The organism is Dyadobacter fermentans DSM 18053 (genome assembly GCF_000023125.1).
GTDB classification, from domain to species: domain Bacteria; phylum Bacteroidota; class Bacteroidia; order Cytophagales; family Spirosomataceae; genus Dyadobacter; species Dyadobacter fermentans.
On the sequence record NC_013037.1, the window covers coordinates 1,038,088 to 1,268,773 of the forward strand.

Below are 230,686 nucleotides of genomic sequence, written 5' to 3' on the forward strand. Positions count from 1 at the left end.
TTTTCGTTGAGCGACCCATGTCCACCGGCGAAGTAAGCGCCGTATTCGGCATATCGTCCATGAAGCTGATGCTTTGTAAATGCTGTTTCAAAATCCGCTGATGCAGTGGTGGCAAATGCGTAAAGGCTTTTTCTACTTTCTCTTTTTCACCGGACGTCAGGGGGTGGTTAACCGGTTTCATACCTGCCTCACGGAAGCTTTTGAAAACGCTTTCAGGCGCAATTTGAACCCGTTGAGCAGGATCGTTTTCAAGAATGAGATTCGAATTTTGCGCAAACGTAAAAGTCGAAATGCACAACATTGCCATCACCGGCATTGACACTTTGAACGGCCATCTTCTGATCATAAGCTTTTTATATTTTGAAATGAAAGGATCTGCCGGAATGCAGCGGGAACAATGCATGGCACATTGCGGCAAATCCGGTTACGAAACTATTAACCCGTAATCTGTAATCCGCTGATCGCATTGCCGTCCAGTTCGAGATGATAAGCCATTACGGCCGGGCTGCCCGGAAATGAGCCGCTTACTTCCACAGTTAATTTTGCCTTGGAGCCATTTTGGTTAAAATCAATGGGTGTAACCTGCATCGTGTATTTTTTTGCGGCCGCCTGTATCCATTCCTTTATCTGGTCCCTACCTGAATAGGACGAACCTTCGTCGGAAACGGTTGCGTGTGCAGTGAAGTAATTGGCAAATGCCGTGCTGTCTGAATCGTTTTGCGCTTTGATCAGGCCGGCTATGTTTTCTGGAAGTTTCATGATTTTGAATGTTTATGTTGATTGGAAATGAATATTTGAGAATGAATATTTGACTGATGGGTAACTACACCGTAGGGACCGTCCCGCCATCGATCACGTATTCAGTGCCGGTCAGGTAGGCTGCGCGCGGTGAAACCAGGAAGCCGACCAGCTCCGCCACTTCTTTCGGCCATGCCGGTCTGCCGAACGGAATGCCGCCCAAACCATCCATGACGCTTTTGTGAGCTTGATCGATAGTAATATTCGAACTGTGGGCAATACGCTCTAACATTCTTTCCGATGCAGTGGTCATAATCCAGCCCGGTGATACGGTCAGCACGCGTACGCCTTTGGGCGATACTTCATTGGAGAGGCTTTTGCTGTAATTCACCAAAGCCGCTTTCGCAGCAGCATAGGGCAATGTGGAATCGTACAATGGCAGCTTTGCCTGAATGGAAGCAATGTGAATGATGACGCCCGCGCGGTTTTCGATCATGCCTGGCAAAAATCCGCGATCAAGCCGGACGGGTGCAAGCAAATTGATTTGAAAAGACGTTTCCCAATCCTGGTCGGAGAGGGCCGCAAACCCACCGCCAGGCGTTTCCGAACCACCCATGTTGTTGACCAGGATATCCAGGCGACCGAATTTTTCGATGACTTCATCCACGACTATCTGAGTGCCTTCCGGTTTGGACAAGTCGGCGGCAATGAAATGGGCGCCATTGTTTTCTTCCGGCTTGTTACGGGCCGTGATGATCACCGTTGCGCCTGCTTTCAAAAGACGGTCGGTGATGGCCTTGCCGGCTCCTTTGCTACCGCCGGTTACGAGGGCTATTTTATTTTCCAGTTCGTTTTCAAAATTGAAGTCCATTGTTTTGCTGTTTTGTTCAGGACAAAATTCAGCACAATGCCAGATGCTGACAAGTACGGATTTACGATTCAGATAGGGATAAATTTATCCCTATTGAACCGGCAGGCGCATCTGTTTATATTTGTCTTATGTACGAAAGAAAGACAATGCCCAACCTGAATTGCGGGCTCGACCTGATCGGTGAAGTGCTTTACGGCAAGTGGAAGATGCGGCTTTTGTGGTTTATCAACGAGGGCTTTCAACGGCCCAGCGAGCTGCAACGGAAAATTCCGGATGCATCCCGCCGGGTGTTGAATGTGCAGCTAAAAGAACTAGAAAGTCACGAGCTGGTAGGGAAGGTGATTTACCCCGTCGTCCCGCCGAAAGTGGAATATTACCTCACCGATTTCGGGAAATCACTCATCCCCGTTATTGGTGCCATCGGACAGTGGGGCGACCAGCATGAGCAGCGCTTGCGGACGCTTATTGAAGCGAACATTCAGTCTTAGCGACCACATGATCTTCACATGCATTTTCCAGGATCTGCTCCATTTCCAGGAGCAGGCCAGGGATAGGTGTGTCGCTTGTGTTGGTCAGGCAAAGCGAACCGTTCGTCGTCAATGCACCGATCGTTTGTTCCATTCCCTTCCCTGAGCGGACCATCGGGCCGTACAAGGCTTCCAGTTTCAATGGCCCGAAATCAGTAGCGTACTTCACCCTGACCAGGTTGGTGACCATGATATGGTGGTTAAACGCCTGTTTTAACGCATCCAGCATTCGCTGCATGTCATTGTGACCAAATACAATCTCCCGAAAAAAAGACAAATATCCCGTCGTGTATTCCGCGGAGCTGGTTCCGCCAAGCCCCGCTTTTGCCAGTCCGGCCAAATCCCAGAAAGACAAGTACGGTTGGTTTTCAAAAAACACAGACTGTGTGGTGATGTTCAGACCAAAATTATCGTCCAGGTCGAGGGCTGCCCTGGTGCAAATGGGCGAGACCAACTCCATCCGGGTTTGTTCCCATTCTGGACGCATTCTCCTGGAAGCCATCAATGCCGCTGCGCAAATTGCACCGTGCACGCTGGTATTTTCCTGTCTTGCGCGTTCAAGAATGTTGCGCGTTGTGGTTTCAGAAATGCGGTGCACTGAAACCAACGGGCTGACGACATCGGTCTTAATTTTTAATTCGAGGACTTTGTCAATGGTCTGGGCAGGCAGATCTTCCGGCAACCCGAGGGTCTGGTCATTGGAAACTTGCGGCTGCATCAATGCGAGTTCTTCTCCCGTGACGGCAAGGAGTATGTCCCGCGTTAAATGGCTCAATGACGTTCCATCAGCAACTGTGTGGTTGGCAGAAAGAATCAGTACGGTACTGTCTGTTTTTTGAACCAAGACCACCCTTAGAAGTGGACCTGCTGCGGTATCAAACCTTTCAGAAAGTTCTTTCTCAACCTCCCGTTCCCACGGGTAGTCTTGGTCCGCGTGCACCACCCTGAGCGGGATTTGCAGATTGCCAACATGCTCCAAGGCAGGCCGGGATAGTTCATCCAGGGCCACCCGGACCGAGAGATTGGGATGCCGTCTTTGCACTATGTCGATGGCCTCACGCCATTGCTCAGCGGGCTTGGTACCGGAGATCTCCGCGGCCAGGCAAAAATCCTTGGAATCAATCTGATCCAGCAGCCAAAACGTTTTTTCGAATGCACCTAACGTGCGGTTCTGTTGTCTTTTCATTTTGCATTGATTTAGATGAGCGGTAGCGCTTAGGACTTTGCCTACGCTACCTGAATGCAAAATTGGCTAGCTGAGAAACTGGATAGAATGGACAAAAGTCGAAGCGGCATGCACATTTGTCTACTTCTATAAAACCATTTTAAGATGATATATGCTGGACCACCTCAATTGACTGTTTGATTTTACCTGCAGCTTTAATATCGAATGTTCGGAAACAGTCTTATAGAGTGCATCTATTGTTTTAGATAGTTCGATCTTTCGGTCGTTTTTCTGTACTCTGCTTGCGTAATGTAGTATGGCCACTTTGACACTTAAAAGCGCCTTGAAGGAGTTCATTTTAGTGGTACATGAAATCAAATTACAGTATATTGCAACGATAGGGGTTAAAATGTAATTTAAGATGATTTTTGGGTACGTACGGGTTTCGAAGAATGAACAGAATCAGGACCTGTGTAAGTATCCCGAAACGACAGACAGTTTGAAATTAGAGATTAAACCTTAATTTTAAACTGATGAAAAAGACCAGATTCACAGAGACGCAGATCGTTTCGATCCTCAAGCAGCAGGAAGCAGGCATCCCAACCAAGGAGATTTGTCGGCAGCATGGCATTTCTGAGGCCACTTTTTACAATTGGAAGAGTCGGTATGGAGGCATGGAAGCTTCCGACGTCAAAAGGCTTAAGGATTTGGAGGAAGAGAATTCCCGGCTCAAAAAGATGTTCGCGGACCTGAGCCTGGATAACCAAATACTCAAAGAGATTTTCGTAAAAAAGGGCTGGGCTCTGCCGCAAAAAGGGAATTGACAGAGGAGATTGTTCGCGAGCACGATATCGCTGTGAGCAGAGCCTGTAAAATCGTTAGCCTTGTTCGCTCTCAATATTATTACAGCAGTAAGAAGGATGATTCTGAGGTAATTGAGTCGTTGCAGGACTTGGCATTCAAACACCCTTCATACGGGTTTAGAAAGCTGTTTGCCTACCTGCGAAGATCAGGTAAGCCATGGAATCATAAGCGAGTTCACCGCATTTATCAAGTTTTGAAGCTGAATAAGAGGCGAAAGGGGAAGCGGCGATTACCCGATCGGGTTAGGCAACCTTTAGCTCAGCCAGCGCAGGTGAATGAAGTTTGGAGTGTCGATTTTATGAGCGACAGTATGGTCGGCAACCGCAAATTCCGAACGTTCAACGTCATTGACGACTGCTCACGTGAGGCATTGGCCATAGAAATCGATACTTCACTTTCCGCGAAGCGGATCATTAGGACTTTGAACCGTATTGGAGAAAGCAGAGGATTCCCAATGGCGATCAGATCGGACAACGGACCGGAATTCACTTCCGGAAATTTCACGATCTGGTGTGAGGAAAAAGGCATTGAAGCCAAATTTATACAGCCAGGCAAGCCAACGCAAAATGGCTATATCGAACGATTTAATCGACTGTACAGAGAAGCTGTATTAGACGCTTATTTGTTCTTCGACCTGGATCAGGTCAGGCAATTAACCGCGGAATGGATTGAAGAATATAACCAGCGACGACCACATGAAGGACTGGGCAATTTGACACCATTTGAATGGAAGGAATCGCTGGTGAAAAAGAAAATTCACCACCAAATGACTGTCTGAGAAACGGGGTACTTACAGGCACTGCCAGTAAGTTTTATTGAAATGGCTCTAAAAACCAGTTGGTATTGTGCATTTCCAGTGGGGTGAATAGATTCGCTTTGCAGTACTGGTCAAATGGGGTCTTCGAAATCCGATCGACGAGATAACCTAGCAGTGCAAAGCCAATATTGGAATATTCGGACCTGTTACCCGGCTCGGTGTTGGCAAAATTCTTATTCGCTTGAGAATGCTTACCACCCACGGATAGATAATCGGCGAGAAACGTCCCCAATGGCATATCTGTTCCCTGATACTTATTTTCCCAAAATGAGAGCAGATAGTCCAGGTTATCCGCTATTGACGAGCGGTGCCGCAACAGTTGTCTGAACGTGATCGGAGTAGCTGGAAACAATGGATCGACAAGGCGAATGGAAGGTACCGGTTAATGTCATCATCCAGCTTGAAGTATCCCTTTGCTTCGAGTTGCATAACCGCCGCAGCCGTTATCGTCTTAGAAATGGAGGCTATGTGAAAGAACGTTGAATCTGTCACGGGTACTTTCTGCTCCATGTCTTGGAAGCCATAATAGCGCGTCCAGGAAACTTGGCCGTTTTCAACTTTTGCTGCGGCATGACCCGGAACATGCACGTCTTTCAGTTTCCCGATAGCCAGCGAATCAACCTTTGATGTCTGGGCATAAGCTAGTCCAGCCGATAGGAAAAACGTAGCTAATAGTAATGGACATTTCATAAACCGCGGAAAGGATGATACTTGAATGGGAGCTGAAGTTAACGATGTGAGCAGTGCAAACGAAAGTTACAAAGCAAAAAATGACGGTTGCAAGCCTGCACTGCGTCATCCAGCTTTTTAGCTGGCCGCACAACTGCCAGCCGCACCTTAAACCGCCGGATGGGCTTGCAACCAGGGGGACAAGCCCCGTCATTTTTTCATTGAGTGGAAGGCAGCGATTGCCCTGAGCACAACGCCGGGGCCAAAGCAACTTAAAATGCCTTTCAATCATGAAAAATCTTGAAAATGCTCCAAAAATCTATGTGGGAACCTACGGTCAGTATAACAGTGGTTCGCTGTTCGGTAAGTGGTTTGACCTGACAGAATATTCTGATCTCAAAGAATTCCTGCAAGATTGCTTTGAATTCCACCGGAATGAACTGGATCCGGAGCTCATGTTCCAAGACTGGGAAAACATTCCGGACTTTTTTATCTCGGAATGCAGCCTTCATAAAGAGGCGTTCGCTTACTTTGAGGCAACCAGCGAAATGGACGAAGAGACTGCCGAAGCGTTCGAGATTTACTGTAAGCAGATCAATTATTGGCCATCTAATGGCTGCGAGCTGGAAAACCAAATCGAAAGTTTCTGGGAAAGCTACCAAGGATTCTTTGGAGGCTCTGGGAAAGACGCTATAGTTGAATATGCCTATCAATATATCGAAGACACAGGTTTGTTGTCAGGTGTGCCACAGTCTCTTGAAAGGTACTTCGACTACGAAGCCTTCGCCAAAGACTTGTTTTTAGACGGTTACAGCGAACACGAAGGTCATATCTTCACAGATTGTTGAAGGCAAAGTGCCGTTCGATGCGGCCCGCATCGAACGGCACTTCATTCTTTTTCTTCCAGCGAGAAAAAGAGGAAGCAAGTACCAAGTGCTGACTATTATTTTCCGATCAAAAACATCGACTGCACGTGTCAATCGATGTTTTTGATTGTTAATGTAAAGCAGACAGCAATGGAAAAGAAGGGCAACCAACCAGAGGAGCGTTCGGCGTTGTTCACGCATCAATTAGTCACTTTGGCGGATCTTGAAAAATTTAAAGAGCAAATGCTCTCTGAGATGAGACGGCTGCTGGCAGGTGGAGGCTCTCAACATTCCAAACAATGGCTCAAATCTCGGGAAGTAAGGAGGTTACTGGATGTATCACCGGGCAAGCTGCATGCGATGTGCGCAAGTCGTCAGCTTGCCTTTATGCGGATCGGGGGTGTGATTTATTATGATAGAACTGATATCGATAAGATGTTCGAAAAATTCAAAATTGCGGCATCCAAATGAAATTCAACAACGCCCAACCGGCTTTGGATGCCAGTGTCCCCCGAACGAAGGCCACGTTAGGGTTTATTTTTTGTAGAAGGGATCGACGGCCCGAGAAGCAGCCAGGTTTATCTGCCATTATCAAAGAATACAATGGCAAAATGTAACGGTGAGCATCTAAAAAATTGGAAGAGACTTGCTTGGGCGTGGGTGTGGTACACCAAATGCGCCTGAAAAGGTGACGGGTTGCTAATTTTAACCCCTATCTGTCAGATCAAGTGGTGACTATTGCATAGTCTCTCCAAAATATTCTCCAGTCAGGTGGGATTCTATTTTACAGCATCAAAGGCATAGATATTTAAATTCGTACTCACGTATATTTTACCTTTGTTTCCGCTATATGCGGGTAATCCGGTAACAAATCCCCAAAACCAGGAGTCGGAACGTCCCTCTTCATGTTTGTCCGGCGATTCCATGTTCCACAACATTTTCCCGGACTGTATATCGGCAGCCCGCAGCGCATTAGTTGCGATCCAATACACCGTGCCGTCTTGACAGTAGAGATCACTTGCAAATGCGCTTGATGGTAGCGACCAGCGTTTCGCCCCCGTCGTTTTATCCAGACAGTACAATTTGGCATCGCCCGAGTTAACGAGTAGATTAGAGCCGTCAACAATCATATCCAGGGCTGTTGTGCTGGTTTCCGTAAGCCGAGTTTGCCAAATCCTTTTGCCTGTCATAATCTCATAACAATCCACAGCGGCGCGTGAAGTCATGTAAACAAAGTCGCCATCGATAACAGGCACGACACTCGCAGTTGTGCCGTCTTCGCTAATACCCAGAGGAATTCGGTCATATATCCATTTCTTTGTATCCAAATTGTACATACCGAACAGTGCACGTACGCTAGAGTATTTCACTGCCGGACCCGGCTCTGCGTAGGGTATGATCAAGTAGCTTTTCCCGTCCTTTTTGAATGCATGAAAGTTTATAATCGCACCGCCCATATCCACGCGACCATCAACTTTCTTAAAATACTCATCGCTATACTTCGGCATTGCGATTTGTCGCAGGTCGCCATTCTGATAATTACCCTCATATATAGCGTCTTTGGCAATATCGAGGGCCATTATTTCTGGGTCGGACGCTTTGATAAAGTAACGGTCGTCAAGAAAGGAAGCGTGTGGGCCAATACCAGGTAGCTCGCTCTTCCCCTTCCATATGGTCTTGCCTGCATCCGTGTCAACAAAATACCGGGATCGCCCATCATGTAAAAGCATCCTGCCTTTCTGAACATCAATGCTCTGACGAATGGTGTTGGCGATCCTTTTATCGAACAGGTCGTCCCATTCCCAAATATTTCTTCCTGTTTGTATGTCTTTAAGTTGCAGAAAATTGTCACCATAGCCTTCCGGCGGCGTAGAATTTTTCATCGCCACGCAAAGAAGCCCTTTCCCGTCAACTAAATATCCTCTTGATATTGCTGATAAGCGGGCGCCGTCCGAGATACGAGATTTCCATAAAAAGGGCATTTTAGTAACCACGCCATCCTTGTCGACCTGGGTACCAATCTTCTCCTGATTGCAGCTCTGCAACCAGGAGAAGAACAATATAAATAGTAGCTTACGCATTTATCTGAGGTCAATTTGGAAGTGCCCACTTTGGTCACCGTTATTGAAAACCCAATCCAACGTCGGTCTTACCCTATCCGGTCGCTTAAATTCTCCGTGATTGGTGTTCGGAGCTTCAAGGTGGATTCCTTGCCAGCTTCCGCCATCATTCGTCGCTGATCGTTGAGTTACTACTCCATCACTCGGGTAGTCATGGTACACGGTATAAGAATGATATACCTGATCTGTACAATAGTCATCACAATAACCGGGTGGGGGACTTGATGCATAGCACGCTTGCCATTGGTTTGCATCGCACGTTACAACAGTTTCATACCATGAGACCAATTCTGTGTAATTAGAACCAATCACTTCCTCCCATCCAGCGTTTGAGTCATTGTTAACCCAGTTTTTACCTTCTTCCCATTTGCCCTTACGCCATTGATGGAACCCATGCATGGGCAGGTTTGCCCAACTCAATGCTTCCTCACCATTGGCGATTGTATTATAAATGTCAGCGGCAGTAGATGCAATACTTACTCCCTGATCATCGGTTCCATTATCGGATGAGTATGTTCCGACGGTTCGCCATAAAAGCGGATAAACTTCATTTCCCCAAATTAGTATTTTCGGTACGGTAGCACCCTGGAATTGCGCGCCGGATTGATAGTTACTATTGGGGTGCAAATCCACCGCGGTTTGTCCGACGAGGCCGAAGCTATTCATCAACGTACTATTCGCTTTGGAAGCAAGCGTGCCGGAAAAAAGCTGGCCGAGAATACTCACTTGGTGGATTAGTATTCCTAGGTTCGGAAAGATTGGAGGTGCTGTTCCTGCTCCAACTCCCGGTCCGGCCATCATCCGGTCGATACCATTGTTGATGAATGCAGTGTTTGTTCCATCCGAAGCCGATGCAGATATTTTTGCACCTCGCAAAGGCGATCCCATGGTTACTATACCTCTCCAGTGCGAATTGTTCCAGAAACTGACTTGTCTCGCGGCGGTTCCTCCGAGACTATGGCCTATGCCAAGCCTGTTAGCTCCTCCTGTGCTTCCTTGAACTGCAGTTGCCATGTTAGTAATCCCGTTACTCGTATTGTATCCCTGACGGATTGGGGTAACTACTCGTCGCAATGCATTATATAAGCTGTCCACTCTGCGCAACGAGTTCACATCCCCACCGAGACCGTGTATCCAATCGACGCCCCGCGTTTGCTGGCCGTAGGAAAGTGAACGACTCGTGAACAGAGCCGTAAGTGCTGTAAGCAGCATTATCCTGGATCGAGTTAAGATTTTCATCCTTAAATTAGTTTTGATTTACGACAATGTTCATTTTCGAGTAGAAAACCTGTTTGGTTACCTTCGTCCGCAAACCCGTCCTTGGATCTTCGTCAAAGGTTTCACTAATGATTTTCGAAACCTGATTCCCTTCCTCTGGAGAGGAGTAAAATATACTGGATTTGTAAAGCAGCTTATCAGTGCTGCTTTCGAGTAACTTTTCTCCCAACAGCCTGTGTCTGTCAAAATCATAATATTGCACTGCCATTTTGCTTAGGCTCTCCCCCTGAGCATCAACCTCGCCACTGAATTTTGAAAGATCGAATGTTATCTCGGTAACGGCCCCATTGGCCTTCACAACGGCACCCTTCTCCTGGGCAGTTTTAAGAATTTGAGATTCTGTTATAAGGGGATGTCCGATGATCTCGTTCGAAATCGAATTGTCGCCACCTTTACTTTCAAGCACCTTAACCACCAGTTTATCGAATCGGCCTGCTTTGAACATTGAATTTCCGACTTCTTCCCCTTTTGAATTGTAAAATGTAGCTACATTATTCCTGACAACTGTTCTGTTTGACAGCACAGACTCGGAAGCTCTTTTTCTTACCGTCGGAGGTAAAAGATCTAATCGTTGCGGGGAAAGCGGCTGTATCGTAAGTTCGTAAGAACCATCGCCATTAATCTGAAAATTGACTTTCTGTCTTTCGATTCTTGGTTGCAACCCGATTTCTGCGAAAACAATGTCGGATTTGGCCGCCTTCGAATCACGAGACTCAATTCGTCCTATTGAGACCGTTTCAACTTCGTAGTCAGCTTTAAAAACTGGTTCCCCAGAAAGTCGAGCCGCTCGCTTGCCTTCGTCGGGACTGCTTCGCGTCTCGCTTAGCAGCTGCTTGTCGCAACCACTCAACAACACCGACAATGCACCACAAAAACTCAGGAAAACCGGCCACGCCGATCTACGTACCTGATAGGAAGTTGTTCTCATACCCATTCGTTTAATTTGTAGAATAAATATTTATCGGTTACAAATTAAATCACAATTGAACTATGCTTATCTTGTTATAAAACATCACTTATGGTTGTTGTTCGACAACATTTTGGCTTGTTGTAGCACAAGAAACTAAGCATTACACTTCGCAATATTTATGAAAGACTCTAAACCTCTTACGTTGCTTTTCGACGCTTTACAATCGGAGGCTTTCGCCGATTTGAAGCAGGAATTTTCTTCACTGACTAGTCCTTATCGAGTTAGAAAGGGGCGTATTCTTGTGGATGTCGGACAAATAAACGATCACATTTACTTTATTCATTCCGGAGTTATACGCACCTACTATCACATCGGAGGGGAGGACGTGACATCCCGTTTGGTCGCCGATGGTGATATGGCATGCGTCGCAGAAAGCTTTTTTCTGAGGCAGAAATCTTATGAAGCAATCGAGACGTTAGAGGACTGTTTGATTTATTCAGTTTCATATGCGGAGTATAAAATGTTAGCGGAAAGACATGTTTTGATTTCCAATTTGATAGTGAGAATATTGGAGCAACGGTTGGTCAACTTTAGTGAACGTATTAAATTGTTTAAGTCTCTGACGGTCGAAAAGCGCATCGAATCATACCTAGGTCAGCCCAATTCATTGTTCCGCCGTATCCCAGATCACTATATCGCATCTTACCTTGGGACAACTCCCGCAACATTCAGCCGCTGCCTGAAACTGTTGTTACGGGATAAGCCATCTCAGTTGCCTGTATTGACGGTCAATACGATAATTAACATCTTGGCTGGTGACCTCCTGCTTTGAAGCAACCACTAAGAACACCAAGCATGGATGAATATGCGGAGTCGTGCTATCGGATCTTCCATTACTTTTTGGTTAATCAATCGCGCAACAACTCTTCACTCGCCACGGTTGATAGGGACTTGGGAAGTATTCCAGTTAATCCTTTTAGTGACACACATCGCGGGAAGTTCGCGGGAAAACGATGGCCACAACCGGTCCTAATTCAGTTACACCAATGCTTTCACTCGGAATGGCCAAAAATTGATAGTCGTTGTGCGATACGATCATGAAACAGCGGCAAAACTTGGGATCTGACCGTGCAAACAACTCTCCCTTCGTCACCCACATTGCCAGACATATTGGCTCTTAGTTGAGTGTACACTATGAATCAGAATGATATGCTTGTCTTCTAAAGCAGTGAAAAAATGACGTTTTTAAACGAAAAAAGCGCCCTTTGAGGCGCTTTAGGTGATCCAGCTGTAGCCCTCGTATAGCGAAGCTTCACCTGATCTAGCTGCTAACATGATATTGCTGGCGCGAAGTCTGCTACCCTTAGAAACGTTTAGGATGGTTGTCGGAGCTTTCCGGTTTTAGTAAACAACCGATCTCTTACCAGTCCTACATTTTCGCTGATGCGCGATTTCCTTACGCGACAATAACGCATCGTGGTCCGGATATTTCTGTGACCAAGCATCTTGCTTACGTCTTCTAAGGGCACGCCGTTGTTCAGCATCATATCTGCAAAGAAATGCCTGGCATCATGAGTATCTAGTTTTCTGATACTTCCCGTGATGTCACGAATATCACAGATGTCCGCTAACTCCTTCAAATAGGTGTTGTATCGGAAATTGCTGTTCACTGGGATCAGCTTATCGTGGGCCACGCAATAGGGATGGGACTTATACTTTTGAATCAGCTCCTCGACAATTGGCAGTATCGGTACCATTTCGCCAACCTGTGTTTTCCCGCGTTTCCGGACAAGCCATCTTTCCCTCTTTGGGCCAACAAGTGTTATGCTATCCCGTGTGAGTCCGTAGATGTCCTGATAGGCAAAGCCGGTGAAGCACTGAAAAATAAAGGCGTCTCGCACTTCAACTAGCCGTTCAACATGCAATTTCTTTCGATGAATTCTTTCAACCTGTTCAAACTCTAACGGAATCACCTCAACATCACCGCCCGAGCATTTAAAACCTTCCATCGGGTTGCGTGTTATGAAATCCTTCTTGACACCGATTTTTACTATCTGCCTGGTCCATTTCACGTCCTTGCGAGCAGATACCTCAGCGAGCGGTTTGGGCTTGTGAAGCGTCAGGTATTCGTAGAGCTCTTCGGCAAACAGACCAGATAACTCTGAAAAATTCAGGTCAGATGCTTTGTACTGAAACTTGATGAAAGCTGTAACATGTCTTTTAAGTTTTCGCCAATGTCGCAGTGTGTTGTCCGAACGCATTCCACGCTCGACCATTAATTCGAATTTCTCGATGTGTTCGTCGAAAGCTTGAAGCAGGGTCTGCTGCTTCTTCGATCCTGGCTGGGGAGCATCGACTTTGTCTTCGACCGGTTTGCCTTTGTAGACGTTTTTGAGCATCGTAGGCGTGATACATTCAAACTGCGATTGCAGCACCATGAATTGGGATGTCAGCGAGGCGCGCGCCTGATCAATAGCAATGTTGATCAGTTTGGCTTCCATGCCTGACGCAGTAACCTTTTTGGTTTGGTTGCACCAGTCATAGGGGTGCACTTTTTTGCCGAGGGAGATTTCGTCATCGAGGCCGTCGATGGTAATCCGGACATAGATCGGCGCTTTGCCGTCTTTGGTTGCTTTGGCTTTGAATAGCCAGAAGAGGATCGAAAGTTTCTGATTGCTTTTCATCCTTCACATTTTTAAGTGATCTAATGTTCCCTGCGGGGACTTCCCGCAGGCGACGCATCGATTTCCTCAAAACCACATCACACAAGCTATTTTCGAAAATTCGGTTACCTAATTTAGAAAATGAGATAGGTAACCGAAACGGTAACCGAATCGGATAGGTTACTTTGATCAGGAATGACTCAGAAATTTTGAAACAAGCTGATTATCAGAACAATTTAAAACAAAAAAGCGCCCTTTGAGGCGCTTTAAGTGATCCCGCTGGAATCATATCTCTCAAAGCAACATATTGCTTATCAGTAAGTTAAAGCCTGCTCAAATGCGTACTCACCGAATCACTCACCAATTTCTGCTGTCGGATTGCAATTGGGACAAAAGTAGCAATTTTTTAGCATCTTCTGCTGCGAACAAGAACGACATCGACGGACGTTACAATAAAATTAGGTTCCCTGCGATCACGATTCCTACGTTCGTAGTATACATCGCGTAAATCCCGTTTTCGGAAGAATTAGCCCCAAAACCAGTTGTGTGAAAACTCTTCAATATAACTGCAAAGTCCTTTAATGGGACTTATTCCTGATTGGTTTCAGTGGCACGGTAATCATACAATGGTGCCGCACTACTGCCGGTGAACATTTGGCATAGCATTGCCATTTCGCAATGCTTATTAAAATGCCGCCCTTGCCTTCAATTCCCTAAGACTAGATCCGGCACTTACAAGTTTTAAATGAACCAGATGAATACATTAGCTGATACGACAGAACTGATCGAGACCACGACGAGTCTTTTGATGGGAAACGAAGCTTCGCTTACGCCGCAAAGGGGTATCGAAATAATCGATCAGTGGATCGGGCGGCTATCCGAAAGTGAAACTACTCAGTCCATTGCCGGTGATTTGCAAATACTGAAATCGTTGCTTGCCGGGAGTCCGGTAAATGCGGACGCCATTATGGATCAAATGAAATTGGTGGCTGGCAAAGTCTTGCTGATCGCTCCGGAATTAGGCGCCGAGGGCGAAATGCCTTCGTTGCTCGCAGCGTTGGCGACTGCGCTGAGAATGGGAAGTGAATAGAAGCAAATCAATCAAACTAAAACAACAAAGCTATGTCAAACGACAAAAATGCCCCAAAAGGAGACAAGAAAAAGCCAGCCAAGAACCTCAAAGAAAAGCGCGCTGACAAAAAGGAGAAACGCGACAGTAAAAGCAAGGGCGATTGATACATCTCACACACAAGATCAGCTACACCTACGACCGGCCGGTTTTTCTTTCTCCCCATTTGATCAGGCTTGCGGCCTACGCACATTCGCACATTATTCCCGAATCCTATTCTTTGAACTTACTCCCTGCGCATCAGATACACTGGCAGCAGGATGTGTATGGAAACAAAGTGGCACGTGTCGATTTTGATGGAACAATGGAAACAATGTCGGTGGAAGTCAAACTGCGCGCCAGGCTTGAGCAGTACAATCCATTTGATTTCCTGATCGACCCGCACGCCCGGCAGTTTCCTTTTTTGTATCCGCCACCCATACATAAAGCATTGCTGCCTTATCTGAGAATCAGCGAGGAAAGCCGGGCACTTTCGGAGTTCGAGGCAAGCGCCAGCGGCTTTCATGGGGAAATTATTCAATTCCTGGTGCAGCTCAACAAAAAGGTATTTGATCAGATCCGCTACATCCGGCGCATAGAAGAAGGCGTGCAGACGTGCGAGCAAACATTACAAACCCGCGCTGGCTCGTGCCGCGACTCGGCCTGGCTGCTGGTCCAGCTACTGCGCCGGCTCGGGCTGGCCAGTCGCTTTGTGTCCGGGTATCTTGTTCAGCTCGGTACCCCGACCGGCGACATCGCGGATTTACATGCATGGGCGGAGGTTTTCATTCCGGGTGCCGGCTGGATCGGACTGGACACGACCTCCGGGCTTTTCACCAGTGAAGGCCACATTGCGCTCGCCGTAGGCCCCGCGCCACAGGACGTTATGCCGGTCGACGGAACCACGGACCGTTGCGTTTCTACCATGCATTACCAAACTGCCGTGGCCAGAATGTGACCTAATAGCGCGGATGATCTTTTAATAGTTGAGATCCGCGCCAAAACTTAAAGTTACCAAATATGATTCTCGAGAATAAACTACCACTGCGATACTTGATCGGCATTGTAAAATATGAGCTTACCGCCGTCCTGATATTGAGTCTGATCACCCATTTCGGCGCCTTCCGGCTTACCGACTTCCTGCCCGACATGCCGCTGGCCATTCCGGCTTTTCTGGGGACGTCCATTTCGGTTCTCTTGTCATTTAAAATGAACCAATCGTACGACAGGTGGTGGGAAGCTAGAAAAATCTGGGGTGCTATTACCAACGATTCGCGAAGCCTGATCATGCAGCTGCTGGCTTTTGTGACGCACGATCATGATGGAATCGTAAAACGGATCGCCTACCGGCAGGCAGCATGGGGATATACGCTTGGGCGCTCCCTGCGAGGAAATGACCCACTCGCTAACCTGCAACACCTCATCGACGCTGATGATCAACACAAGATCCTGGCACACACCAACAAACCTTTGGCAATATTGCAGCTTACGGTGCAGGACATCAGTGCAATGCGCGCAATGGATGCATTGGACGTGCATGCACATATTCACCTTCAGGAGACAGTCATCCGGCTGACGGATTCCATGGGCGGCGCAGAGCGCATCAACCGGACCGTATTTCCCTCGACATACCGGCTAATCCTGCACTTGATCATTTACCTGTTTGTGATCACACTCACAATTTCGCTTAATAGCATTAACAATTTGCTCGTCATTCCGCTGCTGATGCTGATTTCCGCCAGCTTTTTCTGCATCGAAAAGATCGCGTACCATTTACAAGACCCATTTAAAAATAGCCCAAGTGATATCCCCATCACGGAAATCGCCAAAAATATAGAAGTCAACACGCGGCAATTGCTGGGTGAAGAAGTGAAGGCGACAGAGTCGAATACGGAAAGCTATTTTGTTATGTAAATGTTTTGTGCAAATAAAACTGATGTAACACTCGTGTAAGCCCCGTAATAATTAGCTATACTGGTGATAAAACGTTATCTTCCTGAATGGAAAACAAACATGTGATAGGATCAGTTGTGTCGTTGTTAACGGACGCTGATAAGCGGTTACGGATTTTGAACTACTTGAAGCGAATTTACTACTGCGAAGAAATTGGGGACTTGGATCACAAAATGCTGGCCTATTTCGAGCGGGAGTTGATTCCGGTGCCGGCCAGGTAACACCGTTGCGGATTTGGATAAATGAATGGGAGGCCTCGGTCTCCTTTTTTGTTTTATAATGGATGAGTACAGGGCTAAAACAAAAAATCCTCCATAGGGAGGATTCTCTTGCTTAGTATGTTTGGCCGCTTAGATAATTGTTACATTAACCGCATTCAGACCTTTTCTACCTTCTTCTACTTCATAAGACACACTGTCATTTTCACGGATATCGTCGTTCAGACCAGTTGTGTGTACAAAAATATCGCTTCCGCCATTTTCCGGAGCAATGAAACCGAATCCTTTGGTGTCATTAAAAAACTTAACCGTTCCTCTATTCATAACTTTATTTTAAAATATTTATCAAATGTAAAATAAAATTTTGTCAACAAAAAACAAATGGACTGTTTTTTAAAATAATATTTTATTTTGCCCTAAAAACACCTATCTTCCTTAATCACCAGCTATCCGCAACGTCAACAATGCAAAACCTGCTTGAAATACATTTGAATCCTGACATTTTCGGTGTCCGTGAGCATTGTCTCGAAAAGTTGCGCCATCACCATTTGCAGCGCCTCGATACCTTGTTGGGCCATTATCCTGCTTTGATTTCCGGAGCTTTTTTTCTGCGATCTACCTCACGGAATGGTATCGCTTTCAGCTTCCCCGAGGATGAAGCCGGTGACAAGAAAGTAGTTGCGTGGTCGCGCATCTCGGAAGGCAAAGAATTTTTATGCGCTATGAATCTGGACCAGGAAAAACACGCCTTCGTGTATGTTACTGTGGACGATACGATGCACCTGATAGACAGCTCTATGCGTTGTCTGTTTGCTTCTGACCTGAGTCCGGCCGAATTGAATATTGAGGTTAGAAACGGGAAAGCGATCCGCCTGACTATCCCTCCTCACGCATTGGTGATTTATTCCTGACAGTATTCAGCAAATTCAGGTTAGACATTATCCTCATCCGCTAACAATTGCTTCAATTTTACGACGTTGTCGATCCCTAATTTAGCGAAAATGGCTGCTTTAAAGGTGCTGATCGTAGAGATGTGCAAACCCGTGTGCTCTGCGATGCCCGATGTTGTCAGACCCTGAACAAGTAGTTTGGCAACCTCTCTCTGGCGTGGGGTCAAAAGATCTTGCTTTCGGGATGTCTTGTAATTTTCGATCAGGTAACGGAACAAGGATTTCAGATGGTCGTCGCTGAGATAAGTCCCGCCTGCATTCACTGTGAGCACGCAGCTGACGAGTTCGGTCAGGTCTTTATGCTTCGATATATAGCCTTTTACGCCATTCTTGAGATAATCAATAGCCGCTTCGGCCCTGAGCTCTTCCCCGTACAAAATAATGTGGGCATTAGGGTACGTGTTTCTGAGCTCTGTCACAGGATTATACTCTTCCTCTTCAAAGTCGGAATTGATTACCAAAATAAAAAGACCGGACGAAAGGCCAGGCTCGGATCCGGTCAGCTCATTGACGGTTTTCGCTTGGGCGATGGACCACTGCGGGAATTCGGCTGTCAACAAGGCGGCCAAACCTTGACGGGATACGGGATAGGTATCAACAATTATAATAGCTCTGGCATCGGCCCCTGAAAGTTCGGTCATGGTCAAAGGTAGGCCGAAAGCTGAGCGTGTCAAGGTTTTATTATCCCGCACCGGCGAAATCCGGTAACCCAGGTTGTGAGGGCCTGTTTTATTTTTGAGCACCTTGCCCAGCTCATGTAAATTTTGACCAGAAATCCCGCATCAGAAATGACTTTAAGTGCCTCGCACAGTGTGCTACGATTTATTTATCGTATTTATTTTACACGAAATTCAAACAAATTGGAATATTTAACGTTCTGATAACGAAAGGCTTCCTGACACTACGCTGGTAAAACTCTGTTCTCTCATCTGGTCCTTCGCCAACGAGTTTAAACCAGACCAACATGGAAAAGATCAGATTTGCCTCCCCCCATAAAAGCCAGTTTTTCCCTACACTTAAAAAGCGGGTTGACGCCTATTTCACCGAAAACGATAAGACCCGGTACGCCAACAAAACCATGGTTGTCAAAACCGTGGTGCTGCTTTCAGCCTACATTCTGCCTTTTTTCGCCATTTTGATCTTCACGCCGCCATTCTGGGTCAGTATGCTGTTATGGCTGGTGATGGGCGCGGGCATTTCCGGCATTGGAATGAGTATCATGCACGATGCTAACCATGGCGCATTTTCAAATAATCCGGTGGTGAATAAATGGCTGGGGTATACCATTAACCTGGCGGGTGCCGGTGTAACAAACTGGAAATTACAGCACAATATCCTGCACCATACCTATACAAACGTCGCCAATCTGGACGAAGACATCAAAGACCGCGGCGTGATCAAACTTTCGCCGCATGAAAAGACAGGGCCGCTGCACCGCTTTCAATGGCTGTATGCATTTTTCTTTTATGGCATCCTTACCTTGTATTGGGTGTTGTTAAAAGATTTTATCCAGTATGTTCATTTTATCAAGTCGGGCGTAAACCGTCAGACCAGGGCTGAGAACACCGAAATGCTGCTGGGGTTGATCCTGATGAAAGTCATTTATCTGAGTATCTTTTTTGCCATCCCGGTTTTTGTTTTTCATTTGCCCTTTTTAGAAATACTGGCGGGTTTTTTACTCATGCATTTTGCTGCCGGACTGGTGCTGACGGTTATATTCCAGCTGGCACATTCAGTAGAAGGTACTGAGCACCCGCTGCCCAACGATGCGGGGGTTATAGAAAAAGATTGGGCAATCCACCAGCTGGAAACGACCGTCAACTTCTCGCCCCGCAACAAATGGCTGAGCTGGTACATCGGCGGACTGAATTTTCAGATTGAACACCACCTGTTCCCCAAAATCTGCCACGTGCATTATCCCAGGATCGCCCCGATTGTAAAAAAAACGGCGGCCGAATTCGGGCTGACCTATCTTGAAAACAAATCATTTGCTTCCGCACTTAGATCGCACATCGCAAGTCTCAAACGCTTTGGCGCGCCGAGCTTCAATGAGGCGATCGTCTGATAGGCGTGTCGACTAGGTGCCGGACCGGGGCACGCTTTTAGTATAATATAACGCCGCTGTTATCACCAGCTTTAACAAGCTCCTACATGCGGCACCTCATTTTCAATTATTTCAATGGAAAGTCAACGACAATGGTCGTCCCTGTTCGAAAATATAGGGAGCGATCATTCAGGCCCGGATTTACTGTTCCGGCATCTACCAATGGGCATTTGCTTTTGCGATGCTACCGGGACAATCACTTACGGCAATGCCATGTCGCAAGTGCTTTGGGGCGCAGAGGGCATTCCGTCACAGAAATTCTGTGGTTCTCACCGTCTTTTAAATGCCGACGGCTCATTGTTGCTTTTTGAAGATTCGCCCGTTGCTATCTGCCTTAGAGAAAACCGTCCGGTTGCGGGTTTTGACCTTACTATGGAGCGGCGCGACGGTTCGGTGACCAATGTCAGCTCCAATGTGTCCCCAGTTTATAACAATGCCGGTGATCTGCTCGGGGCAGTTAATTGTTTCCACGAAAACACGAGCCAAAATGCGGCCCAGCAAGCGCTTAGCAGAAAAACTTTTGAGTTGCAGGAGTACATCGACAATGCTTCTATAGGTCTGCATTGGGTCGACCATCAGGGCATTATCAAATGGGCAAACCAGGCGGAGCTTGACATGCTGGGCTACACGCGTGAAGAATATGTAGGGCATCATATTTCAACTTTCCATCTGCACCTTGACAAAATCAATGATATTCTCAGGCGCTTGCAAGAGGACGAGGTCCTGAATCAATACGAATCGGAAATGGTCTGTAAAGACGGAAGCATCCGTGTTGTACACATCAGTTCGAGTGTTTTTCGTCAGGACGGCCAGTTTGTTCACACCCGATGTTTCACCGTTGATGTAACAACCGTCAAACAGGCCGAATTGCAACTCATGGCCGACCAGCTACAAATTATGAATAAAAAGCTCGAAAAGTCGAACAAGGAGTTGCAGGATTTTGCCTATGTGGCCAGCCATGATTTGCAGGAACCTTTACGTAAAATAACCGCGCTCGGCACATTGCTTGTTAACAGGCATTCTCATGCGCTTAGCCCGGATGGAACAAACCTGGTGATCAGAATGCAGGCCGCATCCAATCGCATGAATATTTTGATCGAGGACTTGCTGCACTTGTCGCAAGTGTCCAGTGTGAAAGAGAAGACGCGCGTTAATCTGCACGAAGAAATCAATGGGGTTTTGATGGATCTGGAATCGGCGATCACGGCAAAAGGTGCCGAGATACATCTGGAAGATCTTTATCCAATGAATGGATATGCTCCGCAAATCAGGCAGCTATTTCAGAATTTAATCGGGAATGCATTAAAATTCAGCCGTCCAGGAGCAGCGGTAGTTGTTCGTATATCCTCGCAGCTTGTAAGGGGCGCTGATAGTGGTTTCCGTTTGTTTGGGCTGGAAGCCGAAAAACAGTTCCAGCTGATTGAAATCAAAGACAACGGTATAGGTTTCGAACCAAAATATGCACAAGATATCTTCGAGGTATTTCGGCGTTTGAACGGCAAACACGAATTCGCTGGAACTGGGATCGGCTTATCTATTGTGAAGAAAGTTATCGAAAATCACCAAGGCCATATCCTTGCAGAGGGGCGCAAAGGGGATGGCGCGACATTTCGGATATTGCTGCCAACGTTGGAATAAATTCTCTTCTATCACTTTCCTACGGCAAGACCTCCGACGGGGCGCGGCCAAACTCCTTCTTGAAAGCATATGAGAAGTGAGACAAGTCTTCGAAACCCACTTCAAGGTAGACATCGCTTGGTTTACGGCTTTGCCGGTTGATTTGAAAATAAGCTTCTTCCAACCGTTTCTTTTTGAGCCAGTTTCCGGGATTGGTACCAAAGGTTTTCTGAAAATCCCTCTTAAAAGAAGACAAGCTTCTGCCCGTCAGGAATGCAAAGCGTTCCAGGCTGATGTTGAACCGGAAGTTATGGTTCATAAAGGCCGTCAGGTCGATCTTGGCAGGATTGGCAAAGTTGAAGACGATACCGGCCATTTCCGGGTCTGCTTTCAGGATAATCATCAGTAATTCCTCCCGTTTGATATCGGCAAATGCCTCGTCGAGCTCCATATTTCCCGTATAATAAGGTTCGAGCGAATGGATGTAGTGCTCGATCAGTTTGTTTTTTCCAAGAAAAAGAAAGGAATCGTCCGTATGCGACGGCTGCGTCTGAGAAGGATGCCGCTCCAAAAATGTTCTCAGGAACGGTTCGTCAAACGTGATGATGATCTTTTCGAATTGGTTGTCGTCCTTGTACTTGGTGTATCGGATCAGATGGTTCTTCCTGGCGATACAATAATCCCCAGGAAGAATCTGATAATGCTTGTTTCCATCGAATGCCTTCATCGATCCCCGCAGCAGATACAGGAAGAAGTGCTCGGGAATAAATTGCTCCGGTGATATTTCCGGGCCGATTTGACAGGACAGGATGTTGTTAACTTTCAATGTATCAGCTTTTGATGCCTGCAAATTTACCGATTAAATAGCGAATCGATACTGGCCAGAAGCGCCTCTTCCTTCGACCGCGGATGCCAGTCGAGCGTCGTCACCGCCTTTTGATTGGACATCCGAACGTAGTATGCTTTTCCGGTTGGCTCCATGCCGGCAACTTGGGATGCAAGCGACGGCCTGTGCCGTTTGATGAGTTGCGCCACGTCGTAAAAACTCATAGCGCCATCGGAGGTCGCAAGGAACCGCTCTCCATTCGCCTGCGGATGCAGCATGGCCCGGATATGGAGGTCCGCCACATCCCGCACATCCACCACGCCAAATGTAAATGCCGGGCTTTCGGTGATTTGGCCGGCCACAATCCCTTTGATGATCGTGTCCAGGGATGCCGATGAAATATCGCCCAATACCGGCCCGAAAATTCCCACCGGATTGATAACGGACAATTCCATTTCGCCGCCCTCGCGCTCCATAAACTGCCAGGAAGCCTTTTCCGCAATGGTTTTCGACTTGATGTAGGGCATGATCGGCGCATGCTCGTCTGTCCAGTCGGCCTCGGTGAAAATGTGGTTTTCGATGTCCGTACTATAACCGATCGCGGCAAATGAAGACGTGAGCACAACCCTTTTTACGCCGGCATCCCTGGCTGCTTTCAACACGCGCAAGGAACCGTCCCTGGCGGGGATGATGAGCTCATTTTCATCTGTTGGCTGCTCGGCCGGAAAAGGGGAGGCTATGTGCAGTACATAATCACAGTTTTTCGTAGCCCCATCCCAACCGGTGTCCGCACTCAGATCGGCCTCGTAAAATGATAAATTGTCGGGGTTGGTCAGCCCGCCCTCGTTCAGCGCACGGATAATGCTTTCTTTTCTGCTGAAAGAACGAATGGTCGTTTTGACGGTGTAGCCCTGCCGGAGCAGTTGCAAGATCGTATGGACGGCCAGGAACCCAGTCCCGCCCGTCACCAATACTGTTTTATCCATGATTTGATTGTTAAAAAATAAACTTTGTACCCGTTACCATTTCTGCATAATCCCAAAGCTGCCGTGCCAGGTCCTGATCGTTCATGGCCGGCGTGGAATGCTTTGACAAAGCGGGATAGCCGGCATACTCGTTGGGGCCGTCGGGGCCGATGAATTCGCCGCCCCGAATGGAGCTGTCGGTGGCCGCAAACAGGCTTGGCAGCGCACCCTGCCATGGTTCCATCACTACTTCGTATTGTGCGAACATGCCGGGAAGCACTTCGCTGTCGATATGCCTTTGCAGGTCTGTGCGGGTAACGCCGGGGTGTGCAGCCACAGACAGGATAGGACTGTTGCTGGCTTTCATCCTGCGGTCCATTTCATAGGTAAACAGGATATCGGCCAATTTGCTGATCGCGTATTCGCGCCAGGGGTCGTAGGACTTTTCGATCTTCAAATTGCCGAAATCAACTCCGGAGGCCAGCGTTGCAGCACCGCTGGACAGTATTACCACCCGGGCGTTTCCAGCCGCCTGCAATAGGGGGAACAAATGTGCCGTGAGGGCAAAATGCCCCAGGAAATTGACACCGAACTGCAATTCAAAGCCCTGGTCTGTTTTGGATGCCGGTGGGATCATCACACCTGCATTGTTGACAAGAATGTCTAAATGACGGTGAGTTTCGCTGAAATTGTCGGCAAAGCGTTTGACTTCGTCAAGGCTTGCGAGGTTCAGTAAGCCAATTTCCAGGCCGCCCGCCTTTCCGGTTTCAGTCGTAATCCTTTCTATTGCCGACACAGATTTTTCAATGTCCCTGGCGGCTACCGTCACACTCGCTCCCTTGTCGTGCAGGGCCTTGGCTACCTCATATCCGATCCCGGTGTTAGCCCCCGTAACTATTGCTATTTTACCTGTTAAATCAGGTATATCATTTGATGTCCACATTGCTTGGCCGTTTTTTTATGCAAAATTCGGTAATCGGGTAACCTAGCAATTTGTTGTGAAGTCCAATTTTACTTTGCTGTGAAGTTCAGGTATACAGAGCCCGGTTGCAAAGACTTTACTGTTTCATAACTTTGCCTGATTTGCTTTCCAGATGCAAAGCACGCGTAGTCGCGGATTTGCATTGCCGCACGATTACGTGCAAAAGGTGGACAAATCAACCTAAATTCAGAGATCCCTCATCACAGATGAAGCAGTTTTCCAATACGATCTTCAATAAAGAAATCCTTGATAAGGAGCATGAAAAGTCATTCCTGCTCGATTTTAGCAATGATATGACCGCTGTTCGGAGCAGGGAAGATCTGGCTATTGTCGTGAACAAAGCATTGCGAAAGCTCAACCCTGACGGAGGTTATGTGATCCGCAAGATCAATGAAGATGGCGCGACTATGTCAGCCTACCTGTACAATACCGGCGCTTCTGCATTCGATCCGGCATTGTTGGAGCAGGTGCTTGCAGAAAAGTACCCGATCAACGACGGCCTGCAAAACCGCATCCTGGATAGCGCCGTTCCGCTGCTTTTCAATGTGAGAATTGAATTACAGCGCGGCTATAACCTGTCGTACCTGGATCTTTGGGAGAATATGGGTTTCAAAACAATGGTTGGCATTGCATTGCGGAACGGCAACACTAACATCGGCCTGCTCTGGCTGAGCATTGACGAAATCAATATTCCGATCCTGCAAGGCATCTGCTCGCAAATTGCCATCGCGATGGGCAACATCATGGCCAACGAGGACATTTTTCGCCGCCAGGCTGAGCAGGAATTGATGCTAGGATTTTCCAGCGATATTACTGGTGTCAAAACGAAGTCTGACCTGGAAATTGTGACGTCCAAGACGTTGGAGCGCCTTTTTAACACGAGGATTTCTGTATTGTATCTGCTGGACACAGATCAGGTCACGCTCCGGCCATACCTATACGATCGGCAGTTTTTCCAGGAAACTGAGGTCGCAGAGAACGAAGCGTTTTATTCTTTAAATATCAATGAAGAGCATGTAAAACTGGTTTTCGAAAGCAGCCAGCCGGTCTTGCTGGACATTGATGAAAATCTGGAAGCAAAGTGCCTTAAACTCTCGATCCAGCGTGAGCTTTCGGGCTTCAATCGCGTCTATGCATCGGCGCTAAGGCTGGGAGAACAAAAGCTGGGCATGGTTTGGATGTTGGGTGACCAGGTCAGCGGGCCGATTTTGCAAGGTATTTGCGCTCAGATTTCGACGGCGGTTTCCAATGTCCTGGCCAATGAACAAATCCTGCGTTTGCAAAAGCAGCTGGAAGACGAAAATCATTATCTTAAACAGCAGCTCAACAAGGATTTTGAAGAAATTGTGGGCGGCGGCGAGGCCATGCAGCAGGTGTACCGCCTGATTTCCCTGGTGGCTGAAAGTAATGCGACAGTGCTGCTGCTGGGCGAGACGGGTACTGGCAAGGAGCTGATCGCAAAGGCGGTACATCATACGTCTGCCCGGAAAGATAAGCTGATGATCAAGGTCAACTGCGCGGCCATGCCCGCCAGCCTGATCGAGAGCGAGCTGTTTGGCCATGAGCGCGGCGCATTCACGGGGGCTGTGGAGCGGCGTATCGGAAAGTTCGAACTGGCCAACAACAGCACGCTGTTCCTGGACGAGGTGGGTGAAATGCCGATGGAAACCCAGGTGAAGTTGCTGCGGGTCTTGCAGGAAAAGGAAATGGAACGTGTGGGCGGCAAAACGACCATTAAACTGAATGTCCGGATCATTGCGGCCACCAACCGCGACCTGGAAGCGGAGGTGAAAGCGGGCCGGTTCCGTTCAGATCTGTATTATCGCCTGAATGTATTTCCTATCAACCTACCACCGCTTCGCGACCGCCGCGAGGATATCGAAAGCCTTGCCGGATTTTTCCTAGCTAAATTCAGCAAAAGCATCGGCAAGAAAACCGTGAAGCTATCCGCCAATGCATTGCGGCAGTTGCAGGCCTATTTGTGGCCCGGCAATGTGCGCGAACTCGAACACCTCATCGAGCGCTCGGTGATCCTGGCCACCGACCCTATGATCCGCGAGTTCTTCTTACCGCAGGCAACAGGGGCAACGACCGATGAGCACACAATGCAATCCGATTTAACATTGGAACAAGTCGAGCGCATGCACATCATACAGGTATTGCGCCGGTGCGGGGGTAAGATTTCCGGTATTGGAGGTGCCGCAGAAATACTGGGCATTCCCGGGAATACCATTCATTCGAAAATGCGCAAGCTGGGCATCACCAAGGCGGAGTACTTCGCTAATTAACTCCTACCACAAGCCAGCGCATCTCATCAAATGAGGTGATGTATTTAATGCTTTCACTAAATACAGTGAAAATCAAGAACCCTATAATCTATAAGTCACTGATTTCTATCTCTTTAAGTTTTTGGCATTGAAATGGCAAGTTTAGAATCAGTTTTAAGATTTTAAACCAGAAAATTTCAATATCATGAAAATTGTAGTGATTGGCGGTACCGGGTTAATCGGATCAAATGTCAGCGAGAAACTAAGGCTACTGGGCCATCAGGTAATCATCGCTTCTCCTTCGACAGGTATCAATGCATTGACTGGTGAAGGTCTTGCTGATGCCATGGTGGGCGCTGAGGTGGTGATTGATCTTTCCAACTCGGCTTCTCCCGAAGAAGATACCGCGATCCATTTTTTCCGGACGACGGGTAAAAACCTGATTGCGGCCGAAACGGCGGCTGGCGTTAAACACCACTTGGTACTTTCGATCGTAGGAACCGACCGGGCTTTGTACATCGGCTATCTGCGCGCCAAAAAAGAGCAGGAAGACATGGTCAAAGCATCCGGTATCCCCTACACGATCATCCGGGCGACGCAGTTCCACGAACACATCACGACCTTGATCGCTGTGCAATCCGACGAGGAGGCCATTCACATTTCAACTGTTGACTACCAGCCCATTGCTGCGGAGGATGTCGCTGCATTGGTCACGCAGCTCGCATTGGAACCGCCCAAAAATACGACGGTAGAAATTGCCGGGCCTGACCTGGCGCCCATGACCGAGTTCGTCAGCGAGTACCTTTCTCTCAAAGGCATAGATAAACCCTTAAAGGCCAACGACGAAAACAAATACATGTTCTTTGACATCCCCAAATCCCTGTTGGTCCCCCAGGGCGAGTTTTATCGTGGCGCAATCCGGTTCAGCGACTGGATTAGCGAATAGTCAAGTTTTCCAATTTTTCAAACATACATCAAACCATACATCATGAAAATTGTAATTATAGGCGGTACGGGCCTGATCGGCTCCAACGTCACCAGAAAACTTCGTCAGCTTGGCCACACGGTGATAGCCGGCTCACCTTCCACGGGCATTGACGCACTTACCGGCGAAGGGCTTTCGGATGCGTTGGCAAATGCAGATGTGGTGGTTGATCTTTCCAACTCACCTTCGTTTGAGGAGGTGCCTGCCATTCAGTTTTTTGAGACCGTGGGCCGCAACATTTTGTCGGCTGAATTGAACGCGGGCGTCAAACATCACGTGATCCTATCCATTGTGGGTACGCACCTGATGGAAGGCATGGGGTACATGCGCGCGAAGAAAATCCAGGAGGATCTCGTAAAAAGCTCCGGAGTGCCCTACACAATAGTCCGCAGTACCCAATTCCAGGAATTTGTCCCGACGATTGCTGCCGGCGGTACGCAAGGCAATGAAGTTTACGTCTCGAAGATCGAGTTCCAGCCCATTGCCGCCGAGGAAGTGGCGCTGTTCATTGCCCGGTTTGCGATTTCCGAGCCTGCGAACGAAACGGTCGAAATTGCCGGCCCGGTCCGCGGGCAAATGAGCGAATTCGTGGAGAAATATGTCAAGGCTAATGACCCCGGCAAGATAGTGATCGCAAACGACAGCAGGCAATACTTCGGCTTAACGGTTCCAGCCTCAACTTTAGTCCCGCAAGGAAATGCATATCTGGGTGAAACGCGCTTTGAGGATTATCTGCGTACTCTTTCTTCTAAGGCCTGAGCGCATTTCAGGCTTTGATTGTCCTAGTCATGCACGGTCGGGTAGTAGTTACCGGTCGTTCATTTCAAAAACTTCAATTGCGTATTCCATGAACATTCAAAAAGATAGCAGAGCATTTGTCAAATCCCTGCATTACATTTCCGGAGTTACATTGTCAGTTTTCATTGCATTTCATTTGTTCAACCACCTCTTTGCACTGGACGGGCCGGACAAACATATCCAGATCATGGACCAATTCCGGCGCGTTTACAGACATCCGGTCGTAGAGACATTTTTACTATTAGTCGTTTTATTTCAAATTGTTTCCGGCATCAGGTTAATCTATAAAAGGCACGCGCAAACTGTTGCGGAGAAAATCCAGGTGTATTCCGGCCTTTACCTTTCCTTCTTCCTCATTGCCCATGTAGGCGCTGTTCTTTCAGCGCGGTATATCGAGCACCTGGACACCAATTTCTACTTTGCGGCCGCTGGGCTTAACTACTATCCTGCAACCTTTATTTTCATTCCGTATTACTTTCTGGCTGTGGCCTCCATCAGCCTGCACGTTTCCGCGATTCACTATTTGAAAACCAAATCGCAGGTAATGGCCGTTAGCATTGCAATTATTGGCCTATCCACGTCATTTGTTCTGATAGTTGCCTTTACGAACAGTTTTCAATGGTTTGACATGCCAATCCCGTATGAGAAATTTATTAGAAGTTTATTCTAGGTGTACGTTACAAGGTTTGTGTCTGCAATTCCCAATCAACACGCGCCTGCGCGCATCAAACGAGGGAAGATTTCGTCATGTGGCGCCAGAATTGCAGCATACCTACCAAGTAAATTCTCCACGAGAATCAATCGCAATATTGCGATATAAAAAAACTTGTTTAAGTTTGCAGTATGGGAGTAACGAAGACAGAAATATTCACGGAGCAGCAGAACCGCATTGCGGATCTGGCGAAGGCATTTGCGCACCCGGCACGGGTAGCCATTTTGCAGCTGTTGATTGCGCGTAAGGCATGTGTCTGCGGTGATCTGGTGGATGAACTGGAACTCGCCCAGGCAACGGTTTCCCAGCATTTGAAGGAACTGAAACGGATCGGCATTATCCAGGGGGAAATTAACCCGCCGCGTGTTTGCTACTGCATCAACCCACCGGTTTGGGAGGAGGCACGGCAAGCATTCGGCTCGATACTGGAATCCTTTGAGGGGGCGACCTGCTGTAATTAAGCGGATATTTTTTTGAGCAAATCAATCGTAATATTACATTATAACAATAACAGCTATGATCAACCAGTCAGACCCCATGACGACCAGTGCGCTCACCTGGCAGGCTTTTAAAAGCACGCTTGAACAAAATGTCGACCTGCACCTGCAATTCGAATACGAAGCAGGGAAGTTTGTCGACCGATCATTTCACATAACCGAAATCAAGCAGGCACCGATTGTGTCGGTAGATTGTGGCGGTGTGATGAACAGCTGGACCGAGGTAATCGTGCAGCTTTGGGAACCGCCGGTCAGTGAGACCGATCGCTCGATGCTGGTCAGCAAAGCACTTAAAATCGTAAACCTGGTGGAAAAGTCGTTACCGCTTAACCCCAACGCGGTGGTGAAGATCGAGTTCGGCAATTCGAAATTCGACACGCGCCAGATGTACCCGGCCGAATTCCTGCCCGAAGGTGATAACTTCACGGTCAGTCTGGTGCCCGACTTTACGCAATGTAAAGCACGGACCCGTGAGCAAGCCTGTGGGGCAAGCTCGTCTGCGTCCTGCTGCGGCCCGGCTCTTGAAAAGAAAGAATTGGAACTTGTTACAGCCGCGGGCGCTGTGTGTGAACCAGGCTCCGGATGCTGCTAATTATTAATCAATACCCTTTATGAAACGAATTTTAGTATTGTGCACAGGCAACTCCGCCCGCAGCCAGCTGGCGCAAGGGTATTTGCAGCATTTTGCAGGCGACCGCGCGGAAGTGTACAGCGCCGGCGTAGACCCCAAAGGTGTAAACCCGGTGGCTATTCAGGTCATGGCCGAAGACGGGCTAGATATCTCGCATCACACTTCGAACCATGCCGACGAATATACCGGCATCGCTTTCGACTATGTGATCACCGTTTGCGACAATGCCCGTGAACAATGCCCTTATTTCCCTTCGGCGGGCGAGTTGATCCACCATAGCTTTTCTGATCCGGGACATACGCCAGGTGAAGACCTGGTAACTTCATTCCGCCGGGTTCGCGATGAAATCAAGGAGTACAGCCGTGAATTTATCCAACAAAAGATCCCTGCATAATGGCTTTCATCATTCGCGCCCTTATTGTATCAGACTGGCAGCAGGTAAAACAGATTTACCAGCTGGGCATGGATACCGGCGACGCCACGTATGAAACACAGGCTCCTGAAATGGATGCATTAAAAGGAAAGTTCCTGGCCGAACCTCAACTGGTAGCCGAAGAAAACGGTGAGGTAATCGGGTGGGCGTTCCTGTCTGTCGTTTCGAGCCGGTGCGTGTATGGCGGCGTGGCCGAAACAAGCGTTTACATTCATCCGCAATTCCATGGTCGCGGCATCGGGCGGGCACTGTTATCAGCCATTATACCACTTAGCGAAAAATTTGGTTTCTGGACGTTACAAGCCCAAATTTTCCCCGAAAACAAGGCGAGCATTGCGCTTCATGAAGGCCAGGGTTTCCGGGAAGTGGGTTATCGGGAGAAGCTTGGGAAGCGTAATGGCATCTGGCGCGATGTGATATTACTCGAACGCCGCAGCCAAGTAGTTGGAAATGATTAAAAACCAAAATTTTATGCAAGAAAAGCGGCTTTCCTTCCTTGACCGGTATTTGACCGTCTGGATCTTCCTGGCCATGCTTTTGGGTACGTCCATAGGGTATTTTTTCTCGGGCACACCCGGTTTTATCAATCGGTTTAATGCTGGTTCGACGGCAGCGGCCGGCGCCGGTGCGCTGGGCGTGAACGTGCCGCTGGCCATCGGGCTGATCCTGATGATGTACCCGCCGCTTGCCAAAGTGCGCTATTCGGAACTTGCTCAAATATTCGGGAATACGCGCATTCTGGGCCTGTCACTGCTGCAAAACTGGATCGTGGGGCCTATCCTGATGTTCGGTCTGGCGGTGATATTCTTGCCCGATAAACCGGAATACATGGCCGGATTGATCATTATTGGAATTGCGCGCTGCATTGCGATGGTGATCGTCTGGAATGACCTTGCCGGCGGCGACCGGGTGTATGCGGCCGGGCTGGTCGCATTCAACAGCATATTTCAGGTGTTGTTTTATTCGGTATACGCTTATGTGTTCGTGACGGTGTTACCGCCATTGTTTGGTTTGAAAGGGTTTAATGTCAATATCACCATCGGAGAAGTTGCGCAAAGCGTCTTCATTTACCTCGGCATCCCATTCCTGGCAGGAATCATTTCGAGGGAAGTTTTGACGAGGCTATTCAGCAAGCATTGGTACGAGCAGAAGTTCCTTCCGGCGATCAGCCCGATTACGCTGATTGCCCTGCTATTTACCATTGTGGTGATGTTCAGCCTGAAAGGCCAGTTGATTGTGACGATCCCCATCGATGTGCTGCGCATTGCGATCCCGCTCTCAGCCTATTTCGCGATCATGTTCTTTTCCGCCTTTTATCTTTCAAAACGGGCAGGCGCGGGCTACTCAAAGTCTACTTCACTTGCATTTACGGCCGCAGGCAACAATTTTGAGCTGGGTATTGCTGTGGCTATCGCCGTGTTCGGTGTTGGTTCGGGCGCGGCATTTGCCGCAGTGATCGGCCCGCTGATCGAAGTGCCGGTATTGATCCTGATGGTGAGATATGCCAAGAGCCAGCGGCAATCATTTGCGGCTCTGAACAGAAATGTTTAGCGCATACCAATCGTGTCTGTACAATAACTTCCGCAAAGAATCTATTCCCGAACTTGTGAAGCCCTGTAGTGGAATATTTATAAAAGTCTCCCGCCAGCGACTCCGGAGCGTTTCGGCGGGCCAGATTAGTTTGTAACACAAACTGACATCTGGCCGATTGCGGTTAAGAGGCAATCCTCCGGATTTTTGATAGGCTCGCTTTTTGAAGGATCTGATTATAGCTGAGATCAGAAATCATTTTCCGGAGTCTTACTAATGAGCCATTCGTTAAGGTCTTTGAACCCCTCGTAGAGCGAACTTCCATCCTTGTACTTTTCGCTGATCCCCCTAGCTGTCGAGCTGCACTTAAAACCGGCAGCATCGCGGTCGAGGTAAAGGTTGATTTGCTCGTGTCTTTCCAGGAAATCTTTTGACCGGCCAAAAAAGGAGACTGAGTTTAGGATCACATAGTCTTCCTGCATCTGGCTGGCGTTTGCCGTGATGGTTTTATAGGATAAAAAATCAAACAGTCCTTCGAAGACGGATACCACTGAGGCTCCGTTTTGAATCGTGGTTATATCCTTGGGACTGCTGGCAACCTTGGCAAAAGAACTACGTAGTTCATAGCCACCTGAATCATTTTTTAAACCAACAGCGAAATACTTTCGCTCTCGCACTTTGTAATAGATCTGCTGGCAGTACTGGGCAGCAATTTCTCCTGGGATGCATCGTGATGAAATGTACCGTATTAACGACGGGCTCGTCAAGGCACCAGTATAAAGGATCTCAATATTCCGTCGGCTCACAGTTGAGATGTTCGGAGCCGTATGTGTTGTCGGTTGATGAAATGATAGATAATCTGAAAAAATCCTGACGACTTCACGAACTGAACATTGGTAGAACGTTACTGCGAAATCCACTAGATTTCCTCCCAAGCCAATTCCGTGGTCATACCAACGGTTCAATTGCCGATTTACTTTGAATGAGGCCGTCCTTTCATTTCTAAATGGTGATAAATACCAATGATCGACATTCCTGATATTGACTGGTTTGAACCCGAGCTCAAACAGGTAGTCAACAATGTCAAATTCTTTGATTTTGGCCAACGTTAAGAGTTGACCGTTTCCCCTCGTTCTTTCCCACATTTCAGTCTTTATTTAGTTCGTAATGGCGAAAATAAAGAGGCTGAATATTAGACACCTATCCTGTGTAAATTCTCCTTAGGAACAACCAGGCTGGAAATGCGCCGCGTCTGTCAAAGTTGGCAAACTAGTCTGGTCTGATTTTTCTGGTCAAAATACATAGCTAACCCAGTTTGGAATGAAGATAGCGACCTACAATATCAACGGCGTTAACGGGCGCTTACCGGTTCTGTTAAAATGGCTCGAAGAAGCTAAGCCCGACGTTGTGTGCTTGCAAGAATTGAAAGCGCCGCAAGACAAGTTTCCGGAGCGGGCGCTGTTGGACGCAGGATACAATTCCATTTGGCATGGGCAAAAAATGTGGAACGGGGTTGCGATACTTTCAAAGGATCTACCAATTCAAGAAGTCCGAAACTCACTTCCGGGCGATGACAGTGATTTGCATAGCCGGTACATTGAAGCTATCGTCGGCAGGATGCTTGTATGTTGCCTTTATTTGCCAAACGGAAACCCTGCGCCAGGGCCCAAGTTTGATTATAAAATGGCGTGGTTCAAGCGGTTGAAGAAGCACGCGAAGTATCTGTTGTCGGAAGAAGTGCCGGTTGTACTGGCAGGTGATTATAATGTCATCCCAAAAGAAAAGGATGTTTACAAACCTGAGCGATGGGTAGATAATGCATTGTTTTTCCCGGAGCCTCGCAAAGCGTACAAAGAACTGGTCGGCCAGGGCTGGATCGATTCAATCAGGCATCTGCATCCCGACGAAACGATTTATACTTTCTGGGACTATCTTAGAAATGCGTACGGACGAAATGCCGGTCTCCGCTTAGATCATTTACTTTTGAGTCCGCAAATTGCTCCGCGTCTGGTCGCAGCAGGCGTGGACAAGCACGTCCGGGGTTGGGAGAAGTCCAGCGACCATGCACCTACATGGATTATTTTAGCGGATGAAGAAGAAATGTAGATTTCAAAATGAATACTTACTACTTGCCTGATGATCTTTTAGATGATGGTCCATCGCGGCCGGACGAGGTCGTGATCCGTTTTTACAATTCCGATCGCGATTCAGTCAAAAACAGGATTGTCCTCAATCAGAATATGATTAACGTTCTTGTTAGCGGAACGAAGACGATCATTTATCCGGATGCGACGGCAGTTGTTCAGGCTGGCGAGCTGGTTGTCCTGTCTACCGGGAATGTGCTTACATCCGAGCTGCTTGCCGGGAGGGATCTGTTCACAAGTGTTCTCTTTTATTTTAGCAATGAAGTGTTTAACCGTTTCCTGATCAAATATGAGCATTTAATAAAAGGCAATACTCCGACAGCAAGCAGGCAGCCTTTTTTGATTTTCAAACAGGACAGCTTTATAAGCCACTTCATTACGTCGCTGATGTCCTTGCTCAGCAATGGCGGTAAGCTACCCGCCGAAGTCCGGCAACTTCGGATCGAAGAGTTGTTGTTATATATGCTTCATGCTGATCCTCAAAAGTTTCATTCCATTCAAATCATCACCCGCGACAAACAACAATTGCAGATCAAGAAAGTGGTCGAAAGTCAGATCGGTAAGCCGACTACGGTGGATGACCTGGCATTCCTGTGCCACATGAGCACTTCGACATTCAAAAGGAAGTTTAACGAGATCTATCAAACATCACCTCAAAAATGGCTGCTCGCCAAAAGGCTCGAACTGGCCGCCGACTTATTGAGATCTTACGATGAAAGCCCTTCCGGCATTTATATGAAAGTGGGTTATCAAAATCATTCAAGCTTTTCGGAAGCATTCCGGAACCACTTTGGCAGCACGCCCAGCGACTACCAGCAAATGCATTTGAACGTTTCGCCGTAGATCTTGGCCTTCTATCCCTAACACCCTCGCCGGCTGCAATGGTACTTTTGGGTCATCAAATAAACATAGCAATGATGGAAACAATGACCGAAAACAAAGCAGTCGTCCGCCGCTTCAACGAGGAAGTAATCGCCGAAGGTAATCTTGAAAGCTTCAAGGAGTTGATGGACGAACAATTTATCAATCGCTCTGCACCTGAGGGTATGGATAACGGCCCGGCAGGTATGATTTACTTTTTCAATGAAATTCTCCGCCCTGCAATGCCAGATATCCATGTGACAATCCACCAGCAGGTTGCCGAAGGCGACTTGGTTACAACGCGAAAAACGATTAGCGGAACCCAAACCGGAGCCCTCTTAGGTATTCCGGCGACGGGTCGGGCGGTTAACATTGACGTGATTGATATCGTCAGGGTAAAAGACGGCAAGTATTTTGAACACTGGGGGATCACCTCGCTCCCGGAGGTATTATCTCAACTTCAAAACTAGGGTACCTTCAACCAGCATTTGAACTCCTGCTAGCGTTCGGAAACGGACCGTCGGCGGGAGTTTCTGTTTAGCATATGCTTGCACAATCCTGGGAAAATTCTCCTTAGGATCGTTTCAGGGGCGTTTTATAAATTTGGAACATCAAAATTTAAATCCAAAACATGATGAACGCGAAAGAACTGGCAAGTGTGTATGATACCATCATGAGTATCCCCGGCATGAATGACCCGATCAAGATCGACCTGAAAATCAGCAGGCGAAACGTCTTGCTATTGAGCCAGGCAATTAACAAAGCTTTGTCGTCGGAGGCATCTGCCGACTCAGTAAACTTGATTGACATTTGTTCTCCCGAATCGAAGGAGGAATTGACGGCATTTTCTACTGAATGCTTGCACAAGTCCGGGTTGAATGAACTGAATGACCGGCTTTCCAAACTTTGACCTCAGAGTATGAAATTTTCAAATGCTAATCGAAGTTTGGTGGCCCACAGCGAAAATTTAATGTGTCTGTGACTTGAGTCTATGCATAGAAAAAGATACTTTTGAGATCATGTAAATGATACTGAAAATATCTTCAAGCTTTCTTCATCAACAAACTTCTAATATCATGGACTCAGCGCTTCAAACAACCGACAAGGAGATATTTCGGATAATTGGTATCTCTGATGCCGACTTTGACAAAATCGGTAATTCTGATTGGATTTGGTTGGTCTACCCGTTTGAAACTGGGGCTGGGAGGCCTGTGGCAGCTTTCTCCGAATTTGCAAGTGCTTTCAAGCTGGCGTGCCGGTTAAACGATTTCGTTGAAGGTGGTATGGGGGTTAAGCCAATTCTCAGAACTGACACCGATATCGAGCTTGACCGATATCATCAACTTATTGAGGTAGGCATGACACCTTTTCTGATCCGTTTGAAAAGCCAGGGAGGCGAATTGGAAGTGATTGATGGGGTCAGTAATAATCTGGATGAAATCAGCCTGGAAAACGATATTTCGGAGCTCGTGACAAATTTGAAATTCAGAAGGAGGATTGGTTGGGAGTTTGATCTCGTTGGAACGTTTTGGGCTCCGAGCCGTCGACTAGCGATCAAAAAGGCTAGGACATTCAGTGCAATGATTTCCGAATTACAGGACCGAGTGCCGGGAGTGTTTGAGAAGGAAATTCTGTCTTACAGTCATTCGTAAGTTTAAATTATGGTCAATTCCGCTTCTTCTCCCAATCATTGCGGTCGAGTTGGTAGACCGCGCAAAAGTCCTCATCGAAAGTGCGGTTTTCAACAAAAGAAAAGCCCAGCTTTTCATAAAACTTTCTGGCTCTCACATTGGAAGCAAGAGGATCGATAATAATTGCCGTCACTTCGGGCGATGCGAAACAACGGGCAATGGCCTGACGCATCATCTCGGTGCCATAACTTTTACCGAGGTCACTAGCCTCGCCGATCCAAATGTCTATTGCGCGCAGGTTTGCAGGGACATCGCCCCAATAGTGGCTATCTTCCAGCAAAGGATCGATAATTTGTACAAAACCAATTGGCCGACCGTCCAACTCGGCAATGAGTTGCTCGCGCCATGGAGGGGAACGCAGCAGTTCGGTCTCCCATCCCCAATCGTCGTTCGGATCGGAAGCAACCGTATGAGGTTGCTCGTCCCAATGTTGTAGCAATGTCAGGTCATCAACTGTTGCGGCTCGGAAATCAATCATTCTGGGTTCTGTTTGCTTTTAGTATCTCGACATAGCCTTTGCCAATATACATCCTTCTGGCAGAGTATTTTATATAGAAGCTGTATGAAAACACTATTCGGAATAATGATGATCGCAATCATTGCAGCTGAGTCTCCGCGCCAAGTTTTACTTTTCTACACAAATAGCGGTTTAGAAAAGCAGAAATCGCAGATGGCGATCCTGAATGCGCGTCGAAAAGACATTCGGGAGCGTGATATCCAGGTATCCCAATATTCATCCACCCGGAACGATTTGTCCGAATGGAAAAAGTGGGACGTCGATAGTGTCAATGCATTCACTTTCATATTAGTAGGCCGTGACGGAGGCGAGAAGTTGAGGTCGAGTGAAGTGGTGAGTGCTGAGAAGCTATTTGGGCTGATTGATGCGATGCCGATGCGAAAAGATGAGATGAGGAGAAATGAAAACAATAAGCCCAGGTAGGAACGAATGGGTAAGCGACGACCAAAAGAAACTCCATCTTACTTAAACTTTGACGAGGAAGCTTATTCATGGAAACCCGATGTCGACTATAAAAAGTACCCGGAGCTGTACCGCGTCGGCAGAGGCGAGCAGGGTGTTTTGATTTGCGAGCCTTACAAATCGGAAATCGGCCAGTTCTGGCGATTTAAGACCGAGGCTATTGCAGAGGAAAGCAGCAGCAAGATTTATGACCTCTTTCTTGGTTATGTGAACAAACAAGATTTTGTAGGTGCCGATATGGCCCGCAAATACCTGCAAATGGGTTTTACCCGCGCCCGGCGTTACGCCAACTATAGAGGCGGTAAGAAGTATGATAAGGAGAATGAGTATCAGCTTTTAGAGAGGGGGACGGGTCAAAAGGAAAAAGCGGAAGCTGCCGAAGTGTTTTATGTAAAGTGGAAGCTGGCGGAAAGCAACGAAATTTACGCCCAGATGAAGCAGTATTGGAAGAAGAGAATTGGATGAGCTTTTGCAAATCTTGATACCAACATTTCTATAGACGCATTTGTCTCTGCTCGAATTCCAGACAAGCTTGCATCAACTTAATATTTAGAATTACGCACCGTTTCAGGCTTTTACCATTTTTGGCTCCAAAGTCGCGGAGCGAAAGATATCATTAAATAACTCCAAACCGGCACCTTCCCAGAATCCGGAACTTTGTTGAGCAGTTCTATGCGTTTATCAGCAATTGTAAAAGAAAACCCGTAAATGATTTCCACGGCTTTGACCGGTTTGTAGTTTAAGGACAGATCACTTTCAAATCCCAGATAAGTCCCATCGATCGCCCGTTCGCCGGAGAGCAACGGATATTGCGAGTGAAATAAATGGGAATCCGCCCGAAGAGACAGCTTCTTACCGGCCTGATGAATGATGAACAAATAGGGATTAACCAGACCTTTGTCGTTCACATCAGCAGGGAACCGGGTAAACAAATTCATATTGCCCATGAACTTCCAAGCCACACCATAAAGCGGCACAAAAGACGCCGACACATTACCCGGAGTTCTGCTATTACTTCCACTTAGTATTTCAGCGCCCAGCCGAAACAATGTTTTGCCGGTGTTCGCGCTCACTTCGGGCTGGATGTAATAGGCCCTGATCTTTTTTGACGCCGCATTTTGCCCGTATTGGTAGTACGCATTCACCGTTGCATAAAACCACTGTTTGCTGTATTCCAATCGCCCGCCATTGGTGACGCGCTGATAGTATTGCTGATCACCAGTTGCCCGACGGAATACATCCAGGGCATTGATGGTTGTCAGAGTAAACTGGTTTGTCAGTTTATGTTTGAGATGGTGGACAAACAAATATTTATAAGTATGCGCAGCAACGGGTGAAAATGCGGGATCAAAACGTTTGGCATACGGCCTGGTAAAGGCAATAGTCAAATCTGTTTCGAACTTCTTTTTGTAAAGGAAACGGATTCCCTCATGCGAGCGGCTTTGCTGTCCCCAAGGGGCTGCGGAAAATATTCGACCGTTGTCGAGCGATAATGCCTGCCTGCCAATCCGAACAGAAAGGTACTTTGAAACGCTAGGCTCTGCATATGCCTCGAAAAAATTCAGGTTGCCTACCTCGGAGAATCGACCAGATTTACCCCAAACATGGATTTCCTGTGGAGAGGCGTGGAGCCTGAGGTGATTTGTACGGTATGTAATGCTAAGACGATTTCGCTGTGTTGCGAATAATTCCGGCATGACGGTATCGGCAGGCGTCCACATGAAATTATCGCGGTATTCAGCTCGTGGTCGCACTTCGAAGTCGATTATCAGTTCGCGACTTAAAGTGTCACCAGATTGTGCATATAGACTGCTGCCAATGGAAAGCAGCAAGAGAACTGTTACCAGATATCGATTTCTTCTGATCTGCTTAAATTGGGGGCCCACTGAGACTGTTTCTCTTTGAGTGCGCAAACTACTGAAAAGAAATTGACATTGTCTATATTCTAAATAGGATAATTAGGTACCTCGTATGGTCAGTTGACTGCTATTTTGGGTCATCAACAATGTAAGACCCCCAGTTTCACCCCATCCCCATATCGGCATTGGCTCGTTATCGCTAATACGATCCTGTGAAATGGTTAATCTGGGGATACCAGAGTTGGACCACGATGGGAAGGAAAAGTTTCTTAAAAAATATAAAAGCAAATTCTGACAACTCCTGACATAAGGCTGTCACCAGCCGCCGGTAATTTCGTGTAATCATCAAAGAAATGGAACACATGGAAACCGACAAAACAGTGAATTTGACACCTGAAGGTCGCACAGCCGTAACCCCCTGGATTATTTCGCCATCTTCCGAAAAACAGATCGCGTTTATGAGAGATGCATTCGGCGCTAAGGAAGTCCCAAATAGCAGAATCACAAATGCCGACGGCTTGATCATCCACGTGGGCGTAAAGATCGGGGATGCGAACATCATGCTTTTCGATGCGCGCAAAGGCTGGCCGCCCACACCGACATTTCTAAATTTGTATGTGGCTGATATTGAACAGACATATCAACGGGCAATCGAGCTGGGCGCACAGTCCGTTACAGATGTAACATTATTGTGGTTTGGCGAGAAGGTTTGCCGGATACTTGATCCGTTTGGTAATTTGTGGTGGCTGAACGAGCGCGTCGAAGACGTCGATTTTACAAATCCCGCCATTGCGGAACGTGCCGCTACGCCGGAGGCAAAGGCTGGCATCGCATACGTTCAACAAGCGCTCGACGAAGCGTTTCTGGCGCAAAAGGCATTTTTTAAAAATGATTAATGTTGCCCCGTGACTTCTGCGACATCATTTAGGCTGCACGAAGGATTTCATATCGACCGTTTGAACAAAGTAAAATCGACCGTCTGAACAAAAGCAACTAATCCGGCGCTCCTGAAATTTGTTTCAAAAAAAGTCAGTATGAAACAAAGCAATTTTCAGGGCGCATTGCAGCAGCCCATTGGCTCAGGGTTTGACAAAAACTCAACGGCGGCAGACGTAATCAAAGGAATAGACCTCACCGGAAAAATAGCCATTGTGACAGGCGGGCATTCCGGTCTTGGTCTGGAAATCACTAAAACACTCGCCAGCGCAGGTGCCAGGGTGATCGTGGCAGCCCGTGACTTTTCAAAAGCCGAAAAGAACCTCTCGCAAATCTCCAACGTGGAACTCGCCGAATTAGAGCTCACCGATGCCGGATCTGTTGAAAGTTTTGCAGGATCTTTTCTGGCGTCAGAGCGGCCACTGCATTTGTTGTTCAATAATGCAGGCATCATGTGGGTTCCACTGCAACGTGATGCGAATGGCTACGAAAGCCATTTTGCAACCAACCACCTGGGGCACTTCCATTTAACAGCCAGGCTTTGGCCAGCTTTGAAAAAAGCGAACGGCGCGAGGGTCATCAACACTTCTTCCTGGGGGCACCATGCATCTCCCATTGTTTTCGAAGATCCGAATTTTCAAAGCCGGGAATATGATCCGATGCAGGCATATGGTCAGTCCAAAACAGCGAATGTCTTGTTTGCATTGGAGCTTGATGAGCGTGGAAAGCGATTTGGTGTGCGTTCCTATTCTGCGCATCCCGGCCTGATCCTCACCACCGATCTAGGGCGTTCGATTACGCCGGACACGATGAAAAAGTTGGGCATGCTTAATGCCGACGGCAACCCAGTACATCGTGAATACACCGGCACTAAAACTGCCCAGCAGGGAGTGTCGACATTGATCTGGTGCGCCACAAGTCCTCAGCTCATAGATATCGGCGGCGTCTATTGTGAAAACACGGACATTGCTGTGTTAGACACAGACTACGATCCTAAGGAAAACTGGGCCTATGACACGTCTAAGATCAAAGGAGTTATGCCTTTCGCCCTCGATGCTGATGCTGCCAGGCAGCTTTGGTCATTGAGTGAGGAACTAACTCAGGTCAAATTTGACGTTATATGATTAATGATCGAGGCCGGGCATTTACATCCGGTCTCGCTTTTTCAAATTAGACATGGCCCAGAGACAAGTAAGTGCATACGCCGAAATGGTTTTGACGTGCAACGAAGACTTCCATTGCACCGGTGAAAAGGTGTTGCAAGAACATGCGTTGCTGCGTGTTGTCTCCGGCCAATTGACGGTCATTCAGGCAGAAAAATCGACGATCTGTGAGGCAGGGCAAACTTTGCTGTTTCCCAAAAATCAGCTATTCACGCTTAGCAAGCAATGCTACGATGGCAGGCCTTATAAGTCAGTCATCATTAGCTTACCGACGCAGCTTCTTCGGGCTTTCTATGAAAAAAATACATTGAAAGACCTCCGGCCAGCCGAAGCGGAAATACTTAAACTCGATCAGGATGCACTTTTGGACAGCCTTTTTGCATCGATGCTACCATACTTTGACCTAAATAAACCTTTGCCTGAAAAGTTGGTGGAAATCAAAACTCACGAAGCGATCGAGATCCTGCGCAACGTGAGGCCTGACATTGACGGCATCCTGTCCGATTTCTCCGAACCCGGGAAAATCAATCTGGCCGATTTTATGGAGAAAAATTATATGTTCAACATATCGCTGGACAAGTTCGCAAGACTTACCGGCCGCAGCCTGACCACATTTCAGCGTGACTTCAAGAAGGCCTTTGAAATGTCACCCCAGAGGTGGCTTACGAGAAAGCGGCTGGCGCTGGCGCATTACCAACTTTCGGAAAAGAGAAAAAGGCCGGTCGACGTCTATTTTGAAACCGGCTTTGAAAACTTATCGCATTTTTCCTACGCCTTCAAAAAGCAATTCGGATACCCGCCGACAATGCTGCCATAACCAATTCAGTTGAAAAACTTACCTTTATCAACTGCACCAGAAAACCGAGCTAGTAGAATTTTCAATTTAGGATCAATGAACGTCTTGCAAAAAGGCTTGTCAGGATTTTTCGAATAGTAGTCCAGATACTTTTCATCATTCAGCTTAAATTCGCCGAACGGGATCACCTCAGTGATAATACTTTTGTCAAAATCCGCTTGCAATGTCTCAATGGCCTGGCTTGCGAAGGATAGTTGCTGCCCGCTGAATGCATAAACGGCAGATCTGTATTTGGATCGCATGGAGTGGTCGGACGTACAGCTGTGGGTATGGAGATGAATTTCGATGAGTGTTTCCAACGAAATTTGTACCGGATCGAATTCGACCACGACGGCTTCGGAAAATCGGGTTGGGTTATCATCGGACGCAATCCACCCCTGGCTAACATGGAGCACGCCTTTTAATGATTGAAAGATGGCCTCGGTGCACCAATGACAGCTTCCGCCTAATCCGATTTTTTCAAGTGCTGTCATAAAATCATATTACGCGTAACATATAAGCTTCGGACTTAATTGGCAGAATTTACGCAAGAACCGGGTTTTTATGGCGGCTAAGAATGAAGTGTTTTGTAAAAAAACACAAACATATGCATCAGGTAAGCAATCCTTCCATATTGTATTTTGGTACGCCCGTTGTTTTGGTTGGAACCACCAATAGCGACAACACATTTAATCTAGCGCCCATTTCATCGGCATTTTGGCTCGGTTACCGATGCATGATCGGTATTGCGGCACATTCCAAAACAACAGAAAATATCCTCAGAACTCGCGAGTGTGTATTGAATTTGCCGTCTGTCAATCAGGCAGAAGCGGTTGACAAACTCGCACTTTTGACGGGAAGCAATCCAGTACCCGCCGGAAAGGTTGCGAAAGGGTATGTACATGAGCCAGACAAATTTTCCAGGGCTAAGCTCACACCAGGTGAGTCTGAAATAGTAAAAGCACCACGCGTTTTGGAATGTCCGGTCCATCTCGAAGCACAATTTGTGGGAATCCATCCTTTTGCAGCTGAAACGGGAATTGAAAACATCCGAAGCGTAACAATGGAGTTGAAAATTGTCCGCGTGCATTTAGACGACTCCATACTTTCTGACCAGAATCGTGACCATGTTGATCCTGAAAAGTGGAAGCCACTGATTATGAGTTTTCAGCAATTTTATGGACTTGGCTCTCGGGTACACTCTTCAAAACTCGCATCTGTCCCTCAGAAATTGTACAGGACGCCGGATACTGAGCGGGCGTAAGCGGCTATGGATCTGCGCCGCCTGGCAAGCCCATCTTAAATACCCGGTAACTTACATAGCTATGTGTGTAAGTTATCCGATCACTTTCCGGCAGATTTATATAAATTGCCTTTTTTAACCAAACACCCTTTCCATATGGCACATACTACATCTAATCCGAAGATCCACGAAGGCCGTAACTTAAAGAGATTCAGAGAAATGTTGTCTGTGAAGCAGGACGCGCTGGCGTTTGAGCTCGGCGAAGATTGGAACCAGCAAAAAATCTCCCTGCTCGAACAAAAAGAAAAGATCGATTCCGATATTTTGGAGCAGGTGGCGGCGATTTTGAAAATTCCGGCTGAGGCGATTCGAAATTTTGATGAACAACAGGCAATCACTGTAATTTCGAGCACTTTCAACGACAATTCTCAGCTGGGCACCCTGATCAACAACTACAACAATCCTATTGATGCGGTCTTAAAACTTCATGAAGAAAAGATGGCTCTCTATGAGCGGATGTTGAAGGAGAAGGATGAGATGATGGAGCGTCTGGAACGGTTGATTACCAATCAGTGATACTCGTGAGCACATAAAAACGAATTGAACTTCTCACATAACTCTAGCATGATTGACATTATCGAGCTAAACGAGCGTATTTTCCATCGTCTCGAACAATCCGACTTACTATACACATTCCGTAAAAGCAATTATGGAAGTCGACTGGAACAAGGTTATTGGTTTTACGGAAATGAAAATCAAATGGCTATTTCGTTTTGGTCAGGCATGGATTGGAAAAATCGAACTCCAAATATAGTATTTGTGATAACGCAAAACGGTAATGTCTATTTGGAAATCAATGTTTCGGATTCAGATCGAAAAAGAGAATTTATCACTAACTATCTTGCTGATCCTTTGGAACTTGGATCTGATAGTCGGAAGTTCCGAAAATACTATGCTGACAATCTAGACCTTGATGAAGCTATATTCGAGTTTGAAAAATTTCTAAATAGTGACAAAATTATTATTGATGAAATTATCAATCGCGAGTCGAAAAGTTTCTTTCTTCCAAATGAAGAATCAATCAGCAACATTGATAGAAAAGAATTTCGCCAACGTCTACAAAACGTTCATAAATATAGACGTACAATAGTTGACATAGAACGCACCGAAAGTAAACAGGCACTTGAAAAGCCTACTAAATTACAATCTTTCAGAGTTTGGGATTCTGGCCCTATATCTTATACGGAACTAACGGACATACCAGCTGATAACAAATGGATATTTATTACAGGTGAAAACGGATCAGGAAAAACAAGTTTTCTTCGAGCAATTAGTACTGCCTTAGGATATCGGTCCTTAGATCGAAACGAACAAATGAGAAATCCCAACTTTCGATTTGAGGCAAGACTATTTAATGAAAGTAGCAATATAACTGAAAGCTTTACAAGAGAACATAATGAGGGGACCAAAAATCGCCGTCCAAAAGTTTCCGGGCTTTGTATGTACGGTCCATTTCGGTTGTTGAACAGCAGGAAGTTGTCAGAGGCAAAATTTAAATTACTCTACACAAAGAGTGGATCTTTCGAGTCTCTTTTTAGTGATAACTCTCCCTTGCTGGATATAGACAAGCAATTAGATATATGGAAGAAGGATAGAAAGTCCTTACATCTGCTAGAAAAGCGCCAATACCACATTAAAAATATTTTGACCGCAGTTGTCCCAAATCTCTATAATATTGATTTATCTCTGTCGGAACTCGGAAAGCCAGTAGAATACCAGACCAGAAGAGATGACATCTCAAATCAATATTCAACGCCATGGGAAAATTTATCTTCCGGTACAAGAAGTGTCTTCTCACTAATTTTAGATATTTTGCTAAGACTTTACGATCAGCAACCGAAAGTCGTTGATCCGGCCGAATTGAAAGGTGTTGTTTTGATAGATGAAATAGACCTTCACTTACATCCACTTGCGCAAAAAGAGCTAGTAGTAAATCTATCCAATGTTTTCAGTGATGTTCAATTTATTGTCACAACTCATAGCCCTATTCCATTGTTGGGTGCACCTAGAAACAGTATGATATATGTTATGAGAAATTATGATGGCAATGTCTCGATTGAACGCATGGATGATAAGGTAATGTTCCGAAAAATTTTACCGAATGCCATTTTCACCTCTCCGATATTTGGATTTAGTGATCTTGTGCCGGATGCAAAAGGTAAGGACGAGATACCATATCTCGACGATGACTTCAATCAAGTCAAACGACGAGAAAATTTGAACAGAGACATCAGAGAATATCTAAATAATGACAAACAAAAGGAATTATTGGCATTATTTAATAAAGAAAAGCAATGAGAAATGTGACTCGTAGCTATCTAATAACTGATGCGCCCGACATCTTGCAAGCAGAGGATACTATTGCAGCTTCAACAATAATTGCGAAAGCAGGTGATGCAAGCGGTATAAAAAGGTCGCTGTATAGCGATCCCTATACAGCTGGACCTGACGAAGGAAACCAATCCCGAGTCATAGACAAGCTTAACAATTGGTACTTTGGGAAATGTGCATACTGCGAGAGATTCTACAAGCTAGATGTCGAGCACTTCAGACCCAAGGGAGAAATTCGAGATGAAAACAATGCGTTGACTTCGAATATAGGTTACTATTGGCTAGGATATGAATGGTCAAATCTGTTGCCTTCTTGTATCTCATGTAATAGAGATGGCGGAAAAAACTCTAAGTTTCCCTACATAGCGGGGGGCAAAACAGTGACCGCACCAACTTTTAACGAAAGTGGTAATCTCGACAGAGAACATTGTATCGTAGACCACGAGTTACTCGTAGGAGAGCTCCCAGCTCTCCTTAATCCAGAAGTTGACTTGAATGTAGAAAGGTTTTTTGCCTTTGAAATTGATGACGATACGGAGGGAATTCGAATCAAAGGTGTTGATGCTGATCGTCGTGGTGAAATAACTGCAATTGTTTGTAAACTGAACAGATCTGAAATCAGGAGAGAGCGCCTACAACATGTAGTAATGGAATTTGTAAATAGTGTTCATAACTCAGTAGCCGTACTAAAATCATCAGGAGATAACACTAACTTCAAAGATCAACTAAATTTACATATCCAGAAAATTTATCGAGACTGCGACGAAATAAAGTTAAGCCACACATTGCTCAGAAAATATATTGTTGCTACGCCATTAAATTTTCAAAAAATCGTGATTCCCTTCATCATACCAGAATTTAAGGCAATTTTATCAGAAGCCTTCACAAATTATGTTCATATCTAGTTCACTAAGAATTATATTTGATTCCAGAATGGCAAATATGATATTGTAAACAATCTTTGCATACTTCCTTTTTATCGATCCTACTAAACGTTTGGCTTCTTATTACCGCGGCAGCATTCTGAATTCTGCTGTTTGTTTCTTCAAGATTATCCTCCCTTAGTGATTTGGGCGGCAATTGAGTGTTATACTCCAAATCATATATTTGAATGTAATCTGCTGTCTGGCCTGTAAGTTCTTTGTGCCCAAGAGCATAAAGATTTAATTGATCATAAGTTATTTTTTGGTTTTGAACATCTTGCTTGGATTTGAATTCAATTATAGTTGTCTCATACTTATCTTCGTATAATTTTCTTCGTATTAGATCAATTTTTCCAGTTACTAAAATACCGTTATCCAAGTTCAGCTGTATCTCCTGCTCAACATATTCTATATTCTTGAAGGAATCCTTATTCCTTTTGTAATACTCTGCCACCCTCTCTTTAACCAAATCTTTCATCTGTTCGAGAATGGTAGATTTGCCTAGATAGGGAAAGTGAGACTGCCCATTTGCAATATCCAACACGTCATCCTGAGACAACTCCTCTCCAAGCTTACTACGCTTGTGTATTTCCATCAAAGTGTTATGAAGCGATCTGCCGAAACCCATGCGCTGGTCCAATGGATAGGAAAAATTATACATCGATACCAGTTTAAATCTGTACTGACATTCAAAGAAGTCTTTTAAAACGCTGAAATTTAGTGTAATCGACACTGCTTCCTTCTTAGGACTAGCTTCTATCTTCAAATTCTTCTCAAATGGCGGAAGATTCGTTACAATTGCGTCTGATTCTGCAAGCTCACTCACAAATTGCGATGCTTTTCTATATAGCTGATTGTTTTCATCAGGTGCACGAGAAATAAATAAGAACTTTTGGGCGCGGGTAATGGCAACATAGAATAGCCGTCTTTCATCTTCCTCACTACCGATGTATCTCTGTTGATTCTTTATAAGAGCTGGGTTCAAGAAATGCCATTCGGTAAGCCCACCCACTTTCTTTGCAGGCATATAATTTTTGTTTAGTCCAGGAATAAAGACAACAGGAAACTCTAAGCCTTTTGCCTGATGGATGGTCATTATTTGGACGGCATTTGGTGCTCTGAATGGATTGTTTAGCCAACCCTCAGGATAGTGATCTGCCGCAGCATATCGAATAAATTGCAAAAAAGAGAACAAATGATACGATGGAACTGACGAATTGAAATAAATCTCTTCGAAATCGTTAATTACCTGACTAAATTTACCAAGATTATACATAACAATCTCAGCAATGTGCTGTGACTGAAATGCTTCCTCATTAATCTGAGATTTCTCTAAAAAATCCCAATATATTTGTTGTAAACTAAAAGCCCATATTGCTTTTCCATTTCTATCAACCTGCTTTTCTGGGAATTTACTATTTAAGTATTCGATTCCCAGCAGCAAATTATTTGAAGCAAAGTTACTATTCCGTATTTGAATCCACAATTGCAATAACTCTTCGGCCGAAATACTCTTATTAAGATATTGAAAGATTCCATATGCCGCTTTCACCTCGTTGACAGAAAACAATTGATTCACCCCCGCAGTTATGTATGGAATATCAAGCTTTTCCAACTCATTGACAATCCCCGCTGTTTTACTCCAAGTTCGTAAAAGAATTGCAAAATCCGAATAATCCAATCCACGTTCTGGCTCGTTTGGGTCAGTTACATTCGATTTGAATGGGGTTCCTCTCAAATCGACTATCATTTGTGCTATTGTACCATTCTCTTCAACTGTGGACACAAACTCATTATACAAAACATCGTTATTTTTACTAAATGTTTGCTTCTCTGCTGATATCATTGATTTTGGGATTCTATCGTTGCGCGAAATGATTGTTTCAGCTAATGCAGTGACGCCTTTCGAGCTCCGGAAATTTCTATCTAATATTATCTCATGCGCCGGCTCATAGTCATGTAAAAAATCTTTGATAAAACTGCTGTTACTTCCACGCCATTGGTAAATATTTTGGTCGTCATCCCCCACGACGGTAATGACAGGTTTAGCAACCTGGTATAATTGATTGATTAGAATTCCCTGTATAGGATTGATATCTTGATATTCGTCAACAATCAAATACTTAAGATCCTTTTTGATTTTATTGTATAAATCCCTCTTTTCTTGGAGTTTATCAATTGCCTCCGTCATTATCATAGTAAAATCAAAATAGCAGTTTTCCTTCAATAGACCTTCGTACTTCTGTTTAGCTAATACAATATGTGAAGGCAACTCACCATCAAGTTCTGACTCTCTGATAACATTCATCAGCTGGATAAATCTTTTAGTATCGACAAAGATCTGCATAGTGATATCATCATTGCTCACCTTTGTCACATCGCTCATGCCGATTTTTTTATAGTTTTTATCTACAAAAAGTCTGAGCTTAATATCGTCTAGAACACTAAACTTTTGATACTGGTATTCATTCTCCTGCAGTGCTTTCAAACACCATCCATGTATAGTGCCAATATACATATCAGCAATTGCTTGAACGTTTTTTAATCGATCATCCTCTTTTATCGTTTTCAGGACCTTATTTCTAAGCTCGGCTGCCGCCTTTTCCGTATATGTAAAAGCAATTATATTTCGAGGTTCAACCGCTGCATTATTTTCACCAAGCAGCAAATGAGTTATTTTGGCAGCTACGGTACTTGTTTTTCCTGAACCGGCACAGGCAATAATCCGAAGATTTTTGTCATTCTCGCTGATGGCACGTTGCTGATCTGGAGTAAAATTTAGCATACCTTCTGCATTATTACAATTGATTCAGTATTCATTAGAGGGTTTTTCTCGCCTTTCGTCCCATTTGCGCTATTTTGCCGCGGCATTCTTTTACTACTAATTTGCCGATTATAAGTAGTAACGTGCTTAAAGCCAACATTTTCAAAGAAGTCCTTGGTAATCGTATCAGTTTGAAGAGTAACACCCCTTACATTTCTGTTACTTACAACATAACATGCGAAACCTCCAAGCTTTACTGTTTTCGACACATTTTTTATTGAATTTGAGTAGTCGTTGTAAAATGATACAACATCCAGTACTCGCTTTTGATCAATTTTGTTTATGTCGTTTATGTGCTCATTTAAGATAGGTGACTTAAATTTTGATATTACTTTCGACTTTATGCCGCCCATAAGTTCATTATCTAGCGACCTGCCATGATCTCGGAGACCTAACCACTGGTTTGCCAATGCTGAAAACTGTCCGTATGCTACGGTAGTGGAAGAATCCCCATATGGTGGTGACGTAAGAACAATATCGACTGAACCTTCGGGGATGATTTTTTTCGGGATTTTGAATATGCTGTTATCTCCTGTAATCAGTGGTTCTGCAAAATTAGCACGTGACTCCATGAAATCGCTAAGTCCATTCCTATTCCGTCCTAAAATTTTTTCGCAAATCGACAGTGAATCTGGCTTAAAGATTTTAATTCGCTCAGCACTCATCTTATACAGCTTAAATTCATTTTTTCGAGTCCATGAGCATTCTCTTATTGTTTGACTCAGGGCAACTTTGAAAAAGTTTTTAACTTGAACATTCTCAATATGATTAATATATTCTGAAATAATAGATAAGTCATGCTTCACCGCCCTGGAAAACCAAAAATCAATATTTTGAAATTCTGGGACAATGATAGAGTGCCGATTATTTCTATAACCAAATCTAAATGCAAAGAGATAATCGTAAAAGTCCTTCAAATGAAGATCTAGGGTTTGTATCTCAATTTGCGTAGTCTTAACATTCGCAATCAACCTAGCTAGCGGATTCAGATCAAATCCGTATGACTTTATTCCTCGGGTTGCAGCTTCTACAAGGGTTGTCCCGGTCCCGCAATAAGGGTCGAATAGCGAAAGGGCATTTTTTCCATATTCATCTAACAAAGCTGATGCAATCTGTGGAATCATCTTTGCCGGATATGTATGGAAGCAATGTGTCGAATATGCTGTGTTAGAATTCGTGAAATCGAAGTTCATTAATATAACCTATTACAATACGTTGTTAAAATTTACAAGATACAAATTTAGACCTAACAACGGGATTTTCGCCAACTAAACTTTTTAAGACACAGATATTCAGATAGAGCATCGAGATGCCTGAATTTGGGGACGCTGGCTGGTCTGCACTTTGGCTTTGTATATCAGCTCAATTTTTGCTACTTGATACAAGTTTGAAACATTGGCGAAGCTCCCCATAATTGCCTTGATTTTGAAGTGATTAAATGAATTATGCGCTTCATTCTGGCACTGGGCAAGCAAGTAATGGAAGCAACGGAATAAAGGAAGAGCTGTATGAATGCCGGGCTACGCGCCCCGGTGTTTATGCCGGATTTTCCACTGCGCCCGGCGTGGAACGCCCCGCAGCCCCGTGACTACCTTTGGGACATCATTGATACAAGAAACTCTGTCAGGCATTCGAGCAATCCTCAAAACTTCGATAAGTATCTCCTAAATTGTAAAACATGTAACTAGCTGATTTTCAAATATTCTGATCGGGTACGATTTGGGTACAACAAATAGTTGTACTTGAAGTGCCTTGATTTCTGATGTTGTTTTGTCATGTCCTTTCGAGAAAGGCAAAGGCATTCTTCACTTCAAAACAGCAGGGCTTATGTTACCACATTTCAACTGGACGGATTACTTTCTGGCAGTGGCCGTCATTGCGGCTGTCTATTACGTGATCGTCGGTGCGCTGTTCTACCGACATGAGATCGAAACCTTTTTCAGCTCGCAAAATAAGTTTTGGCAGCGGGTGGAGAAGCCTCCCTCGAGCGGCTAACCAAATGAGTGAGCCGAGTGCTGGTGAAAGCGAAAAAGCTATCGCGAACACACCAGCCTGGCAAAATGAAGAGGTGTTCGGTAAGGTGGAAGAGCTGGCCCACCAAATTAGGATCAGCATATCGGAAGCCTGCCAAAAAGGATACGAACGGAGAGACCTGATCTTTCTGATCCAGCTATTACTCAAAGACTTTTCTGCCATCAAAGGCAGCCCGTTCCGTCCGGCGATCGACAATGTGATCACAACGGAATCGGCAAAATATGGCTTCATCAACCTCAGTGCTGTAGAGCTAGAGGAAGTCTGGAAGGAGGTTTAATGATGAGCCCGCTCTCCTGCGCTCCCGGGCCTTCGGGCTTGGGAGCCGCAAGGAGACAAACCAAGCAAATCAATTCAAAAACAATAATCAACGAGGCGTATGAAATGTGGGAAAGCGGCCCTTTCGATCAGGGCAAAACAAGTATGGGCATCAGCATTGCTTGCAGTAGTGGCAAGCGTAGTCAAAGCGCAAGACGGTGCGGCAGGTATTTCAGAAGCGGACAGCCAGGTGCGTAGCTATTTTGAGCCGGGTACACAGCTCATGTATGCCATTGGCGCGGTACTTGGTCTGGTAGGCGCAGTGAAGGTCTTCCAGAAATGGAATGCCGGAGACAATGATACCGGCAAGGTCGCGGCGGCGTGGTTTGGCAGCTGTATTTTCTTGGTGGTGGTGGCTACCGTGCTGCAATCTTTCTTCGGCCTATAAGGATAACCGTTATGGCGAACACCAGCGTTTACCAAATCAACAAGGGGATCAATACGTCCATTGAGTTCAAAGGTCTCAAAGCGCAGTACATCTGGTACATGGGTGGGGCGGCAATCGTTTTGTTTGCAATTTATACACTGCTGTATATCTGCGGGATCCGTTCTTACATCTGCGTGGGGATTGTGGTTTGCCTAGGCATTCCGATGATCATGGGGATTTACCATTTGAGCTCGGCATATGGAGAGCATGGCGTTACCAAGATGCTCGCGCGGCGAAATATTCCCAGATATGTAAAGTCTAATTCGAGGCGCATTTTTAAAACCAGCACTATTAATGGAAAAGTTACTGGATGATCTGATCCCGATCATGGATGTGGAACACGATTGCATCCTATCCAAGCAGGGAGACATCACGGTGGTATTTCAGGCAGATTTGCCTGAAATATTCACCCTCTCTGATCACGACTATGAGGCTTTTCACCAAACGTGGGTGAAAGCGCTCCGCGTGCTGCCACCACATTCTGTATTCCATAAGCAGGACTGGTTTGTCGACAGCCGCTACGAGCCGGACTTTTCGCGGGAGGATAAAAGCTTCCTGTCAATGCAGAGCGAACGTCATTTCAATGAGCGACCATTTTTGGATCACACCTGCTGCATCTACATCACCAAAAAGCCAGGGGACCGGAAGGTATCAAGCTCGCTGGCCTCAAACCTGATCCGCCCGGCTTTGATGCCGGAGGAAACGATGGATGAGAAGGTATTGCAGGAGCTGCATAGCTGCGTAGGTCAGTTCAGGCATATTATGGAAGACAGTGGATTTGTAAAGCTGCGAAGATTAAAGGATGAAGAGCTTTGGAGCAGCGGCGTGAAGGCCGGGATCGTTGAACAGTATTGTTACCTTTCCGGCAAAGGTGAGCCATTGATCAAGGATATGCAGTTTGATGAGAACATCCGGATCGGCAGCCAGCACTGTCAGCTCTACACGCTGGCAGACACGGAAGACTTGCCCGCCACCTGCGGTTCACAGAATAGCTTCGACAGGTATTCCACAGACAAGACAAAATTTAGCATTGGGTATGCTTCGTCGCTCGGTCAACTTTTGAGTTGCAACCACATTTACAACCAGTACATTTTCATCGACGACGGGCCGAAAACACTCAGGAAGATGGAAACGAAAAGGTTGCGGCTGCAATCGCTGGCGGCTTATTCCCGCAAGAATGCGATTGCACTCGACGCAACGAACGCTTTTCTGAATGAAGCAATATCAGGTCAACGAATGCCGGTGAGGGCGCATTTCAATTTGCTGGTCTGGACTGAAAAGAAGGAAGAGCTCAACGAGCTAAACAACAAAGTTTCGGCAGCACTAGCCCAAATGGAAGCTGTTGCAAAAAAGGAGACAACCGGTGCACCACAGATTTATTGGGCAGGCATTCCCGGCAACGCGGCGGATTTCCCGATGAACGAAACTTTTGATTGTTTTGCCGAACAAGCTTCGTGCTTTCTAAACCTGGAAACGGGTTATCGTTCTTCGATTAGCCCGGTCGGATTACGCTTGGGCGATAGGCTGACTGGTAAGCCGGTACACGTTGATATCAGCGACGAACCGATTAGAAAGGGAATTTGCACGAACCGAAACAAATTCATTCTCGGTCCCTCTGGAAGTGGTAAGTCGTTTTTCACTAACCACATGGTTAGGAGCTATTATGAGCAGGGTTCCCATATTGTGCTGGTGGATGTGGGGCATTCCTATAAAGGTTTATGCGACCTGGTCAAAGGCTACTATTTCACATATCAGGAAACGAATCCAATCAAGTTCAACCCCTTCCACATTGCCGAGGGCGACTCGCTGGATACTGAGAAAAAGGAAAGCATCAAGACGCTGATCCTGGCACTTTGGAAAGGACAATGAGGTCTTTAAGCGGAGTGAATATGTGGCTTTGTCCAACGCGCTGACATTGTACTACGCCTACATTGATGAATACGAGGAATTCGCCTGTTTCAATACCTTCTACGAATTCCTGCGGGATGAGTTCGTGCCGATTCTGGACGAGGACAAAGTCAAAGACCGGGATTTTGATGTGGCTAACCTGCTGTATGTCTTGCGGCCTTATTACAAGGGAGGAGAGTTTGATTACCTGCTCAACGCGACCGAAAATATTGACTTGCTGAACGAGCGGTTCATTGTCTTCGAGCTGGATAATATCAAAGACCACCCAATCCTGTTTCCGGTCGTAACGATCATTATCATGGAGGTTTTCATCAGCAAAATGAGAAAGCTGAAAGGGATCAGGAAGATGATATTGATTGAAGAAGCCTGGAAGGCGATCGCGAAAGAAGGCATGGCGGATTACATCAAATACCTTTTCAAAACGGTCCGGAAATATTTGGGCGAGGCGATTGTAGTTACTCAGGAAGTAGAGGACATTATCAGTTCTCCGGTAGTCAAGCAGGCCATTATTAATAACAGCGACTGCAAAATCCTACTCGACCAAAGCAAGTATCAAAACAAATTTGGACAGATACAAGAACTGCTCGGCCTGACCGAAAAAGAGAAAACGCTAATCCTTTCGGTCAACAAAGCCAACGATCCGCTCCGAAAGTACAAAGAGGTTTTTATCAGTTTGGGTGGAACCCTTTCGAGAGTGTATCGAACCGAGGTGAGCTTAGAAGAGTATCTGTGCTACACAACCGAAGAAAGCGAAAAAATCAAAGTGATTGAGTACGCGGCTCGTTTCGGCAGCATGCAAAAAGGGATTGCGGCATTGGCAGAGGAGATCAGATCAACATCATGAGAAAGAACATTCTATTTTTCACATTGGCCTTCGCACTTGTCGCGACACCGGTCAAGGAAGCAGAAGCAGCGAATCCTTGGGCGGCGATTATCAAAGCAGCGATTAAAAAGGTAGTGAAGGCGGTCGATTTGATGATCCAAAGGCGGCAAAACAAGGTAATCCGGCTCCAAAATGCGCAGAAAGCTATTGAAAACACAATGGCGAAACTGCAACTGGATGAAATCACCGACTGGGTAAAAAAGCAGCGGGATCTTTACAAAAAGTACTACGACGAGCTCAAAAAGGTCAAGGCAGTCATCGCTTATTACTTCAAGATCAAGCAGATTGCTGATAAAAATTCAAAGTTGGTCGACGAATACCGAAGGTTTTGGGGATTGGTTTCCAATGACAAGCATTTCACCACACAGGAGCTAGACTACATCTTCAAGGTGTATGTAGGCATCCTGGAAAATTCCTCCAAGAACGTTGACCTGCTGAAAATGATCGTCGAGTCCTTCACGATGCAGATGACCGATGCCCAGCGGCTCGAACTGATCAAAAATGCGGCTGACAAAACCGACCAGCTTTATAGTGACCTGACTAGGTTCAACCAGGAAAATGCGATGCTGAGTATCAGCCGGGCCAAAAGCCAGCATGAAGTGGATGTGGTGAAAAAGTTGTACGGGATCAACTAGTCTGATTATGAGAACAATCTTGATTATTCTGGCCATGATTTTCATCAATACGAGCTTACAGGCGCAAACATTCAAGGAATGGTTCCGGCAAAAAAAGACGCAGAAGAAGTACCTGATCGAGCAGATCGCCCAGTTGAAGATCTATTTGGAGCTCATAGAAAAAGGGTACAAGATCGCCAAGGAAGGCTTAACGATGATCGGCGACTTGAAACGAGGTGAATTCAAACTGCATAAAAACTACTTCGATTCATTGAAGGTGGTTAATCCGAAGATTGCTGGTCTGCCGAAAGTTAAATGGATCGGGACATTTTACGGAGAGGTCAAAAGCGTGTGTAGCTCCTGCATTTCGAAACTCGGTCAAAGTGGCTATTTGACAAACGATGAGCTAGCTTATTTACGATCAGTTTTCGACCGTGTAACTGCTGACTCGGACCAAATCCAGGCGGCTGTAAAAGAGATTACCAGCGACGGAAACCTGGCCATGACCGACAACGAGCGATTGAAAAGGATCGACGGACTTTACGATCAAATTCTGTTCAACTATACGTTCTCAAAAGCGTTTTGCAATGAATCCGCCGTGCTGGCAGCAGCCAGGATGAAAGAGAAAGAGGATGTGGTAACCGGCCGACAACTAAACGGCGCAAATTGAAACGCAATGAGAATCGCCCTGATAGTACTTATAGTAATCGCGTTGGCCGTTCCGAACCAGACAAAAGCGCAAACTCCCGAGGTAACTCAATTGATCTTAAACATCCAAAAGCTGAACCAGCTGCGGAAGATCCTCAAAGAATTGAAAGCCGGGTATGACATTCTTTTTAAAGGTTATACGACGATTAAGGATATTTCCAAAGGAAACTTCAAGCTTCACGAGGCATTTCTGGACGGGTTGCTAGAAGTGAGCCCAGCTGTGAAACGCTACAAACGCATTGCAGAAATCGTGGATTTTCAATTGAAACTGGTTTCCGAATATCGAGCAGCGTTCGCACAATTCCAGTCAGGGAAGTACTTTAATAAGGACGAGCTGGAATATATGTCAAGGGTTTATGCCCGGTTAATTAACCAAAGCATTAAGAATCTGGACGCACTTACAATAGTGGTGACTGCCAAGAAAATGCGGATGTCGGATGATGAACGCCTGGCAGCAATCGACAAAATTCACGAAGAGATGCAGGATAAATTGATATTCCTGCGCCATTTCAATTCAACCGCCGCCACACTCGGCTTGCAGCGTGCCAAGGTTTTTGTGGAGGTAGAAACGAGTGCACACCTAAACGGCGTCAATCCATAATCCAAATTTTATGAATGCATTGATTAGAACCGCCTTAGTAGGGGTGATTGGCATCGCTTTGCCTCAAATAGCTTCTGCACAAGGGTTTCCAGATCAGATCAGCGGACTGCATAGCGTGCTCGACAAGCTTTATGATGAAATGATGCCGATGTGCGCAAAGTTGATCGGCGTAGCTAGGGGAATAGCTGGGTTTGCGGCGATCTGGTACATAGCGGCTCGTATCTGGCGGCATCTAGCCAATGCGGAAGCGATCGACTTTTATCCACTCTTCCGGCCATTTGCGATCGGGTTTTCAATTCTGATTTTCCCTTCGGTGTTGGCGATGATCAATGGGATCATGTCGCCCGTAGTCAATGCAACTGCTGCAATGGTGGATGGTTCGAACGAGGCAATCACTATCCTGTTGAAGAAAAAGGAGGAGGCAATTATGAAAACCAACACGTGGCAAATGTATGTGGGCGCAGCGGGCAATGGCGACCGGGACAAATGGTACAAATACACGCACGGAAATGAGGAGCCTTCGGGTGAAGGGATTTTCGCAAGTGTAGGCAATGATATCAAATTCTCGATGGCCAAGGCTTCCTACAATTTTCGCAACTCTATCAAGGAGTGGATGAGCGAGATTTTAAGATTACTGTTTGAAGCAGCTGCACTCTGCATCAATACGCTGAGAACATTTCAGCTGATAGTGCTCGCCATAGTTGGGCCGATTGCGTTCGGAATTTCAGTTTTCGATGGGTTCCAGTTTACGTTAACAGGCTGGATTGCCAGGTACATTAACATTTTCCTTTGGCTGCCAGTCGCAAACATCTTCGGGGCAATCATCGGAAAGATCCAGGAAATGATGCTGACGCTGGATATTAGTCAGGTTGAAGGTGCGGGTGATACCTTTTTCAGCTCGACGGACTTAGCCTATCTAGTATTCCTCATTATCGGCATTGTCGGGTATTTCTCTGTTCCTGCGGTTGCAGGGTTCATTATTCAGGCAGGAGGCGGAAACCCATATCTGTACAAGGTAACGACACTTTTCTCTCAAACGGCGACCGGTTTCGGCAACAGAGTATTTCCCGCTAGCGGCGGCTTCGGTACACTGCCAAGAAACACGGCGATGCCTAAATCTCAGAATTCTTAACCAATCAATGTCATGTTTACAAAAGCCAAAAATCTGGAAACAGCATTCCGGCATGTGCGCGGATTCACAATGCTGGTAGTGTTGGGCTGCATAGGTTTCTGCTGCTTTGCGATCTACAAAAGTTATCAACTGGTGGATCAAACGCAGGACAAAGTCTACATCCTGGCAAGCGGAAAAGTGCTCGATGCCTATGCGTCTGAACGAAATGAGAATATTCCTGTGGAGGCTCGGGATCATGTAGCCACCTTCCACCGGTACTTCTTTACCCTCGATCCTGACGACAAGGTGATACAATCCAATTTGGTCAGGGCACTTTATCTGGCAGATGTCTCAGCCAAAGCGCAATATGAAAATTTGAAAGAGTCTGGCTACTACGCCAGCATCATCTCAGCGAACATCAGCCAGCAGATCAGCATCGATACGGTGGAAGTGAAGACCGAAGATTATCCTTACCAATTCCGATGTGTTGCTTCCCAGCGTATTATTCGCTCCACCAGTATCGTCACCCGGCGGCTGGTAACGGAAGGATTTCTTAGAAGCGTATCCAGAAGTGATAACAATCCACATGGATTCCTGATCGAACGCTGGACGACGCTTGAAAACAAAGACATCAATGTTCAAAACCGATAGCTTATGTTTTACAATTTCAACAGACACAAACAGCTTGCCGCCCAAATGTCTGACAGCCCGGTCCGGCGTGCCCCAGCAACACCCAAGTTTCGAGGAAACAGGAAATGGGGACTTTGGAAAAGAATCACTGTGAGGCTGGCACGACTGCCGCTGAAATGGCAGCATGCGCTATCAATCGCGCTGCTCTCCGCCGGAATTGGATATAGCTTTTCGCTGATCCTGCCTGACTATCAAATTGCCGCATTGTCAAAGGTCTTCACAAGCGATAGCAGAAACCAAAAGACAATCAAAGCGGCGACGTCAAGTCCACGCCAGCAGGCTTTTGAAGTTTACGTCGACAGCTTAGAGCAAGCACACGTCCGGGACAGCATTTATCAATCACAACAAACCGCAAAAGATTATGCAGACCAAACCATACACCCGTAAATTCTTACAAAAGCGTAAGTTTTATACAGTCCTGCCACTGCTGGTTTTTCCATTTCTCACACTAATAGCCTGGGCATTATTCGGAAAGGGCGACGGAGGATTAGTTTTATCAAAAGAGAGAAAGGGGCTAATTATGAGCCTTCCAGATGCCTTTTTGAAAGATGAGAAAGACCTGAATAAAATGGGCTACTACCAAAAAGCGGCCGAAGATTCTGCAAGGCTCCGTAATCTGATCGAGAAAGACCCGTACTATCAGGACACGCTACTCGCCTCGAAATCCGGCCCTTTGGGTGTGCCGCTCAAAAGTCTGGAAGGGCCGGGAAAAACAAAGAAAGGAACCGCTGACCAAACTTCTGTAAATGCCGATCAGGCTGACAAAGAAGTGTTCCAAAAACTCCAAGAACTAGACAACGTCTTATCAAAAACCAGCAATCCAAATTTTGACGATCCCAGTAAGCCCAAAGCTGCGGCCCAAAAGGAGGATGTAAATCACGAGCGACTTGCGCAGTTAGAACAAATGATGGCTGGCCTTGGGGAGGGAGACGAGTCAATCACTGAGGCCGATCCTGAGATGGCCGAGCTAAATGGAATGCTCGACAAGATTATGCAAATTCAAAACCCTGAGCTACAACTTGAACAGACTCGAAAGCAATCGCTACAAAATAGAAAGCAGGTCTTTCCGGTAGCAGCGGTTACTGATCAGGTACAATTTACTCTCCTTGGTGGTCAGGGCGAACTTTCGGACAGTTTAAAACATGGCACGTCAACTCAGCAAAAAGGTTTCCATTCCTTAGAAAATCAGAGGAGTGCCACGCAAACGCAAAACGCGATCGAAGCGATTATTGATCAAAATCAAACACTCGTGACGGGCGCTACAATTAAATTTCGGTTGACCACGGACATCTTTATAGCGGGCACTCGTATCCCGGCCGGTAGTTTTCTGTACGGAAAGAGCAGTCTTAATCAGGAAAGGCTTCGCGTGAATATTGAGTCTGTCAAGTCTGGTAATTCTTTGTTTCCCGTCAGCTTGTCCGTTTATGACATGGATGGAATGGAAGGAATTTACGTTCCCGGCGCACTTTCTCGCGATGTTGGTAAAGAATCCTCTGACCGCGCGATTCAAGGGATTAACATTCCAATCATCGACCCTTCTCTCGGCGCACAAGCTGCAAGTGCAGGAATCGAAGCTGCGAAGACATTTCTCGGCCGAAAAACAAAACTGATCCAGGTATCTGTGAAGGCTGGCTATAAGGTGCTTCTCAAAGACGCCAACGCCAAATCAATCTAATCTCAATTCATTTTAAGATTCAACTATCATGAGAAATTTTCTTTTGAGTCAGCTACTGCTATGCCTGAGCTTTGTCGGAATAGCCATTTGCCAAGGCGTCGAAACGAGCGCTATACAGGCAATTCCACTTGAAATCACCACCAGCAAAACTACCCACCTAGTATTTCCATACAACATCAAAACGGTGGACCGAGGGAATGGAGGAATTCTCGCGCAAACGGCAGCAGGCTTTGACAACATCCTGCAAGTCAAAGCCGCTATAGCATCTTTCGATACGACCAATCTGACTGTTATCACAGGTGATGGGACGCTTTACTCGTTTCTAGCGAGCTACTGTCCGAATCCTGTCTCAATTAATATAAGAATCGGTAAATCAATTAACGTTGGCGCTACGTCAGTAGCAGAACCAAACGAAGCGGAGATCGAGGAGGCGTTGATCCAAGCAAGTCAAAACGATTCCAGTAATGTCAGTATAAAAGATCAATCTTCTCAGGCAAAATTGGAGCTATCAGGCATTTACATCTGCGGCGATATTTTGCTTTGCAAACTGACGCTTACCAACAATTCGCATATAATATATGATATCGAGACCCTTAGGTTTTCCGTCAGGGACAAAAAACGGCCTAAGCGTACAGCGATTCAGGAAACCTTTATCACGCCATTCCGCGTGCTGAGTGATACGACCTCAGTCGGCCCAAACGCGGAGCACACTTTCATTTACGCAATACCCAAGATGACGATTCCGGACAAAAAGCTTTTGTCAATCGCGCTCCATGAAAAAAATGGCGGCAGGCATCTAAACCTTAAAGTTCGAAACAGGCATATCCTGAAATCCCTTCCCTTGACGACTCATTAATCCAACCTTAAATCATAGAAATCATGAACGAGAAAAATTTCGAATACCTACGCGACCAGGTAAAGTATTCAGGCTTCGGCGACGGCCTGGAGGCTCAGCTGAGGGAGAATATCAAAAAGCAGCCACTTGAATTCAGCGTGCACCATCAAACGGCATTCGGTAAAGACGAGGTAGAGAGCACACTGAATTTCAAAAAATCGTCGGTTACCGATATGTATTTTTTCAATAACTATCAGACCTCAGTAAAGCCTGATCAGGCCGCAGAGAAGGTAAACCAAACCTTCTACATCGGAAAGGATAACAATATCACTTTGAAAGAAGGTTACAATTTGTTGAGTGGCCGGGCTGTAAATAAAGATCTGACCAATAAGGAAGGGAAAATTTACAATGCATGGCTCCAACTGGATTTCAAGCAAACTGACAGCGCAGGAAATTTTAAGCTCAAACAGTTCCACCAGAACTACGGCTTCGACCTTGAAAAGGAGCTTTCCCGGCTGCCGGTCAAAGAACTGCAAAATAATCAAGATCGTGGCAGAGTTCTGGATTCACTGCAAAAAGGGAACAGGCACGCGGTCACATTCCTGGAAAATGGTAGCGAACACCGGAGATACATTGAGGCCAATCCTCAATTTAAAACGATAACCATATTCGATGCCAATATGCACCGGCTTCATACGAAGCAGTCTAAAGAGAATAAGCAGGAGAATACTAGCAGACACGAGCAAAAAGTGTCGAGTGAGTTAGCGACAGACGACGCACCTGGCGGCGCTCCGGAAAAAAAGACGAAGAAATCAAAAGCTATGTCTATCAGTCAATGAATATGGATATAGCTAAGCACTTGGAAGGATTCTTTACAAATATCAGTGCGGACGCCAGGATTACGGTGACACATATCAGCGTCTACACTGCCATCCTTCAAACGACATACAAACTAGGGACGAACTGTCTGGCAATGTTCAGTTTTGAGCTGATGCAGATTGCCAAGATTTCAAGCGGTAAAACCTACTATAAAGCTGTGCGCGAGTTGAATGAGTTTGGATATATCCGATACGAGCCGTCGTTCAACAAAAACCGGCCAAGTCGGATTGTCCTGCCGGACCCATTTAATTAAGTTAATCTTTTGAATCGGAGAGATATGAATGTTGAGCTAATTACGAGGGAAGATTTACAAAAACTGCGGCGCGACCTGTTGGAAGATTTGAAACAGTTTATTTCAAATTCACCCAGCGAGCCGAAGAAATGGTTGAAAAGCTCTGAGGTCAGGAAACTCCTCAATATTTCTTCCGGGACATTACAGAATCTTAGAATAAATGGGGAGTTAAAGCCGAATAAGATTGGAGGAACCTTCTATTACGCGTTCCAAGACATTCAGTCCCTGCTTCAATCAAACAATCTAAAACCAAAAAAATAATGGAGCGTCCAGTTTCAAAATACCTAAACCGTATCCTGGGGGATGCGCGGGTTAAAGTTTGGCATGTAGGTACTTACCTGGCGTTGGTTCTGCTCTGGGATAAAAACAAGCAATCAAGCCCTTTCCGTGTGACACGGCGACTGATCATGCAAATGTCCAGGGCACGGAGCCAAACCACGTATCACAAATGTCTGCAGGACCTTGAAAGTTTGGGATACATCAAGTATACGCCGTCTTACCACCCTGGAGTGGCAAGTAAAATATGGCTAATCGAATCGTAATATACTGTACAGGCCTGTCTCAGATCTTGTGGTAAAAGATGGCCGATGGTATTTTTGATAAGTTGTTGTCGTAGTCACTAATCGCGAAGATCATGATTTTAGCACTTAGCATTTCGTCAGTTATGATGTATGGGGTAGTACTTATCGTAATTGGTATCGCTCTCCGGCTCTTTGTGAGCCAGCGCAGATTTAACAGAAGAGGGTACGGAGGAGCCCAACATTACGCCACATACTGGTCGGCCCTTTTTATATCAACGCTTGAGGGAATCCTGATGATTGTTTCAGCCTTGGCTATCGTCTCAGGAATATTTCTGCTAGTCGTCGAGCTTTTCAATAATCGATAGCAAAATCAGTTTTAAATATCTTTAAGATGAACCGCCCACGATGGGGAGCTGATTGAAGCTTCACATCGTGGGCGGCTTGCATAGAAAAAGCTAAGGGGAGCCAGGCTCCCCCGTACCTAATTCAGATTCAGGCTTGAAATTCCATTTTTGGCAAAGTCGGCACAAAGATTAAATGTCGTTTGTGCCCTCAGCTGTGCCGTACCGCCCAGCAGGATAGATTTTACTTTGGCTTCGTCATCCTGAAATTTTCGCACATTCTGAAAATAGCCTGTGACAGCATTATATGCCCCGAAAACCGTTCCCATAGTCGTAGGCAGCTGCTGCGTGGGATTTGAAAGCGCATACTCATAGACGTCGTCCACGATATTTGTGAATTGTGTTGATAGCGCGTTAACCCTGCCGTCCCTAATATTTCCAAGAACCTCCCGGTTAGGGGCCATGGCAATCTCAATCAACTTTTTCAATTGAGGGTCGGTAATTGGCTTTTTGGCCCAATGATTAAAAATCTCTTCGACCTCGTGAGAAAATTTGTTGGCAATTCCCATAACCTTGTGAGCTGTTCTCAAACGTTCGACCGCATTACTGGTGTGCCTGATCTTAACGACATTGGTGATGTTTTTCATAGCGGCATTTAATGTATTTGCACAGACGATCCTTACCGGTGTGAACGCTGCCGTAATACTGCCGCTGCCGTCGTGTGACGTAGTCAGGAACAGATACTTTTCGATTAGATCGTTGCTACCGACCTGGATGTATCCGGGTAGTTTCGCTGTGATAAAGATCCGCTCACCTTTGCCAAGTGCCCCGGCAGTTTCATAAAGGATTCCGTCATTCCCGACGATACTATCAAAAAACGTAAATGCGTCCCTGTTCTGAACAATCTGATAATCTTTGCCAACTACACCCAAGACTGCATTGTTGTCTGTTCTCACGGTCGCGAAATATCCCGGAACAGGTGCGGAGCCGCTTACTTGTTGGTTTGATGAATTTTTGACCCGTGCGGTTAGATCTGCCTTTTCAACCTGATAGTCAAGTCCCGCGTGAGAAATAGCGTCTTTGCTGTTAGGGTACTGGTCGACAATTTGGCCGAGCCCGTGCCAAGCTTTTTCTTTCACCGAGAAGAAACTGTGTTTGCCTGTGTTTTCGTCAAAATTGATGTTGTGAGCCATGATTGTAGCTGTTAGAAGTTAGAAATTGTTTTCTTTCTTCTTCCTCTCGCTCCCTTAAATGAATGTTTGACAAAGAAAAAACGAGAAAAAAGAAAGCCCTCCTAACCGTGGCCCCGCAAATAGCCAAAAGGAAACGGAATAAGTGCCGCAGGCTGGCGGTCGGCTTTCGGGTATCTACCAGCAATAAGAGAGGCCGCCATTATGCCGTAAGCTTTTGGCGACCTTATAGACCGTCTCGCAAAGTGGGGCCACTTATTTAGCTGCCCTTTTGCCGAGTTTTGTTTGTCCAAACATTGCTTTCCAGATCTCTCAGCTTTGTAAAGTCATCGACGAGGAGAAGCAGGTGCGCGATTGATAAAAGTCAGTGAAGAACAATATATTTTTGTGGTGGCGGTGACATGGAAACGGTACACCAGCAAATACGCTAGACCGAGCCGCTTACTAAGTAACTCCAAGCTAAAATATGATACAAAGAACTCGTAGCCACATTTTAGAACAGGAATCAAGATTTGAATTCCGTAAGGTCTTACCAGCAACATGGGTCTGCAGGGATAAACACGATGATTATGGTATAGATTGTGAAGTGGAAATCTTCACCGAGTCAGGGCAGGCCACAGGTCTAGTCTTTTGGGTACAACTGAAAGCAACGGATTCGATTGATCCGTCTGTAACCAAAAAATTATATTTTGAGCGTGACAAGATTGGGCAATTTGTAAGCTATGATATTCCTGTCGTTATCGTCCGATACATCAGCGACAGCAAAGCGCTTTACTTTAGATGGGCCAAAGGGCTGGCAATCCCTCGTACAGAGAGCAAATCAATACCTGTATTTTTTTCCGATTCTTGCCAGTGGTCAGATGAAAGTCCTGCTGACATAAGTTGCTATTTGCAGGCGCAAAACTGGGTAAAGCAAGGGAAAGTCAGTCTGCCAATACCTACTTTCATTGATAGAGCGCTGGATTTTGAGCCGATGGCGATCCCATACTCCAACGTCAACATTGTTAAAACGTGCCTTCGGAATTTAGGACGCCATATTAACATCCGCCGAGAACCACGGGAGGCTCTCTTGTTTATTCGGATATCTGGAAATAAAATCTTCATGAGCCTCGCCGACATCCAATGTGCGGAGATGAAGGTCACCTTCGACAAAGTAGTTGGTGAGCATATCCCGGAGCTTAAAAAACATATCCTTGTTCTCTTCTGCTCCCTAATGTTTGACCTCGGGCGAAAAGAAATCGCCAATGATCTCATCATGAAAGAAAACCTACTGTCGGTCGTGTTCAAGAGCAAAAAATACCTCATTTCGATACTACCTGAGTTGCTGGAAAGCCAGCATTTCGGAGAAGTTTTGCAATCATTGGAAGAATATATAAGGAAAGATCCCGGCGGCAGTACGGATCTTCAGTTCGCTCTTGCATTATTGCTGACTGAAAGAAGAAATGAAATTGGCCAAGATAAAATCGCAGCAATCGGGAAATTCTACGAAAACGAACTGACCTTCCATGTGGGTCGTGGTGACAATATGGCCATTGCTCTTTCACATTACAACTTGGCGCAGCACTTTAAAGCGCAAGGCGAAACAGAATCAGCAATTATCCATTACTTGAAGGCAAGGAAACATGGCAAATTTTACAATAGTGCACACTATTTCTTTTCTGACTTTGCAGGACTGATGTTCTCAATTGGCAAATTCCGATTTGCCGCGACCTTCTATAGTAAAGCTATTAATCTTGGCTCCCAAGATCCGGTCATGGTTGCGCTTCATGCAGACGCGTTGATGTATGCCGGATGTTACCAAGAAGCCAGAGATTGTTTTGATAAATATCTTCTTGCGAATCCAGACGCTGTGGACAACGAAGAGTGGCAACTGAAATACACTCTATTAGCCACACACCTTGAGCACGGCTATCCGTCAGTGCAGAGTCGAAAACCTGCGGAAGCGGAGAGCATTGCTGGACAGGGAGCTGATGATAATGCACTGGCATTAGATTTCTTGTGTCGGTTGGCCTGGTACGGTCGTGGTATTGAGTCGTCCAAAGCCGGAAATTTCGAGAAGGCATTCGCAGAGCTTGTTTTTGCTGCAGTTCTATACCGGGACGATCCATACGTATGGGCAGTATCCTTCGTGACTGGCCTGGATGCAAAAGCCGATAACAGCATTCTGACATTTTTGATCCGAGTTGCCTATGAATATACGGAGCAAGATTTTATTCTGGAAGTCGGAAAGATTTTGGAAAAAGTTCAGCCGGAGAGCATCGACGCAGTGTTAGAACTCATCGATTTGACGATTAAAGATGTTAAGCGAAAACAAATTAAAGTCCGGGTGTTTTCTGAGGATGGTGCGTTCGAGGAAATCCAGTTCTGACAGGGATTAAAGCGTCCTGGCACTCCCAAAGAATGTGCCTTTGCAGGGACAAGGTAGTTGAATACCATCACGTGAATGAAAGTGTGGTCGAAAGCAATCCCAAAGAGCAGACCTCTAATCCGATCACTATTTGACGCTGAAGTATTTGCTTCGAGAAGATTTACCTCTGCTTTTCTGACAATCTTCCTCGATGTAGCTCATTAAAAAAGAGCCGCCAAATGTTATTTGACGGCTCCAAAGTTTCTTGCACTTCTGCTACCGGCCTGCGCCGGTCTTGCTAGCCAATCTACCTTTCAAAGCTTGCATATCTTCACTCACTTTCAAATCCAAGATTTTCGCATATATCTGTGTGGTTCGAATGTTCGTATGTCCAAGCATCTTGGAGACACTTTCTATCGGAACACCATTTTGCAAAGTTATTGTAGTTGCGAATGTATGCCTGGCAACATGCGACGTCAGGATCTTATCGATACCACAAACGACTGCGATCTCTTTAAGATAGTCGTTCATTTTTTGATTGCTGGGTACCGGCAGTACAAGTCCGCGAGACTCGCAAGCAGGATCATCATTATATCGTGCTATTATCGCCAGCGCTTCGGGAAGAAGCGGGATGTGCGACTTAACGTTAGTCTTGGTGCGATGCGTGAAAATCCATTGATCGCCATCAATTCCTCGCGCGATATCGCTTCTCTCGAGGCTCTGAATATCTGAGTAAGCGAGTCCGGTGTAGCAACAGAACAGGAAAGTATCCCGAACCTGGGTGAGCCGATCACTCGCGAACTCCTTCTCGGAAAGGAGGCAAAGTTCCTCTTTTGTGAGGATTGCCTTATCAACTTTTTTGAACTTGCCCTTAAAATTTAAGTAGGGGTCAAGACTCATCCAGCCATTTCCAAGGCAGATATTCACAATCTTGCGAAACATCTTCATGTGTTTGACCACGGCATTGTTTCCCATTTTGCGGACAGAACGGAGATGAAACTCGTAGTCGGCGATGAAGGCAAAATCAATGCGACTAATATCGAAGTCGGTTGTATTGAAATTTGCTTTCAAAAAGCTTTCGGTGTGCCGTCTCAAAACCTCGTACCGTTTGAATGTTCCGATAGCGTATTCCTGGCCAACTAGCGAGTGCATCCGCCGATTGTGCTCTACAATCACCGCCATCAACATCCGCTGTTTTGGACCGATTCCCAAGAATTTGTTTTTAATGCTTTCGGCTGTTGCAAGCTCGCCCTGGCGAATTAAGGAAGCATGTGCGTCCAGGAATTGTTGTTCAAGGTTGCCCAAATAAGCGTTGAGTGATTTCACGGCCTCCTTGTTACCTAGAACCCGACCTGCCCCCGTATTCCAGGTCTTAGGGTCGCACTCACGTCCGGTCGCAAGTTCTGACCTCTTACTCTCAACGGTAATCCTTAGGTAGATGGGCATAGGCCCGGTTTGATAATTTCTCGGCTTCTTCAAATAGAAAAGCAGACTCAGCTTTGTTTTCATAACCATTCACAGGTTTTATAGTTGAACAAAAGTAGTCTTGCAAGCCTAGTCAGCGCAAGATGTCCACCGCATGGACATCTTGTAAATCAATTGGTTACGCGAATTCTGGTGAGTAAACTTTTGAGGCTGATTGACTCACCGAATTACTCACCAAAACTTTGAGAATATTTGAACGTTTTGGTATAGTAGGGGCAAACAAAAAAGCCTGCAATCGTTTGATTTGCAGGCTTTTGATGCTTTTTGTTACCTCTTCAAGTGATCCCGCTGGAATCGCAAAATATTGACGAAAGTGGTTGATTGTCAGATAAATTATTCGAGCGAATCGAATAGGTGACTGAATTGGGGACCGAATGAAATCACTTGATTTGGCGTCAATTCAAATATTTTCCGTATCAAATTTAGTGATTTATATGAATCTACAACAGAGAAGCACGGACGGCAGTTTGATATTGAATTGTGGCATCTTGTGCCACATATGCTATTCAAGCTAATTCGCTGACAATAGATTATGTTAGCAGAAAACGTCCCGCACCAGTATGGTGCCTAAAAAAATTGCGAGTGCGAGCTTTGGGAACATCCGTTATCTCAGTAACGGAACTCCACCAAGGCATGTCATTTAACCACTTTTGACAATTCTTCAATGTCTATTAATGGGATTCTCGTTTTATAAAATTTGTTAATTGTCTTAATAGTCTCATTCGCTAGAACAGCATTGCCTATCGGTGTCAGGTGGATACCATCGTCGGAGAAAAAATTGCCACTAGGAAATGACGGGTTGATAAAGAATCCCTCCTCAGTACGATAGTCTCCCCGTAAAACTTGCTTGAAAAGTGCATGTAGATCTACCATAGGAAGATTGTACTGCTCTGCGAATGCCTCAGTTGCATTTTTGTTCAGAATATTTTGAACTGTGTATCTGAAACCCACCACCTCGCTTTCAGATAATATATCCTCTTCTTGGAGTAGGACATTTTGCTTGGCGGCAAACAAAGTTTTTACCCGATCATTTGGGATCAATAGTGAACTATCAGTCAACGTCTGACGCTTTATGTCGCCGTCAGATAATTTTTTTACATCGAAAAGGTGAAAAAATGGGAAATCTAAAAAATCCGGTATGTTATAGAGCACAAGTTTTCTACCCTTCTCTAAATTGTTCTCGATGAAAATCCTCTTGGCTGTAAAATAGCCAGAATGCAAAATCTCTTCGATTCTTAGCTGTTTGGAGTACAAAGCCATTCCGACCCACAAATCCATATCATCAAACCGAAGCACGACATGCGTTTTTGCACCGAGGGAATCAGCGAAAAAGTCAAACGGATTGTCCTCAGTCCCGGATTTGCCAAAGAATCGGTGGAGATAGGCGAAGTATTGTTTCTGTTTGGGATATCTGAAAAAGAACAAGGATGAATCAGCCGTGGCAACGGGACCTTCCGGACAAGCGATGTTATCGATGCGTTTTCCGTTGAATGGAAGCAGTTGCAATGGACTCGCCGATATAACAGCAGTTTGGTTAGTAACCTTTTTCCACGAAGGTAAACTCGCTTGTTTGTCAAAGAAATAGTAGCCGCTGCCGTTCCCATGTTCGGTTTGAAAGAGTGGAGACTCGAAGGTTTGAAGCTGCATTTGATGTGCAATGAGTTCAGGAATGGAAGTCAACTGTCCCTCACGAAATAAGCCGCCGTTTCGGAAACCGGCAAAATAAGAGCCGCCATAAGCGACTATTCGGATTGGCGATGTATCGCCGGCGGGCTTTAAAGCACTAACGTCGGGCGTGAATGCTATTTTGGGTAGCCTCACATCTTCTCTTACTGGAACAGAAATTTCCTCGGTGATGATCGATTCATAGCTTAGACTTGGAACGTCCGTTGAACGACAAGCGGACGCTCCGAACAGCAATAAGCAAAAGTACATCAGCCTGGCATTCATTGGACATCAAGTTAGGATAATTCCGGCCCGGTTGTTCAAATACCGGGCCCGGAAGCTATCATTTTTTTACTAAAAGTTTCTTTACGAGCGAGATGTCATTTGCTTTTAATTGGCAAATAAATACCGTCTGGTAACCTTAGGTTTTATTAAATTGGAAATGTTTCCCAAAAAATTGCGCAGTAATTAAATATTCTTATTATTCGTATATATTTGGTCGCATTTGACCTCTCCCATCAAACGAGATGGCTAACAATCAGGGATTTTCGGTGATAAAAACACCTCAAAATTGGGATTTGTCAATGTGAAAAATCGAAATTTAGGGAAGCTCAGATCGTTTTTGCGCTCAGGCAGTCTGAGACAGGAGCCCGGGTTGATGAGATATGTCGTCAGTTGGGTGTCTCCCAGGTATAACTATGGAAGCGCTCATTGAAGGATTTACAAGGAAAGAAGCCCTTGCAGCCGCCGACCCTCAGATCAGGTAGATTTTTAGGGTTGTTACAAATCATTTTCAGAAACGCGCGCATTTTACACGGGTTTCTTTTCTTTGTTCACGGTCGCAAGGGAAAGAAACGAAGGAAAGAACAGGTACTCGCATTCCGGATCCCGTAGGTCTGCACTCACGATAGAGGGAGTAGACCTACGGGATCGCCGGTAATTCCGTGCTCGGGATATCAGTTTCGTAGTGTCTGAGGATCGAAACGGTCTAGGTTCCTGTAAATATCGTCTTTTTGATAGTGCCAAATTGCAATTTTGGCCTGTTCTTGCTACCAAAAATCCGGATTTATCAAATTTCTCTTTTGCCGATGGAAAATCAATATAAATATTCCCACTTCGCTTCACACTGTTGCCTTGCCCGTATTGTAAGCTTCCCTGAATCGATCCGAAAATTTAAGAGTCAAATTGTAATATGGGAAACCTTCCGATCTTGTAACAGGACTCTACCAACTTTTGGACAACAACTGCTAGACAAATGAGAGCTAAAACTACCGCAATCCTCCAAAGTCTAAATAAGCTAACCGAAGTGTTAGATAGTTATCGAAATGACTCCGTGATTGCCTTTGACGACGTAACCGTTGGTGAGTTCAGGGAGATCTTCATGCAGTCGAGGGATTCCCTAAAGGAATCGATCCATACAGGGGCATTCGATCGTCTTTCCTTCTCAACTCGTAGAAGGGTGTATACAGCAGTAGAAGATACAGCTCAAGAGGCACGCCCTAACTTACCGTTGATTAAGCTTGATAAAGTGGTTAGCGAGATAGAGTCTCTCCAACTTTCATACCTGTTAAATTCGTTGAAGAGAAACGATGCAACAAAGCAAATAAATAGAGTCATTGCCCAATACGATGATCTCGAAAATAAGTACAATGGAAAGTTGGTATTTATCCAACAACTGGAGCAAATTGAAATAGATGCAACGGCTCTCCTTAAAAAGGTCGATGACAGTGTAAAGGACGTCCAGGTCATAGTGGAAAAACTTGAGCGTCAACAAGTGGAGTTAATTAATATCGAAAGTTCAGCGAAGCTGCGTGAGGACCAAATTAGGGACGCTCAAACGGCAATTGAGTCCAGGCAGCTGTCAATCAATACGTTCGCAGAGAATATTGAAGAGTATAAAGCTAATATTACTGAATTGCAACAACAGGCAAAAACTCTGCTTTCAAGGGAGTCCGAAATTGACCATTTAATCGCGCAAGCAGAAAAAGCACTTTCACTCAGAAGTGCTGAAGGCGTCAGCGCGGCTTTTTCAGCTCAATTTTCGGTGGCGAAGAAAAATATCAACATTTGGCTATTCGGTGTTCTTGGATTTCTAATTCTTGCCGGAACCAGTACGGTGTGGATACTTTACGGATGGAACCTTCCCAATGCCGACAGCTGGGCCTCGATAATTGGCCGTATCGCCGCTGTTGCTATTATGTTGACCGGTGCGGGATTTTGTTCAAAGCAATATGTGCGACAGCGCAGTATTGCGGAAGATTATGCCTATAAGACCGTGTTATCTAAGTCGATATTGGCTTTTACTGATGAAATAAAGAAAAGGAACGACACTCAAGTGACTGAATATTTGACAAAGGTACTTGATGAAATGTTCAAAGATCCGCAGAGAATTAGAGTTTCAAAGAACACCGATCCTTTGCCAATCGACGTAAATGAAGTAGTGAAGCAGGTCCTCCAGAAGCTACCAGTGAGCAAATAAATGTGTTAAATTGTTCTTCAGTTATTACTCGGCTGCTTTGGACATTTACTCCCATTTTGGCTTCAAGTTCCTCAGTAAGGCTGTGACTATCATAGCCCAAACGGCACAGTTTAAATTGCGGGAAGAAAGTGGGCTTATTTTAGAAGGGGAAAGCTTTCTACTGGCGGCAAGTGTTGTCGGCGAAGCCGCAGAGTGGTACAGGCAGGCGGATGTTGTTGAGCGAGCGGCGAAGGAATAAAAGAATTTCTTCACGTACTTCCTGGCGATCATTTTCGAGGCGAAGGGCGGTTATTTGTTTGCAGTAAATGTAGACCTTTTTGCTAGGGCCGAACTTGGCGAAGCTGAGGCTAGGATGGCGGACCAGAAACCGATATTGGAAGAGCTGCTCGAAAAGGCCGGGAGGGCCGGCAGCGTATTTTATGGACATTGGTGATAATGAGAATAGGGTCGCATGCCTGTCGGTCCGGTATGAAATCCAGCACTACTTGCAAATACAGATGGAGGCGGCAGGAACGCTGCGGCAGATGGAAGAGCTCATTGAAGCCAATGAGCTGGAGGAAAAACGGGAAAGGCTTGCGCAGCTGAGCATTGAGGGGACAAAGTATGAGCAGTTGAAGACTTTAAAAATGAAGGCATTGCGGCATGAGTCCCCTAAAGACAAGATCGAGGAACTATACCGGAGGGAACGCTCGCTACGGAAAGCGGAGCCTTCGAAGGGCCTGGCAGGCATCGATCTGTTTCCGATAGTCTTTTCCGATTCCCTGCTCATAAGCTAGAGACTGTGCACCGGGTACTGCGCGTTACCGATCCTGCCAAGAAGCAGTTCGCCGGGGTATTTGAGACAGCAATCCCGGTAGCGAACGTGCTTTATGATGCCATGACGAATGAAGGTTACCTGGATGGTATGGCTTCCTAATAGAGGCCTCGAGAGTATGCGGCGCCTGTACCAGGTGCGCAAGGACTTTTTTGACAACGGATTTTATGGCGATCCGGTGACGGAAAATTAGTGGTCATGACGGCTTATTGTCATTCAACACTTGATTCTCTCTCCGGCAAAAGCGGTAAATATGTTTTCGGCAATGTAGGCTTCCCTGAAACCGTGGTGTTCAGGAGATATCCGGCGATATGGTACGCTTTAAACTGCACTATACAGTAATGGGTGGCAATAAGAAAATCGGAATGCTCTACCAGCAACATCAGGTTACTCACCGGCAGGAGAATGGCCTTCCGATCAGCTATCGGGATTTTGTACCAAGCTACCACAACAGAAGTAATGGACACGGATTTACCAGCAAATCGGATTGCTCAATCCAAAAACAGGAACTTGGGAGGTTTCAAGCTATCGACAATCCTATCCGGGAATCGATGATGATCAACTGCTAAACAAGCGTGAAATTGATATTCTTAGACATATTGCGGACGGTTTAGGCAGCATTTTGATAGCAGATAAATTATCCATTAGCCACCATACAGTAAACACACATCGGGACACTTACAGTTTCGGGACACTTACAGAAAGAATATGCTGCTGAAAACGAATTCCCTTAACACAGTGGAGTTGCTTAAATTCGCACGGTCAGCCAATATTCTCTGAGCTTTTGTTCTTTATGTTCTCGACAGTTCAAATCGCAATTTTTACTTTTGTTCTTGCTAAAAGGTGAATCCCAAACCCATTCAGATGGAGTATTTCAAGGTGCCTCAGCTTCACGCAGGTTGCATAGATGCGGGAAAGCTTACAGAACCATTTAATAATATTTACTTAAAATTCTTCTGAATAACTAATTATTTGAGCTTCTTGGTGTTCTTTAAATTCGCACTGAGGTTCCCTTATTATGAGCAGAACGGCTGACTATACTATTCAAGGCTTCATCTATCAGTTTACTGTAACATTACATGTGCTACTGCAAGCAAACATCAACGACAGCATAGTAATCGAAGGACCAATCGAAGACATCGATGTTGCTACCCCGGCAGGTATTGAATCAACGCAATGCAAATACCACGAGGAAAAAGAAAAGTTTACACTGTCATCAATCTACAAACCCGTATTGTTGATGATGGATCACTATTTCAATAAATCTTCACAAAAGACAAAATACAAGCTTTTTGCTCATTTCCCTAGTGAACCAGTCAACTCCAAAAGATCGCTCACAAAGGAAGAGCTTGCCAAGATTCTTTCGAGCCAGGATACTAGCTACAAAACAATCATAGAGAGTCTGGTGCACGTAAGTGATAAGAATACTTTTCTTTCACATTTCGAAATTGAATTTGGGCCATCTCTTGGGGATCTCCAGAAAAGCACAATTGTGTTGCTATCGAAAGAAGGATTTAGCACTCAGGATGTTGAAGATTTATTTTACCCAAATGCATTACAATCGATCGCCAATCTTAGCATAAAGCATCTTGAAAGTGAAAGGACGGTCACGAAAGACTCCTTTATAGATGCATTAAAAGCGAAGAAGAAAACGGCGATAAGCAGATGGACTAGGGAGTTGTCGAGCTATCAAAATCTCTTAAAAAGACGGCGAGACCAAATGCGCGACCTATTATCACGGAATCAGCGCATCAGATGTCTAGTGCTAGATTCTGACTTCGTTCTGGACTTTGAGTCAAAAATTGTGAATTTTATTGAGGATTTCGTAAAAAAGTACAACAACAAAATAAGACTCCATGAGTGTCCAATCTTCTGCATAGTTGGCGACAATGCACTGATAAATACTATTTGGAGGCGATTAAATGAAAAGAATGTCATTGTCGAGCGAGGGCATGTAGCGGGAGAATTCAATGTAAAACATTTTCTTAGGAAGCCTTTGAAGGAGATCAAAGATGGGAGATCGGAGTTTAAAGTGAGAATTTGTTCCTACGCTAATGAGTTTGAACTTGTCGAGAAGCAGGAGCAAATGGATGATGTTTATGTGATTTCCAAGCGGAATATATTTACATGGGAAGCACGACCTGATTTGAATATTGAATTAATTGAAACAAACGAAATAGCGGAAATCAAATATCTATTTCAACTAGCCACGACCATATGAAAGAGATTGGAAAAGTCCTTGACAGTTCGCCAAATAATATCACAATATCAGTCAAGGATTACAAAACCTTTGAAGAAAACAAGAAGGAACTTCAAATTGGACGATATATACAGATATCAGATGGTAATTTGAACTTTGTGGTTGCACAGATTCAGAATATCAAATCTACCGTAACCACGGATCCAGAATCAAACCTAAAATTTGTTCTGACCACGCAGCCAATTGGTTATATCGAGAGCGATATTTTCAAACGTGGATCATCTTTGATTCCAAGTCCAACTGAACCAGCCTTTATTGTTGACGATACCTCATTAGATATAATATTTAAGAGCCAAGCTCAATATAATTTTCCATTTGGAAAAATAATTCATAGCAATATAGATTTTTTAATCGATGCAAATAAATTTTTCAGTAAACATATCGCATTGGTTGGGTCTACTGGATCTGGCAAGTCGTGTACAGTAGCCAAGATCTTGCAGGACGCAGTGGGTATATCTGGAAAGAAAAACCTATATTTTGAAAGAAAGCGAAATTCGCACGTAATAATTTTTGATATTCACTCAGAATATCAATCTGCCTTTTCACTCGATTCAGCTGAGCAATTCAGCTTGAACGTACTGGATGTTGATACGCTTAAATTGCCCTATTGGCTAATGAATTCGTCAGAACTGGAAGCGCTTTTCATTGAAGGAAATGAAATGAATCATCACAACCAAATATCTCAGTTTAAGAAGGCAGTCATTTTAAATAAGGAAAAACACAATCCTGGGTTGAAGGAAAATATAACTTACGACACGCCAGTATTCTTTGATATTAATGAAGTGTTCAACTATATATCCAATATTAACTCATTAACCGTCTACAAAGAGGACGATAAATTGCTATTAGCATCATTGACAGCAAAAAACTTAGAGTATTCAGAAAAAAATCTCTGGAATCTTATCGAGTTTGAAGATTCTACCGCTACCTCAAAACATGAACTATTGAAAGCTAAAGTGTCGCGGCATGGGGGATTTTATGGTGAATTTGATCGATTTATATCTAGGTTAGAAACTAAGCTAAAAGACAAAAGACTTAAATTTATCCTCGATCCTCAAAAATTGGATAATTCGAGGTACATTACTTCTGACTTTGAAGGAATACTTCGACAATTTCTTGGATATCTCGACAAATGTAATGTTACAATTGTCGACCTGAGCGGAATTCCATTTGAGGTACTGAGCGTTTGCGTTAGTTTAATCTCTCGTCTGGTCTTTGATTTTGCTTTTCACTATTCAAAATTACAGCATAAGGATTCTAAGCACAATGACATCCCATTTCTCATTGTGTGTGAAGAAGCACATAATTATGTTCCAAAAAGCGGAGGTGCCGAATATAATGCGTCGAAAAAATCGCTTGAAAGAATCGCAAAAGAAGGAAGGAAATACGGACTGAGCTTAATGGTCGTAAGCCAGAGGCCATCTGAGGTTTCAGAAACTATCTTTTCCCAATGCAACAACTTTATTTCCCTCAGACTTACCAATGTGAATGATCAGAACTATGTCAAAGCTCTGATGCCAGAGAACTCAAATTCAGTGTCAGATATTCTCCCAAATTTAGGGCAAGGGGAGTGCTTAATTGTCGGGGATGCTACTTTGATTCCATCCGTTGTTAAACTCGAAAAGCCGAATCCTGAGCCAAAATCTCAATCTATTAATTTTCAAGATGAGTGGAAAGAAGACTGGAGAGACATTGATTTCACCGATATAATCAAAAGATGGAAAAGAGAGGTTGCCCAAAAGTGACGTTTGGTAATACTTGACCTCGTCACTTCGACATCAAACAATATTATCCATTTAGCTGTCTTCCTCCATGTATGTTCGTAAGAGTCTAAAACCTGAGGCAAGTTAGTGCCTATCTGATTAGCTTCTGGAACTTGTTGAAGGTTAGAGACACAAAAGGTTTCGGGCAAAAGCGAACAATTTCAAACGCTTTCGAACGAATTCAAACACTTTCAAACAAATCCGAATTTTTTAGAGCGGAAGCGAACTCTTTCGAACAGATTCGGACATGGGCAGGGGTTTTCTCCTTAGCCAGCTATCGCCGGTACGTCGCAAAAAGCGACTCCCCGGCGGTGCTGGCCATGGGAAAACCCCTGGACCCCTGCTATTCGCCTTCCGGCTCATAGTCGATAGGGGTGTCAACTAAACTCCTGGGGACGTTTCTACTTGTACACGTACCTTGATTTACCTCTGTGGAACCAAGGTCACCCGATTGTAAGGCTTGAAGACGTATTGCCGTTTTTCATCCCAAGTATTAACTAGTTATTCGGAGGCCGGTCAAATCAGAAACGCCCCCTGTCGGGAAATTACGAAAAGTGGGAGGCTAGCTGTCGGCAGCCGAAAGCCGAATGGGATATTCACGCTCATTCGCATCCACAACATCTGTCCTGCTCTCACTGGCCAACGTGAATCCAGATGGTGTTGAAATAGTGACTGGTCCGGGCTAATCCCTTCGGTTCTAGCTTTACGATTTTAACTTGCCGGCGAGGTAATATGGTGTGGCGACAATCCCAGAATGACGCGGTCGCCGAGCTTTGCATCGTTAGCACGAATAGTCAAAATGTGGTTAGGTGGTTATTATGCCTATCGTCGCGATTTTCGCCACTATTCGTTTTTGTCTTTTTTGTAGCCATTCTTCTCCAACGATAGAGAACTCGCGGCGGCCGTTTCTTGGCAATTCCGAAACCCTCCGAAATTTCCCCGACACGTCTGCCCGAAACGAGTATTCTGATCATTTCTTGTTTGAACTCAGCATCATAGCTCCTCCGAGTTTTCACAGATTTTGGTCTTTCATTTTGCATCAAGTTGTACAAAAAAGTGTGCGGTTTTTCGAAACCATCTCAGTAAGCGACCTTCATTCGATTTGTAACTTACTGCTAGAGCAGATATATTGTTTGTATCAACAAGATTGTTTTGTTTATTGTCTAATTTTCGAATTCTGAGCATGGGAACGTTTGTAATATCTAAGCGGGCTAACGGAGAATTTCAATTTAACTTGAAAGCCGGCAATGGTCAAGTGATATTGGCAAGTGAGGGCTACACGACTATGGCGGCGTGTGAGAATGGTATAGAGTCAGTTCGTGTCAATTCGTTAGAAGATTCTCAATTCGATCGCCTGACTTCGAAAAATAATAAATATTACTTTCTATTGAGAGCCCGTAACGGGCAGGCCATAGGAAGTTCTGAGATGTACGAATCGGCTGCAAGCAGAGATAACGGCATAGAGTCGGTGAAGAAAAATGCTTTTGGTGCGACTTTACAAATTGTACCGAACACAATTGCAACGGAATCGCAGGCAGACTCAGGAAAGCCCAATTCGGAGGAATCCAGGCATGTACAGGTGGGAATAGGGCTCCAGAATGAACTTGCCTATGAAAGTTTTCAGAGGTTTCTCAACGAATATAAAATCTCAGAACGTCTGCTTGAGATTGCACTGAAAGAAAAGGAGTTTAGGGCTAGCGCTGCTCAGCCGGAAACTAGTGAAAACCTTCCAGATCTATCAGCTGATCTTCAGGAGATTAAGAATCTTGTAGGATTGGTTAGCGTAGAACAACGACTACCGTCTAAGGCCCTGAGCGAGTTGAAAACCAATAAATTGTTTCAAGAAGCGTTTGCAAATAATTCAGAAATGAAGGCTGTGGTTGTTTCGATAGACATTCGAAAGTCAACGGAATTAATGCTCAAATCGAGAAGTCCCAGGCAATACGCTGAGTTTATTACCAAATTGTCGAGTGAGCTATCGAATGTGATAACTTCAAACTTTGGCATTTACGACAAATTTACGGGAGATGGTATTTTGGCTTTTTTTCCAGATTTTTATTCTGGAAAGGACTCGATTCTGCATGCACTTAGAGCATGTGATGAGTGCCACGCAGTGTTTCGAGAGCACTATGAGAAGTACAAAAGCATTTTTACTGTTTTTCTAAAAAGCATTGGTTTGGGGATAGGGATTGATTATGGCGAGGTGACATTGGTTAATAGAGGGGCGGAGTTGACGGTAGTGGGAATCCCTGTTGTATATGCTTGCCGAATGTCGTCGGCACCGCCAAATGCGACCTGGTTAAATCTGCCGGCTTTTGATTTTCTGATAGAAAATTGCGGGAATATGGTCCATTACGAGGAGGTGGAAGTCAATTTAAAGCATGAGGGGCCAGCACTTGCATATGCAATACAGTTCAGCAAAAACATGGACAAGGTGTTGACATTGCCGGAATGGGCTTTATCCAAAGAGTGAAAGCAGTAGAACAGGCAGCTTTGGAGGCGCCAATGCTAATCGATTGACTATCCATCGGCAATGATTTCATTAGGCACTTTCCTCCACCTCCAACAACTCAAACTCCCGCCCCGTATCATCGACCAGTCCCGACCGGCGGACGGATGTTTTTTGAGAAATGACGGCTTTTCCGCCGTTGGAGGCCAGAGATGTGTCTATTAATGGCTTAGGCCTTATTGGTGGGTAAGTGGAAGGGTCGAAAGTCTTTTAACTCTTGTAAAATAAGGGATTTAACTTCACAGGAAACACTGTATCTACTTGATATGAAAAATGCAAAGTTACTGAGTGTGTTCACGGTTCTCACTGCGATCTTTCTAAGTAGCTGCAATCCGCAAGAAAATACCTCCCAAAATAAGCATCCGCAAGAGCCACAAAAGCCGTACCCCTATTACAGTGAGGATGTTGAATTCACAAATTCAAAAACTGGCGACGTGCTTGCTGGTACGTTGACGTTACCAGAAAAAACAGGTGCATATCCCGCAGTTGTGCTAATCACAGGCAGCGGCCCACACAACCGAGATGAAGAGGTGAGTGGTGGGCATAAGCCTTTTCTTGTATTGGCCGATCATCTTACAAAGAAAGGAATTGCAGTACTGAGGTTTGACGATAGAGGTGTAGGAAAGTCTACCGGTGATTTTGCAAAGGCAACTTCAATGGATTTCGCTGATGACGTGGAAAGTGCGGTTGGATACCTGAAAAGCAGAAAGAAAATCGAGGTGAGCAAAATAGGCCTTATTGGCCATAGCGAGGGCGGGACAATCGCGACAATAGTAGCGGGCCGTTCGCAGGACATTGATTTTATTACGCTGCTAGCAGCTCCCGGTATTAGGGGTGATTCGCTAATGTCTATTCAAATTGGACTGGTAGGGAATAGTATAGGCCTTTCGCAATCGGAGATTTCGCAAGCAAGAGAGATGAGTTCCGCAGCCTATAAAGTCGTTCAGAGTACGGGGAATCCGAAAGAGCGAAATGCGAAGCTGACCGTTTTGGCAGAGAATGCCTTTCAGAACTTTCCGAAGAAGTTAATGCCGGCGAACATTACAAAGGCCCAGTTCGTAAGCGAGCAGGTGGCAGCAGTGACGACGCCTTGGTGGATATTCTTTTTGAAGTATGACCCCGTCTCGTCACTCACCAAAGTAACTTGCCCAGTTCTGGCTTTGAATGGGGGTAGAGACGTGCAAGTCACTCCCAAGGAGAACCTGACAGCGATTGCCAATTCCCTAAGGAATTTAAATGGGAAAGTAACTACAAGGGAAATGCCGGGGCTGAATCATTTCTTTCAGGAATGCGACGAATGCACAATGCAGGAGTACGCCAAGCTGGAACAAACGTTTTCTCCGAAGGCCCTGGACGAAATATCAACTTGGGTATTGGAGATTACGAGATAAGGTTTACCTGGCATCACAGGTTGGCTTATTGAACTGTCTGACATAAACGTTATCGCTGCCGTGCAACGCCTAGCAGACATCCAAATTTTAATCTGACGTCAAAAAAGGCCGGAATTTCTCCTGCCTTTTTTGAGCTTTGAGCCGCTTTTTTTCTAATTCTTACCATGAAATTGGTCTATCCCAAATGTTTACTTGATCATCTCCATCAATATAGTGCTTGACCGTACCCGAGCCTGTCAAATACCATTTGCTAGATCCTTGTTGGTTGAATCGGTCCACATAAGTATAGTTGGCCATAGAATATTCCCAATCAGTTGTGCCATATATTGGTCCCACAGGCGGTTGACCATTACAGCAATTTGGTCCCACTGTACGAGCCGCAACTGTAACGGCAGTTGCAGGGTCAACTCCAAACTTTAAGGTATACGAAAAATTAGGTGTTATTACACGATAATTTGAGGCGGGCTGCCATGATCCACTACCTTTCCATTCCAGCTTTGCTTTATATTTTACCTCCATGGTAATCTGTGGATAATAATTTTGTGGGTCCAGTTGCCCGGGAACAAAAACTATTGCCGCAATTCGTGCATCTATTTCATCAACCCATTTTCTCCAACCTGCCACAGGTGTAAATTGCCAAAATTGCGCTTGATCTCCACCTACTGCGTATGCATCTGCGTTAAAATCTAGTCTCGCGTTGGAAAAAGATTCCAAAAGTATGTTAGGCGATCTGCCGTATTTGTAGGTCCTCACCTCGTTCCTGTTGATAGTATCCTCGTTTGCCCAGTCAATCTGATCTTTTTTACTCTTGTCGACAAAAAACTGCTCTTTTTTCCCAAATCGCACATACTGACCGTTGATAATATATGCGGCGTCCTTATTGAGCAAGTAGACATATGCGGTTGGAACATTTTCAATTATTTGTCGTTGAAGGTCAGATATTTCGCCTTTCCTTACATCTCCAATTAGTAGAACGTCTCCGTATTTTTGTTCCATGTTCTTCTTGAAACCATTGTCGCTCTTTAACTTTTCGCAGAATTCATTGAATACACCAACCGTTGTAAATTCTAAGATTCCTTTGTGCAAAAGCACAGAACCGCCAGTGGATTGCAGAATCGATGAGTCAATTTTTCTTATTTCTATTTCTGGGAATTTTTCTTCGTTGCACGAGAACAGTATTGTTCCAAAAAAGGCCAATGTGGCAAATGATTTTAACTTCATTTGATAAAATATTTAAGATTTATACTATTTGAACAGAATTGTAAATGCACAATATAAAATTGTACAACAGAAAGTACCGTTAACATTTACACAAAATATATTTCGTTTGTAGCGCTGATTCAAAGTGGAACAAAGTGAATAAAATGGTTGCATGTTAGGCAAAGTTTTTTTTATGCTTCTATTATGCCTCTCCAAATGCCTGCCATTTACTTCTTTAATAATTTGAAGGTTTGTTTCGAATTTATCCAAGGTGAGTCTTTGGGAGTGGATATAGTTTTCGACTGGTAAGTGATTAATTCAAAATACTTAATTCGAACTTAGCCGTTTGCAGAAATCACAACATCCGTCTCAAAAGCGTGCGGACGCAATCTATAAGACCGAGAACTCTGCTTCAAGTCGTGTAAATACCTAGTAGCAGCTCGAATAAAGACGCAATGAGTATCACGCACGTCGTAAAAACCAGGATTGGTCTGCGATTTAACTTTTGCATCCAACTTTCAGTTGCCCAACCGAGTATCGGAGTTGTGGCCGATTTTCAAACATTTCCACATGTTTCCAAGGTGTCAACCTTTATTTCGAAAATTTGTTCGTTCCATACAACCGTTTCAGTGTATTTATGCCTCTTTAAATAGAAACTGACATAAGAACTAATAATAATTGAGCCTTCCTTGGATGCATGCTAAACGTCCTTACCTCACTTTTGCTAATTATATCGCTGGCGATGCCATTGTGCGCCCAGGATACTACATCAATTATATTTTCCGAGGAAGCAGTAACGCTTGAAGACCAGCACTTTGTCGACCGGTATGAAAATGTCTTCATGACCAAAATTCCTACAAAAAGGATTTTTAAGCTGGGTTACACAGCATCCACTTACAAGGGGATGGGACTTACTGCCGCAGTTGAATACAAGCTTTTCCCCTTTTTATCCTTGGAGGCTGCCATTTATTCAAGGGCAGCCCGCGAGGGCGATGGAATTTATCTAGATAGTTTTTTCAGGCAGTTGAGCGGCCGAAATTTATTTGCTAGCGTCGGTAGCCGCTGGTATCCCAACATGATGCGTAGGATCGCCCGTCAGCAAAGCGCCAATAATTTTACAGGGAGTTATTTGTCTGTTTTATATGAAAGATCAGTGGGTGCTATTCAATATGGGTATGTAAGGGACCATTTTAGTCTGTCTTACGGTTTCCAAAGCCGTTTTTTAACAAGCGGCTTTCTTGATTTTTCCCTGGGTCTGTACTACCTGAGACCATATCCTGAGTGGTATATCTCGGGTTGGCCGGTGACGTCAAAATTTCGTATTAACAATCTGGTTTTTGCGTCTCGTTCCTTGATCGGCCTTGCTTTGGGAGATTGGAAAAGAACTGGTAGTGGCCCCTTATGTGATGTGCTTCATTGCGACTATTTGGTCAGACAACACTTCAAAATTAGGTTGCCTGAGGTGAACGTTGGTCTCCAAAATCAATCGATCCGGGCTGAAATCGGATACGAGAGAAAAATCGGACGAAGCCCTTTCTCGATGAATTTTACTGTCCGGAATGAAACTGATCGGTCAACATTATACGGCTACAAAACTTTTCACGGAAGGACAGAAGGCGAAGGACAACTCCGATTCTACTACCTTCAAAAAAATCAGGTTAGAAAAGGGAAAGCATCAGACAACCTTTCGGGGTTGTATGTGGGTGCTCGTTTTGGATATCGATGGGAATATGAGCACTATAGTCACCGAGAAAGGTATTCAGGCCGCACCCAATTGGTTGGAATATCGGCAGGATATCAACAACGCCTGTTTCACAAATTGTACTTCGATTCGGCAGTCAGCCTCTCCGGTGTGGGCTATGTCAAAAGTATAGTGAAGGTTAAATCCGGCGAGGTTAATGCCCGAGCAGGAGTTGGCTTTGCTTTTTGATAGACGAAATCCTGCACGGCCGACACCGCGTCAACGCAGCCGACTCAGTACAATTGGTCTTCCGTTAATTGCACGAAATTTCGTTTAAGTAAAATAAGCGAGCCCCTATTCTGCTGCTGAAGCACGTCAAGACGGGGGCGGTCTTTATTATAGATAAGACCTTAACTGGATGATTACCATTTCTAGTAATCCTAGGGGGCCGCAAAACATAGAAAATGGGAAGTGTACAAAAAATCGAGTAAACGATGGTTGAGAAACAATCGTGTCGGAATCCTTTCCCCGGCATACCTCGGGTGTCTTGTTGCCCGCCTACAATCAACAAGCCGAACGAGTTCCGAGTAAGGCCGGCCTCGCAGAGCAAGATCCAAATGAAGCGCGCGGCGGCAGCCGCGTGATACATTTGTACATCTTGCCTACCACGGATAGACAGGTGGTAGCATCTAATTTTCGCGTGTCTGAAGTGGCTACAATTCCTTGCCCGAGAGCCGGTGCAAGTCTCCGAAACGTCACTAATGATCCAAATTAAGCGGGAAGAAGAAAATTTGGTCCCAAATGCGCCTTTGAGACCATTTTGGAATAAAAATGATCCTTTTTACGCTTTCCGGACTGTTTTTGGCCAATCGGGGTGTTTTGGCATCAAAAATGATCTTAACAAAGAATCAGTTTGTGCAGCGAGCAAATTGTCCGTAACAATTCTCACATCGTAGCCTATCAATCATCGCCCATAAGAGATAATTAAATTTTTTCTTACAAGCCCCTCTCACAATTACGGAGGGGTTGTAAGAAAAAATTTAAAGTCTGCTGAAATAATCTCCGGCAAGGCATTCAACGTTGCACGAAACGTATTTCAGCTACCTAATCATGAACTAGTAGTTTGTGGCTAGTAGCGACATTTCAGCCACCACATTTCTGTGGGTTAGCCAGCATCAGATCGCTGAGTTGTTTAAACAGAGCAAAAAAAATCAGTTTTAACGTAGAAAATATCTTCAAAGAGCACGAAACGGAGGAAGTAGCAACTGTCAAGGATTACTTGACGGTTCAAGCTGCGGGAATAGCAAGGCAAAACGGAAAATCCAGCTATTACAGTCTGGTTGTGATCAATTAAACGCGAGGCCAGATTCATTTTGCATTTTCAAGCAGTCGCTTGAGTAACTCTACTTTTTCCTGTTCGGACGTAAGTAAACGTTCGTAAAGCTTTCGATTCTCATCGTAGCTTTCAATTAGTTTATCTAATGGATTGAATGTTGGATTGACATTAACAGCATTCATGGTAGATGAATCATGGCTATTGAAGGTATTTGAAATTACATTCAGAGCCTTGTCTTCATCGAAATTCTTGATTGCTTCTGCGGGAACCTTCAGTATCTGAGCAACCTGATCCAGGATTTCCTGTTCAACGACTTCCTTCTGCTCTAGTAGCGAAACCCTCTTTTGAGACCATTCCCCGCCAAGTTCGAAGGCTAAGCCTTCCTGCTTGATTCCCAACATTTCCCGAAAGCGCTTGATGTTCCGGCCGTGGTGGATGTGTTTTGTCATTTCTTGCGAAGTGCTCATTTTTCAAAAGATAAGGTTTCTCTGTTTCTGATCAAAAGCCTAAAATAGCTGTTTTAGGGCTATGAAACCATAGTTTTGGTATTTTTTAGAATCACATCAGTGCCGATTTTTACCATTTATTCCACTCAAACAGGGATGATGATGAGATATATTTCAGAAGATGTCAAGGATCTGAAACCGGTCTGGATATCAAGTCAGGAGACCGAGCACCCGGAGAAAATATTCCCGGAGTTTTGGAGAAATTATACGATTGCTGATTGCAGGTTCTTTTTGTGGCAGATGCTCTCAGCATCGATATCGACGGAAGGCCAGCACGTAGATGCCAGCCCTGGAGAGCAACTCTATTTTTTTGAGAATCTAGTGGTATACCTTGAAGCATCGTTTGTGTTGGATCATCATCGGTCTTTGTCAAAAGCAAAAGGAGATGAACGCGAGCGTACTGAGCCTAGAACACCTTCCGGGAAGTCGGACTCAGAAACAAATCGAGGAGGCCTACCGAAGAAGCTCAATAAGCGGCTTAAAAGGCTATCTATCTGGCACCGTGATGGATTCGATGACCCGTACGCGATTCTTGATTCCTTTTTTGACGCGTACGACCTAACAACCTTTAAGGCGAGATTGTACGATATTTTGCAGGTGTGCTGTCAAGAAAAATATTACGACAAGGGCTGCCCAGCGGATGTGCTCTATCTACTAGAAAAGGTTGAATCGATCATCAATGCTGCCTACCTGATCCTGGGCGGGGAGAACGAAAAACGGCTAACCAAGTCGAAACCATCCGCCGAAGTCACGTGCAAAGCTGGCGTCAGACCGCAAGGAGAAATTGAACTACCTGCCGGTACTATTCAATTCTTGACAGAATTTTTTGAGTATAAGGGCTTAAAGAAGTGGAAACAGGAACTTAACCGGATTTGCCTTTACTCCCTAAGTAGCCAGTCTGCTCAGGAGTGGGGTGTTTACATTGACTTGCTTACCTTATACCAGCTAGTTGGTAGACTAGCCGAAACGGCTTTTGATCTTCGAAAAAATAGATCGGCGTTGGTGTAACGACTGAAAGAAAGTATCTTGGGGCTTTGGTAGGGCGGTGATTCTGTTTCATCTTGGTGGATTGTTGCGAAGCCCGTCCTGCCTCGTTTTTGATGCTAAAAATTAGCTGTTGTCGGATTGCAAGATTTTGATCGCCATGGATAAGTGGCATGGTGAATCCAACCAAGTAATGAAGGCGTTCTGGCTACATGTCCCGCACTTTTCCGATGAAAACCCAAGAGCAGATACTGAGAGAACTGTCAGAAATCAGGGAAGCTATTGTTAGAATCGCGGGTACACCAGCACTTCCGCCAGAAGAGCAATTCTCTGAAGCCTCACTGGATAAAGTTGCCCTGGAATTAAAGAAGCTTTCCATCAAAAGAGGTGAATGGATCGATGACAGGGATCTGAGCAGATATTTCAAAGGGGTCTACAATGGGGGAAGGTTCATCCGGGAAACGTTCGGATTTAATGATTTTTTCAAGAAGGGAAAATCATATTATTACCGGAAATCCAGCATTATCCGTTTATCCCAGGAATTGAAATCCCGAAATGTTGACTTGGCCCGATACATGGAGCTTAAAGAGAGTGAGGCAAAATTCCAGGAAAAAGTCTCCGCGGTCGCTGCCGCAAACAAAAAGCAAAAAAAGAAACCCCCATTTCAGTTACCTGATTCCCTAAAAGACATTACTACCGAAGACTTTCATCCAGCAGTTGAAATTGTTGAAGCCGAACTGAGCAAGCTGCGTGAGCAGTTTACCAAAGAAAATCTTTCAAAATATATAGATGTTTACGGTGGTCATGCCATGATGAAATTCCGCTATCCATTTTCAGGGTTTGCCGAAAAGGAGATAAAATCCAAATGCAGGCGCTGGTGCGACCAATACAACATGGCCTGCGATGCACTTTCGAAGTTGAGTGGAAAAGAGAAGAAATTTACCCCACCGGAAGACCCTAATGCCTATGAATTATGACGGCTTCCTCTTCCTACTGACTACAATTTTGAGCACTTCCGATTCGAGGTACATCGCCTTTGTTCTGCCTTTGACCAGTTGTGGTTTTACGATGCCCGCGTTTACAGCTTTCAGGAAAGCTGCGTTGCTGGCTCCGGTTAACTTTAAAGCACCTTCTTTGGTAAGCAATTGATCTTGTTGCAACACGCTTTTCAATTCTTCTTTGACAATTGCGCGGACGCGGTCCATGAACTCTTCGACTGTTAAAGAGTGCAGCAGGATGGTTTCCATAAATTTGAAGTTAGGGTGAAACATAGTGAGTTAGCACAAAACGCTTCTTTGGCTGCAAACATAGGTAAACAGCCGATATCTGCTCCACATCAGTTTCACCTATTTGAAAATCGAAAGGGTCTAGGATTTCCACATTGCGGATTTTAGCTTTGTTTTCTTGGCAATACTAAAACAGAAAACGTGATGGAAAGGATGAGGGGAACGGATGAGGCCAAAGGCGGCCTGTCGCTAGATCAGTTGGTTACGCTTGCAGACTTGAAAAGTGTTCGGGACGAGCTTTTGGCAGCAATTGCCAGGACGAAGGGATCTTCACCAGACACCGCGAAGAAATGGCTAAAATCTTCCGAGGTTAGAAAGCTCCTAAACATTTCGCCGGGCAAGTTGTTAGCCCTCAGAGCTAATCGCCAGCTCGCATTTGTGAGACTGGGTGGAGTAATCTACTACGACAGGGACGATATTGAGGCGATGATCCAAAAGGCTAAAGTACCAACGTTGGTTGGCAAGGCGTGAAGACCGCATACCAAAATTTTGGACGTGGATGTGATGTCCCTCCCACGCCGGAATACGTGGAGGTTTATTTCCTTCAATGTAAGAAGACTAAAGAAGCGGCGCGTGAATTCTACAGGCATTATTCAATGCGGTATTGGCGCTCTTCGAGCGGAAAAGTCATTCGGGATTGGAAACGCCTGGCGTGGCAGTGGATTTGGAATGTCAACGTCCGTAAGAATGCATCATAACGAATGTTTGTTGGTAGCTTTGCTTGTGAGGGAGCTCGTTTGGTGTTTTTGAGAAGGAGTCGTTTATCACCCATTGCAGAGAAACGATTTTTAAATATAGTCACTCGGTGAAGAAATATATTAGACGGAATGATACGGAGAAAGAAGTATGGGTTCGTTCAATCCACTTTAAAGGTTATTTTTACTCAAAAAGCGGAAGTTTCTTCAATAAAAGATAGCTTATGGGTAAAGGAAGGGGAGCAAACGCTCCCCTTCAACAATGGCTAAAGTGTGTTTAATAGAGTGCTAAATGCATCCCACGTTTTCCCGAGTTCGGGCCATGGCTTTTGTACAAGAGCCTCAAGGCGATGTTTAACAAAAAAACCAATGACTGCTAGGGATGCGAACACAATCCACTTTATCCAGCCCGTCAGCAAATTTCTTAGAGAGAAACCACGCACAGGAGAGCTGACTGCGTTTCTATTTTGCACTTCCATAATAGTGAGATCCAGAATGGAGCTAATGGAATTCACTTTGCATATCAGGGATTGTTCAAGCAGTTGGAAGTTGCCTGCGTCGAATAAATTGGCCTCGCTTTTGCCTGAAACTCCATTAATGACTGACAAACCGTTGTTTTCCGCAATTGCTAATAGCTTTCCTTTTGGCCTAACAGTTGGCTCGAATTTTGGCAAATAGAGCTGTTTTACTAGTACGCTCAGGTCTATTCGTCGTTCGTTTAGTACCACACTGGGCTTCACACCGCCAAGAACCCTGTAGCGGTGATCGATCGCTGCAAAACCAAAGGTTGAATCTTTCATGCTCCAGTGAACCCACATGGCGTTTTGATTTAATCTGACAAATCGGTAAAAGCGTTTTAGCATCGCCTTCTCAAATAGATTCTTTTGATTTTCAGTTAATCTGCCGCCTGCACCAGCCATTTCCGCTTCCTTCTTGATAGAGAAAATTCTCGTTTCACCATCAGACCTTAAGAGCAAGCCGATCGATGTAACCCTCGTGGGACTCTTCGACAGGTCGGAGCAAGTATAGTGGACAATTATAGTATTATTTGCGTTCGCTTCTAACGACGCTATTGATCGATTTATGGCTGACGGATGTTGCCCGATTGCAGGAGTATTGGTCATTTGTAAGGTAAAATTGTAATCCTGCGAGAGGATGTGCGGTAAAATTTTTCATTTATCTTTATTTAATAAGTTTGGGATAATGTGATCGAGTTGTTTTACGAGGAGGAGACCTTGGCATAGACTTCTACTATTTACGTGACGGTAGCTTGGCGTACCAGCGAACTATGTCCCCAATGATTGGATAAATATCATTGTGCTTTGCCCCGAAATGGAACATCCCATTACTGAATTGTCCGAGGTCTCGGTTGCCATCTTCAATTGACGGAAGGTAACTCTCTAGACTTGTTAGTCCCATTTCCTCTATCTCGTCAGATTCGAGCTGATAGTACCTCCATGCGGGGTTTTCATGGCTGAAATCAAAAGACGCAATCGCTTCCCACAGTTGTTTTTGATACTCTGGAATATTCCAGGTTCGCTTCTTTTCACTGTGAAAATCATAAGTTAGTTTGGCAAGTGCCTTCAGGACCACTGGCTGTGCAGCTACCGTGTCTCTTCTTGCGTCTACACTAGAAATTCCCGGTATTTCAGCAACAGTCTTCCAAAATCTGTTGGCCAGTTCAATCTTCGCGTCAACTTGGGAAGGTGTCGCACTTTGAATACTCGTTTTGTTCAGAAATAACAGGGCATTGATTGAAACCACCTCCTGATGGGTGAATCCCGACTCAATTCCATCCTTCCGTTGCCTTTCAGTTATCTCCTGAATTCCTGATTCTGGAAAGATTGTAGCAAACAAGTGATCCTTAATATAGGTATTCACCGGATTCGAGCCATCATATTGTAACGCCATACCTCGATCAACGCGCTTTCCTAAATTGTTAAGGTCATGAAACAATTGTCGTTCTTTCTCAACATCGAGTCCCAAATGTACTTCGATAGCCACCGTACATTCTTTCATTTTTTCAAGACAAACTTGCCAAACAAATAGCTCGTCACCACCAATTTGCTCTTTGCCGCCGTCGTAAAGCAGGATCGGACCGCGCGCGGGATACTTGTGATAAGTCAATACATGTCGTATAAAGTCACTTACAAGCTCGATGGCCTTCCTTCTGTGCTGACCATCAACTATCCAGAGAGTGTCAGATTGTGACAAGAATATCTTAAAACAAGCGACCTCTTCAGAACCAATGGTCTTTAGCGGAAGCACTTGTAGGTTAGAACCGCCAAATCCGGTGTTGCGCAGAGATGCCACAAGGGGGGGGATTGCAATGTAAGGTTGTTCTCCCATTGCCTTTGAAATCCTCGCAAACGAAGAGCTGCCATTGAGACGTGGCGAATTACTTATTGCGGCGAGCAACCCTTTCAATATATATTTTGCTATTGAAGACGCATGCGAAATATCGAGCTTACGCTGCGCTACCTCAATCGTGTTCAATGACTGCTCGTTGGCAACCTCGGTCATTTCGTTTACCTCATACAAGGACATATTCAAAGTCAACGTTCGAAAGCCTGTGTTGTAACCAACAAAGGTTTTGATAGGTTTTCCCACATTTCCGGACGAATCCAGTGCTGAATCCAGGGTAGTTATTTCTGACATTGTTATCAATTTTAGTTACCTTGCAAAGGTATACAAAATAATATTAATTGCAAGCCTGGATAATAGATATTTTCTCCCAGGAGAAAAATACAGAATCGTGAAATTTTCCTGGACGAAGATACTTTGCGTGTTTGATACACTGATTTTGTCGACTGAATTACTCAGAAAGAGGCTCGCACTATGATGAGGTAGTGCACATGACTATCTTCGGTGTAACAATATTGTAATTAGAAGGAAGCAAATTGAAGTGCCGCTGACTGCGATGCAACGGCACTCAGAATTCAATTCATGGGTCGCAATTCGCCCGACGTTGTGAAGAGTTTCTGTTTTGCGATTGCTACATTAGCGCTAATCCTTTGTTTTCTGACGCGAGCGTAGCGTTGGGTTGTTCTAATATTCCGATGTCCAAGCATTTTACCGACATCTTCCAAGGGCACGCCATTGTTGAGCATCATGTCGGCGAACGTATGACGGGCAAGGTGCGTATTTAGCGGCCTTTTGATCCCGCAGATCACGGCAAGCTCTTTGAGATAAACATTGTACCGGAAATTGCTGTTGACCGGGATCAGCCGGTTGTTAACCCTGCAATAAGGATGGCTTTGGTATTTATCGATCAAATCCTGCACGATCGGGAGAATGGGCACCATTTCAGTGACCTCTGTCTTACCTCTGTCTTTGATCAGCCATTTTTCACCAGCTCGGCCGACTTTCACAATATTCTCCGGAGAGAGGTTATACATATCCTGATAGGCAAAGCCGGTAAAGCACTGGAAAATGAAGGCGTCGCGCACTTCGCTGATCCGGTCGATGTCGATCTGCTTTTTATGAATGGCCTCGACTTCAAATAGCTCCAACGGCAGGACTTCCTTGTTTCCGCCCGAGCAAACAAACCCTTCCAGTGGATTGGAAGGGATAACCTTCTTCTTAACGCCTGTTTTGACGATCTGCCTTGTCCATTTCACCAGCTTCTTGGCAGTGACCTCAGAAAGTGGCTCGTCCAGGTGGAGTGTCAAATAGTCGTAGAACTCTTCGGCAAAGCACTGGTCGATCTCGGTCATTTCAATGTCCTTCCGCTGATAACGGAAGCGGATAAATGCTTCGACCTTCCGTTTGGTCGACCGCCAGTGTCTTAATGTCCCCTCTGATCGAATTCCTTTCTTAGCTTTCTTTTCGAAGATCGCGATGAATTCATCGAAGGCTGCTAGCAGCGATTGGCTGGGTCCGGCAGCCTTTTCCGGCTTTGCTTTGGAATGAGTTAATGGCAAGCCCAGATAGGCATTTTTCAGCATCACCGGCGTCACATGGTTAAACTGGGATTGCAGCACGAGAAAGTGTTTTTCGATCTCAGCCTGTGCCTGGACGATTTTCAAGTTAATGATCTTCGCTTCCGCTGTCGTAGCGGTCACCAGCTTGGCATCGCTGTTCCAGAAGTCGGGATGGATCTTTTTGCCAAGGGAAATGTCAGTGTCGGTTCCGTCGATGGTAATCCTGACATAGATGGGTGCTTTTCCGTCTTTGGAGGCCTTGCCCCGGTACAGCCAGAAAAGCAATGACAGATTTTGTTTGAACTTCATGCTCGCACATTTTAAGGTTGGTAATTGTTCCGTGGAGAACCTTAAATCAAAACCGCCTCAATCAAACATCTGATTCGGTCACCTAATTTACCGAATCCAACAGGTGATCGAATAGGTGACCGAATGGATTGGTTCATTATGATTCAGACTGACCTGCCTTTTTGTAAAATGCGCTGATTATCAATGTATTTTAAACAAAAAAGGCACACTTTCGTGTGCCTTCTGTGATCCCGCTGGGATTCGAACCCAGGACCCATACATTAAAAGTGTATTGCTCTACCAGCTGAGCTACGGAATCATTTAAGACTTTCAACTACTCCGAAAAACCTTCCACTCAATTCCATCGCTGCGCTTCATAAAAAGTTAACAATCGATGTCGTTTCTGGCGTTTTTTGTTTTTCGTTTCGCCGTATCGTGGTGCAAAAGTACAATTGGGATTTTATCAAACAAATTTTGAGAGCACTATTTTTTGAGCCAAAATGCAGGAAATTTCGCAATAGGCTCACATTTAGAAATTTAAACGCCTAAAAAAATTTAAATTTTTTTCATTTCATAACAAGGTAATATGCAGTCGGCCGATCCGACGGGCGTGTGGCTGGTATTTGCGGGATGTTGAGGTTTGTTATGTTGTTTAGATTTAGTTTAAATAATATTTTTGCGCCGAAACTAAATCTATGCTATGACAAAAAAATTATTTCTACTCGCAATGCTGTTCGGTTGTGTCGCTGGGAGGGCGTTTGCGCAAAATGGTTCTGTCAGCGGCGCCGTGCGTACTTCCGATGGTGAACCGGTGGAGCTCGTCACCGTGAATGTGAAAGGCACTTCCAAAGGCGCTTTGACCGACCGGAACGGAAAGTTTTTTATCCGAAATTTGCAGCCCGGCTTGCAGCGCCTCGTGGCTTCGTTCGTCGGGCTGGATAAGCAGGAGCAAACCGTCGAGGTGACTGCCGGGGGCACTGTCACGCTGGATTTTGTGCTCAAAGCAAGCTCGGCGCAGTTGCAGGAAGTGATCGTCTCGGGGCGGAACCTGAACCGCGAGAATGCCATTGTGGCCAAAATTCCTTTGAAAAAGCTCGAAAATCCACAGGTTTACAACACGGTGTCCGCCGAAATTATGAAGCAGCAGGGCATTACGAGCTACGACGATGCGCTCCGCAATGTGCCGGGCATTGCCCGTACGTGGGAGTCGACCGGCCGGGCAGGGGATGGGGCTTCGTATTTCGCATTGCGCGGGTTTGATGCGCAGCCGACACTCTACAACGGCCTTCCGGGCCTCACAAGCGGTAATCTCGACCCGGCGAATGTGGAGGAGATCCAGGTGATCAAGGGGCCGTCGAGCACGCTCTTCGGCGGGGCGTTTTACAGCTACGGCGGGATGATCAATACGATCACCAAAAAGCCTTATCACCAGTTCGGGGGCGAGATCGCGTATAACGCCGGGAGTTTCGGGCTGAACCGCGTCACGGCCGACATTAACACGCCGCTTAGCAAGGCGGATAAGATCGCGCTGCGCGTTAATACCGCCTACCATTCCGAAAACAGTTTTCAGGACGCAGGGTTTAAAAAGTCGTTTTTTATCGCGCCTGCATTGGTGTATGAGGTGAACGACCGCCTTTCGCTGCATTTGCTGGCCGAATTCCTAGAAGAAGAACGGGCAGTGGCACCAGTATTCTTCCATTCCGACCGGCTCAGCCCGCTTCCTTTCAAAAATCTCCGGGATCTGAACCTGAACCCGCGCCTTTCGTTCACTTCAAACGACCTTACGATCCGTAATCCGCGTTTTAATCTGCAAGCGCAGGCCGTTTACAAGCTGTCGGACCAATGGACGTCGCAAACTGTTTTTTCAAGAGGCGCGGTGAAGTCCGATGGCATTTATACCTACATCTGGGACGATGTGTCGGGGGATAACTGGTTTAGCCAATACTTTCACAAAGAGCAGCAATCGACCACTACAACCGATATCCAGCAGAATTTCAACGGCGATTTCAAAATCGGCAACATGCGTAACCGGCTACTGGTAGGCGTGGATTATTTCAGACGAAACGTGGTCGATAATGGCTCCGGCTGGGCTTCGGCGAGGAATGTTTCGCCGCAGGGCGAGGTAAATTATGTGAACCCTTACTCGGGCGATACGCTTGCGCCCGTGTACCTCACGCAGGCGTCGATCGACAATCTGCTGGCCGGGCTCGAAGGAAGTGCGAGCAATATTACCAACACGTCGTTCGGAGCGTATGCGTCCAACGTGCTGAATATCATGCCGAACCTGAATGTAATGCTGAGCCTCCGTGCCGATTATTTCGATTCAAAAGGCGAGAGAAGTACTTCCGAAGACGATTTTGACCAATGGGCATTGTCGCCTAAAATCGGGATCGTGTACCAGCCGCTGCCCGACAAGGTTTCGCTTTTTGCGAACTACATGAATGCGTTCATCAACGTGGCGCCGCAGCAGGTGACCGATCGCGACGGGAGCAACCCACGCATCAAGTCGTTCCGCCCCGAGCATGCGGATCAATGGGAGTATGGGATTAAAACCAACCTTTTTTCCGACAAGCTGGGTGCCACGCTTTCGGTGTACGATATCAAGGTGTCGGACCGTGTTATGCCCAATCCGGCCAATATCCGCGATTTTACACAAGGCGGAAAGGTCGGCAGCAAAGGCTTTGAAATTGATGTCGTGGCTAATCCTGTCAATGGTCTCAGCCTGATCGCCGGTTTCAGTCACAACAAAACGAAAGTTATTTCGGGCGATGCGGAAGATTTTTACAGTGAACCCGGACGTTCGATAGGAGGGCAGGGGCCTCAAAACCTGGCTAATTTCTGGGCGACCTATCGCATAAGCAGCGGCACGTTGAAAAATGCCGGTTTCGGTTTCGGAGGAAATTACGCCGGCGAATACAAGGTGATCGACAACAGCAAAACAGGCGTTTTTACGCTCCCAGCCTACACACTGCTGAATGCGAGCGTGTTTTATAATGCCAGCCATTTCCGGATTTCATTGAATGTAAACAACCTTACCAGCAAGGAATATTACATCGGCTACTGGTCGGTAAACCCGCAGAAGCCGAGAAATTCTACATTGAGCATTGCCTATAAATTTTAGCTAAATGCTTGAAGACCAGAAGCCGGATACGAAACGCTGCATCCGGCTTTATTTATTTTTAATTATTTTTGATAGGTGCTGATAAGGTTGAAGGGAACGGCGTATAAACAAGCAGCAATCGGAACGCGATTTTCAGTCAGTTAATACCCAACCTTTCCAGCTCATGAAGGCATCTATCAAAAAGAATTACCGCACACTGACCGACCTGGTCAAAGCCTGCCAGAACAACGACCCCCGCGCGCAGACATTATTTTACAACAGGTTCCGGAGCGAGCTTATCCGCATTTGTTCACGTTTCGCGCGGACGCACATGGAGGCGGAAGATATTTATCAGGAATCGTTCGTTAAGATTTTCAGACATATTCACGAAGTACAAAACCTGGAATCCATCGAATCGTGGATGCGGTCGGTGGTGACGCGTACCGCCATCAACTATTATCACCGTACCACCAAAAAAGAAACGCTGAACCATTCCATGGACATGTCACCCATGGATTTCGAATCCAATGAGCACGTTTGCCTGATCGACAGCCTGAGCGCCGGCATCGTGAGCGATATGATCGCGCAGCTTCCCGATGGTTACAAGCGGATTGTCAACCTGCATTTGATCGACGGCTATTCACATATCGAAATCGCCCAGACGCTTTCCATTACCGACAGCACATCGCGCTCCCAGCTGCTGCGCGGCCGCAACCTGCTCATGAAAAAGCTGCGTAAATGCGGCATTTACGGTTACGAGGCGCCCTGATAGACAGCGGGTGCCGGCCCGTCAAGACTTTTTTGGCGTAATTGTTGTTATGATCCGGAATACAACGGTCAACAAACGATATGAAACAATTAAGTCTTTTTGGGTCTGAAGAAACCCTGCTTTTTCCCGAAAACCTGCTCGAATATTATCCCGGCTTCGTGCCACCGGACGAAAGTGCCGCGCTCATCGGGAAATGGATCACGGAGGTTCCCTGGCGGCAGCAGGTCATGCAAATGTACGGCAAACAGGTAACTGCCCCCCGGCTCATGGCCTGGTATGGCGATACCGAAAAGTCGTACACGTTTTCGGGCACCCGTTTTGAACCCTATGGCTGGACAAAGGAACTGGCCGCATTGAAAAAGCGCATTGAAGAGAAAACCGGTTTTACATTCAACAGCGTGCTGCTGAACTACTACCGCGACGGCAACGATTCCGTGGCCTGGCACGGCGACAATGAGCAGGAGCTGGGCCGGAACCCTGTGATCGCTTCCGTAAGCCTGGGCCAGGAGCGTCGGTTCGAGTTCCGATACCGGGCCGATCATTCGCGGAAATATGGCCTGCCGCTGGAAAACGGCTCGCTGCTGATCATGAAGGGCGACTTGCAGCATACCTGGGAGCACCGCATTCCAAAATCGAAAACGCAGAATGCCCCGAGGATCAACCTCACTTTCAGGACCATTCAAAGGTAAGTGTGTGCATAGTGAATGTTAGGGAATTAAAACTTAGGGCTGGTAGAATCTCACCGTGCCGTCTTCTTCATTGCTCGTCACGAGCAGGCTTCTGCCATTCGGGCTTTTATCGGCTGTGATAAACAGCACGCCTTCCGGTGCGTCGCCGGTTTTGATGATTTGCAGAAACTGCGGTGCGCCGGGGTTACTCAGATCGTACACGGCGATCGCATCCACACGCTCCAATGCGACAAATGCAACAGGCTTGCCATTCGTCCATCCCACGGTAACACCTTCGGGTTCAACACCTTTATCGTCCGAACGCGAATCGTCGTAAATGCCGGCTTTGATCACCTCTTGTTCCAGGGAGTTGCCCGATTCATACACGCGCTTCATATCCGCGGCGTGGAAAATGCTGAAACCGCGTCCGCCGAATGCGTACAATTCTTCGTACACGCCGTCTTTTTCGTTGTCTCCGCGGGTGCTCGTCACGCGCAGGCGGCCGAGGTTAGCGGTCTTTTTCAGTTCGTCGCCGTTGGGGAAATAAACGGGGTTCAGTTTCAGGGAGCTTACACGCTTCTGCTCATCGAAGGTGCTGTACTCGCGGGCATCGCCTTCATCGGCGGTGATCACATACGGCGTACCGTTCACGGTGAAGTAGGAAATGGCGTCGGGCAGGTAAAACGACTTGATCGGCCAGTTTTTCAGTTCCACTTTCTTATCGTCATCGCTCGCGTCGATTGAATTGAGGATGTAATTCATATCCTTCGTGCCGAGCGCGTGCAGGCTCACGATTTTGCCGTTAACGAGGTCGATTTCGGCCACGCCGTTGTTTTCCTGCAAGGTCACGAATGCTTTTTGTGAATTATCTGAAATCGCCACGTATTCGGGCTCGATGTCCTGGGCGAACGTCGCCTTAGGGCCGAACATCCGGAAGCCTTTTGGCGCGAGTGCCGCATATTGGCTTTCAAAACCTGCGAAGTCGAGGGTTTTAACACTGTAATTATTCGAAACGTCGATGATCGAAACCGTTCCTTCGGGGTCGATGCTGTAATCCGCGTTGGGCTCGCCTTCGTTGGCGGTCACGATGAATCGGCCGTCTGGGCTGAACGTCACCATGTCGGGCAATGCACCCACGGTAATTTGTTGTAGCACATCCAATGTGCTGGTATTGAGCACGATCACGCTGCCGTTGGCTTGCTTGTTGGTCGCTTCGAGCGCGATGGCGAGCTTGCCGTCGGATATGGCTACGCTATTGGCCACGCCGCCCAGTGACGACACGTCGATCGGCTGCAATTTGGTCACAGCCGGGAATGCCGACAGGTCGAGCACGTCCACAATCGCCGCCTTCTCATTGTTAACCGTAAACAACCGTTTCGAAATGGGGTCGTAGGCCGAGATTTCGGCTGCTGCGGTGCCGCCCAGGTCGATATCCGCTACTTCCCTGAATGCCGCAGTATTTTCCTGAACAGGGTTTTGGGGAAAATGGTCTGTACAGCCATTCAGCAATGCTGCCGCGAGCAATAGCGCTAGTAAAGGTTTCTTTTGCATTTTGGATTGTGAGTAGTTTTGAAAACTAAATGTACTCACGCGGGAAAACGGCCGGGCGCCACTTGGGGAAACTTAACAGAAAGTTAACGACAACGTAGGTTTTGGGCTAGAAATGCTTCTTAATCAATGTATTGGTTAATATTCGGGTAACAATCTGTTGACATTCCGGAAACACGGGCGAAGTAGTTTTGCACTTTCGAAAACTACTCAAATACTCCTGGTTTCACCTATGAAAAAATTCTCCATGTTGTGCTGCGGGCTGATGATGGCATCGGCCGTGCAGGCACAATCCGTCGTGAAAGGGTTCGTGTTCAACGACCTGAACGGCAATGGCCGCAAGGACAAAAACGAAAAAGGGCTGGCGCAGGTGTCGGTGTCCAATGGCACGAAGGTCGTGCAGACGGATGCGAACGGTCAGTATGAATTACCCGTAGCGAAGGACAATGTCCTGTTTGTGATCAAACCGTCGGGCTACGCGGTGCCGCTCACGGACGATAACCTGCCGCGTTTCTACCGTTTGCACAAGCCCGAAGGCTCGCCCGCCCTGAAATACAAAGGCGTTGCCCCTACGGGCGCATTACCCGCATCGCTCGATTTCGCGCTCACCGCCCGGCCGGAAGCCGACGATTACACCGCCCTCATCTTCGGCGATCCGCAGCCCTACACGCTCGAAGACATCGAATACTTTACCCGCGGCATTGTGAGCGAGGTGGAAGGCATTAAAGATGTAGCGTTCGGGCTGAGCCTGGGCGACCTCGTGGGCGACAATCTGGATCTGCACCATCCCTACGTAAAAGCGGTGAAAAGGGTAGGGTTGCCCTGGTACAACCTCATGGGTAACCACGATATGGATTACGACGCAAAGGCGGATTCGCTGTCCGACGATACCTACGAAGCGCATTTCGGCCCTGCAAATTATGCATTCAATGTGGGTAAAGTGCATTACATCATCCTGGACGATATCCTTTATCCCGACCCGCGCGACGGCAAGGGTTACTGGGGAGGCTTCCGCAAAGACCAGCTGGATTTTGTAGAAAACGACCTGAAATTCGTTCCCAAAGACCAGCTCATCGTATTGGCATACCACATTCCATTGCACGAGGAAGGCGAAGGCGATGCATTCCGCGACGACGACCGCAACCGCCTGTTCAGCATCCTCAAAGACTATCCGCACACATTTTCGCTCTCCGCGCACACCCATTTGCAACGCCAGAACTTCCACGGAAAAGAGCAGGGCTGGAACGGCGCGAAGCCATTCCACGAATACAATGCCGGCACGACGTCGGGCGACTGGTACTCGGGAGAGTTCAATATCCAGGGCGTTCCGTCATCGACCATGCGCGACGGCACGCCGAAAGGCTACGCATTCCTGCGCATCAAAGGCAACCAGTATACGATTGATTACAAGGTGGCCGGTGAGCCGAAAGAATACCAGATCCGCATTCACACGCCCCGCGTAGTGCCGGCGGGAGGCAATACTTCGTCGGGCATTTACGCCAACTTTTTCATGGGCCACGAGGGGAATTCCGTGCAGTACCGCATCGATAACGGCGCGTGGAAGGACATGGCGTTCCAGGCCGAGCCCGACCCGCATTTCCAGCGGCTGGTGCACAACTGGGATTATACCGAATACCTACCGGCAGGTCGGCGCCCTAGCAATCCCGTGAAAAGCACCCACCTCTGGCGTGGCGCATTTCCGAACAACCTCACCGAAGGCAAGCACACGGTGGAAGTGAAAGCGAAAGACATGTTTGGACGCGAATTCACGCAAACGCAGGCTTTCTGGGCGGAGCAAAAGGCCCAATAGCGTGATCTGTAAAAAAAGATACCCCCGAATGCCGGGGGTATCTTTACAAAAAACCACATCCTAAATTAATATCTCAATTCCAGCCGCCCCCGAGTGCCCGGTAAATATTCACCATGGCATTCATCTGGCGCATTTTGGTTTCGATCAGTTCAAATCTCGATTCCAGTGCGTCGCGCTGCGTGAGGAGCACTTCCATATAATCGGCGCGCGCCGAGGCGAACAGCCGGTTCGAAATGGTGGTCGACTGGTTCAATGCATCCACTTCCTTCGTTTTCAGGTCGTAGCTCTTTTCGAGGTTATTGATGTTCGAAAGCTGATTTACGACCTCGATGTAAGCATTCAGCACGGTACGCTCGTAGTTGTAAATGGCCTGGATCTGGCGTGCATTGGCATTAGCATAACCGGCGCGGATGGCGTAGCGGTTAATCACAGGCGCGGCGAGGTCGCCGATCAGCGATCCCACGATCGACTCCGGCACACGCGCCAGATAAATCGGGCTGAACGCCTGCAAACCAAGACTTGCCGATAATCCCAGTGAGGGGTAGAAATTAGCTCGCGCCACATTCACGTCGATCTTCGCCGCTTCCAGGTCGAGTTCCGCCTGACGGATGTCCGGGCGGTTGGAGAGCAATTGCGACGGGATACCGGCCTGCACCACATTCGGAACGAGGTTTTCAAATCCCGACTGGCTGCGCTGCACCGGCTGCGGATAACGGCCTACGAGAAAATTAATGCGGTTTTCAGTTTCCACAATACGCTGCTGAATGCCGTATTGAAGGTTTTGTGTTTTCAAAACCTGCGCCTCGAACCGCTTCACAGCCAGCTCGGTAACGCGGGTAGCCTCTTTCTCCATTTTAACGATCTTCAATGCATTGGTCTGAATATCCACATTCTGGCGGATAATGGCCAGCTGGGTGTCCAGCGCGAGCAGCTCATAGTAGGAGTTCGCGATTTCCGCCGCCAGGTTCGTCATCATGAAATTTTTCCCTTCAATCGACGATAAATACCGCGTTGCCGCTGCTTTTTTTGCATTGCGCAGCTTGTGCCATATATCCACCTCCCAGCGCGCCACGGCCTGGATGTTCACGTCGGGCAGCGGTTCCGGCGTTTCTCTGCCGGGTTTAATGTCCGTGGTGGCTTCGCTCGCGCCAATATTCGTGTAGCGCGCCGCTTTTTCCACTCCCGCACCGCCGCGCAGGCCTATAAACGGCAGGTATTCCCCTTTGCGGGCGCCGATCTCGTTCTGCGAAATCGCGATTTCCTGCATCGTAATGTTCAATTCCTGGTTGTTCCTGAATGCGGTGTCGATCAGCGCATTCAGGTTAGGATCTGTAAAAAAGGATTTCCAGGATACTTTGGCGGCGTTGGTGGAATCCTGTGAGCCGTTGAAGCTCACAGGTACCACTTTATTTTCCGTTTTCTGGGGTAATGTCGGGATGTTGCAGGCCGAGTAAGTCAGCCCGATGAACGCGATCCCGGCCCAGTTCAATATTTTCTTATTTCGCATGTTCGTCGTTTTCTTCTGTGTGAGGGAAAGCATCAAGGGCGTGCACGAAACCTTCGGATAACGGGCTATCGTCCTCGTTCCGGATAAGCTGCCGGCCGTCGGCCAGGTTGCCGAATATGAAGTACAACCCCGGGATGATAATGACCCCGAAAATGGTACCGAACAGCATACCGCCCAATGCGGACGCGCCGATGGTACGGTTACCGATCGCGCCCGCGCCGGTAGCGACGATCAGCGGGATCAGCCCGGCCACGAATGCGAAGGACGTCATCAGGATCGGACGGAAACGCACTTTCGCTCCCTCAATCGCCGCTTCGAGGATTGTAGCGCCTTCCTGCCGTTTCTGTACGGCAAACTCGACGATCAACACCGCATTCTTACCCAGCAAACCCACGAGCATGATCAGCCCGATTTGCGCGTAAATGTTGTTTTCCAATCCCATCAGGTTCAGCATCAGGAACGAGCCGAATACCCCCACCGGAAGCGAAAACACCACCGCGAGCGGAATGATAAAGCTCTCGTACTGCGCCGCAAGCACCAGGTATACGAATGCAAGTACGATCATGAACACCACCAGCGATTCATTGCCGCGGATCGATTCGTCGTAGGATAGCCCTTCAAATGCAATATCGTACCCTTTCGGCAGCGTTTTGGCCGCTACCTCACGGATTGCCTGGATGGCCTCGGCCGTGGTGTAACCCTTGGCCGGCAGCCCCTGGATCGCCGCGGAATTGTAGAGGTTGAAACGCGTGATTTCGTTCGGGCCCTGGCCTTTTTTCAGCTTCATGAACGATGAATAGGGCACCATTTCACCGGCTTCGTTTTTGACAAACAGTTTAAGCAAGTCGGACGGCAGCCTTCTGTACTGAGGGTCGGACTGTACGTACACTTTGAAAAACTGGTTGAACTTGATGAAACCCTGCTCATATGTACTACCGATCATAATGTTGAGGTTATCCATCGCTTTGCCGATCGAAACGCCCTTCTGCATGGCCAGCTTGTTGTCGATTTCCAGCTCGTATTGCGGATAATTGGCCGCGAAGAAGGTGAAAAGGCCCGTCAGCTCCTTGCGTTTCGCCAGATTGTCGAGGAACTCCTTGTTGATTTTATCAAACTCGTGGTAGTCGGTGTCGGTGTTTTTGTCGAGCAAACGCATCGAGAAACCGCCGGAAGTACCGAAACCGGGGATTGCAGGCGGTTCGAAAAACTCAACCGTCGCGCCGAGGCCTTTCGAGGCATGTTCCAGCTCTTCCATGATCTCCTTCACATTATGGTCACGCTCGTGCCATGGTTTCAGGTTGATCAGACAGGTACCCGCATTGGAACCGCGGCCCTCGGTCATGATCTCGTAACCCGCCAGCGACGACACGGATTCAATGCCTTCCACCTCTTCGCAAATCTTCTGCAAGCGCCGCGATACCTCGTTGGTTTTTTCCAAAGTAGAACCGGGAGGCGTCTGGATGATCGCGTAAATCGTGCTCTGGTCTTCGTTGGGGATAAAACCGGCCGGTACTACGGAGTTTTCATACCAAATCCCTGCGCAAAACAGGCCCAGCACGCCGAATGTCACTACACGACGGCTCACGATCAGTTTCAATAACCACACATATTTGCCGGTCATTTTGTCGAAACCGCGATTGAAACTGTCGAGCGCGCGGGTGAGCACATTCTTTTTGCGCTCGTGTCCGTGGTGGTTTTTGAGCATGATCGCACAAAGCACCGGCGTGAGAGTAAGGGCAATGATCGCCGAGATCACAATGGAGCTCGCCATTGTAATGGAAAACTGGCGGTAGAATGTACCCACGGGCCCCGACATGAACGAAATAGGCAGGAACACCGATACCATCACGGCGGTGATCGCGATGATCGCGCCGGAAATCTCTCCAAGAACTTTTCTAACAGCGTTAAATGGTGACAAATGCGGCTCTTCTTCCATCTTGGCATGGACCGCCTCTACCACCACAATCGCATCATCTACCACAATACCGATCGCCAGTACCAGCGCAAAAAGGGTGATCAGGTTAATGGAAAGCCCGAATGCCTGGATCACGAAGAATGCACCCACCAACGATACCGGCACAGCGAGGATCGGGATCAGCGTCGAACGCCAGTCGCCGAGGAAGATGAACACCACGATTGCCACGAGGATGAATGCGTCGCGCAGGGTGTGGATTACCTGTTCAATAGACGCGTCGAGGAATTGCGAAACGTCGTAGCTAATCTTGTAATCCATGCCGGGAGGGAAAGATGCCTTCATCACATCCAGCTTCTCCTTCACTTCTTTGATCACATCACTGGCATTACTGCCATAGTTTTGGCGCAAAACGATCGCCGCCGAGGCCCGGCCGTCGAGGTTGGAATAAATATCGAAGAATTCGCTTCCCAGTTCCACCTTGGCAATATCCTTCAAATGGATGCTTTCGCCTTCCGAGTTGGCACGGATGATAATGTCCTCATATTCTTTGGGTTCGCTGTACCGGCCTTTGTAAGTAAGGACATATTCGAGCGATTGCGCCGCAATACCCGAGCTTTGCCCGATCCGGCCGGGGCGTCCGATGATACTCTGTTCGCCCAGCGCCTTCATCACTTCTTCCACCGAAATGCTGTACGCACGCATGCGGTCGGGATTGAGCCATACGCGCATTGCGTAGCGGCGGCTACCGAGGATCTGTGCACGCGCCACACCCTTTGTCCGCTGGATTTCCGGGATCATTTTCACGGTGGCGTAGTTGAAGAGGAATTTCTCGTCGATGGTCTTCGATTTGGAATACAAATTGACGTACATCAGCATACTTGGCTGAATGGGCGTGATAATCACACCTTCGCGCTGCACGAGCTCGGGCAGGAGCGGCATTACCTGGTCCACCCGCGTTTTCACCCGGATCACGGCGTCGTTCGGGTCGGTGCCCGGTTCGAAGATGATCCGCAGGGTGGCTTCACCGGCACTGGTGGCGTCGGTGGCAATGTAGCGCATGTCCTGAACACCGTTAATCGCCTGTTCCAGCGTAATGAGCGTGGATTTTACCAACACGTCGGCACTCGATCCGGGGTAGGCTATGAAGATGTTAACAGTGGTAGGTGCAATGTCCGGGAACTGCGAGATGGGCAGTTTTTTGATAGCCAGTATACCTACAAAGACTATCATGACCGATATCACAATCGCGAATACTGGTCGTCGTATGAATTGATTAAACATATCTTTGGCTTTTGGAACGGATTATTCCGCGTAGAGGCTGAGGTTGGAAATGACCGAATCGGGCTTCTGGAACTTGTAGCTGATCTTCTCGTTTTCACGGACCTGGCGCAGGCCTTCCAACAATATCTTGTCGTCTTTTTGCAGCCCATGCGAAATCGCGAAAATGTGGGGCAGCTCTGCCGCGACCGTGATCTCGCGTGACTGGATTTTGTTGTCCTTGTCGAGCACGTAGCAATATTTCTTTTCCAATACTTCAAAAGTCGCTTTCTGCGGGATCAGGAGGGCATTTTTAAGCGGCACGGTCACGAGCACATTACCCGTTTCGCCGTGGCGCAGCAGGCCTTTGGGGTTCGGGAACGTGGCCCGGAATGCGATGTTACCGGTTTCGTTGTTAAAATCGGCCTCGATGGTTTTCACGGCGCCGGTGTAGTCGAAGAGTTTCTCGTTAGCCATTTTTAGCTTCACTTTCAGCAGGTCGCCATTGTCCTGGTTCGTCTTGTAATCGAGGTATTCGGCTTCTGGTACGTTGAAGTACACCCACATTTCGCTGTTGTCGGACAGGGTCGTGAGCAGGTCGCCTTCGTCCACCAGGCTACCGAGCCGCACCTGGAAATGGTCCATAATCCCGCTGAACGGCGCGCGTATTTCGGTGAACCCGAGGTGCGTCTGCGCGAGCCCGAGTTCCGCTTTCGCTTTATCGAATTTGGCTTTGGCCAGTGCGAGCTCGTTTTTGGAAACCACATTGCTGTCCGCCAGGGCCTTGGTATTCTTAAACTCGATTTCGGCAAAATTGGCCTCGGCCTGTGCTTTTTGCTGCTCGGCCTGGTACACCAGCGGCATGATCTGGAACATCAGCTGGCCTTTTTTCACCATCTGGCCTTCGTCTACATATATTTTTTGCAGGTAACCTCTTTCCAGTGCACGCAGCTCGATATGGCTGATCGCCCTGATCTGGCTCACGTACTCTTTGATAATTGTGGTGTCTTTTTGTAAGGGGCTTGTTACGAGATAGTTAACAGGTTCTTCTTTTTCTTCTTCGTGTTTGGAAGTGCAGCTTGTCTGATACAGCAATGCACCCAGGCTCACGAGCATGAGAATTCTTTTCATGATCATTTTTTGGAGTTAGCAATGGGAATTTTTGATAGTTTCTGTTCGTGTGGTCGTGCTGTGGGGCACGCAGCAGGCAGCCGTGCGCATCCGGGGAGTGGTGCTGCGGAAACCGGCATTACAGGCCATAGAAAAGCCTGCCGCTGAGCGGATCATATTCTGAGTACGCGGAGCCTCAGATAGCGGTGAGAAGGGAAAAATGCGCCGTACCGCGGCAACGGACGGCTTTCAGGGATTTTGCAAAGGGAAAGGTTGCGGCCCGCATGGCAGGTCGCCGGTAATGTGCCGCCGGTACGCGGCTGTTTTTTGAGCGACTCGGTGGAATCTTCTTCTTTTTCCTCGGATACCGCTTTAACCAGCTCCGCGAACTTCCGGGCCGCATCGGGCAGGCGAAACGCCGGGTTGTCGTCGTTGAATGCCTGCACAAAATTGGGATGTGCAGATTCGTTTTGTATCTGAATGGGGGAAATGCAAGGCTGGCGTTCCTGCGAGCCTGCATACATATTGCTGACTCCATCCACCAGGAGAATGCACAGGGGCAGGAGATATTTCAGCAATTCTTTAATCATCTTAACGGTGCCGCTATTGAGTTTTTTCGCGCTTCTACGCATACAAAAACCGCACTTCATCCTTAACGCCATGTTAAAAGGATGTTAAAAAGAGATTAAAATCGCTGCCCGGTGCTTGCGCGTGATTGTTCGGTGCGGAAGTGGGGGTGTTTTGGATAAATAATTCTTCTAATTGTGATATTGTTGGCTCAAAAAGAAAAAACGCAGACACTTCCGTGTCCGCGTTATATCCTAAAATCATCGATTGGTGCCGGGCGTTTGTCGGGCGCCAATGCTCAGTGACGTGCCTCTTCGAGGAAATGCTGACCGCGGCTCCGGTAGGCGTGAATGCCGCTGCTGATGAAAATGATCGCTGAAACGATGAGCGCCGCATTCACCACTTCGGGCGTAGTGCCCCAGTTGGCTGCCGCGACGGCGATCAACGCCCATACGCCTACCATCGACGATTCGCGAAGGTTGCGCTTCCAGGTGAGCATCAGGTACACGACGCCCGCCACGCAGATCATGATCACAGTCCACGTCACAGGCGACAGACCGAAGCCATTCCAGCCAATTTTGGTGAAGTACGCCGCTACATTTGCAATGAGCGCCACGGAAATCCAGCCTAGGTAAATGGCGAACGGCCACCAGGTCAATGCGATCTTCTTGATCGGGATCAGGTCCATTTCCATTCTCGTGCGGACGATAATCAGCCAAAGCGAGGTAAGCAGGCCAATCATAATCAGCACCGAAAGTCCCGTGAAATCGTACAGCCAGGCCAGTACCCAGGCCGAATTGGCCGCACAGGAAATGACAAACAGCCAGCCGACTCGTTCGACAATAGCAGGCACTTCGCGCTTGCCCGAAATGCCGCGCGCCTGGTAAATCACAAATGCGGCGAGCAGCAGGTAAATGAGGCCCCAGATGGAAAACGCATAGCCCGAAGGCGTGAAATAGTTTTCGTACCGCGCCGAGACGCTGGCCATGGTGTTGCCGTTGAAAATGCCGGTGTTAGAGAGGTAATTGATCACCACCGTGACGATCAATGCGATGATATTGGCGACTTGCAATGTCTTTTTCATAACTGTTGCTAGTTTCTGAATTGGTGTAACCGCTAATCATCAAAAATTATGCCGCCCGGCAACAAAAAAGGACGCCACCTCAGCGCGGCGCCCTTTCCGGGATTCTTATCTATCTTATTAAACCTAAATGTGCTTCTTTCGTCAGTATTTTCCGGCTTCCCATGCACTGGTGTGTGGGAAGCCGGTTTTTGTATTAATTTAAAAAAGGATCAGAACGAATAGCGCAGGCCGAGCTGGATCTGGTAGGGGCTTCCGTTCAGGCTTGATACGCCTGCACCTTTGTTGACATTGTAGACAAACTCGTTTTTGGCTTTGTCGAAGCTCTTGATGGTATACAGGTTCTGCTTGCCGAGGTTGTTACCCACGCCCCATTCCTTGTTGAGCAGGTTGGCAAAGTTGAACACGTCCACCGAAGCCTCAATGCCGTGCGATTTGTGGATCTTGAACTTCTTGCCCAAACGCACATCGAACACACCATAAAACCCGTTGACACCTCCGTTACGCTCGGCCATTTTGCCGGTGTTTTCGCGTATGAATGTTTTGATGCTCTCCTCTGCCTCAGGATTGTCCAGGATGGCTTTGATGCCCGTGCGGATGTACTCGGGTGTGGCAGAGCTGTTGTGGTCGTAAATGTAGGGCAGGTCGTTGGAAGACACGAAGTCGCCGTTCATATTACCGCTCACGGCCAGCGAGTAGCGCGTTCCGCCGATGCCTGAGTAGCGAACGCCGAGGGTAATGCCCCAGAAGCTTGGCGCCGTACCATATACCACGATCTTGTTGCGGAACTGGTTGTTGGCATAGCTCATGCGGCTCAGGTCGCGCGGGTCGTCGATCACCATCTGGTCGAGGGTGGCCGTGTTGGCTACGTTACCATTGTAGGAAGTGTTGTCCTTCGAGTCGTTCCAGGTGTAGGAAGCGGTGATCTGGCCGTCGCGGAAGTACTTGTACGTACCGTCGATCACGAGCGCATACTGGTTTTTCTTACCATCGCTCACGAGTTCGAGCACGCGGCCCACGTTGGTCGTTTTACGGCCGCGCAGCCAGTTGGTGGCTCCGTTGGCGGCATTGATGCTTTCTGCGGGCACATACACGCCGCGGTTCGCTTCTGCGGCAATGCGGAAGAACGGCTCATCCACCATGTTGCGGTCCGCGTAAAAGTAGTTGTTGCGTGCCCAGGAAGCATATCCGGTCACACCGATCCGCAGACGGTCGCTGAAAAAGTGATTGTAGGACAAATTGGCTTTATACAAAACCGGAACTTTCGCGTCAGGGCTGTTGGTGTTGATCGTCACGAGGCGCTCGATGCCCGGAATATTGAACAACTCCGCACCCGGGGCCTTGCTTGGGTCCTGGCGGTACAATGGGAAATTGGGAGAAGGGACAAGGTCACCCTGGATCTCCACCGAAGCCACTTTGGAACCATCGAACAGCATGTTGTTGATCATCGAGTAAGGGTTCAGGGCTGATCCGAAAATCCCTGCACCGAAGCGGATCACATCCTTGCTCTGCTCGTTTACGTCCCAGGTAAACTGTACGCGCGGCTGCAATTGGAGCGTGTTGATCCGGTTGTTCGTTTTAATGCCCAGTTCATCAAATACCACCTGGCTGAAATTCGCGCGGTTCAGGTACACGGTGTTATCCAGGCGCAACCCGGCCGTCATATCAAGGCCCACACCCAGTTTGGTGTCCATTTGCGCATACAGCCCGGTGCTGAGCGACTTCACTTTATTGCCCTGGTCCTCGGTGAGGTAAATTTCACGGGCATAACGGTATGGTTTCAGGTTATTGAAATTCTCCATTCCCGTGAAGTAGAAACGGCCATTCATTTCGCTGCCATAGCGCGAGTGCATCGAGTTGTACATCATATCGATCCCGAACGTGAAATTGATCTTCCCGGTGTTGTAATACAGATTATCTACGGCCTGTATTACTGTTCCCTTAAACCATTCGGGAGAAAAGCGCTGGCCGCCGATCTGGATCGAGTTCAGGTAAGTGGCTGATCCGGCAACGGATTCCACGTTTTCGACGATCGCGCGCGGAATACCTGCCGAAGGCAGTTCGGAGCTGGGCAATACCTGCACATCTTCGTAGAAATGCTGCACTTTCAGTTCATTGGTCAATCGCGGGTTCAACGTCGTTCTAAGTGACGCCATCAGACTGTTGTCGAACTTCTTGCGGTCGATATACGACTCGTAGAAGTTGATCCCCGAGTTGTCACCTTCCGAAAGGTTGTCGTTCTCGATCACCATGTTATTGCGGATCGTGAGGAGGTTTTTAGCATTCAACTGCCAGTCTATCCGGGCAAATATCGCGTTGGTCCCTTTCGCCTTATCGAACGCGCCGAACTGCGGGTTGTTGGACACCCCGTATTTGTCACGGGCAATGCCCGCGAAACGGTCGAGTGTTGCCTGTGTAACGCGGTTGGCAGCTTCGTCGGCAGGGCTGAGAATATTGGCAATGAAGAGCGGGCGTGAGTCGGTCTGCCGGTCCCAGGCAACAAAAAAGTGCGCCTTGTCCTTGATAATCGGCCCGCCGAGCGAGAATCCGTACTGGTAGGTGGAGTATTCCTGTGTCCGCTTGTTGCCACGGAGGTCGTATTTGCTCGCGAGCGCGTCGTTGCGCAGGAATGCGAATGCGCTACCGGAAAGCTTGTTGGTTCCCGACTTGGTTACGGTGCTGATCGTACCGCCACCGGCGCGGCCCATGGTCACGTCGTATTCGTTGGTTACGACCTTAAACTCACGGATCGCTTCCATCGAAACCGAATAGGCACCCGAAGTTCCGCCACCAGCAATGGTCCCGCGCGACGTCATCCCGTCCACCGTGAAGTTGGTCGATGACGCCAGCTGTCCGCCGAGGCTAGTCCCGTTACTCAGCGGCGAAAGGTCGATGAGCGACGTGAAATTCCGGCCGTTCACCGGCAGTCGTGCTATGTCCCGGGCTGTCACCGGCGTGGATGCGCCCAGGGTTACCACCGTGTTTTTGAGTGAATTGGCAACGATCTCGACGGCTTGCAGCTCGTTGGCGGATGCTTCCAGCGAGAAATTTAGGCGCAGCTGATCACCCTGGTTGAGCGAATAGCCCGTTTTTTTCTGCTCACCGTAACCGATAAACGACACGCTGATCGAGTAGGGCGAACCAAGCGGTAACTGCTTGATAATGTAGTCGCCATTGGCGTCCGTGACCGTACCCGTACTGAAACCGGTCGATTCGTTTTTGACAAACACCGTTGCACCGACCACCGGCCCGGCCTGTCCTTCGCTGACTTTCCCGACAATGGATGCTTCGTTCCCCTGCGCCCACGCCTGGGCCCCGCATAGCAGGAGAAACGCGCATATTCCGAGACATGCAGTAATTAATTTCCTCATTTTTTCTGTTCGTTTGGTTATTGGTACTTTTTTCAAAATGCTTTTTCAGGTGCTCGTTGCGATGGATCGCACCGTTGTTCGGAAATAGGTTGGATTGAGTGGGTCGCGGATTAGCGGCTACACTTTTGGCTTCGGCAAGGGCACGGCGTGCCGCTCCGGCAGACAGGTTCGGAATGGGAATGCAGGAGCATACCGGTGCCGCACGGGCATCAGAAACAATGTCGGCTCAGAACAGTCGTCAAGCGCGATTGCCTGGTCGTATACGTACAGTGAAGGGAAGGTTGACCGCTAAATCCGGCACAAATGTAGGCTGACAATATTATCAATCCGTTAACGACAGATTACGCTTGGATTAAGTCTTTGAAAGGAAGTGAAAGTATTTTAAATAAATAGAAATTTAAATAAATCACATTTTTAAAGTACCAAAAAACAGAGGCCAGGGACGTGGTTTGATTTTTGATGTAACCGAAATTCATTTAACTCATCACAAACATTGGAATCATGGCAAATATCATTTTAGGCGCATCGGGCCGCGTCGGATCGGCGGTTGTTGCGAGGCTCGTCGAAAAGCAGGCGCCGGTGAAAGGGATTGTGAGAAATGCGGAGAAGGCGGAGGCATTACAAGCGACGGGCGCCGACGCCGCCATCGCCGACGCACATAACCTGCCCGCGCTGAAAGTAGCCCTGCGTGACGGCGAGGCACTTTTTGCGCTCACACCGGAAACCGGGCAGGAGGAAAACGTGCTCGGCGATACCAACGACGTACTCACCAACTACCGCGCGGCGCTCGCCGCGGCCAACATCCGCAAGCTCGTGGGACTATCGTCCATGGGCGCGCAGCACCGTGAAGGGACCGGCAACCTGGTCATGTCCTACATGCTCGAACACGCTTTCGACGGGCTGGACCTTACGCGTGTATTCATCCGGCCGGCCTACTATTTCAGCAATTGGCTCGGTTACCTCGAATCGGCCGGGGAAACGGGCGTGCTGCCCACATTCTTCCCGACCGACCTCAAAATCCCAATGATCTGCCCGTCCGACGTGGGCCATTTCGCGGCGGATGTGTTGCTGAACGACGACCGCGACCGGACTATTTACGAAGTCAGCGGCCCGGCATCATACAGTTCGGATGATGTTGCAGAGGCATTCGAAGAGGTTTTAGGTAAAAAGGTGAAAGCGCAGCAAATACCCAGGGACCAATGGGCCGGCACCTTGCAGTCCATCGGCTTTTCCAAAGACGGCATCCGGAATTTTATCGAAATGACCGACGCCGTGATCAGCGGAAAGGCAGGTCCGCAAGGCAACGGCACCATCACCGCCGAAATGGGCACCACGTTGGAAGCCTATCTCGAACAGGCATTGAAAAGCGCATAACCCATCAGCTGGCCGGCAATACATCCGGCAGAATGCGGATGCCGCTGCGTCTCATAAGTTCACTCGCATTGAAATCCGTGCAAATACCGGGTGTGAGCCGGTAGTTGAAGGAAATCTGTCCGTCCTCGATAGTGCTGTTGAAGCTGAAATTGCGGATGTCGGTAGCTAAGCGGGCCAGGTCGAGATCGTGCGTGGAAATGATGCCGAATGCATCGAGTTCGCTCAGCTGGCGGATCAGCGACACGCCGCCGCGGAAACGGTCCTGCGAATTGGTGCCTTTGAACATTTCATCGAGCAGGAAAAAGATCGGTTCGCCCTGGCCCACGAGTTCCAGCAACCGCTCGATGCGCCGCAGCTCGGCATAAAACGAGGAAACGGATTCTTCGAGATTGTCCTGCGTGCGCATGCTCGTAAACACGCGCAGGAGCGAAACGCGGGCATGCGACGCACAGCAGGGCGCTCCCACGAATGCCAGCACGAGGTTAATGCCGATGGTGCGCAGGAACGTACTCTTGCCGGCCATATTGGAGCCGGTGATCATCGTGGTGGCACCACGGCCGCTCATCGTGAAGTCGTTGGTGACGCGCCTGTAATGGTTTAACAAAGGATGGCCAACCGACCGGAAATCAATGAGATAGGGCTCAGTCGTAATTTCGGGGTACTGATACCCGGGATTCGCGTGGGCGAAGCCTGCGAGGCTGGCCAGCGCTTCCAGCTCGCTGATGGCCGCAATCCAGGGACGAATGCGCACACTGTTCCTGGATTTCCAACCTTCGGTCCGCAGTATGAGGTGCACATCGAGCAGCCATAGATTGTTGAGCATTCCGTAAAATGCGTTTTTGCCAATTGTATTGCGCGTGCCCTTTTGCTGGAAAATTTCAAGGTTTTTCTTCAATGCACCTATATCCGACGCAGCCGATTTGCCATTTTCGAACAGCGCCGCGCGTATTTCCCTCAGTTTTTTTCCCGTAAAACTTTCAGCCCAGGCAACGCCGATAAGGGACTGGTATGCACCGAGAATGCCGATGTTTGCCTGCGTGCTTTGGATAATGTGCTCAGCCACAGGCCTGAATTTGCGCAGGTAAACCGAATTGACGGCCACACTGATACCCAGCGGCAGCAAATGCATGAAGGAAAGCTCTTGCAGATGGAACAGGAAGTAAAACAGGAAATAGAGCAGCGCCAGGCTGGCCGCGGCGGCGAGTGCAATGCTGGTCGTTTTCAGCCGTTGCCGCGCGGGTAGGAATTGCGGCGGTTCTTCAATCCATTTCAGGAGCAGGTTGTAACTGCTTTTGGTGGTCTCGAAGGGCATTCCCGCTGCCTGGAACGCCTGTCGCCAATCGGCGAGCGGTGCCAGTTCGCGCACTGCTGCCTGACGTTCGGAGATGGTTTGCCGGTCGGCGGGGGATGTGAGCCAGTGCGCAAGCATCCGCGCGGCCGATTCGGTGGTGGTGCGGTTGAGGAGTTGAAATAGCGAATGATGCCCGAAAATGTCCAGATCGGCCGCGTAGTCCTGGTCGCGGTGCAGGAAAGCATCGCCGGTAGGGAAGCTTGCCAGCTGGTGCTGCGCACGCAGGATTTCGTCCTCATTGATTTGCTTCAAAAGCTCCGCCTTCCGCTTGGCACCAGAAAGCTCGTCATATCTGCGCAGGATCACCATGAACAGCACAGCGCCCGCTACCGCCGTTCCCACCACGGGAATTACCCAGCCATTGGCGGCAAAGAATAGTATCAAAATACCCGTTGCCAGAAAAACGCCCAGACGGGCCAGTGACAGGCTATTGAGCTGGGGTACCAGGCTTTCCGCGATGACTTTGTACTGCCGCGCCTTTTCTTTAAATGTCTCTTCCATGCCGGACTATCGCTTGCCTGTTTCCCGGCGCGTAAAAACAGAGCCCGTCGGAATTTGCTCGGCCTGGGCGAACGCGCTTTGATATTTAGCCATAATACCCTTCAATTCCTTAGTTTTGCGCTGAGCTTGAAGACTTTGCGAGAGGCCCACGAGCGACCAGCCATTGGACGGATTAAATACCAGGTCCTGGCGGTACACCTTTTCGGCGCTGGCTGCCTTGCCGGCTTGGAGCAAATAGGCGCCCAGAAACTGGCGGGCGGGAAGCGGCCAGTCTTTGGGTTCGGTGTAAATGAGCTTGTCCTCGCGGTTCACGGCTTCTTCCAGGGCCGCAATGCCGTCCGCTTGTGCATGGCCGGCAAATGCAATGACGCCTTCCAGCACCTTCTCCGCAATACCCGCTATCTCAACCGGGGAGTTGAATGGGACCCGGCGCCTGGCGAGTACTGGGTCTTTAGCTTTTGCTTTCAGCATTTCAAGCCGCACAGCCGCTGAGTCGACGCGGCCGGTGTTGGCAAATGCCACGCCTTTCGCGAAGTCCGAAAGCAGGCTCGCATAGGTCCATTTCGGATCGGGCGTGGTGGTGTCGGTCAGGATTTCCTGCCATTTGCCCATTCGTACCTGCACCATTACCGGCAGCATGTACAGGTATTGGTCGTAGGTGGTTTCGTGGGTGGGGGCTACGCTGCGGCGGCAGCGTTCGGCGTAACGGAGGGCATCGCGGTACATGCCGCCGGTGAGCGCGCAATAGGTTTGCACCGCAAAATAGTGCGACGAATGCTTGTTCAGCGATAGGTTTTTCGCAAGCATGTCGTAGTTCAGCAATGCTTCATCGGCCAGGTTGTTTACTTCCACGCCTCTGGCATACAGCCCGTTGCGCTCGTATTCGTGGCTTGCCATGTGTACCATGTGCGCTACGCCCGGGAGCAGGTCGCGGAGTACTTCCGCGCTCGCGAGGGCCACTTCGGGATGTCGAGAGGCTTCGGTGAGGTGAATGTGGTAGTGCAATGCCGCCGGGTGTTTCGGGTTGATTTTCAATGCTTTCTCACAAAGCGCGACAAGCTCGGGCGTCCAGGGACGCGGCGTACCGTCTTTTTTCCAGAAATCCCAGGCATGCATGAGCATTTGCGAGTCGATATACAGGATTTTGAATTCGTTTTCGCCGGGGTATTCCGCCACCAGCTCTTCGAGCTTGTCGGAATAGGCCTGGTTCAATTCGGGGCGTTTGGCGTCGGTAGGGTCGTCGGAGTAGCGGGCATTCATGGCGTCGATGAGCCGGGCTTCCTTTTGGGTGGCGTGGGCGGCGAGGCTGTTCATGGTGGCCAATGCCTGCGTTACTTCGGCGGGCTTGGTGTAGCTGTGAGCGGCATTGTAATAGGGCCCCATCGCAAGCGCCTGCCCCCAAAACGCCATCGCGTTATTAGGATCGATCCGCGCCGATTCCCTGAACGACGCCAGGGCTTCTTTGAAATGATAACCATAATACATATTCAAACCCTGATCGAAATAAAATTGCGAACTGTCGGAGCTCGTGGATACCTTGTACGAAAAATCGCCCCAGCCCGGAAGCGCCACCACATATTTGCCGTTGAGCATAGGCGCTTCCAGGTTTTGCGACGATGGGCCGCATACCGTAATGGCACCGGAAGTACCCGGAATAGTCTCCGTGCGCGGTCCCGGACGGTCCGGACTGATAATGCCCGTCAGCAACGACAGGGCAGTAATTGGGATGATAGTCTTCATGCGAATTTTGAGGTACAATCCCAATATAGTGATTAAATTGCCTCGATTCCTCGGAAATATGGTTAAATTGTATGGAGTAATGGTAGTGGCAGACCGGGGTTTATGTCGACGTTTATGATCAATCGTTATGGAAATTGTGCAGCAGGTCATCTGACCGACAAGAGATATGGTTGACAACTTTTTGAGTCAGGTATTCAAATCCTTACCCGCGCCGAGCCTGGTACTTCTGGCGGACGTTCCGAAATTTACGATAGCCGAGGTGAACGACGCTTACCTGGACCTGGTACAGCTCACGCGCGCGGAACTTATAGGAAAGGGTTTTTACGACGCATTCCCTAACAACCCCTATAACCGCGTGCCGCCCTGGAACAACCTGCTCGAAAAGCTGGTTGCCGACGGCCTGCCCAACCAATCGCCGGTTTCGAAATACATACTGCCGCCGCGTGACGGAGAACAGACGGTCGTGAAGTATTTACTCGCGACGAACACACCCGTGCGCAACGAAGCGGGCGAAGTATCCCATATCCTGCGGACCGTAACGGACGTAACCGAAATGACGCTCGCCAGGCACACGCATTCCCCTTTCACCTCCGAGAAATTTTTGGACGAAACCCTGCGGATCGCACGCGTGGGCAGTTGGGAGGTGGATGTGATCAATGAGGTAATCAGCTGGTCGGATGTGGTGAAGGAAATACACGAAGTACCGGCCGACTACCAGCCCGACTTTTTCACGACCATGGACTTCTACCGTCCCGGCGAACACCGCGACGCATTCATGCAGGCCATGCAGGAAACAATTGTCAGCGGCAGGCATTTCGACCTCGAACTGGTCATCAATACCTTCCGGGGTACCGAAAAATGGATTCGTGTGACAGGAAAATCCGAAATCGTAGAAGGCGTTTGCACGCGCATTTACGGGGTAATCCAGGACATTCATGAACAAAAAATGATAAGCCAGGAGCTGCTGCGTTCGCACGGGCAGCTGGAATCGCTCATACAAACCGTGGACGGGATCGTGTGGGAGGCCGATGTGGCCACTTTCGAGTTCAAGTTCGTGAGCGATCAGGTAAGGAATATATTGGGCTACACGCCCGAGCAGTGGCTGAACGACCCGATGTTTTGGGAAAACCACATTTACCCGGAAGACCGCGAACAGGCCGTGCGCTACTGCCACCGCGAAACGCGCGAAATGCGCAACCATGCCTTCGACTACCGGATGCTCAAAGCAGATGGGAGCCTGGTGTGGATCAAAGACGTGGTGTCGGTGATCCGCGAAAATGGCGAGGCGGTGATGCTGAGGGGCATTATGGTCGATATCACGGAGGCCAAGCGGCTCGAAAGCCTCGAACACCTCGAAAAAGTGGTGCTGGAAATGAACTCCGTCAAGCATACGCCGCTGCGGAGTGTACTGGAAAAATATGTCCGAGGGGTGGAAGTATTGTTTCCGCAGTCACTGTGCTCGTTGCAGGCGATTGAGAACAACAGATTGCGCAACCTCGCGTCGCCCTCGCTCCCGGCAGCATACGTGAGCGCACTCGAAGGCCTTGAAATGGGGCCCAATTCGGGTTCCTGCGGCACGGCGGCATTCCTGCGCAGGCCGGTGGTTGTGAGTGATATCGCCACGGACCCGCGGTGGGACAGCTACCGCCACCTGGCCCTGCCGCACCATTTGCTGGCATGCTGGTCGTATCCGGTGGTCCTTGGCGATGAAACAGTGGCCACTTTTGCCGTGTATTACAACCGCATTGCCGAGCCGGGCGAAGACGAGCTGAAAGTGATCGAACGCGTGGCAGCAATATTAAAGGTAATATTCGAAAACAAGCAGAATTCCGAGTTGGTGGAGGACGTGAATGAGCGCTATGAATACGTGAACATGGCTACCAACGATGCGATTTACGACTGGGACCTGCAAACCGACCATATCGAATGGGGCGACGGCTTTTTCCGCGTTTTCGGCGACGAACCGAGCCCGACGCGCTATCCGCTCGCACGTTGGGCCGAACGCGTGCATCCGGCCGACCGCGAGGCGATCTCCGAAAGCCTCGGTATCCAGCTCGCCGACCCGCAGCAGCACAAGTGGAGCGCCGAGTACCGTTTTAGAAAGAACGACGGCGACTATGCGCAGGTGGAAGAAATAGGCTACATCAAGCGCGATTACCTGGGCCGCGCCGTGCGGATGATCGGCGTTTTGCGGGATGTTACCGATCGTTTCAGGTATGTGAGCGAAATTGAAGAGCGCAACCACAAATTACAGGAAATAGCCTGGATGCAATCGCATGTGATACGCGCGCCGCTCGCGAGGCTGATGGGCCTCATTGACCTCATCCGCAACTACCCGCATTCGGATTCGGAACGGAACGAGCTGCTGGATCACGTTCTCACCTCGGCCCATTCGCTCGACGAGATTATCCGCGATATTTCTTCGAAAACCGAGGAAGTTTAGTCGAAACCGAATTTCAAACCGAGCGAAAGACTTACGATGTCGTTCAGTTTGAGGAAGGCTTTGTTTTGCACGTAACTCACGATCATGAGGTCGTAAGTACCGACTTCGTAGTAAAATTCCAGCGACCTTCTGCGGTTGTTAAGCACCACATTTCGCCCGGCTTTACCGCCGATGTAAGCTCCCGGCCGGATGGCGGTAGCCCACCAGTAGTAGCCCGCCGGATAATAGGACGGCCATTTGGTATCAAATTGCGGCCCGAATGTGTAGCTGAGATAAGCACCGATCGAAAACGGCCGGATGTAATAGTTGTTTTTAAGCCCGATCCGCCAGGGCGAATAGGTCGTTTTGAGCGTGGACGTTACCAGCGCATCACCTCCGAATTTTTGCGGTAAAAAACCTAACAGCACATCCGTTTCCAGGGTCTGATTGCGGGAAACAAACCCCGGCCCGCCCGAAAGGAAGCCGATATTGCCGGCAAATTGCAGTTTCAGGTGATCGGGGAGGAACCATTTGCGGCGGGGACGCAGCCCCACGTCCTGCGCCGCGCCATGCAGGCTGAGCAGCAGTAAAAAGGCTAGGAGATAGTTTTTCATGGCTTTCAGAATTCAACCTTCTCAACTTTGTAACCGTCTTTCCAGGTTGACACAACCATGTAACCCCGCGCACCCATGGAAGTGGTGAGGTGGTAACGCACGCCATCGTCGTAAAACTCGCCCTCGTAAAACCGGTGCTGGTGCCCGTACAGGGAGAATTTTACATGAGGATCATCCGCGAGCGCCTGCGTGAAAGGTTTTTCAAGGTTTTTGTCAAAATCCGCATCGAATGGCGGCACGTGGGCTACTACGATGGTGTTTTTCTTCTCGGGATTGTCGGCCAGCTGCGCTTTCAGCCAGGGCACGTCCGGCACCGATCCGTCGAATGCATATTCACGGGAGTTGCTATCGATGAAGATAAACTTGTCGCGCCCGAAAGTGAACGTGTAATTCAGCGGGCCGAACATCCGGCGGTAGGTGGAGGATCCGTTTGCAATGATGTCATGGTTGCCGATTACCGTCAGATAGGGATATTTCAGGCGCGTCATAATTTCGTTCACCCATTTGAATTCCTGTGTGAGGCCGAAATCGGAAATATCCCCCGCGTGGAGCACAAAGGAAATGTCTTTCTGGCGGTTGGCACTTTTGACAAAATCCTCGCATTCGTCGTACCATCGCTGCGAATCGCCCATGAGGATGAAGCGCGTCGTGTCGGAAACGGGCAGCTGGCTTATTCTCGCGATGTTCTTGGCGGTGAGGTTTTTCTCCCGGTCGAGGAGCGTTTCCTCGTTGGGATTGTATTGGAAGAGGCTGTCGCAGGAGGTCAGCGCCAGCGCGGCTGCCAACGCGGCTAATCGTAACGATCTTTTCAATTTTGCTGATGAATTGGTGAATAAGAGCCGTCCTTTTCAGAACCGGCACCTGCTGATAACCCCAAAAAGCGTTGTTTGATTCCTCCCAGGCCATTATATTTCGCCCCGTATCCAGGCATGGTTTTTGCGTGGATACCTATGTTAATTTCATTTAAATCCAATATCATTATGAAAATCAAGAGCATAATGGGGGCACTGGGCCTGGCGGTTATCTCGATGTGCGCATCTGCCCAAGTGGTGTCCAAAGACTCTATCAACATGCTGAAAGACCGGAAGCAAGTGCTGGAAGTGAACAAAAGACTGACAGAACGTAAGCTTGAACTGGCCGAACTGGAAAATCAGGTTCAGGAAAAGACCGACGCGGTAGCCAAAACGGCGGAACAAGCCCGTGAATCGGCGGAGGAAAACCAGAAGGCAGCGGAAAGACTTGGTGAAGACCCGCAGCACAAGAAACATGCACGCAGAGCCAGCAAAAGCGCAGGCTCGGCGCACCGCGATGCCAAACGGGCGCGCAGGGCACAACAAAATCTCGAGAAACTCAATAGAAATATCGAATCGTTAAGAAAGAAAATTGCCGACGATGAATCGAAACTCGCTTCATTGCAAGGTTCCTGATCCGTGTTCATGTTCAGCAATGCATGAATGTGGTATTATCTGATTACGGCGCGTGCCGGCTCTCGACCGGCACGCGCTGTTTCCGGCCGCTTTAAACGTAAAAATATCGTTCAGGGGAGGAGATGGTTGATTTTAAAGATCCCGTAAGTTACTTTTGCCGCCGTGAGACGGCTTTTGCGCAATATCGTTTTGTTTATCGTTATCCTGGACACTACTTCGCTGTCGCAGGTGTACAAGGTGCCATTGCTGCTCAAACATTTCGCGGAACATCAGTCGCTCAACCACGAAATCACCTTCACCGATTTCCTTTCCATGCATTATCTCGGAAAGGACCTCAACGATAATGACGACGATAAGGACATGCAGCTGCCATTCAAGAAGGTAGAAACGCACACGTCGAACTTCATTTTCGTGCCTAATACCCCTGTTTTCAGTTTCAAAAGGGCTTACCTGCCCGTCAAGGCCGAATACGGTCCGGCTGTTCCGCAGATTGCGTACAGCACCGTCCTGGGGTCGCTCTTCCGTCCTCCGCGGGCTTAAATACAACAGATTTTCCGGGGCCTTCCCCGAACATTCCGTGCATGCCAGGGCCTGGCTATGCGCGCATCTGTGTATTTACTTTTTAGACCAATATGCTGAACAGAATCATCAGGTTCTCCGTGGAGAACAAGCTGGTGATCGGGATCTTCATGGTGCTGTGGGTTGCCTTCGGCATTTATGAACTTACCCGGTTGCCCATTGATGCCGTTCCCGACATCACCAATAATCAGGTTCAAATTATTACAACCGCTCCGTCGCTCGGTACCGAAGACGTGGAGCGGCTCATCACATTTCCGATCGAACAGGCCACCGCCAATATCCCCGGCCTCAAAGAAAGCCGGAGCATGTCGCGGTTCGGGCTATCGCTCGTGTCGATCGTTTTCGATGACGATTCGGACATTTACTGGGCACGGCAGCAGGTTACCGAGCGGCTTTCGCAGGTGGAAATGCCCGAAACGGCCGGCAAACCCGAACTCGCGCCCGTCACCACCGGCCTGGGCGAGATTTACCAGTATGTAGTGAAACCTAAAAAGGGTTTTGAAGATAAATACTCCCTCTCCGACTTGCGCACTACGCAGGACTGGCTCATTCGCAGGCAGTTGCTGGGCACGCCGGGCGTTGCGGACGTGTCTACGTTCGGAGGAGAGCTGAAACAATACGAAGTCGCCGTGGAGCCGTCGGGCCTGAAAGCGATGGGGCTCACCATCACCGATGTACTCACGGCGCTCAGCCGCAATAACCAGAACACCGGCGGCGCTTACATTGAAAAGGGCCCGACGGTGCTGTACATCCGCAGCCTCGGACTGGCGGGGTCGATAGACGACATCAACCATATCGTGGTGGCCAACCGCGGCGGCGTGCCGGTGCTGGTGCAGCATGTGGCGCAGGTACGGTTCGCGCCCGCGATCCGTTACGGCGCGCTCACCATGGCCGGGTATGGCGAGGTGGCCGGAGGCATTGTGATGATGCTCAAAGGCGGTAATTCGTCGGACGTGGTAGGCAATGTAAAAGCCAAAATCGCGGAAATCAGCAAAACGCTTCCCGAAGGACTTGAAATAGAGCCGTTCTTGGATCGTACCAAAATGGTGAACAACGCCATCGGTACCGTGGAGCGCAACCTGCTCGAAGGGGCGGTGATCGTCGTGATCGTGCTGGTGCTTTTTTTGGGAAATCTGCGGGCTGGTTTGATCGTCGCTTCGGTCATACCGCTTTCCATGCTTTTCGCCGTGGCGATGATGAACCTTTTCGGCGTGAGCGGCAACCTCATGAGCCTCGGCGCGCTCGATTTCGGGCTGATCGTCGACGGCGCGGTCATCATCGTGGAGGCCATACTGCACCATTTACACGCTCCTGGCGGATATAGGGGCGCCACACGTCTCACTCAGCAGGAAATGGACCGTGAAGTGTCGGGCTCCGCCAGCCGGATGATGAATGCCGCCGTATTTGGTCAGATCATCATCCTCATCGTATACCTACCCATTCTTTCGCTGTCGGGTATCGAAGGGAAAATGTTCAAGCCGATGGCACAAACGGTCGCTTTCGCGATTTTGGGTGCATTTGTATTGTCCCTGACCTACGTGCCGACGGTAAGCGCGCTATTGATCAGCAAGAAGATCAGCCACGCACCCAACTGGTCGGATCGACTGATGGCGCGGATCGAGCGGGCCTATGGCCGCGCACTGGCTTGGACGCTGCGCTTCAAAGTTGCGCTTGTCGCGGGCGCATTTGCATTGTTCGGCGTGGCGGTGCTGCTGTTCTCGAGAATGGGAGGAGAGTTTATCCCGCAGCTGGAAGAAGGCGATTTCGCCACGGAGACGCGCCTGCTCGTGGGCACGAACCTCACCACCACCATCAACGCCATTAACCGCATTTCCGACCGCCTGCAAAAGGACTATTCCGAAGTGGAGAAGATCGTGTCGCGCATCGGCTCCGCCGAAATCCCCACCGATCCGATGCCGATCGAAGGCGGGGATATGATCATTGTTTTGAAAGATAAGTCCGAATGGACGCATGCTAAAAGCTTTCCCGAACTCGCTACCAAAATGGCCGCAACTGCCCAGGAAGTGGTGCCTGGCGTAACCACAGGCTTTCAGTATCCGGTTCAAATGCGTTTCAACGAGCTCATGACCGGCGCCAAGCAGGATGTGGTTTGCAAGATATTCGGGGAAGACCTGGACAAGCTCGCCGCCTATGCCAACCAGCTCGGGCACATTGCCCGCGGCGTAAGCGGCACCGCCGACTGGTATGTGGAAGAGCTAGCGGGAATGCCGCAGATCGTGATCGATTTCAACCGCGCCGAAATAGCCAAGTACGGGCTCAATGTCGATGATCTCAACAAAACCATCAACGCCGCATTTGCAGGCGCGGCCGCGGGGCAGGTCTACGAAGGCGAAAAGCGCTTCGACCTCGTGGTGCGCGTAGGTGCGGAAGGGCGCAAGCGCATAGCCGACGTGCAGAACCTGCTCGTATCCACGCCGGGCGGCGTACAAATCCCGCTCAGCCAGGTGGCGGCCGTGCGTGAGATCGAAGGGCCGAACCAGATCCAGCGTGAAAACACGCGCCGGCGCATTATCGTCGGGTTCAATGTCCGGGGGCGTGATGTCCAATCCATCGTCGAGGAATTACAACGTAAAGTCGATGCCGGTATTAAATTCGAAAGCGGATACGCCATTACCTACGGCGGCGCGTTCGAAAACCTTCAACAGGCCAAGGCACGCCTCGGAATTGCAGTGCCGGTGGCTTTGCTGCTGATTTTCATGATGTTGTACTTTACATTCTCCTCGGTGAAGGACGGGGCGCTGATTTACACGGCCATTCCGCTATCGGCCATCGGCGGCGTATTTGCGCTGGCTTTGCGTGATATGCCGTTCAGCATTTCGGCGGGGGTGGGCTTCATCGCATTGTTTGGCGTGGCGGTGCTGAACGGCATCGTGCTCGTATCCGAATTCAACCGCATCCGCAAGGAAGGGACCATTACCGACATGTTGCAACTTGTGATGACCGGCACGCGCAACCGCCTGCGCCCCGTGCTGATGACCGCCGCCGTGGCGTCGCTCGGCTTCCTCCCGATGGCGATCAGCAACGGCGCCGGTGCCGAGGTGCAGCGCCCCCTCGCGACGGTGGTAATAGGCGGGCTGGTGACGGCTACTTTGCTCACATTGTTTGTATTACCGGCTTTGTATTTGTTGTTTAATCCTAAAAACACCCTGCATGCAGGGCCGCGTGGTGCAACCACTGTAATCGTTGTACTCTTATTGGTAACGCAGGCTGCGCGCGCCCAGCAGCCACGACAGGTAACGCTCGACGAAGCCATACAAAAGGCATTAGCCCACAACCGAACGCTCCAAAGCGGCCGACTGGGCGAGCAGGCCGCCGACAAGCTCCGGCGCAGCGCATTTGACATACCCAAAACCGCGATCAGTGCCGACTACGGGAACTTCAACAGTCCGAACAACGACACCCGCATCGGCATTTCGCAGTCAATCGCATTCCCGACGGTGTATGCCAACCAGCGGAAAGCCCGGGAAGCCGATTACCTTGCGGCGCGCGCGCAAACCCGACTGGCCGAGCAGGAAGTACGAACGGGCGTGCGGCGGCTGTTCTTTGAATATGCGATATTGAAAGAGCGGGAAAAGCTGCTGACGCACGCCGACAGCATTTTTACCGGTTTTGAAAGCAAATCGAACCTCCGTTTCGAGCGAGGTGCTTCCAATGTGCTGGAAAAAACGGCTGCCAGTTCGCAAAAACAGCAGATCGCCAACCAGCTTAATCTCGTGCGGCATGACCTGGACATTCTGGTGGAACGGTTCAATTTCTGGTTGCAGGATTCGCTGACGTATGTGCCTCAGAGGGTCAGCTCGCGCATGCCCGCGTACGCATTGCCCGATACCACCGCAGTCATCGCCGATTTACCGCAGATCGAGCTGAACAGTCGGCTTACGCAATCGGCGTATTTCCGCTACCGTACCGAAAAAGGCAGAATGCTTCCTGAACTATCGGCAGCTTATAATAATCAGAGCCTTCGCGGAACACAGCTGCTGGATGGCCGGGAGATCAATTTAACAGGCAAAGACAGGTTTGGCTATTTGGGTCTGGGGCTGAATTTTCCGTTGTTTTTCAAAGCCCAAACCGCGCAGATCGCTGCGGCGCGCCTCGATTGGCTTCGCGCCCGCAACGAAGCGGAGCTTGCAGAGTACCGGTTGCGTTCGGATTGGAAAACGGCAAGCGGGGAGGTCCGGAAGTTTACCGAAAATCTCCGCTACTACGAGCAACAGGGCCTTCCAAACGCCGAGACGATCCTCGCAGCGGCCGACCGGCAATTCGCGGCCGGTGAGATCGACTACCTTCAATGGGTAATCCTCGCGAGGCAGGCCATTGCCATTAAAAGTGAATATGTGAATGCATTGGCCAGCTACAATGAGGCCGTGATCCAATTACTCCATTTAACTAACCACTGAGCACAATCATGAAACCATACATTGTTCTATGCGCCGCACTTTGGACCTGCCTCTCGTGCAGCACCGGCGGCCAGCAGGCACCCGACGCCGAAGCGGCCAGTACACCCGATTCGGTCATGCGCCGCGTTTCATTCGATCCGGCACAAATCCGCAACGTCGGCATTGAAGTGGGAACGCCCGTTTTAAAAAATATCCCGGGTGTAGTTACGCTTCAAGGCAAAATCGACGTGCCGCCGCAAAGCACGATCAGCCTGAGCTTTCCGCTGGGCGGGTATCTCAAATCCACGACCATGCTGCCGGGAATGCGCGTCAGAAAAGGACAGGTGCTGGCAGAACTGGAAGATATGCAGTTTATCCAACTCCAACAGGATTACCTCACAGCGCGTGAAAAGTTGGAACTGGCCCAAAGCGAATTTGCCCGGCAAGAGGACCTGAATGTGGGCAAAGCGAGCAGCGACAAGGTTTTGCAGCAGGCTAAGGCCGAAATGGAAACGCAGCGGATTCTCATGAACGCCCTGGCGCGCAAGCTGGAAGTGATCGGCATCGCACCCGCCAAACTGAGCGCGGACCATATTTCGAAAACAGTCCCGATTCTTTCGCCGATCGACGGTTTCGTATCGAGGGTGAACGTGAATGTAGGCAAATACACCGCGCCCACGGACATGCTGTTCGAGCTCGTCGACCCGAAAGATATTCATCTTGCATTGCATGTATTCGAAAAGGATTTGCATACATTATCTGTCGGCCAGCGCGTGACGGCCTACACCAATGGTGACCCCTCCCGGAAATTCACAGCCAAAATCATCCTCATTGGAAAAAGCCTCACCGACGACCGTTTGGCGGAAGTACATTGCCATTTTGATCGGTACAGCCCGTCGCTTGTGCCCGGGATGTTTATGAACGGCGAAGTATCCGTGTCCGGCAGCAAAGCCATGTCGGTGCCCGAAGATGCCGTGGTTCGCTGGGAAAACAAATCGTTCGTTTTCGTGGAGCGGGAATCGGGTGAGTTCGAAATGGTGGAAATCGTGCCGGGCGGGATAATGGATGGTTTTCAGCAGATCAGCGCGGCAGGCATCGACGCAGCGTCGAGAGTGGTCATTCGCAATGCTTATTCCCTTTTAATAAAGGCAAAGAATGCCGGTGATGAAGGTTGAGCGTCCGTTAGATAAGAATTTGTAGGACAATAGCTTACGCCGGCATTATATTTTAACGTGCAAAACATTGTACATGTCTTGTACACGTTGAGTAAAGCGAATACACCTCCTGGGGCTTCCCGGGAGGTGTTTTGTTTACAGGCCTGGCAGTTCGTTCGGTAGTGGAACAGGTTTGCCCGTTTTTTTGGAAACCGGCCATTGTGCGCCCCAGGTTTTCAGCTGTCTGGAAAGCAGATTGGCCAATTCTTTCACCTTCAATGGATTGGACGCAGCCACGTCATGTTCTTCGCCAATGTCCGTACGCAGGTTGTACAATTCCAGTTTCGCCTGCCGGTAATCGTAAATCAGCTTCCAGTCGCCCTGGCGGAATGCGCTGGCGTAATGGATATTCGGTCCTTCGGCGGCTATCCAGCGGTTAGGGTGGTGCCATACCAGTCCGCGGCGTTCGTCTTTGAATGCGGGGTTTTTCAGGATGGGCAGGAATGACTTGCCGTCCACTTGCTGAACGGTGCGGGCATTCTTCACGCCAGCTATGTCGAGAATGGTTGGAAAAAAGTCTTCAATAATCACGTATTGCTCCGTTACCGAGCCGGCTTTGGTTACGCCGGGCCACCGCACGAGCATCGGCTCGCGGATGCCGCCTTCGTACACGGAGCCTTTTCCGGCTTTCAAGGGCAGATTATGCGTCCACGCCTTGCCGCCGCGTGCGGGTGAAGTGCTCAGGCCGCCATTGTCGGACATGAAAAGTACCACTGTATTATCGGCTATCTTCTGCTCATCGAGGTATCGGAGCACATCGCCGAGGCTTTTGTCCATTCCTTCCACCAATGCCGCGTATTTGGCTTCGGTGCTGTCCAGGCCGGCTTCGAGGTAGCGGTTCAGGAAGCGTGGATCGGCCGTGAGCGGAATGTGGACGGCGTAATGCGAGAGGTAGAGAAAAAACGGCTTTTTCTCTGCTACCGGCTTAGCGATCGCCTTCAATGCTTCGGTCGTGATGGCGTCGCTCAGGAATGTGTCCGTGCCGTGGTAGGCTTCCAGGCCGGGCACGGCATTGCGGTTAGGCTTGCCGTTCACGGGGCTGTCGTAGTTGGCCTTTCCCGAATAGCTGGCCGGATGTCCAATGGAACTACCCGCGATGTTTATCTCAAATCCAAGATTCACAGGGTCCGAACCCGGCGTGCCGGCAGACCCAAAATGCGCCTTGCCGCTGTGAACGGTGTAGTAGCCGTTTTGCCGCAGTACCTCGGGCAATGCTGTGCCGTGAAAAGTATGCGGAACACCGGCAACGGGACTGAAACCATTGATGTTCCAGTCGACGGCTTCGAGCGCTTTGTCGGCATAATCGGTGTTTTTGTCCTTATCCGGCGACGTCCAGTGCGTCACGCGGTGGTGGGCCGCATTCACGCCGGTGATCAGGCTCACGCGGGTGGGCGTACACACGGGCATGGCGTAGGCATTGGTAAACTTCATGCCTTCGCGCGCAAGCCGTTCCATGTTCGGCGTACGGTAGCGGCGGTTGAAATCGGTCGGCTTATTCCAGAATGGCACCGAGGTATCCTGCCAGCCCATATCGTCGACGAGGAAAACAATGATATTCGGTTTGGATTGCGCGAGCGCGTGGCGCGTGCCGAAGGACACGATCAGCATGACGGCAAAGCAGAGCCATCGGGCTATGGAGATGTTCATCATTAGCGGGTTTGGGAAAAGTGAGTGCGGCAAGATGGGGAAATTTGTTCTACAAAAGAAGTTTATCAGCCTTGAAACGAACTTTTGTAACCCATTCTTTGTGAAACAATAATTTTTAATTTACTTTGTCTATAAAATAAGTAGACTAATAATTCAAACGTAGCCTAGTACTGCTGGAATGATATTTGCAATGTAACCGCATCAACTCCTATTAACTGAACCTTATGGTATTAGAAAAAATATTTCATCTGAGCGTCGGCCGGGAGGCCAAGATCGTCGTAAAAGGGCAGGTGGCCCGCAGCCGCAGCGAAATCGTGATCGATTACGAATTTCTGATCCGCGAAAAACACGACATTGATTTCCGCGAGCCAATCGGCCCGAACCATCCGCAATACTGGAAACTCAAAAAATCCACGCCCGAGCGTTCGCAGCTGCTCCAACTCGAATACAGCGGCATCTCGCGCAAGCAACTCAAAGAAGTAACGCGCGAATTCAAACGCCTCGCCGGTGCGGGCTACACCTTCCGTTACCAAAACGAAATTGAAGAACGCACGAAATATCTGAAAGGTATTCGGGTGAGTGCTATGAACCGGAGGTTGCTCTCCGTGGCGTAGCGCTTCGGCTCTTCTGATCCGGCTAAAACGCCGCACTGCCGACAGGGCTGTGCGGCGTTTTATTTGGATAATACGTATTGAAAGAAATAAAGTATTAAATGGTTTAAAAGTATTTAAAGTGCCTCCGGAGACGCTGAATTGTTTATTTTTACCTCCGCTCATCGGTAGATTTTCGCCATTCCTCCTTTATTTTGGTAAACATCTTGCATTTACTAAACAGTGTTTACTATATTCACATCGTAATTACAAAAGCATGGCGATTAAGGAAAGAAAAGAGCGGGAGAAGCAGGAAATGAGGAATCTGATTATCGAATCGGCGACCAGGATGTTTTTAAAGCAAGGTTACGACAAGACGTCCATTCGTAACATTGCCGAGGATATCGAGTACAGTCCTGCTACGATCTATCTGTATTTCAAGGATAAGGATGAAATTTTTTATGTAATCCACGAGAATGCGTTCGATATCCTGGATAAGCATTTGCGGCAGCACGATGTGATTGCCGACCCGTTTGAAAGGCTCGCGGCGCTGGGCAAAACGTACATTGAATTTGGGCTTTCCAACCCCGACTATTACGATCTGATGTTCATCATGCGCGCGCCGATGGAGCAGATCAAAAACGAGGAAAAGTGGAAAGCCGGCGAGTGCGCGTTCGGATATCTGATCACAACGCTGGCAGCTTGTCTGGAACAGGGCAAGATCCGCCAGGCCGATTTACACGTGACGGCAATCCAGGTGTGGTCGTATGTGCACGGGCTAGTATCGCTCTATGTTCGCGAGCGCATGTGCATTTTGATGCTGCCCGACGACGCCACGCGGCAGATGTTGTACCATTCGTTCGATCTTTTTTTAGCTAATATCAAAACCTAAAAAATTTTGCCGTCAACTAAACACTGTTTATAAAGTAAACATTACTTATTATGATTCGATTTTTGAAACCGATGCCCCGGCATTGGCAGTACCTTCTTGTGCCTTTGCTGAGCCTCGCCGCGCCCGTTCTGGCGCAGGACACACGCCTGCAAGGCTACGTGGATCAGGGCTTGCGGAACAACCAGGGGCTTAAACAACAGCGCTTTATCCTCGAAAGGAACCTCTTCGCGCTCAAAGAAGCTCGCACGTTCTTTTATCCAGAGGTCAATTTCAGCACGTCATACCTCGACTCGCGCGGCGGCCGGAAAATCAGCATCCCGATCGGCGATCTGCTGAACCCGGTGTACAGCTCTCTGAACGAGCTCACTAATTCTTCGGCGTTCCCTAAGGTCGAGAATGTGAGCCAGACGTTTAACCCGCGCAATTATTACGATGCCCGGTTCCGGACTTCATTACCGCTCTACAATGCGGAAATCAACTACAACACCAAAATCCGGAAAGAGCAGATCCATTTGCAGCAGGCGGAGGTGGACGTTTACAGACGCGAGTTAGTGAAGGAGATCAAAGTGGCGTACTATGCCTGCCAGCAGGCAGATGAGGCGATACACATTCTGGAAAACGCTGTTACGCTGGCCCGCGAGAATTTGCGGTTCAACCAGGCGCTCGTCAAGAACGATAAGGCGATAAGGACGGTGATCAGCCGGTCGGAAAACGAATTGATCGGCTTGGAGGCCCGGCTGGTGGACGCGCGTAACCAGTCGGTGAATGCCCGGGCGTATTTCAATTTTTTACTGAACAGCCCTTTGGAAAACACGCTTGAAATCGAGCAACCGGACGAATCGGGTGTGTTGACCGACACGATCGCGGCGGGTAGGAGGGAGGAACTGGCGAAGCTGGAATCGTTGTCGCGGCTCAATGCATTGTCGGGCCAGCTGGCGCGGGCGGGCGCATTGCCAAAACTGTCGACGTTCATTGACCTCGGTTCGCAGGGTGATTTTGTGAGTTTCAACCGCGATACACGATATTATCTTTTCGGTGTAACGCTCGACTGGCGGGTGTTTGCCCACAACCGCACGCAATACAAAGTGAAACAGGCCGAGCTGGAACAAAAAGCGACCGGCGAGCAGATCAGTCAGGTAGAACAACAACTGCAATTGCAGAGCAAAACGGCTGCTAATAGCTTTCAATCGGCGGTGCTCACTTATCGTGCAGCCAAAAGCCAAACCGCACTTTCACAGCAATATTACCAGGACCAGCAAAAGCTCTACCGCGAAGGCCAGCTGCTGTACATTGAACTGCTCGATGCGCAAAACCGGCTCATCGCCGACCAGCTGCAACAAAGTATTTCCTATCTCAACGTCCAGACCCGCGCCGCTGAGTTGGAGCGCGCGAAGGCGAGTTATTTATTCACAAACTGAAAATGAAATGAAAGCTACCACACATCCGATCATATATGCGTACGTACTCGCGGCCGCGCTCTTCACGTCTGCGTGCAAGGAAGAAAAGAAGCCGGAGAAAACCGACGACACCATTCCCGTAAAGATCATCAGCTCGGCGGCATTAACCCAGGCGCAGGCCGTGGAAACATCCGGCCTGCTCGGTTCGGAAAATGAAGCCCGGCTATCGTTCAAAATCGGGGGGATTATCAAAGATATTTTGGTAAAAGAAGGCGACAAGGTGCGGAGAGGGCAGCTTCTGGCATCGCTCAACACCACGGAAATAGCCGCCCAGATGGGTCAGGCCGAAGAGAACTTCCTGAAAGCACAGCGCGATGCACGTCGGGTCCAAAATCTCTACCGCGATAGCGTGGCTACGAAAGAACAGCTCGAAAACACCCAAAGTGCATTGGTACTCGCTGAAAAACAGCTCGATATCGTCAAATTTAACTTGTCGCAAACGAAGATATTCTCCACTGCCGACGGTGTGGTAATGCAGAAATTGCAGAACGCCGGCGAGCAGGTGCAGGGCGGCACGCCGGTGCTGCATGTGAGCAGCACAAGCAGCACCGACTGGGTGGTGAAATGCGGCCTCACCGACAAGGACTGGGCCCGGCTGAAAGGGGGCGAACAAGCGGAAATTACCTTCGACGCCTACCCGCAGACATTTATAGGCCGGGTGAAAACCCTCGCGCAGGTGAGCGACGCGGTTTCGGGGCTATACCAGGTTGAAATTGCGCTGAATAAACCCGCAGCGAGGCTCGCCAGCGGCCTTTTTGCCAAAGTGCACATTTACCCGAAAGAACAAACGAGCATGGTGTCCATCCCCGTGGACGCATTGATCGAAGGCGAGAACGACAGCGCATTCGTGTTTGTGGCGGATGGAAACCGTGCACAGAAAAAGCGCGTGAAAGTGGCATTCCTGGAAGGCGACAAGGCATTTATCCTGGCCGGTATCGGTGCCGGCGCGCGCGTGATCCGCGAAGGATCGGCTTACCTGGCCGAAGGTTCGGCGATTAGAGTAGTTCAGTAACCCATTTCAACCGCATTAACCATGAAATTACCTGAATTTGCAGTCAAGAATTACCAGTTTACGCTGGTGGTCTTCCTGGGTGTGCTGGCGCTGGGACTATATTCATTGTTTACAATGCCGCGAAGCGAGGACCCGGACATCCATCCGCCGCAATTTACCGTGGTAGTGGTGTACCCCGGCGCCAATCCGAAAGACATGGAGCAGCTCGTGGTGGACCCGATGGAAAAGAAGCTCAACGAACTCGACGATATGAAGCACATTATCACCGACATCCGCGACGGCCTCGCGGTAATGCAGATAATGTACAAATACAGCTCCGACCCGGACGATAAATACCAGGAAGTGGTAAGGGAGATCAACGCACTCCGCTCGCAGCTACCCGCCGATATCGCCGACATCCGCATTAACAAACAGATCCCTTCCGACGTAAGCATTTACCAGTACGCGCTCATCAGCGAAAATGCGACGTACGCGCAGATGAAGAAGTATTCCAAAGATTTCAAAGAGCGGCTGGAAAAGATCAAAACCTTGAAAAAGGTAGACTACTCCGGCATTCCCGAGCCTCAGGTGAAAGTGAACCTTAACCTGCAAAAAATCGCGCAGCAGAAACTGACCCAGGACCAGATCGTGGGCGCATTGCAGAGCGAAGGCGTGAATATTCCCGGCGGGAGCATCAGTATGGCTACCAAAAAACTGAACATCAAAACCTCCGGCAGCTACCGCACGCTCGACGAGGTGGCCAACACCGTAGTATCGCGTTCGAATGGCAAAATTGTGTATCTGAAAGACGTAGCCGACGTAAAAATGGGTTATGAGGACGAAACGCACATTACCCGCCTGAACGGCTTCCGTTGCAGCTTCGTGAATGTGAGCCAGAAAGAAGGCGAAAACATCATTGCCGTGCGCGACCAGGTGGAACCCGTGGCGGCCGCATTTGAAAAGGACCTCCCCGCGAACATCGAACTTGTGAAAGTGTTCGATCAGGCCGGCAGTGTGGACACCCGGCTGTCGCATTTCGCACGGGATTTCGCGATTGCCATTCTGCTGGTTTTGCTCACCTTGCTGCCGCTTGGCACGCGGGCGTCGCTGGTGGTGATGATCTCCATTCCGCTTTCCCTCGCCATCGGGCTCACGATGATGAACCTGCTCGGTTTCAACATTAACCAGCTCAGTATTGTGGGGATGATCGTGGCGCTGGGTATCCTGGTGGACGACAGCATTGTGGTTGTCGAGAACATCGAGCGCTACCTCCGCATGGGTTATGGCAAAGTGCAGGCAGCCATTCAAGCGTCGTCGCAGATCGGCCTGGCGGTGGTAGGCTGTACGATCCTGCTCATTTTCGCATTCCTGCCGCTGGTATTTCTGCCCGAGGGAGCGGGTGATTTTATCCGCAGCTTACCGATGTCGGTGATTACCACCGTGTTTGCTTCCATGCTCGTATCGCTCACGGTTGTTCCCTTTCTTTCGAGCGTGATCCTGAAACCGCATGCTTCCGAAGATGGCAACTGGTTGCTCCGCGGTATGAAAAAAGGCATTCACAAAACCTACGGCAGCGTGCTCGACCGCGCATTGCATTGGCCCAAAACCACGCTGGCAATTGCCGGATTGATATTCGCAGGCTCACTCGCATTGGTACCGCTTATCGGCAACAGTCTTTTTCCCAAATCGGAAAAACCCATGTTCCTGATCGACATTGAAACACCACAAGGCACGAATTTGAAGAAAACCAATGAGATAGCCCGCTATGTGGAGGGTGTGTTGAAGCAGGAACCGCTCATTTCATCGTTCGCGACGAACGTGGGCAAGGGTAATCCGCGGGTTTATTATAATGTAGTTCAAAGAAATGAGAGCGAGAATTTTGCCGAAATTTTCGTGCAGGTAGCGGGCCTCGAAACGGAGGAAAAGGTGGCTGTGATCGAAAAACTCCGTAAGAAACTTGAAGGTTACCCCGGTGCGGAAATCAAGGTAAAAGACTTTGAACAAGGCCCGCTGATCGAGGCGCCGCTGGCCTACCGCATTTATGGCGAGGACCTGGACGACCTGCGCAAAACGGCTTTCCGCGTGGCCGACCTGCTCGCCAAAACCGAAGGCACCATTTACGTCAACAACCCGTTGCTCGTGCAACCGACCGACTTACGCATCAATATCAACAAGCAGAAAGCCGGCACGCTCGGGATTTCCTCGGCCGACATCGATCGCACGGTGCGGCTGGGGGCCGCGGGCCTGAATGTGGCCACCTTCCGTGAGGATGTGGGCAAGGCGGATAGCTACAATATCAATGTATCTGTGCCGCGCAATGCCGCTACGCAGGATTACAGCGTGTTTGACAAACTGTATGTCACGTCGGCATCGGGTGCGAGCATTCCCTTGAAAAGCATTGCGACGATCGAAATGGAAAGCTCGCCGAACCAGATCCGGCATTATGACAAAGACCGCTACGTGACTGTTTCGGCATTCGCGAAGCCGGGCTACAATGTTCAAAAAATGAATGAGGGCATCACCGCGAAGCTCAACCAATTCAAGTTCGAGGAAGGTCAGCATTTCAAAGTGGCCGGTGAAAAAGAAAGCCAGGAGGAAAGTTTCGGCGGCCTCGGGCTGATTATCCTGATCACGGTGTTCGGCTTTCTGGGTGTGCTGATATTGGAATTCAAAACATTCAAAAGCATTCTCATTGTGCTGTCGGTGATTCCGCTGGGCATTGTAGGCGGCCTGGCCATGCTGTTCCTGACGGGCGAAACGCTGTCGTTCACCGCCACGATCGGTTTCATTGCGCTGGTGGGTATTGAAGTGAAAAACTCGCTGCTGGTGGTCGATTTTACCAATCAGCTTCGCGAACAGGGCAAGAGCATCGAAGAAGCCATTATCGAAGCGGGCGAAATCCGTTTCGTGCCGATCCTCCTCACTTCCATGACCGCCATCGGTGGCTTGCTGCCGCTGGTGATCGAGTATAGCGCATTGTATTCGCCGCTGGCCCTCGTGCTGATCGGCGGGTTGATCAGCTCTACGCTGCTGTCGCGGCTCGTGACGCCGGTGATGTACAAATTGCTGCCGCCCAAGGTGGAGCCGCAGCAAGTGACACAGGAAGCCGAGCTGGAAGCGGCCTATTGACAGGCTTAGCCTGATTACAAATTAACTAACACGCGCTTGCCGCTGTTTTGGCGGGCTACCTTGCTGAATGCCCGCCCGATTCCCTTACTGAAACCGGCACCGATCTCGACATAGGCGAGGTCGGTGTTTTCAATAATGAGCTTGTGGGCCAGTTCGTCGTAGCTCCATTTCATGCCCGCCATTTTCTGGTCGGTAGAAGCGGTTTCTGTGGAATGGACGGTTTCGCCGGGGCTGGCGGCGTTTGTGCCTGCGATGATTTTCCAGAGAATAACCATCGCCAGAATGGCCGAAAAGGCCAGGAACTGGCGGTGGCTTTTGTGGTTTCGAAGCAGCGCGTCAATCGCCGAGGTTACAGTAGTAGAGGTTTTGAAGAGCATGGCTAACGGATTTAATTGCAATTGAAATTCAGGTTGTGCCGTCCGCAGGAAGCGGAAGCTATCCAGTGTGACAAATTTGCGCGCCGAATCGTTGAAATGCGTATCAAAAATGTCTGATCCGGATTTTTTATTATCTAAAACGTGCATTTCGAAACGTGAACCGTATCCGGCGGTTACCCCATTTTGGTGATAAACGCCTTGATATTGTCGCGGTAACCACGTGTCCATTTCACTTTTTCGCCCGTGGACAGGTGGATAATGTACTCGCCGTTGAAGTACGTTTCCAGCTCGGATATGAAATTCATATTCACGATGTTGGAGCGGCCGACGCGGATCATGACCGCCGGATCGAGGCGGCTTTCGAGGCTGCCCAGGCTTTCGTAAACCGTATAAACCTTCTTCTGCAAGGTGTAAACGGAAATGTAGTTTCCATCCGCCGAGAAATGCGTGATATCGTCCGTTTTGACCAGGTACATTTTCCCCGCTTCCTTCACGAGCAACCGTTGGAGGTAATTTTCTTCCTTATCCTTCTGTTCGCGAAGCAGGTTGTTCACCAGTTCTTCAATGCGCGGCTGCGACTTCTGGCTGAGCCGCTCTTTCAGCCTCCCCAGCGACTGGTGAAAGCGGATTTCGTCGAAAGGTTTGAGCAGATAATCGATTGCATTCACCTCGAATGCACGCAATGCATACTGGTCGAATGCGGTCGTGAACACGACAAATGGCTGATGGTGCGGCCACACCTCGCGCAGCACGGCGAATCCATCCAGCTCGGGCATCTGAATGTCCAGAAAAACGACGTCGGGCCGGTGCTGCAATATTTTTACCACCGCCTCCGAGCCGTTGGCAGCCTCGTCGGTGATTTCAATGGAATGGTCATGCTGTACAAATGTTCTGATTACGTCCCTCGCCAGCACTTCGTCGTCAATGATCAGGCAGCGGTATTTCATGATTTATCGGGGTTGTTTATGTTCATTGCGCCCCGTAGGGGCATCCTGTTTCTAGCACAAATGTCGAATCGCACCGTTTGTGCCCCGTAGGGGCATCCTGTTTCGCGCCGCAGGAGGCTCCTATGGAGCCGGTAAATTCAAGCAGGAATTCGTTGCTATAAACAGGTAGCCCCTCCGGGGCGGCGTTTGATATACTTATGTTATTTTAAATATTTCCACTCCTGCTTCCTCCATTGTCACCTTGTTCGATTCTACCTTCAAAATGCAACGTCACAGACGTTCCGCCCCCAACCGGCTGCTGAAATTCGAGCCGGGCTTTTGTGCCGTAGGCCTGTTGCAGCCTGAGCAATGTATTCTGCAAGCCGAGGCCCATCCCTTTGGTGGTTTTACGGGAGGCGGCACCCAGGCCGTTGTCGTACACCGTTACCTGCATACCCGCGGCACTTACATGGCTCGTGATACTGATGAGCGCGTTGGTGGTCATGTCCGAAATGCCGTGTGTGATCGAGTTTTCGACGATCGGTTGCAGGATCAGCTGGGGCACGGGGTAGAGTTCCGAGGCCGGGTCGATGTGGTATTCCACTTTCAGGCGGTCCTGAAAGCGGATCTGCTGGATGTCGAGGTATTGCCGGGTCAGTTTCAGTTCTTCCTGCAAGGGGATAAAATCGGCCGACTGGTTCACCAGCACTGCACGCAGCAAATCGCTGAGGGTGGTAATCATGAGCGTGGCTTTGCGGATGTCGTTTTTTACCATGAGGCTCACCACGCTGTGTAAGGTGTTGAAAAGAAAGTGCGGGTTGAGCTGCATTTTGAGCGATTGCAACTGCGCATTGGCCAGCTGGCCGCGAAGCTGCTCGTTGTGCAGCTCGCTTTCGAAATGCTGCTGTTTGAGCTGCTGGTAGCGGTAAATGTAGGATACCTTGTTGAAACCCACCACCAGCAACAGGTACTGCCCGAAACTGGCCGTGTAGGCAATGAAAAATGAAAACAGGTAGTTTTCCAGCGGTACCATACGGCCCACGGCGCGGTACATCAGCGGATTGGTGATGTAGAAATGCAGGACATTGATGAAAATATTCAGAAACGTGACAATGCACAAATGGAACAGGATCGGTTTGATGATCGACGAGCCGTCGCGCACCTTGAACGCCACCGGCACACGGATGGACGCGTACAGGACGAGCGGGGTGGTAGACCACCAGAACAGCCCGTCGAGCAGCCAGACGAACATCTCGTGCGGTTGCATAGCCACACCCATCTTTAATAGCCAAAGCATCATAAGCTGACCAAACGTTATCACGGCAAAAATGCCCCAGTAGCAGAAGGAATACCACCAGAACTGCCCGACCGTGAGCGGCAGCCCGGATTGTTCCAGCATACGTTTAATGCATGTCATTGATAGGATGGATAGATTACGAACCATAGAGGATTGTACAAATTTACGCTTTCTAAGGCGTAGGGTAACCGTTGTTTACACAGAGCGGACGAATGGTTATCCGAACAGCGGTTTTAGGCATTTGACCCGTTTTCGAACCCCGTAGCGTACAAATGTGTTTATTTTTAGAAATAATAGTAAAAATATTTTCTCCTAAATTTTGTTGTTTAATCGATTAAATCTACATTTGGTCACAATATTTCCTTATAAGAAGAATAAGTATAAAATATTAAAGACATCATATTTTATATTTCCTTGCTTTTCCAGGCAAGTCAGCAAGCCACCCATTACTGATACCATCATTTAACAACCTGACTAATACATTCGCGATCATCCAGATTGGTTTTGAAATAGCTTAATCGTTTAAAGAAAAACTGGTGTGCAGGACTCGTCCTGTGTGTGGTGCATGGAAGGAGCCAGCGTGTCCTTTCCGCGTTTAATCGGCGGATACATCGCCCTGTTAGTTTGCGTATATATATGATCGTTCGCCATTTCAGGCGTTCGTCAGGATATTTTTTTGCCTTACTATTCCTAGCCTTCGTGTCCGTGAGCGATTACGGTTTTCGTGTATGTGTTGCATAGCCATTCACCCTGAATTTGACCCATTAGATGTGATGAAGAAATGTTTTACAATGCTCGTGCTGCTGCTCATGCTGGGTTGCAGTGCGGTTTTTGCCCAAAACAGCCGGATCACCGGGACCGTCACCGGCGACAGCAAGGAAGTGCTGCCCGGCGTGAATGTCCTGGTTAGCGGCACGTCGCAGGGCACCGTTACCGACTCCGAGGGCAAGTATGCGCTCGAAGCTCCGGCCAAGGCGTCGCTCGTGTTTTCGTTTATTGGCTACACCAGCCAGACTGTGGCCGTAGGCACACGGTCGGTGATCGACATCCAGCTCGTGCAGGAATCCAAGAGCCTAACAGAAGTGGTAGTTACCGCACTGGGTATCAAGCGGGAAGCCAAAACGCTCGGGTACGCCACAGCCACCGTGAATGCAGACCAGATCTCCACCAACCGCACGCCCAACGTCGTGAGCTCTTTGCAGGGAAAAATGGCGGGTGTGAACATTTCGTCGCTATCCACCGGCCCGGGAGGCACGGCCAAAATCCGCATTCGCGGGCAGTCGTCGTTCAATGGGCAGAACAACCCGCTCATTGTCGTGAACGGTGTGCCGATCGATAATTCCAACTTCGCCGGCGGCGGTGACTATGGGCAGCGCTCGGCCAACAATTCCGACGGCGGCGACGGCTTGTCGAGCATTAACCCCGACGATATCGAGTCCATGACGGTGCTCAAAGGCGCCACCGCGGCAGCGCTTTACGGCTCCCGCGCGAAGGACGGGGTGGTGATGATCACCACCAAAACCCGCGGTACCGGGCAGGGGATCGGCGTGGATTATAACCTCAACTTCACCACCGATACGCCGTTGGATTTCACTGATTTTCAGTACGAATATGGCCAGGGAGAAGGCGGAAAACGCCCTACCACCGAAAATCCGACGTCGGGTGTGTGGAGCTTTGGAGAGAAATTCCAGCCGGGCATGACGCAGGTGCTGTTCGACAACGAAACATGGCCCTATGAGCCGGTGCGCGGCCGTGTGAAGAAATTCTATCGCACAGGCACGAACATGACCAACACCATCACCGTGTCCAATAATGGCCCCAATGGCGGTTTCAGCCTTTCGCTCGCGAATACCGACAACCGCGGCATTGTCGAAAACAATAAATTCAACCGCAAGGTGGTGAACCTGGGCTTCACGCAAAACATTTCCAAACGCCTCACAGCATTCGGAAACGTGAATTATTCCAAGGAAAAGAATGTGAACCCGCCGCAGATCGACGCCCAGGATTTTGCTACTTCCACGGTGATTTTTACATTGGCTAATTCCATGCCCTTCGAGGCATTGAAACAAAACCAGACACTGCCGAACGGCGATGAGTTCGTGTTTTCAAGGTTTCTGGTGCGGAATAACCCGTATTATTCGCTCAGCAAGCATTTCGAGAACATCACCCGCGACCGGCTTTTCGGCAATGTAGCGGTGAAGTACCAGTTTACCGACTGGCTCTACCTGCAACTCCGGGCGGCGCAGGATTTTTACGTCCGCAACCAGGACTACAACATTCCGAACGGCTATGCGCCCATTGCCAAAGCACCTGTGGGCTATGTAAACGGCTCATTTACACAGGATGTACGCCGCAACACCGAGCGTAACCTTGACTTTATTCTCGGCGGCAACCACACATTCGGCAACCTGGGCCTGGATGTGACCCTGGGTGGAAACCAGCGCTATGCCCGCATGGATTACAACAGTGTTACCGTGCAGGACTTCATTCAGCCCGGCTTGTACACGGTGATGAACGGACGCGTCAAAAACCCGCTTTATAACCTGTCCGAAAAGAAGATCAATTCGCTGTACGGAGCGGCTACTATTTCATGGAAAGAGTTCCTCTACCTGAACGTAACGGCCCGAAACGACTGGTTTTCAACCCTTGCGCCACAAAACCGCAGCATTCTGTATCCTTCGGTAACCGGTAGCTTCATCTTCTCCCAGGCATTCCCGAACCTCCCGGCCTGGATCACATTCGGCAAGTTGCGCGCGGCATATGCACAGGTGGGCTCGGATAACGTGAACCCTTACTCGAATGCATTGTATTACGCGGTGGATAACAATTCTTTCCCTAATCCATCGGGCCAGCTCGTGCCGGTGGGCGGCATTAATGCGTCCCTTGTCCCCAATAAGGACCTGCGTCCGCTGCGCATCAAGGAAGCCGAAGTAGGTCTGGAAATGAAGTTGTTCAACAATCTCCTGGGTTTTGATTTAACATACTACCACAAAACTACTGACGATCAGATACTTGCAGCGCAGATTTCCGACGCGTCGTCCTACACCGCGCAGCTCATCAATGTCGGCCGGAGCATGAACCAGGGCATCGAACTGCTGCTCACGGGGTCGCCGGTGAAAACGAAGGATTTCAGCTGGGATGTGAGTTTCAATGTGTCGTACAATAATTCGAAAGTGCTCAAACTCGGTCTGGCGGAGAAGGATACAGTCATTACCGCAGGTGGAGGTGGTGGCCGCACGCTTAATATGGTCGTAGGGAAGCCGCTGGGCCAGCTGTACACGTTCACGTACCTGCGTGACGCGCAGGGCCGGCAGGTGTTCGACAAAAACAGCGGTATGCCCATGCGGAACAACACCCTGATGAATGTCGGCAATGCATTGCCGCGGTATTTTGGAGGGATTACCAATACATTCAACTACAAGGGCATTACGCTCTCCGCGTTGATCGATTTCAAACTGGGGCACAAGATGATTGCCGGACGGAACATCAACTACATGCGTCACGGGCTCTCGAAACGCACGCTGCCCGGCCGCGCCGAAGGTTTTGTGATCGGTAACGGTGTGAATCCCGATGGCGAGGTGAACCAGACCAAAGCCGCCGTGCAGCCATTCTACGAATCGATCAACCCGCTGGGGATCAATGAGGATTTTGTATCGAATGCGGGTTTCTGGAAGCTGCGGCAGCTCACATTGGGCTACGACTTGGGCAAACTGCTGCCTGAAAAATCGTTTGTGAAAGGCCTTCGCCTGAGCGCCGTAGCGAACAATGTGCTGGTGATCAAAAAATGGACGGAAAACATGGACCCCGAGGAAGTGCTCAACTCTTCCGACAATGCCACCGGCCTCGATTTCTGGCCAGGCTTGCCGCCAACCCGCAGCATTGGTTTTAACCTCAATGTCAAATTCTAACCGCCGATCCCATGAAAGCAACTACGAAATATATCCTCGCGCTTTTGCTGTCGCTGACGCTCGTCACGGGCTGCGACGAAGGATTCGACGAGATCAATACCAATAAGGTCGACCCGACCTCGCTCGCGCCGTCGCTGATGCTCAACAAGGCCATCATCGCCACCACTTACCTAGACGGCGTATCGACGCTGGGTATGCTCTGCTACAACTTCGGCATTGTGCAACAGGTGATTACGCCCTATGGAAGCTCGCTTTCCGGCGGGAATTACAACCAGCTCAACAACTCCAACTCGCCGCTCGTGTGGGTTAATTTTTACAGGAACGTGATCAAACAGCTGGTGGCGGTTACCGAGCAAACGAAAGCCGACCCGATGAGCGCCAACATTTACCACGCGGCGCGCATCTGGAAAGCCTACGCGTTCATGATCCTGACCGATACTTATGGCGATATTCCCTATTTCGATGCGGGAAAAGGCTATATCAGCGAAGAGATCCGCCCGAAATACGATCCGCAGGAAGCCATCTACCGCGACATTCTCAAAGAGCTCGAAGAAGCTGCCGGAGCGCTCGACACCGCCCAGCCGCCGGTAACTACCGACATCCTTTACGGCGGCAATGTAGCCCGGTGGAAAAAACTCGGGTACTCGCTCATGCTGCGCGCCGGCATGCGCCTCACCAAGGTTGACTCCGACGGTGCCAAGAATTATGTGGCCAAAGCCGTCGCAGGCGGCGTTTTTGAAAGCAATGCGGATAACTCCATCATCCGCCACACGGCGATTTATAACAACTACATTGCCAATCACCTCGCGGCGCGTGAAAAGACCAATTTCTACCTCGCAGCGCCATTTGTGAATTATCTCAAAGAAAACAACGACCCCCGCCTGCCTGTGTTCGCGGTTCGGTATGTAGGCGCAAAGGGCGGCCCGGAACAGACCGCCGCACGCGCCTCATCCGATCCGAAAGTGCAGATCGGTATGCCTATGGGCTATAACGATGTGACGATCAACAGCGTACTGGCCGAAAACGGCGTGGTAAGCCTCTGGGATTTCACGCAGATCAACCTCACCACGGTGCTGAAACTCGATGCGCCCGAATTCCATATTACCTACGCACAAGTGCAGCTGCTCCTTGCGGAGGCGGCCGTCCGCGGCTGGGTACCGGGCACAGCGGCAGATTATTACGCCAAAGGCATCCGTGCAAACCTCGAACAAATGGCCCTCTACGACCCAAGCGCTGCGATTAAGGAAGATGCCATTCTCGCCTATCTGAAAGCACACCCGCTGGACGCTGCGAAAGCATTGGAGCAGATCAATACCCAATACTGGGTGGCGACTTTCCTCGATGGAAACGAGTCGTGGGCCAATTTCCGCCGAAGCGGCTTTCCGGCATTGAAGAAAAACCCTTATCCCGGCTCGGAGATCAAGGAAGATTTTATCCGCCGCATGCCTTACCCCGACAGCGAGATTGTGGTGAACCTCCAAAACGTGAACGACGCCAATGCCCGCCAGGGCCCCAACGATCTGAACACGAGAATATGGTGGGACAAAAAATAGTGTAAGTAAATCTTAAACCTTTAAACGTAAACAAATGAAAGAGAACGGAATGAGTCGTCGCGATACGATGCGGGCACTGGGGTTGAGCGGCTCCGCGGGCCTGCTGGGCCTGTTCGGAGGCATTCCCAATGCCCTCGCCGCCGACCGCGAAACACCTCAGTACGCCAAAGCGATGAAACCCGTGACGATCAAAAGCGTTCGAGCGATTGCCACGGCGCCGCAGGGTTCCAATCTCATCGTGGTGAAAGTCGAAACGTCGGAACCAGGCCTGTACGGGCTCGGCTGCGCCACATTCACGCAGCGCGCGGAAGTGGTGCTGGTGGCGATCAACACGTATCTCAACGAATTCTGTGCGGGTAAGGACGTCGATAACATCGAGGATATGTGGAATGCGGCCTACGTGAGCTCCTACTGGCGCAATGGCCCTGTGCTCAACAATGCATTGAGCGGTCTCGACCAGGCTTTGTGGGATATCAAGGGAAAACGTGCCGGAATGCCGCTTTACCAGCTGCTGGGCGGAAAATCGCGCTTCGCCGTGCCTTGCTACACGCATGCGAACGGCCGCACGCCCGAGGAGGTGGTTGAAAGCGTGAAAAAGATCCAGGAACAGGGCTACCGCTACATCCGCATTCAGCAGGGCGGTTACGGGGCGGTCGGCAGCACCACCAAAAAGCCCGATTTCAAGGAAGCGGGCTTCGGCGGGCCTACCGATAATTACATGGACGAGAATGCTTACCTCAAAGCTATTCCGATCCTCTTCGAAACCGTGCGGAAACAATGCGGCGATGAGGTGGAATTGCTGCACGACATTCACGAACGCGTGCAGCCGATGAATGCGATCAATATGATCAAAAAGCTGGAAGATTACCGTCCATTCTTCATCGAAGACCCGTTTTCTCCCGAAAATATGAAGTGGTTCAAACTCTTGCGCCAAAGCACTACCGTGCCGCTGGCTATGGGTGAGCTTTTCAACAACATCAACGAGTTCCTGGAACCGATGGTGAACCAATGGTTCGACTACATCCGCATCCACGTGTCACAAATCGGCGGCATTACGCCAGCCATGAAAGTGGCGCGGCTCGGCGAGTGGTTCAATGTGAGAACGGCCTGGCACGGCCCGGGCGACGTGTCGCCGGTAGGCCACTCGGCCCATGCGCATATCGACCTCACGGTGTGGAACTTCGGGATTCAGGAGGCGGTGCAGTTCAATGAGAAAACACTGGAAGTATTTTCGGGCTGTCCTACCATGAAAAACGGCTACATGTCGGTGAACGAAGTGCCGGGCATCGGCGTGGATATCAACGAGAAAGCCGCTGCCAAATTCCCGATTACCACGAAATCCAACTGGCAAGTAAGAAAATTTGACGGTACGCTAATACGTCCATGAAAAAAGCATCGCTCAAAGATATTGCACAACAAGCGGGCGTTTCCACGGCCCTGGTTTCCTACGTCCTCAACGGCAAAGAAAAGGAAACCAGGGTGGGAGAGGCCATCGCCCAAAAAATCAGGCAGATAGCCAAAGAACTGAACTATCAGCCTAATCATCTTGCCAAAAGCCTCAGAAGCGGCAAGACGCACACCATCGGGCTCATCATAGCCGATATTTCCAACCCGTTTTTCGCCAACATCGCCCGCGTTGTGGAGGACGAGGCCAAGCGCAACGGGTACACGGTCATCATCGGCAGCTGCGACGAGCACGCGGAAAAATCGTGGGATTTGCTGAATGTCCTCATCAACCGGCAGGTGGATGGCTTCATCATCGTGTCCTGCGAAGGCTCCGAAAACCAGGTGCATTATCTGAAAGAGCGTAACATTCCTTTTGTATTGCTGGACCGCCATTTCCCCGAAATCCAGACCGATTTCGTGGCTACGAACAATTACAAAGCCTCCTACGACGCGGGCGTGCACCTCATCCAAAGCGGCTACGAACGGATCGGCATCATGGCCTACAAGTCCAATATGTACCACATGGAAGAACGTGTGCGCGGGTACAAACACGCCCTACGCGACAACAACATCGAGTTCCGCGACGCCTGGCTGAAAGAAGTCCATTTCGAAACGATGGACAGCGAGGTAAGGACAGCTATCGACGAAGTACTGGCCTCCGACCAGCGTGTGCAAGCCATGATATTCGCCACTTACGGCCTGGCCATCAATGCATTGAAATATATCAATGAGCTGCGGTTAAAAGTACCGTCCGACCTGGCGATCGTCAGTTTCGGGCAGGCGGAGGTTTTCGACCTCTACTATTGCCCGATCACTTACGTGCGCCAGCCTCTTGAAATGCTGGGCAAAACGTCCGTCGAGTTTCTTCTGAAAAAACTGAAAAACCCGGAGGAGGGCATGAAGCAGATTTTAATGGAAGCCAAGCTTATCGCCCGTGAATCGTCAAAGGCGAAAACCGGCGCATTGGAAGGTTGATTTTTTGGTTTAAATGCTTAAACGTTTAATGCACAAGTGGTTATTATGCAACGAAGAAATTTTATTAAAACTGCCTTCCTGGGCACCACAGCGCTTGCGACCGGCTTTCCGTTTGCGGATTCCGGCGCGGCTTCGAAGATGAAGATTACGAAAATCCGGTACTATGCGGCGCCGGGTTATAACAAACCGCTCTTTAATCAGGCGCGGGGCATTGTGGAGATCGAAACCGATGGCGGCATTATCGGCATTGGCGAGGGAGGCTCGAAGGATATGATCGAACAATGCGCACAAATGATGATCGGCGAAGATCCGTTCCGCATCGAGCACATCTGGCAGAATGTCTACCGCGGTATGTTCTACCCGCCGGGCCGCGAAAAGCTGCATGCATTGGGCGCGCTCGAAATGGCGCTTTGGGACATTAAGGGTAAGGCATTGAATGTGCCGGTATACGAGCTGCTCGGTGGTGCTACGCGCGATTATGTGGAATGCTACGCGACGGGTTTCCGGGCATCGAAGGCCAAGACCGAGGAGGAGCGCGCCAGGGATTGCATCGAAGCCGGACTGCGCTCGTACCGCATTGGCCCCACAGGCGGCAACGGCGACCAGCCATTCGATTTTTATGAAAACGTCAAAAAAACGATCGATTTCTGCAAACGTATCGACGAGGCCGTTGGCGGAGGCGGGAAATGGGCCATTGACCTCCACACCCGGTTCGATATGACCGACGGCCTTAAGATCTGCAACGCGCTCGAATCCCTCGAACCGTATTTCGTGGAGGACATTATCCGCTCGGAAAACCCCTCGGTGTACAAAACGGTGCGCGCGATGACCAAAGTGCCCATTGCCGTGGGTGAGCAATTCGGCGACCGCTGGGACAGCAATGAGTTCATCGAAAACCGCTGGATCGACTACACCCGTTTCACATTGCCGAACACGGGCGGGATCAGCGAATTTAAAAAGCTGGCTTCGATGTGCGAAACGCATTATGTGGGCATGATACCGCATTTCACGGGGCCGTTGTCCACGGCTACATTGGTACACGTGCTCGGATCGAGCAGCCCGGCGCGGGCGCTGATGGAGCTGGGCGGCGGTGAGCCGGAGCGTCCTGCTTACTTCAATGAGGATTATATCAATTTCAAAAACGGCAAGCTGTATCTCAACGACGCGCCCGGACTGGGGGTAAAATTCGATCCGAAAAAGGCGACTTTCATCATGGAAGTGAAAGAAAAAACCAAGTTCCCGCACCCGATCCTGAAAAATCCGGACGGCTCAATCCACAACTGGTAATGTTATGAAAACCAACCCTAAATCTACCGCATTGTCCCGCCGCGCGGCCATCCAGTCGGTGCTCGGCATTGCCGCGACGGGCACCATGCTGCTGCCGAAATCTTCTTACGCCGCCGCGCCGACGCCGTTCCAGGCCTATGGCAAGGTGAAGATCACCAAACTGGAAACATTCCTGGTGAAGCCCCGCTGGATTTTTCTCAAAATCCACACCGACGCGGGCATTGTCGGCCTCGGTGAACCGTTGCTCGAAGGCCGCGCCCTGACCATCCAGACGGCCATTAAAGAAGTGGAGCCGTACCTCGTGGGCAAGGACCCGCGCGCGGTGGTGCACCATTGGCAGGCTATTTACCGCCACGCGTTCTACCGCGGCGGCCCCATTCTCACCAGCGCCCTGAGCGGCATCGATCAGGCATTGTGGGACATTAAGGGCAAGCTCCTGGGCGTACCTGTGCACGAGCTGCTCGGAGGGCCCACCCGCGACCGCGTCCGGATTTACGGGCGGGCATCCAATGCCGAGGACATGAAAAAGCGGAAGGCCGAGGGGTATACGATCATCAAAACCGGCGTGGCGAAAAAGAACCCGGCCAACATCGTGGAAAACCCGGCATTCATCAAATTCGCGTCCGACAATTTTGCTTCGCTGCGCGAGGCGGGCGGCCCGGAAATGGATATCGCCATCGACTTCCACGGCGCGGTGCCGCAGCAGACTTCCAAGGTGCTGATCAAAGAATTGGAACAGTACCAGCCGTTTTTTGTCGAGGAACCATGCCAGGCGCAGAATGTGGACACGCTGGTGGACATTGCCAGAGGCACGCACATTCCGATTGCCACAGGAGAGCGGATATTCACCAAATGGGGCTTCCGCGAAATCCTGGAAAAAGGCGCGGCCAGCATTATCCAGCCCGATTTGTGCCACGCCGGCGGCATTACCGAAGGGCGTATCATCGCCGGGATGGCCGAGGCCTACTACATTCCCATTGCCCCGCACAACCCGATGGGCCCCATTTCCCTCGCAACCGGTCTGCAACTGGCCGCCAGCGTGCCCAATTTCCTCGTGCAGGAGCAGGTGACGCTCGGTGAAGGTTATCTCAAAGAGCCATTCAAACTGCAAAAAGACGGCACGGTGATGGTACCCACCAAACCCGGCCTCGGCGTCGAACTCGATGAGGACGCATTGAAAGACAAAATAGGCCACGACTGGAAAAACCCTGAAAGCTATAACGCGCTGGACGGGTCGGTGGTGGACTGGTGATTTTTATTGTTTTATGTAAATCTATCTATTAAAATCCATGAGAAAACTATTCAGTTTATGCCTGGTCTTCCTGGGCCTGGGCGGCTCCGTGCTGGCCCAAAACGCCAGGATCACGGGAAAAGTGACCGATCAGGACAATGCAGCGCTCCCCGGTGTGAGCATCCTGATCAGCGGCAGCTCGCAGGGCACCGTTACCGATGGGGATGGCAATTACGTGATCAATGCGCCTGGCAGCGGCACTTTGGTATTTTCGTTTATCGGTTATGAAAGTCAAACGGTCGAGATCGGTAACCGATCGGTTATCGACATCAAATTGTCGCAGGGCTCCCGGAGCCTCGACGAGCTCGTGGTGGTGGGTTATGGTACGCAGCGGAAAACGGATGTGACGGGCGCATTATCCGTCGTGTCGACGCGTGAATTCTCCCAGCAGCCCATCACACGCCTCGACCAGGTGTTGCAGGGACGGGCAGCCGGCGTGCAGGTGACGCAATCCAACGGAGCGCCGGGCGGCGATTCCAAAGTGCGCGTGCGCGGCGCCAACTCGGTACTGGGCAACAACGACCCATTGTATGTGATCGACGGTTTTGTAGGGGCTAACTATAACCTGTTGAACCCCAATGACATCGAATCGCTCCAAGTACTGAAAGATGCGGCTTCGACTTCCATTTACGGTAGCCGCGGGGCCAATGGTGTGATCATTATCACCACCAAAAAAGGCAGCAAAGGCATTAAAGTAAGCTATGAGGGCCAGGGAAGCGTTTCGAACGTGATCAAACGGTTCGATATCCTGCCGGCCGGCGAATTTGCCGAAATCGTGAATGCACGGGCACTCGCTACCGGCTCCAATGCGCCGTTCACGCAGCAGCAGGTGGACGATTTCAAAAGAAACGGCGGCACCGACTGGCAGGACCTGGTGTACCGCAAAGGCAGTGGCCAGCAGCACCAGGTAACCGTTTCCGGTGCGAACGAGAAAACATCGTTCCTGATTTCGGGTAACTATGTGAATCAGAAGGGTATCGTGAACAACAGTGGTTTCAAACGCTACATTCTGAGGACCAATTTAAATACTCAGATCAACAAAAACCTGTCGCTTCGCCTGAACCTCTCCGGCGCCAAAACGGCCAACCATAACACCGATGGCGGCGGAGCGCTGATCGAGGCGCTGCAATGGGCACCCACCACGCCCGCATATGGCGCCGACGGCCAACCGACCTTTAACGACCCGACCGGCTCGGTGAGCCGAAGCCCGCTGGATCATTTGTACGACAAATCCATCGACACCGAGCGCATGAACATCAATGCCATCGGCGGACTCACTTACCAACTTCCGATCCAGGGCCTTTCGCTCGACCTGCAATATGCGATCAACTATCTCGACGCGCAGAACAAGAATTTCAACGGCAAGCGCCTTTCGAACAACAACCCGAATGCGACGCGCTACTCTTCCGACCAGGTGACTTTGCAGAATACCAATGCATTGAACTACAACCGCACCTTCGGTAACCATTCCATTACCGCAGTGGCCGTGCTGGAAACGCAGCAGTTTACCGATAAGAACTTTACCGCCACCGCCAATGGCCTGCGTTTCCCGCAGCTGGGCTACGACAACATTGGCGGTAACTCGGCCGCGACGGTCAATTCGGCATTCTCCAAATGGACATTGCTCTCGCTGCTCGGCCGTGTGAACTACGCATTCAAAGACAAATACCTGATCACCGCCGCCATTCGCCGCGATGGTTCCTCCAAATTTGCGAAGGACAACCGAAACAGCGTATTCCCGTCGGTAGCGGTAGGCTGGCGGCTTTCGGAGGAGGAGTTTATCAAAAATCTCAACGTTTTCTCGAACCTGAAACTTCGGGGGAGCTGGGGGAAAACCGGCAGCCAGGCTATCAGCCCCTATGCAACGCTCTCGCCTTACAACTCTACACAGGTGGGCTTCAACAACACAGCGGTAACGGCCGGTGTGATCCAGGGCAACCAGGGCAACCGGAATCTCAAATGGGAAACCACCACGCAAACCGACGTAGGTATCGAAATGGAATTCCTCAATGGCAGACTGCATGTGGAAGCGGATTATTTCAACAAACGCACCACCGACCTGCTGCTGAACGTGCAGCTGCCGAACTATGCCGGCGGCGGCACGCAGACGCGCAACGTGGGAGAGATCAAAAACACGGGATTTGAGTTCGCGATCGGCGGTACACCCATTGAAAAAGGCAAGTTTAGCTGGGAAACAAACCTGAACATTTCTACCCTCAAAAACGAGGTGGTAAGCCTGGGCGGCCTGCCGCGGCTTGGAACAGGAACGGGCGCGGGCGGTGGTATGTCTATCACCAACGAATTTATGCTCATGCCCGGCCAGTCGCTCGGTTCTTACTGGGGATTGAAATACCTGGGCACATTTAAACCGGACGAAGCCGATATCGCTGCCAAGCAGGGACGCGTGCCTGGCGACCCGCATTATGAGGATGTGAATGGCGACAATGCGATCACCACCGACGACTTCCAGATCGTAGGCCGGGCGTTCCCGCGCATGACGGGCGGTTGGAATAACACCTTCACTTATGGCGGCTTAACGCTCAATGTGTTCTTCCAAGGTGCTTTCGGAGTGGATAAACTGAACTATACCCGTGCCGGCGCCATGTCGGGCTCGGGCGAGGCGAGGCAGTTCCTGCTGACGGAAATCCGCGACTACTACCGGCCGGGCAATGAGGATTCGGACATTCCTGCATTCACCAAAACGTACCAGCCATTCACACAATCGAGCCGGTTTGTCGAAAACGGAAGTTTTGTGCGGTTGAAAAACGTCAGTCTGGCTTACACGGTGCCATCTGTTTTCAAAGACAAGGCGAACATCCGCATCTTCGCCAGCGCGACCAACCTGCTCACGATCACCAAATACACCGGCCCGGACCCCGAAACAAGCAACGTAGGTTCCAGCACGGACACCGCAATCGGCATCGACCGCGGCTCCTACCCGAATGCGAAGGTGTATACGCTGGGGCTGACGTTGGGATTTTAGGGGCGGGAGGCTGTAAGCATTAAGCATTAAGCTTTAAGCTATAAGCTATAAGCTGTAAGCCATTATGCTCAGAATATTCTGGTAATCCAGTGTTTTATTGAAAATAAAAAAAATATAAACTCCGCTGTGGCGATACGCAACCAGCTTAAAGCTTAGAGCTTACAGCCAATAGCCTCACAGCAAACAACTTCTACAATGAAAAAAACAACCATACTTCTTCTAACCAGCCTGCTCTTCACCGGCGCTGGTTGCAGCGATTACCTTGACGAGGATACGAGAGGGCTTTTGTACGGGCCGAATGTGCTTTCCACGCAGGACGGTCTTGAATCGGCATTGACGGGAGCGTATAAGGGGCTGGGCAACCAGTGGTCCTATGGATTTCTGCACCCGTCGGCCAATGCAGCCGTGCTGGGCGCCGACGACGTTACCACGCACCCGGCGAGCAACAAGGCCGACTGGCGCGAGTTCGATCAGTTCAATGTGTCGACGACCAACCAGCGTTCCAATGCCGTTTACAATGGTTGCTATAAAGCCATTCAGGGAGCGAACAATGTGATCAACAACTGGGAAAAAACGCAGGGTACCAAAGCTACGATCGACATTATCATGGGCGAAGCGCATTTCATCCGCGCATTTTCCTACTACTGGCTCACGCGGTTCTGGGGGAACATCCCACTCGTTCTCGCAGGAGAGTATTCGGATGAGTTGTTGACGGTCAAAAAATCGACGCCGCAGGAAGTGTACGACCTCATTGTGGCCGACCTCAAAATTGCCGAAACCAACCTTCCCAACGCGAAGCGTGATCCGGGACGGCCCAACAAAGGTGCCGCGAAGGCTTTCCTGGCCGATGTGTACCTGACGATGGCAGGCTGGCCTTTGAAACAAACCGACAAATACGACCTCGCCGCCGCGAAAGCGAAAGAGGTGATCGACAATGCGTCGGCTTATGGTTTCGAGCTGCTGCCCACGTTCGCGGCCGTTTTCGACAACGATCCGGCGTCGCCGGGCACCCGCGAGGCGGTGTTCCAGATCAGCGGCTACCTGGGCGGCTCAGGCACGGCCAATGCGACTTACGGCAACACCACCATGCCCGGTGAGGAAGGCGGCTGGGACGATATGTTCGCCGAGCTGAACTTCTTCCGCGATTTCCCCGCAGGACCGCGCAAAGACGCTACCTTCCGCACGGAATTCGGCCTCGGCGCGACCAAAATCCCCTGGCAGAACAGCCTTACCAAGCATCCGTATTATCAGAAATGGTATATCAAGGGCAATATCGTGACGTCGAGCATTTCGCTGCCGTCGGTAATGATGCGTTATCCGCACGTGCTCACGATTTACGCGGAGGCCAAAGCACGCGGCACCGGCGGCCCCGACCAGGCAGCCTACGATGCGCTCAACAAAGTGCGCCTGCGCGGTTGGGCGGCAGGTACCAAGGCACTCGCTCCGGCAGATGGCCTCACGGCTGCGCAGTTTGCCGATGAAGTGGTGCAGGAGCGCGCGTGGGAATTTGCCTGCGAACGTACCCGCTGGTTCGATCTCGTGCGGTTGGAGAGGGTTGAGGAAGCCAATGCGAAGAAAAGCGCCGACGATTTGCAGCCGATCAAACCGATCGTTAAAGCCAATTACTGGTTCCCGCTGCCATACACCGACACGTCCATTAACCCGAATCTGAATCAGTAACGATCGGGAATTATTGGAATACCAATTCCCGACGACGACCATGCGAACCCTATGACGACCCGTTTTTCTTTTGCTGTTTCCCTGCTTTTGTCCGCTGCGCTGAGCACGCCGGTATGCGCGTTCCAGGAAGGTCTCCGCGATGCGGACTGGCCCGTATACGGCGGTAACAATGCCGGAAACCGGTATTCTTCGCTCACCCAGGTGAATAAGGAGAATGTCAAAAAGCTCCAACCGGCCTGGACCTACGACACCGGCGAAAACAACAAGCCCGGCGAACGCGGCATGGACATCCAATGCCAGCCGATCGTGATCGACGGCATTATGTACGGCACAACGCCCCGGCTGAAAGTTTTCGCCATCGAGGCAGCCACGGGCAGGGAGCTCTGGAAGTTTGATCCGTTCGAAGGCAAGCGGCCCCGTTTCCATCCGATGCGCGGCGTGGTGTACTGGGCCGAAGGGAAGGATAAACGAATCCTGTTCACGGCAGGGCCGTCATTGTTCGCATTGAATGCCGAAACGGGTAAGCTGGTTGAAACATTTGGTAAAAACGGCGAAGTAGATTTTCACGACGGGCTGGGTGACAAAGAGACTTACGGCTACGATCCTTACCAGTTCAATATCCGTAACACCACGCCCGGCGTGATCTACAAAAACCTGCTCATCACCGGCTCGTCGGTGTCCGAGGGCGGCGATGCGCTGCCCGGGCATATCCGCGCATTCGACGTCCGTACGGGCAAGGTGGCGTGGGTGTTCAGGACCATCCCACTGCCCGGCGAGTATGGCTATGATACCTGGTCGAAGGATTCTTACAAAAAACTGGGCGGTGCCAATTGCTGGGCGGGAATGGTGATCGACGAGAAGCGTGGAATGGTGTTCCTAGGAACAGGCTCGCCGTCTGTCGACTTCTATGGCGGGCCCAGAAAGGGCATTAACCTGTTCGCGAATTGCGTGATTGCCCTCGATGCCCGGTCCGGCAGGCGTGTATGGCATTACCAGACGGTCCACCACGACCTTTGGGACAGGGACATTCCTTGTCCGCCGAACCTGATCCGCGTCCGGAGGAACGGCAGGATGGTCGACGCGGTAGCGCAGGCGACGAAGGACGGCTACATTTTCATATTCGACCGCGACACGGGCAAGCCTCTGTTTCCGGTGAAAGAAGTGCCCGTTCCCAATGCCAAAGCCCTGCCCGGCGATCAGCCCTGGCCCACCCAGCCGGTACCGGTAAAACCGGCGCCATTTGCCAACCAGACATTAACCGAAGCCGACATCACCACCCGCACGCCCGAGGCGCACGCCTATGTGCTCGACCGGTTCCGTAACAGCAACAAAGGTCCCAAAAACCAGCCCCCCGACACGCTGGGCGGATTGCTCTACGGCATCGGTGGAGGCGCGGAATGGGGTGGTACGGCGGCCGATCCGCAGGGTGTGGTGTATGTAAATGGTAATAATATGCTCTGGTGGCTGAAAATGCGCGATTCAAGGAAGAGCGATGGCAAGCAGGGGCAGGCGCTGTCGCGCGGGCAGGTTTTGTTCAATACCAACTGCGCGGCCTGCCATGCTACCGAAGCAGGAACGGCCTCGGCGGCTACACAGGCTTACCCGGTGCTGAAAGACATCGGTCAGCGGATGAACCGGGAACAGATTGCCGCATTGCTGGAAACGGGGCGGGGGAGGATGCCTTCTTTTCAGCATATATCGAAAGAAGACCGTGCCGCGATTGTCGATTTTCTGCTGAAAGTGGAAAACAAACCGGCAGCGAACGACATTCATGCACAAACACAGACGGGCATGGCCAAAACCAATGCTGTATTCCCGCACCAGCCGCCTTACATCAACAATGGCAATGTACAATTCCGGGATCAGGACAATTATCCGGCTATTAAGCCACCCTGGGGCACATTGAATGCCATCGACATGAACACGGGCGAGTACCGTTGGAAAGTTACGCTTGGGGAATATCCCGAGCTCACGCGGCAGGGCGTTCCGCCTACCGGCACCGAAAACCACGGCGGTCCGCTTGTAACGGCCGGCGGGCTGCTCTTTATCGCAGCCACCTACGACGAAAAGCTCAGGGCCTTCGATACCGAAACGGGCAAGGTGGTTTGGGAATACAAATTGCCCGCGGGCGGTTTCGCGACGCCCGTCACGTACATGGTGAATGGAAAGCAATATATTGCAATCGCGGCCGGCGGTACGCGGTACGGACTGAAACCCGGAGGAAGCTACATTGCATTTGCACTTCCGTAGGCGGTCAGTGCCGCAGTGCAGTTTGGGCGCGGAGGCTGCGGGCATGGAGATTTTAGCCGGGTGTACCCCAAAGCTGATACCTAACAAAACGAGATCAAATGAAAAAACACCTGCTGAGCTGTGACTGGGGAACATCGTCGTTCCGGTTGAGGCTGGTTAATGTGACGGATCATGAAGTGGTAGGCGAGGTGACCACGCCGAGCGGAATCGGGGCCGTGTACAATGCCTGGAAAGAGGCCTGCGAAACGGAGCCTGTTTCCCGCAATGCCTATTACCGAACGGTTATTTCAACGCAGATCACTGCACTGCAAGCGCAAACGGGCATCGACCCGACGGGCGTCCCGATTGTACTTTCGGGCATGGCGTCGTCGTCCATCGGCATGGAAGAACTGCCGTATGCACGGCTGCCGTTTGCATTGGAAGGCAGCCATTTGGTGGTGCACCAGGATGAGGAATGGCCGGCATTTCCGCACGCTATCACGCTGATTTCGGGCGTGCGCGGCGACCACGACGTCATGCGCGGCGAAGAAACGCAACTGATCGGCCTCGCGGCGGCAATGGACTTTTCGGCGCGCGATGCCGTATTCGTTTTTCCCGGCACGCACTCCAAGCATATGTACGTGCGCGACGGTGTTCTGATTGATTTCAAGACCTTTATGACCGGTGAGGTGTTCAACCTGATGGCCAACCAAAGCATTCTGAAAGATTCGATAGACCACTACCGCCAGCCGGATTTCAACGCCGAGGCGGCCGACGCTTTCCGTGAAGGCATACGCGAATCGGGATCGGGGAATATTTTAAATGCATTATTTACAGTAAGAACCAACCAGCTTTTTGATTTATTAAACAAAAGGCAAAACGGAATGTACCTGAGCGGCCTGCTGATCGGCTATGAGCTCCGCAGCCTTTTGAAAGAAACGAATGCACACCTGGTGCTTTGCGGCGGCAACAATTTGTACCACCTTTACAAAGCGGCGATCGAGACGCTGGGCATGGCCGGAAGGGCAACCATCATCCCGTCGGAAATCGTCGACCGCGCAGCAACCACCGGCCACATCCGGATTTTTGAGAACCAACATTTAACATTGAATAAAACAGATTTATGAGTGACCGTACATTTTCCTGGGAGTTGTTCAATAAGGCGCCGCTGGTAGGCATTATCCGCAATGTGTCGCCGGACGATGTGAAGCGCATCCTGCCTATTTACCGGGAAGCCGGACTAACGACCGTCGAAATCACGATGAACACCCCCGGCGCGACGGACCTGATCCGCTATGCGATTGAAAATGAATATGAAGGGTTAAATATCGGCGCAGGAACGGTTTGCACCAAAGACGACCTCGACCAGGCGCTCGACGCCGGCGCACAATTTATCGTAACCCCTGTGCTGAGCAAAAAAGTGGTAAAAAGCTGTGTCAAAAAAGGCATTCCGGTGTTTCCCGGCGCCTATACACCCACTGAAATCTTCAATGCATGGACGCTGGGCGCTTCCATGGTAAAAATTTATCCGGCCACGGCGCTCGGGCCAGGCTACATCAAAGACCTCAAAGCGCCGATGAACCAGCTGAAATTGCTGCCTACCGGGGGCGTAAGCCTCGAAAATATGACGGCCTTCCTCGCCGCCGGCGCCAATGGGCTGGGTATCGGCGGACAGCTGTTCGATAAGAAACTGATCGATGCCAAAGACTGGGACGGCCTCCAAGCACATTTCCTTCAATTTGCACAAAAACTCGCTTGACAATGGGTAAAATCAGGAATTACCGCTGGATCATTGTGGTCCTGCTCTTTCTCGCCACGACCATTAATTACCTCGACAGGCAGATTATCGGCCTGCTGAAACCCATTCTCGAAAAAGAATTCGTGTGGACCGAAACCGATTTTGCTCGCATTGTGATGGCATTCACGGCCGCCTATGCGGTAGGATTGCTCGTATTCGGCTGGCTGATCGACAAGATCGGGACCAAGGCGGGCTACTCGTTCACGATCGTGTTTTGGAGCGTGGCTGGCATGCTGCACGCTGTGGCACGGAGTGCATTCGGCTTCGGTGTGGCGCGGGTAGGGTTGGGGCTGGGGGAGGCCGGTAATTATCCTGCGGCGGTCAAAACGGTGGCCGAATGGTTTCCCAAAAAGGAAAGAGCGCTGGCGACGGGCCTTTTCAACGCCGGCACGAGCATTGGCGTAGTAGTTGCGCTGATCCTCGTACCCTGGATACTGAGCCATTATGGCTGGCAGGAAGTGTTCTGGATCACCGGCGCGCTGGGGTTCGTATGGCTGATTTTCTGGCTGATATTTTACGATATTCCTGTCAAACAGAAACGTCTGAGCAGCGAGGAGCTGCAATACATTCTCAGCGGGCAGGAGCAGGACGAGCATGAGGCGGAAAAGCAGCCGGTGCGGTGGATCAAGCTGTTCACATTTCCCCAAACCTGGGCTTACATCACCGGCAAAGGCCTCATCGATCCGATTTACTGGTTTTTCCTGTTCTGGCTGCCGTCCTATTTCGCTTCCACATTCAACCTCGACCTCAAAAAGCCGAGCTTCGAATTGATGCTGATCTACACCGCCACCACCGTAGGCAGCATCGCCGGCGGGTACTTGTCGTCGTGGCTGATCAAAAGAGGCTGGCCGACGCTCAAAGCGCGGAAGGCGGTATTGCTTGGTTTGGCGGTTTGCGAATTATCCGTGATACTGATCCAGTTTTCCAGCGGTGTGTGGATGGCGGTAGGGCTCATCAGTCTGGCCGTGGCATTGCATCAGGCGTGGGCCACGAACGTGTTCACACTGCCGTCCGATCTTTTCCCAAAACAGGCCGTTAGCTCAGTGGTAGGCATTGGCGGCATGGCCGGGGCGGTAGGCGGCATTCTGTTCCCGATCCTGATCGGCAGCCTGCTCGACAGCTACAAAGCGGCCGGAAATATCCAGGCGGGCTACAACATCATTTTTACAATCTGCGGTTTTACTTATCTTGTGGCGTGGCTGATTATCCATTGGCTCACCCGAACGCCCAAGGTGGTAGAATTAGAAGAATTGCAATGACAACTTTAAGAAGAACCGACTCGGAAGACCCGGATTTCATCACTTTGGTAAAACTGCTCGACGCCGAACTGGCGGAGCGCGACGGCGCCGACCACGGTTTTTATTCCCAATTCAACAAAATCGACAAGATCCGCCACGTCGTGGTATGCTATGAAAACGGCCAGCCCGTCGGCTGCGGCGCGGTGAAGCCATTCGACGACGAGGCGATGGAGGTAAAACGCATGTATGTTTCACCCGCAGGACGCCAAAAAGGCATCGCAAGCCGCGTCTTAGCCGAGCTGGAAACGTGGGCCGCCGAAATGGGCTACACCAAATGCGTGCTGGAAACCGGCAAGCGCCAACCCGAGGCCATCGCCTTGTACGAAAGGCGAGGCTACCTGCGCACACCCAATTACGGGCAATATGTGGGGGTTGAAAACAGCGTATGCTTTGAAAAATCTTTGAATGGCTAGGCAGCCTAGTCCGCCTGCGTAATATGCTTCTTATGCTCCTTGCCCCATTCGATCATAGCGAGGATGATGTTTCCGAATGTTTTGCAGTAGGGTGTGGATTCGTATTCGACCAGCACCGGGGAGTCGGGGTAGACGGTGCGTTTGATGAGCTTGTTCATTTCCATTTCCTTCAATTCCCTTGAAAGCATGCGGGTGGTGATGCCCGGGATGCTTCGTTCGATTTCCCGGAAACGCTTGTTTCCATTGCATATCGAATTGATAATGGGCAACTTCCATTTGCCGCCGATCACGTAAATGGTGTCTTGAAGAGCCTTTACTTCTTCGGCCTGGTTTCTGATTTCCGCTGTCTTTTGCATTGGGGTAGTTGGTATACTCTGTGATACTGATTACAAAGTTATACCAATGAGCGATAGTTTTGTGTCATCAAACATAAAATTTAACTGAGATGACAAACCAAAAGACAATTTTCATAACCGGCACCAGCAGCGGACTCGGCAAACTTACTGCCCGGCATTTTGCCGAAAACGGATGGAACGTCGCCGCAACCATGCGCACCCCCGAGAAGGAAACCGAATTGACGGCCTATCCCAACATCCGCATTTTTAAACTCGATGTAACGGATGTGGCTCAGGTGAAAACAGCCGTGCAACAGGCGATAGATGCCTTTGGGACGATCGATGTGGTGGTTAATAATGCCGGAATGGGGACCTACGGCGCGCTCGAACTCGCGAAAGAGGAAGATATCGACTGGCAGTTCGCTGTGAATGCCCGCGGGCCTATCAATGTGATCCGTGCATTTCTCCCGCATTTCAGGGCTAATAATGGCGGGATGTTTATCAATATCAGCTCGTTTATGGGCATTACCACAGCCGTTCCATTGGGGTCGCTTTATAATATGTCCAAGTTTGCACTGGAAGGATTGATCGAAGGCCTATACTATGAATTGAAACCGATGAACATCGATCTTCACCTGATAGAGCAGGGTGGATCGAAGGGCAACAGTTTCAGGGAGAGCATTGTGTGGAACTCGAACCGGGAAATCACGGCTTACGATGAACTGACTGACAAACTGAAATCGATCATGGCCGGCTCCGACGACAGCGTGCTGGACGATCCGATGGAAATCGTGAACGTGATATTCAGCCTCGCAACGCGTAAAACGAATGCATTCCGCAATGTGATCGGTGCTACGGGAAACCAGCTCATGCAAATGCGCAGCACCATGCCGATTGAAGATTATATGGAAGCGGTGAGCAGGTTTTTCTGAAAAAAAAATGGCGGCCTTAGTCGGCCGCCTGCAACCCACAACAATGAGTGGCACAGCATTAATCTGCGATTACATAATTGTAGTCCTTGACTAATCTTGGGTTAATGGAAACCCGTATTTGTGGTCAGTTATCACACCAACTCATGGAAAACAGCAAATTACTTGCTTGCCCTGGACTTGTTTGCTTTCGCTCCAAAGCCCGGAGATCCGCGTGACGGCCTCCGATTCCTGTAATGTGATAAAAGAGGTTGCAGTCGCGAAAATAACACATTCGGTGTTTACGGCAAAAACTAATCTTCCCAAACTGCCCATTCGAACCGCAACCGAAGCCCCCGGATGTTCCGTGAATACGTGCATTCCCTAGCGTTCACAACCCGGAATTTGAGGTGAGAGCCGCTTCTGGCATGGCTTTTGAGGCCTTTTGGGCATATTATGGAAAGTTTATCTCAGTCAGTCAGTACAGGGAGACTCATCATAGTCGCTTACCGGTTACCTTTCAAGGTTGTCCGGGACGGTGATGTTTCCCGCCTATTTCAAAATTCCGGCGGTCTGGTATCGGCGGTGCTTTCGCTGGTGAAAGATCAGGAAAGTCAGGCCTTCGACGCCCATCAGAAAATCCAGTGGATCGGTTTTTCCGAGAACACGCCCGAAGAGCTAGAAGGGCAGTCCATGGAAAATGAAAATTTCCACGCTCACCCGGTTTTCATCCCCGCCGACCTCAACGAAAATTATTATGAAGGCTTCTGTAACAACCTGATATGGCCGCTGTGCCATTACTTCCCGTCGCTCGCGCAGTTTCACGATGTGTACTTCGCCGCCTATCAGGAAGCGCACCAGCTCTTCTTCGAAAAGGTGAAGGAAGTGATCCGCCCCGGAGATGTGGTTTGGGTGCAGGACTACCAGCTCATGCTCCTGCCGCAGATGATCCGGAGCGCTTTTCCCGAGAATAAAATCGGCTTCTTTTTTCACATTCCTTTTCCTTCGTTCGAGATTTTCAGGCTGCTGCCCGTGACGTGGCGGAAGGCGATTGTCGACGGCATTCTCGGCGCCGATGTGGTGGGTTTTCATACCAACGATTATGTGGAGTATTTCCTGAAAGCGGCGAGACTTGTCTCCGAATTGGGGAATAAATTGCATTACATCAACCTCGGCAACCGGATCGTGAAAGTGGATTCTTTTCCGATCAGCATCGACTTCGATAAATTCAACGACGCCTACGACGATCCCGATGTAACCGCGGCGCGTTCCGACGCCCGGCAGTCGCTCAAAGAGAAGATCATTTTTTCCGTCGACCGCCTCGATTATTCCAAAGGCATCATCCACCGCTTGCAGGGCTACCAGCGCTTCCTCGAACAAAATCCCGAATGGCATGAAAAAGTGTCGTTTGTGATGGTGGTGGTTCCCTCGCGCGACACCATTGAACAATACCAGCAAATGAAGTCGGATATAGACCAGACGGTCGGCAAAATCAGCGCCGATTACGGGACTATTTCCTGGCAGCCGATTGTATACCAATATCGATCGATGCCGTATCATGAACTCGTAGGCATGTACACTGCAAGCGATGTGGCGCTCATTACGCCCGTGCGCGACGGTATGAACCTCGTGTGCAAGGAGTATGTAGCCAGCAGGCAGGATGGTCGCGGCGTGCTGATACTCAGTGAAATGGCCGGGGCTGCCGCCGAGTTGGGCGAAGCGCTGATCATTAATCCACTTGACAGGCAGGATATCGCCGACGCGATCAAGACGGCCTTTGAAATGCCCGACGACGAACAAAACAAAAGAATGGAGGCCATGCGCGAGCGGATCAGAGATTACGACGTATTTGCATGGACCAGTGACTTTTTTACCCAAATGACAATGCTTGAACTAGAACACGACCGCCTGCGCCAGGTTTTCCTGAACAACAAGGGAATCGACGCGATACGGCACGCTTACCAATCGTCCAACAACAGAATCCTCTTTTTCGACTACGACGGCACGCTCGCACCGATCGTGCCCGACCCGGCTCAGGCCATCATGAGCGAGGACATGAAGAAACTGCTCAACGACATTGCGAAACGCGATACCGTGGTGATCGTAAGCGGCCGCGACCGCAACTTTCTCGGCAAGTTGTTCAGTGATCTGCCGGTTCACATGATCGCCGAACACGGCGCGTTGGTGAAAGCCAAGGATTCGGACGAATGGCAGCTGAATGAGGGTTACGAAGAAAACTGGAAGGACGGCATTCGTCCGATGATGCAGATCTACGCAAAACGCTGCCCCGGCGCATTTGTGGAAGAAAAAGAGACTTCGCTGGCGTGGCATTACCGCACCGCCGACGACAAGGAATATGCCAGCCGGCGCGCGCAGGAGCTGCTCTGGCAACTCAAAAATTACATTCAGCCCGAACTCAATTTGCAGGTAATCGACGGTAATAAGGTGGTGGAAGTTAAAAAGACCGCATTCAACAAAGGAACGGCTACCCGCACATTTGTTGAGTCCGGCGACTATGATTTCGTACTGGCTATCGGTGACGATACCACCGACGAGGACATGTTCGAAGCGCTGCCCGAAACGTCGTTTACCGTCAAAATCGGCGACGACCTGTCGGCTGCGCGGAACCACATCCGCAGCCAGGACGAAGTGTTTCATTTCCTTCATTTTATGGTATCGTCGGTAGGCGAGTAGGAGGGGCTTTCGTATTTTAGCGGTTCTATGGAAGAATCGCTAAAATTGCTTGAATCTGTCGTACGTGCCATTTATCCGCTCGACGAAGCTGATTGGAAGGCCTTGTCGGCCATTTGGAAACCGTTTGAAGCGCGGCGCAAGGAAATCATCACGGCGGCCGGAGAAACGGAGCGATACCTGTACTTCGTAACCGACGGCGTGCAGCGCATTTACTACCTCGACGACCAGGACCGCGAAGCGACCATAGCATTTACCTACCGGCCATCATTCGGAGGCATTATCGATTCGGTGCTGATGGAAGTGCCGTCGCGCTACTATTACGAAACGCTCACGCCCTCGCGTTTCATCCGGACACCTTACAGCGATTTCCGCGATGTGGCCATGCAGCGGCCGGCTATCGAGCGAATGCTGCGTGCCGGCATGACGCAGACATTGTCGGGCATTCTCGAACGGTTGGTGGAAGTTCAATGCTTTTCATCGGAAGAAAAGTTCAAAAACCTGCTCAAACGCAGTCCGCACATCCTCCAACTTGTCCCGCACAAATACCTAGCGAATTACCTGGGCATCGACGCGACCAATTTCAGCAAGCTGTTGAATAAGGTGCGGATTTGAAAATGTTGGTTTTTACCAAACATTTCCAGCGCCCGGTTGAGCACTTTTGCATGGTCAAAACAATCGGACACCCATGAAAAAGGTAAACAAGAACGAATTGCTCCAAAGGCTCGACGACCAGGTCGAGCGACATATCGCCGACGCCGTCGCATTGTTTCAAAATCAAAGCGACGAATTCCTTAACCGGCCCTCGGCCACAGGCGGTTGGAGCATTGCCCAATGCCTCGACCATCTCAATAGCTACGGACATTATTATTTGCCCAAAATGCGCGACATGATGAGAGCCGCCGCTCATTCCGGCAAGCCGGATTTCACCAGCACGCGCATCGGCGCCTACTTCACGAAAATGATGGACCCCGAAACGGGGAAACGCAAATTCAAGGCATTCAAAGGGCATATCCCGCATTCGACGCTCGATAGCGCGGAGGTGGTGGCCGAATTTGTCCGCCAGCAGGAGGAACTGCTGCTGCTGTTGCGAGAGGGCACCCGTAAAGATCTGGACGCAATCCGCATCCCGATATCGATCCTGCCGATCATCCGCATGAAAATCGGCGACGTGTTCCAGTTCATCGTCGCCCACAACGAGCGGCATATGCAGCAGGCAAAGCGAAACCTGGTTCCCCAGAGCATTTATTAGCCAGAAATACATCCATGAAAATGGCCGGTGCGGAATTGCTCCGGCCATTTTGCGTACAAAAAAAGCAGTCGCCGGAAAACCGGGACTGCTTGTGCAAAGGGATAGCCGTTAAACGATCAGCAAGTGTTTAGGACAGTGACACGCGGTTTGTCTCATTCATATTTTCGAGTTTGACAAAGTGACAAACATAACCCGCTGAACGCAATGCCAGCTGGATGCGGGTGAAATCGGATAGCTCGGACGTCAGGGTGAGTAAAAACTCCTGAAAATCGTAGGCCCAGTGCTTTACATTCAATTGTTTGAGGCAGTCGTGCAGCTTTTGCAGGGACTTGGTTGCCTTGATATTCGTTCGGAAAAAGATTTTATATGTATTCCCCATTGTTCGTTACGTGAAATTAATGCTCGGTTGTTACCGATTGATTCAGATCGTTGATTTAATAATTCAAAGCTACCACTTATTTAAAATGATTCCAAATAAGTGCACCGGATATTTTTTGTCAAAAAACAAAAAAGCTTCGCAACCATGTTTAAAGTTGCGAAGCTTTTTTGGGAACTCCGATTAGTGCTATATTAAGAATTTATTAGATTTTACAAATCCTGCAAAATGCCGCACAATAATGGCGTCAGGCCCAGTTCTTTTCCAGAAAATCGACCCAGTTGCGCCACATGATGCGCTCGATATCGCTTTCGGAATAGCCGCGCTGGGCGAGTAGGGCAGGGATGGTCTGCAAATCGGCAATCGAGTCGAGATCGCCGGGCGACTGTTCCTTACCATATGCGCCATCGAGGTCGGAACCAATGCCGACGTGCTGCGCATTGCCGGCGATCTGGCAAATGTGATCGATGTGCTGCACAATGTGCTCGATTTTCAGCCCCGTATTCTCCGGCGTCGATTTTCCGCGGACCCAGCCGGGTATCATCATCCAGGCATCGAACGCCATCCCGATCACGGCGCCCCGGTCGAGCAGGACTTTCACCATATCGTCGGAAAACTGGCGGTTATGCGGCGTCACGGCGCGAACGAGGTTATGGCTCGCCCAAACCGGCCCGCGGTACAGGTCCATGGCTTCCCAAAATGCTGTGTCGCACAAGTGGGTAGCATCCAGGATCATGTCGAGCTGGTCCATTTCGCGGAGCAGATCTTTGCCTGTGCCGGTGAGCGGCGCGTCCGAATCAGTCCCGTATGCGTACACGCCCGGTCCGTAATGCGCCGGTCCGATCGCCCGCAAGCCGTAGCCGTACGCGGTTTCCAGGTTTCTGAGGCTCACAAACGAGTCGGCGCCTTCCAGGCTTAGAATGTAGCCAATGGGCAATCCTTCGGTGCTTTCGGCATTTTGCCACAAATGGAGGTGTTCACGAAGGCCGGCCAATCCGGTGATCTGCACCATTTCGCCGGCTTCTTCCATGGCTTTGTACCAGGCCACCTGCGCCTGCGTGATCGCCCACGCCTGCGCCTGCGAGTGCCAGCCGGGGATTTTGCTGTCGGGCTTAATGTAACGGCCGATCTGCGTGGCGACGCAAAGGCCGATATTACCTTTCCGCATTTCAGGAAAGCTCACAACCCCTTTGCCGCGGTCGGGCTTGTCGGTGAGGTGCTTCTCCCGTTCGCGGATCGAATACAAATCTTGTGTCAGGTCCCGGTTCCATTCCACGGCATTCATGGAAAGGTCAAGGTGAGCGTCGAAGAGGAACATGGGTTGAATGATTGAATGATTGAATGATTGAATGAGCCGCTGTGGAATGGGGAATGATTGAATGACTGAATAAAATTTAAATAGAAACTATTCATTCAATCATTCAATCATTCGGTCATTCAAAATTAAACAGTTATGCGCCTGCTTCGCGCGGTGATTTTCCATTCGCCGGTCACGTTGCCGTTTTCGATGACGGTTGCGAAATCGTGTAGGGCTACGGTGGGGCAAATGTGGTAGGGTAGTGCGTAAAAGACATCGCCGATGCGGATCGATTCCCATGCTTCGCTGGTCACTTCCAATACACCGTGCTCTTCGCTTTGGCTGAGCAGCGTGTAGTTGCTGAGGTTAAGCAGCCGCAGGCGGTTTTCGATCGGGTTTTCGGCGGAAATTGCCTTGTGGCCGAGGTCGATAGTAATCACGCCGGCCGCTGGTTTGGAAATGACCCGGGTGAGGATCAAAGCGGCGTGCTCGAACGGCTGGCCATCGAAGCGATCACCGTAACCCCAGTCCCAGAGTACATTCGTGCCCGGGCTGAGATAAACGCCGGGCCGCAGGGCATGGACTGTGAACGAAGGCGATCCGCCCACGATGATCATCGGCTCGTACCCGCATTCGGTTTCGATGCGGTCGAGGAGCGGGAGCACGCGCTCGTACGCCTCGTCGGCCGCCGCCTTGCGATCGGAAAATTCGGGATTGCGGATATGACCGTCGTAGATGTGCACGCCGCCGAATGCCAGGCCTTCCAGCCCGTTTACAAACCGGTAAAGCGATAGCAGCGACTCGTCCGTAGCATGCCCGGTGCGGTTCATGCCATTATTTACGTCGAGAAATACCGTAGAGCGCTGGCCGCGCGCCAGGGAGGCTTCGCTCAGCACGCTGGCCGTTTCCTCGCTATCGATGAGCGACGCGAACGTCGTGTCCGGGAACTGCTCACGCAGTGCGAAAAGGCGGTTGATATTCGGGCCGACGAGCTGGTATGCGATCAGCACCCAGGGCGCTCCGGCTGTCGCCACCATTTCCGCCTCGGCGATCGTCGCGCATTTAAACTTCGTAATGCCGGCAGACAAATGCATCGCCACCACATCAGGGCATTTATGGGTCTTGACATGCGGCACCAGCCGGTCTTTCGACCCGGCAAGGCTCACCATGCTGCGGATGTTGCTTTCGATGCGGCTTTTATAAAAAAGGAGCGAGGGAGAGATCACCTCCTCCGGATTGCTGAGCTGGTACCAGGACATGGGCCTTGATTTGAATGAGTGAATGAGTGAATGAGTGAATGTGTGAATGAGTGAATTTCTGAATTTTGAATGACTGAATGATTGAATGACTGAATGAAGGAATGCTGCAAATATTCACTCATTCGCTCATTCACTCATTCACTCATTCACTAACTAACTACTTCTCCTCCAATTCAAACATCGCCTCAATCTCCACCGGGATGTTATCCGGCAGGGTGCCCATTCCTACGGCGCTTCTTACGCCGATGCCGTTTTCTTCGCCCCATACTTTCGCGAAGAGCTCGCTGCATCCGTTGATGATGAAAGGGTGTTTTTCAAAATCGTCGGTACAGTTGACCATGCCGAGCACTTTGATTACTCTTTTTACGCGGTTCAGGCTGCCGAGATTCGCTTTCAGTGTAGATAAAATGGCGAGGCCGACCTGACGAGCGGCTAGTTTGCCTTTTTCGGCATCCATATCTTTCCCGATGCGGCCGATGATAAGCGTGCCGTCGTCCTGGACTGTACCATGGCCGGAGACATAAACCCAGCGCTTGTCTACGATCAATAATGGTTTATAAACGCCCACCGGTTTCGGTGCAGGCGGAAGGTTCAGCCCGAGGGCTGCGAAGTTGGATTCAGGGGTGTTGTTCATTTTTGGGAATGATTGAATGACCGAATGATTGAATGACCGAATGAAGCACTATTCGATCATTCAATCATTCAATCATTCAAAATTAGTTTTACACGAACAAATTTAGCACTAAAACGCCCAGCAAACCCATTACTGACACAATTGTTTCCATTACCGACCAGGTAAGGATGGTGTCTTTAATGCTGAGATTGAAGTATTCTTTGAAGAGCCAGAAACCGCCGTCGTTGAGGTGGGAGAACATCAAACTGCCTGAGCCGATGGCGAGTACGAGCAGCTCCGCAGGTACGCCCGCATTAGCGAGCAAGGGCGCGAGAATACCTACGGTGGTGAGCCCCGCGACGGTGGCGGAACCCACACAAACGCGGATTACCGCCGCAATAGCCCAGCTGAGCAGGAGCGGGGAGATGTCCATTCCTTTGAGACTTTCGGCGATGAAGGTGCTTACGCCGCTGGCTGTCATGATTTCTTTGAAAACGCCGGCTCCTGCAATGATCAGCAGGATCGTGGATACGCCTTTGAATGCTTCTTCCATCGATTTACCCACCTTTTTCATATTCATCCCGCGTCTCACGCCCAGTGCATAAGCGGCGAAAAGGACCGAAACGAGCATCCCGAAATAGGGCTCGGCCAGCAAGGCGATCAGTTTATTGTCGGGATAAATGCGTTTTACACCCGACATGGTAGTAAGCAGGAACACCGGGAGCAGGGCGGTGATAACGCTAATGCCCAATCCCGGAAGTTCGGAAGCGGGGCGGGGTTTTACATCGAAAAGGTCTTCGTCGGGCTTGGGTTGGAAGCGTTTCAGCGTTTTTCCGAAAATAGGGCCGGCCACGGCAATGGCAGGCAGCGAAACGATCATTCCATACAATAGGGTCTTGCCCAGGTCGGCGTTGAGCTGGCTGGCGATCGCCGCCGGGGAAGGGTGGGGTGGGAGGTAACCATGCGCTACCGACAAAGCAGATAACATTGGAATACCAATATATAATAATGGTAACCGGGCGGTTGCACTGATCATGAAAATCAATGGAATAACAATCACGAAACCAGCATTATAGAACAACGGTATCCCTATCACGAAACCGGCCAGTGCCATACCCCACTGGATATATTTTCGACCGAAAAGGCTGATCAGCGCATCGGTAATGCGTTGGGCCGCCCCACTGTCCGCCACCATCTTCCCTAGCATCGCCCCGAACCCGACGATCAGTACCAGGTCGCCGAGCGTCCCTCCTACACCCTTTTGAATGGCCTTGCTCACCGTGTCCACATCCAGCCCACTCGCCAGGCCGAGGGCGATGGATACGAGCAGAAAGGAAATGAATGTGTCGATTTTGAGCCAGGCAATGAGTAAAATGAGGGCGAGGATCGCAATAAAGGTTAATAGTAAAGGCATAAGTGAAAATTGTCAGAAATTAAGCTTTTGCTAATAAGCTGGAAGAACGCGATTTTTAACGATAGATGCCAATATAGTTTTCCCGCGGATATTTCGGGATGGTAATGGGCGGATAGTCACGCATATACGCCCCGGGGCCCAAAATAGCACAAAAGATAGTTTGTTAGAATGGCTAAAAATGGCGAAATTTGACTTTTTAGTACCAATCTGATTGTATTAATCCGCTGGGCAATTGATATTAACGATTCGCCCACTTTAAATTTTGATTCTTTTCTAATCGTTTATGGCAGAATCTTCTGGTGAAAACATTATCCCGATTAATATCGAGGATGAAATGCGTGGAGCCTACATCGACTATTCGATGTCCGTTATCATCTCCCGCGCTTTGCCCGACGTTCGCGATGGTCTGAAACCCGTTCACAGACGGGTCCTTTATGGAATGGACGATCTGGGCGTGAGTTACAACCGAGCCCATAAGAAATCAGCGCGTATCGTAGGGGAAGTGCTTGGGAAGTACCACCCCCACGGCGACTCGTCCGTGTACAACACGATGGTGCGTATGGCCCAGCCGTGGTCGCTGCGCTACCCGCTTGTCGACGGCCAGGGTAACTTCGGGTCGGTCGATGGGGACAATCCGGCGGCGATGCGTTATACGGAGGCAAGGCTGAAAAGAATTGCCGATGAGCTGTTGGCCGATCTTAACAAGGATACGGTTGATTTTCAACCCAACTTTGACGACTCGCTGAGCGAGCCTTCGGTACTTCCGGCAAAATTCCCCAACCTGCTCGTGAACGGTTCGTCCGGTATCGCGGTAGGGATGGCCACCAACATGGCGCCGCACAACCTCGGAGAGGTCGTAGACGGCGTGCTCGCTTACATTGACAACAACGAAATCACCATTCCGGAACTGATGGAGCACGTAAAAGCTCCCGATTTCCCGACGGGTGGTATCATTTACGGTTACAATGGCGTACGCTCGGCGATGGAAACCGGCCGCGGAAGCATTATTATGCGTTCGAAGGCGCAATTCGAAGTTTCCAAGACCGGCCGCGAGCAGATCATCGTCACCGAAATCCCTTACATGATCAATAAGGCGGCAATGATCGAACGGATCGCGTCGCTGATCAATGACAAGAAACTGGAAGGAATTTCCGACATCCGCGACGAGTCTGACCGCGAAGGTATGCGCATTGTTTTCGACCTGAAAAAAGATGCGATCCCTAATATTGTATTGAACCACCTGTTCAAATACACGCCGCTGCAAACGTCGTTCGGGGTGAACAACGTGGCGCTCGTGAAAGGCCGCCCGGTGTTGCTCAACCTGAAAGATTTGATCAAGCATTATGTGGACCACCGGATTGTGGTAATTACCCGCCGGACGGAATACGAATTGCGCGAAGCAGAAAAACGCGCGCACATTCTGCAAGGCTTGCTGATCGCACTGGATAACCTCGATGCGGTGATCGCATTGATCCGCGCAGCCCGCGATCCTGAAACGGCTAAGACCGGTTTGATGGAGCAATTCGAACTGTCGGAAATCCAGGCGCGCGCGATCCTTGATATGCGCTTGCAACGTTTGACAGGTCTGGAAAGAGAGAAGATCGTGAAGGAATATGAAGAGATCATGATCCTGATCGCCGACTTGAAAGACATTCTGGCCAACGAATACCGCAAATACGAGATCATTAAAACCGAGCTGACCGACATTAAGGAGCGCTACGGGGATGCGCGCAGAACGCAGATCGAATTCTCGGCAGAGGAATTCAGCGACGAAGACATGATTGCCGACGAGGAAATGCTCATTACTATTTCCAAAGAAGGGTATATCAAACGTACGCCGCTTTCGGAATACCGCACGCAAACAAGGGGAGGAGTTGGCTCCCGCGGTGTGAAAACGAAGGATACGGATTTCACCGAGCACCTGTTCTCCGCGACAATGCTCAACTACCTGCTGATCTTCACCGAATACGGTAAGTTGTTTTGGATGAAGGTGTACGAGGTGCCGGAAGGAAGCAAAACTTCGAAAGGCCGCCCGATCCAGAACCTGATCAGCCTCGAAAGCGGCGATTCGATCCGTTCGGTGATCAACGTGAAGACCTTGTCGGATGAGGATTATATCAACAATAATTACCTCATTATGTGTACCGAGCAGGGCACGATCAAGAAGACCTTGCTCGAAGCTTACTCACGTCCGCGTACAAATGGTATCATCGCCATTTCGATCAACGAAGGCGACCGCTTGCTGAACGTGGCGTTAACCAACGGTGATAACGACATCGTGATCGCGTCGGCAGCCGGTAGGGCGGTCCGCTTTAACGAAAAAGGCGTGCGTCCGATGGGCCGTACAGCGGCCGGTGTGCGTGGTATTAACCTGAACGATCCTGATAATAAGGTTATCGGCATGGTTTGTATCAGCCGTGAAGATGCACAGTTGCTCGTGGTGTCTGAAAATGGATTTGGAAAGCGCTCTGCGATAGATAGTTACCGTGTCACCAACCGTGGTGGCAAAGGAGTCTCCACGATGAATGCGACTGATAAGGTCGGTAAGCTGGTGGCCATTCGCGAGGTAACCGAAGAGGACGACCTGATGATCATCACCCGCAATGGTATCGCGATCAGAATGAGCGTACTCGACATCCGCCAGGCCGGCCGTAACACACAGGGTGTGAAGCTGATCCGCCTGAGCAGCTCCGACGAAATCACTTCGGTGACCCGCATTCTGAAAGATCCGGACGAAAAAGCCGAAGAACTGGACGAAGATGGCAACGTAGTAGCTAAACCGGTAGCGCAGGTTGAAGGTGCTTCGGCCGATGATGTAATTGTTTCTGATGATGAGTTGGACGAGGAAGAAGATGTCGCTGACGACGACGAGGAGGAGGATGAAGAGCCTTCCGACGACGCAGAGGCATGATTTTTGTAAAAATTATATTTATTGATTTATATTTAAATCTCGAACAATCAATCACAACCAAAGTTAATATTTATGAAAAAACTGTTTTTAATTTCTGCACTTAGTCTGTTCGGCTGTGCTGCGATGGCGCAGGACGATGCTGTGAACAAGGCTATGGTAGATGGATTGCGTAAGGACAAAGAGAAAAGCGATAAAGATGTAAGCGATCCGAAGGCGAGTGCGAAAGCTTCTTTCTGGATGGAGCGCGCAAAACTTTATGAAAACATAGCTTTGCAAGGTTCCGAAGTAGATTCCAGTGCAGCAAAAACGGCGTTGGAAGCTTATAAAAAGGTTGTGGAGCTGGATGTTACAAAAAAAGGGGAGCCAGGTAAATCTTCGAAAGAAGCGTCCAATGTTTTGGCCGGCGGAGAAGGGACACAGCTTTTCAATGCATTTGTAAAGCAAGGTGCTGAAAAATACCAGGCGAAAAACCTGGGCGGTGCGCTCGAAATGTTCAAGGCTGCACAGGAGATCAATAAAAAGGATACCCTGGCTGCACTTTACGGCGGTATCGCTGCACAACAGCTTGACCAAAAGGACGATGCGAAAGCTTCTTTCGAGAAATATACTGCTAACGGCGGTAAAGACCCCAGCGTTTTCTACGGTCTGGCTCAGCTATATCGCTCAGAAAACAACTTCGACAAAGCGATCGAAACACTGAACCAGGGTTTGGCACAATCGCCAGGCAACAAAGACCTGAAAGCAGAGATCGTGAACATTTTGCTTGCATCTGGCAAGGAAGACCAGGCTATCAAAGAACTCGAAGCACTGGCAGCAGCTGATCCAAAAAACACCCAGAATGTGGTAAATTTGGCTATTTTGTACGATAACATGTACAGAACTGCTACTGACAAGGTGAAACAACTGAGCGCGAAAGCAGGTGCTGGTGCCAATGCAGCAGGAGCCGCTGAGAAAAACCTGGCAGGTGAAAAAGACAAAATTGCCGTATACGATGGTGAGGTGAAGCGTATCAGCGCGCTGATCAAAAAGCAGCCTAAAAATGCAGACTTGAAACGCCAGCTTGCTGATGTAACCGCGAAGAAAAAGGAGAGCACCGAAGCAGTAGCGAAACTGGAAGGCGAAGTGAAAGCCGCACAGGAAGCTGCCAAAGGTCAGGATGTAGCAGGAGCTCAGAAAGAGCTGGAAGAAGCAAAAGCAAAACAGAAAGAAGCGAGCGACAAAGCAGTAGCTAACTATAAGAAAGCACTGGAAATCGACGCGACTAACTACGATGCGCTTTACAACCTGGGCGTTTTCTACTTCAACGAAGCGGTACAGCTGAAAGGCGAAGTGGATAACATGAACATGACCGAATACCAGCAACGTGGTAAAGAAGTTGAAGGTCGTGTTTGTGGTAAGTTCAAAAAAGCAAAACCATACTTCGAAAAAGCAATCCAGGCAAAGGACGAAGCTGAGGCCAAAGACAACCTCACCAACCTGAACGGCGTTCTGGAACAATTCGCTTCGAAGGGAGTGGCTTGTATTGAAGAATAAAATGGAATTGTCGTCGGGGTAGTGCCTTGTGATGATCATAAACGAATAGAGCACCGGGAAACTGGTGCTCTATTCGTTTATGAAAAGCTATTTAACATAATATAAATTATACAACAAGTATGCCATCGAGCTCGAACCTCATAAATTTAGTCAGCGCATTAGAATCGCCCATACCGACCGAGAACCCAGCATTGGAACAATTGGGCAAATGTCGGCCTTGTCTTTTTCATGATTTTACACTGCATATGATTGACTCACAGCTTGTAAAGAGCAAATACAAGGTCGACAAATTAGACTTTGACAAATTCATTTTAACGCAAAAACGGCGCTATTTATCAAAATAGCGCCGTTTTTAACCTTTGGTTAGTCGGTTTTCACACTCACGCGACGTCACAAATCTCTACGCATTGCTTCAAAGAAGCCAGCGGCTCGCGCTTCGGGATGAATTCTTGTGCGACGAATCCTTTGTACCCGGTGTCGACGATCGCTTTCATGATCGCCGGGTAGTAAAGTTCCTGGGTGTCGTCGATTTCGGCACGGCCCGGGACGCCGCCTGTGTGGTAATGACCAATGTATTTATGATATTGCTTGATCGTCGCGATCACGTCGCCTTCCATGATCGACATATGGTAAATGTCGTACAGGAGTTTGAAGTTTTCTGAACCAACCATTTCGCACAGACCGGCGCCCCAGGATGTGTGGTCGCACATGTAGTCGCGGTGGTTGACTTTGCTGTTCAACAATTCCATGATCATCGTGATACCGTGTTTTTCGGCAGACGGCATCAGGCGGCGCAGGCCGATGGCGCAGTTGCGCATGCCGTCGTAGTCCGACATGCCGCGGCGGTTGCCCGAAAAGCAGATCACCGTTTTGTAGCCGGCTTCCTTCAATTTCGGAAAAAGCTCCTCGTAGCTTTTCACCAATTCGTCGTGCAATGCGAGATCGTTGAATCCTTTTTCGATTCCCATGCCGGCGCCGTTAGGCAGCGCGCATGTCAGGCCGTACTTTTTCAGCGTCGGCCAATCCTCGGGTCCGAGTAGTTCGATGGACGTGATCCCGATCTTCTTACATTCCTGTGCGAAAGTGTCGAGCGGGATTTTGCCGTAGCACCATTTGCATACCGAATGGTTGATTTTTCCATTCAGTTTAGCACCCAAAACTGATTCGTTTTTGGCGAATACTTCTGTAATGGACATCATCCCTGCTGCGGCTCCTGCGGCCGTGCCGGCTGCTATATTTTTTAATGCGTTTCTTCTGGTTGACATATTATAATGTATTGAAGATCAGTAGTTAGGCAATGTCGCAAATGGTGACACCTTGTTTCAGTGAAGCGAGATCGTCACCCCGGCTTGGGACGAACTCCTGCCCTACGAAACCCTTGTAACCGGTTTCTACAATTGCCTTCATAATGGCCGGGTAATACAGCTCCTGCGTCTCGTCGATCTCGTGTCGGCCCGGCACACCGCCCGTGTGATAATGCGCGATGTACTTGTGGTACTTTTTAATGGTCGCGATCACGTCGCCTTCCTGGATCTGCATGTGGTAAATGTCGTACAAGAGCTTAAATTTCTCTGAACCAACGGCTTCGCAAAGGGCTGCACCCCACTCTGTCCGGTCGCACATGTAATCTTTGTGGTTGACTTTACTGTTCAGCAATTCCATCACCAGCGTTACATTATGCTTTTCTGCCGTCGGGATCAGCTTCCGGATGCCTTCCGCGCAGTTGCGGATCCCGTCATAGTCCGACATGCCGCGGCGGTTGCCCGAGAAGCAAATGATCTTGTCATAGCCGGCAGCCCGCACTTTTGGAATCACATCTTCAAAACCCTTGATCAGCTCTTCATGATTTTTAGGATCGTTAAAACCTTTGTCAATGCTTCGTGTGAGTCCTTCGCCCCAGGGCAAAGCGCAGGTAAGTCCGTATTTTTTGATAACCGGCCATTCTTCGGGGCCTAGCAATTCGATGGAGGTCAAGCCGATTTTCTTGCATTCCTGCGCAAAGGTTTCCAACGGAATTTTGCTGTAACACCATTTGCATACGGAATGATTGATTTTGCCGTTCAACTGTGGGCCAAGCGCTTCGCGGGACGCGGCGAAGGCTTCGGCAAGGGAGCTCGAAAACGTTCCCAGGCCAGCCGCAGCGGCCATATTTTTAAGTGCTTTTCTTCGATTTGAGATTGACTTCATTTAATAGTTAACTATCTGAAATAAAACAACTTGCTGATCAATGGAGCGGGTCACTCCCCCACTCTTCCCTGCCCGAACGTACGCTGGTATACGCCCGATGACATTGCCGATTTGCTTCCAGCCAATGCCATAAAAAAGTAGTGATGCTACCGGACTTCTCTGCTTTGGAAGCATCGAGGTCGACACGTAGCACCACTATCTTAAGCCTAATTAATTATAATCTACTCAAAAATTCACTGTATCTATTTTCCGCTTTTCGGGGCGCCGGATTCAGAATAAATCGGGTTGTTTTTGTTGCCACCGGCCATCAGATAAGCTACCAAATCTCTCAATTCGTTCGGGTTCAAACCGTTGATCAGGCCTGGAAGCATGATCGACACGGGCGATAATCTGGACGAAGCGACATCTTTTTTAGCAACTTTCCGGATCGTTTTCGGATCAAACGGGTTTTGCGACACATAATAGAAGTTGGCATCCTGGTTCACCTCGCGGCCTACGATCGACTGTCCGTCTTTCATTTGGAATGAGATCGAAGCATATTGGTCAGACACCGCCTTGTCGGGAATAATGATCGCTTCGAGCATGTCCTTCACCGAGAAGCGGGTTCCTAGCTGGGTCAGTTCCGGGCCAACGTCCGCGCCTTCGCCCTGAATGGCATGGCAGCGGCTGCAAAGTACGGCTGAGAAAATCTGCTTGCCACGCTCGAAATCACGGTTTGCCAAGCTGTCTTCCACCAGTTCAACGGCTTGTTCGACTTTCCATGCGCGGCCCGGACCCTTCGGCGTGTAAAGTTTTACCAGGTCGTTTCCGGTTCCTGTAAGTAGTTCAGCACCAGATAATTTGTTGTAATAGGCCACTTTGTCGCTTGGTACGTTTTTCAATGCCAGTTGACGGGCTTTGTCGATAAATCCAATGTAGCTGCGTCCGCCCTGGAAGCTGAATGCTTTGTGGAACCATTTGAAATACTCCTCACGCGTGGCGGTTGTCCAGCCGGTTTTGGCGCTGCTGAGCATGATCGCGTAGAATGTCTGCTGCTGTGGCGGCATTTTTTCCAATAAGCCTGCCAGGTCGAGACCGTATTGCGGGTTACGCAGGATCAGGTCGGCGGAGGCGGTTACCATTTCGTTATCCTTGTCGTCGAATTTCTCGTTTTTCGCGATAAGCGAAAGCGTTTTTTCGACCACTTTCGGTGCTTCGAGCGTTACCAGGATTTTGCTTAAAAATCTGTTTTGCAAAGCATTAGGAGATGGATATTTGGGATTCAGGTATGCAATCACCGCAGCTTTGGTGGCCGCATCAGGCTGGCCGGTGCGGTACAGGGTCACTTCTACGGCGCGCAAGAGAGCCTGCTTGTTCAGGTCGTCGAGCTTGGTGTAGTCGATCGTTGTCAGTTTTTTCAACAGCGGCCCTCCTACTTTCGTAGAATCGCCCTGGCGGCCCAGTGCGATGGCTGCGTAAATGATCGATTGCGGATCTTTTTCTGCATACACTTTGCTTTCCCACTGGCTAACTGGCTGGTGTTCAATCGCCAGTCGGGCTGCGTAGCGCAGGAAGCGGTCGTTGCTTTTCAGCAATGGCCATGCCTGGTCAACTGCTTTCGGGTCCTTTTTGGCATGGTATTCTTCGATCGCCGTGCGTTGCTTGTGCTCGTTCGTGATCACCGGCGTAGCCACGTTCGATCCCGGCGCAATGTTCTTGTAGTCACCATAATACACGCGGTACAGATCCGATTCCAGACGACGGCCACCTGTGAGGAAATACAATGCGCCATCGGGGCCAATTGCGCCGTCGGTCAATGGCAGCGGAGCGCCGGAAAGGAATTCTTCATGATCGGCGGTGTAAGTCGAACCGCTCGGTTTGAGGTGCAGGCCGTGGACGATACCGAAACTCCAGTCGAATGCAAGCAATGTATTTTTGTATTTCGCAGGGAAACGTGCGTCTTTCAGGTAAATCAGGTTCGTAGGCGAGCCCTGGCCGATGTTCATCACCGGTGACAGGAAATCCGCAAAAGCGGGCGAAGTGTTCGCCGAACCCGTTCTCCAACCGAACTCGCCGCCGCTTACCGCATGGCAAACGCGCGTCGGGCGGTACCAGGGCGTTCCGAAATCCCATTCCATATCCGAGTCGTAAGCGAAAAGATCGCCCGCTTCGTTGAATGCGATGTCGTAAGGGTTACGGAAGCCCGCCGTGTACAGTTCCCAGTTTTTTCCCTCGGGATCGGTGTGGGCAATCCAGCCGCCGGGCGCGTGACGGTCGGTGGCGTGGCCGCGCGGATCTTTAATAAACGGGAAAAGGTTGTCGTTTTTCCAATTCGGCATCAGGCGGTAAATGTCCATTTTCGGCAGATCGGTGAAGTTACCGGCCACCACGAAAAGCGATTTCTGATCGGGCGCCATCACAATGCTGTGCGGTCCGTGCTCGCCTTCGCCGGTGAGTGGTTTAATCAGCGTAATCTTGTCGTACTGATCGTTATTGTCCGAATCCTGCAAACGGTACAATCCACTTCCTTTCGGGAAGCGCGCATTTGACCGGTTGTTGATCATCACATAAAGGCTGTTGAATGCGTACAGCAAGCCGTGCGCGTAGCCCATTGCTACCTTTGCGGTATCGCCCTCAATTTTCAGCGCTTCCACTTTCGGCTTATCCGTCGAACCGATCGGCGGCAATTCCAGGCGGAAAAGGCTGCCGTATTGGTCGGACGTGATCATGCGGCCCTTATTATCGAATGTCATCGATACCCACGAACCGTTTTTCTCCTCCGACACGCTGTATAGGTGTTCAGCTTTGAAACCTTCCGGCAGTTTGAGTTTGTCGACCTTTGAGCCAGGCGGCCGGTGTTTGGCGGTGCGGTTGCTTAGCATCACTCCGCAAAAGACCCCTACGGCGAGCAGCACCGCGAGCGTCATAGGAAGTTTTAACCATTGTTTTTTAGTGTACATCTTACAGCTCAGAGTTTAAATAAATATGATTGATAAAAGGGTGAAGCACCGGAATGCCTAAGCGATGAGGCAGATATGTTCTTAAATAAAGGAAATTAAAACTTTAAATAATCTGATAAATACAATATTAGACCGAAACATCCGCGTGACTATCCTGTTGTGTGGGGTATTGGCCTGATAAGTATGCTAATAATGAAAAAAGTGCAGCGAGCTTGCGCCTGCTGCACTTTTTGTTCTCTCACATCTATCAGAAATGCGGCGTCAATGCGGCTTCAACAGCAGGCAGACCGTAGTAGTCGTCCAATACCGTGAATGCATTGCTCGGCGGCACCGCGTCGGCCGGGAAGTAGTAGGCTTGCGGATTGGCTTTCACCCTGGCGCCGTAGGCTCCGATGATCTCCTGCACGCGTCCGGTGCGGGTGAGGTCAAACCAGCGCTTGTTTTCAAATGCCAGCTCTACCCTTCTTTCTTTGAAAATCGCCTCGCGCATATCCGCCTGTGAAGCGGCTTTGGTAGCAGCCAATCCGGCACGGGTCCGCACCTGGTTCAGATAGGCGGCGGCGTCGGCAGGTTTACCCTGTTCGTTCAGCGATTCGGCGAGGAAAAGCAATACTTCCGCGTAACGGTACACGGGCCAGTTCTGGCCGGTATTGTTATGCAGCGAATGCGTGCGCGCGTACTTTTTAATGTAAGGATAAGTTTTGTTCTGAACCCGGCTTCCGCTCAGGGTCACATAGCCGATGGAAATATCCTTCCTCTTATCCCCCGTTTCGTAGGCCGCAATCAGGTCCGGTGTAGGAATGTTGTTACTTTCCTGCGACGTGCCTTGCGGATTGGATGTTCCGGTAATGGGCGCAATCTCCGTGGCGGTGATCGGCGACGGAATGAAACGGTAGATCTGGTTACCATTGTAACCCGCCGATCCTTCCATGTACTGGATTTCAAACAGCGACTCCTTGTTGTTTTTGTTGCCGCTGGTTGTCGAAAACGCGTCGTTGTAGTCGGGCATCAATGCGTACTGGCCGCTGGACTCGATTTCTTTCAGCAAAGTTTCAGCTGCCGGCCATTTTTTCTGGGTAATGTAAAGGTTTGCCAAAAGCATCTTTGCAGTAGCGGAAGTGACACGTCCGGGCTCCTGTTTTGCCTTATCGAAAAGGCCTGCGGCAGCTTCCTTGGCATCTTTCTCGATCTGCGCGTATACTTCTTCGGTCGATGACAAAGGCACAGGGGCATCGTCACGGCCGGTAACCGGAACCAAGTGCAAAGGTACTTTGCCGAACAGACGGATCAGGTCAAAATAGCAGAATGCACGCAGAAAGAAAGCCTGGCCTTTCAGGTTGGCTTTGGATACGGCATCGAAGTCGACCCCATCTATCAATGCCAGAATCTGATTGGCGCGTGCGATGATCCGGTAGTTCAGCCGGTATTGTACGAGCACGTTGTCGTTCGCGGTGACGCCATTGGCAGTCGGTACGGCAAAGTCCGCGACGTTTTCAGTCGGATCTACGGCTCCGTAGAGCGTATTGCGGGCGTAGTATGTATTATCCGAATGCATTTCTTCCAAAACCCACGCACGTTCGTTGTACATCTGGCGGAATGGTTCATATGCTGCATTTACGGCCTGTTTGAAATCACTCTCAGAGGTAAAGAAGTTGTTGGAGGTTAGTGCGGTTTCCGGGTTTACTGTCAGGAACTTATCCCCGCATCCGGTCACCAGGCCTGCGGCCAGTACCCAGGCCGCTATGTATTTTGTTTTCATTTCTATCGGAATTAAGATGAGCTGTTTTTACAAGTCGAGCTTAGAAGTTCAGGTTCACACCCAATGTCCAGGTACGTGGCACTGGGTAGTTTGAAAGGTCCACACCCTGGCTCAGGTTACCGCCATCACCCTGTCCGTCGCCTTGCGCGCTGGTTTCCGGGTTAGGTCCACCCCAATATTTTGTAAATACATACACCTGCTGAACGCTGGCGTAAAGACGGGCCGATTTGAAAAACTTATTGATTCCACCCAGGTTGTAACCCAATGTGATGTTCTTGATCGTGAAGTAAGACGCGTCAGCGAGGAAATGAGAGCTATTCCAGTCGCGTTCGATGCCGGTGTAATTACCCCCGTTGTTGGTAGCACCGTACATTCCCTTACCCGGTGTGATCACGGTTTGTGCTTCGGGCTTACCCGTTAGCGGGTTCGGGCCGTTTTTCACGCGGAAGCGGTCTTTCGCTCCGGCAACCATGTTGAACACCCCGTCGAGGTTGGCGGTACTGTACAAGTGGCGCACCCACAACTGGTTACCCTGCGAACCCGAACCTACGATGGAAAGGTCCCAGTTGCCGTAGCTCAGGTTGTTGGTGATACCGTAAGTGAATTTCGGGAATGGGCTGCCGATAATCGTGCGGTCGTCATTGTCGCCGCCGTTGGTGATTACCTTGTCGCCATTCACATCCTTAAACTTGATCGTACCGATTGCGGACCGGCCAGGGATGATGGGCGAACTTGCCACCTCTTCTTTGCTCATGTAGAAGCCCTCTTTGACCAAACCATAGAACTGGCCGAATGGCTGACCAACCTGCGTAATGTGGAAAGTGCCATACACGCGGTCGATGCCCGGAGCGAGCTCCATTACTTCGTTGCGGTTGAACGAGATGTTGGCGTTGGTAGTCCATTTGAGCTTGCCAACCAGGTTACGGGTGGTAACACCTACTTCGTGTCCCCAGAACTTGATCTCGCCAATGTTGTCGTTGTAGTTGCTGAAACCTGATTCCTGCGGCACCTGAACCGCATAGAGCAGGTTGGTAGTCCGTTTTGTGTAAAAATCGTAGATCAGCTGAATGCGGTCGTTGAGCAAGCCTACATCCAAACCAATGTCGAACTGCTTGGTCGTTTCCCAGCCCAAATTCCGGTTAGCCAGCGAAGTGATGGCTGCTCCGGTTGATACGTTCGAGCCGTTCACGATATTGATCGTGTTGCTCACGAGTCCGTATTGCGTGTAGTTACCGATGTTGTTGTTACCGATCACACCAAAGCTCGCGCGTACTTTTGCAAAAGACACTTTCGGGATCGACTGCATGAAATCTTCATCCGAAATAACCCAGCCAACAGACGCCGAAGGGAAAGTACCCCAGCGGTTGTCCGCCCCGAATCGCGAAGATCCATCCGCACGAAGGGCCGCGGTGAAGAGGTATTTGCCTTTATAGTTGTAGGTCAAACGGGAAATGTACGACATCAGCGCCCACTCATTGGCACCATTGAAAGTGTTGGAACCTGAAATACCATTCACGTTAAAACTACCCCCGCGGTCGATGTTGATCGCACCCTGAATGGTCGGCAGGCGGTCGTCGGTATAAGTGTTAGCTGTAATACGGTCAAATTCCTGGCGGAATCTTTGCAGGGTTACCCCACCGAGCAACTCGAAGTTGTGCTTTTCGTTAAAGCTGTGGTTGTAGGTTGCAAGGTTTTCGTTCAGCCATGAGAAGTTCTGATAATTCTGGCGGATCGAAACGGCTGTGGTCGGGATTGCTACGTTGATATTGCTGGTTGCCGTGGACGGGTTGAAGAAGAAGAACTTGTTGCTTTCCATCTCGACGTTCAACGTCGATTTCAGCGTCAGCCCTTTCACCGGGGTGTATTGCAGGTAAGTGTTACCAAGCAGCTTGTTGATCTTCGTTTCGTTGGTCAGCTCGTTGGCTGCACGTACCCAGTTCGGATAGGCAAAAATGTTACCGGTTGCGTCGGGGAAGCGGTTGAATTTAGTGAGCTCGCCATTTTCGTCGCGGATCGGCATAACCGGCCATGTGTGCAATGCATTGAAAAGCACACCGGTACCGCGGTCACCGTCGGTTCTGGGTGTGTTGTCGTACACAAACTGAGGGGCCAGGTTAAAACCGATTTTGACCTTCGAAGAAATGTCAAAATCGGTGTTCATACGCAGCGAGTAACGCTTGTAGTTGTTGTTAAGCACCACCCCTTTCTGATTGAAAACCCCTGCCACGAGGGAAGTTCTCATGTTTTCCTTATTCGAACTGATCGTGAGGTTATAGCTCTGAATGGGCGCTGTGCGGAGCATTGCATCGTACCAGTCGTTGTTTTTGCCGCGATAATCTTCGGGGCGTTCGAATTCCTTGGGTACGGGGCGGTTCTCATCTTCGAACGACTCCTTCTTGAACTGCGCGAATTCTTCGGCGTTCAGCATTTTAATGCGTCCTCTCATCGGGACTTTCTGGATACCTGCGAATGCGTTGAGGCTGATGGTCGTTTTGCCGGGCGTGCCGCGTTTGGTCGTAATCAGTACAACGCCGTTTGCCGCACGCGAACCGTAAAGGGACGTCGAAGCGGCATCTTTCAGGATGGTAATGTCCTCGATTTCATCGGGGTTCATCTGGCCGATGGTGCCGGTGATCGGGAAACCGTCGATCACGTAAAGCGGGTCGCTACCGGCCGTTACCGATACCTGGCCGCGGATACGCACGGCCATTCCCTGCCCTGGCTTACCGGTCGTCTGGTTGATCTGCACACCGGCAAGCCGTCCTTGCAGCTTTTGCGTCACCTGCGAAACGGGAATGTCTTTCAGCTCCTCGCTTTTAACGGTTTGCACCGCTCCTGTGATTTCTTTTTTCAACTGGCTACCGTAACCCACCACCACGACTTCAGTAAGTGCCTTGGCGTCGGTTGCGAGTTTAATGTCAACGGTCGAGCCCGCGCCTACCGGTACTTCCTGGGTGAGGAAACCCACGGAAGAAAAGATGAGAACCGCTCCATTGTCCGGAATAGTGATCGAATATAATCCATCCGCGTCGGACACTGTTCCTATGGTGGTGCCTTTGAGCACAATGCTCACGCCCGGCAGTTTTTCACCTGTGTCGTCGGTCACTTTCCCTTTAATCGTCCGGTCGACAGAGAACTTACTGTTTATCGTCAGCGGATTAGGGTTGAAACTGTTATTGGCCATGACATTGAATCCGCATGCCACCCCGATGAGCGCCTGGCCCACAGAAAGTTTCAGGATCGAATTCAACCTTGCACAATAAGGAGATTGTCGAAATTGATTCATAAGCTTCTTTTTTAGATTTAGTAATTAGCAGAGGCCCCGAACAACCATTCGGAACACCCGGGGAAGATTGGGTTAATCGGTTAAGCTTCGTATTCTCATAGTAATCGGTTTAAGTGAACAATGGTCGGAACTGAAAGGCTGTGAATGATTGATAGCGTCCGAAAATCCTGCCGGGCTGAGCAAACAACCGCGACTCCCCATGCACCCGATGCCCGGAAGCGGAATATTCAGTGTTGATGAGGACTTGGAATCCTTTAAGAAATAAATGTCTTATTGACGTGTAAAAGACAATTATTCATTCTTAAAGTAACATTTATGCAATAGTAGAAGGAATGCAACAACAGACTGTCCTGCTCTGTCTGGTTTTAAACAATATTTCGTTTACAAGAGTTTTTTGGATATATCGGGTATTGAAGTGGCTTGTTGCCTGGCTGAATTTCGCATTACTTGCTGTTTTATCGGAAGTTTTTTTCCGAAGCGAAAATTGGAATAGGTTAACTGCTCGTGTTGGGAATATACCGTTAAATCATTCTCTTGTACCCGATGGGTAAATTAATGGAGTTTCCTCTTATAATTATCTCTTCATTCAGGTTTGCTCTGATAACCACAGCCCTACCCTATGCTTTTTAACAGTTTCGAATTCCTCGTGCTGACGCTGGTGACGTTTGCAATCTACTATTTGCCGCCATTCCGGCGCGTTCAGGTGGCTATCCTCATTGTAGCGAGCCTGGTCTTTTACGGTTATGCCAACCCGACGCTCCTTGCGTTATTTCTCTTTTCGGTGCTGATCAACGTGGTTTCCAGTTACAGCGTCGTATACGGGAAACTAAGCACGCAAAAACTAGTGCTTACCATTGGGGTCGTTTTTAACCTGGGAATTCTCGCCTTCTTCAAATACAGTCCGCTGGTTGGCAACACGTTTTTTAATGCAGAACAGGGAATCGGTGCGTGGCTGGTGCAGATTCCTTTGCCGGTTGGGATTTCCTTCTTTACATTCGAAGGGATCAGCTTGCTGGTGGATGCCTACCGCGGCCGGGAAACTACACGCACAGAGGGCGTTGTGCCACCGTCGCTGGGCGCGCATGCAATGAATACTACTTTTTTCGTCGCCTTTTTCCCCCACCTCATTGCCGGGCCTATTTTGAAAGCCCACCATTTCATTCCTCAAATCCGGCAAAAGTTCTATCGTGACATTCCCTGGGAGTTCTGCTTTCGGAACCTCGTCACAGGTTACTTCCTTAAAATGGTAGTGGCCGACCAGCTTAGCCAGCAAACATATTGGATTCAATATCCCTATTTCGAAGTGCAGTCGTCCCTCATGCTGATCGTTCTACTGTTCGGCTATTCTATACAGATCTTCGCCGACTTTGCGGGTTACTCATTAATCGCACTGGGTGTAGCCGGGCTTTTCGGGTACCGACTCGAAAAGAACTTCGATTTCCCGTACATCTCCACATCGTTCTCCGAGTTCTGGCGAAGATGGCACATATCGCTTTCGACATTTCTGAAAGAGTACCTGTATATCCCGCTGGGTGGAAACCGAAAAGGGAATGTGCGTACTTATATCAACCTGTTTGTCACGATGTTGCTCGGCGGGCTGTGGCACGGCGCCGCGTGGAGCTATGCGATTTGGGGCATGTTTCATGGCGGGGCATTGGCGATTGAGCGATTGATCAAGGATTTGTACGGCCGAAAACAGTCTGAGCCGCCCCGGGTCCTGCGAATTCTTTCGGGCGTTTTCGTTTTCAGCCTGGTTACGTTTGCATGGCTGTTCTTCAAGCTTACCGACATTTCCGACGTGGTGAAGTACATTGCTGCCATTAAGCATAATACAAACATTGCTTCAAATAAAACCCGCATCCTGTACATTATCGTCTACTCGTTACCGGTAGTAGTATATCATTTGTTGTATCTGAGTAAAAATCTGCAATCGGGCGCGCTGCGATGGCAAAGGCTGGAACCACTGGTTTACGGATTGATGCTTTTCATGATTGCCACCAACTGCGGGATCGGTGGTGAGTTTATTTACTTTCAGTTCTAGCATTTACTATGAAAAAGTCTTTACTGTTTTTCGTCGTTCTCGTGCTCGCGTACGAAGTGCTCGTCCGGAATGTAGATATTTGGTGGACCATCGGGCAGAATCAATGGCATACTAATCGCATGGTTGCGGATGATTTTCTTTATGGTACTGACAAATATCCAAGTGTGATGGTCGGTTCTTCCCTGGCGGCGCGCTTGCGGGGCAAAATCGCCAAGGACAGCCTGCCATCGGATATGTGCAACCTTGCGTTGTCGGGACAATCGGTGTTTGATGGGTTGCTGATCTTAAAGCAATCCGGATATGTGCCTAAGCACTTGTACATCGAAACCAATGTAATTGAACGCAGCGAAGACGCAGGCCTTCAAAAAGCGCTTTCTCTGCCGGTGATGGCAGGTATTAAAACCTATTTAAAATCGTGGCGGGATAGCTACCAGCCGATGGAGGTCCTGGTTCGATATCGCCCGCACAAGCCGAGCGATGCGGAGATACTCCGCGAGGCTCAGCCCCCGAGAGATGAACGCGGCTACCGGACCATGTTGGATATTCAACTTGAAAAAGGCAGCATTCCGCTCGATGATAAGGTATTGAAAGGCCAAATTGAGAAGTTAAAGGCGCTCGTTACCTATTTTCAACAAAAAGGTACACACGTGACATTGTTCGAAATGCCGATCGACCCTGCGTTGTGTTCCATTCGCAAAGTGTCGCAGATAAGAAATGAGGTAAAAAAGGAATTTCTGCCGCTGGGATGTGATTTTATAGCAGTGCCCGATTGTAACAATTACCGGACGACGGACGGTGTGCATTTGGACATACCGTCCGTTTACACTTATCTCAGGTATTTCAGGAACGCCATTGCAAAGCGTTCCTGAAATGGTTTGACTATATCAACAATTCCTTCACCGCCAGCCCCTTACCATCCGGTGTCGTGTAGAACGGCCGCTTTTCGATTTCATATTGCGTGTCCGGCGGAATGCCGAGCGCGTGGTAGATGGTTTGGTGAACGCCTTCGATCTTGATCGGGTTCTCAATCGTTTTGCATGGGCGTTCGTCGGCGGTTTTGCCGTATACAAAGCCCTTTTTAATGCCGCCACCGAACATGAGCATGGAACAGCCGTCGGTGAAATGGCGGTGCATGCCGTAGAATTTGAGGTCCGAAAGGATGTCCGGCTGCGCTACCTGTTCCTTCACTTTCGCATCCGGGCGACCTTCCACCATCATATCACGGCTGAATTCGCTCGCGAGGACAACCATAGTGCGGTCGAGCAGGCCTTTTTCATCGAGGTCTTTAATAAGCTGGGCCACCGGACCGTCGATCTGCTTTTTCATTTCCTGCAAACGCGTATGACCATTTTCGTGCGTGTCCCAGCCTTTGAACGGCTCATATTCGGTGGTCACGCTGATGAACCGGGCACCTTGTTCGGTCAGGCGGCGTGCGAGCAGGCAACCGAGCCCGAAGCGGCCGGTGTTATAAATGTCGTAGCTTTTCTTAGGTTCGGTGCTGAGGTCGAATGCTTTGGATTCCGGCGAATTGAGCAATGCATAAGCCTGCTCCATGGAGCGTTTGAGGGATTCGCGCTGGTAGTCGCTGCCAAATTCCCCCACCGGGCTGTTATTGATCAGCTCGTTGTACAGCTGGTTTCTACGTTCAAAACGCTTCGCATCCATGCCCACGGGTGGACGCACGCTTTCGAGGCCCTGGCTCGGGTCGGGGATAAAGAACGGTCCGAACTCGTTGCCGAGGAAGCCCGCCGTATGGAATGCTTTCAACTCTTCGGCCTCGCCTACCGTGAAGCGCTGACCGATGTCCACGAATGCGGGGATTACCGGATTTTTGGGTCCCAGCTCCTTTGCAATCCACGAACCCATATGCGGTGCGGCCACCGTTTGTGGCGGCTCGTAGCAGGTATGCCAGTGGTACTGGTGCCGCGAATGCAGGATATGTCCCATGTCGGCCGCCACGTAAGAGCGGATGAGTGTTCCCTTGTCCATCACTTGCCCTATCGATTGCAGGCCTTCCGAAAAATGGATGCCGTCGAGCTTGGTAGGAAGCGATTTGAATGTGCTCAAAACACGGTTTCCTTCCATGTCTTTTTCGAATGGCGTATAGGCTTTGGGGTCGAAAGTTTCGGTGTGCGCCATACCGCCCGCCATCCATAATAGTATCACCGTGTCCGCCGTCGAATCGGCTCCCGCTTTACCCCGGCACGAGGTTAGCAGGTTTGATACGGGAGCTCCCGCTGCCAATGCAGCCATCGTGGCCGCGCTGGCGCGTTGCAAGAACTCTCTCCTACTCCATTGGATATTCATGTTTAATATCTTTTTAAATAGCTGTATTTCAATAATTTGTCTTAATACACATATGATACTTTAAATACTTTTTATATTATTTTAAGTATTATATAGTTAAATATTTTGATACTTTACAAATTTTTAAACTGTATTTAAAGTTTGATAAGTTTGATATGTTAAATACATTATGAATGTATCATTCTTTTAATATATCAACTGAAACTCCGGCACGAGTGCAATCGCCCACACGAGGTCCTGAATCCCTTCTTCACTAGGCTGTGGACCGAGGATCTTTTTGGCGGCGGCCAGTTCCTTCGGCACCGGCGCCCTGCCCAGCGCCTTCCGGTATAGCGCCGTCACGAGCGAGTCGGATGTCGGATATTGCGATTTCCAGACTTTCGATCCGGCTTTAAGCGTTTCCGTGAATTTTGAACCGTTGGTGAGCTCCAGTGCTTGCAACAGGTTCGCCTGAGACGTGCGGCCTGTGCTCACCGTTTCGCGGTTCGGGCGGCCGAGTGACGTCAGGAATGGATCGTTCTTCACAAATGCCGCGCGCGGGAATGGTAAGCGCTGCTTGATGTCTTCGGGAAGTTTCTTTGCCGCAATGGATGTGTCGCCGTACATCGGGATGAAGCTCGTGCTGATCGCGTCGGCAAACTGCTCGGCGGTGAGTCGCCTGCGTACCATGCCTGTAAATTTGTAATCGGCCGCGGCAATGTCTCCCGCCTCTTTCACAGACGAAGAAGGCAGTTGGTAGGTTTTGGAAGTGACGATCGTGTAAATGAGTTTTTTAACGTCATAACCATTGGTCACAAAATCGGAGGCCATCCAGTCGAGCAGGTCCTGGCTCCATGGCAGGTTATCCATCGCATCCACCGGCTCCACAATTCCCCGGCCCATCATTTGCGCCCACACGCGGTTCACCAGCGTTCTGTACAAGCGGCCGTCTTTGGGTTGGACAAGGAAATCGGCAAGTTGGCGCAGGCGTTTTTCCGTGCTGGCATTCACCTCGATTTCGCCCAGCTCCGGATAAAGGACGCGGGTACCCGCAATTTTACCGGTCGGTTTGTCGCAGCGGTTGATTTCCAGCAATGTGTCGGCGAATATGTTTGCGAATGCGTAAGCGTCGGCCAGTTTCCAGTCGCTGATGAAGCTGTCATGGCAGGAAGCGCATTTTAAATTCAAACCCAAAAACACTTGTGCCACATTCTGCGCGGCCTGCATTTCGGTCCGTTGGCTGGAATTGATTGTTCCCCGCCATTTGATCCCTTTGATAAAGCCCTCCGATTCCTTGTCCGGGCTGATGAGCTCCTTCACAAACCAGTTGTATGGCTTGTTGTCCAGCAAACTTGCATACAGCCATTTTGAAATACTAAAACGGCCACCGGTAATATAGCCCGTTCCGTCATAGTCGTTTCTGAGCGCATCGTTCCAGAATGTCATCCAGTGTTGCGCATAGGCGTCGTTTTGCGCCAGCAGTTCTTTGGCTAAAAGTTCCCGCTTATCCGGCCGGGTGTCGGCTACGAATGCATCCACCTTTTCAGGAGCGGGCAGCAGCCCGACGATGTCCAGAGACACCCTGCGGATATAGGTCCGATCGTCGACCACCGGTTTCCATGCGATGTTGTTTTTTTGAAAATAAGCATTCACAAAAAGATCGACCGGCTTGCTTAGCTCCGCTGTGGCCGCAGGAACTGCCGGTGTGCGGGGAGCAAGTTCGGCTACGCGGTAAATGCTTTTTTCCTTGCCGTCCGGCCAGGGTGCACCTTTTTCAATCCAGAATTCCAGGAGTTTGATCTCCTTCTCGGTCAGCCGCTTGCCTTTGGTGGGCATGGCCTCCTTGTGGCCTTTTGGGAGTGAAATCCGCCGGATGAGTTCGCTTTTATCGGGGTGGTTTGGTACCACTACCACACCGTGCTCGCCGCCTTTCATGATGACATCTTTGCTGTCCAGCCGGAGATCGCCTTTCATTTTTGTCTCGCTGTGGCAGCTGTAACAGTTGTGCGCCAGGATCGTCCTGACTTCCACATTCACATTCTGAATTTGTTCGGGGGTTAATGCGCCGTTGTTGGTGAGTACGAAGTCGGCCTCGGTGTCGCCTTCCGGTTCCACGGTTTCGTTGCCCGGGAGCACGCTCGTGAGGTAATCTTCGCCGTGGGTGAGCATGGCGCCATAATGCCCTGCAAACGAAACGCCGAAAACGGTCGTCAGCAGCAGGCCGCGGAACAGTCCGCGGTTGCCGGAGCGTAATGTAAATGCCGTTGCCAGGGAAAGCACCATTGTGGCGATCCCCGCCCAACGGTGGATTTCAAGGTTGGTTCCGCTGGAATCCTCGGAGCTGGCGAGCAGTAATCCGAACACCACGGCAACTACGGCGCTGCCGGCGCTGATCCACGTGATAATGCGCGTTCCGTCGCGCAGGACGGTCGACTTATGCTTCCAGTCGATAAGTTCAAAAAGCAGTGCAATGCCGAGAAGTCCAATGGGAAAGTGAACCAGTAAGGGGTGCAATCGTCCTAAAAATTGCCAAAGCCAGAAAGTTTCGGTTGCTTGGAGTAACACAGTTCAAGGGGTTAGTGGTTTAGGAATGTCAGCCGGGACGTTCCGCAATATCATACAATACTAAGAGGTTGTCAGGAAGAAAGTATCCTGTTCTGTCTTGTTAGAAATGATAAATATTCATGTTTTTCTAAAATGGTTTATATAAAGGCGATTCCGCTATGGAATTGACTATTAGGTCTATAACGAATTTGCTCACGGATTAGTTATAAAATTTAACAGGAGAGACATATTGTAACTGTCTCTCCTGCGTGTTTTTGGCGTCTTGCGACTCAGTAGCCTGGATTTTGTGCCAGTTTTGGATTAATGAGAATTTGCGGTGCCGGAAGCGGCAGCACGTACTCATTTTCCGTGTAGACGTAGTCAGTCGAATTGAATGGCACATTGCCGCGGTCTACGGTCGGTTTCGCGCGCTCCTGGGCTCCGTGCGCATTCATGAATGCAGCCCACTCAGCTGGTGTTTTCGTCCTTTTCAGGTCAAACCAGCGATGGTTTTCGAATGCGAGCTCCAATCTTCTCTCCTTTAAAACCGCCGTGCGGAAAGCCACTTTGTCGGCAATGGTGAGATCGGCCAGTCCGGCGCGTTTGCGGACCTGGTTCAGGTAACCCAATGCTTCGGCAGTAGGCCCGGATTGCTCGTTGATGGATTCCGCGAGCATCAGCAGCACATCCGCGTAGCGCAGGATCGGCCAGTTCGTGTTGGTCCGTTGCACGATCGTGTGCGGATAGTTGTATTTCGATACATAGGGTACCGGATACACTTTTCCGTCGAGCGTGAAATCGGGTTTCAGCGAAATGTCCTTACGCAGGTCGCCTTTTTCGTAAGCAGCCATGATGTCGTTGGTAGGCACATTCCGGCCGCCGTTCGCTCCGGCTGCATAGCCGGTTACCGCGCCCCGTGAAACGCGCGGAGCGAACACATACTGGAAGCTGCTCCATTCGCCCAGGTCGTTATCGCCCTGGTACTGGATTTCGAAAATGGATTCGATGCCGTTCTTTTTGGCCGGGGCCGGGTCAAAGTTATCCGCATAGTTTGCATTCAAGGCATAGCCGAGCGTGGTCACCTCTTTGAGCGTAGTCACGGCATCGGCATACTTCTTCTGCGTCAGGTACGACTTGCCCAGCAGGCTCAATGCGGCACCTTTGGTAGCCCTGCCCTTGTCGGCAGCGGCCGCATATTTGGCTGGCAATGATGCGGCGGCTTCTTTCAGGTCTTTCTCGATTTGCGCCCACACTTCGGCCTGCGGCGCGCGCACGAGCTCAAATGCAGGGTCGGGCGTAGCGAGCGTAGAGGTGACAATGATCACGTCGCCAAAGTATTGAACCAGATTGAAATACATATAAGCCCGCAGAAATTTGAGCTGGCCTTCCGCTTCTTTCCGGCCATTTTCACTCATGGTGGCTTCCACCATTTTTTCCAGCGTGAGGTTGCAGTTGTACATCGCGGCGTAGTAGCCGTTCCAGAGGTTAGCGATCTCGCCATTGCCCGAGTTTACGGTCCCGAATTCGAATGCTTCCCAGCCGCCCGCACCGCCGCGGTCCGATGGGTTGAGGTCCAATGTCGTGTTGTCGGTTTGAAACTCACCAAACAGATAGGCGGTATTGGTAAGCGCCTGTACCTGGCTGTAAACGCCGCTCAAAGCTTGCTTGACCTGCTCCTCGTTTTTGTAAAATTTATCAACCCCCACTTTCGTCGGGTCGGTCTGGTTAAGGAAATCTTCACTGCATGACGACAGACACAGTGCCAGTGCGATTCCCAGTATCGTTACCTTTTTCATCTTCGTCAATTTTAGAAGTTAAGTTTAATACCCGCGGAGAATGTTCTCGGAACGGGGTACGACTCATCGTCGTTGTTCAGCTCCGTTCCGCCTCTTACGCCGGCGTCGGGGTTGTTACCCGGATATTTCGTGATCAGCAACAGGTTGGCCAGGTTGACGAAGATGCGTGCGTCCGACAGGATTCCATCCACTTTGGGCAGTGTATATCCGATCGTCACGTTCTTGATCCAGGTGTGGCTGCCATCGTAAACATAGCGTTCGCTGCTCTCGCGTGACCATTTGAAATAATCCGTTCCGCCTTGAGAGTTTTTCGCATTGGGGTTAGAACCCGGGTTATCCGGCGAGCGCCAGCGGTCTTTCGCTTTTTCGAGCACGTTGAAAACGCCGTCCATGTTCATGGTCGAAGCCTCAATGTTCCGGTAGATATCGAACTTGTGGGCGCCCATCAGCAACACGCTCACATCAAAGCGTTTGAAGTCCGCTCCCACGGTCCAGCCCCAGTTGAATTTCGGGTTAGGGTTACCGATTTCGGTCATGTCTTTGGTATCATACGACACAATGCCATCCGGGCCGCCGTCGGGCGCTCCGTGCAAATCGGCGAATTTCATGGCTCCCGGCACAGCGCCTTCCTGCAGCGGTGCGGCGTCGATCTCGGCCTGGGTGTTGAAGATACCCAGCTTGCGGTATCCGAAGATCATCCCGATGGGCCGTCCCACCTGCTGAATGTTATAGCCGCCATACTGGCTTCCTTGCAGGATAAAGTCGTTTTGTCCGCGGATCGCCAGGATTTTGTTGCGGTTGAAAGTAATGTTTGCATTGGTACGGAAATTCACCTGTCCGATTTTCATGCGGTAGCTACCGGCGATCTCAACTCCCTGGTTCTGAACCTTACCCAGGTTTTTCAAGGTAGAAGTAAAGCCTGAAACGGCTGGAATGCTGTACCCGAGCAACATGTCGTCGGTGATCTTTTTGTAATACTCCACCGTGAAAACAAGCCGGTTATTGAATGTGGTCAGGTCCAAACCGACGTTGAGCTGATTGGACTTTTCCCAGGTCAGTTCAGAATTGGCAAAACGTGTCACCGTCTTTCCGGGCGCCAGCGTGTTGTTGAAAACGTAGTTGTTCAAACCTAGGAACGCGAGGCTGGCATAGTTGCCATCGTCGCCTGCATTTTGTCCCGTACCAAAGTTGTTGTTGGCACTTACCTGATAGGTGTTGTTACCCGTCATACCCCAGCTACCGCGTAGTTTCAAGTCGTTAAGCCAGGCTGCTTTGGGGATAAACGGTTCCTCCGAAAGCCTCCAACCCACCGAAACCGCCGGGAAGTTGCCGAACTGATGCCCTTCGCTGAAACGGGAGCTGCCCTCGCGGCGGAATGATGCCGAGAACAGGTAACGATCTTTGAATGAGTAGTTCAAACGTGCCAGGTAGGCAAGCATAGTCCATTTGCGCTCCATCGAGTTGGACGAACGGATGGTCGCATTGCCGAGGAACGGAGCGAGGTCATCGGGGAATGTGTTACCGGAGCCGTACAAACCTCTCACGATCTCCTGCTGAGCGGTGTAGCCGAGCATGGCATCGAGATGGTGGTTTTCGCCGAAATTGACATTGTATGTAAGCAACTGGTCCGCCGTGTAGTTACGCAGCTCTTCCGCATCGTCACGCTCGGTTGCAATCCGTGGCGGCGCGCCGTTGGTGCCCGTTGCAATAGCCAGACCGATCGTGGAAGGAACGAACTCCTTGTATTTGTTATAATTGATCTTCGCATTCACCGACGTCCTGAATTTCAGGCCTTTGGCAATGTTGAAATCAATGTAGCCATTCGCGAGTACGTCGGCGATGTTGCGGTCGCGGCTTATCGCTTTCAGCAAGTACAATGGATTGGGAAAACCGAAAATATCACCCACGCCATTGTAGTACGGGATCAATTCACCCTTTTCGTCGTAAGCCGGATACCGCGGGTCGCTGATGAGCGTCAAACCCACCAGCGCGCTCCGGCCGTCCGTAGCCGCGAGGCTCGACCGTGAGTAGCTACCTGCGATATTGACACCCATCGAAATGAATTTGTTGACGTCGCCTGCCAGGTTCGTGCGAACGGACGCACGGTCGTAATCCGTGTATTTCAATGCACCTTCCTCCTTGTAGTAACCAATGGATACCATTGATTTGATGGGCCCTTTTCCGGATGATAACGATACATTCACATCGGTATAAGGCGCATTGTTGTTCAGGATGAGGTCAAACCAGTTGGTGGAATACTGGGTGTTTTCAGGGTTGCGGAAGTCAGCGGGGATCTCCTCAATGGTAGGCTGCCGCTTGTTAGCCAGTACGTACCGGCCGATAAAAACTTCCTTCTTAAACTGCGCGAAGTCCTGGCCATTCAGCACTTTGGTTTTGCGGGCGTCGGGCACATTCTGAATTCCGTAATCGACTGACACATTAAGATTTGTTTTTCCTTCTTTGGCCGATTTGGTCGTGATCAGAACCACCCCGTTGGAACCGCGTGCACCATAAATGGCCGTGGATGCGGCATCTTTCAGGACGGTGATCGTCTCGATGTCGTTGGGGTTGAGGTTTTGTCCGACCGATATACCAACAGGAAAGCCGTCGATTACATACAACGGGTCGCTGCCTGCGCCAAGCGAACTGATCCCGCGCACCTTTACTTCAAACTGCTGGCCCGGGGTCCCGCTCTTTTGTTTGATGATCACCCCCGGCGCCTGGCCCTGGATCATTCGGGTAACATTCGACTTAGGAACTTCCCCGATATCCTCCATATTAATGTTGGATACTGCCGAAGTGATGTCGCGCTTGCGCTGGGTGCCGTAACCCACTACCACCACTTCTTCCAATGCTTTGTTGTCCACAGCTAATTGAACGTCCAAATTCGTCTGATTTCCCACTGTAATCTCTTTTGGTACGTACCCGACGAAGGAGAAAACTAAGATTGGGCTGCCCGAATCAGGGACATTAATGGAGTAGCGGCCGTCCGTATCGCTCACAGTTCCGGTGCTGGAACCTTTCACGATTACACTCACGCCCGGAAGGCCGGCGCCATTTTCGTCAGTCACTTTTCCGCTCAGAGGGCGGTCCGCGGTGACCGTAATTACTTCATTCAGCGGCATAGCACTCGCCCTGACTTCATGGAAACCAGCGAATGCGACGCCGACTAACACCTGGCCGAGCATAAGCTTGCGAAGCGAACGGCAGCCGGTGTCGAATCTTGATTGTCGAGGTAGATTCATACGTTTAGGATTGGAATAGTTAATGATTCATTCAGTAAAAAGGGTGTCATGCCTGAGGTTTGGTCATAGAAGTCGGGTTTAAGTGGAACATGAGAGCCGGGTGGCTGGAAACGGTGATAACAAAATTCAAACATATCGCCGGAAGGCAAAATGGTTGGACATGAAGTACATATCGGCATTCGTGTTTGATATGTACAATTAATGATTTGAATTATATTATTTTTGCAATAGTATCGGTATTTGAATATCATACTATCCTGTGCTGTCCGGTAACAGCCAAAAATTGTACTCTGGAAACAATTAATTTAACACTGGCTTCATCCTGAAAATTTAACGGACACGTAATCTGGTGATACACTGTGAAATGCGTATTTTAGAGTATTGGCGGTCAATCAATCAGTCACGCTATGATGAAAAATCTACGGTTCCGATTGTTCGTTTTCTCGCTGTTAATCTGGTTTACGCCGTTAACTTATGCCAACCACATTGTCGGGGGCGAGCTGCAAATGCGGCCGTCGGGAGGCGCCGGTCGGTACGAAGTGACATTGATCCAGTTCTGGGATCAGAACAACCTGACCATCCCCCGCCCCAACGTTTCCGGCAACCGCGACGAATTTGCGAATTTGTACATTTACCAGAAAAGCAATAAGAGCTATAAAGCGACCGTCACCGTAGATTATCTCAAAACGGAACAGCTTACTTACCAGAACCGCGCTTGCGCTAGCATCCGGTCACTCAACACATCCATCGGTTATTACAGAGGAAGCATCTACCTCGATCCGGCGAAATTCAATCATCCCGACGGATATTTTATTGTTTGGGAACGCTGCTGCCGAAATGACGATATCAATAATATTGAAGATCCAGGCGACAGCGGAATGGTATTTTACCTGGAATTCCCTCCTGTGACCGTTGCTAATTCTTCACCCGTTCTCGTCGAGCCAAACGGACAGTACATTTGCAGCAACCGGTCGTTTTCGATGAATATGAGTGCGACCGATGCCGATGGTGACGAGCTTCGTTACTCGATCGCCACTCCGATGCGCGGCAATACCGACCCGAACAAGTCTATTGGCGACAGCCTTTCCAAAAGTTCCTACCCGCTGGTGAGCTGGTCGCGTGGTGTGAGCATCACCAATGCCATCCCCGGCCCAGGTCCGCTGCGGGTAGATGCCACAGGTAAGGTCACGGTCACGGCCGGCGCACTCGGGCTGTATGTATTCACCGTTCAGTGCGAGGAATTTAGAAATGGCAGGCGGATCGGGGTGGTAAGGCGTGATTTTCAGCTGCTTGTAATTGATTGCAACGACGATCAGCCCGAGCCACCTGTGATCAGGCAGAATGGCAATGCTGTTGCCGAAGTGACTTTTTGTCCGGAAATGCCGGTGGAATTGAGCACGGACGATGCCGTGGATTGGTCGTACCAATGGCAACTGAATGGACTCAATATTTCCGGTGCGACGTCGGCGACCATTATGGTCAAAGATTCGGGAAGCTATTCGGTCGTGAAGAGTTATACCAAAAAGTGTTCACGCGATACGGCGTCTTCGGTAGTCCGGGCCACATTTGCCGAGCCGGTTGCCGCGGTGATATCTTATGGTAAGTCAACGATTTGTGTGGAAGATTCAACCGTGCTGCTGGCCAACGATGGTTTGATCGGCGCAGAGCAGACCTTAGTCTGGTACAAAAACGATGTGCAGCTGGAAGTGACAGACCCAATGCTGACTGTGCACGAACCGGGTCTATACGTCGTCGCGATTGATGATGAAGTTCCCGGCTGCCCGGGCAGGGACACCGTCGAGATTATCAGGGACGACTTTGCGGTCGCATTGCCAGATCGCAAGGCGATCCAGGAAGATGGCCGCGACTTCATCACTCCCGTCGTAACGCCCGAGGCTGCATCCTATTCTTTCGCCTGGTCGCCGGGCGACGGGCTGTTGTCGGCGCAGGACGAAAAGGTCGCGCTTATTACCCCGGTCCGGGAGGAGGAGCTCTATCACCTTACGGTTACATCAGCCGCTGGTTGCACCGTCGAGGATAGTGTGCTCGTGTACATGATGAAGCGGATGTACATCCCTTCATCGTTCACACCCAACGGCGACGGCCGGAATGATACTTTCGAGATTTTCAATGCGCGTGAGCAAATTGTACTAATGCGAATCTACAATCGCTGGGGCGAGCTGATTTACAAGACCGAGGGTTATGAGCATCCTTGGGACGGCACTTATCGTAATGTTCCGGTGCCGGCGGGCAGTTATCCTTATATTATCAGCACGGAAGCGCAGGAAATTCAGGGAACAGTGCTTCTTTTGAAGTAATTGTGTCGAAATTGAATTTCCCTTCCGCAGTTTGTCACCCCTGTTTAAACTCCTGAAAAGTGCCATCTGAGTAGAAAATAAGCACTTTTTCGATCTTCTTCTCTTGTAAAACCACCGGTTTCTCTTTCACGACATTCGTTTGTGCGGGCTGCGGCGCAGCAACGCTTCTTTTGCGCGATTCTAAGACCGGTTCGTTGGCCATTGCGGGCAGCGGTTCGTCGTCGAGAATCCATTGAATGCCCAGATCGGGGAAGCGCTTCACAATTTTCTGGACCATGTCCAGGCTAGGCTTGTTTCTTCCGGCCAGTATATGAGACATGCTCGATCGCTGTATACCTATCTCGTCCGCAAACAACGATGGGGTGATATTTTTGTCAACTAGTATCTGTTTAATCTTCTCCGTCAAGTCCATTTCAGGTATTACATTTATAAATGCAAATGTAAATTTATTAAAAACTGTTCAATTTTAATAATGCAATTATGTAAACTATCACAATTTTACAATTATAAATTAAAACCGAAATCGAATTATTCACGGATGTAAATTGGCTTATCGTAAAAGGAACGCCTGTTGCAGAAACTAAATGCATTCTAAAAGCCATGTTGAATGGTAGCATTCCGCTGAAAAAAGGCAGATTGGGCAAAAAATAAGAGCGGCATGACGAATCATGCCGCTCTGAGAATGCGCTATTTGGATGTGTCTCCAGGAAACTACACGGCTACGCTATTGTCGCGTAGTGCGTCATTCAGGGAAGTTTTGAGATCCGTGCTTGGTTTGCGCTTGCCGATGATCAGGGCGCAAGGGACATGATAGGTTCCCGCCGCAAATTCTTTGGGTAGCGTTCCGGGGATAACTACGGAGTCTTCCGGCACGTAACCTTTGTACTCTACTGGTTCGCTGCCTGTTACATCGATGATTTTTGAGCTGCCTGTAATCGTAACACCGGCACCGAGAACCGCTCTTTTACCAACGCGCGCACCTTCGACAACGATACAGCGCGAACCAATGAACGCGCCATCTTCTATAATAACGGGAGCTGCCTGGACGGGTTCGAGCACCCCTCCTATTCCTACGCCTCCGCTCAGGTGAACGTTCTTGCCGATCTGAGCACAGCTACCGACAGTCGCCCAGGTATCGACCATTGTTCCTTCGTCGATATAGGCACCAATGTTCACATAGGACGGCATTAGCACAACCCCCTTGGAAATGTAAGCACCATATCGCGCAACGGCCGGCGGCACCACGCGTACGCCTAGTTGCTCGTAGCCTGATTTTAGTTTCATTTTATCATGGTACTCAAAAATGCCAACTTCGCTAACATGCATTTGCTGGATGGGGAAGTAAAGGATGATCGCTTTTTTTAGCGCTTCGTTAACGATCCATCCGCCATTAGCATCCGGCTCGGCCACACGAAGCCTTCCCTTATCGACTTCCTCAATGATATCCCGGATAAAATTCTTTGCCGATTCATCTTTCAGTAATTCCCGGTTAGCCCAGTAATTTTCAATTTGTGCAGTGAAATCCATGTTAAAGTATAAAGTTAATTAAGTTCATTTAATGCGGTCTTATACAAGCAGTTACGCCAAGATAAAGTTCGTTATCCTGGTAATGGCGATCTAAGTAAATAACAAATCATCGTCAGGGGAACCGAGTCGCAATATTATAGGTTATAACTATACAAACAAAATATAAACACGCGTAATAGAAACACTATTTGAATTAGCAAAACTCAACGCGGGAATTACTAAATTTAAGTTTATTTCCTGCTAATTTTACTAAAATCAATGACATTTTCCACTTTATTTGCTTGTTCCTTTATATTTCCATCTATTACTTTTCATCCGCATACATTTTTATTAATATTGCGGCTGAAATAACCAATCTACCTTGATATGTCAAAAGTAAAAGTCGCAATCAACGGATTTGGCCGCATCGGCCGCCTTGTTTACCGTCAAATCTACAACATGGAGGGCATCGACATCGTAGCCATCAATGATTTGACCAGTCCAAAAGTATTAGCACATCTCCTCAAATACGATACCGCGCAAGGACGTTTCGACGCTGACGTTAAGCCTACCGATAACTCAATCGTTGTAAACGGCGAGAATATCGTTATCTATGCACAACGCGATCCTTCACAAATTCCCTGGGCACAACATGATGTAGACGTTGTACTGGAATGTACCGGTTTCTTCACCAGTGCAGAATCAGCAAGCGCGCACATCACTGCGGGTGCTAAGAAAGTTGTAATCTCCGCTCCTGCAACTGGCGATTTGAAAACCATCGTTTTCAACGTAAACCACAATATCCTGGACGGATCTGAAACCATTATCAGCGGCGCTTCTTGTACAACCAACTGCCTTGCCCCAATGGCACAGGTGCTGGAAGAGCAATTCGGCATCGTAAATGGTTTGATGACCACCATCCACGCTTACACTAACGACCAGAACACCCAGGATGCGCCACATCCAAAAGGTGACCTGAGAAGAGCGCGAGCTGCTGCTCAAAACATCGTGCCAAACAGTACAGGTGCTGCAAAAGCGATCGGTCTCGTGTTGCCATCATTGAAAGGCAAACTCGACGGATCAGCTCAACGCGTTCCTACGCTCACTGGCTCATTGACTGAATTGACGGCTGTTTTGGGTCGCGAAACTACTGTGGAAGAAATTAACGCCGCTATGAAAGCTGCCGCTAACGAAAGCTACGGTTACACAGAAGACGAAATCGTGAGCAGCGATATCATCGGTATCAGCTACGGCTCGCTGTTCGATGCTACGCAGACACGCGTTCAGAAAGTAGGTGACGTTCAGTTGGTTAGAACTGTTTCCTGGTACGACAACGAAATGTCTTACGTATCCCAATTGGTAAGAACAGTTTATTACTTCGCGAGCCTGATCAAGAAGTAACTGCTAGTCAAATACTGAAAAAGCCCGTTCTGGCATTGCCGGAACGGGCTTTTCTCTTTACTGGCGTCACCTAAACCAGCTGCGCTTTAATGTATTTGATCGTGTAACCCTTCGCTGTGAAAATTGCTTCGTAATGTGTACGCACGCCGTGATGCTCATCTAACAAATGCGAGTGATACAAGTCGTCGGTATGTTCGAGTATCCTGAATTTCGGGTCCTCGCTCAACGTCTGCAAACTGTATTCGTAAAAAAACGTGTTATCTGTTTTCACGAAAAACATCCCTCCCGGCTTCAAAAAATTGGCATACCTGCTCAAAAACGTGGGATTTGTGAGGCGATATTTCTCATAGCGGTTGCGAACCTGCGGGTCCGGATGAACGAGCCAGATTTCGCTTAGCTCGCCCTGGCCAAAAAACTCCTCGGAAAACTGGATGCCTGCCCGCAGAAATGCGACGTTCGTTAAATTCTGCTCGCTGGCCATGGCACTCCCCCGCGCAATGCGGTCGCCTTTGATGTCCACGCCAATGAAGTTCTTATCAGGGAACTTCGCGCCTAGACCGATCGTGTATTCCCCCTTGCCGCAGGCTAATTCCACGACGATCGGGTTCTCGTTGTTAAAGTAAAGTTTATTCCAATTGCCTTTGATTTCCGAATAAAGCGGTTTGCCCGCCTGCACTACATTGTCTGCTTCTTCACTAAACCTGTAAAACGCTAACTTTTTTCTGCCCATTATACTTGAATATGCTCTATAAATTCTCAATATCTGCTACGACGAATGTACTGCCTCCCACATAGATCGCGTCCGTCGGTGCGGAATCCCGTAATGCCGCTGCAAGCGCTTCTTTCACATTTCCGAAGGTTTCGCCTGCCAAGCCGCATTCCAGTGCCCTGGCCTGCAATTCCGGCGCTTTTAATGCACGCATGTTGGAAGGTTCGCAAAAATAATATTGCGCATCGCGCGGGAACAGCGAAAGCATGGTCGAAATGTCCTTATCACCGACAAACCCGATCACAAACCGCTTTTTACCTTTGCAAACGCTTTCAAATTGTGCCAGGGTGGCTGTGAGCCCGGCCGTGTTGTGCGCCGTGTCGCAATAGACATTGGGGGCCTGGCCCAATTGCTGCCACCGTCCCTTCAAACCCGTGATGCTTCCCACAGCGCGTAACGCACGGATGACGGCTTCATCGCAAATGTTCCAACCTTTCGACAAAAGGGCCTTTCTGGCGGCCCAAACGCCGGCAACGTTTTTCAATTGATAAGAACCGGTAAGGTCAAGAGCGAGATTTTCCGCCTCCAAATCACCCGACCCGCGGTTTTGGATATTCACCAGCATTAGTCCGTCGCGCATGCCCACGTATGTTACGTCGTACGCACGCGCAGCGAACGTCAATGGTGCCTGGGCATTTTCTGCCGCGGCTGTGATGACATCGGATATTTCCGCATTCTGGTCCTCGCTCACGACGACGGGCACGGCATTTTTGATAATACCGGCCTTTTCCGCCGCAATTTTGCCCAGCGTATCTCCAAGAAACTGCATGTGATCGAAACTGATGTTGGTAATCACTGACAGCTCAGGCGTAATCACATTGGTGGAATCCAGCCGCCCGCCCATGCCCACTTCGATTACGGCAACATCGACTTTCGATCGCCCGAAATACGAAAAAGCCATCGCAACTGTGACTTCGAAGAATGATGGAGATAATCTTTCAATGTTAGATTTCTGATCGTCGATAAAATCAACAATGAAATCTTCCGAAACCGGCACGCCATTAACGCGGATTCGCTCCCGAAAGTCCTTTAAATGAGGCGATGTGTACAATCCGACGCGGTAACCTGCTTCTTGGAGGATTGCCGCGAGCATATGAGAAGTGCTTCCCTTGCCATTAGTGCCTGCAATATGGATTGTGGGAAACTGATCCTGCGGATCGCCCAGGAGCTTACATAGCTCCCGTGTAGTATGAAGGCCCGGCTTGAAAGCACGGGCCCCGATATTCTGAAAAACCGGCAATCTGTCGTACAGATATTCGATCGTTTCCTGATATGTCATTTAAATATTAACGTGAACGTATTTTAAAGGTAATTGTGCCGATTGATTCGTCGGGCACGTTGGCTGATTTCGGTACGAAAGTGAGGTCCCTCACGGCGGCTTTATACTTGTTTACCACGGCATAGTCAGTCACGGTAGTCGCCTGCGTGATCACACTTTTGACGCGGCCGTTGCGGTCCACAGTGATTTTAAAGGTGATATCCCCTGTTGCATCGGAATTATCATCCACGACCGGCCGTCTCGACCAGCTCCACCCCGACAGGTTCAGGCCCACGTTCGTGCCGCCTCCGCCGCCTTCACCTTTGTAAGTTTTTGCGAAAAGGCTTCCCGTTTTAGAACCTTTGTCACCCACGCCTTCCGCGTCGTCGCCGTTATTGTTGCCGCCAATGCCGCTTCTGGTTCCATTTGTACCGTTGCTCCCCGACTTGCTGCCGGACGATTTGCTGAATAGCGCATCCTTATTAACCGCCTTCTCAGGGGCCGGCTTGGTCACTGGTGCGGAAGCATTCTCGCTACCTGTCGATTTTTTGACGTCAGTCTTTTCGGGCGCCTCTACCGGGCTCTCTACCTTCGAAGTGATCGCGGGCTTCTCAGCGACCGTTTTTGTGGGCTTTGGCGACTCTATTTTAGGCGGTGTGGGAGGCGTCGGTTTCGGAGTAGCCACCGACTTGACCTTTTTAACCTCATCGGCATCGGCCTTCATGTTTTCGGCCACTTTGCTGTCGTTGGGCTTGTTGTAGGTTTGAATGTCCCCTCTGCCCACCTTGCTGGTTCCGTAGTTCACTTCCACGAACAGTTCCATAGGTTCCACTTTGGGAAGCGACGAGCTCAGCCGGATGAAGAAGAATATGCCCAACATGGCAGCGGTAATCCCGAAGGACCACGCCCATGAAATTGCGATTCGCTGCCGGTCTTCTGCCTGTAATGTGATCATTTATCAATCTGGGTTTTTCTTTCGGAAAACGTAAAAGTAGTAAAAAACGTATGCAACAAAAAAAGGAGGCCAATGACCTCCTTTCTGTATTTGCTGGTTTAAAACCTTATTTTTTCTTGTAAACCCATCCCGCTTCTCCGATCACCGCTTTAAGCTGGTTGGAAGCACGGTACGCATCCGTTTCATTGTCAAATCCATCCACGGCTACTTTCACTTTTTTGCTCCTCTCGTCGGCAGGAATGATCAATGCTTTGGAAAAACCTTTTTCATTCAGTTGCGCGAGTAAAACTTTCGCCTGTTTCGTGCCTTTGAATGCTCCTGCGATCACGTAAAACTTCCCGGATGCGATCTCCGCTGGTTTCGGTGCTGCTACCGCTGGCGCGGCAACCGGTGTGGCTGCTGGCGTTGCAACGGGGGTTTCAGGCGTGACAGCCACAGCTGAATCAACCGGCATCGGGTCCGCTTCAACCACAACCGTTTCAGTCACAGGATTGGGTGCAGGCGCTCCTTCATTTTTTACGATGGTCGTTTCCGCAGCCTTATTGCGGCTGAACATTTCCGCAAATGGGTTCAGCGTGCTCTGAATGTATTCGTTTTCGGTGTTAACCAGAAAGAAGCTCAGGCCGCACAGCAGACCGGCTATCACCGCTGCGGCTGCCCAGCCCGTCCAGCGGAACCGGCGTCTTTCCTCCGTTTCGAGTTCAACCACTTCCACTTCGTCGTTCACATAAGGCGCCGTGTTTAATGCGGCCGCTGTTTTCGGCTGTATTTCAATAGCTTTGATTTTTTCGAACCCGAACCACTCGTCTTTGAAATACTTACCAGTGTTAGGTTCGAACACCAGCTTCCCTTCCACATTCTGTTTGAAGTCACCGATTCCGGCAATGCTTGCCTCTCCGTTGATGTCCAGGCCGGATCTCAGGCGGTCGGTGTAGCCTTTAATGTACTCCACTGCATCGGCGTGCGTCACTTTTTCATGGCGCGAGATGTAATTTGCCAGCAGGCCGTCGTCCAGTTTCAGGTACTCATTAAACGCCAGGCGTTTAACCGGCGGCGCGAAAATGCCCGAATTCCCGTCATAAACTGCCGGAACCTGGTGTGAAAGCAAGGCTCCGAAGCCGGGAATGATCACGAATTCGTATTCTCCAATGAGTTTCCGGATGACTGTTTCGACTGCTATCATGAAGCGAAGATTGGTGTTAACTCAGCGAAGTTAAAAAGAAAATGACAATCCGGCAATAAAGTTCAATCCCTGCTGCGGGTAATATTGGTAGCGCTGGTACCGCTTGCCCAATACGTTGTTCAGGTTCACAAATGCAGAGAAGTTCCTGGTTAACAGGTAGTCGATTTTAAGATTGAGGTCGGTAATGACCGGCAATTTGGTGACTGCACCGGACTGAAAATTTTTCGCTTTCAAGCCTCTCAACATATAAAAATCCGCCGTCACGAAGAGTTTTTTGCTGATCGTAAGCGCATTGAACCAGTTCAAAGTTAGGTCCGGACGGTGCCAGGGCTCCTCCACCATTTCTACGGCATAGTCGAAGAAATTGGCTTTAAGCGAGGTTTTGAACAGTTCATTGAAATTATAACCGGCCTGTGCCGAGATCGTTAGCACCTTGGTTTTTCCCGGGTCAAAAATAGCCGAGAAGCGCGACGTGTCCGAAAGCGAGTTGTTGTAAGAATAGAAATTGCGGTAAGAGGTGTAAGCGACTTTACCTTCGTAGTTGACGCCCGTAGCCGTTTCGCCTTTAACGCCTGCACTGATATCAGATGACTTTTCCGTATTCATTACCAGCACATTAGGCCCCAGCCATTGATTTTCTGAAAGCATACTTCTCAACGTGTTTCGAACAATATCGCCGTTCCAGCCTGCGAAAATATGCAAGCCCGAGAATGGCGTTACGTCGAGGTTCACGGCCGGAAACGCTTTGGTACGGTTAATGTCAAGATGGCTGTCAGTCTCATTCACTGCATTAATCCCCGCCGAAACCGAGAACATGTCGGTCACGTACTTGAAAGTAGGTTTAACACGGAACAAATTCCGATTGTAGGTGGACTGGTCGACACGCTGCGAGACGTACGCATCCGCTTCCAGCATTGCGAAAAAGCTTTCCGAAATGGGTACAGAGGCCGTCAGATTGGTTCCCCAGTCAATTTCAGAAGCATTATAGCGGTCCTTCAAAGTGTTCAAACCGGTTTTTACCGAATAATCCACCAGTACCGACGCATCGGTATTCTCGAAGCCCAGGTTAAAGCCAAACTGGTTGATCGTCTGCCGGATCGTGTCGCGATCCACGATCACGCCTTCCGGCTGCGGTTTGTAGCCGTAGAAATAGTAGTTCTTCCGATCAAAATTAAATCCTGCATCCACTTTGTATTTCGAACGGATATATTTCCCGCCGATTTTGAAACTTGTGGCGGCATTGGCCGAATTCTTGCCATCGACCGGCCCGTTGGCTGCCGACAGGTGTTTCAGCTGGGTAGTGAATGCGAGGTCTTCTTTGGGTCGTCCGCCCACGAACAATTCGCCGAGAAAACGGCCGTAATTACCGCCTCCCGCTTTCACGTAATTGTTCAGGGCATCGGGCTCGTCCTTCCGGCTTTGCTCGTCCGACGACGCTGCTACGGCTGGCGTAAGTTTGGGCGAAGCGATGTTGATCTCCGGATCGACGATCTGGTAAGAAACCTTCTTTTTGCCCGTTTCCCCCTTTACGGGCTGTACTTTATCAAAAACCCGGTTGGCGGGAGCGAACTCAATGCTTTTGTCCTTGATAATCTCGTAAGTCTGGCTCTCGATCTCCCCCCGCTGTGCCAATGCGAATTGGGAAGAGAACCCGAGCGTCAGCAGCATCAGTGAAGAGCGTAATATCTTGGAATGCGTCATTTTAATGAAGTTTTCTGTTGAATGAAACAGCAATGGTTCAATGCTATTTTTCGATTTGGTTCAATTTTTCTTTCGCGAGTTCTACGGCTTCCTTGTCATCCGAGTTCTCAATAATCGAATTCAGCGTCGCTTTTGCCTGAACTTTCTCGTTCATGCCCACGTAAACGTCTGCGAGCAGAATGAACGAGCGCGCGCGCCAGTAATCAAACCCTTCGAAGTTCTTGCCCATATCGATGATAGCCGTCTCCGCCTCCTTGTATTTTTTCTCTTTGTAAAGGATCATGGCCGACCAGTATGCTGCTTCCGCACCAAATTCATCCTTGGACGACGCCGATACCTTTTTGAATTCTTCCCCTGCCTTTCTCAGATCGCCTTTTTCGTAAGGCACTTTACCGAGGTAGAGCTGTGCCTTGCCAAGGTTTGCCGGCACGATATTACCCATGTTAATGATCTCCTTCGCATAGTAAAGCGTCGAATCGTAGCTCTTCAATGTGAAATAGGTGTCCATGAGGCCCGTCCACGCGGTTGCCTGGTCTTTTTTGTTTTCGGCATTGCGGGAAAGCACGCGGAAGTTCGTCACAGCGTTGTTGAAGTTGCCGCGTCCGATCTCGAGCTCGGCCGAACGCTGCGCGGCGGCGCCCACAAACTGCGACCTGTTTTGTTGAACCACTTTACTGTAATATTGAAGTGCTTCATTCACGCGATTAGTCTTGTCGTACGACGACGCGATGAAGTAGGTAGCATCATACTGGTGCTTGCTAGCCGGGTAACTTTTCAAAAACTCCTGCAATGAAGTGATCGCATTCTCGTATTTCTCAGCATAATAGAGGTTGCGCACATTATCGAACTCAACGCCTTCGAGCTTCTCATTACCCGGGTTGTTCTTTCTTACCACTCCAAGCACCTGGTTGAATTCCTCCGGACGCCCCACGGCCGAATAGCTTTCCTGGATACCTTCAAGCGCACTTTCCGCCGATGGTGAATCGGAATATTCGGTCAGGATTTTACGGAAATCGACAATCGCCTGCTCGTAAACCTGCAAGTTGTAGTACGACTGTGCCCTGCGGAGCAATGCGGCTGGAATGAGCGTGCTTTTTGGTTTTTCATTAATCATCCGTGTAAAGCCCTTCACGGCCGCCGAGTAGCTTTGGTTTTGGAAATCGATGTCGGCGAGCTGGAAATAGGCATTATCCAGGTGCTTCGACTGCGGGTACTGGCTGATCAACAATTCAAACTGGCGTTTCGCTTCCGCCTCGCGGTTCATGTACACATACGCGCGGGCTTTCTGAAACAATGCGTAATCCTTGTCTACTTTGCCCTTTGCAGCAACCTGCTCGTAGGTACGGATGGCCTCGTTGTAATTCTTGGCCGCCAGGTAACAGTCGGCCAGCCTTGCGTGCGCATCTTCGATCATATCGGCCTCCATTCCCTCGATATTGTTGGTAAAATCGCGGAAGTAAGGCAGTGCCTGACTGTATTTTTTCTGGTTGTAGTAAATGTAACCCAAGGCATAAAGGCTCTTACGTGCGTAAATGCCAGCTTTCGGATTCTTGGCAATCTGATTATACAATGTCGCGGCTTCATCCACGCGCTTCAACCCGTACACCGACTCCGCCTTGTAGAAAGATGCAGAGTTGAAAAGCTCAGCGTCGATCGGGTGTTTCAGTGATTTATCGAACATCTCAATCGCCTGCTCAAACCGGCCTGCATTGAAATCTACCACGCCCTGGTTGTAAGTAAGCCTCTGATATGTACTATTTATTTTAGCATTGCGCGTTTTTAGCGCCTCAATGTACTTTATGGCGGCCGAGCTGTTGCTTGCATTCGCGTATCCTTCTGCCACCAGTTCGGTCGCTTCCTCGGTGTGTTTGCTCTCCGGGTACTTAGCCATGTAATTGTTCAGCTCTTTTACTGCATCGGCATTGTTACCGAGTTCCAGCTGCACCTTCGCATGATTATAGGCCGCTTCTTCCTTCACAACAGGGTTAAAGTCAAGAGATGCTGCGTTACCGAATGATGTTAAAGCATTAGTTAAACTATTCGTCTTTAAGTTACTGATTCCGAGGATGTAACTTGCATACTGCGAAACAGAGTCTTTGCCATTTCCGATGGGCTTTAAAGAGGTGATTGCACCCTCAAAGTTGTTATTACGGAACTGCGCATGGCCGTAATGCAATGCTACGGTTGGGGGGATCGCACCGGGCCGCATGCGCTTGTAGCGCTCGTAGGCTTTCACCGCATTAGCATAATCGCCTTTCTCGTAATAAACTTCGGCCACGTACAAGGCCACGTCGTCCAACTTGGTATTCCCACGCTGCGAGCCGAGGATACGTTCTCCGTATGTGAGTAGCTCATCAAACTTTTTGAGCTGGTACAGCGACGAAATGATCCAGTTGGGCGCTTCGTTTTTATAATAAGGATGATCCTCGATACGCTTGAAATCCTGGTACGCTTCCTCAAAGTTATTTTTCTGGTAGTTGATCACGCCTGCGTAGAACGATGCATCGCCGGCATTATCGAAACCCGCCTCGTTTTTCACCTGATTAAACAACGGCAATGCAAGGTCGGGCTGCTTGGTGTTATGATACGACATAGCTAAGCGATAGGTGCTTTCCAGCCTCCCTGCTCCTGCCCCAGGCAGATCCACCGCCTTTTCAAGGTAGGTAATCGCCTTTTCATAGTTGCCGCTTTCATAATAGTATTTGCCCAGATCACTGTAAATGAGCTGTGCCTTGGGGTGCTCCGCGTGGTTCTTTACAAACCGGTCGACCTGCACTTCCGCTTCGGGGTAATTGAGGTACAAGCCCGTAACAGCCACATAATATTCCGCTGTAACCTTATTATAGTCGCTCGTACTGAGCAATTTGTCCTGCGTATTCAGGAACTCGCCGAATTCCTGCCTCGCAGCCACGTAGTTCGACTTTGCGTAATATTCGAGGCCGTTGCGAAAGTGTGCTTCCGGCTCCGTAATACTGAGCGTATTCTGGGCTACTACGGAAGACGCGCCTACACACACAAACATGCCGACGGTGGAGGCGCTGCGTTTAAAAACCATAGATACTGAGTTGGTGGAGTTTTGAATTAAGTTTTTGTGGTCTGCCATATCCTGATAAAAGAATATTCTGGTCCGCACTTACCGCTTAAAATTGTTTGCTATCTAACGAAAAGCGATTTAAAACCGTATACGTTCCATTGCCGGAACCTTGCCGAAATGGCTAAAAAAGCACATTATGCCGTTGCAGCGTTCCGTTGAAATCGTCGTGCATGGCATCGAAACGATCTGCAATCGCCTTCGTGAATGCATCGTCCATACACGCTTCGAGCTCGTCGGTGGACGTCACTTCGTAATCGTCGATTTTGTAAGTTTGCTCATACATTCCCGATTCAATTTTGATAATGTACTTGCTGTTCCATTGGTAAAGACCGATTTTGTAGCGAGGGTTAGGGATGTCTTTAATGTACCTCATAACTGATGTTACTTACTATTACTAAATATATGTTATTCAAAATCAATACCTTATCTCAGCTATTTTTATTAGTACTAATATTACTAAACTGCACGAGTCAGCGTAAAAAGGATGCCGCCGATTTTTTCCTGAAAGGGAACCAGGCGTTAAATCAAAAGAACTATGCCGAAGCGCTGAGGCTCTACGACGAAGCGATTGCCAAAAATGCAGATTTTTCGGACGCCTATCTCAACAAGGGCATAACTTTGTTGAAATTGGGCCGCACAAATGATGCGCACGAGATTTTGTCAGAAGCGATCCGCATTGATCCTACCTTGGTACAGGCAAATCTCGTGCGGGCGGAAGCATCCCTTAATTTGGGCCGCCTGAACGACGCCAAAGCAGATCTCGAACAAATTGAAAAGGAATATAAGGACTCCACCCGCTTCCACCTCGTAAAAGGCAACCTGCTCGACGCGCAAGGCAATTCATCGCAGGCGATACCCGAATACGACCGCGCCCTCCAACTCAGCAAGACGAACATCGAAGCTTACGTGAACCGCGGCGCCGTGTATTACCGCATGGGCTCCTACACCGAAGCCCGGTTGGATTTTGAAACGGCCGTCGCACTCGACCCCGCGCAGCCGCAGGCATTGAACAACCTTGGACTGATCGCTTCCAGGAATCACCAATGGCAGCAAGCCATCGCCTACTTCGACCAGGTGCTTAGCCGCGATCCTTCGGAGCCGTATTCACTCAATAATAAAGGGTATGCCCTGCTGCAATCCGGCAAGCCGGAGGAGGCGAAAGTGCTGATCGAGCGATCGCTCGAAAAGCTGCCTGAAAATGGTTATGCATTGCGTAATCTGGGCATGTATTACCAGCAAAAGGGAAGCACGCAGGAAGCGCTGAAAAGCTTCAATAAAGCGATCGACATAGCCGAACCTGTGGAATTGCTCTACGGATTGGCCGGCCAGGCCTATCACGCACAGAAAAACATGGCAGAGGCTTGCAGGATATGGAAGCAGGGAGTCGTGCTAAAAGACTCCCTGGCGATTGCGGAGGCGGGCAAATATTGTCGCTAAGCACGGCTAGTGCAGCGCACGTTTGAGCGCTCTCCAAGCCCTGGTATTTTCGACGGGATCAGTGAAGCCTTCGAACAGGGCGATTCCGTCGAATGCCAAAAATTCGTTAACCGTCTGCTCCGCTGTGTCCAGGTTGGAAACATGGAAATATGCAATTCCCGAATCTTCACACGTGCGTCGTGCGGAAAAGGAATGCCTTGTTTCAAAATACGTTTCCAACTCCGGCAAGTTGCCCGGCCCGTCGATCATCCGGAAGATGTTTCCTCCCGCATTGTTCAGTACGACGATTTTCAGGTTCTGCGGCAGCCGGTCGATCAGCAATCCGTTGCGATCATACAAAAATGCGACGTCGCCGACGATCAGCAAAGTTGGTTGGCCATTCACTTTTGCCGCCCCGATGGCCGTGCTTACGCAACCATCGATCCCGCTCGTTCCCCTATTCGCAAACACGCCTGCCCATTCAGTTTCCGTAGCCAGCACATTTGCATAGCGTACAGACATGCTATTGGCTACATGTAACTGATATCTCTTTTCTGAACATTTAAACACACGATCTAACAAAGTTAAGTCACTTAACAATGGTAGATTTCGAAGTGTTTCATGCTTCTTTCGCCCCGCATTCCGATCATTTTCCTGCCATAGGGCATAAAAAGAAGTATCATGCCCAAGGTCAGCATTCTCAACAAAGGATTGATAATCAAGTTTTTCAAATAAACTCTCGAAGAACACAGCCGCTTTTCCCGGAATATCGCGAGTCACAGATTGAAACGGATCAGCCAGAAATGCATCTTGTCCAATATGCCAGTGATATTTGGGCGGGTTTTTTCGAATAAATTGCTTGAATTCCTTTGATACGAACGACATTCCGAAGGTAATCAGCAAATCGGGCCGTAGCTTTTCCGTCTCTGATTTGCCCAGAAACAAATCGTGATGGCGGATCATTTCAGCACCCGAAAGGTTTGAAATGCAATCCCCGAGAACTGGGATCTGCCACTCCTCATTGATGCGGTTCAGTACCGCATTCAACGCTGCATCAGGCCTGCCTTGCCCGCCGGCAATCAGGATTCGCGGAGCACTCTCCCACTCGTCCAGCAATTCTTCCAAGACTTGCTGCGGCCATGTGATCGCATTTTCCAGCCGTTTGATAATCCTTACTTCATCAGAGGCGGCTAGCTCCTCCTGTGCAACGGGGTAAAACGGCTCGCGAATGGGGACATTGATGTGTACGGGCCCGTTTGGCGCGATAGACGCCAGGTTAATCGCCTCATTGGTGATCCGGTTGATCGCCCATTGAACATCCGGGTGGGCGTAGTCCGGCGAAACTTCGAACGAGCGCTTCACGTGCTGGCCGAAAATGGCCGTTTGGTAAATCGTCTGACCATCATACTGATGCTGCCATTCCTTCGGCCGGTCCGCCGTCAGCACGAGCAACGGAATTTGCTGAAAAAACGCCTCAGAAACGGCCGGAGCGAAGTTATAGGCCGCACTGCCCGACGTGCATATCAAAACCACCGGAGCATCGATTTGCTGGGCTATTCCGAGGGCGATGAAGCCTGCCGGTCGCTCATCGATACACACATGCATTTGAAACCCGCCGTGACGTGCGAATGCGAGCGTAAGCGCGGCGCTGCGCGAGCCGGGAGATATCACCACATGCCGGATACCCTGCCGGTAGCAGATCTCGGCCATGTCGATCAAAGGTTGTAAAATAGCCATAGTCACAAATGAAAATAGCCTCCCGAAAGAGGCTATTTAAATGAATTACAAGGTTTGCATTAAAATATGCATTAACCCAAATAGGTTTTCAAAGCTTTGCTTCTGGAAACGTGGCGCAATCTGCGGATCGCTTTCTCCTTGATCTGGCGCACGCGCTCGCGGGTAAGGTTAAACTTCTCCCCAATCTCCTCCAAAGTCATCGCATGCTCGCCATTAAGGCCGAAATACAGGGCGATCACGTCCGCTTCGCGTTGGGTAAGCGTGCACAATGCGCGTTGTACTTCCTTGCGGAGCGATTCGTTCACAAGGCCGGAATCCGGCTTATCTTCCAGGTCATTTTCCAGAACGTCCAGAAGGCTGTTTTCTTCACCTTGTACAAATGGCGCGTCCATAGAAACGTGACGACCGGAGATCTTCATCGTGTCCACTACTTCGGAAGAAGAAATTTCCAGTACTTCCGCCAACTCTTCCGGCGATGGTTCGCGTTCGAAACGCTGTTCCAGTTCGGAGAAAGTTTTTGAAATTTTATTCAAAGAACCTACACGGTTGAGGGGTAAACGCACGATACGTGACTGTTCCGCCAATGCTTGCAGGATCGACTGACGAATCCACCAAACCGCGTAAGAAATGAATTTAAAACCTCTTGTTTCATCGAAACGCTGTGCTGCCTTGATCAGACCGAGGTTTCCCTCGTTGATCAGGTCACCCAGCGACAAGCCTTGATTTTGATATTGCTTGGCAACAGACACCACGAAACGCAGGTTCGCCTTGGTCAGACGTTCCAAAGCCAGCTGGTCTCCATCCCTGATTTTCTGAGCTAACGTCACCTCCTCATCCGGCGTTAGCAAATCCACCTTACCGATCTCCTGCAAATATTTATCTAATGACTGACTTTCACGGTTGGTAATTTGCTTACTGATCTTTAGCTGTCTCATCTATGTCTTTATTAAGTATGTTATATAACGACGTTTACCGTTCCTGCCTAGAAGAACACTGAATTAATCTTTTTTGTTCTCAGGCTTTGGTAACAATACTTTGCGTGAAAGGCGGTATTTGCCGGTTTTCTTGTCGATTTCGACGAGCTTCACCTGCACCTCTTCTCCTACTTCCAGAACGCCGTCCATTTTTTCGAGGCGCTCCCACTTGATCTCGGAAATGTGCAACAAACCGTCTTTGCCAGGGAGGAACTCGACGAACGCTCCGAAAGGCATGATAGACTTAACTTTACCGGAATAGATTTCACCGATTTCAGGGACCAGAATGATGCCTTTAACCCGTGCAACTGCCTTATCCATGGAAGACTTATCAGCAGAGAATATACTTACGAAGCCTGCGCCATCTTTCTCTTCGATAGAGATCGTTGCGCCGGATTCTTTTTGAATGTCTTGTACAACTTTTCCGCCTGGTCCGATCACCGCACCGATCATCTCACGATCAATTTTGATCACGATAGCACGTGGCGTGTGTGGTTTCAGGTCAGGACGGCTTTCGGTGATGGTTTTGTTCATTTCACCGAGGATGTGCAGACGGCCCGCTTTGGCTTGCATCAATGCTTCTGTCAGCACTTCAAATGAAAGGCCATTCACCTTCATATCCATCTGGCAGGCAGTGATACCTTCGGCCGTTCCGGTTACTTTGAAGTCCATATCGCCCAGGTGATCTTCATCGCCGAGGATGTCCGAAAGAACCGCGTATTTGCCAGTAGCCTCGTCAGAGATAAGACCCATTGCGATACCCGACACCGGCGCTTTGATTTTCAAACCTGAGTCCATCAATGCCAAAGAACCTGCGCAAACAGTCGCCATCGACGACGAGCCATTTGATTCGAGGATATCGGAAACGATACGGATCGTGTATGGATTATCCCCCTCAGCAGGAAGTACTTTTTTCAATGCGCGCAATGCAAGGTTACCGTGACCTACTTCACGACGGCCGGGACCGCGGTTAGGCTTCACTTCGCCGGTTGAGAAGCCGGGGAAGTTATAGTGCAGCATAAACTTGCTGTAACCGTATTTCAATGGGGTGTCCACGATCTGCTCGTCCTGCTTGGTACCGAGCGTTACGGTAGTCAATGATTGCGTTTCACCGCGGGTAAACAATGCCGATCCGTGTGCGTTAGGAAGGAAGTCCACTTCCGAAGCGATCGGCCTCACCTGGTCCAGCGCGCGGCCGTCGAGGCGTTTTCTTTCGTCCAGTACCAGGCGGCGTGAAGCTTCCCAAACGAGGTCATTAAAATAACGTTTCGCAAGTCCTTCGTTGAATTCTGCGGCCTCTTCTTCGGTAATGGTTGTTTTGAATTCTTCCCAAACAGCTTTGAAACCGTCTTTTCTTACAGTTTTGTTGGTTGAACCCAGTTGCGTTACCGCGTATATTTTGCCATAAGCGAATTCGCGCAGACGTGCTTCAAGTGCATCGTCCGCAGGATCGCCTACGTATTCTCTTTTTTCAGTTTTGCCCACCGCCGCTTCGAATTCTTTCAAAGCAAGGCATTGGGTTTTGATAGCTTCGTGTGCGATTTTCAATGCTTCGATCACTTCCTCTTCTGAAACCTCGCTCATTTCACCTTCCACCATCGCGATATCGTTATACGTCGCGCCTACCATCAGGTCGAGAGTTGCATTAGCCAATGCAGTCGTGCCTGGGTTGATCACGTATTCGCCGTCGATTTTCGCAACGCGAACTTCTGAAACCGGTCCGCCGAAAGGAATATCGGATGCGGCCAAAGCAGCTGATGCCGCCAGTGCAGCGAGTGCGTCAGGCAATGCTTCTGCGTCCGCAGAGATCAGAAGGATATTTACCTGAACTTCCGCATGGTAATCGTCGGGGAACAATGGGCGCAATACACGGTCAACGAGGCGGCTGGTCAATACTTCGTGATCGGAAAGTTTGCCCTCACGGCGCTGGAAGCTTCCGGGAATACGTCCGGCAGATGCGAATTTCTCCTGATAATCAACTGACAACGGAAGAAAGTCGAGACCTTCTTTAATATCCTTGTTAGCAACAACCGTAGCCAGCAACATGGTGTTACCCAGTCTGACAACCACCGATCCGTCGGCTTGCTTCGCTAATTTTCCTGTTTCAATTGTGATTTCCCTGCCGTCCGGTAAGGTTATAGTCTTGGTAACTATATTAAAGAGCATAGAATATTTGATTTTTGTAGCTGTGAGACGCCGTCCTGTCGCCCCGGTAATGTTCTGTTTTTCCGCAAAAAATCAGGGAACTTGCACATATGTCAAGTTCCCTGATTTCAAATTACTTACGTATGTTCAATTCGGCGATGATCGCACGATAGCGATTGATGTCTTTTTTGTAAAGATAATCCAACAATCTTCTGCGCTTTCCTACCATTTTGAGGAGGCCCAGACGTGTATCATTATCTTTCTTGTGCGTTTTGAGGTGCTCGTTCAGATAATTGATACGGTACGTAAATAAAGCAATTTGTGATTCAGCAGAGCCCGTGTCGGTGCCCTCCTTTTTAAAACCTTTCGATTCGAAGATCTCGCTCTTCTTTTCCGCGGTTAAATACATGATTGTAACAACAGATTAAAATGATATGTAGTAATAACGGCACCTTGCCGCAAATAAGGATGCAAAAGTAGGGTTTTAAAACCGGTTTTTAAAATAATTTAAATTAATTATGAGTGATAAGCTCCCTTTTGCCAAATCTACTTGCCCATTTCGACTTAATTCTTTTGAAGAACATCTGATACACGTCCTTTTCGAACAGCCGGGAATCGCTGCGTGCGCGATCGATGAAATACATACCTGTCAAAAAGAGAATGGTATTCGCCATCCACGCGCCCACCGGCACGGCTACCAGCCCTTCCTTCACCCATTTGTCCCCCTGGTTAGTCAAAACATACAATAGGATAAAGAACAAAATCGAAACCAGCACCGGCACGCCGAAGCCTCCTTTCTTGATAATGGCCCCCAGCGGCGCGCCGATGAGAAACATGATCAGGCAGGAAAGTGCCTGGGTGTATTTGTGATGCTTTTCGAGCTCGTATTTGCTCGCGTCTTTCAGCTTCGTTTGCAGGTAATCCTGCTGCGACTTGATGTAGCTCAGCATGCTGTTCGACGCCGCTTTTGTGTTCGTCAGGATTTCTTTCTTCAAACTATCCGAAACCGGCCGGGTCACCAGCGAATCGATCCATTTGCCAGGCTTGATCGTCTTGTCAGTCCCCTCCCGATAGTTGTACGAGTAATATTGCTGACTACCCGACACAAGGTTTTTCTTCGTTTCCTGGTATGAAGTGCGCAGCGAATCGGCCGTGTGCGTGAGGTCGCTGATGTTCTTCATGAACTCGTGGTACTTAAACTGCCCTTCGTCCGTACGTTTCATCCCAAAAGAAGCGAGGCTTTCCGTCATCCGGTAATGCCTGAACGACTGCCGGTTGAAATTCGAGTAAGGCGTTTGGGTGCCGGCGGGCGACGAAATGTAAACGGGCCGCGAACTTGCCGAGCCCTGCTCGTCCGTGTAGCGTGTACCGTTGTAAAGCTCAATCACCAGGTAACGGTTCTCATTAATCGAATACATTCTGCCCGAGTCGGCGAGGATGATTTCCGTATTCCCGAACTCGTACGACCGGCTGTTGTGCTTGTAGATCACCATGCCGGTCATCTTGCCATTTTCTAGCTTTTCGTCCACTTTGATACTATATCCCGGCAGGTCATTATAAAAAATCCCTTCCTTGATTTTCAGCGTCGCCTTGGTCGTTTTGATATCGTAGAGCAGGCTATAACCCTTCAAATTGGCCCAGGGCGACACCCTATCATTGAAATAAAAGGAAAAAACGCTGATCCCGACGGCTACGATGAACAACGGCGCCATGGCCCGCACCACCGAAATACCAGCACTTTTGATGGCCGTAAGCTCAAAGAATTCGCCCAGGTTACCGAATGCCATCAGCGAGGAAAGCAGCATTGCGAGCGGCAGTGCCGTGGGAACGGTAATGAGGCTGAAAAAGAAGAATAGCTGTGCATAGTCCATGACATTCAGGTCTTTGGACACGAAGTCATCTATATAAAAGATCATGATCCGCATCAGAAAGACGAACACCACGACCGACATTGTAATCACAAAAGGTCCCCAAAAGGACGTTAAAATAAGCTTATCCAGCTTTTTCATCAACTACCTACTATTTCTCTTAAATTATCAATAAACCCCTCCCACAAGGAAGTCAGCTCGTCCTTATCCTTGTTCGACGAATAGTCGATAATGCGCAGGAAGGTCGTTTGCGTTAACTCGCTAACTTCTAATTTTAGTTCCAGATGGTTGTTGTCAAGGTTATCTTCACTGGTGTCCTCAAAATCAAAACGAACGGCTTTGTTAATCCTCAGTCCGGTTTGGCGGGCAATGTGGCTGTCGCCGTCCCATTGAAAATCGAACCGGTGATCGGGCAGCACAGTAACCTTCTCGGCAAACCATTGTTCAAGGCCCGAGGGCGTGGAAATATATGGAAAGAGAACTTTAGGGGAGGAACGCAACTCAAATTCTTTAACAAATTTATATTTTTCCATACGTGCTGAAATTAAAGGAGCAGCCTCATTAGTGCTTACCTTATGTGCTGATTTAAAAGTTGTAATATAACATAAATCGACAATAAAAGCGTGCAAATGTAAATTTGTTGTTTTAAAAATATTCGAAATTTACGCTAAAAATGGACAAACCGGTTGCATCGTAACATTCTTTAACATACTTTTGCACCACAATTACGACGGCGGGGTAGCTCAGATGGTTAGAGCGTAGGATTCATAACCCTAAGGTCGGCAGTTCGATCCTGCTCCCCGCTACATTGTCAAAGACATCCCTTCCGGATGTCTTTTTTGTTTGCCCTGCATTTTACGCATTCAACGAGAATTAAAATCCGCGCGTTTCGGTTTACAGTAATTGGTAACACCACCGAATCACCTCACAACTGTATGAAATTATTGATCCAATACCTGAGCAGGTACAAAGGGCTCATTTTCCTTGCCCTCGTGATGGCCGCCATCAACCAGATATTTTCCTTGCTCAATCCCTACATCCTCGGTAATTACCTCATTGACCCCTACGCCAACAAAGCCGCCGAATTTCGTTCCAAAGACCTGGGCGACGAGTTTTTCAAAGGCGTGCTGCTCGGGCTGCTGATGATCATCGGCGTGGCGATGGTGTCGCGTATTGCCAAGGCGTTCCAGGATTACCTGGTAAATGTGGTGATTCAGAAATTTGGCGCTGCCCTGTATACGGACGGTCTGCGCCACGCGCTCCGGCTCCCTTTCCAGGACTTTGAGGATCAGCGCTCGGGCGAAACGCTTTCCGTGCTCCTGAAAGTCCGCGCCGATTGCGAGAAGTTCATTCTTAATTTCGTTAACGTGCTGTTTTTCACCTCGGTGGGAATTGTGTTTGTGGTAATCGTCGCATTCCGGCTCAGCCCGATGCTGCCGCTGATTTACCTGGTCGGCGCGGTTATCCTGGCGTTTTTAACGAGTGTTTTAAGCAGGAAAATCAAAACGATACAAAAGAATATCGTCAAGGAAACCACTGCACTGGCGGGCTCCACAACTGAATCGCTGCGCAATATCGAGCTGGTTAAAAGCCTTGGGCTAACGCAGCAGGAAATCGGCCGGTTGAACACCACCACCTACAAAATCCTGCAACTGGAACTCAAAAAGGTAAAAAGCATCCGTTCGGTAAGTTTCATTCAAGGGACATTCGTCAATTTTCTACAACAATGCGTGATGTTCGCATTACTGTTTTTCGTGTTCCGGGATAAAATTACCGTGGGGCAAATGATGATGATGCAATTCTACTCGTTCTTCATTTTCGGGCCATTGCAGGAGCTGGGCAATGTGATACTCTCCTACCGCGAGGCCGAGGCTTCGCTAAACAACCTGCAAGGGCTTTTGGCCCGTCCGGTGGAACACAAACCGGCTGATCCGGCGAGCATTACCGACATCCGGGAGTTGCAGTTCGATCACGTGAAGTTCCAGCACCAAACCGCCAAACGTCCCGCTTTAGAAGACATTTCGTTTAATGTAAAGCGTGGCGAAACCATCGCATTCGTAGGACCGTCGGGTTCCGGAAAAACCACCCTCGTGAAATTGCTCGTGGGCCTTTACCAGCCCAACGACGGCACCGTATTCTATAATGGTATCAATGGCAAAGAAATTGATTTTGACGAAATCAGGCATAAAATCGGCTTCGTGACGCAGGATACGCAGCTTTTTTCGGGTACGATCAAAGAAAACCTGCTGTTTGTAAACCCGGAAGCGACCGACGAAATGATCAACAATGTGCTGCTCAAAGCGGCCTGCTTCAACCTCCTCGCACGCGCCGAGAACGGCATCGACACGGTAATCGGCGAAGGCGGACTGAAATTATCAGGCGGCGAACGGCAGCGCCTTTCCATCGCGCGTGCGCTCCTGCGTAATCCGCACCTGATCATCTTCGACGAAGCCACTTCGGCGCTCGATTCCCTCACGGAAGAGGAAATTTCCAACACGATTCGCGACATCACCGACCAGCGTCAGCACATTACCGTCATGATCGCCCACCGCCTGTCCACCGTCATGTACGCCGACCGCATCTACGTCCTCGAAAAAGGCCGCGTAGTCGAAACCGGCAACCACCACGCCTTACTGGAAGAAAAAGGTCTCTACTACGCCATGTGGCGCCAGCAGATTGGCGAAAGGAAGGACGAGACGGTGCTTTCGGCTTAGTTTTAATGATTGAATGATTGAATGATTGAGTAAAGATTCTCTCATTCGTCATTCCATCATTCACACATTCACACATTCAATCATTCAATCATTCAATCATTCAATCATTCAATCATTCTCCTCCCAATCAAGCAAGATTCAGGTTTCCCGCCCGCCGCGGGCCTGGTAATTTTGGTTTATTAAATCAAAAAATCACTTGCTATGATCAATTTGGAAGACCTTGACTGGGCGGATGTACGGGATAACCTGCACCGGCGTGGCTATGCGCGGCTGACGGGGGTTTTGAATGCGGAAGAATGCGACGACCTCGTTTCCGCCTACGACGATTCGACGCATTATCGCAAAACGATCGTCATGGAACGTTATCGGTTTGGCCTTGGTGAATACAAGTATTTCTCCTACCCGTTACCACCAATTATCCATCGGATTCGCGAGAGTGTGTATCCGCAGCTGGCGCCGGTGGCTAATCAATGGATGAATGTGCTGACGAAGACGCAGCCCTACCCTGCTCGTTTTCAAGACTTTCAGGAGCTCTGCCGCTCGCATGGGCAAATGCAGCCTACTGTCCTCATTCTGAAATACGGCCAGGGCGGCCATAATACCCTGCATCAGGATCTTTACGGCGAGTTGTTCTTTCCGATTCAAATGGTGCTGTTTCTCAACGACCCGGAGCAGGACTATACCGGCGGAGAGTTCGTAATGACCGAACAAATCCCGCGTGCGCAATCCAAAGCCATTGTTTCGAAACCTCAAAAAGGTGATGCACTGCTATTCACGACCAATTTCAGACCGGTAAAAGGAAGCAAAGGCTATTACCGGGTGAATATGAAACACGGCGTAAGCGAGGTGCACAAAGGCCGGCGGTATACATTAGGCATTATCTTTCACGATGCATTGAGCTAGCCGATGATCCGACACGACGATATAGGTCCTCAACATTTCGGCACAAGCCGGAAACTGAGCGTAATGATTAGCAGCCGGCAGATCACCATTGCCGGGAACTGCAAACTGAAAATTTACGGCCAGTTATCATGCGGTTCAGGCAAGCGCATGAAACGTAAAAACCGCGTCTTCTTCGAGGATGTGCGCGACGCGCTCGCACACGGTTACCGGCCATGCGGGCATTGCATGCGCCAGGAATATCTGGAATGGAAGCGGCGGCAATCCTAACGTTTCATAGCGAGGCTGCGCCATAAATAGAATGTCAGGTAAGTTTCCCAGCCGGGAAATGCATGGAAGAGCGCCTCAATTTTTTCCTTCTCACTCCGATCCCCAATGATACCATGCCCAGCGAGCGCATTTAGCAGGCCTACATCGCCGTGCGGAATGCCTTCGGGCATGCGGAACGTTTTCATGAGCACATAATTGGCCGTCCAGATACCCACACCCTTGTACGCAACCAGCACTTTTTGCCGCGACGCGAAATCGGGTAATGCGCTGATCACTTCCGCATTCAGTTTTCCATCGGCGAATGCTTGTGCAATGCCTACCACGTATTCCGCCTTTTTTTGAGAAAATTGCATGGCACGCAGCTCGTCGATGCCGGCATTGGCCAGCGCCTCGGGGGTTGGAAAAACCGGGAAGACCTCGCCGTTCCACTCCACGTGCGTGCCGTAGCGTTCCACCATCCGCCGTTTCAGCTTGTACGCGAATGTGAGGTTGATTTGCTGACCGATAATGGACCAGCAAATCGCTTCGAACATGTCCGAAATGCCGACCAATCGTAAACCCCGGAAGGCGTCGGTCATGTAAGCGAGGCGGGAATCGGCTGCCAAAAGGTCGTAAAACGGCTCGATATCACGGTTCAGGTCGAACCAGTTGGCCACGTAACCGACAACGAGGTCACGCGCTTCGGGGGCTGCGGCTCCGTACAAAATCTCGGTTTTCAGGAAATTAGCTTCTTCACTCACCCGAAACAGGATATCGCCAAACGACGTCCGGATTGCTTTCAGAACCGCATTGCCGCGAATGGTGTGCATGCAATCGTCAAAATCGCGGTCGAGAAACCAGTGGCATTCGCGGAAACTGAACAGCGGCGGATTCGGGATAAGAATAGTTTGTTGATCCATTTTCGAAAATTACACCGGTCCTGATTATGTTTTGAACCCGTTTCTTGCGGAAATCATGCGAAATGTACATTGCCGTCAATGCACGATTTTGAAAACAAGCTCGCGCAGCAGCTCGCCTTCGGGCACACTGTTGCCGTCGAGCCCTTTCAGGCGTCCGTCACATTCGCGCAGGTAATGGATCACGTCGGCGACCTTTCCCATCGGATAATTACGCGCAGCCAGCAGATAATCTTTAACGAAATAAGGATTGACCCCCAGCTCGGCAGCCAGGCCCTTCTCCGACTTATCGCGAGCGGCATGCGTAAGGAGCAATTTTGAAAAGAACCCGAAAAGAATGATCAACACCGGGGCCAGCGGGTTGTCTTTGGGATTAGAGGCAAAAAATGCGGCTATCTGGTTCGCTTTCAGCACGTCGCGATGCATGAGCGCTTTCTGGAATTCGAACACATTGTATTCCTTGCTGATGCCGACGAATTTCTCGATCGCCGAGGCGTCGATGCCCTCATCCACCCGCAGATTTACCATAATTTTACGGATCTCGTTCGAAAGGCGTTTCAAGTCATTTCCAATGTTGTCCACCAGCATTTGCACCGCTTTCGGACTGATTTTTACACCTTCATGCTGACAAAAGGAAGCCACCCAGTCGGGTAACTTGTTGTCATACATCTTCTTGGACTGCACCACCACGCCGTTCGCATTGCAGGCTTTCAGGTACGACTTGCGCTCGTCCGCATTGGCATGATAGCAAAAAACCAGCACGGTGCTCGGCACCGGGTTCAATGCATAATCTTCCAGGCGCTGCTGTTGTTCCTTCTGCTCAATGCCATTGAGCCGGTGCGCTTCTTTCACGAGCACGAGCTGCCGCTCTGCCATGAACGGAAAACGGCGCGCGTAGCTCAGCACACCGGCCATATCCGTGTCCTTCCCGTAAAGCACAAATTGGTTAAAACCGCGCTCCGATTCCGGAACGACCTTGTTTTCAAGCTCTTCCGCAATCGCATCAATGTAATAGGGCTCGTCGCCATGCAGAAAATAGAGCGGCCGGAACTTCTTGCTTCTCAGCTCTTTGAGAATGATATCGGGTGTTTGTGCCATTAGTTTGCAGATTGGACCGGTCTGTAATCCGGACATCAAATTTACCTTTCCGCACCGATTTATGCCGCGTTTTCGACGATAAATTGACCTGCCTGACGGCGCAGTTCCGGGAAAAAGGAAAGGAATTTGGTATAATAAAACTCCTCATTGGCCCGCAAATCGCTGACAGCCCCGGAGATAGGTGCCAAAAACCCGGCGCGCCGCGAGAGCCTATGAAAGGTAGTATCGATGCCGCCGAGTGTGGCGTAGGTGGTGAGCCAATCCTGCCGGATCATCGAGCGGACCATCGGTACCATCGTTTCCGGGATCAGGTGCTCGTTTTTCTCGATCACCGAGTAAATCCGGTGCGCGTATAAATGCAGCGGTTCCGAATGATAATGCTCGAAATTTTTGGCAAGGAAATAATCGAAATAAATGTCCATGACAATCCCCGCCAGCTTGCCCTGGGTAACGGCCGCCACATCCTTGGCATCGAGCACGTCGGGATGCTTGTCGGTGAAAGAATCGATGAAACGGTGCAGTTTAAGTCCCAGCACATAATCCGGGTTCCAGCTGGCGGTCTTTTCATCAGTTAACCGCCCTTTGATGAAGTCGCCCACATAATTTCCCATCATCACCCCCTCGTTCTCACCCGACAGCAAAATATGCGCTAAAAAATTCATCTAAATGACATTTTGACAAAATTGCCGTACGTTTGTTCCGTATTCATCCAGGGAACAATTCTTTTACAACAACCATTATTTTAATCAAACTAGCAAATGAAAGTCGAAAAAAATAACGTCGTAGCGTTAACATATAGCCTCAGCATTCCGGACTCGGAAGGCGAAACGGATGTGGTGGAAGTGGTAACTGAAAACGATCCCATGTATTTCATCCACGGTATCAGCGGCCTTCCCGAAGGCTTCGAAAATCAGATCGAAGGCCTCGCTGCCGGCGACACTTTCGATTTCACGGTAGCGCCCGAAGAAGGTTATGGTGAATATGACGAAGAGGCGGTTGTAGACCTGCCGAAATCGGTGTTCCAAAACAGTGAGGTAGATCAAAACGAGCTGCTCCAAGTAGGGAACATCATCCCGATGACCAACGAAGACGGCGAGCGCCTGCACGGCCAGATCGTCGAAATCCAAGACGAAGTCGTAATCATGAACTTCAACCACCCGCTTGCAGGCAAGGAGATGCATTTTTCAGGCAAAATCCTCAGCATCCGCGCAGCAACAGCAGAAGAGCTCGATCACGGCCATGTGCACGGTACGGGCGGAGTGCATCATCATTGATGTAATTTTGAATGACTGAATGATTGAATGACCGAATAACGCCTTATCCAATCATTCAGTCATTCAATCATTCAATCATTATTCAGCCCTTCCAACGCCCGATACTGCTCCACCTCCACCCCGAATCTTCTCAAAAACTCCACGCCCTCTTCCACGGCTATGCCTTTGTATGCGGCGTAGGAATGCAGGAAAATTACTTTCTTGATTTTCATCGTGTAAATCACCCTTGCGCAGGCAATGCAAGGCGCCAGCGTAACAAAAAGTGTTGATCCTTCGATGTTTGAGCCGTTTTTGACGGCGAAAAGAATGGCGTTTTGCTCGGCGTGCAGCGCGAGTGAGCAACTGCCTTTCGCATCACGCGGACAACCTACTCCCGGAAATTCTTCGTCGCAGTTGTGCGTGCCCGCGGGAGGGCCATTGTAGCCGATGGAAATAATCCGCGTGTCCTTCGTTAGCACCGCCCCCACCTGCGCTTTTATACAATGCGAACGCTTGGCAAGATTTTTTGCCAGGTCCATATAAATGTCATCAAATTCCGGCCGCAAATTCGTTGTAGGTAATGTCATTCTCTGTTCAATCCAAAATCCAGGGTACAAACTTAGGGAAATGACGGCTGGATTCAACGCAGTTTGAAAAGTATGACCAAAAGCATCGCGCTTATTTTCCTTCTGAGCATTACCCTGAGCCCGCTGTTCGCGCAGCAGGACAAGTCGGTTGTTACCCTCACCAGGGATCCTGCCGGCCTTTTTAAATCCTACAAATTCTTCATTCAAAGCGTCGAAGACCAGCGTGCCCAGCCCGGCGCAGCGCTCGGAAAAGTGATTGCATTGGGCAAGGAAATTCCTGCCATGCTGCCGGGAAAGGCAGAAAGCGAGCTGTTTAGCTACTGGTCGTACCTTGCGCCGAAAAAAGAACAGACCTACCTGCCGCTCTACATTACTGTGAAAGAGCTTTCGGTAAGTGAAAAACGCGTCGGGCCCAACCGCGTGACGGGCGAGGTACGCCTGCACGTGCGCTTTCGATGGTATCGGAATATGCAGCCTGTGGAGCTGACGGGTTATCAAACGGCTGCAAACTATACGCGGCCTGAAACAGCTTTCACGCACGACAAGCTCATCAAGCAACTGGTGGATCAGGCATTGAGCCATTTTCAAAAATGGATGGCCACTAATTCCGGGAAAACGCCCGCATTGGCCCGTAATCTCGTGCTTGCATTTAAGGAAATCCACAGCGCTGGGTCGGAAGACACTGTTTTCTACTCTCCCAAACGGCCTTTGGTGTGGGATGATTTCAAGGTAAGAAGTGCCAAACCGGGAAGCCGGTATGCGGCGGCAGTATTTACCAGCTTTGGCTATGAGGGCCGTTCCTATCCGAAAGATGATGATCTGGTAGTTGAAATAGGTTTAAAAACATTCATGGTCAAAAGCATGTCGTGGGGCCGGCCCGAGTCGCGCAATGCGGGCACATTGCGCCATGAACAGATCCATTTCGACATTACCCGGCTGGTGGTCGAGAAGTTCAAGGACCGGCTTCGCAAGGCTGAACTGACCATCGAAGATTATGACAGCGAAATCCAGTACCAGTTTCTGGAAGCATTCCGCGAAATGAACCGCGACCAGGAACAATACGACGGCGAAACCGGCCACGGCCTGAATGCAGGCGCGCAGGCAGCCTGGGATAAAAAGGTAGCGCAGCAGATCGAGGCGCTTTACTCGGTGCAATGAGGCTCTTTTGTAGCTAAGGAGCAATTACATTTATAATGCGCTCAATTTCCATGCTGACCGCGTAGTTTCTGACATTAAAATCAAATGCGCGGGCGTCGTCCGAAAACGACCTGTCGCTAACCAGGTAAAGCACATTCCCGCGTTTAAAAGCTGTTGCATGATGGCCTGGAATGGTAAATGTCAAGGCTGCGGGTTTTAAGTAGGTATTCAAACTGCTCATTACAGAACTAGCAGCGAATAGCATGACCACTACAAACGATGCTTTCAGATACGATAGCGAACGCGAATGCAGCGTGTACCAAACCAGGAAAATTAAAGCATACAAAAGTATCACCTCAAAAATCTCAAGATGCAGGTTTTCCAGCAAATGTCCCGGTAGCGCGCGCGGGATCGACGCGGCCCAGTCGGTGAGCCAGGCGGATAATCCTGCCACCTTTCCTACCAGCCATGCCAGCCACGGAAGGCCGCACGCACTCACCAGCAACAAGAGTAATGCAGCAGGCAGCAACACATTCGTAAACACGACAACCAGCGGATTGACGAGCCAGAAGTACGTTGGAAATTGGTGAAAGTAATAGAGACTGAGCGGAAATGTGGCGATTTGCGCGGCTAATGACAGGGCCGTTACCTGCCAGACAAACCGCAGCGCCCGATTTTGCGGAAACACGATTCGCTCAATCGGGCCGTAAAGCAGGAAAATACCGGCCATTGCCAGGTAAGACAGCTGAAAACCGACGTCGTACAATGCGCAAGGATCGCAAAGCAAAATGACCAGCGCGGAAAACGCCAGCGTATTCATGGGATAATGCCTCCTCCCGGCTACCTCGGCTATAACGAGCATCATGCACATTAATGCGGCCCGCTGCACGGAGGGCGGCAGGCCCGTCACCAAGGCATAAAAGCCCAGCAGACCCGCCATGATCAGCAGATAAACCCATTTCCCGAATTCCCATTTCCGCAACCAACCGAATGCGGCGCTGATGGCGAGAAAGATAATGGCCACATGCATGCCCGACACCGAAAGAATGTGGACTGCGCCGGAGATCGTATAGTCGCTCGTTTGCTCCGCCAGCAGATCGTCGCGGCGGCCGAGCAGCATGGCCTTTACCAGTCCGTAGGCCGCACGATCATTGATATGCGTCCCGAACTGCTCATCCGCCCATTTGGAGACGGCTTCCGGCCAGTACAATGGCCCGCTTTTCGCAGGCTTGGAGACGATCGCAAAAGAGCCACTCCGCACAAACGCAGTGAAAAGAATGCCTTTGTTTCGCAAATAGCGTGCATAATCGAATTGCTCCGGGTTTTGGGGTGGCTCCGGTTGCTGCAAATGGCCTTGAATGACGATGTGATCGCCCGGCTGAGGAAGCTCGCGAAGACTGTCGGGCAGGTAAAGCAATGCACGGACTGGCTGCCCGATCCACCGCCCACCGGAAAGGAACGAGCGTGCATCTACTTCAAAGCGAATGGAATTGGCGCGTTTTTCAGGTAGTGACGTTACTTCGGCGGTAAAAGATGTGTATTCCAAAGCATCCAGCGCTGCAATACTGGCATCCTTCCCTTCCTCGACTGTAATCTGGCACACAGCGCCCAACAGCACCATCCAAGCGCCCAGGCCCACGGCGAACGCAGTCCTGTTTTTGAAATGATAAAACAGCCCGCAGCCAATGCCCAGAAGGCCTGAAACCGCCCAAAACAAAGCCACCGGCACGTGTACGGCCGCACGTAAAGTGTCGCCGAACAATATGCCGGTGGCTAAGAATATGACTACGCTGACAAACGGAGCGCGTGGTAGCATGTGTGGTTATCGTACAACAAAACGTTTGGTAACTGTCTGATTAGCAGTCTTGACCTTATAGAAGTACAAGCCGCTTGGAAAGTTTCGAACGTTGAGGTAAGTACGATTGACGGTCTCGCCCGTCATCTGTTGTCCCTTATGGTTATAAACGGACACGGTATAATTTTCAAAATCCGGCGTGAAAACGTTGGCTGTCAACGTTTCGCGGACCGGGTTGGGGTAAATATCGACGAGGAGCCCATCTGTCGATATCCTCGAATATTCAACCATCTTAGCGCGCCGCGGACTGAGTGCAAGCACTGCATGCATCCGCTCTTTCTGATCGTTTGTGAAAACGCTCATACAAACGTCCGGAGAGTAATCCATGTAGTTTTCGATCATGTTGCGCGTCACCGCGTTTCCCCGGCATTGCGAATACACGGGCGAGCACGAAATGTCGGTTGTTTCGTTTTTCGTATTGGCCACAGGCGTATCGTCGCAATAATCTGTGCCGCAGGTCGCGTCGCCCCAAATGTGGATTAACCCCAGCCAATGCCCTACCTCGTGAGTGGTGGTGCGGCCGAGGTTGTAGATCCTGCTCGTAATGGCGTCTGAGTTCCTTCCGAAGTAGCGGAAATCAATGATCACACCATCTGTAAGGGCATCTCTTTCTTCATTCTCTGTCGTCGCGAGGCCTTGGGTGCGGTCGGTCAGTTCGGAAACGACGGGGAATTGCGACGTGCCGAGATATCGGTCGTTCAGGCGCGTCACCCAGATATTGAGGTAACGGTTGGTAAACCACGCAGGCGAAATTTCGGCCAGTTTGGTCGCGTCGGTAATCGGGCTGAACTGCGAAGCCGTATTATAGGTCCGCACCACCGATACCAGTTTGAAACGAATGCGGGTATCCACCGCCAGTGAATCGGTATAAAAGCCTTTGTAGCCCGACGTGTTGCCATAGTCCTCATTCAGGACGTCGATCTGGCTCTGGATCTGCGCTT

Annotated in this window: 191 protein-coding genes, 2 tRNA genes and 1 pseudogene (2 of these 194 running past the window's edge); 110 read left to right on the top strand and 84 right to left on the bottom strand. The window is 49.4% G+C overall.

Annotation, left to right across the window (positions count from 1 at the left end; all coding sequences use genetic code 11):
* The 3 genes from DFER_RS04325 to DFER_RS04335 all read right to left on the bottom strand — a co-directional run.
* A protein-coding gene (locus DFER_RS04325) for a hypothetical protein (protein ID WP_143828660.1) crosses the window boundary here: on the bottom strand, positions 1-346 show its 5' portion. It extends 584 nt beyond the left edge of the window; only the first 346 of its 930 coding nucleotides appear in the window; its start codon is at positions 344-346; its stop codon lies beyond the left edge, outside the window.
* 89 nt (positions 347-435) lie between these two features.
* Positions 436-759 (bottom strand): nuclear transport factor 2 family protein, encoded by a 324-nt coding sequence (locus tag DFER_RS04330; protein WP_015810388.1) that lies wholly within the window; start codon positions 757-759, stop codon positions 436-438.
* A gap of 64 nt (positions 760-823) precedes the next feature.
* Entirely contained in the window at positions 824-1,609 is a 786-nt protein-coding gene (locus DFER_RS04335; protein ID WP_015810389.1) for an SDR family oxidoreductase, read from the bottom strand.
* A gap of 128 nt (positions 1,610-1,737) precedes the next feature.
* Between DFER_RS04335 and DFER_RS04340 the strand changes: the two genes are divergently transcribed.
* Complete coding sequence (locus DFER_RS04340; protein WP_015810390.1) at positions 1,738-2,097, top strand: winged helix-turn-helix transcriptional regulator; 360 nt, start codon at positions 1,738-1,740, stop codon at positions 2,095-2,097.
* Here DFER_RS04340 and DFER_RS04345 read toward each other — a convergent pair.
* Positions 2,072-3,322 carry a phthiocerol/phthiodiolone dimycocerosyl transferase family protein gene (locus tag DFER_RS04345; RefSeq protein ID WP_015810391.1) on the bottom strand — a complete coding sequence of 417 codons (1,251 nt, stop codon included), beginning with the start codon at positions 3,320-3,322 and terminating at the stop codon, positions 2,072-2,074. The genes DFER_RS04340 and DFER_RS04345 overlap by 26 nt on opposite strands.
* A 512-nt stretch (positions 3,323-3,834) precedes the next feature.
* On the opposite strand from DFER_RS04345, the gene DFER_RS04355 reads away from it, so the two are divergent.
* Positions 3,835-4,943 (top strand): IS3 family transposase gene (locus DFER_RS04355; RefSeq protein ID WP_222837289.1). Its coding sequence is split into 2 segments (ribosomal slippage): positions 3,835-4,084 and positions 4,084-4,943, totalling 1,110 coding nucleotides; the frame shifts between segments, so codons are not numbered across the junction.
* A 34-nt stretch (positions 4,944-4,977) separates the two neighbouring features.
* Here DFER_RS04355 and DFER_RS30840 read toward each other — a convergent pair.
* Together DFER_RS30840 and DFER_RS30845 are read right to left on the bottom strand one after the other, a co-directional pair.
* Positions 4,978-5,334 carry a serine hydrolase gene (locus DFER_RS30840; protein ID WP_374754553.1) on the bottom strand — a complete coding sequence of 119 codons (357 nt, stop codon included), beginning with the start codon at positions 5,332-5,334 and terminating at the stop codon, positions 4,978-4,980.
* The gene (locus DFER_RS30845) at positions 5,277-5,672 is read right to left on the bottom strand and encodes a serine hydrolase domain-containing protein (RefSeq protein WP_050774616.1); all 396 of its coding nucleotides are present in this window, start codon (positions 5,670-5,672) and stop codon (positions 5,277-5,279) included. The genes DFER_RS30840 and DFER_RS30845 overlap by 58 nt, the downstream gene beginning before the upstream one ends.
* Positions 5,673-5,941: 269 nt before the next feature.
* Between DFER_RS30845 and DFER_RS04365 the strand changes: the two genes are divergently transcribed.
* Both DFER_RS04365 and DFER_RS04370 read left to right on the top strand, forming a co-directional pair.
* Positions 5,942-6,499, top strand: a complete 558-nt coding sequence (locus DFER_RS04365) for an antirestriction protein ArdA (protein WP_015810392.1) — start codon at positions 5,942-5,944, stop codon at positions 6,497-6,499.
* A 135-nt stretch (positions 6,500-6,634) separates the two neighbouring features.
* Positions 6,635-6,988: a helix-turn-helix domain-containing protein gene (locus DFER_RS04370; protein ID WP_015810393.1), complete on the top strand. Its 354-nt coding sequence runs from the start codon at positions 6,635-6,637 to the stop codon at positions 6,986-6,988.
* Between the two features lie 308 nt (positions 6,989-7,296).
* On the opposite strand, the gene DFER_RS04375 is transcribed toward DFER_RS04370, so the two are convergent.
* The 3 genes from DFER_RS04375 to DFER_RS04385 form a co-directional block, all read right to left on the bottom strand.
* A complete protein-coding gene (locus DFER_RS04375; protein ID WP_015810394.1) occupies positions 7,297-8,598 on the bottom strand; it encodes an outer membrane protein assembly factor BamB family protein in 1,302 nt (433 codons plus the stop codon).
* Positions 8,599-9,525, bottom strand: coding sequence for a hypothetical protein (locus DFER_RS04380; protein ID WP_187293429.1), 927 nt, complete (start codon positions 9,523-9,525; stop codon positions 8,599-8,601).
* Between the two features lie 358 nt (positions 9,526-9,883).
* A complete protein-coding gene (locus tag DFER_RS04385; protein WP_143828662.1) occupies positions 9,884-10,843 on the bottom strand; it encodes a hypothetical protein in 960 nt (319 codons plus the stop codon).
* 160 nt (positions 10,844-11,003) lie between these two features.
* Here DFER_RS04385 and DFER_RS04390 point away from each other — a divergent pair, with 160 nt between their 5' ends.
* Complete coding sequence (locus DFER_RS04390; RefSeq protein ID WP_015810397.1) at positions 11,004-11,657, top strand: Crp/Fnr family transcriptional regulator; 654 nt, start codon at positions 11,004-11,006, stop codon at positions 11,655-11,657.
* A 541-nt stretch (positions 11,658-12,198) separates the two neighbouring features.
* Here the strand turns inward: DFER_RS04390 and DFER_RS04395 are convergent.
* Positions 12,199-13,509 (bottom strand): site-specific integrase, encoded by a 1,311-nt coding sequence (locus tag DFER_RS04395; protein WP_015810398.1) that lies wholly within the window; start codon positions 13,507-13,509, stop codon positions 12,199-12,201.
* 733 nt (positions 13,510-14,242) lie between these two features.
* Between DFER_RS04395 and DFER_RS04400 the strand changes: the two genes are divergently transcribed.
* The 3 genes from DFER_RS04400 to DFER_RS04410 all read left to right on the top strand — a co-directional run bounded on the left by DFER_RS04400 (position 14,243) and on the right by DFER_RS04410 (position 16,510).
* A complete protein-coding gene (locus DFER_RS04400; RefSeq protein ID WP_143828663.1) occupies positions 14,243-14,578 on the top strand; it encodes a hypothetical protein in 336 nt (111 codons plus the stop codon).
* A 142-nt stretch (positions 14,579-14,720) separates the two neighbouring features.
* Positions 14,721-15,554 (top strand): transglutaminase family protein, encoded by an 834-nt coding sequence (locus DFER_RS04405; protein ID WP_015810400.1) that lies wholly within the window; start codon positions 14,721-14,723, stop codon positions 15,552-15,554.
* A 95-nt stretch (positions 15,555-15,649) separates the two neighbouring features.
* Positions 15,650-16,510 (top strand): bestrophin family protein, encoded by an 861-nt coding sequence (locus DFER_RS04410; RefSeq protein ID WP_222837305.1) that lies wholly within the window; start codon positions 15,650-15,652, stop codon positions 16,508-16,510.
* Between the two features lie 389 nt (positions 16,511-16,899).
* Here DFER_RS04410 and DFER_RS04415 read toward each other — a convergent pair whose 3' ends face one another.
* Positions 16,900-17,091 (bottom strand): cold-shock protein, encoded by a 192-nt coding sequence (locus DFER_RS04415; RefSeq protein ID WP_015810403.1) that lies wholly within the window; start codon positions 17,089-17,091, stop codon positions 16,900-16,902.
* Between the two features lie 140 nt (positions 17,092-17,231).
* Between DFER_RS04415 and DFER_RS04420 the strand changes: the two genes are divergently transcribed.
* The gene (locus DFER_RS04420; protein ID WP_041734741.1) at positions 17,232-17,678 is read left to right on the top strand and encodes a hypothetical protein; all 447 of its coding nucleotides are present in this window, start codon (positions 17,232-17,234) and stop codon (positions 17,676-17,678) included.
* A gap of 20 nt (positions 17,679-17,698) precedes the next feature.
* Here the strand turns inward: DFER_RS04420 and DFER_RS29070 are convergent, their stop codons facing one another.
* Positions 17,699-18,358, bottom strand: coding sequence for a response regulator transcription factor (locus tag DFER_RS29070; protein ID WP_015810404.1), 660 nt, complete (start codon positions 18,356-18,358; stop codon positions 17,699-17,701).
* A 323-nt stretch (positions 18,359-18,681) separates the two neighbouring features.
* On the opposite strand from DFER_RS29070, the gene DFER_RS04430 reads away from it, so the two are divergent.
* Together DFER_RS04430 and DFER_RS29075 are read left to right on the top strand one after the other, a co-directional pair.
* Positions 18,682-19,782, top strand: coding sequence for a fatty acid desaturase family protein (locus DFER_RS04430; RefSeq protein ID WP_015810405.1), 1,101 nt, complete (start codon positions 18,682-18,684; stop codon positions 19,780-19,782).
* Positions 19,783-19,896: 114 nt separating this feature from the next.
* The gene (locus DFER_RS29075; RefSeq protein WP_083769042.1) at positions 19,897-21,459 is read left to right on the top strand and encodes a PAS domain-containing sensor histidine kinase; all 1,563 of its coding nucleotides are present in this window, start codon (positions 19,897-19,899) and stop codon (positions 21,457-21,459) included.
* 19 nt (positions 21,460-21,478) lie between these two features.
* Here DFER_RS29075 and DFER_RS04440 read toward each other — a convergent pair whose 3' ends face one another.
* From DFER_RS04440 to DFER_RS04450, 3 genes are read right to left on the bottom strand one after another with little or no spacing between them, the layout of a single operon-like run.
* Positions 21,479-22,264: a helix-turn-helix domain-containing protein gene (locus DFER_RS04440; RefSeq protein ID WP_041735886.1), complete on the bottom strand. Its 786-nt coding sequence runs from the start codon at positions 22,262-22,264 to the stop codon at positions 21,479-21,481.
* A gap of 26 nt (positions 22,265-22,290) precedes the next feature.
* Positions 22,291-23,250, bottom strand: a complete 960-nt coding sequence (locus tag DFER_RS04445; protein WP_015810408.1) for an SDR family oxidoreductase — start codon at positions 23,248-23,250, stop codon at positions 22,291-22,293.
* A gap of 10 nt (positions 23,251-23,260) precedes the next feature.
* A complete protein-coding gene (locus DFER_RS04450) occupies positions 23,261-24,172 on the bottom strand; it encodes an oxidoreductase (protein ID WP_015810409.1) in 912 nt (303 codons plus the stop codon).
* 245 nt (positions 24,173-24,417) lie between these two features.
* Here DFER_RS04450 and DFER_RS04455 point away from each other — a divergent pair, with 245 nt between their 5' ends.
* The 9 genes from DFER_RS04455 (at position 24,418) to arsB (ending at position 32,085) form a co-directional block, all read left to right on the top strand.
* Positions 24,418-26,499, top strand: coding sequence for a sigma 54-interacting transcriptional regulator (locus DFER_RS04455; RefSeq protein WP_015810410.1), 2,082 nt, complete (start codon positions 24,418-24,420; stop codon positions 26,497-26,499).
* Positions 26,500-26,683: 184 nt separating this feature from the next.
* On the top strand, positions 26,684-27,424 hold the full coding sequence (locus tag DFER_RS04460) for an SDR family oxidoreductase (protein ID WP_015810411.1): 741 nt from the start codon (positions 26,684-26,686) through the stop codon (positions 27,422-27,424).
* A gap of 42 nt (positions 27,425-27,466) precedes the next feature.
* Entirely contained in the window at positions 27,467-28,222 is a 756-nt protein-coding gene (locus DFER_RS04465) for an SDR family oxidoreductase (protein WP_015810412.1), read from the top strand.
* A 226-nt stretch (positions 28,223-28,448) separates the two neighbouring features.
* The gene (locus DFER_RS04470) at positions 28,449-28,931 is read left to right on the top strand and encodes a hypothetical protein (RefSeq protein WP_229206181.1); all 483 of its coding nucleotides are present in this window, start codon (positions 28,449-28,451) and stop codon (positions 28,929-28,931) included.
* 173 nt (positions 28,932-29,104) lie between these two features.
* Positions 29,105-29,434 (top strand): ArsR/SmtB family transcription factor, encoded by a 330-nt coding sequence (locus DFER_RS04475; RefSeq protein ID WP_015810414.1) that lies wholly within the window; start codon positions 29,105-29,107, stop codon positions 29,432-29,434.
* Between the two features lie 55 nt (positions 29,435-29,489).
* Entirely contained in the window at positions 29,490-30,062 is a 573-nt protein-coding gene (locus DFER_RS04480; RefSeq protein ID WP_015810415.1) for a DUF6428 family protein, read from the top strand.
* A 19-nt stretch (positions 30,063-30,081) separates the two neighbouring features.
* Positions 30,082-30,495, top strand: coding sequence for an arsenate reductase ArsC (locus tag DFER_RS04485; RefSeq protein ID WP_015810416.1), 414 nt, complete (start codon positions 30,082-30,084; stop codon positions 30,493-30,495).
* On the top strand, positions 30,495-30,992 hold the full coding sequence (locus tag DFER_RS04490; protein ID WP_015810417.1) for a GNAT family N-acetyltransferase: 498 nt from the start codon (positions 30,495-30,497) through the stop codon (positions 30,990-30,992). Before DFER_RS04485 ends, DFER_RS04490 begins: the two co-directional genes overlap by 1 nt.
* A 13-nt stretch (positions 30,993-31,005) precedes the next feature.
* On the top strand, positions 31,006-32,085 hold the full coding sequence (gene arsB, locus DFER_RS04495) for an ACR3 family arsenite efflux transporter (RefSeq protein ID WP_143828664.1): 1,080 nt from the start codon (positions 31,006-31,008) through the stop codon (positions 32,083-32,085).
* Positions 32,086-32,312: 227 nt separating this feature from the next.
* On the opposite strand, the gene DFER_RS04500 is transcribed toward arsB, so the two are convergent.
* Complete coding sequence (locus DFER_RS04500; RefSeq protein ID WP_222837306.1) at positions 32,313-33,170, bottom strand: DUF8464 domain-containing protein; 858 nt, start codon at positions 33,168-33,170, stop codon at positions 32,313-32,315.
* Positions 33,171-33,384: 214 nt separating this feature from the next.
* Here DFER_RS04500 and xth point away from each other — a divergent pair, with 214 nt between their 5' ends.
* The 5 genes from xth (at position 33,385) to DFER_RS04525 (ending at position 36,721) form a co-directional block, all read left to right on the top strand.
* Positions 33,385-34,170 (top strand): exodeoxyribonuclease III, encoded by a 786-nt coding sequence (xth, locus tag DFER_RS04505; protein WP_015810420.1) that lies wholly within the window; start codon positions 33,385-33,387, stop codon positions 34,168-34,170.
* A gap of 8 nt (positions 34,171-34,178) precedes the next feature.
* Positions 34,179-35,051, top strand: a complete 873-nt coding sequence (locus tag DFER_RS04510; RefSeq protein WP_015810421.1) for a helix-turn-helix domain-containing protein — start codon at positions 34,179-34,181, stop codon at positions 35,049-35,051.
* A 71-nt stretch (positions 35,052-35,122) separates the two neighbouring features.
* Entirely contained in the window at positions 35,123-35,539 is a 417-nt protein-coding gene (locus DFER_RS04515) for an ester cyclase (protein WP_015810422.1), read from the top strand.
* 161 nt (positions 35,540-35,700) lie between these two features.
* Positions 35,701-35,979: a hypothetical protein gene (locus DFER_RS04520; protein ID WP_015810423.1), complete on the top strand. Its 279-nt coding sequence runs from the start codon at positions 35,701-35,703 to the stop codon at positions 35,977-35,979.
* A gap of 166 nt (positions 35,980-36,145) precedes the next feature.
* Complete coding sequence (locus DFER_RS04525) at positions 36,146-36,721, top strand: hypothetical protein (RefSeq protein ID WP_015810424.1); 576 nt, start codon at positions 36,146-36,148, stop codon at positions 36,719-36,721.
* A gap of 13 nt (positions 36,722-36,734) precedes the next feature.
* On the opposite strand, the gene DFER_RS04530 is transcribed toward DFER_RS04525, so the two are convergent.
* On the bottom strand, positions 36,735-37,238 hold the full coding sequence (locus DFER_RS04530) for a GNAT family N-acetyltransferase (protein ID WP_015810425.1): 504 nt from the start codon (positions 37,236-37,238) through the stop codon (positions 36,735-36,737).
* Between the two features lie 84 nt (positions 37,239-37,322).
* On the opposite strand from DFER_RS04530, the gene DFER_RS04535 reads away from it, so the two are divergent.
* Positions 37,323-37,700 carry a DUF4174 domain-containing protein gene (locus tag DFER_RS04535; RefSeq protein WP_041734743.1) on the top strand — a complete coding sequence of 126 codons (378 nt, stop codon included), beginning with the start codon at positions 37,323-37,325 and terminating at the stop codon, positions 37,698-37,700.
* Positions 37,701-37,706: 6 nt separating this feature from the next.
* On the top strand, positions 37,707-38,204 hold the full coding sequence (locus DFER_RS04540; protein WP_015810427.1) for a DUF4385 domain-containing protein: 498 nt from the start codon (positions 37,707-37,709) through the stop codon (positions 38,202-38,204).
* Positions 38,205-38,314: 110 nt separating this feature from the next.
* Here the strand turns inward: DFER_RS04540 and DFER_RS04545 are convergent, their stop codons facing one another.
* Positions 38,315-39,571, bottom strand: a complete 1,257-nt coding sequence (locus DFER_RS04545) for an alginate export family protein (protein WP_229206182.1) — start codon at positions 39,569-39,571, stop codon at positions 38,315-38,317.
* Between the two features lie 389 nt (positions 39,572-39,960).
* Here DFER_RS04545 and DFER_RS04550 point away from each other — a divergent pair, with 389 nt between their 5' ends.
* The 3 genes from DFER_RS04550 to DFER_RS04560 all read left to right on the top strand — a co-directional run bounded on the left by DFER_RS04550 (position 39,961) and on the right by DFER_RS04560 (position 42,514).
* Complete coding sequence (locus DFER_RS04550) at positions 39,961-40,494, top strand: VOC family protein (protein WP_041735894.1); 534 nt, start codon at positions 39,961-39,963, stop codon at positions 40,492-40,494.
* A gap of 138 nt (positions 40,495-40,632) precedes the next feature.
* Positions 40,633-41,658, top strand: coding sequence for an SDR family NAD(P)-dependent oxidoreductase (locus DFER_RS04555; protein ID WP_015810430.1), 1,026 nt, complete (start codon positions 40,633-40,635; stop codon positions 41,656-41,658).
* 52 nt (positions 41,659-41,710) lie between these two features.
* Complete coding sequence (locus DFER_RS04560) at positions 41,711-42,514, top strand: helix-turn-helix domain-containing protein (RefSeq protein ID WP_015810431.1); 804 nt, start codon at positions 41,711-41,713, stop codon at positions 42,512-42,514.
* 5 nt (positions 42,515-42,519) lie between these two features.
* Here DFER_RS04560 and DFER_RS04565 read toward each other — a convergent pair whose 3' ends face one another.
* Positions 42,520-43,026 carry a peptide-methionine (S)-S-oxide reductase gene (locus tag DFER_RS04565; RefSeq protein WP_015810432.1) on the bottom strand — a complete coding sequence of 169 codons (507 nt, stop codon included), beginning with the start codon at positions 43,024-43,026 and terminating at the stop codon, positions 42,520-42,522.
* Between the two features lie 113 nt (positions 43,027-43,139).
* Between DFER_RS04565 and DFER_RS04570 the strand changes: the two genes are divergently transcribed.
* The 4 genes from DFER_RS04570 to DFER_RS04585 all read left to right on the top strand — a co-directional run bounded on the left by DFER_RS04570 (position 43,140) and on the right by DFER_RS04585 (position 47,071).
* Positions 43,140-43,796: a flavin reductase family protein gene (locus DFER_RS04570; RefSeq protein WP_041735897.1), complete on the top strand. Its 657-nt coding sequence runs from the start codon at positions 43,140-43,142 to the stop codon at positions 43,794-43,796.
* Positions 43,797-43,931: 135 nt separating this feature from the next.
* Positions 43,932-44,351: a helix-turn-helix domain-containing protein gene (locus tag DFER_RS04575; protein ID WP_015810434.1), complete on the top strand. Its 420-nt coding sequence runs from the start codon at positions 43,932-43,934 to the stop codon at positions 44,349-44,351.
* Between the two features lie 48 nt (positions 44,352-44,399).
* Positions 44,400-46,133: an AAA family ATPase gene (locus DFER_RS04580; RefSeq protein WP_015810435.1), complete on the top strand. Its 1,734-nt coding sequence runs from the start codon at positions 44,400-44,402 to the stop codon at positions 46,131-46,133.
* The gene (locus DFER_RS04585; protein WP_015810436.1) at positions 46,130-47,071 is read left to right on the top strand and encodes an HNH endonuclease family protein; all 942 of its coding nucleotides are present in this window, start codon (positions 46,130-46,132) and stop codon (positions 47,069-47,071) included. The genes DFER_RS04580 and DFER_RS04585 overlap by 4 nt, the downstream gene beginning before the upstream one ends.
* Positions 47,072-47,075: 4 nt before the next feature.
* On the opposite strand, the gene DFER_RS04590 is transcribed toward DFER_RS04585, so the two are convergent.
* On the bottom strand, positions 47,076-49,874 hold the full coding sequence (locus tag DFER_RS04590; RefSeq protein ID WP_015810437.1) for an ATP-dependent DNA helicase: 2,799 nt from the start codon (positions 49,872-49,874) through the stop codon (positions 47,076-47,078).
* A complete protein-coding gene (locus tag DFER_RS04595) occupies positions 49,868-51,037 on the bottom strand; it encodes an SAM-dependent methyltransferase (protein WP_050774625.1) in 1,170 nt (389 codons plus the stop codon). The genes DFER_RS04590 and DFER_RS04595 overlap by 7 nt, the downstream gene beginning before the upstream one ends.
* Before the next feature lie 703 nt (positions 51,038-51,740).
* Here DFER_RS04595 and DFER_RS30040 point away from each other — a divergent pair.
* The 16 genes and pseudogenes from DFER_RS30040 (at position 51,741) to DFER_RS04670 (ending at position 63,146) form a co-directional block, all read left to right on the top strand.
* The gene (locus DFER_RS30040; protein ID WP_015810439.1) at positions 51,741-51,908 is read left to right on the top strand and encodes a hypothetical protein; all 168 of its coding nucleotides are present in this window, start codon (positions 51,741-51,743) and stop codon (positions 51,906-51,908) included.
* A 4-nt stretch (positions 51,909-51,912) separates the two neighbouring features.
* Entirely contained in the window at positions 51,913-52,224 is a 312-nt protein-coding gene (locus tag DFER_RS04600; RefSeq protein ID WP_015810440.1) for a hypothetical protein, read from the top strand.
* 99 nt (positions 52,225-52,323) lie between these two features.
* Positions 52,324-52,650, top strand: coding sequence for a DUF4134 domain-containing protein (locus tag DFER_RS04605; protein WP_015810441.1), 327 nt, complete (start codon positions 52,324-52,326; stop codon positions 52,648-52,650).
* 11 nt (positions 52,651-52,661) lie between these two features.
* Positions 52,662-53,003, top strand: a complete 342-nt coding sequence (locus DFER_RS04610) for a DUF4133 domain-containing protein (RefSeq protein WP_015810442.1) — start codon at positions 52,662-52,664, stop codon at positions 53,001-53,003.
* Between the two features lie 13 nt (positions 53,004-53,016).
* A pseudogene (locus tag DFER_RS04615) lies at positions 53,017-55,441 on the top strand (TraG family conjugative transposon ATPase).
* Positions 55,438-56,115 (top strand): hypothetical protein, encoded by a 678-nt coding sequence (locus DFER_RS04620; RefSeq protein ID WP_015810443.1) that lies wholly within the window; start codon positions 55,438-55,440, stop codon positions 56,113-56,115. The pseudogene DFER_RS04615 and the gene DFER_RS04620 overlap by 4 nt, the downstream one beginning before the upstream one ends.
* 7 nt (positions 56,116-56,122) lie before the next feature.
* The gene (locus DFER_RS04625) at positions 56,123-56,764 is read left to right on the top strand and encodes a hypothetical protein (protein ID WP_015810444.1); all 642 of its coding nucleotides are present in this window, start codon (positions 56,123-56,125) and stop codon (positions 56,762-56,764) included.
* Between the two features lie 6 nt (positions 56,765-56,770).
* Positions 56,771-57,403: a hypothetical protein gene (locus tag DFER_RS04630; protein ID WP_015810445.1), complete on the top strand. Its 633-nt coding sequence runs from the start codon at positions 56,771-56,773 to the stop codon at positions 57,401-57,403.
* Positions 57,404-57,413: 10 nt separating this feature from the next.
* Positions 57,414-58,535, top strand: a complete 1,122-nt coding sequence (traJ, locus tag DFER_RS04635) for a conjugative transposon protein TraJ (protein ID WP_015810446.1) — start codon at positions 57,414-57,416, stop codon at positions 58,533-58,535.
* 12 nt (positions 58,536-58,547) lie between these two features.
* Entirely contained in the window at positions 58,548-59,165 is a 618-nt protein-coding gene (traK, locus tag DFER_RS04640; protein WP_015810447.1) for a conjugative transposon protein TraK, read from the top strand.
* A gap of 3 nt (positions 59,166-59,168) precedes the next feature.
* Positions 59,169-59,591 (top strand): hypothetical protein, encoded by a 423-nt coding sequence (locus tag DFER_RS04645; RefSeq protein ID WP_015810448.1) that lies wholly within the window; start codon positions 59,169-59,171, stop codon positions 59,589-59,591.
* The gene (gene traM, locus DFER_RS04650) at positions 59,566-60,879 is read left to right on the top strand and encodes a conjugative transposon protein TraM (RefSeq protein WP_015810449.1); all 1,314 of its coding nucleotides are present in this window, start codon (positions 59,566-59,568) and stop codon (positions 60,877-60,879) included. Before DFER_RS04645 ends, traM begins: the two co-directional genes overlap by 26 nt.
* Positions 60,880-60,907: 28 nt before the next feature.
* A complete protein-coding gene (gene traN, locus DFER_RS04655; protein ID WP_015810450.1) occupies positions 60,908-61,735 on the top strand; it encodes a conjugative transposon protein TraN in 828 nt (275 codons plus the stop codon).
* A gap of 23 nt (positions 61,736-61,758) precedes the next feature.
* Positions 61,759-62,553 (top strand): hypothetical protein, encoded by a 795-nt coding sequence (locus DFER_RS04660; protein WP_015810451.1) that lies wholly within the window; start codon positions 61,759-61,761, stop codon positions 62,551-62,553.
* Between the two features lie 2 nt (positions 62,554-62,555).
* A complete protein-coding gene (locus DFER_RS04665) occupies positions 62,556-62,846 on the top strand; it encodes a hypothetical protein (RefSeq protein ID WP_041735906.1) in 291 nt (96 codons plus the stop codon).
* Between the two features lie 24 nt (positions 62,847-62,870).
* Positions 62,871-63,146 carry a helix-turn-helix domain-containing protein gene (locus tag DFER_RS04670; protein WP_015810453.1) on the top strand — a complete coding sequence of 92 codons (276 nt, stop codon included), beginning with the start codon at positions 62,871-62,873 and terminating at the stop codon, positions 63,144-63,146.
* Positions 63,147-63,887: 741 nt separating this feature from the next.
* Here the strand turns inward: DFER_RS04670 and DFER_RS04680 are convergent.
* Entirely contained in the window at positions 63,888-64,940 is a 1,053-nt protein-coding gene (locus tag DFER_RS04680; protein ID WP_015810455.1) for a DUF932 domain-containing protein, read from the bottom strand.
* 463 nt (positions 64,941-65,403) lie between these two features.
* On the opposite strand from DFER_RS04680, the gene DFER_RS04685 reads away from it, so the two are divergent.
* Positions 65,404-67,305 (top strand): DUF4365 domain-containing protein, encoded by a 1,902-nt coding sequence (locus DFER_RS04685; protein ID WP_015810456.1) that lies wholly within the window; start codon positions 65,404-65,406, stop codon positions 67,303-67,305.
* Between the two features lie 255 nt (positions 67,306-67,560).
* Here the strand turns inward: DFER_RS04685 and DFER_RS04690 are convergent, their stop codons facing one another.
* Positions 67,561-68,793 carry a site-specific integrase gene (locus DFER_RS04690; RefSeq protein WP_041735910.1) on the bottom strand — a complete coding sequence of 411 codons (1,233 nt, stop codon included), beginning with the start codon at positions 68,791-68,793 and terminating at the stop codon, positions 67,561-67,563.
* 612 nt (positions 68,794-69,405) lie between these two features.
* On the bottom strand, positions 69,406-70,719 hold the full coding sequence (locus DFER_RS04695) for an SGNH/GDSL hydrolase family protein (RefSeq protein ID WP_015810459.1): 1,314 nt from the start codon (positions 70,717-70,719) through the stop codon (positions 69,406-69,408).
* A gap of 330 nt (positions 70,720-71,049) precedes the next feature.
* On the opposite strand from DFER_RS04695, the gene DFER_RS29525 reads away from it, so the two are divergent.
* Both DFER_RS29525 and DFER_RS04700 read left to right on the top strand, forming a co-directional pair.
* Positions 71,050-71,130, top strand: coding sequence for a hypothetical protein (locus tag DFER_RS29525; protein WP_374754561.1), 81 nt, complete (start codon positions 71,050-71,052; stop codon positions 71,128-71,130).
* Between the two features lie 559 nt (positions 71,131-71,689).
* A complete protein-coding gene (locus DFER_RS04700; protein ID WP_015810460.1) occupies positions 71,690-72,913 on the top strand; it encodes a hypothetical protein in 1,224 nt (407 codons plus the stop codon).
* Positions 72,914-73,070: 157 nt separating this feature from the next.
* On the opposite strand, the gene DFER_RS29840 is transcribed toward DFER_RS04700, so the two are convergent.
* Entirely contained in the window at positions 73,071-73,340 is a 270-nt protein-coding gene (locus DFER_RS29840; protein ID WP_015810461.1) for a hypothetical protein, read from the bottom strand.
* A 58-nt stretch (positions 73,341-73,398) separates the two neighbouring features.
* Here DFER_RS29840 and DFER_RS04710 point away from each other — a divergent pair, with 58 nt between their 5' ends.
* The 7 genes from DFER_RS04710 (at position 73,399) to DFER_RS04745 (ending at position 81,650) form a co-directional block, all read left to right on the top strand.
* A complete protein-coding gene (locus DFER_RS04710; RefSeq protein ID WP_143828665.1) occupies positions 73,399-73,689 on the top strand; it encodes a hypothetical protein in 291 nt (96 codons plus the stop codon).
* A 5-nt stretch (positions 73,690-73,694) separates the two neighbouring features.
* Positions 73,695-73,829 carry a hypothetical protein gene (locus DFER_RS30675; protein WP_262485294.1) on the top strand — a complete coding sequence of 45 codons (135 nt, stop codon included), beginning with the start codon at positions 73,695-73,697 and terminating at the stop codon, positions 73,827-73,829.
* 385 nt (positions 73,830-74,214) lie between these two features.
* Complete coding sequence (locus tag DFER_RS30850) at positions 74,215-74,445, top strand: response regulator transcription factor (RefSeq protein WP_187293430.1); 231 nt, start codon at positions 74,215-74,217, stop codon at positions 74,443-74,445.
* Positions 74,446-74,745: 300 nt separating this feature from the next.
* Positions 74,746-75,948: a hypothetical protein gene (locus DFER_RS04720; RefSeq protein ID WP_015810464.1), complete on the top strand. Its 1,203-nt coding sequence runs from the start codon at positions 74,746-74,748 to the stop codon at positions 75,946-75,948.
* Positions 75,945-77,732: an ATP-binding protein gene (locus tag DFER_RS04725; RefSeq protein WP_015810465.1), complete on the top strand. Its 1,788-nt coding sequence runs from the start codon at positions 75,945-75,947 to the stop codon at positions 77,730-77,732. Before DFER_RS04720 ends, DFER_RS04725 begins: the two co-directional genes overlap by 4 nt.
* Positions 77,733-78,933: 1,201 nt before the next feature.
* Positions 78,934-80,223: a DUF1508 domain-containing protein gene (locus DFER_RS30985; RefSeq protein WP_015810466.1), complete on the top strand. Its 1,290-nt coding sequence runs from the start codon at positions 78,934-78,936 to the stop codon at positions 80,221-80,223.
* Between the two features lie 302 nt (positions 80,224-80,525).
* The gene (locus tag DFER_RS04745; RefSeq protein ID WP_015810467.1) at positions 80,526-81,650 is read left to right on the top strand and encodes an alpha/beta hydrolase family protein; all 1,125 of its coding nucleotides are present in this window, start codon (positions 80,526-80,528) and stop codon (positions 81,648-81,650) included.
* A gap of 159 nt (positions 81,651-81,809) precedes the next feature.
* Here DFER_RS04745 and DFER_RS04750 read toward each other — a convergent pair whose 3' ends face one another.
* Entirely contained in the window at positions 81,810-82,871 is a 1,062-nt protein-coding gene (locus tag DFER_RS04750) for a hypothetical protein (protein WP_015810468.1), read from the bottom strand.
* A 676-nt stretch (positions 82,872-83,547) separates the two neighbouring features.
* On the opposite strand from DFER_RS04750, the gene DFER_RS04755 reads away from it, so the two are divergent.
* Complete coding sequence (locus DFER_RS04755) at positions 83,548-84,780, top strand: hypothetical protein (RefSeq protein ID WP_015810469.1); 1,233 nt, start codon at positions 83,548-83,550, stop codon at positions 84,778-84,780.
* A gap of 1,119 nt (positions 84,781-85,899) precedes the next feature.
* On the opposite strand, the gene DFER_RS04760 is transcribed toward DFER_RS04755, so the two are convergent.
* Positions 85,900-86,334 (bottom strand): helix-turn-helix domain-containing protein, encoded by a 435-nt coding sequence (locus tag DFER_RS04760; protein ID WP_015810470.1) that lies wholly within the window; start codon positions 86,332-86,334, stop codon positions 85,900-85,902.
* 135 nt (positions 86,335-86,469) lie between these two features.
* Between DFER_RS04760 and DFER_RS04765 the strand changes: the two genes are divergently transcribed.
* Together DFER_RS04765 and DFER_RS04770 are read left to right on the top strand one after the other, a co-directional pair.
* Positions 86,470-87,381: a hypothetical protein gene (locus DFER_RS04765; protein WP_015810471.1), complete on the top strand. Its 912-nt coding sequence runs from the start codon at positions 86,470-86,472 to the stop codon at positions 87,379-87,381.
* 206 nt (positions 87,382-87,587) lie between these two features.
* A complete protein-coding gene (locus DFER_RS04770) occupies positions 87,588-88,334 on the top strand; it encodes a hypothetical protein (RefSeq protein ID WP_015810472.1) in 747 nt (248 codons plus the stop codon).
* Here DFER_RS04770 and DFER_RS04775 read toward each other — a convergent pair.
* A complete protein-coding gene (locus DFER_RS04775) occupies positions 88,329-88,604 on the bottom strand; it encodes a hypothetical protein (protein ID WP_143828668.1) in 276 nt (91 codons plus the stop codon). The two genes, DFER_RS04770 and DFER_RS04775, sit on opposite strands and share 6 nt — an antisense overlap.
* 183 nt (positions 88,605-88,787) lie before the next feature.
* On the opposite strand from DFER_RS04775, the gene DFER_RS04780 reads away from it, so the two are divergent.
* The gene (locus tag DFER_RS04780) at positions 88,788-89,114 is read left to right on the top strand and encodes a helix-turn-helix domain-containing protein (RefSeq protein ID WP_143828669.1); all 327 of its coding nucleotides are present in this window, start codon (positions 88,788-88,790) and stop codon (positions 89,112-89,114) included.
* Between the two features lie 490 nt (positions 89,115-89,604).
* Here the strand turns inward: DFER_RS04780 and DFER_RS04785 are convergent, their stop codons facing one another.
* The 4 genes from DFER_RS04785 to DFER_RS04800 all read right to left on the bottom strand — a co-directional run bounded on the left by DFER_RS04785 (position 89,605) and on the right by DFER_RS04800 (position 93,868).
* Complete coding sequence (locus tag DFER_RS04785) at positions 89,605-90,462, bottom strand: hypothetical protein (RefSeq protein WP_015810475.1); 858 nt, start codon at positions 90,460-90,462, stop codon at positions 89,605-89,607.
* A gap of 127 nt (positions 90,463-90,589) precedes the next feature.
* Entirely contained in the window at positions 90,590-91,996 is a 1,407-nt protein-coding gene (locus DFER_RS04790) for a DNA sulfur modification protein DndB (protein WP_015810476.1), read from the bottom strand.
* A 281-nt stretch (positions 91,997-92,277) separates the two neighbouring features.
* Positions 92,278-93,570, bottom strand: coding sequence for a site-specific integrase (locus DFER_RS04795; protein ID WP_015810477.1), 1,293 nt, complete (start codon positions 93,568-93,570; stop codon positions 92,278-92,280).
* A 225-nt stretch (positions 93,571-93,795) separates the two neighbouring features.
* Positions 93,796-93,868: transfer RNA gene (locus DFER_RS04800), tRNA-Lys, on the bottom strand.
* A gap of 381 nt (positions 93,869-94,249) precedes the next feature.
* Between DFER_RS04800 and DFER_RS04805 the strand changes: the two genes are divergently transcribed.
* From DFER_RS04805 to DFER_RS04815, 3 genes are all read left to right on the top strand, one after another.
* Entirely contained in the window at positions 94,250-96,670 is a 2,421-nt protein-coding gene (locus DFER_RS04805; protein ID WP_015810478.1) for a TonB-dependent receptor, read from the top strand.
* Between the two features lie 163 nt (positions 96,671-96,833).
* Positions 96,834-97,418, top strand: a complete 585-nt coding sequence (locus DFER_RS04810; protein ID WP_015810479.1) for an RNA polymerase sigma factor — start codon at positions 96,834-96,836, stop codon at positions 97,416-97,418.
* Positions 97,419-97,498: 80 nt separating this feature from the next.
* Complete coding sequence (locus DFER_RS04815; RefSeq protein WP_015810480.1) at positions 97,499-98,107, top strand: alpha-ketoglutarate-dependent dioxygenase AlkB family protein; 609 nt, start codon at positions 97,499-97,501, stop codon at positions 98,105-98,107.
* A 33-nt stretch (positions 98,108-98,140) separates the two neighbouring features.
* Here DFER_RS04815 and DFER_RS04820 read toward each other — a convergent pair whose 3' ends face one another.
* The gene (locus DFER_RS04820; RefSeq protein WP_015810481.1) at positions 98,141-99,637 is read right to left on the bottom strand and encodes a choice-of-anchor I family protein; all 1,497 of its coding nucleotides are present in this window, start codon (positions 99,635-99,637) and stop codon (positions 98,141-98,143) included.
* Between the two features lie 229 nt (positions 99,638-99,866).
* On the opposite strand from DFER_RS04820, the gene DFER_RS04825 reads away from it, so the two are divergent.
* On the top strand, positions 99,867-101,444 hold the full coding sequence (locus tag DFER_RS04825) for a calcineurin-like phosphoesterase C-terminal domain-containing protein (protein WP_015810482.1): 1,578 nt from the start codon (positions 99,867-99,869) through the stop codon (positions 101,442-101,444).
* 73 nt (positions 101,445-101,517) lie between these two features.
* On the opposite strand, the gene DFER_RS04830 is transcribed toward DFER_RS04825, so the two are convergent.
* The 3 genes from DFER_RS04830 to DFER_RS04840 are packed head-to-tail and all read right to left on the bottom strand — an operon-like array spanning position 101,518 to position 107,254.
* Positions 101,518-102,951, bottom strand: a complete 1,434-nt coding sequence (locus tag DFER_RS04830; protein WP_015810483.1) for a TolC family protein — start codon at positions 102,949-102,951, stop codon at positions 101,518-101,520.
* Entirely contained in the window at positions 102,941-106,147 is a 3,207-nt protein-coding gene (locus DFER_RS04835; protein WP_083769044.1) for an efflux RND transporter permease subunit, read from the bottom strand. Before DFER_RS04835 ends, DFER_RS04830 begins: the two co-directional genes overlap by 11 nt.
* Positions 106,148-106,168: 21 nt before the next feature.
* Positions 106,169-107,254 carry an efflux RND transporter periplasmic adaptor subunit gene (locus tag DFER_RS04840; RefSeq protein WP_041735926.1) on the bottom strand — a complete coding sequence of 362 codons (1,086 nt, stop codon included), beginning with the start codon at positions 107,252-107,254 and terminating at the stop codon, positions 106,169-106,171.
* A gap of 31 nt (positions 107,255-107,285) precedes the next feature.
* Between DFER_RS04840 and DFER_RS30680 the strand changes: the two genes are divergently transcribed.
* Positions 107,286-107,417: a hypothetical protein gene (locus DFER_RS30680; RefSeq protein ID WP_262485295.1), complete on the top strand. Its 132-nt coding sequence runs from the start codon at positions 107,286-107,288 to the stop codon at positions 107,415-107,417.
* Here DFER_RS30680 and DFER_RS04845 read toward each other — a convergent pair.
* From DFER_RS04845 to DFER_RS04855, 3 genes are all read right to left on the bottom strand, one after another.
* Positions 107,407-107,823, bottom strand: a complete 417-nt coding sequence (locus DFER_RS04845) for a hypothetical protein (RefSeq protein WP_041735929.1) — start codon at positions 107,821-107,823, stop codon at positions 107,407-107,409. The genes DFER_RS30680 and DFER_RS04845 overlap by 11 nt on opposite strands.
* Positions 107,824-108,098: 275 nt before the next feature.
* Positions 108,099-108,884 carry a TspO-related membrane protein gene (locus DFER_RS04850; RefSeq protein WP_015810487.1) on the bottom strand — a complete coding sequence of 262 codons (786 nt, stop codon included), beginning with the start codon at positions 108,882-108,884 and terminating at the stop codon, positions 108,099-108,101.
* A 209-nt stretch (positions 108,885-109,093) separates the two neighbouring features.
* A complete protein-coding gene (locus DFER_RS04855; protein ID WP_015810488.1) occupies positions 109,094-112,252 on the bottom strand; it encodes a TonB-dependent receptor in 3,159 nt (1,052 codons plus the stop codon).
* A gap of 501 nt (positions 112,253-112,753) precedes the next feature.
* On the opposite strand from DFER_RS04855, the gene DFER_RS04860 reads away from it, so the two are divergent.
* Positions 112,754-113,626, top strand: coding sequence for an NmrA family NAD(P)-binding protein (locus DFER_RS04860; RefSeq protein WP_015810490.1), 873 nt, complete (start codon positions 112,754-112,756; stop codon positions 113,624-113,626).
* Positions 113,627-113,630: 4 nt separating this feature from the next.
* On the opposite strand, the gene DFER_RS04865 is transcribed toward DFER_RS04860, so the two are convergent.
* A complete protein-coding gene (locus tag DFER_RS04865; protein WP_015810491.1) occupies positions 113,631-115,478 on the bottom strand; it encodes a MutS-related protein in 1,848 nt (615 codons plus the stop codon).
* A gap of 6 nt (positions 115,479-115,484) precedes the next feature.
* Complete coding sequence (locus DFER_RS04870) at positions 115,485-117,218, bottom strand: tetratricopeptide repeat protein (protein WP_015810492.1); 1,734 nt, start codon at positions 117,216-117,218, stop codon at positions 115,485-115,487.
* A 166-nt stretch (positions 117,219-117,384) separates the two neighbouring features.
* On the opposite strand from DFER_RS04870, the gene DFER_RS04875 reads away from it, so the two are divergent.
* Positions 117,385-119,661, top strand: a complete 2,277-nt coding sequence (locus tag DFER_RS04875) for a PAS domain-containing protein (RefSeq protein ID WP_015810493.1) — start codon at positions 117,385-117,387, stop codon at positions 119,659-119,661.
* Here the strand turns inward: DFER_RS04875 and DFER_RS04880 are convergent.
* The 3 genes from DFER_RS04880 to DFER_RS30335 are packed head-to-tail and all read right to left on the bottom strand — an operon-like array spanning position 119,658 to position 121,233.
* The gene (locus DFER_RS04880; protein WP_015810494.1) at positions 119,658-120,254 is read right to left on the bottom strand and encodes a hypothetical protein; all 597 of its coding nucleotides are present in this window, start codon (positions 120,252-120,254) and stop codon (positions 119,658-119,660) included. The genes DFER_RS04875 and DFER_RS04880 overlap by 4 nt on opposite strands.
* Before the next feature lie 5 nt (positions 120,255-120,259).
* Positions 120,260-121,066 (bottom strand): metallophosphoesterase family protein, encoded by an 807-nt coding sequence (locus DFER_RS04885; RefSeq protein ID WP_143828670.1) that lies wholly within the window; start codon positions 121,064-121,066, stop codon positions 120,260-120,262.
* Positions 121,063-121,233 carry a hypothetical protein gene (locus tag DFER_RS30335; protein WP_222837363.1) on the bottom strand — a complete coding sequence of 57 codons (171 nt, stop codon included), beginning with the start codon at positions 121,231-121,233 and terminating at the stop codon, positions 121,063-121,065. The genes DFER_RS04885 and DFER_RS30335 overlap by 4 nt, the downstream gene beginning before the upstream one ends.
* 1 nt (position 121,234) lies before the next feature.
* On the opposite strand from DFER_RS30335, the gene DFER_RS04890 reads away from it, so the two are divergent.
* From DFER_RS04890 to DFER_RS04905, 4 genes are all read left to right on the top strand, one after another.
* Entirely contained in the window at positions 121,235-121,681 is a 447-nt protein-coding gene (locus DFER_RS04890; protein ID WP_229206183.1) for a hypothetical protein, read from the top strand.
* Between the two features lie 162 nt (positions 121,682-121,843).
* A complete protein-coding gene (locus tag DFER_RS04895; RefSeq protein ID WP_041734752.1) occupies positions 121,844-122,221 on the top strand; it encodes a hypothetical protein in 378 nt (125 codons plus the stop codon).
* A 92-nt stretch (positions 122,222-122,313) separates the two neighbouring features.
* Positions 122,314-126,678 (top strand): CusA/CzcA family heavy metal efflux RND transporter, encoded by a 4,365-nt coding sequence (locus DFER_RS04900; RefSeq protein WP_015810498.1) that lies wholly within the window; start codon positions 122,314-122,316, stop codon positions 126,676-126,678.
* Between the two features lie 8 nt (positions 126,679-126,686).
* Complete coding sequence (locus tag DFER_RS04905; RefSeq protein ID WP_015810499.1) at positions 126,687-127,832, top strand: efflux RND transporter periplasmic adaptor subunit; 1,146 nt, start codon at positions 126,687-126,689, stop codon at positions 127,830-127,832.
* Between the two features lie 135 nt (positions 127,833-127,967).
* Here the strand turns inward: DFER_RS04905 and DFER_RS04910 are convergent, their stop codons facing one another.
* Complete coding sequence (locus tag DFER_RS04910; RefSeq protein ID WP_015810500.1) at positions 127,968-129,521, bottom strand: sulfatase; 1,554 nt, start codon at positions 129,519-129,521, stop codon at positions 127,968-127,970.
* Between the two features lie 221 nt (positions 129,522-129,742).
* On the opposite strand from DFER_RS04910, the gene DFER_RS04915 reads away from it, so the two are divergent.
* From DFER_RS04915 to DFER_RS04935, 5 genes are all read left to right on the top strand, one after another.
* Entirely contained in the window at positions 129,743-130,132 is a 390-nt protein-coding gene (locus DFER_RS04915) for a hypothetical protein (RefSeq protein WP_015810501.1), read from the top strand.
* Positions 130,133-130,385: 253 nt separating this feature from the next.
* The gene (locus DFER_RS04920) at positions 130,386-131,000 is read left to right on the top strand and encodes a TetR/AcrR family transcriptional regulator (RefSeq protein ID WP_015810502.1); all 615 of its coding nucleotides are present in this window, start codon (positions 130,386-130,388) and stop codon (positions 130,998-131,000) included.
* Between the two features lie 50 nt (positions 131,001-131,050).
* Positions 131,051-132,418 carry a TolC family protein gene (locus DFER_RS04925; protein ID WP_229206184.1) on the top strand — a complete coding sequence of 456 codons (1,368 nt, stop codon included), beginning with the start codon at positions 131,051-131,053 and terminating at the stop codon, positions 132,416-132,418.
* Between the two features lie 7 nt (positions 132,419-132,425).
* Entirely contained in the window at positions 132,426-133,469 is a 1,044-nt protein-coding gene (locus DFER_RS04930; RefSeq protein WP_015810504.1) for an efflux RND transporter periplasmic adaptor subunit, read from the top strand.
* Between the two features lie 21 nt (positions 133,470-133,490).
* Positions 133,491-136,577 (top strand): efflux RND transporter permease subunit, encoded by a 3,087-nt coding sequence (locus DFER_RS04935; protein WP_015810505.1) that lies wholly within the window; start codon positions 133,491-133,493, stop codon positions 136,575-136,577.
* Between the two features lie 14 nt (positions 136,578-136,591).
* Here the strand turns inward: DFER_RS04935 and DFER_RS04940 are convergent, their stop codons facing one another.
* The 3 genes from DFER_RS04940 to DFER_RS04950 form a co-directional block, all read right to left on the bottom strand.
* Positions 136,592-136,954: a hypothetical protein gene (locus DFER_RS04940; RefSeq protein WP_143828671.1), complete on the bottom strand. Its 363-nt coding sequence runs from the start codon at positions 136,952-136,954 to the stop codon at positions 136,592-136,594.
* A 173-nt stretch (positions 136,955-137,127) separates the two neighbouring features.
* A complete protein-coding gene (locus DFER_RS04945; protein ID WP_015810507.1) occupies positions 137,128-137,901 on the bottom strand; it encodes a LytR/AlgR family response regulator transcription factor in 774 nt (257 codons plus the stop codon).
* 205 nt (positions 137,902-138,106) lie between these two features.
* Complete coding sequence (locus DFER_RS04950) at positions 138,107-139,279, bottom strand: sensor histidine kinase (RefSeq protein WP_015810508.1); 1,173 nt, start codon at positions 139,277-139,279, stop codon at positions 138,107-138,109.
* 671 nt (positions 139,280-139,950) lie between these two features.
* Here DFER_RS04950 and DFER_RS04955 point away from each other — a divergent pair.
* The 13 genes from DFER_RS04955 to DFER_RS05015 all read left to right on the top strand — a co-directional run bounded on the left by DFER_RS04955 (position 139,951) and on the right by DFER_RS05015 (position 160,038).
* Positions 139,951-143,085 carry a SusC/RagA family TonB-linked outer membrane protein gene (locus DFER_RS04955; RefSeq protein ID WP_041734753.1) on the top strand — a complete coding sequence of 1,045 codons (3,135 nt, stop codon included), beginning with the start codon at positions 139,951-139,953 and terminating at the stop codon, positions 143,083-143,085.
* A gap of 11 nt (positions 143,086-143,096) precedes the next feature.
* Positions 143,097-144,638, top strand: a complete 1,542-nt coding sequence (locus tag DFER_RS04960; protein WP_015810510.1) for a SusD/RagB family nutrient-binding outer membrane lipoprotein — start codon at positions 143,097-143,099, stop codon at positions 144,636-144,638.
* A gap of 34 nt (positions 144,639-144,672) precedes the next feature.
* Positions 144,673-146,025 carry an enolase C-terminal domain-like protein gene (locus tag DFER_RS04965; protein WP_015810511.1) on the top strand — a complete coding sequence of 451 codons (1,353 nt, stop codon included), beginning with the start codon at positions 144,673-144,675 and terminating at the stop codon, positions 146,023-146,025.
* Positions 146,022-147,059, top strand: coding sequence for a LacI family DNA-binding transcriptional regulator (locus tag DFER_RS04970; protein ID WP_015810512.1), 1,038 nt, complete (start codon positions 146,022-146,024; stop codon positions 147,057-147,059). The genes DFER_RS04965 and DFER_RS04970 overlap by 4 nt, the downstream gene beginning before the upstream one ends.
* 45 nt (positions 147,060-147,104) lie before the next feature.
* Positions 147,105-148,346, top strand: coding sequence for a mandelate racemase/muconate lactonizing enzyme family protein (locus DFER_RS04975; protein ID WP_015810513.1), 1,242 nt, complete (start codon positions 147,105-147,107; stop codon positions 148,344-148,346).
* 4 nt (positions 148,347-148,350) lie between these two features.
* Entirely contained in the window at positions 148,351-149,598 is a 1,248-nt protein-coding gene (gene dgoD / locus DFER_RS04980) for a galactonate dehydratase (RefSeq protein ID WP_015810514.1), read from the top strand.
* A 37-nt stretch (positions 149,599-149,635) separates the two neighbouring features.
* Positions 149,636-152,620, top strand: a complete 2,985-nt coding sequence (locus DFER_RS04985; protein ID WP_015810515.1) for a SusC/RagA family TonB-linked outer membrane protein — start codon at positions 149,636-149,638, stop codon at positions 152,618-152,620.
* A 195-nt stretch (positions 152,621-152,815) separates the two neighbouring features.
* Positions 152,816-154,300, top strand: coding sequence for a RagB/SusD family nutrient uptake outer membrane protein (locus DFER_RS04990; RefSeq protein ID WP_015810516.1), 1,485 nt, complete (start codon positions 152,816-152,818; stop codon positions 154,298-154,300).
* Between the two features lie 51 nt (positions 154,301-154,351).
* Complete coding sequence (locus DFER_RS04995) at positions 154,352-156,550, top strand: outer membrane protein assembly factor BamB family protein (RefSeq protein WP_015810517.1); 2,199 nt, start codon at positions 154,352-154,354, stop codon at positions 156,548-156,550.
* A 98-nt stretch (positions 156,551-156,648) separates the two neighbouring features.
* Positions 156,649-157,656 carry a 2-dehydro-3-deoxygalactonokinase gene (locus DFER_RS05000; RefSeq protein WP_015810518.1) on the top strand — a complete coding sequence of 336 codons (1,008 nt, stop codon included), beginning with the start codon at positions 156,649-156,651 and terminating at the stop codon, positions 157,654-157,656.
* On the top strand, positions 157,653-158,288 hold the full coding sequence (locus tag DFER_RS05005) for a bifunctional 4-hydroxy-2-oxoglutarate aldolase/2-dehydro-3-deoxy-phosphogluconate aldolase (RefSeq protein ID WP_015810519.1): 636 nt from the start codon (positions 157,653-157,655) through the stop codon (positions 158,286-158,288). The genes DFER_RS05000 and DFER_RS05005 overlap by 4 nt, the downstream gene beginning before the upstream one ends.
* A 2-nt stretch (positions 158,289-158,290) precedes the next feature.
* Positions 158,291-159,586 (top strand): MFS transporter, encoded by a 1,296-nt coding sequence (locus tag DFER_RS05010; protein ID WP_015810520.1) that lies wholly within the window; start codon positions 158,291-158,293, stop codon positions 159,584-159,586.
* Complete coding sequence (locus tag DFER_RS05015; protein WP_015810521.1) at positions 159,583-160,038, top strand: GNAT family N-acetyltransferase; 456 nt, start codon at positions 159,583-159,585, stop codon at positions 160,036-160,038. Before DFER_RS05010 ends, DFER_RS05015 begins: the two co-directional genes overlap by 4 nt.
* A gap of 5 nt (positions 160,039-160,043) precedes the next feature.
* Here DFER_RS05015 and DFER_RS05020 read toward each other — a convergent pair whose 3' ends face one another.
* Entirely contained in the window at positions 160,044-160,394 is a 351-nt protein-coding gene (locus DFER_RS05020; protein WP_015810522.1) for a winged helix-turn-helix transcriptional regulator, read from the bottom strand.
* A gap of 89 nt (positions 160,395-160,483) precedes the next feature.
* On the opposite strand from DFER_RS05020, the gene DFER_RS05025 reads away from it, so the two are divergent.
* The 4 genes from DFER_RS05025 to DFER_RS05040 all read left to right on the top strand — a co-directional run bounded on the left by DFER_RS05025 (position 160,484) and on the right by DFER_RS05040 (position 165,224).
* Entirely contained in the window at positions 160,484-161,305 is an 822-nt protein-coding gene (locus tag DFER_RS05025; RefSeq protein WP_015810523.1) for an SDR family oxidoreductase, read from the top strand.
* Positions 161,306-161,737: 432 nt separating this feature from the next.
* On the top strand, positions 161,738-163,975 hold the full coding sequence (locus tag DFER_RS05030) for a bifunctional alpha,alpha-trehalose-phosphate synthase (UDP-forming)/trehalose-phosphatase (RefSeq protein ID WP_015810524.1): 2,238 nt from the start codon (positions 161,738-161,740) through the stop codon (positions 163,973-163,975).
* 27 nt (positions 163,976-164,002) lie between these two features.
* Positions 164,003-164,587 (top strand): Crp/Fnr family transcriptional regulator, encoded by a 585-nt coding sequence (locus DFER_RS05035; protein ID WP_015810525.1) that lies wholly within the window; start codon positions 164,003-164,005, stop codon positions 164,585-164,587.
* A gap of 73 nt (positions 164,588-164,660) precedes the next feature.
* Positions 164,661-165,224: a DinB family protein gene (locus tag DFER_RS05040; RefSeq protein WP_015810526.1), complete on the top strand. Its 564-nt coding sequence runs from the start codon at positions 164,661-164,663 to the stop codon at positions 165,222-165,224.
* A 127-nt stretch (positions 165,225-165,351) separates the two neighbouring features.
* Here the strand turns inward: DFER_RS05040 and DFER_RS05045 are convergent, their stop codons facing one another.
* The 5 genes from DFER_RS05045 to DFER_RS05065 form a co-directional block, all read right to left on the bottom strand.
* Positions 165,352-165,603, bottom strand: a complete 252-nt coding sequence (locus tag DFER_RS05045) for a hypothetical protein (protein ID WP_015810527.1) — start codon at positions 165,601-165,603, stop codon at positions 165,352-165,354.
* 244 nt (positions 165,604-165,847) lie between these two features.
* Positions 165,848-166,918 carry a dipeptidase gene (locus DFER_RS05050; RefSeq protein ID WP_015810528.1) on the bottom strand — a complete coding sequence of 357 codons (1,071 nt, stop codon included), beginning with the start codon at positions 166,916-166,918 and terminating at the stop codon, positions 165,848-165,850.
* Positions 166,919-167,043: 125 nt separating this feature from the next.
* Positions 167,044-168,156: a D-TA family PLP-dependent enzyme gene (locus DFER_RS05055; protein ID WP_015810529.1), complete on the bottom strand. Its 1,113-nt coding sequence runs from the start codon at positions 168,154-168,156 to the stop codon at positions 167,044-167,046.
* Positions 168,157-168,313: 157 nt separating this feature from the next.
* Positions 168,314-168,790: a RidA family protein gene (locus DFER_RS05060; RefSeq protein WP_015810530.1), complete on the bottom strand. Its 477-nt coding sequence runs from the start codon at positions 168,788-168,790 to the stop codon at positions 168,314-168,316.
* Between the two features lie 88 nt (positions 168,791-168,878).
* On the bottom strand, positions 168,879-170,183 hold the full coding sequence (locus DFER_RS05065; protein ID WP_015810531.1) for a gluconate:H+ symporter: 1,305 nt from the start codon (positions 170,181-170,183) through the stop codon (positions 168,879-168,881).
* Between the two features lie 283 nt (positions 170,184-170,466).
* Here DFER_RS05065 and gyrA point away from each other — a divergent pair, with 283 nt between their 5' ends.
* The gene (gene gyrA, locus DFER_RS05070; protein WP_015810532.1) at positions 170,467-173,094 is read left to right on the top strand and encodes a DNA gyrase subunit A; all 2,628 of its coding nucleotides are present in this window, start codon (positions 170,467-170,469) and stop codon (positions 173,092-173,094) included.
* Between the two features lie 72 nt (positions 173,095-173,166).
* On the top strand, positions 173,167-174,627 hold the full coding sequence (locus DFER_RS05075; protein ID WP_015810533.1) for a tetratricopeptide repeat protein: 1,461 nt from the start codon (positions 173,167-173,169) through the stop codon (positions 174,625-174,627).
* A 380-nt stretch (positions 174,628-175,007) separates the two neighbouring features.
* Here the strand turns inward: DFER_RS05075 and DFER_RS05080 are convergent, their stop codons facing one another.
* The 5 genes from DFER_RS05080 to DFER_RS05100 all read right to left on the bottom strand — a co-directional run bounded on the left by DFER_RS05080 (position 175,008) and on the right by DFER_RS05100 (position 184,798).
* Positions 175,008-175,892, bottom strand: a complete 885-nt coding sequence (locus tag DFER_RS05080; RefSeq protein WP_041734754.1) for a hydroxypyruvate isomerase family protein — start codon at positions 175,890-175,892, stop codon at positions 175,008-175,010.
* Between the two features lie 25 nt (positions 175,893-175,917).
* A complete protein-coding gene (locus DFER_RS05085; RefSeq protein WP_015810536.1) occupies positions 175,918-176,775 on the bottom strand; it encodes a hydroxypyruvate isomerase family protein in 858 nt (285 codons plus the stop codon).
* 281 nt (positions 176,776-177,056) lie between these two features.
* On the bottom strand, positions 177,057-179,753 hold the full coding sequence (locus DFER_RS05090; RefSeq protein ID WP_015810537.1) for a c-type cytochrome: 2,697 nt from the start codon (positions 179,751-179,753) through the stop codon (positions 177,057-177,059).
* 247 nt (positions 179,754-180,000) lie between these two features.
* Complete coding sequence (locus tag DFER_RS05095) at positions 180,001-181,512, bottom strand: RagB/SusD family nutrient uptake outer membrane protein (protein ID WP_015810538.1); 1,512 nt, start codon at positions 181,510-181,512, stop codon at positions 180,001-180,003.
* 40 nt (positions 181,513-181,552) lie between these two features.
* On the bottom strand, positions 181,553-184,798 hold the full coding sequence (locus tag DFER_RS05100; RefSeq protein ID WP_015810539.1) for a SusC/RagA family TonB-linked outer membrane protein: 3,246 nt from the start codon (positions 184,796-184,798) through the stop codon (positions 181,553-181,555).
* 619 nt (positions 184,799-185,417) lie between these two features.
* Here DFER_RS05100 and DFER_RS05105 point away from each other — a divergent pair.
* Positions 185,418-186,839, top strand: coding sequence for an MBOAT family O-acyltransferase (locus tag DFER_RS05105; RefSeq protein WP_015810540.1), 1,422 nt, complete (start codon positions 185,418-185,420; stop codon positions 186,837-186,839).
* Between the two features lie 8 nt (positions 186,840-186,847).
* Positions 186,848-187,708 (top strand): hypothetical protein, encoded by an 861-nt coding sequence (locus tag DFER_RS05110; RefSeq protein ID WP_015810541.1) that lies wholly within the window; start codon positions 186,848-186,850, stop codon positions 187,706-187,708.
* 10 nt (positions 187,709-187,718) lie between these two features.
* On the opposite strand, the gene DFER_RS05115 is transcribed toward DFER_RS05110, so the two are convergent.
* The 4 genes from DFER_RS05115 to DFER_RS05130 form a co-directional block, all read right to left on the bottom strand.
* The gene (locus DFER_RS05115) at positions 187,719-189,146 is read right to left on the bottom strand and encodes a DUF1501 domain-containing protein (protein WP_015810542.1); all 1,428 of its coding nucleotides are present in this window, start codon (positions 189,144-189,146) and stop codon (positions 187,719-187,721) included.
* Between the two features lie 186 nt (positions 189,147-189,332).
* Positions 189,333-191,639, bottom strand: a complete 2,307-nt coding sequence (locus tag DFER_RS05120) for a DUF1549 domain-containing protein (protein ID WP_015810543.1) — start codon at positions 191,637-191,639, stop codon at positions 189,333-189,335.
* Positions 191,640-191,959: 320 nt separating this feature from the next.
* Positions 191,960-193,465, bottom strand: a complete 1,506-nt coding sequence (locus DFER_RS05125; protein ID WP_015810544.1) for a RagB/SusD family nutrient uptake outer membrane protein — start codon at positions 193,463-193,465, stop codon at positions 191,960-191,962.
* A gap of 11 nt (positions 193,466-193,476) precedes the next feature.
* A complete protein-coding gene (locus DFER_RS05130) occupies positions 193,477-196,653 on the bottom strand; it encodes a SusC/RagA family TonB-linked outer membrane protein (RefSeq protein WP_015810545.1) in 3,177 nt (1,058 codons plus the stop codon).
* Between the two features lie 464 nt (positions 196,654-197,117).
* Here DFER_RS05130 and DFER_RS05135 point away from each other — a divergent pair, with 464 nt between their 5' ends.
* On the top strand, positions 197,118-199,028 hold the full coding sequence (locus tag DFER_RS05135; protein ID WP_015810546.1) for a T9SS type B sorting domain-containing protein: 1,911 nt from the start codon (positions 197,118-197,120) through the stop codon (positions 199,026-199,028).
* Between the two features lie 34 nt (positions 199,029-199,062).
* Here DFER_RS05135 and DFER_RS05140 read toward each other — a convergent pair whose 3' ends face one another.
* Positions 199,063-199,440 (bottom strand): helix-turn-helix transcriptional regulator, encoded by a 378-nt coding sequence (locus DFER_RS05140; protein ID WP_015810547.1) that lies wholly within the window; start codon positions 199,438-199,440, stop codon positions 199,063-199,065.
* A 299-nt stretch (positions 199,441-199,739) separates the two neighbouring features.
* On the bottom strand, positions 199,740-200,555 hold the full coding sequence (locus DFER_RS05145; protein ID WP_015810548.1) for a 2,3,4,5-tetrahydropyridine-2,6-dicarboxylate N-succinyltransferase: 816 nt from the start codon (positions 200,553-200,555) through the stop codon (positions 199,740-199,742).
* A gap of 366 nt (positions 200,556-200,921) precedes the next feature.
* Between DFER_RS05145 and gap the strand changes: the two genes are divergently transcribed.
* On the top strand, positions 200,922-201,935 hold the full coding sequence (gene gap / locus DFER_RS05150) for a type I glyceraldehyde-3-phosphate dehydrogenase (RefSeq protein ID WP_015810549.1): 1,014 nt from the start codon (positions 200,922-200,924) through the stop codon (positions 201,933-201,935).
* A gap of 70 nt (positions 201,936-202,005) precedes the next feature.
* Here the strand turns inward: gap and trmB are convergent, their stop codons facing one another.
* The 7 genes from trmB to DFER_RS05185 all read right to left on the bottom strand — a co-directional run bounded on the left by trmB (position 202,006) and on the right by DFER_RS05185 (position 211,268).
* Positions 202,006-202,665 (bottom strand): tRNA (guanosine(46)-N7)-methyltransferase TrmB, encoded by a 660-nt coding sequence (gene trmB / locus DFER_RS05155; protein ID WP_015810550.1) that lies wholly within the window; start codon positions 202,663-202,665, stop codon positions 202,006-202,008.
* A 16-nt stretch (positions 202,666-202,681) separates the two neighbouring features.
* Positions 202,682-203,983: a bifunctional folylpolyglutamate synthase/dihydrofolate synthase gene (locus DFER_RS05160; protein WP_015810551.1), complete on the bottom strand. Its 1,302-nt coding sequence runs from the start codon at positions 203,981-203,983 to the stop codon at positions 202,682-202,684.
* Between the two features lie 7 nt (positions 203,984-203,990).
* Positions 203,991-204,917: a hypothetical protein gene (locus DFER_RS05165; protein ID WP_015810552.1), complete on the bottom strand. Its 927-nt coding sequence runs from the start codon at positions 204,915-204,917 to the stop codon at positions 203,991-203,993.
* 106 nt (positions 204,918-205,023) lie between these two features.
* Complete coding sequence (locus tag DFER_RS05170; protein WP_015810553.1) at positions 205,024-206,100, bottom strand: HU domain-containing protein; 1,077 nt, start codon at positions 206,098-206,100, stop codon at positions 205,024-205,026.
* A gap of 30 nt (positions 206,101-206,130) precedes the next feature.
* The gene (locus tag DFER_RS05175; RefSeq protein WP_041734757.1) at positions 206,131-207,801 is read right to left on the bottom strand and encodes a TonB-dependent receptor; all 1,671 of its coding nucleotides are present in this window, start codon (positions 207,799-207,801) and stop codon (positions 206,131-206,133) included.
* Positions 207,802-207,844: 43 nt separating this feature from the next.
* The gene (locus DFER_RS05180; protein WP_041734758.1) at positions 207,845-210,856 is read right to left on the bottom strand and encodes a tetratricopeptide repeat protein; all 3,012 of its coding nucleotides are present in this window, start codon (positions 210,854-210,856) and stop codon (positions 207,845-207,847) included.
* A 160-nt stretch (positions 210,857-211,016) separates the two neighbouring features.
* Positions 211,017-211,268 carry a hypothetical protein gene (locus tag DFER_RS05185; protein ID WP_015810556.1) on the bottom strand — a complete coding sequence of 84 codons (252 nt, stop codon included), beginning with the start codon at positions 211,266-211,268 and terminating at the stop codon, positions 211,017-211,019.
* Positions 211,269-211,297: 29 nt separating this feature from the next.
* On the opposite strand from DFER_RS05185, the gene DFER_RS05190 reads away from it, so the two are divergent.
* Entirely contained in the window at positions 211,298-212,332 is a 1,035-nt protein-coding gene (locus DFER_RS05190) for a tetratricopeptide repeat protein (protein ID WP_143828672.1), read from the top strand.
* 6 nt (positions 212,333-212,338) lie between these two features.
* Here DFER_RS05190 and menD read toward each other — a convergent pair whose 3' ends face one another.
* The 6 genes from menD to DFER_RS05220 all read right to left on the bottom strand — a co-directional run bounded on the left by menD (position 212,339) and on the right by DFER_RS05220 (position 219,568).
* Positions 212,339-214,048, bottom strand: a complete 1,710-nt coding sequence (menD, locus tag DFER_RS05195) for a 2-succinyl-5-enolpyruvyl-6-hydroxy-3-cyclohexene-1-carboxylic-acid synthase (protein WP_015810558.1) — start codon at positions 214,046-214,048, stop codon at positions 212,339-212,341.
* A 71-nt stretch (positions 214,049-214,119) separates the two neighbouring features.
* A complete protein-coding gene (locus DFER_RS05200) occupies positions 214,120-214,983 on the bottom strand; it encodes a sigma-70 family RNA polymerase sigma factor (protein WP_015810559.1) in 864 nt (287 codons plus the stop codon).
* Between the two features lie 63 nt (positions 214,984-215,046).
* On the bottom strand, positions 215,047-217,188 hold the full coding sequence (gene pnp, locus DFER_RS05205) for a polyribonucleotide nucleotidyltransferase (RefSeq protein ID WP_015810560.1): 2,142 nt from the start codon (positions 217,186-217,188) through the stop codon (positions 215,047-215,049).
* A gap of 112 nt (positions 217,189-217,300) precedes the next feature.
* On the bottom strand, positions 217,301-217,576 hold the full coding sequence (rpsO, locus tag DFER_RS05210) for a 30S ribosomal protein S15 (RefSeq protein WP_015810561.1): 276 nt from the start codon (positions 217,574-217,576) through the stop codon (positions 217,301-217,303).
* Between the two features lie 103 nt (positions 217,577-217,679).
* A complete protein-coding gene (locus DFER_RS05215) occupies positions 217,680-219,176 on the bottom strand; it encodes an LptF/LptG family permease (protein ID WP_015810562.1) in 1,497 nt (498 codons plus the stop codon).
* Positions 219,176-219,568 carry an START-like domain-containing protein gene (locus DFER_RS05220; protein ID WP_015810563.1) on the bottom strand — a complete coding sequence of 131 codons (393 nt, stop codon included), beginning with the start codon at positions 219,566-219,568 and terminating at the stop codon, positions 219,176-219,178. The genes DFER_RS05215 and DFER_RS05220 overlap by 1 nt, the downstream gene beginning before the upstream one ends.
* Positions 219,569-219,767: 199 nt before the next feature.
* Here DFER_RS05220 and DFER_RS05225 point away from each other — a divergent pair.
* The 4 genes from DFER_RS05225 (at position 219,768) to DFER_RS05240 (ending at position 222,919) form a co-directional block, all read left to right on the top strand.
* Positions 219,768-219,841: transfer RNA gene (locus tag DFER_RS05225), tRNA-Met, on the top strand.
* Between the two features lie 129 nt (positions 219,842-219,970).
* Positions 219,971-221,749 (top strand): ABC transporter ATP-binding protein, encoded by a 1,779-nt coding sequence (locus DFER_RS05230; protein WP_015810564.1) that lies wholly within the window; start codon positions 219,971-219,973, stop codon positions 221,747-221,749.
* 201 nt (positions 221,750-221,950) lie between these two features.
* A complete protein-coding gene (locus tag DFER_RS05235; RefSeq protein WP_015810565.1) occupies positions 221,951-222,652 on the top strand; it encodes a 2OG-Fe(II) oxygenase in 702 nt (233 codons plus the stop codon).
* Between the two features lie 63 nt (positions 222,653-222,715).
* Positions 222,716-222,919: an Ada metal-binding domain-containing protein gene (locus DFER_RS05240; RefSeq protein ID WP_229206186.1), complete on the top strand. Its 204-nt coding sequence runs from the start codon at positions 222,716-222,718 to the stop codon at positions 222,917-222,919.
* Here DFER_RS05240 and DFER_RS05245 read toward each other — a convergent pair.
* The 3 genes from DFER_RS05245 to DFER_RS05255 form a co-directional block, all read right to left on the bottom strand.
* Complete coding sequence (locus DFER_RS05245; RefSeq protein WP_015810567.1) at positions 222,916-223,818, bottom strand: DNA-3-methyladenine glycosylase family protein; 903 nt, start codon at positions 223,816-223,818, stop codon at positions 222,916-222,918. The genes DFER_RS05240 and DFER_RS05245 overlap by 4 nt on opposite strands.
* Positions 223,819-223,893: 75 nt before the next feature.
* Positions 223,894-224,913 carry a DNA polymerase III subunit delta gene (gene holA, locus DFER_RS05250; protein WP_015810568.1) on the bottom strand — a complete coding sequence of 340 codons (1,020 nt, stop codon included), beginning with the start codon at positions 224,911-224,913 and terminating at the stop codon, positions 223,894-223,896.
* Between the two features lie 59 nt (positions 224,914-224,972).
* Positions 224,973-225,575 carry an acyl carrier protein phosphodiesterase gene (locus DFER_RS05255; RefSeq protein WP_015810569.1) on the bottom strand — a complete coding sequence of 201 codons (603 nt, stop codon included), beginning with the start codon at positions 225,573-225,575 and terminating at the stop codon, positions 224,973-224,975.
* Positions 225,576-225,671: 96 nt separating this feature from the next.
* Between DFER_RS05255 and DFER_RS05260 the strand changes: the two genes are divergently transcribed.
* A complete protein-coding gene (locus DFER_RS05260) occupies positions 225,672-226,187 on the top strand; it encodes an FKBP-type peptidyl-prolyl cis-trans isomerase (RefSeq protein ID WP_015810570.1) in 516 nt (171 codons plus the stop codon).
* Positions 226,188-226,258: 71 nt separating this feature from the next.
* Here the strand turns inward: DFER_RS05260 and DFER_RS05265 are convergent, their stop codons facing one another.
* Positions 226,259-226,753: a deoxycytidylate deaminase gene (locus DFER_RS05265; RefSeq protein WP_015810571.1), complete on the bottom strand. Its 495-nt coding sequence runs from the start codon at positions 226,751-226,753 to the stop codon at positions 226,259-226,261.
* Positions 226,754-226,825: 72 nt separating this feature from the next.
* Here DFER_RS05265 and DFER_RS05270 point away from each other — a divergent pair, with 72 nt between their 5' ends.
* The gene (locus tag DFER_RS05270; protein WP_015810572.1) at positions 226,826-227,911 is read left to right on the top strand and encodes a DUF922 domain-containing protein; all 1,086 of its coding nucleotides are present in this window, start codon (positions 226,826-226,828) and stop codon (positions 227,909-227,911) included.
* A 13-nt stretch (positions 227,912-227,924) separates the two neighbouring features.
* On the opposite strand, the gene DFER_RS05275 is transcribed toward DFER_RS05270, so the two are convergent.
* Positions 227,925-229,706 (bottom strand): ComEC/Rec2 family competence protein, encoded by a 1,782-nt coding sequence (locus tag DFER_RS05275; protein WP_015810573.1) that lies wholly within the window; start codon positions 229,704-229,706, stop codon positions 227,925-227,927.
* A 6-nt stretch (positions 229,707-229,712) separates the two neighbouring features.
* Positions 229,713-230,686, bottom strand: partial view of a T9SS type A sorting domain-containing protein gene (locus tag DFER_RS05280; RefSeq protein WP_015810574.1) — the 3' portion only. Its footprint extends 304 nt past the window's final position; 974 of the gene's 1,278 nt are visible here — the last part of the coding sequence; its start codon lies beyond the right edge, outside the window; the stop codon is at positions 229,713-229,715.

Bases quoted from the DNA above. Each gene is read 5' to 3' on its own strand.
- DFER_RS04330 (WP_015810388.1), bottom strand. From the start codon at position 759: ATGAAACTTCCAGAAAACATAGCCGGCCTGATCAAAGCGCAAAACGAT.
- DFER_RS04335 (WP_015810389.1), bottom strand. From the start codon at position 1,609: ATGGACTTCAATTTTGAAAACGAACTGGAAAATAAAATAGCCCTCGTA.
- DFER_RS04340 (WP_015810390.1), top strand. From the start codon at position 1,738: ATGTACGAAAGAAAGACAATGCCCAACCTGAATTGCGGGCTCGACCTG.
- DFER_RS04345 (WP_015810391.1), bottom strand. From the start codon at position 3,322: ATGAAAAGACAACAGAACCGCACGTTAGGTGCATTCGAAAAAACGTTT.
- DFER_RS30845 (WP_050774616.1), bottom strand. From the start codon at position 5,672: ATGAAATGTCCATTACTATTAGCTACGTTTTTCCTATCGGCTGGACTA.
- DFER_RS04365 (WP_015810392.1), top strand. From the start codon at position 5,942: ATGAAAAATCTTGAAAATGCTCCAAAAATCTATGTGGGAACCTACGGT.
- DFER_RS04370 (WP_015810393.1), top strand. From the start codon at position 6,635: ATGTTTTTGATTGTTAATGTAAAGCAGACAGCAATGGAAAAGAAGGGC.
- DFER_RS04375 (WP_015810394.1), bottom strand. From the start codon at position 8,598: ATGCGTAAGCTACTATTTATATTGTTCTTCTCCTGGTTGCAGAGCTGC.
- DFER_RS04380 (WP_187293429.1), bottom strand. From the start codon at position 9,525: ATGGGATCGCCTTTGCGAGGTGCAAAAATATCTGCATCGGCTTCGGAT.
- DFER_RS04385 (WP_143828662.1), bottom strand. From the start codon at position 10,843: ATGAGAACAACTTCCTATCAGGTACGTAGATCGGCGTGGCCGGTTTTC.
- DFER_RS04390 (WP_015810397.1), top strand. From the start codon at position 11,004: ATGAAAGACTCTAAACCTCTTACGTTGCTTTTCGACGCTTTACAATCG.
- DFER_RS04395 (WP_015810398.1), bottom strand. From the start codon at position 13,509: ATGAAAAGCAATCAGAAACTTTCGATCCTCTTCTGGCTATTCAAAGCC.
- DFER_RS04400 (WP_143828663.1), top strand. From the start codon at position 14,243: ATGAATACATTAGCTGATACGACAGAACTGATCGAGACCACGACGAGT.
- DFER_RS04415 (WP_015810403.1), bottom strand. From the start codon at position 17,091: ATGAATAGAGGAACGGTTAAGTTTTTTAATGACACCAAAGGATTCGGT.
- DFER_RS04420 (WP_041734741.1), top strand. From the start codon at position 17,232: ATGCAAAACCTGCTTGAAATACATTTGAATCCTGACATTTTCGGTGTC.
- DFER_RS29070 (WP_015810404.1), bottom strand. From the start codon at position 18,358: ATGACCGAACTTTCAGGGGCCGATGCCAGAGCTATTATAATTGTTGAT.
- DFER_RS04430 (WP_015810405.1), top strand. From the start codon at position 18,682: ATGGAAAAGATCAGATTTGCCTCCCCCCATAAAAGCCAGTTTTTCCCT.
- DFER_RS29075 (WP_083769042.1), top strand. From the start codon at position 19,897: ATGGAAAGTCAACGACAATGGTCGTCCCTGTTCGAAAATATAGGGAGC.
- DFER_RS04445 (WP_015810408.1), bottom strand. From the start codon at position 23,250: ATGGATAAAACAGTATTGGTGACGGGCGGGACTGGGTTCCTGGCCGTC.
- DFER_RS04450 (WP_015810409.1), bottom strand. From the start codon at position 24,172: ATGTGGACATCAAATGATATACCTGATTTAACAGGTAAAATAGCAATA.
- DFER_RS04455 (WP_015810410.1), top strand. From the start codon at position 24,418: ATGAAGCAGTTTTCCAATACGATCTTCAATAAAGAAATCCTTGATAAG.
- DFER_RS04460 (WP_015810411.1), top strand. From the start codon at position 26,684: ATGAAAATTGTAGTGATTGGCGGTACCGGGTTAATCGGATCAAATGTC.
- DFER_RS04465 (WP_015810412.1), top strand. From the start codon at position 27,467: ATGAAAATTGTAATTATAGGCGGTACGGGCCTGATCGGCTCCAACGTC.
- DFER_RS04470 (WP_229206181.1), top strand. From the start codon at position 28,449: ATGGACCAATTCCGGCGCGTTTACAGACATCCGGTCGTAGAGACATTT.
- DFER_RS04475 (WP_015810414.1), top strand. From the start codon at position 29,105: ATGGGAGTAACGAAGACAGAAATATTCACGGAGCAGCAGAACCGCATT.
- DFER_RS04480 (WP_015810415.1), top strand. From the start codon at position 29,490: ATGATCAACCAGTCAGACCCCATGACGACCAGTGCGCTCACCTGGCAG.
- DFER_RS04485 (WP_015810416.1), top strand. From the start codon at position 30,082: ATGAAACGAATTTTAGTATTGTGCACAGGCAACTCCGCCCGCAGCCAG.
- DFER_RS04490 (WP_015810417.1), top strand. From the start codon at position 30,495: ATGGCTTTCATCATTCGCGCCCTTATTGTATCAGACTGGCAGCAGGTA.
- arsB (WP_143828664.1), top strand. From the start codon at position 31,006: ATGCAAGAAAAGCGGCTTTCCTTCCTTGACCGGTATTTGACCGTCTGG.
- xth (WP_015810420.1), top strand. From the start codon at position 33,385: ATGAAGATAGCGACCTACAATATCAACGGCGTTAACGGGCGCTTACCG.
- DFER_RS04510 (WP_015810421.1), top strand. From the start codon at position 34,179: ATGAATACTTACTACTTGCCTGATGATCTTTTAGATGATGGTCCATCG.
- DFER_RS04515 (WP_015810422.1), top strand. From the start codon at position 35,123: ATGATGGAAACAATGACCGAAAACAAAGCAGTCGTCCGCCGCTTCAAC.
- DFER_RS04520 (WP_015810423.1), top strand. From the start codon at position 35,701: ATGATGAACGCGAAAGAACTGGCAAGTGTGTATGATACCATCATGAGT.
- DFER_RS04525 (WP_015810424.1), top strand. From the start codon at position 36,146: ATGGACTCAGCGCTTCAAACAACCGACAAGGAGATATTTCGGATAATT.
- DFER_RS04530 (WP_015810425.1), bottom strand. From the start codon at position 37,238: ATGATTGATTTCCGAGCCGCAACAGTTGATGACCTGACATTGCTACAA.
- DFER_RS04535 (WP_041734743.1), top strand. From the start codon at position 37,323: ATGAAAACACTATTCGGAATAATGATGATCGCAATCATTGCAGCTGAG.
- DFER_RS04540 (WP_015810427.1), top strand. From the start codon at position 37,707: ATGGGTAAGCGACGACCAAAAGAAACTCCATCTTACTTAAACTTTGAC.
- DFER_RS04550 (WP_041735894.1), top strand. From the start codon at position 39,961: ATGGAAACCGACAAAACAGTGAATTTGACACCTGAAGGTCGCACAGCC.
- DFER_RS04555 (WP_015810430.1), top strand. From the start codon at position 40,633: ATGAAACAAAGCAATTTTCAGGGCGCATTGCAGCAGCCCATTGGCTCA.
- DFER_RS04560 (WP_015810431.1), top strand. From the start codon at position 41,711: ATGGCCCAGAGACAAGTAAGTGCATACGCCGAAATGGTTTTGACGTGC.
- DFER_RS04565 (WP_015810432.1), bottom strand. From the start codon at position 43,026: ATGACAGCACTTGAAAAAATCGGATTAGGCGGAAGCTGTCATTGGTGC.
- DFER_RS04570 (WP_041735897.1), top strand. From the start codon at position 43,140: ATGCATCAGGTAAGCAATCCTTCCATATTGTATTTTGGTACGCCCGTT.
- DFER_RS04575 (WP_015810434.1), top strand. From the start codon at position 43,932: ATGGCACATACTACATCTAATCCGAAGATCCACGAAGGCCGTAACTTA.
- DFER_RS04580 (WP_015810435.1), top strand. From the start codon at position 44,400: ATGATTGACATTATCGAGCTAAACGAGCGTATTTTCCATCGTCTCGAA.
- DFER_RS04585 (WP_015810436.1), top strand. From the start codon at position 46,130: ATGAGAAATGTGACTCGTAGCTATCTAATAACTGATGCGCCCGACATC.
- DFER_RS04590 (WP_015810437.1), bottom strand. From the start codon at position 49,874: ATGCTAAATTTTACTCCAGATCAGCAACGTGCCATCAGCGAGAATGAC.
- DFER_RS04595 (WP_050774625.1), bottom strand. From the start codon at position 51,037: ATGATTCCACAGATTGCATCAGCTTTGTTAGATGAATATGGAAAAAAT.
- DFER_RS30040 (WP_015810439.1), top strand. From the start codon at position 51,741: ATGTTACCACATTTCAACTGGACGGATTACTTTCTGGCAGTGGCCGTC.
- DFER_RS04600 (WP_015810440.1), top strand. From the start codon at position 51,913: ATGAGTGAGCCGAGTGCTGGTGAAAGCGAAAAAGCTATCGCGAACACA.
- DFER_RS04605 (WP_015810441.1), top strand. From the start codon at position 52,324: ATGAAATGTGGGAAAGCGGCCCTTTCGATCAGGGCAAAACAAGTATGG.
- DFER_RS04610 (WP_015810442.1), top strand. From the start codon at position 52,662: ATGGCGAACACCAGCGTTTACCAAATCAACAAGGGGATCAATACGTCC.
- DFER_RS04620 (WP_015810443.1), top strand. From the start codon at position 55,438: ATGAGAAAGAACATTCTATTTTTCACATTGGCCTTCGCACTTGTCGCG.
- DFER_RS04625 (WP_015810444.1), top strand. From the start codon at position 56,123: ATGAGAACAATCTTGATTATTCTGGCCATGATTTTCATCAATACGAGC.
- DFER_RS04630 (WP_015810445.1), top strand. From the start codon at position 56,771: ATGAGAATCGCCCTGATAGTACTTATAGTAATCGCGTTGGCCGTTCCG.
- traJ (WP_015810446.1), top strand. From the start codon at position 57,414: ATGAATGCATTGATTAGAACCGCCTTAGTAGGGGTGATTGGCATCGCT.
- traK (WP_015810447.1), top strand. From the start codon at position 58,548: ATGTTTACAAAAGCCAAAAATCTGGAAACAGCATTCCGGCATGTGCGC.
- DFER_RS04645 (WP_015810448.1), top strand. From the start codon at position 59,169: ATGTTTTACAATTTCAACAGACACAAACAGCTTGCCGCCCAAATGTCT.
- traM (WP_015810449.1), top strand. From the start codon at position 59,566: ATGCAGACCAAACCATACACCCGTAAATTCTTACAAAAGCGTAAGTTT.
- traN (WP_015810450.1), top strand. From the start codon at position 60,908: ATGAGAAATTTTCTTTTGAGTCAGCTACTGCTATGCCTGAGCTTTGTC.
- DFER_RS04660 (WP_015810451.1), top strand. From the start codon at position 61,759: ATGAACGAGAAAAATTTCGAATACCTACGCGACCAGGTAAAGTATTCA.
- DFER_RS04665 (WP_041735906.1), top strand. From the start codon at position 62,556: ATGGATATAGCTAAGCACTTGGAAGGATTCTTTACAAATATCAGTGCG.
- DFER_RS04670 (WP_015810453.1), top strand. From the start codon at position 62,871: ATGAATGTTGAGCTAATTACGAGGGAAGATTTACAAAAACTGCGGCGC.
- DFER_RS04680 (WP_015810455.1), bottom strand. From the start codon at position 64,940: ATGGCTCACAACATCAATTTTGACGAAAACACAGGCAAACACAGTTTC.
- DFER_RS04685 (WP_015810456.1), top strand. From the start codon at position 65,404: ATGATACAAAGAACTCGTAGCCACATTTTAGAACAGGAATCAAGATTT.
- DFER_RS04690 (WP_041735910.1), bottom strand. From the start codon at position 68,793: ATGAAAACAAAGCTGAGTCTGCTTTTCTATTTGAAGAAGCCGAGAAAT.
- DFER_RS04695 (WP_015810459.1), bottom strand. From the start codon at position 70,719: ATGAATGCCAGGCTGATGTACTTTTGCTTATTGCTGTTCGGAGCGTCC.
- DFER_RS04700 (WP_015810460.1), top strand. From the start codon at position 71,690: ATGAGAGCTAAAACTACCGCAATCCTCCAAAGTCTAAATAAGCTAACC.
- DFER_RS29840 (WP_015810461.1), bottom strand. From the start codon at position 73,340: ATGTCCATAAAATACGCTGCCGGCCCTCCCGGCCTTTTCGAGCAGCTC.
- DFER_RS04720 (WP_015810464.1), top strand. From the start codon at position 74,746: ATGAGCAGAACGGCTGACTATACTATTCAAGGCTTCATCTATCAGTTT.
- DFER_RS04725 (WP_015810465.1), top strand. From the start codon at position 75,945: ATGAAAGAGATTGGAAAAGTCCTTGACAGTTCGCCAAATAATATCACA.
- DFER_RS30985 (WP_015810466.1), top strand. From the start codon at position 78,934: ATGGGAACGTTTGTAATATCTAAGCGGGCTAACGGAGAATTTCAATTT.
- DFER_RS04745 (WP_015810467.1), top strand. From the start codon at position 80,526: ATGAAAAATGCAAAGTTACTGAGTGTGTTCACGGTTCTCACTGCGATC.
- DFER_RS04750 (WP_015810468.1), bottom strand. From the start codon at position 82,871: ATGAAGTTAAAATCATTTGCCACATTGGCCTTTTTTGGAACAATACTG.
- DFER_RS04755 (WP_015810469.1), top strand. From the start codon at position 83,548: ATGCTAAACGTCCTTACCTCACTTTTGCTAATTATATCGCTGGCGATG.
- DFER_RS04760 (WP_015810470.1), bottom strand. From the start codon at position 86,334: ATGAGCACTTCGCAAGAAATGACAAAACACATCCACCACGGCCGGAAC.
- DFER_RS04765 (WP_015810471.1), top strand. From the start codon at position 86,470: ATGATGATGAGATATATTTCAGAAGATGTCAAGGATCTGAAACCGGTC.
- DFER_RS04770 (WP_015810472.1), top strand. From the start codon at position 87,588: ATGAAAACCCAAGAGCAGATACTGAGAGAACTGTCAGAAATCAGGGAA.
- DFER_RS04775 (WP_143828668.1), bottom strand. From the start codon at position 88,604: ATGGAAACCATCCTGCTGCACTCTTTAACAGTCGAAGAGTTCATGGAC.
- DFER_RS04780 (WP_143828669.1), top strand. From the start codon at position 88,788: ATGGAAAGGATGAGGGGAACGGATGAGGCCAAAGGCGGCCTGTCGCTA.
- DFER_RS04785 (WP_015810475.1), bottom strand. From the start codon at position 90,462: ATGACCAATACTCCTGCAATCGGGCAACATCCGTCAGCCATAAATCGA.
- DFER_RS04790 (WP_015810476.1), bottom strand. From the start codon at position 91,996: ATGTCAGAAATAACTACCCTGGATTCAGCACTGGATTCGTCCGGAAAT.
- DFER_RS04795 (WP_015810477.1), bottom strand. From the start codon at position 93,570: ATGAAGTTCAAACAAAATCTGTCATTGCTTTTCTGGCTGTACCGGGGC.
- DFER_RS04805 (WP_015810478.1), top strand. From the start codon at position 94,250: ATGACAAAAAAATTATTTCTACTCGCAATGCTGTTCGGTTGTGTCGCT.
- DFER_RS04810 (WP_015810479.1), top strand. From the start codon at position 96,834: ATGAAGGCATCTATCAAAAAGAATTACCGCACACTGACCGACCTGGTC.
- DFER_RS04815 (WP_015810480.1), top strand. From the start codon at position 97,499: ATGAAACAATTAAGTCTTTTTGGGTCTGAAGAAACCCTGCTTTTTCCC.
- DFER_RS04820 (WP_015810481.1), bottom strand. From the start codon at position 99,637: ATGCAAAAGAAACCTTTACTAGCGCTATTGCTCGCGGCAGCATTGCTG.
- DFER_RS04825 (WP_015810482.1), top strand. From the start codon at position 99,867: ATGAAAAAATTCTCCATGTTGTGCTGCGGGCTGATGATGGCATCGGCC.
- DFER_RS04830 (WP_015810483.1), bottom strand. From the start codon at position 102,951: ATGCGAAATAAGAAAATATTGAACTGGGCCGGGATCGCGTTCATCGGG.
- DFER_RS04835 (WP_083769044.1), bottom strand. From the start codon at position 106,147: ATGTTTAATCAATTCATACGACGACCAGTATTCGCGATTGTGATATCG.
- DFER_RS04840 (WP_041735926.1), bottom strand. From the start codon at position 107,254: ATGAAAAGAATTCTCATGCTCGTGAGCCTGGGTGCATTGCTGTATCAG.
- DFER_RS04845 (WP_041735929.1), bottom strand. From the start codon at position 107,823: ATGATTAAAGAATTGCTGAAATATCTCCTGCCCCTGTGCATTCTCCTG.
- DFER_RS04850 (WP_015810487.1), bottom strand. From the start codon at position 108,884: ATGAAAAAGACATTGCAAGTCGCCAATATCATCGCATTGATCGTCACG.
- DFER_RS04855 (WP_015810488.1), bottom strand. From the start codon at position 112,252: ATGAGGAAATTAATTACTGCATGTCTCGGAATATGCGCGTTTCTCCTG.
- DFER_RS04860 (WP_015810490.1), top strand. From the start codon at position 112,754: ATGGCAAATATCATTTTAGGCGCATCGGGCCGCGTCGGATCGGCGGTT.
- DFER_RS04865 (WP_015810491.1), bottom strand. From the start codon at position 115,478: ATGGAAGAGACATTTAAAGAAAAGGCGCGGCAGTACAAAGTCATCGCG.
- DFER_RS04870 (WP_015810492.1), bottom strand. From the start codon at position 117,218: ATGAAGACTATCATCCCAATTACTGCCCTGTCGTTGCTGACGGGCATT.
- DFER_RS04875 (WP_015810493.1), top strand. From the start codon at position 117,385: ATGGTTGACAACTTTTTGAGTCAGGTATTCAAATCCTTACCCGCGCCG.
- DFER_RS04880 (WP_015810494.1), bottom strand. From the start codon at position 120,254: ATGAAAAACTATCTCCTAGCCTTTTTACTGCTGCTCAGCCTGCATGGC.
- DFER_RS30335 (WP_222837363.1), bottom strand. From the start codon at position 121,233: ATGATATTGGATTTAAATGAAATTAACATAGGTATCCACGCAAAAACC.
- DFER_RS04890 (WP_229206183.1), top strand. From the start codon at position 121,235: ATGAAAATCAAGAGCATAATGGGGGCACTGGGCCTGGCGGTTATCTCG.
- DFER_RS04900 (WP_015810498.1), top strand. From the start codon at position 122,314: ATGCTGAACAGAATCATCAGGTTCTCCGTGGAGAACAAGCTGGTGATC.
- DFER_RS04905 (WP_015810499.1), top strand. From the start codon at position 126,687: ATGAAACCATACATTGTTCTATGCGCCGCACTTTGGACCTGCCTCTCG.
- DFER_RS04910 (WP_015810500.1), bottom strand. From the start codon at position 129,521: ATGATGAACATCTCCATAGCCCGATGGCTCTGCTTTGCCGTCATGCTG.
- DFER_RS04915 (WP_015810501.1), top strand. From the start codon at position 129,743: ATGGTATTAGAAAAAATATTTCATCTGAGCGTCGGCCGGGAGGCCAAG.
- DFER_RS04920 (WP_015810502.1), top strand. From the start codon at position 130,386: ATGGCGATTAAGGAAAGAAAAGAGCGGGAGAAGCAGGAAATGAGGAAT.
- DFER_RS04925 (WP_229206184.1), top strand. From the start codon at position 131,051: ATGATTCGATTTTTGAAACCGATGCCCCGGCATTGGCAGTACCTTCTT.
- DFER_RS04930 (WP_015810504.1), top strand. From the start codon at position 132,426: ATGAAAGCTACCACACATCCGATCATATATGCGTACGTACTCGCGGCC.
- DFER_RS04935 (WP_015810505.1), top strand. From the start codon at position 133,491: ATGAAATTACCTGAATTTGCAGTCAAGAATTACCAGTTTACGCTGGTG.
- DFER_RS04940 (WP_143828671.1), bottom strand. From the start codon at position 136,954: ATGCTCTTCAAAACCTCTACTACTGTAACCTCGGCGATTGACGCGCTG.
- DFER_RS04945 (WP_015810507.1), bottom strand. From the start codon at position 137,901: ATGAAATACCGCTGCCTGATCATTGACGACGAAGTGCTGGCGAGGGAC.
- DFER_RS04950 (WP_015810508.1), bottom strand. From the start codon at position 139,279: ATGCTGGAACAATCCGGGCTGCCGCTCACGGTCGGGCAGTTCTGGTGG.
- DFER_RS04955 (WP_041734753.1), top strand. From the start codon at position 139,951: ATGAAGAAATGTTTTACAATGCTCGTGCTGCTGCTCATGCTGGGTTGC.
- DFER_RS04960 (WP_015810510.1), top strand. From the start codon at position 143,097: ATGAAAGCAACTACGAAATATATCCTCGCGCTTTTGCTGTCGCTGACG.
- DFER_RS04965 (WP_015810511.1), top strand. From the start codon at position 144,673: ATGAAAGAGAACGGAATGAGTCGTCGCGATACGATGCGGGCACTGGGG.
- DFER_RS04970 (WP_015810512.1), top strand. From the start codon at position 146,022: ATGAAAAAAGCATCGCTCAAAGATATTGCACAACAAGCGGGCGTTTCC.
- DFER_RS04975 (WP_015810513.1), top strand. From the start codon at position 147,105: ATGCAACGAAGAAATTTTATTAAAACTGCCTTCCTGGGCACCACAGCG.
- dgoD (WP_015810514.1), top strand. From the start codon at position 148,351: ATGAAAACCAACCCTAAATCTACCGCATTGTCCCGCCGCGCGGCCATC.
- DFER_RS04985 (WP_015810515.1), top strand. From the start codon at position 149,636: ATGAGAAAACTATTCAGTTTATGCCTGGTCTTCCTGGGCCTGGGCGGC.
- DFER_RS04990 (WP_015810516.1), top strand. From the start codon at position 152,816: ATGAAAAAAACAACCATACTTCTTCTAACCAGCCTGCTCTTCACCGGC.
- DFER_RS04995 (WP_015810517.1), top strand. From the start codon at position 154,352: ATGACGACCCGTTTTTCTTTTGCTGTTTCCCTGCTTTTGTCCGCTGCG.
- DFER_RS05000 (WP_015810518.1), top strand. From the start codon at position 156,649: ATGAAAAAACACCTGCTGAGCTGTGACTGGGGAACATCGTCGTTCCGG.
- DFER_RS05005 (WP_015810519.1), top strand. From the start codon at position 157,653: ATGAGTGACCGTACATTTTCCTGGGAGTTGTTCAATAAGGCGCCGCTG.
- DFER_RS05010 (WP_015810520.1), top strand. From the start codon at position 158,291: ATGGGTAAAATCAGGAATTACCGCTGGATCATTGTGGTCCTGCTCTTT.
- DFER_RS05015 (WP_015810521.1), top strand. From the start codon at position 159,583: ATGACAACTTTAAGAAGAACCGACTCGGAAGACCCGGATTTCATCACT.
- DFER_RS05020 (WP_015810522.1), bottom strand. From the start codon at position 160,394: ATGCAAAAGACAGCGGAAATCAGAAACCAGGCCGAAGAAGTAAAGGCT.
- DFER_RS05025 (WP_015810523.1), top strand. From the start codon at position 160,484: ATGACAAACCAAAAGACAATTTTCATAACCGGCACCAGCAGCGGACTC.
- DFER_RS05030 (WP_015810524.1), top strand. From the start codon at position 161,738: ATGGAAAGTTTATCTCAGTCAGTCAGTACAGGGAGACTCATCATAGTC.
- DFER_RS05035 (WP_015810525.1), top strand. From the start codon at position 164,003: ATGGAAGAATCGCTAAAATTGCTTGAATCTGTCGTACGTGCCATTTAT.
- DFER_RS05040 (WP_015810526.1), top strand. From the start codon at position 164,661: ATGAAAAAGGTAAACAAGAACGAATTGCTCCAAAGGCTCGACGACCAG.
- DFER_RS05045 (WP_015810527.1), bottom strand. From the start codon at position 165,603: ATGGGGAATACATATAAAATCTTTTTCCGAACGAATATCAAGGCAACC.
- DFER_RS05050 (WP_015810528.1), bottom strand. From the start codon at position 166,918: ATGTTCCTCTTCGACGCTCACCTTGACCTTTCCATGAATGCCGTGGAA.
- DFER_RS05055 (WP_015810529.1), bottom strand. From the start codon at position 168,156: ATGTCCTGGTACCAGCTCAGCAATCCGGAGGAGGTGATCTCTCCCTCG.
- DFER_RS05060 (WP_015810530.1), bottom strand. From the start codon at position 168,790: ATGAACAACACCCCTGAATCCAACTTCGCAGCCCTCGGGCTGAACCTT.
- DFER_RS05065 (WP_015810531.1), bottom strand. From the start codon at position 170,183: ATGCCTTTACTATTAACCTTTATTGCGATCCTCGCCCTCATTTTACTC.
- gyrA (WP_015810532.1), top strand. From the start codon at position 170,467: ATGGCAGAATCTTCTGGTGAAAACATTATCCCGATTAATATCGAGGAT.
- DFER_RS05075 (WP_015810533.1), top strand. From the start codon at position 173,167: ATGAAAAAACTGTTTTTAATTTCTGCACTTAGTCTGTTCGGCTGTGCT.
- DFER_RS05080 (WP_041734754.1), bottom strand. From the start codon at position 175,892: ATGTCAACCAGAAGAAACGCATTAAAAAATATAGCAGCCGGCACGGCC.
- DFER_RS05085 (WP_015810536.1), bottom strand. From the start codon at position 176,775: ATGGCCGCTGCGGCTGGCCTGGGAACGTTTTCGAGCTCCCTTGCCGAA.
- DFER_RS05090 (WP_015810537.1), bottom strand. From the start codon at position 179,753: ATGTACACTAAAAAACAATGGTTAAAACTTCCTATGACGCTCGCGGTG.
- DFER_RS05095 (WP_015810538.1), bottom strand. From the start codon at position 181,512: ATGAAAACAAAATACATAGCGGCCTGGGTACTGGCCGCAGGCCTGGTG.
- DFER_RS05100 (WP_015810539.1), bottom strand. From the start codon at position 184,798: ATGAATCAATTTCGACAATCTCCTTATTGTGCAAGGTTGAATTCGATC.
- DFER_RS05105 (WP_015810540.1), top strand. From the start codon at position 185,418: ATGCTTTTTAACAGTTTCGAATTCCTCGTGCTGACGCTGGTGACGTTT.
- DFER_RS05110 (WP_015810541.1), top strand. From the start codon at position 186,848: ATGAAAAAGTCTTTACTGTTTTTCGTCGTTCTCGTGCTCGCGTACGAA.
- DFER_RS05115 (WP_015810542.1), bottom strand. From the start codon at position 189,146: ATGAATATCCAATGGAGTAGGAGAGAGTTCTTGCAACGCGCCAGCGCG.
- DFER_RS05125 (WP_015810544.1), bottom strand. From the start codon at position 193,465: ATGAAAAAGGTAACGATACTGGGAATCGCACTGGCACTGTGTCTGTCG.
- DFER_RS05130 (WP_015810545.1), bottom strand. From the start codon at position 196,653: ATGCTCGGCCAGGTGTTAGTCGGCGTCGCATTCGCTGGTTTCCATGAA.
- DFER_RS05135 (WP_015810546.1), top strand. From the start codon at position 197,118: ATGATGAAAAATCTACGGTTCCGATTGTTCGTTTTCTCGCTGTTAATC.
- DFER_RS05140 (WP_015810547.1), bottom strand. From the start codon at position 199,440: ATGGACTTGACGGAGAAGATTAAACAGATACTAGTTGACAAAAATATC.
- DFER_RS05145 (WP_015810548.1), bottom strand. From the start codon at position 200,555: ATGGATTTCACTGCACAAATTGAAAATTACTGGGCTAACCGGGAATTA.
- gap (WP_015810549.1), top strand. From the start codon at position 200,922: ATGTCAAAAGTAAAAGTCGCAATCAACGGATTTGGCCGCATCGGCCGC.
- trmB (WP_015810550.1), bottom strand. From the start codon at position 202,665: ATGGGCAGAAAAAAGTTAGCGTTTTACAGGTTTAGTGAAGAAGCAGAC.
- DFER_RS05160 (WP_015810551.1), bottom strand. From the start codon at position 203,983: ATGACATATCAGGAAACGATCGAATATCTGTACGACAGATTGCCGGTT.
- DFER_RS05165 (WP_015810552.1), bottom strand. From the start codon at position 204,917: ATGATCACATTACAGGCAGAAGACCGGCAGCGAATCGCAATTTCATGG.
- DFER_RS05170 (WP_015810553.1), bottom strand. From the start codon at position 206,100: ATGATAGCAGTCGAAACAGTCATCCGGAAACTCATTGGAGAATACGAA.
- DFER_RS05175 (WP_041734757.1), bottom strand. From the start codon at position 207,801: ATGACGCATTCCAAGATATTACGCTCTTCACTGATGCTGCTGACGCTC.
- DFER_RS05180 (WP_041734758.1), bottom strand. From the start codon at position 210,856: ATGGTTTTTAAACGCAGCGCCTCCACCGTCGGCATGTTTGTGTGTGTA.
- DFER_RS05185 (WP_015810556.1), bottom strand. From the start codon at position 211,268: ATGAGGTACATTAAAGACATCCCTAACCCTCGCTACAAAATCGGTCTT.
- DFER_RS05190 (WP_143828672.1), top strand. From the start codon at position 211,298: ATGTTATTCAAAATCAATACCTTATCTCAGCTATTTTTATTAGTACTA.
- menD (WP_015810558.1), bottom strand. From the start codon at position 214,048: ATGGCTATTTTACAACCTTTGATCGACATGGCCGAGATCTGCTACCGG.
- DFER_RS05200 (WP_015810559.1), bottom strand. From the start codon at position 214,983: ATGAGACAGCTAAAGATCAGTAAGCAAATTACCAACCGTGAAAGTCAG.
- pnp (WP_015810560.1), bottom strand. From the start codon at position 217,188: ATGCTCTTTAATATAGTTACCAAGACTATAACCTTACCGGACGGCAGG.
- rpsO (WP_015810561.1), bottom strand. From the start codon at position 217,576: ATGTATTTAACCGCGGAAAAGAAGAGCGAGATCTTCGAATCGAAAGGT.
- DFER_RS05215 (WP_015810562.1), bottom strand. From the start codon at position 219,176: ATGAAAAAGCTGGATAAGCTTATTTTAACGTCCTTTTGGGGACCTTTT.
- DFER_RS05220 (WP_015810563.1), bottom strand. From the start codon at position 219,568: ATGGAAAAATATAAATTTGTTAAAGAATTTGAGTTGCGTTCCTCCCCT.
- DFER_RS05230 (WP_015810564.1), top strand. From the start codon at position 219,971: ATGAAATTATTGATCCAATACCTGAGCAGGTACAAAGGGCTCATTTTC.
- DFER_RS05235 (WP_015810565.1), top strand. From the start codon at position 221,951: ATGATCAATTTGGAAGACCTTGACTGGGCGGATGTACGGGATAACCTG.
- DFER_RS05240 (WP_229206186.1), top strand. From the start codon at position 222,716: ATGATTAGCAGCCGGCAGATCACCATTGCCGGGAACTGCAAACTGAAA.
- DFER_RS05245 (WP_015810567.1), bottom strand. From the start codon at position 223,818: ATGGATCAACAAACTATTCTTATCCCGAATCCGCCGCTGTTCAGTTTC.
- holA (WP_015810568.1), bottom strand. From the start codon at position 224,913: ATGGCACAAACACCCGATATCATTCTCAAAGAGCTGAGAAGCAAGAAG.
- DFER_RS05255 (WP_015810569.1), bottom strand. From the start codon at position 225,575: ATGAATTTTTTAGCGCATATTTTGCTGTCGGGTGAGAACGAGGGGGTG.
- DFER_RS05260 (WP_015810570.1), top strand. From the start codon at position 225,672: ATGAAAGTCGAAAAAAATAACGTCGTAGCGTTAACATATAGCCTCAGC.
- DFER_RS05265 (WP_015810571.1), bottom strand. From the start codon at position 226,753: ATGACATTACCTACAACGAATTTGCGGCCGGAATTTGATGACATTTAT.
- DFER_RS05270 (WP_015810572.1), top strand. From the start codon at position 226,826: ATGACCAAAAGCATCGCGCTTATTTTCCTTCTGAGCATTACCCTGAGC.
- DFER_RS05275 (WP_015810573.1), bottom strand. From the start codon at position 229,706: ATGCTACCACGCGCTCCGTTTGTCAGCGTAGTCATATTCTTAGCCACC.